The organism is Enterobacter cloacae complex sp. IR5401 (assembly GCF_049238425.1).
Lineage (GTDB): Bacteria > Pseudomonadota > Gammaproteobacteria > Enterobacterales > Enterobacteriaceae > Enterobacter > Enterobacter hormaechei_C.
Genome location: NZ_JBMKHN010000002.1, coordinates 1 through 230686 on the forward strand (window position 1 = coordinate 1; position 230686 = coordinate 230686).

Below are 230686 nucleotides of genomic sequence, written 5' to 3' on the forward strand. Positions count from 1 at the left end.
TGATGATCTGTTCGTCGGAAAAACGCTTCTTCATGGGGATGTCCTCATGTGGCTTATGAAGACATTACTAACATCGGGGTGTACTAATCAACGGGGAGCAGGTCAACAGCAATAGCAATCGAAGCCAATGAGCGACTAGCTGAACAGCGCACCAGGCAGGTTTTGGCTATCAGTGACAAAATCGCCTCCAGCAAAGGAAAGGCGATAACAACAAATACGTGGTTAGATCGTTATTGGATAATTCAGGATGAAAGACTGGAGAACGGTGATATCAAGCTGAACACTCATAAGCAAAAGGCTAAACCAGTAGCCCTACTTCGTGAGAGCGTGGGAATGAAATTGATTTCGTCCGTCGATGTTCGGGATGTTGCCCAGATACTGGAGTCCTATGTTGCAGAGGGCCAGCCACGAATGGCTCAGGTCATACGCTCAGTGTTAATTGATGTGTTCAAAGAAGCACAGCATTATGGCGAGGTACCGCCGGGTTATAACCCGGCTCTTGCTACAAAACAACCGCGCCGGCGGGTTACCCGACAACGTCTTAACCTCGACGAATGGCAAAAGATTTTCGAGATAGCTGATGCCCGCCATCAATACATGGGCAATGCAATGCTATTGGCTCTCGTTACTGGCCAACGCCTTGGGGATATTTCCAACATGAAGTTTAGCGATATTTGGGATGACCATCTTCATGTTGTTCAGGAAAAGACTGGAAGCAAGCTAGCGATCCCACTATCTCTTAGACTTAACGCGATTGACTGGAGTTTGAGGGATGTAGTTGCGCGTTGCCGTGACTATGCAGTGAGTCCATACCTTATCCATTTCTTCCGGGCGACCTCAATGGCCGAACGAGGTGCGCAGGTGAAGTCGAACACAATAACAATGAATTTCAGTAAGGCCCGTGATAAAGCAGAAATAAATTGGGGGGATGGAACACCAGCAACGTTCCACGAACAACGATCTTTAGCGGAACGTCTTTATGAAGCTCAGGGCATCGATACGCAAAAACTTCTGGGGCATAAATCGCCTAATCAGACAGCTCGCTATCATGATGACCGAGGTAAGGCATGGACTTTTGTAGGATTATGACTAAGGGCATTTTGAAATGCCCACTATCTAGATAATATTTTTTAACTTGCATTTAGTGAACAATGCCAGCGCATCAACATTATCCCCCCAAGCCTTAATGTCGTAAAATAATACATGGACATCACTTACAAGTCGGTCCACAGGTAAATTATCAAAAAGAGAGTATTCCTCAATGTAAATTTTGAACTTGGAACCGTGCTTAGAAATGCCATTGTAATATAATATCATAAGTTCATAATTTGATATTTGCGCGCGCAAAATATTTGCATATTTTTTCTTGTCGGAATCTTTAATCGATGATTCATGAATGAATTTATAAAGATTATATATATACCTATAATAATGCGAGAAATTACTAGAGCGGTGTTTAAAGTATTCCCAGAATTTTTCAGAATAAAAAAACAGCTCATTTTCTAACACAAACATTGAATGGTTTAAATCAGATATTGTATTTATATTATAGGTTAATTCACAATGAGATTTAAATCTTCTATAATGATAAGTGAATACTGCTCTCCCCTCACGCTCTTTTGTTTGCTTCCCAGCAGGGACTTTCATATCATTTATAATCGTTTGCAAGATAGATAACATATTAAAAAATGAGTTTTCAAAATCTCTGAGCTTCTCAGATTCCGCCCTTAATTTTGAGTCGTTTTCAATTTTATTAGTAGCATCTAACTGCAATTTGATTGTCCATATCACCCCACAAAATCCTAATGCCGAAAAGATGGAAGTAAATGTTCCCCATGAGTCGCCAAAAGAACCTCGTTGTTCCAAATTCATACCAGTAAACGGCCAAATATCATTCATTAAAAGATAACTATAACCATAACTAATTAGCAGTCCCACACTAATAAGCGTCAAAGCACGTAACATATCAATCCCTAACCTTGTTATTTTGATAACTTATTTTGATAAAATTTTGATAACCGTTAGAAAGCTAATAATAAAAACGGGAACCAAGTGGCTCCCGTTCATGTTTAATCCACCAAGTGGATTACATGTTCGCGATAATCGCGTCGCCAAACTCTGAGCATTTCAGCAGCTTAGCGCCTTCCATCAGACGTTCGAAGTCATAGGTGACGGTTTTCGCGTTGATCGCGCCTTCCATACCTTTAACGATCAGGTCTGCGGCTTCGAACCATTCCATATGACGCAGCATCATCTCTGCGGACAGAATGATAGAGCCTGGGTTGACTTTATCCTGGCCTGCATATTTCGGTGCAGTACCGTGAGTGGCTTCGAACAGGGCGCACTCGTCACCGATGTTCGCGCCCGGGGCGATACCGATACCACCCACCTGTGCTGCCAGCGCATCGGAGATGTAGTCACCATTCAGGTTCATACAGGCGATCACGTCATACTCAGCAGGACGCAGCAGGATCTGTTGCAGGAACGCATCGGCAATCACATCTTTAATGATGATCTCTTTACCGGTGTTCGGGTTCTTAATTTTCTGCCATGGGCCGCCGTCGATCAGTTCACCGCCGAACTCTTCGGTCGCCAGCTGGTAGCCCCAGTCTTTGAACGCGCCTTCGGTGAACTTCATGATATTGCCTTTGTGCACCAGGGTCACAGAGTCACGATCGTTGGTGATAGCGTATTCGATGGCGGCACGCACCAGACGCTTGGTCCCTTCTTCGGAGCACGGCTTGATGCCGATGCCGCAATGCTCAGGGAAGCGAATTTTCTTCACGCCCATCTCTTCGCGCAGGAATTTAATCACTTTTTCTGCGTCAGCAGAGTCCGCTTTCCATTCGATACCCGCGTAGATGTCTTCAGAGTTTTCACGGAAGATAACCATGTCGGTCAGTTCCGGGTGCTTAACCGGGCTTGGAGTGCCCTGGTAGTAACGCACCGGACGCAGACACACATACAGATCCAGTTCCTGACGCAGCGCCACGTTCAGGGAGCGAATGCCGCCGCCAACTGGCGTGGTCAGAGGGCCTTTGATAGCAACGCGATAGTCGCGGATCAGGTCCAGCGTTTCGGCTGGCAGCCAGACGTCCTGGCCATAAACTTGAGTGGATTTTTCACCGGTGTAAATTTCCATCCAGGAAATTTTACGCTCGCCTTTGTAGGCTTTCTCAACAGCGGCATCAACCACTTTCAGCATCGCCGGGGTAACGTCTACACCGATACCGTCGCCTTCAATGAACGGGATAATCGGGTTGTGAGGAACGTTAATCTTGCCGTTTTGCAGGGTGATCTTTTTACCTTCCGCCGGAACAACTACTTTGCTTTCCATTAACCTCTCCTTCGAGCGCTTCTGGTTGTTACTGATCTTATGTTAATAAATTGTAATGAGCCTTCCGATAGTACCTGATTGTCCGACGCCATGAAAGGTCTTCGTTATTAGGCTATAATGCGGCAATTGATAACGCCTGAAAATACCATGACGAAAACTTCTTTTAGAAAACACCGGGTTGAGCGATTCAGCTCACGACAAGCCACCAGAAGAACGCCAGAACCCCAGCCAACGCGGGTCATACTGTTCAATAAACCCTACGATGTATTGCCGCAGTTTACCGACGAGGCCGGGCGCAGCACGCTGAAGGACTTTATCCCCGTACAGGGAGTCTACGCAGCGGGACGCCTGGATCGCGACAGCGAGGGGCTGCTGGTCCTTACCAATGACGGCGTGCTCCAGGCCAGGCTTACTCAGCCGGGCAAACGTACCGGAAAAATTTACTATGTGCAGGTTGAAGGCGAGCCGGACGACGCGTCGCTGGCAAAGCTGCGCAACGGCGTAACGCTGAACGACGGTCCCACCCTGCCGGCTGGTATTGAACGTGTGAATGAACCCGAGTGGCTGTGGCCGCGCAACCCGCCGATTCGTGAGCGTAAATCCATTCCTACCAGCTGGCTTAAAATCACCCTTTATGAAGGCCGCAACCGACAGGTCAGGCGCATGACTGCGCATGTGGGCTTCCCTACCCTGCGACTCATTCGCTACGCCATGGGCAGCTATACGCTGGACTCGCTGGCAAACGGGGAATGGCGGGATGTTACCCCTAAGGAGAACTGATGTTTAAACCTCATGTTACGGTCGCCTGCGTGGTCCACGCGCAGGGGAAATTCCTGGTGGTGGAAGAGACCATTAACGGCAAAGCGCTGTGGAACCAGCCAGCCGGGCATCTTGAAGCCAATGAAACCTTATTGCAGGCAGCGAAACGCGAGCTCTGGGAAGAGACGGGTATCCGCGCCGAACCGCAGCACTTTATCCGTATGCATCAGTGGATAGCGCCTGACCAGACACCTTTCCTGCGCTTTTTATTCGCCGTTGAGCTTAACGAAACGTGCGCCACTGAACCGCACGACGACGATATCGATCGCTGCCTGTGGGTGACCGCAGAGGAGATCCTGAACGCGCCAAACCTGCGCTCGCCACTGGTTGCGGAAAGCATCCGCTGCTGGCAGTCTACGGCGCGCCTGCCGCTGGATGTCATTGCAGAATTTAACTGGCCGTTTACAGAGGGTGTCAATGGTGGGGGGGCGTGATAGAATACGCCGCCTTGAAGTTCAATGTCGTGAGTATTCCATGTCAGATAACAGCCAGAAAAAAGTAATCGTCGGCATGTCCGGCGGTGTCGATTCCTCCGTTTCCGCCTACCTGTTGCAGCAACAGGGCTATAAGGTGGAGGGCCTGTTCATGAAGAACTGGGAGGAAGACGATGGCGAGGAATACTGCACTGCCGCTGCGGATCTCGCCGATGCGCAGGCCGTGTGCGATAAGCTCGGCATCGAACTGCACACCGTTAACTTTGCCGCAGAATACTGGGACAATGTTTTTGAACTCTTCCTCGAAGAGTACAAAGCGGGCCGCACGCCAAACCCGGATATCCTGTGCAACAAAGAGATCAAATTCAAAGCCTTCCTGGAATTCGCTGCGGAAGACCTGGGCGCAGACTACATTGCGACCGGCCACTACGTGCGTCGCGCGGATGTGAATGGCAAAAGCCAGCTGCTGCGCGGCCTGGACGGCAATAAAGATCAGAGCTACTTCCTCTATACGCTGAGCCACGAACAGATTGCCCAAAGTCTGTTCCCGGTCGGCGAGCTGGAAAAGCCGGAAGTGCGTAAGATTGCTGAAGATCTGGATCTGATCACCGCGAAGAAAAAAGACTCCACCGGTATTTGTTTTATCGGCGAGCGTAAATTCCGCGAGTTCCTGGGGCGCTACCTGCCTGCACAGCCGGGCAAAATCGTCACCGTTGACGGTGATGAGATTGGTCAGCACCAGGGACTGATGTACCACACTCTTGGCCAGCGTAAAGGTCTGGGCATCGGCGGCACCAAAGAGGGCAGCGAAGATCCGTGGTACGTGGTCGACAAAGACGTCGAAAACAATATTCTGGTTGTGGCTCAGGGTCACGACCACCCGCGCCTGATGTCCGTTGGACTGATCGCGCAACAGCTGCACTGGGTCGATCGCGAGCCGCTGAAAGGCACGCTGCGCTGCACAGTGAAAACGCGCTACCGCCAGACGGACATCCCTTGCACCGTAACCGCACTGGATGACGATCGCATTGACGTGCGTTTCGACGAGCCGGTTTCCGCCGTTACCCCTGGCCAGTCTGCTGTTTTCTACAGCGGCGAAATTTGCCTCGGCGGTGGGATCATTGAACAGCGCCTGCCGCTGCCTGCTGTTTAAACCGTTTGCACACATAAAGGAGACCGTGTGGCGAAGAACTATTACGACATCACCCTGGCGCTGGCGGGAATTTGCCAGTCAGCCCGTCTGGTGCAACAGCTGGCGCATCAGGGTCATTGCGACGCTGACGCCCTGCACGTTTCACTTAACAGCGTTATCGACCTCAACCCAGGCTCCACGCTGGGCGTCTTTGGCGGCAGTGAAACCAATCTTCGTCTCGGTCTTGAAACTCTGCTCGGCGTGCTCAACGCCAGCAACCGTCAGGGGTTGAATGCGGAACTGACCCGCTACACCTTAAGCCTGATGGTGCTGGAACGTAAGCTGAACGCGGCAAAAGGCGCAATGAATACCCTGGGCGATCGCATCGCCGGGCTACAGCGCCAGCTCGACCACTTTGACCTCCAGTCTGAGACCCTGCTGAGCGCGATGGCCGGTATCTACGTTGACGTGATTAGCCCGCTCGGCCCGCGTATTCAGGTCACCGGTTCGCCTGCCGTATTGCAAAGCCCACAGGTACAGGCGAAGGTACGCGCTTCGCTGCTGGCAGGCATCCGTGCCGCCGTGCTGTGGCAACAGGTCGGCGGTGGCCGCCTACAGTTAATGTTTTCTCGTCATCGCCTGACGACTCAGGCAAAACAAATTCTTGCTCATTGTTAACCTCCCGGAGTTGCGAATTATGGAATTATCCTCACTGACCGCCGTATCCCCTGTCGATGGACGCTACGGCGATAAAGTCAGCGCGCTGCGCGGGATCTTCAGCGAATATGGCCTGCTGAAGTTCCGTGTTCAGGTCGAAGTATGCTGGCTGCAAAAGCTGGCCGCCCAGACAGCAATCAAGGAAGTTCCTGCTTTTGACGCAAAGGCAAACGATTACCTTGATAAAATCGTTGCTGAGTTCAGCGAAGAAGATGCCGCGCGCATTAAAACCATCGAACGCACCACCAACCACGACGTGAAAGCAGTTGAATACTTCCTGAAAGAGAAAGTGGCATGCGTCCCTGCCCTGCACGCGGTATCTGAATTTATTCACTTCGCCTGTACGTCTGAGGATATTAACAACCTGTCTCACGCGCTGATGCTCTCTACCGCGCGGAAAGAGGTGGTACTCCCTTACTGGCGTAAAATCATTGATGCGGTGAAAGCGCTGTCCGTGGAATACCGCGACATTCCGCTGCTGTCCCGTACTCACGGCCAGCCAGCAACCCCATCCACCATGGGTAAAGAGATGGCGAACGTGGCGTACCGCATGGAACGCCAGTATCGTCAGCTGGAGCAGGTTGAGATCCTCGGCAAAATCAACGGCGCGGTGGGTAACTACAACGCCCACATCGCCGCGTACCCGGAAGTGGACTGGCACCAGTTCAGCGAAGAATTTGTGACCTCTCTGGGGATCCAGTGGAACCCGTACACCACCCAGATTGAGCCGCACGACTACATCGCCGAGCTGTTTGACTGCATTGCGCGCTTCAACACCATCCTGATCGACTTCGATCGTGACGTATGGGGTTACATCGCCCTGAACCACTTCAAGCAGAAAACCATCGCCGGGGAAATCGGTTCGTCCACCATGCCGCACAAAGTGAACCCAATCGACTTCGAAAACTCCGAAGGTAACCTGGGTCTGGCGAATGCCGTGTTGCAGCATATGGCGAGCAAGCTGCCGGTATCCCGCTGGCAGCGCGACCTGACTGACTCCACGGTGCTGCGTAACCTGGGCGTAGGTATTGGCTACGCGCTGATCGCCTACCAGTCCACCCTGAAAGGTGTGAGCAAACTGGAAGTTAACCGCGACCGTCTGCTGGACGAGCTGGATCACAACTGGGAAGTGCTGGCGGAGCCGATTCAGACCGTGATGCGTCGTTACGGCATTGAAAAACCGTACGAGAAACTCAAAGAGCTGACCCGCGGTAAACGCGTTGATGCTGAAGGTATGAAACAGTTTATCGACGGTCTGGCGCTGCCAGAAGAAGAAAAAGCGCGCCTGAAAGAGATGACCCCGGCAAACTATATTGGCCGCGCCATTACTATGGTTGACGAGCTAGAGTAATCGCCCTTCCCCCTTTCCATCCGGAAAGGGGGCTGTTTTACATCATCGAGTTGATGTTTTCACGTCACATTACCTGTTTTGCCGGGATTAAAGCCTGCCGTCAGGATGGTTGTTAATTTTCGTCGTGGAATAACTTTCCGGAATATACCGTTTTAAGCCGAACGGGCACAGTTTGAACTGGCACGGGGTTTCAGCCGTGCACGGACGATCCATCTCTTGCCGGTTGCCTGGACACGCGTTTTTCTGTTTGAACCCCATCCAGCCTATGGATGTAAAGGGCATTGCCTGCGCTATCCATACTCTACGGCGTCGATCGTTAATCAGGATCCCCTGGTTTGAGGTGGTGATGATTTCACCTGTACGAACGTAATAATCTCCCTTTAACCACAGGATATAATTCAGGCCATACTGTGTTTCAACTTTGCAAAAGATAGTTCCGCTTTCCGGGCTCGCAATAGTCTCAACAACCTTCCATTCCATAAAACCCTCTTTACTCGCTATATTGCTGTTTTGTCGTGTAAAAATGCTGCTTTTCTGGCACATCTTATGCAAATCTAATTTCGCACCATAAAATAAGCGTAGACAAAGGCAGACATAGTGAGAACATCCTTACAAAAAAAAGGGCAATCTTTACAAAACTGGCGTGACCCTTCTGTCAAAAAAGCGACTCGCCTTCAACATTTCATAAACGGATGGCTGTTTTATCCGGATTGCAGAAGCTTGCGAAAACAAGTCCGTTTATATTACCCGCGCCTGGCGTCATGCCCCCTGTGTTCTGGAGCATGCAAAAAAATCATTTAATTTCATCGCGCTGGTGTCAACCTGAATAATCAGCGTTAAACTATTCATACCATTTATAAAGGGAGAAATGATGATGCGCGTACTGGTTGTTGAGGATAACGCATTGCTACGTCATCACCTGAAAGTTCAACTTCAGGAGATGGGTCATCAGGTGGACGATGCTGAAGACGCAAAAGAGGCCGATTATTATCTCAATGAACACCTGCCGGACATCGCCATTGTCGATTTAGGGCTACCGGATGAAGACGGATTGTCCCTTATCCGCCGCTGGCGTAGCCATGACGTTTCCCTGCCGGTGCTGGTGCTAACTGCCCGTGAAGGCTGGCAGGACAAGGTTGAAGTCCTGAGCGCTGGCGCGGATGACTACGTGACCAAACCCTTCCATATTGAAGAAGTCGCCGCGCGTATGCAGGCGCTTCTGCGCCGCAACAGCGGGCTGGCGTCGCAGGTGATCTCTCTGCCGCCATTCCAGGTGGATCTCTCCCGCCGCGAATTTTCTATTAATGATGAAGTGATCAAGCTGACCGCATTCGAATACACCATCATGGAAACGCTGATCCGTAACAACGGTAAAGTGGTGAGCAAAGATTCCCTGATGCTTCAGCTCTATCCGGATGCCGAACTGCGCGAAAGCCACACCATTGACGTGCTGATGGGCCGCCTGCGTAAAAAAATTCAGGCGCAGTACCCGCATGACGTGATCACCACCGTGCGTGGTCAGGGCTACCTGTTTGAATTACGCTAAATGAAAGGGATTTTGCGTCACATTTTACCCCTTTCGCTGCGGGTTCGCTTTTTGCTGGCAACCGCCGCCGTCGTGCTGGTGCTGTCGCTCTCTTACGGGATGGTGGCGCTGGTCGGGTATAGCGTGAGCTTCGATAAAACCACCTTCCGCCTGCTTCGCGGCGAAAGTAACCTGTTTTATACCCTGGCGAAGTGGGAGAACAACCGAATCACCGTCGAGATGCCGGAAAACCTGAATCAGCAGAGCCCGACGCTGGCGCTGATCTACGATGAAAAAGGGAAATTGCTGTGGGCCCAGCGCGATGTCCCGTGGCTGAAAAAGCGCATCCGTCCGGAATGGCTGAAAACCAACGGTTTTCATGAAATAGAAGCCGATCTCAACTCCACCAGCAGCCTGCTGCGTGACGATCGCGCCTTACAGATCAAGCTTAATGAGATCCGTGCCGAAGATGACGACACGGAGATGACCCACTCTGTGGCCATCAACCTTTATCCCGCCACCCTGAACATGCCGCAGTTAACCATTGTGGTGATCGATACCATCCCGGTTGAGCTGAAACGCTCATATATGGTATGGAACTGGTTTGTGTATGTTCTGGCTGCCAACCTGCTGCTGGTGATCCCTCTCCTGTGGGTTGCTGCATGGTGGAGCCTCCGCCCGATTGAATCCCTTGCCAAAGAGGTGCGCGAGCTGGAAGAACATCACCGCGAGAAGCTGAACCCGGAAACTACGCGCGAACTGACCAGCCTGGTGCGCAACCTCAACCGCCTGCTGAAAAGCGAACGTGAACGCTACGACAAGTATCGCACGACGCTCACCGACCTTACGCACAGCCTGAAAACCCCGCTGGCGGTGATGCAGAGTACCCTGCGTTCCATGCGCAGTTCGAAAATGAGCGTGGATGATGCAGAGCCGGTGATGCTGGAACAAATCAGCCGTATTTCACAGCAGATCGGCTATTACCTGCACCGCGCGAGCATGCGCTCCGGAAGCGCTCTGTTGAGCCGTGAACTGCACCCGGTAGCCCCGCTGCTGGATAACCTCACCTCGGCGCTGAACAAGGTGTACCAGCGTAAAGGGGTCAACATCAGTCTGGATATCTCACCGGAAATTAGCTTTGTTGGCGAGAAGAATGACTTTATGGAAGTGATGGGAAACCTGCTCGATAACGCCTGCAAATATTGTCTGGAGTTTGTCGAGGTCTCCGCGCGGGTAACGGATAACGAACTGCATATTATCGTTGAGGATGATGGTCCTGGCATTCCCCGTAATAAACGCGAAGTGGTGTTCGATCGCGGCCAGCGCGCCGATACGCTGCGGCCAGGCCAGGGCGTCGGATTATCCGTCGCCAGGGAAATTGTCGATCAGTACGAGGGCAAGATTGAAACCGGTGAAAGTTTGCTGGGCGGAGCCCGGATGGAAGTCATTTTTGGCCGCCAGCATCCCGTATCGAACGATAGTTGACCCGGAATGTGAAAAATACGCGGATCTCGCAGCCAGGGAGCGGGGCTTCCGTTATAATCCGACTCAGTAAGAGCCTGCGGAATACATAAATATGGATTATCAATTAACGCTTAACTGGCCCGACTTTATTGAACGTTACTGGCAAAAACGCCCGGTCGTTCTTAAACGCGGGATCAGCAATTTTATCGACCCTATTTCTCCTGACGAACTCGCTGGTCTGGCGATGGAAAACGAGGTAGACAGCCGTCTGGTAAGCCACCAGGACGGGAAATGGCAGGTCAGCCACGGTCCCTTTGAAAGCTACGATCACCTGGGCGAAAACAACTGGTCTTTACTGGTGCAGGCGGTCAACAACTGGCACGAACCTACCGCAGCCTTAATGCGTCCCTTCCGCGCCCTGCCAGACTGGCGAATGGACGATCTGATGATCTCCTTCTCCGTTCCCGGTGGCGGCGTGGGTCCGCATCTGGATCAGTACGACGTGTTTATCATTCAGGGTACCGGTCGCCGTCGCTGGCGCGTGGGCGAAAAAGTGCCAATGAAACAGCACTGCCCGCACCCGGATCTGCTCCAGGTTGATCCGTTTGAAGGGATCATTGATGAAGAGCTGGAGCCAGGTGACATTCTTTATATCCCACCGGGCTTCCCGCATGAAGGTTATTCCCTGGAAAACTCGCTGAACTATTCGGTTGGTTTCCGCGCGCCAAGCGGGCGCGAGATGATCAGCGGATTTGCTGACTATGTTTTACAGCGTGAGCTGGGCAGTTACCGTTACAGCGATCCGAACGTTCCGGCGCGTGAGCATCCGGCGGATATTCTGCCAGAGGAGCTGGATAAGCTGCGCGGGATGATGCTGGATCTGATCAACGAACCGGAGCACTTCAGACAGTGGTTTGGCGAGTTTATCAGCCAGTCGCGTCACGAACTGGACGTCGCACCGCCAGAGCCGCCTTATCAGGCAGATGAAATTTATGATGCGCTCCAGCAGGGCGATAAGCTGGTTCGTCTGGGCGGATTACGTGTACTGCGCATTGGCGAAGAGGTATTCGTCAACGGCGAGCGCCTGGACTCTCCGCATCGCCCGGCGCTGGAAGCAATTGCCAGCCATATGGTGCTGACTGCGGATACCTTTGGCGACGCGCTGGACGATCCCTCCTTCCTCGCCATGCTGGCCGCGCTGGTTAACAGCGGGTACTGGTTTTTTGAGGACTGAACCATGATGTTTGCCGGGTGGCAGCTACGCCTTACCCGGCCTACAAAAGCCGTTCCTGTAGGCCCGGTAAGCGAAGCGCCACCGGGCTTTTTTTACCGCTTCGCGGTTAACTCCGCTATCCGCACAATCACCTGCACCGCTTTCTCCATCCCTTCCAGCGTCACGAACTCATGCTTGCCGTGGTAGTTATATCCACCGGTAAACAGGTTCGGGCACGGCAGGCCCATAAACGACAGCTGTGAACCATCGGTTCCACCACGGATCGGTTTCATCACCGGCTCGATGTCACAATCGCGCATCGCCTGCTGGGCGATATCAAGAATGTGCGGATGTTCCATCACCTTCTCGCGCATATTGTAATAGCTGTCTTCGATGATGAGCTCAATATAGCAATCCGGATGTAGCCCCTTGCCGACTTTTTTCGCGATCTCCATCATCTTACGCTTGCGCGCTTCAAAGGCTTTGCGGTCGAAATCGCGGACAATATAGTGCATCTGCGCGCTGTCCACGGTCCCCTTGATGCTGGTCAGATGATAAAAACCCTCATACCCTTCCGTCATCTCCGGGCTTTCTTCGGCGGGCACTTCCGCATGAATACGCGCAGCCAGCGACAGTGCATTCACCATCACTCCTTTCGCAGAGCCCGGGTGCACGTTATTCCCGACGATTTTGATCGTTACCGATGCCGCGTTGAAGTTTTCATACTCAAGTTCACCCACGCCGCCACCGTCAACGGTGTAGGCCCATTGCGCGTTAAACGCCTCAACGTCAAAGTGTTTCGCGCCTTTTCCAACCTCTTCATCCGGCGTGAAGGCCACGCGGATATCGCCATGCGGGATATTTTTGCCCTTCAGCACCGCCAGCGCCGTCATGATCTCGGCGATGCCCGCTTTGTCATCGGCCCCCAGCAAGGTTTTGCCGTCGGTGGTGATTAACGTCTGCCCCAGCAGCTGATGCAGTACCGGGAACATCACTGGCGACAGCACTTCGTCGCCAATGCCCAGTGCTATATCACCGCCGCGGTAGTTTTCAACAATCTGCGGATTAACGTGTTTACCGCTAAAATCAGGTGAGGTATCGACATGAGAAATAAAGCCAATTGCCGGGATATCGCCGTCAATATTCGCCGGCAGCGTTCCCATCACGGTCCCTTTTTCGCTGAGCGTGACGTCAACCAACCCCATAGCCTCCATCTGCTCTTTCAGCAGATTTAGCAGCTTCCACTGGCCTTCGGTGCTTGGCACCTGTCGGACCCCCGGCTTAGATTGGGTATCCAGCGAAACGTAATGTAAGAAACGCTCAAGTAGTTTATCCATGCAGTCACCCTCACTTTTTGTGACAACATTATCATTAAGCAGCAAAACGCAAATATTGCGTCAGGTCACTTTTATCCCGCAAACGAGAACTTTTTACGTTTATATCGTTCTGCGTTAATAAATGTAGCTTATGAATAAGTGAGAAGGATTGGCGATTCAATGGGTTTGCCGTAGAATGTCCGCCCTCATTACGAGTCACCAAGGTGGTTACACACAAACCCCGCTTCAGTCTGCTGCCTGAGGCGTCTATATGGGACAGCGCGAAAATTGAATACACAACACCGTTCCCTTTCACCGCTGGTGCAACTGGAACGAATTCGTAAAAGTTTCGATGGCAAAGATGTCATTTCCGACCTTAATCTGACCATCAATGACGGTGAGTTTCTCACGCTGCTCGGCCCCTCCGGCTGCGGCAAAACCACCGTCCTGCGCCTTATCGCCGGGCTGGAAAGCGTCGATAACGGCCATATCCATCTTGAGAACCAGGACATTACCCAGGTTCCTGCCGAAGATCGCCACGTCAATACCGTCTTTCAGAGCTATGCCCTGTTCCCGCACATGACCGTGTTTGAGAACGTGGCGTTTGGCCTGCGGATGCAAAAAACACCGGCCAGCGAGATCCCGCCTCGGGTTACCGAAGCCCTGCGCATGGTGCAGCTGGAGGCATTCGCCCAGCGCAAGCCTCATCAACTTTCCGGTGGTCAGCAGCAGCGTGTGGCCATTGCCCGCGCCGTGGTCAACAAACCTCGCCTGCTCCTGCTGGATGAATCCCTTTCCGCGCTGGACTACAAGCTGCGCAAGCAGATGCAGAACGAGCTGAAAGCACTTCAGCGTAAGCTCGGGATTACGTTCGTGTTTGTCACGCACGATCAGGAAGAAGCCCTGACCATGTCAGACCGTATCGTGGTGATGCGCGACGGCAAGATTGAGCAGGATGGCACCCCGCGTGAAATTTATGAAGAGCCGAAAAACCTGTTCGTCGCCAGCTTCATTGGTGAAATCAATATTTTCAACGCCACGGTGATTGAGCGTCTGGACGAGCAGCGCGTGCGCGCGAACGTGGAAGGCCGCGAATGCAACATCACGGTGAACTTTGCCGTGGAAAAGGGGCAAAGGCTCAACGTCCTGCTGCGCCCGGAAGATCTCCGCGTTGATGAAATCCACGACACGGCTGACGTCGAAGGTCTGATCGGTTACGTTCGCGAACGTAACTACAAAGGGATGACCCTCGAATCCGTGGTCGAACTGGAAAACGGCAAAATGGTGATGGTCAGCGAATTCTTTAACGAGGACGATCCGGACTTCGACCACTCGCTGGATCAGAAAATGGTCATCAACTGGGTAGAAAGCTGGGAGGTTGTACTGGCTGATGAAGAACACAAGTAAGTTCCAGAATGTGGTGATTGCCACGATCGTCGGTTGGCTTGTGTTGTTTGTCTTTCTTCCCAACCTGATGATCATCGTGACCAGCTTCCTGACCCGCGACGATGCGAACTTCGTGGCGATGGTCTTTACGCTGGACAACTACGCGCGCCTGCTCGATCCGCTCTATTTTGACGTGCTGCTGCACTCGCTCAATATGGCGCTGATTGCCACCCTCGCCTGCCTGGTACTGGGGTATCCGTTCGCCTGGTTCCTGGCCCGCCTGCCGCAAAAAGTGCGGCCGCTGCTGCTGTTTTTACTGATTGTGCCGTTCTGGACCAACTCGTTAATCCGCATCTACGGGCTGAAAATCTTCCTCAGCACCAAAGGTTATCTGAACGAGTTTCTGCTGTGGCTGGGGGTGATCGAGACGCCGATCCGCATCATGTTCACCCCGGGCGCGGTGATTGTCGGCCTGGTCTATATCCTGCTGCCGTTTATGGTGATGCCGCTCTACTCCAGCATTGAAAAGCTCGATAAACCGCTGCTGGAAGCAGCGAAAGACCTGGGCGCCAGTAAGTTACAAACCTTTGTCCGCATCATTATTCCGCTGACCATGCCGGGTATTATCGCCGGCTGTCTGCTGGTCATGCTGCCTGCGATGGGGCTGTTCTACGTCTCGGACCTGATGGGCGGGGCGAAAAACCTGCTGATCGGTAACGTGATTAAGAGCCAGTTCCTTAACATTCGCGACTGGCCGTTCGGCTCGGCCACCAGCATAACGCTGACGGTGGTGATGGGGCTGATGCTGCTGGTTTACTGGCGTGCCTCACGCCTGCTGAATAAGAAGGTGGAGCTGGAATGATCGGTCGACTGCTTCGCGGTGGTTTTATGACCGCCATTTATGCGTATCTTTATATTCCGATAATCATTTTGATCGTGAACTCCTTTAACAGCTCGCGCTTCGGGATCAACTGGCAAGGGTTTACCACCAAATGGTATGGCCTGCTGATGAACAATGACAGCCTGCTACAGGCCGCTCAGCACTCGCTGACGATGGCGGTATTCTCTGCCACCTTCGCGACGCTGATTGGCTCGTTGACCGCCGTGGCGCTGTACCGCTACCGTTTTCGCGGTAAGCCGTTCGTCAGCGGTATGCTGTTTGTGGTGATGATGTCCCCGGACATCGTGATGGCCATTTCACTGCTGGTGCTGTTTATGCTGCTGGGCGTCCAGCTCGGTTTCTGGTCGCTGCTGTTCTCGCATATCACCTTCTGTCTGCCGTTTGTGGTGGTAACCGTCTACGCGCGTCTGAAAGGGTTCGACGTTCGCATGCTGGAAGCGGCGAAAGATCTGGGTGCCAGCGAGATGACCATTCTGCGCAAAATCATTCTGCCGCTGGCGATGCCCGCCGTGGCAGCAGGATGGCTGCTCAGCTTTACCCTGTCGATGGACGACGTGGTCGTGTCCTCCTTCGTCACCGGGCCGAGCTATGAAATTCTGCCGTTGAAGATCTACTCAATGGTTAAAGTCGGTGTTTCACCCGAAGTGAACGCGCTGGCGACTATTCTGTTGGTGTTATCGCTGGTTCTGGTGATTGCCAGCCAGGTTATTGCTCGTGATAAAACAAAATCTCAGGGGACACAGAAATGAAAAAAATGCTTGCCGCTGCGGCACTGGTGCTCGGAATGGGCGCTGCGCATGCTGATGACAGCAAAACGCTCTATTTCTACAACTGGACCGAGTATGTGCCGCCGGGCCTGCTGGAGCAGTTCACCAAAGAGACAGGCATCAAGGTGATCTATTCGACCTACGAGTCGAATGAAACCATGTACGCCAAGCTCAAAACCTATAAAGATGGCGCGTATGACCTGGTGGTGCCGTCGACCTATTTCGTCGACAAGATGCGCAAAGAAGGCATGATCCAGAAGATCGACAAAACGAAGCTAACCAATTTTTCTAACCTCGATCCTGAGATGCTAAACAAGCCGTTCGACCCGAACAACGACTACTCCATTCCGTACATCTGGGGCGCGACGGCAATTGGCATCAACAGCGATGCCATTGATCCCAAAACGGTTTCATCCTGGGCTGACCTGTGGAAGCCGGAATACAAAAGCAGCCTGCTGTTAACCGACGATGCGCGCGAAGTGTTCCAGGTGGCGCTGCGTAAACTCGGCTATTCCGGCAACACCACCGATCCGAAAGAAATCGAAGCAGCGTATAACGAACTGAAAAAGCTGATGCCAAACGTGGCGGCGTTCAACTCGGATAACCCGGCTAACCCGTATATGGAAGGTGAAGTGAATCTGGGGATGGTCTGGAACGGCTCTGCGTTTGTGGCGCGTCAGGCCGGGACGCCGCTTGAGGTGGTCTGGCCGAAAGAGGGCGGCATCTTCTGGATGGACAGCCTCGCGATCCCGGCGAATGCGAAAAACGTCGAGGGTGCCCTGAAGCTGATCAACTTCCTGCTGCGCCCGGATGTGGCAAAAGAGGTGGCGGAAACTATCGGCTACCCGACGCCAAACCTGGCCGCACGGAAGCTTTTAAGCCCTGAAGTGGCAAATGATAAATCGCTTTATCCGGACGCTGAAACCATCAGCAAAGGGGAATGGCAGAACGACGTCGGTGACGCGAGCCGCCTGTATGAAGAATATTATCAGAAGCTAAAAGCAGGCCGTTAATGCATAACGGGCGACGCAATGTCGCCCGTTACTCTTATAGCCCCTTCAGGAATTTATCCACAAAGGCTGGCACCACCTCGCTCGCCAGACCGTAATGTTTCTCTTCAAACTCACTCCCGACCTGGCTTGGCTCCAGATTAAGCTCCACCGTATGGGCACCTTGAAGTCGCGCTTCGTGAACAAATCCCGCCGCCGGATAGACATGTCCTGAAGTACCAATGGCGATAAAGACGTCCGCCATGGCCAGGGCGCTGTAGATCTCATCCATTCCCAGCGGCATTTCGCCAAACCAGACCACATGCGGACGCAGACGCGAAGGGAACTGACAGCAGTGGCAGCGGTCTTCGTCCAGCACGTCCTCTTTCCACTCCAGCACCTGACCACTCCATGCGCACCGCACCTTGAGCAGTTCGCCGTGCATGTGAATGATGTTGTGGTTTCCTGCCCTTTCGTGAAGATTGTCGATGTTCTGCGTGACCAGCAGAAAACGATCCCCCAGCGCTTCCTCAAGCTTTGCCAGCGCCAGGTGCGCCGCATTCGGCGCAATCTCCGGCTGCTGAAGCTGGCGACGGCGGGCGTTGTAGAACGCCTGCACCAGCGCCGGGTCGCGGGCGAAACCTTCCGGCGTCGCCACATCTTCAACTCGGTGTTCTTCCCACAGTCCATCCGCTGCGCGGAAAGTCTGAATACCGGATTCGGCGGAGATCCCCGCCCCGGTCAACACCACCACTCTGGGTTTATCCATCGCTTCTGGCATCATCCTGTCTCTGAAAAAGATCCGCTGACGCAGGCGTTCACGTAAGCGGCGTTTATTTTTGCGAAAACGGCTGAGTCGACCCTGGCGACGCGACAGCATAATAACCTCGTAAACTAATCGGTGAGATGAAGGAATGCGGCTCCGCGCATGCCTCCTGCGTCCCCGTGTCGCGCACGCTCAATGCGCGGCACGCGGGCGACCGGCAATAAATGTCGGGTCAGACGCCCGGACAACTGTTCCGTAATCGCAGTGAAATTTGACAGCCCTCCCCCGATCACCAGCAGATCCGGATCGACGATAGTCAGGATATTCCCCAGACACACCGCCAGCAGATCCAGATAGCGCTCGACGTGCTCACGCGCCTGCGCATCCCCCTGCTCCCACAGGGTAATGATTTGAGGGGCCTCAAGTTTCTGATGATAGAAGTGTTCGTAAAGCCATGCAAACCCGCGGCCTGATAGGTAGTTCTCAATACAGCCGTGCTGCCCACAGCCGCAGCGGGTCAGCGGGAAATCACGTCCGACGACCTCCAGAGCATCCACCGGCAGGCGGATATGGCCAAATTCGCCGGTGATGTAGCTGCGGCCGGTGATGGGCTTACCGTTGATGACAATCCCGCCACCGACGCCCGTTCCGAGGATCAGCCCCATCACCAGCGGATAGCGACGAAACTCGTCGTCCCATGCTTCTGAGAGAGCAAAACAGTTGGCATCGTTATCTAAGCGCACGTCGCGTTCTAGGAGCGCGGAGAGATCGGCGCGAAGGGGTTTGCCGCTGGCGGCAGGCACGTTGGCCGCGTACAGCGTGCCGTCGTCGATTTCGGGCATACCCGGAATACCAATGCCAACGCTGCCTTTGACGCCAAAGCGTTCATCCGCTTGCGCCACCAGCGCGGCAATGGCGGTTAAAAATTCATCGTAGCTTTCGCGCGGCGTGGGGACGCGGGTTTCCCATTGTAGCTTAAGATCTTTATCGAACACGCCGAGCGCAATCTTGGTGCCGCCAATATCAAATCCGTAATACATGATGCATTCCTCTGTTTGATTCAGCGGCCAAAAGACCGCTAAACCATGACGAAATTACTGGCCACTTAATACCCTCGCCGGATCAATTCGGCTAGCGCGACGCGCCGGATACCAGCTTGCCAGCAGACTCAGTAAAAGTGCTGTAACCAGCACATAAATAACGTCCAGCCAGTGCAGTTCAGACGGCAGGAAGTCAATAAAATAGATATCGCCTGACAGGAACTGATGGCCAATAAGCGCTTCAATCCCGTTGATAATCGGCGTCAGCTGAAGGGAAACCACCACGCCGATCGCCACGCCGCAGAGGCTGCCAAACAGCCCCGCCAGTAAACCGTACCAGACGAAGATGGCGCGAATAAGACCGTCTTTCGCCCCTAAGGTACGCAGCACGGCGATGTCGCCGCTCTTATCCTTAACGGCCATCACCAGCGTCGAGACGATATTAAAACACGCCACCCCAATCACCAGCACCATCGCCAGATACATAATCGCGCGGATCATCTGGATATCACGGTACATATACCCGTAAGTGCCGATCCAGCTTTTGATGTAGACATAGTTATTGGTCACGCTGCCAGCGTCACGCACCAGTTTATTGGCGTTGAAGACGTCGTTAACCTTAATGGCAATGCCCGTCACGCTGTCGCTCATATCCAGATACTGGCGTGCATCTTCCAGCGGCACCATCGCGAAGCTGTGATCGAGCTGGCCGCTCAGCTGCAAAATACCGGTGACGTGCAGACGTACGCGCTTAGGCTGCTGCAATTTGTGATCAGCGCTGGCGTTCGGGATCATGATCGAGACCCAGTCGCCCTGCTTCACCTTCAGCGCATCGGCAACGCCTTTGCCCATGATAATCTGCTGCTCGCCGGCCTTAAAGTTTGCCCATGCGCCATTTTGCACATAGCGCGGCAGCGCGCTCAGACGCTCTTCCTGACGAGGATTTACCCCTTTCACCTGAATGGCGCGCAGGTTTACCCCGCTCTCTACCAGCCCGGTAAAGTTAATGTAAGGTGCAGCCGCCGCAATACCGGGCACCTTTTCCACTTTGTTCAGGGCATCCTGCCAGTTGGACCACGGCTGGTTAACCGGCTCGATTTCACCGTGAGGGACAACGGCCAGAATGCGGTTATTCAGTTCACGCTCAAAGCCGTTCATGGCGCTTAAGCCCACAATCAGCACCGCCACGCCCAGGGCGATACCGATGGTGGAGATCACGGAGATAAGGGAAACCATCCCGCTCCGGCGACGACCGCGGCTAAAGCGTAACCCGATGAGTAACGATAACGGTGAAGCCATTACTCCGCTCCCATCAGCGTCAGTTCAGCATTCAGACGACCGTCGCGCATTTCCAGCTGACGCCCCATCCGCTTAGCCAGTTGTAAATCGTGGGTGACCACCAGAAACGCGGTTCCCTGCGCGGCGTTCAGTTCGCCGAGAAGCTGGAAAATGCTGTCTGCGTTACGCGCATCGAGGTTACCTGTCGGTTCATCCGCCAGCACCAGGCGCGGGTTGTTGACCAGCGCACGGGCGATGGCCACACGCTGACGCTCACCGCCGGAAAGCTCAGACGGACGGTGATTCCCGCGATGACCCAGCCCTACCGCTTTTAGCATGTCGCTGGCGCGGGCATTAATTTCCGCGGGTTTCTTTTTACCAATCAGCAGCGGCATTGCGACGTTTTCCAGCGCCGTAAAGTCCGGCAGCAGATGGTGGAACTGGTAGATAAAACCTAGCTCACGGTTACGCAGCTCGGCTTTCGCCGTAGACGACATTTTACTCAGCGGCTGCCCGGAGAAGATCACATCGCCTTCGGTTGGCGTGTCCAGCCCGCCAAGCAGGTGCAACAGCGTACTTTTACCGGAGCCGGAGCTGCCGACAATCGCCATCATCTCGCCTTCGCCCACGCTAAAACTCACATTGTGCAACACGTCGGTCTGCACAGTGCCTTCCTGATAGCGTTTGGACAGGTTGTCGCACTGCAACAGGATCTTATTCATAACGTAAAGCCTCAGCGGGTTGAGTGGCGGCAGCCCGCCAGGAAGGATAAAGCGTAGAAAGCAGCGCAATGGCCATCGCGGCCAACGCAATACCGACCACCTGGAGCGGCTCGATAGCCACCGGCAGCGCCGCGCCATCAAGCAGCGCGCCGATAATCGGCATGAGATTGTTGAGCTGGCTGGCGAGCAGCGCCCCCAGCGCCGCACCGAGCAGCGCGCCGATGATGCCGGCGCTGGCGCCCTGGACCATAAATACCGCCATGATCTGGCGCGGAGTCAGCCCCTGGGTTTGCAGAATGGCGACTTCGCCTTGCTTCTCCATCACCATCAGCCCGAGCGAGGTGATGATATTAAACGCGGCAACGGCCACGATCAGGCTCAGCAGCAGCCCCATCATGTTTTTCTCCATGCGCACGGCCTGGAACAGTTCGCCTTTCCGGTCGCGCCAGTCCTGCCATTTCGTCCCTTCCGGTAGCGTCTGCTGGCTGAGGGTATCCACCTTCAGCGGCGCATCAAGCCACAGACGCCAGCCGGTAATATTTCCCGCGGGGTAGCGCATCAGACGCGAGGCGTCCTGAATGTTCACCAGCATCTGGTAACCATCAACTTCGCTGTTCGCCGCAAACGTGCCAATCACGTTGAACAGGCGCTGGCTTGGCAGACGCCCCATCGGCGTAAACTGACTGGCTGACGGCACCATCACGCGCAGCTGATCGCCACGGTTGACCCCGAGCTGCCCGGCAAGCTGCTCGCCGAGGATGACGTTGTATTTACCCGCTTCCAGGTCGGTTTGTTTCACATTGACCAGGAACGGCGTCAGCGGATCTTTTTGCGCGGGATCGATACCCAGCATCACCCCGACCGCCACGCTACGGGCGCTTTGCAGCACCACATCGCCCGTCGTGAGCGGCGCAACGCGCGTGACACCCTGTAACTTCACCGCGCTTTCCGGCAGCTGTTGCGGATTAACGGAACCCTGAGTGGAAGAGAGAACGGCCTGCGGCATCAGCCCCAGGATATTGTTTTGCAGCTCGCGCTCGAAGCCGTTCATGACGGAAAGCACCGTCACCAGTGCCATCACGCCAAGCGTAATGCCAATAGTCGAAAGCCAGGAGACAAAGCGACCGAAGCGGTCCGCGGCGCGCCCACGCATGTAACGTAAGCCTATAAAGAGTGCGACAGGTTGATACATGAAATCCGTCTGTTTGCTGATAGCAGACCCACGAGTATATAAGCGAATCCGTTAAGCGTAAATGACTGAAACCGTAAGATTCGGTAATCATTTTTCCGAAAAATTCAGATAAATCATCATGCTACTGACTGAACTTCCGCCAGACAGTCTCCACCTTTTCCGAAAATCGTCCTGATACAGACTGTTACCCATTACATCAGGGCTTCATTTTACAACAATCGGCGTTTCGTTTATGGCAACAAGGTCGTCACGCACCATGAAACAAAAAGCATTATGGATTAACCAGATAAAAGGCCTGTGCATCTGCCTGGTGGTAATTTACCACTCGGTGATCACCTTTTATCCTCACCTTGACGGGCTACAGCATCCGTTATCGGGCCTGCTCGCCAAATGCTGGGTCTACTTTAATCTTTACCTTGCCCCGTTCCGTATGCCGGTGTTTTTCTTTATCTCCGGCTATTTGATCCGTCGTTATATCGACGAGGTGAACTGGCGCACCAGTCTCGACAAGCGGATCTGGAGCATCGTCTGGGTTTTGGCCCTGTGGGGCGTCCTGCAATGGCAGGCGCTGACCCATCTGAATGCCTGGCTCGCCCCAGAGCGAGAACTGGCGACAGCATCCAATGCGGCCTACGCCGATTCCGTTTCAGGGTTTGTACTGGGAATGCTCACGGCCAGCACCAGCCTGTGGTATTTATACGCGTTAGTGGTCTACTTTACGCTCTGTAAGCTGCTGAGCCGCTGGAAACTGCCGATGCTGGGGATTCTGGCGCTGGCAAGCATCGCAATCAACTTCCTGCCGTTACCGTGGTGGGGAATGAACAGCGTGGTGCGCAACATGATCTACTACAGCCTCGGCGCATGGTACGGCGCGCAGTTGATGGCGTGGATGAAAGGGATGAATTTGCGCCGCAGCTGGCTGGTACTTCTCGCCTCTGGCGCGGTGTCGGTAGTGCTGTGGTTCGCTAATGTTCCTCTGCCGCTCTCACTGCTGTCGATCGTGGTCATCATGAAGCTCTTTTACAGCTTCGAGCAGCGTTATGCCGTTCATCCCAATAATCTGCTGAACGTCATCGGTTCAAACACCATCGCGATTTATACCACCCACCGCATTTTAATTGAGGCGTTTAGCCTGCTCCTGATTCGCGAAATGAATGCGGCGTACTGGCCGATCTGGGCGGAGTTAACGCTGATTCTGGTCTATCCGTTTATCAGCCTGCTCGTCTGCACGCTGGTTGGGCTGGGGGCACGTAAGCTCTCAACCGCCCTCTTTGGCGATCTTTTCTTCTCCCCTCCCGCGCGGCTTTCTCCACAGACTGCTACCCGTTAATCTCCTCGGCCCCCATCCGGGGGCACTTTCCCTCTTGTGCGGTTACGATTTGCTTATGCATAACGATCGAGGATAATAAAGACATTGCGTATCAGTGATATGCCCCAATACTGTTGGTATATCCCCAAGAGACTCTGACATAGCCATGCCTGAACACTATCGTTTTTCCTTGCCTGTAAAAGCAGGTGACCAACGCCAGCTGGGCGAACTGACAGGCGCGGCCTGCGCCACGCTGGTGGCGGAAATTGCCGAGCGGCATCCAGGGCCGGTGGTGCTGGTTGCCCCGGACATGCAAAACGCCCTGCGCCTGCACGACGAAATTCGTCAGTTCACCGACAGTCTGGTATTCAGCCTGGCCGACTGGGAAACGCTTCCCTACGACAGTTTCTCTCCGCACCAGGAGATCATCTCCTCGCGCCTGTCGACGCTGTATCAGCTCCCCACCATGCAGCGCGGCGTGCTGATTGTGCCGGTGAATACCCTGATGCAGCGTGTCTGCCCGCACAGCTATTTGCACGGCCATGCGCTGGTGATGAAAAAAGGCCAGCGCCTGTCGCGCGATGCCCTGCGCGTGCAGCTGGATGGAGCCGGCTATCGACATGTCGATCAGGTGATGGAGCACGGCGAATACGCGACGCGCGGTGCGCTGCTTGATCTTTATCCGATGGGCAGCGATCAGCCGTACCGTCTGGATTTCTTCGATGATGAGATCGACAGCCTGCGCGTGTTCGACGCCGACACCCAGCGCACGCTGGAGGAAGTGGACTCTATTAATCTGCTGCCCGCCCATGAGTTCCCGACGGATAAAACCGCCATCGAACTGTTCCGCAGCCAGTGGCGCGACAGGTTCGACGTGAAGCGTGATGCCGAACATATCTACCAGCAGGTCAGCAAAGGCACCCTTCCGGCCGGGATCGAGTACTGGCAGCCCCTGTTCTTTAACGAACCGCTGCCGGCGCTGTTCAGCTACTTCCCGGCAAATACGCTGATTGTTAACACCGGGGATATCGACGCCAGCGCCAGCCGCTTTGAAAGCGAAACGCGCGCCCGCTTTGAAAACCGGGGCGTTGACCCGATGCGTCCGCTGCTGCCGCCGGAAATGCTGTGGCTGCGTACCGACGAGCTCAACGCCGAGCTGAAACGCTGGCCGCGTATGCAGCTCAAAACCGATTCGCTTGCCGATAAGGCCGCCAACACTAACCTCGCCTTCCGGATGCTGCCTGACCTGGCCGTTCAGGCGCAGCAGAAATCCCCGCTCGATAATCTGCGCAAGTTTCTTGAGTCCTTCACCGGGCCGGTGGTCTTCTCCGTTGAAAGTGAAGGTCGCCGTGAAGCGCTGGGCGAACTGCTGGGAAGGATCAAAGTCGCGCCAAAGCGTATTCTTCGCCTGAGCGAAGCGACCGGAAATGGCCGTTACCTGATGATCGGCGCCGCCGAGCACGGATTCATTGATACGCTCAATAACCTGGCGTTGATATGTGAAAGCGACCTGCTGGGCGAGCGCGTCGCGCGCCGTCGTCAGGACAGCCGTCGCACCATCAACCCGGACACCCTGATCCGCAACCTGGCCGAACTGCACCCCGGTCAGCCGATTGTTCACCTGGAACACGGTGTGGGTCGCTATCAGGGGATGACCACCCTCGAAGCAGGTGGCATCAAAGGTGAATACCTGATGCTGACCTACGCTAACGACGCCAAGCTGTATGTTCCGGTGTCGTCCCTGCATCTGATCAGCCGCTACGCCGGGGGCGCGGAAGAGAATGCGCCGCTGCACAAGCTGGGCGGCGATGCCTGGGCGCGTGCACGCCAGAAAGCGGCGGAAAAAGTGCGCGACGTGGCCGCCGAGCTGCTGGATATTTACGCTCAGCGTGCGGCCAAAGAAGGGTATGCGTTTAAGCATGATAAAGAGCAGTACCAGCTGTTCTGCGACAGCTTCCCGTTTGAAACTACGCCGGATCAGGCCCAGGCCATCAACGCCGTGCTGAGCGACATGTGCCAGCCGCTGGCGATGGATCGCTTAGTCTGCGGCGACGTGGGCTTCGGTAAAACCGAGGTGGCGATGCGCGCCGCTTTCCTGGCGGTTGAGAACAACAAGCAGGTGGCGGTGCTGGTGCCGACCACCCTTCTTGCCCAGCAGCACTTCGACAACTTCCGCGACCGCTTCGCCAACTGGCCGGTACGTATCGAAATGTTGTCCCGCTTCCGCAGTGCCAAAGAGCAGACGCAGATCCTGGAACAGGCAAGTGAAGGCAAAATTGATATTCTGATCGGCACTCACAAGCTGCTGCAAAGTGACGTGAAGTGGAAAGATCTGGGGTTGCTGATCGTTGACGAAGAGCACCGCTTCGGGGTGCGCCACAAAGAGCGCATCAAAGCGATGCGCGCCAACGTCGACATTCTGACCCTGACCGCAACGCCGATCCCGCGCACCCTGAACATGGCGATGAGCGGCATGCGCGATCTGTCGATAATCGCTACCCCACCGGCGCGCCGTCTGGCGGTGAAAACCTTTGTTCGCGAGTACGACAATCTGGTGGTGCGCGAGGCGATCCTGCGCGAAGTGCTGCGCGGTGGCCAGGTCTATTACCTGTACAACGACGTTGAAAATATTCAGAAAGCCGCCGACAGGCTGGCAGAGCTGGTGCCGGAAGCGCGCATCGCCATTGGTCACGGCCAGATGCGCGAGCGCGAGCTGGAGCGGGTAATGAACGATTTCCACCACCAGCGCTTTAACGTGCTGGTGTGTACCACCATCATTGAGACCGGAATCGACATTCCGACGGCGAACACCATCATCATCGAACGGGCGGATCACTTCGGCCTGGCTCAGCTGCACCAGCTGCGCGGGCGGGTCGGGCGTTCGCACCATCAGGCCTACGCCTGGCTGCTGACGCCGCATCCGAAGGCAATGACCACCGACGCGCAAAAGCGTCTGGAAGCGATCGCCTCGCTGGAAGATCTGGGCGCTGGCTTTGCGCTGGCGACCCACGACCTGGAGATCCGCGGCGCCGGTGAGCTGCTGGGTGAAGACCAGAGCGGCTCCATGGAAACCATCGGTTTCTCGCTGTATATGGAGCTGCTGGAAAATGCCGTCGACGCGCTTAAAGCCGGACGTGAACCGTCTCTGGAAGATCTCACCAGCCAGCAGACCGAAGTGGAACTGCGCATGCCTTCCCTGCTGCCGGATGATTTTATTCCTGACGTGAATACCCGTCTGTCGTTCTACAAACGCATTGCCAGCGCGAAAAGCGAAGGCGAGCTGGAAGAGATCAAAGTCGAACTGATTGACCGTTTTGGGATATTGCCCGATGCGGCGCGCAACCTGCTGGATATTGCCCGCCTGCGTCAGCAGGCGCAGAAGCTGGGCATTCGCAAACTTGAAGGCAATGAGAAAGGCGGCGTAATTGAGTTTGCCGAAAAGAACCACGTCGATCCGATGTGGCTGATTGGCCTCCTGCAAAAACAGCCGCAGCATTTCCGTCTTGATGGCCCTACGCGTCTGAAATTTACTCAGGATCTGACGGAACGTAAAACCCGCATGGACTGGGTGCGTAACTTTATGCGTCAGTTGGAAGAGAACGCCATCGCATAACGGTTTCCCCCGCCAGCGCCCGGCTGGTGGGGGACAATTTACAAACTCTTTGCACTTCGCCCGATCTTCCCGACTATACATTCGCCATAATTATCATTAACGCCTTATAAAACAATAACCTTATCATTTGTATGGATTATCATAATGATGATTTCTTCGCGTTTTACCCGCTGGTTAACTCTGGTTGCGCTGGCCGCGACGGTTGCCGTCGCGCTCCCTGCTCGCGCCAATACCTGGCCTCTTCCGCCCGCCGGCAGCAACGTCGTAGGTGAAAACCGCTTTCACGTGGTTGAAAACGATGGCGGCTCGCTGGAAGCGATTGCCAAAAAATATAACGTCGGGTTCCTGGCGCTGTTGCAGGCCAACCCGGGCGTAGATCCGTACGTGCCCCGGGCGGGCAGCGTACTGACGATTCCGCTGCAAACCATCCTGCCGGACGCGCCGCGTCAGGGCATTGTGATTAACCTCGCCGAGCTACGTCTGTATTACTACCCGCCGGGCAAGAACGAAGTGACCGTCTACCCTATCGGTATTGGTCAACTGGGGGGCGATACGCTCACACCTACCATGGTCACCACCGTCTCTGATAAGCGCGCTAATCCTACCTGGACCCCGACGGCAAACATTCGCGCCCGTTATAAAGCTCAAGGTATCGACCTGCCCGCCGTGGTACCTGCTGGCCCGGATAATCCGATGGGACATCATGCAATTCGCCTGGCGGCATATGGTGGGGTTTATCTTCTGCACGGAACGAATGCGGATTTCGGGATCGGGATGCGCGTCAGCTCCGGCTGCATTCGCCTGCGCGATGACGATATCAAAACGCTCTACCGCGTGATCGCCCCTGGCACGAAAGTGAATATCATTAATACGCCGATTAAAGTGTCTGAAGAGCCAGGTGGCGTCCGTCTGGTTGAGATCCACCAGCCGCTATCGAAAAACATCAATGACGATCCGCAGACGCTGCCGATTAATCTGAATGCCTCAATGGTGAGCTTTAAAACGAATGCCAACACCGATGGCGCAGTGATGGAGCGGGCGATGGAAGCACGTTCGGGGATGCCAACCGATGTTACGCGGCATCATGAGGTTGCTCAGCAGTCAATGTAAAGCAGCAATAACGACAAACGCCCTGCATCAGCAGGGCGTTTTTTATTGCAGTGGCATAACGGAGGGTTGCGTTACGCTTATTTGTAGATAACTGCGGTACCGTGCAGGGTGTTAGGACCGGTCACAGAGGTGATGCGGAATGATTTCGCACCCATTTCGTCAGCTTTTTGCGCCAGCTGATCTTCCAGAGAGCCCAGGTTAGTCCCGGCAGTGGCAGAGATGGTACCGACTTTCTGCTGGTCTGCTGGAGTGGATTGTACTTCAACAGCAGCGAAGCTTGCGAAAGAGAGTGAACTCAGAACGGCGGCAGCGATGAGGGTTTTAACGTTTTTCATGATTTTATACCTTTAGGCAGATGATGTAGTGGTCGTTAGTTATTTAGTTAACGATCGATAGGTAAATGATAGATGTGATCCAGGTCACACGTCAACTCATTTTTATAATGATCGTTAAATTAATTTCATTTGCCTTATATTTCAAAAAGATAAAATTAAATTATTTTTCAGAAATCACCGCTGGTCGTTGCAGACGTTTATTTTTATAATGACTATTCAACAAAACAACAGAGGACCAACGGCACATGACAACCGATGTCACGCGTTGCGCAAAGAAAAGCCGTGGCCGACCAAAAGTGTTCGACAGGGATGCGGCGCTCGATAAGGCCATGACGCTCTTCTGGCAGCATGGGTATGAAGCCACGTCGCTTTCCGATCTCGTGGAAGCTACGGGTGCTAAAGCCCCTACCCTGTACGCAGAGTTCACCAACAAAGAAGGCTTATTCCGGGCCGTTCTGGACAGATACATCTCGCGCTTCGCGGCAAAACATGAAGCCCAGCTATTCTGTGAAGAAAAAACGGTTGAGCAGGTATTACAGGATTATTTCACGGCAATCGCGACCTGCTATACCAGCAAGGACACGCCTGCGGGGTGTTTTATGATCAACACCTCCGCGACCCTCGCGGCATCGTCTAAAGAGATTGCCAACACGGTCAAATCGCGACATGCGATGCAGGAGGAGACGCTCAGCACGTTTCTGGCTCAGCGTCAGCTGCGCGGCGAAATCCCGGCGCATTGCCGTCCGCAGGAGCTGGCCCAGTATCTGAGCTGTATTTTACAGGGGATGTCCATCAGCGCCCGTGAAGGCGCGACGCTGGAAAAATTGCAGGGGATTACGCACACAACGCTGCGCCTGTGGCCTGAACTTCTTAAACTCTGACGCAAAAAAAAGCTCCTCAGCCTGAGCGCATGAGGAGCTAAGTTCAGAGAACATCTTTTTTACACTTTGTTATTCAGTATCAGCTGACCATTGCTGTCGAGAGGGATCTGCGTACCAGGATCTTTATCCATGCGGATTTTGCCCTGCTGATCGCCAATTTTGTAGGTTACGTCGTAGCCCAACATTTTTTCAGACTTGTCATACACGGTTTTACAGCGCTGCTGCGTTGTGGTGTAGGTATCATTTTCCTGCATCGCGCCCTGCACCTGGTTACCGGCATAACCGCCACCCAACGCACCAACCACCGTCGCGACATCCTTACCACGGCCGCCACCAAACTGATGACCAATCACCCCACCAGCAACCGCGCCCAGCACGGAGCCAGCGATACGGTTTTCATCCTGAACCGGACGACGATGGGTGACAGAAACATTACGGCACTCCTGACGAGGCGTCTTGACCGTCTCTTTGATCGGTGTAGCGGAAACCACCTGCGCATACTGCGGGCCACGATCAAGTACGTTCAGACTGGCAACGGCAGCCACACCTAACGCAGCTGCGACGCCAATCCCTATACCCGCCAACATTGATTTATTCACGGGACTTCCTCCTTTGTTGCAATTGGTAGCAATTTTGCAGCGCAATAAACGCTTCGCCAATAAGATAAAGGATCAAAATCAGGGTTGTTGGCCGGGACAACGTGGGTTTAAGAGAACTCTTAAGCGTCAGGAGGGAAATGCACAGCATGATGTGCTAAGAATTCCCTCCGGAGGGTCCGGAGGGAGAGAGAAATTAGTGCAGCTTCAGGCGTGGACGGATCACGCGGTTGATGCGGCCAACCAGCATCATCAGGCCGGTTTTGAAGTAGCCGTGCAGCGCAATCTGGTGCATACGGTACAGAGAAATGTACACGAAGCGGGCGATGCGCCCTTCCACCATCATGGAGCCGCGCATCAGGTTACCCATCAGGCTGCCCACGGTGGAGAAGTTTGAGAGCGACACCAGAGAGCCGTGGTCTTTGTAGACATAGGCTTTCATCGGTTTGCCTTTTATCTGCGCCAGGATGTTATGCAGCACGAGGCTTGCCATCTGGTGCGCAGCCTGAGCGCGAGGCGGTACAAATCCGCCTTCCGGACGTGCGCAGGAGGCACAGTCGCCGATGGCGAAGATGTCCGGATCGCGCGTGGTTTGCAGCGTCGGCTCTGTCACCAGCTGGTTAATGCGGTTTGTCTCCAGCCCACCGATATCTTTCATGAAATCAGGCGCTTTGATCCCCGCAGCCCAGACCATCAGGTCGGCCTGGATGTACTCGCCGTCTTTGGTATGCAGGCCGCCCTCATCCGCGCTGGTCACCATGGTCTGGGTCAGCACGCGCACGCCCAGTTTAGTCAGCTCGTTGTGCGCCGCGCCGGAAATACGCGGCGGAAGCGCAGGCAGAATGCGTTCACCTGCTTCCACCAGCGTCACATTCAGCGCTTCGTTAGTCAGCCCTTTGTAGCCGTAGCTGTGCAGCTGTTTGACCGCATTGTGCAACTCCGCCGATAATTCAACGCCCGTTGCGCCGCCGCCCACGATAGCAATGTTGACCTTGCCGTTAGCACCCATGTTGTTGGTGTACTTCAGGAACAGGTTAAGCATCTCCTGATGGAAACGACGCGCCTGATGCGGGTTATCCAGGAAGATGCAGTGCTCTTTTACGCCTGGGGTGTTGAAATCATTGGAGGTACTGCCCAGGGCCATCACCAGCGTGTCATAGGCCAGCTTGCGCTCAGGAACCAGCAACTCGCCTTTATCATCACGCAGCTCAGCCAGCGTGATGGTTTTGTTTTCACGATTGATATCCACCACCGAACCCAGCTGGAACTGGAAGTGGTGGTTACGCGCATGCGCCAGATAGCTGAGCGCATCCACGCCCTCATCCAGCGACCCGGTCGCCACTTCGTGCAGTAACGGCTTCCACAGATGGCTGTGGTTACGATCCACCAGCGTGATTTTGGCTTTCTTACCGCGACCCAGTTTCTTACCCAGCTGCGTCGCCAGCTCCAGTCCGCCAGCACCACCGCCGACAATCACTATCTTTTTCAATGGCGTAGTCAACGTGCCCCCCTCAAATTATTAACCAATTGTTAATTAAAAGTTATATAAATAACCCTTAATTAACAACAGGTTACTGCGCTGAAACCGTTCAGATTCATTGAGAATAGCACGTCAGGCGCATTGGTCATACCAAAATTGATATGTATCAAGTTTTGATGGTTTAAAAGTAGACAACTCTGACAAAAAAGAGGCCCGGTACGCTTTCACGTACCGGGCCTTTATCAGGTTCAGGGAGATCAGCCCAGCGTTTTAAAGGCTTTAATACGCTGCAAGTGCGGGGAAATGTTTTTGAACTTGTGGGTCTGCTCTTCGTCCCAGACAATTTCGTAGTAATGGTGCAGAAGCTCGGCGGCGCGGGAGCTGTTCAGCGCTTCATCGTTGCGGGAGAGGATCACCAGACACCGATCGCGGTTCTTTTCACGGAAATTGCTCACGCATTTGGTGGCGATGTCGGCGTACTCCTCCGGGCGATCGATTTTGCCTTCCATGTTTTCGTTCGGAAACAGGTTAGGATTAAAAATGACCTGACGGATATCGCACAAAAAACCGATGCGCTCTGCCCAGTATCCTCCTAACCCCACGCCGCAGATCAGCGGGCGATCGTCGATATTGAGCTGCAACATTTTATCCACTTCTTTAAGCAGATGCTGCATGTCATGCTTCGGATGACGAGTGCTGTAACTGATCAGCCGGACATCCGGATCGATAAACTGCAATTGCAGCACTTTCTCATGATTACCAGGACTGTTTGAGTCAAAACCGTGTAAATAGATGATCATCGTCTCACCACGCTACGCCTTCCGGGATGAATTAAAGGGCTGCTTTATGTGCCTGCCAGCGCTCGTTCAGGGCTTCAAGCCGGGCGTTTACCGTTTTCCAGCGCGCCGAGTCCATCAGCTCCTGACGACTAAATGAACCTTTATGATACAATTGTGTAACACGTTCAGCATTGATCGGCGACAGGTTATCCAGCACGCTCACCGCCCCTTTACGATTATTGCAGACGAGGATCATATCGCAACCCGCATCCAGCGAAGCCTGCCCACGTTCGGCATAGCTACCCATAATCGCCGCCCCTTCCATGGATAAATCGTCAGAGAAAATTACGCCATTGAAGCCTAACTCCTGACGCAGCACGGTTTTCAGCCAGTGTGGAGAGCCGCTGGCTGGACGCGGATCGACCTCACTGTATATGACGTGCGCAGGCATGATGGCATCCAGCTTGTTATCAGCGATCAACGAGCGGAAAACCGACATATCTTTAGCGCGAATGTCTGCTTCCGGGCGCGGATCGCGCGGGGTTTCTTTATGGGAATCTGCCGTCACCGCCCCGTGGCCCGGAAAATGTTTGCCGGTGGTTTTCATGCCCGCAGCATGCATACCGTCAATAAAGCGCGTCGCCATTGCCAGCGCAATACGCGGATCGTCATGATACGAACGCTCACCAATTGCCGCGCTAATGTGTCCTACGTCCAGCACCGGGGCGAAGCTGATGTCGATATCCATGGCGATCATCTCGCTGGCCATCAGCCAGCCGGCATCCTGCGCCAGTTGACCGCCCTCTTCGATCCCCAGCAGCACAGCAAAAGATTGCGCGGCGGGTAAACGGGTAAACCCTTCGCGGAAACGCTGCACACGCCCACCTTCCTGGTCTACGGCCACCACCAGGTGATTGCGCGACGCCGCACGGATCTGGCGAACCAGCTCACGCAACTGCTCCGGATCATGATAATTGCGGGTGAAAAGAATCAGCCCCCCTACCAGCGGATGTGCCAGAATTTCGCGCTCTTCCGCATCCAGCTCAAACCCTTCGACATCCAACATTACTGGACCCACACCAACCTCTCTTATCCTTTCGTTTGTAACTGACGCCAGGCATCATTTGCCAGCGCAATAAATTGTTTGTCACCTGTCTGCTGAAGGCGCATTTCAAACCATCCCGCCATCAGCATCAACACCCACGGACGCCAGCGCGCGACCTGCCGCGCAAGGGTGAGCGCATTGATGTTGGCGTTTCGGGCATAGGCGGTTATCAGCTGCTCGCGCGACGCCTCATCAGGCATCCAGACCGCAGCAAGTTCGAGCGCCACGTCACCGTCTCCGGCATATTCCCAGTCGATAAGTTTCTCGCCTGCCGTGGTATGAACGATATTCCCCGCGTGGACATCCATATGCAGCGGCGCCAGACGTAACGCCTGCGGCTCTCCCGCTTTACGCAACCGCTTAAGCTGCGCCAGCCAGTAGGGCGTGCGTCGTCCAGGCGCGGCCTGCTGCCAGTAGTGATCCAGCAAAGGAAGTAACGTTACCCGCCAGCCCAGACGCGGCTGGCGATGCAGATGATACAGCATGGCTGTCAGCGCAGGCGTATCGGGAAGCTCGCTTTTGATCTCACCCGCAATAAACGCCACCGCCATCCAGTCTCTGATAAAGAGATGAGGTTGTGGCGCAAGGTCGGCGGGCAGGCGCTTCAGGGCGCGGAACTGGCGACGAAAATGGGAGGCAGGCGCGGCGGCATCGTGATGCTGACGTAAAACCAGCCGATGGTCGCCATGCTCAATAATGCAACTCGCGCCGCCAAGCCCGGCGGGGGCTTGCGGCGCGATAACATGGTATTGAGGGAAATAACGCGTCAGGACATCATGACGCGTGCGCTTATTGTTGCGTAACGGCACCTTTACCTGACCAGATAATTTCGCCGGTCTGAACCAGCATTAACTGCATCTGCAACGACGGCGTGTTCACGTTGCCTGTCGCGTTAGAATAAAGGACATACTGCGCGCCAACGTTGCGGGCAATACCAATCGCTTTACTGCGCGAACCCAGGCTGTCCTGAGGCGACAGACCAAGCTGCTGCTTGGCGACCGCGAGCTGCTGAGCAGAGACCAGCGTAAATTTACCGTTGTTTGCCAGCGCGTTGCGCAGGGTTTCCGTCGCTTCTCCCGCATTCAGGGAACCGTTTGTACGGTTGTTCACGCTGTCCACCAGCAGCACGCTGCCGGGCGTAACACCCTGTGCCTGCAACATTTTGCCCACCATCGGCTGCATTGCGCCATTCCAGTCATAGTGGCGTACTCGCGGCGCAGGCTGTGCGGTGTCGTCCGGATGTTCGATCGGGCCAGGCTGCGCCGGAATGGTCGGTACAGACGGCACGGTTGGAACAGGCTGCGCTGGCGTTGTTGGCTGTTCCGTTCCCGGCTTCGCCTGATCCACCGGTGCAGGTTCTTCCGTTCGCGTCACACAACCCGCCAGAAAGAGTGCAAAGGCACTCAGGAGCGCATAACGGCTCATTGTTTTAATCAAGGTTCACTCCTTACAAATAAAGATAAAGTCTCACCTTATGTGCACCCAGATAGCTGGCGCTGCCGTAGAGCGTGACCGACGATCTTGCCGGGATGGTCACGCTGCGCGGCGCCTCAAGCGGGTGCATCTCAAGACCTCTCACGTCATACCAGTAGAAGCGATAATGCACCGTCACTGGCTCTTGCCTTTCGTTATAGAGCGTAGAAGAGGCTGAAGACTGGATTTCACTTATGGTCAGCGAAGGCTTCTCCGCCGTGATGCCCGCAGCAAGCACTGAGGACTCCATCACCAGCGTCTGTTCTTCACTGACCGGGATGGCGGGACGCGCGCTGCACCCAACCATTACCAGCGTCACGATCAGCGCTGCAATACGCCCAGTTAACATATTAAAGACCTTTATGTGCCAGCATCGGTCCCAGTGGACGTCCACCCAGCAGATGCATATGAATATGATAGACTTCCTGGCCGCCATGGCGATTACAGTTCATGATCAAACGGTATCCGTCTTCAGCAATCCCTTCCTGCTCAGCGATTTTCGCGGCCACCGTCAGCATACGGCCCAGCGCCACTTCATGCTCGGTTTTAACGTCATTAACGGTCGGGATCAGAATATTGGGAATAATAAGGATGTGCGTCGGCGCCTGGGGAGAAATGTCGCGGAAAGCCGTGACCAGTTCATCCTGATAGACAATATCCGACGGAATTTCGCGGCGGATAATTTTACTGAAAATCGTTTCTTCAGCCATGACCTTTTCCTTTTAAGTTTAATCTGGCGTCGTGCGTCCGTTGTTAACACACATTGTCTGATTTACTGCGTGACACAAGACAAGAGTATGAGCGAGTTTCTCCTGTCCTTTCAACCTTCTCCCGTGATTTCTTTCCTGATTGTCCCCCATCTGGCTGAAGAGGCATCGCTTTAGGACATTTCTTTTCTGAAACCTTATTTCAGTTCATCCCGAAACATCTGTTTACAGCGTTAATCACAATGCGTATATTTCGCATTTGCATTTTCATGCGCATTTTTAACATAGAAAACGACGTCAGCCCGTGCTAGCGGGACTGTCGCGAAATACCTTCACCATTCACTAAGGGTTTGATGATGTCTTTCATTAATCACACCAGGGATGGGCAACGTCAGCCTGCCGCAACACCTTCGTTGCTGGCCGCCTGCATTGCTATGGCATTGACGCCAACCGCCGCTTTCGCTGCTTCAACCACCGAAGATACCGTTGTCGTTGACGGGGGTTTTGACAACACACAGGATCTTTCTGCCAGCCAGGATCAGGATTACAGCGTAAAAACCACCACCACCGGCACCAAACTGTTGTTGGTTCCCCGCGACATCCCTCAGTCCGTCAGCGTTATCAGCCAGCAACGTATGGCTGACCAGAATCTGCAATCCATCGGACAGGTGCTGACGAACACCACGGGCATTACGGCCCAGGTGCAGGACAGCGACCGTACCGTGTTTTACTCACGCGGCTTTTTCGTCAGCAACTACGCCTATGACGACCTGCCAACCTCCATCAGTGAAGTGTGGAACTTTGGTGATACCGCCGCCGATACCGCGATTTATGACCGCATTGAAGTGGTTCGCGGCGCCACCGGCCTGATGTCCGGCACGGGGAACCCGGCGGCGTACGTTAATATGGTGCGTAAGCACGCGGACAGCCCGGAATTTAAAGGTAACGTCTCCGCCAGCTACGGCAGTTGGGACAAGCAGCGTTACGTGCTGGATCTCCAGGCGCCGCTGGTAGAGTCAGGTAAGGTACGGGGTCGTCTGATCACCGGTTATCAGGACAACGACAGCTTCGTGGATAACTACCACTACCGGAAGAAATTCCTCTACGGCGTGATGGACGCGGATGTCACCGACAGCACGACTCTCTCGGTAGGGTATGAGTATCAGGAAAGCCATACCGCCGACCCAACCTGGGGCGGACTGCCGACCTGGTACAGCGACGGAAGTACGACCCACTACAATCGCAGCCAGACCGTTGCGCCTGACTGGGCTTATTCAGATAAAGACAGCACCCGCATCTTCGCTAACCTGACTCAGCGTTTCGATAATGGCTGGGAAGCGCACATCAACGGTATGCACGCTGAAACCAACTTTGACTCTAAGCTGATGTATATGCCCGGCTATCCGGATAAAGAGACCGGCGCGGGCCTGGTGGGTTACGGCGGCTGGAACCGCGGGGAACGTAAACAGGATGCGGTTGACGCCTTCCTGCGCGGCGGCTTCGATCTCTTTGGCCGTCAGCACGAAATGATGTTCGGCGGCAGCTTCAGCCGTCAGCGTAACCATTACGACAACTCCATGCCGGATGCGGTATACGGCATGGTGGATGTCGGCAACTTTAAGAACTGGAACGGGAACATCGCCGATCCGCAGTGGACGCCGTGGAAACTCTACAGCAAGGATGATATTCGCCAGTCTTCAGCCTATTCTTCGGCTCGTTTCTCGCTGGCCGATCCGCTGCACCTGATCCTGGGCGCGCGCTACACCCAATACAATATTCGTTATAACCCGGCAGGATCGCCGAATACCCGTCTGGAAAGCACCAAAGATGATGTCACGCCGTACGCTGGCCTGGTGTATGACATCAATGAGGACTGGTCGACCTACGTCAGCTATACCTCTATCTTCCAGCCGCAGGATAAGCGCGATGCCAACGGACGTTATCTCGACCCTACCACGGGCAAAAGCTACGAAGCCGGGGTGAAGGCAGACTGGTTTAATACCCGCCTCACCACCTCACTGGCGATTTTCCGCATTGAGCAGGATAACGTCGCCAGCAATACCTACACCTACATGCCGAGCGGTGAGTCGATCTATGAATCGCTGGACGGGGTGGTCAGCAAAGGGGTCGAGTTCGAGCTTAACGGTGCCCTGACCGATAACTGGCAGCTGACCTTCGGCGCGACGCGTTACATCGCAGAAGATAAGAATGGCAACGCCGTCAGCTCCGATCAGCCGCGCACAACCATGAAGCTCTTCACCCGCTATCAGTTGCCAATGCTGCCGGAACTGACCGTGGGCGGTGGCGTAAACTGGCAGAACAAAGTGTGGACGGACGTGGAAGGCGGCCCGGCAGGACGTTCCCGCGCGGAGCAAGGCAGCTATGGGCTGGTGAACCTGTTCAGCCGTTATCAGGTCACCAAAGATTTTGCGGTACAGGCTAACGTCAACAACCTGTTCGACAAAGAGTATTACGACTACGTCGGATCGTATGCGGTGTATGGCGCGCCGCTGAACGTCTCGGTGAGCGCGAGCTACGATTTCTGAGTGACAGAAGCCCGGTGGCGCTGCGCTTACCGGGCCTACCCATCACGTAGGCCAGGTAAGGCGCAGCCGCCACCCGGCACCACAAGCCGCAATAATAAAAAAGGCAGCCATTCGGCTGCCTTAGTCTCCCCAGGTCACAGCTTAGTTGTTGCGGATGTACTCATCCATTTCAGTTTTCAGGTTATCGGATTTCGTACCGAAGATTGCCTGAACACCAGAACCTGCAACAACGACGCCCGCTGCGCCCAGTTTTTTCAGACCCGGCTGGTCTACTTTCGCAACGTCGGCAACGCTCACACGCAGACGAGTGATACACGCGTCCAGGTTAGTGATGTTCTCTTTACCGCCGAAAGCAGCTACCAGAGCAGGCGCCATTTCGCTGGTCGCACCGGCTTTGCTGTCTTCCGTTGCATCTTCACGACCCGGCGTTTTCAGGTCCAGTGCTTTGATCAGCACGCGGAAGACGGTGTAGTACACCACTGCGTAGCCTGCACCCACGATTGGGAACAGCCACAGCTTGCTGCTGTTACCGGACAGAACGATGAAGTCGATCAGACCGTGAGAGAAGGACGTACCGTCACGCATACCCAGCAGGATACAGATTGGGAATGCCAGACCTGCCAGTACCGCGTGGATGATGTACAGGATCGGCGCAACGAACATGAAGGAGAACTCGATCGGCTCGGTGATACCGGTCAGGAACGAGGTCAGCGCTGCGGAGATCATAATACCGCCCACTTTTGCACGGTTCTCTGGTTTAGCAGAGTGCCAAATCGCAATTGCGGCAGCTGGCAGACCGTACATTTTGAACAGGAAGCCACCAGACAGTTTACCTGCCGTTGGGTCACCCGCCATGTAGCGTGGGATGTCGCCGTGGAACACCTGGCCTGCTGCGTTGGTGTATTCACCAATCTGCATCTGGAATGGAACGTTCCAGATGTGGTGCAGACCAAATGGTACCAGGCAGCGCTCAATGAAGCCGTAGATACCGAACGCCACAACCGGGTTCTGGTAAGCCGCCCACTGAGAGAAGGTCTGGATTGCCGTACCGATTGGTGGCCAGATGAAAGACAGAACCACACCGGTGAAAATCGCGGCCAGACCAGAAATGATCGGCACAAAACGTTTACCCGCGAAGAAGCCCAGATACTCAGGCAGCTTGATGCGATAGAAGCGGTTAAACATATACGCTGCAATCGCACCGGAGATGATACCACCGAGAACACCGGTGTCCGCCAGATGCTTAGCGGCAATCTCTTCAGCAGGTAAATGCAGTACCAGCGGCGCAACCACAGCCATGGTTTTCACCATGATGCCGTAAGCAACAACGGACGCCAGAGCAGATACACCGTCGTTATTGGTGAAGCCCAGAGCAACACCGATAGCGAAGATCAGCGGCATGTTAGCAAAAACAGAACCGCCTGCTTCGGCCATCACGTGGGAAACTACGGCTGGCAGCCAGCTGAAGTTTGCAGAACCGACACCCAGCAGGATACCTGCGATAGGTAGTACGGATACTGGCAGCATCAGCGATTTACCGACCTTTTGCAGGTTAGCAAATGCATTCTTAAACATAATTGAGAGTGCTCCTGAGTATTTGTGCTTTTTTTACGTTTTCACGCATTGGCCCGGGGGGAGTACCGCGCCGTGGACAGGACATCTAAGCGCCCTTTATTTATTACACAGAGTAAAATAATTCCCTCTGAGTTTGTTTGACGGCTATCACGTTTCAGTTCAAGACGGCCAAAAAACTTGCAGATATTTACATAAAGCATGTCTGGATGTGTCTAAAAACGCCATCACCGCCCCAAATGAGGCGGTGAACTTTACTCGTTTTACTTATTAATTACGAGCCTAAAAATAACAGGTGTATCAGACAGATTGCAGGCGGGCGGGGTCGATATGGAACAGGCTGGCGAAGTTTTCCGTTGTCACGCGAGCCAGCTCTTCAATACTGACACCTTTCAGAACGGCCATATACTCAGCGACATCCCGGGTCATCGCTGGCTGATTCTCTTTGCCGCGATGAGGCACCGGCGCCAGGTACGGGGAATCGGTTTCCACCAGAATACGATCCAGCGGAACATAGCGCGCCGCATCACGCAGTTGCTCAGCATTGCGGAACGTGACAATCCCCGAGAATGAAATATAAAAGCCTAAATCAAGCAGCTTACCCGCCGTTTCTCTGTCTTCTGTGAAACAGTGTAGTACGCCACCGCAATCCGTCACCTTTTCTTCCCGCAGGATCGCCAGCGTGTCGGCGCGCGCATCGCGGGTATGAACGATAACCGGCTTATTCAGCTCACGGCCAATACGGATGTGGTTGCGGAAGGATTCCTGCTGGCGAGGTTTTGTTTCGGGGGTGTAGAAATAGTCCAGACCGGTCTCGCCCATCGCCACTACGCCCTCTTCTGCGGCAAGACGGCGTAAATCCTCAACGTCGTAAGCTTCATCCTGATTCAGCGGATGCACACCGCAGGAGAAGACGACATTATCGCGCTCGCCTACCAGTTCACGCATGGAGCGGTAACCCGGCAACGTGGTCGCCACGGCCAGGCAAAATTTCACATCGCGCGCGGCGGCTTTCGCCAGCACGTCGTCCACATTTTTATGCAGGGATTGATAATCCAGGCCATCGAGATGGCAGTGTGAGTCGACTAAAAACATAATGTCTCTCTCAGAGGTGGGAAACCGGCGGTATGACACCCGGTTGCAGGTAGTGTTCGATACGCAGTAACTGGTCGGTCAGTAAAAGCTCGCGATTGAGACCGGTTACCGTCAAAAGTTGTTCACGACTCTGGCAGATATCATGAAGGATAGCGTGCAGCGACTGCCCTGACAGGCGATTCGCAAGTGTGGTGACCAACGCCCACACGTCAGGGTTAGTCAGAAGCGTAGCCCCCTGCTGGATTTTGAGCGCATCCAGCAGCAGTGCGGCCAGCCAGTGCAGCCGTTCCGGAGCCTGATCGCTGTTCAGCGCTGGCAGCATGCTCAGCCAGTCATGGCTGTCGAGGGCTGATTCAACCGCACGACACAGCGTTTCACGCTGGGACCACACCTCCGGCTGCAATAAGGCCAGCGCAGCCGCAGGCGCACCGCTGCACAGGCGCAACGCCGAGCGCGCCGCGTCTTGTGACACCGTCACTTCTCGCTCAAGCCAGGCGAGCGACCAGGATTCCTGAGGGACAGCGAGGTGGTGAAGACGGCAGCGACTGCGCAGCGTCGCCAGCAAGCGTTCCGGCTCGCGGCAGGAGAGGAAAAACCAGGTGTTCTCTGGCGGCTCTTCCAGGGTTTTTAACAGGGCGTTGGCTGCGGCTTCCGTGAGCAGCGCGGCGTCTTTCAGCCACACCACTTTCGCCCCGCCCAGACGCGCATATTCGTACAGTTTCTCACTGACCTCACGCACCGCGTCGATACCGAGCGTATTTTTGCCTTTCTCGGGTTCGAGGGTGTAATAGTCAGGATGCGTGCCCGCCTGCATGAGCTGGCAACCCCGGCACTTACCGCAGCTTTTATGTCCTTCCGGCTGTTGGCACATCAGAAAGCGGGTGATGGCGTAAATCAACGCATCATCACCCATTCCCGGAAGCGCCTGGATCAGTAACGCATGATGCCCCCGACCAACCTGATAGCTGCCGATCAGCTGTTCAAAGTGTGGGCGCAACCATGGATACCATTTCATGCCTGCTGCTCCTGTAGCCACTGCGTAACTGTCTGCTGAATATCACGCGTAACGACTTCAAGGGATTGCGTCGCATCGATGGTACGAATGGTCTTGTCCTGCCCGGCCAGCTCCAGATAACGCGCACGGGTGCGGTTAAAGAAATCAAAAGATTCCTGTTCAATGCGGTCCAGTTCGCCGCGGGCACGGGCGCGCTTCAGGCCCACCTCAGGGGTCACGTCCAGATACAGCGTCAGGTCAGGACGGAAATCGCCCAGAACCGCGTCGCGAAGCGTAGCCAGCATGGTCTGGTCGATACCCCGGCCACCGCCCTGATATGCCTGGGTTGAGAGATCGTGGCGATCGCCAATCACCCATTTCCCTTCTGCCAGAGCGGGTTTGATCACCGTCTCCACCAGCTGAACGCGCGCCGCATAGAACATCAGCACTTCCGCTTTGTCGGTAATAACTTCATCGCCAACGGATTTGATATCCAGAACCAGGCTGCGCAGTTTTTCCGCCAGCTGCGTACCGCCCGGCTCGCGGGTGAAGACCATATCGGCAACGCCAAGCGACGTAAGCGTATCCACCACCACGTTACGGGCAGTTGTTTTGCCCGCCCCTTCGAGTCCCTCAATGACAATGTATTTACTGCGCATTTTTTTCCTTAAGTGCCTTCAGATAGTCCTGAACGGAGCGATTGTGGCTGGCCAGGTTGGTATTGAACGTGTGCCCCCCTTTTCCGTCAGCCACAAAATAGAGATACGGCGTTTTGGCCGGGTGCGCGGCGGCCTTCAACGATGCTTCACTCGGCGTCGCAATCGGTCCAGGCGGCAGGCCGCTAATCACGTAGGTATTATACGCCGTTGGCGTCTCCAGATCTTTTCTGGAAATCCTGCCGTTGTAGTTTTCGCCCATGCCGTAGATGACGGTAGGATCGGTTTGCAAACGCATGCCGATGCGCAGACGGTTAATAAACACCGAGGCAACCTGGTCACGTTCGGCAGCAACGGCCGTCTCTTTCTCGATGATTGAGGCCATCGTCATGAACTGGTTTTGATCTTTATAAGGCAGGCCTTCTGCTCGCCCTTTCCAGGCAGCGTCTACCGCCGCGACCATTTTGTTGTGCGCGCGCTTCAGAATGGCCACATCCGTCGTGCCTGCCGTATACATCCACGTATCGGGCCAGAACCAGCCTTCCACCCACTCGGGATGTTCGAATTTTAAGGCGTCTGCCACGGTCTGGTAGCGGTCATCTTTCAGCGTATGCTTGATGTACGGCGCGTCACGCAGCTGCCTGAGGTAATCGCTCAGACGCATACCTTCCACGAAACGCAGCGGGAATTGGGCTTCTTTACCACTTTCCAGCAGTTGCAGCATTTCGCGCACGGTCATGTCAGGGGTAAAGCGATAGGTACCGGCCTTGAAATGGGACAGGTCCGGTTCAATACGCAGCAGCCACTGGAATACGCGTGGGCGATTGATAATTTTGTCGTCATACAGCTGCTGACCAAGCGCCTGCCGACCGGTCCCCGCTTTCAGGGTAAAAATCGTCTCGTCTTTTATCAGGATCTGACTCTCCGCCAGCTGACGGACTTTCCACACTCCCGCTCCGCCAGCGATACCTAACGCAACGATCAGAAGGAGGACAAAGCGTAACATTTTCTTCATGACTACCTGGTTTGCTCACATAACGGGGCCAGTAACTGGAACAGCTCGCGGGATGACCAGCATTTGCGGCCATAAGCGCGAACGGGGACAACGGGCATCAGCGCATTGCAGATAACGACTTCATCGGCAGCCAACAGCGCCTCTTCCTTAGCGTTGACTTCGACAACGCGAAAGCCTGCGCGTGCCAGCTGGTGCATACAAAACTGCCGCATAATGCCGTTGACGCCGGCCTGCTCCAGCGAAGGCGTGAACACGTCACTGCCCTTCCGCCAGAGTAAATTAGCCGCACAGCATTCCGTAATGTACCCTTCGCTGTCAAGAACCAGCGCCTCCCCGGCCTCCGTCTGCTCAAGATGAGTACGAATTAGCACCTGTTCAAGGCGGTTGAGGTGTTTTATGCCAGCGAGCATCGGGTTTCTTCCCAGACGTACCGGACTTAGCGCCAGGGCTACGCCCTCTTCACGCCAGTGCGCATAATGGGAAGGATAATCTGAAACGGAAAGGATCCGCGTAGGATGCAGACAGGCAGAACCGCTATAGCCCCGGCCACCGCTCCCGCGGCTGATAATGACTTTCAGGACGCCGCTTGCTTTTTCTGACGCCAGCCGACGCATCTCACTTTCAAGAATGTCCCACTGCGAGAAGGGGATCAGTAATGTTTCGCAGGCTTTTTGTAAACGAAGGATATGGGCCCCGAGCAGGCACACGTCACCGTCGAGAATACGCGCAGTCGTGAAACAGCCATCGCCAAACTGGGTCGCCCTGTCGCTTGCCGGCAGCGTGTCTTGCTCAAGGCCATTAATCAAAAACATAGTGGCTCCTTATGCGTGGAGGCTCAGTCTGGCAGGATGTGAACAGCCGGACAAGGGGATTTCGCCTAATAAAAAAGGCCCGGCAAGCGGACCTTTTTTATCGTCAGCGACCAACCAGACTCAGACCTTTTTGAAGATCAGAGAACCGTTAGTCCCACCGAAGCCGAAGGAGTTACACAGGGTATACTCCATACCGCTAACCTGGCGCGCTTCGTGAGGAACGAAGTCCAGATCGCAACCTTCATCCGGGTTATCCAGGTTGATGGTTGGTGGTACAGCCTGATCGCGCAGCGCGAGAATAGAGTAGATTGACTCTACTGCCCCCGCAGCGCCCAGCAGGTGACCGGTCATGGATTTCGTGGAGCTCACCAGCACACGGCTGGCAGATTCGCCGAAGATAGACTTAACAGCCTGCGCTTCTGCTTTATCGCCCGCAGGAGTAGACGTCCCATGCGCGTTAACGTAGCCAATCTGTGCCGGCGTAATGCCCGCATCACGGATGGCGTTTTCCATCGCCAGCGCAGCACCTGCGCCATTCTCTGGAGGAGACGTCATGTGATAAGCATCGCTGCTCATGCCAAAGCCAACAACTTCAGCATAAATTTTCGCGCCACGTTTTTTCGCGTGTTCGTACTCTTCCAGTACGATCATGCCTGCACCGTCACCCAGCACGAAACCATCACGGTCTTTATCCCACGGACGGCTCGCCGCCTGAGGATTATCGTTTCGGGTAGAGAGCGCACGCGCTGCACCGAAACCACCGACGCCCAGTGGGGTACTGGCTTTTTCAGCGCCGCCCGCAACCATAGCATCTGCATCGCCGTACGCAATGATACGCGCGGCCTGGCCGATGTTATGCACGCCAGACGTACAGGCTGTCGCGATTGAGATGCTTGGGCCACGCAGGCCGAACATAATGGTCAGGTGACCTGCCACCATGTTGACAATCGTAGACGGAACGAAGAACGGGCTGATTTTACGCGGGCCGCCATTCATCAGAGATGTATGGTTTTCTTCAATCAGACCAAGACCGCCAATCCCGGAGCCGATAGCGGCGCCGATACGGGTCGCGTTCTCTTCCGTAATCTCAAGGCCAGAATCCTGCATGGCCTGAACGCCAGCGACAATTCCATATTGAATGAAGGCATCCATCTTGCGCTGTTCTTTGCGCGAGATGATCTCTTCACAGTTAAAATCCTTTACTAAGCCAGCAAATTTCGTTGCATAGGCGCTAGTATCGAAATGGTCGATTAGGCTGATGCCGCTCTGACCGGCAAGGAGAGCTTTCCAGGTGGACTCTACGGTATTGCCGACAGGAGACAACATGCCAAGTCCGGTCACAACTACACGACGCTTAGACACGCTTGTCCTCCAGGGAGGGATAAAAAAAGAGATTCGTGGGACAACAAAAGATAAAACTCAGGCGGTCGAATGACCGCCTGGAGATGTTCACTTACGCCTGGTGACCGTTGATGTAATCAATGGCAGCCTGAACGGTGGTGATTTTCTCAGCTTCTTCGTCCGGAATCTCAGTATCAAACTCTTCTTCCAGAGCCATTACCAGCTCAACGGTGTCAAGAGAATCTGCGCCCAGGTCTTCAACAAAGGAAGCGGAGTTCACAACTTCTTCCTGCTTAACGCCCAGCTGTTCGCCGATAATTTTCTTAACGCGTTCTTCGATAGTGCTCATACTCTTAAATTTCCTATCAAAACTCGCTTTCGCGATGGTTTTCGTAGTGTATAAAATGTTGAAAAATTTGCAACTAAATCCCGGCAGGTCTTACCACGATTTTACGTTATTTTGAGGCCATTTGCCCAAATAACGCAAATATTTTCGATCGTGATTAAACCATGTACATCCCGCCGTTGACGTGGAGGGTTTCACCAGTGATGTAACCCGCTTCGTCAGAGGCTAAAAATGCAACCGCGCTGGCGATTTCTTTAGGGTCGCCAAGACGACCCGCAGGAACTGCCGCCAGCGTACCCGCACGCTGCTCATCAGTTAGCGCACGCGTCATGTCCGTTTCAATAAAGCCCGGAGCAACAACGTTTACAGTAATTCCGCGGGACGCGACTTCACGCGCCAGCGACTTACTGAAACCGATCAGACCTGCTTTCGCCGCAGCGTAGTTAGCCTGACCAGCATTTCCCATGGTACCAACCACAGAACCTACAGTGATAATACGACCATGACGCTTTTTCATCATAGCGCGCATTACCGCTTTTGACAGACGGAATACAGATGACAGGTTGGTTTCGATAATATCGTTCCACTCGTCGTCTTTCATTCGCATCAGCAGGTTGTCGCGAGTGATCCCGGCATTATTGACCAGAATATCCACTTCGCCAAACTCTGCGCGAATATTTTCCAGAACAGATTCGATAGATGCTGGTTCAGTCACATTCAGTACCAGACCTTTACCGTTCGCACCCAGATAGTCGCTGATGGCCTGTGCGCCATTCTCGCTGGTCGCAGTCCCGATCACCGTTGCGCCGCGCGCAACCAGTGTTTCAGCAATAGCGCGCCCAATACCGCGGCTTGCGCCGGTCACCAGGGCAATTTTTCCTTCAAAACTCATGGTATTCCTCTTTTATTGCGAGAGTGCCGCTTTCATGGCTTCCGGCTCGTTAATCGCCGAGGCAGTCAGGGTATCTACAATACGTTTTGTCAGACCGGTAAGTACTTTACCTGGACCGACTTCATACAGATGTTCCACGCCCTGAGACGCCATAAATTCAACAGTTTTAGTCCACTGAACCGGGCTGTAGAGCTGGCGAACCAGCGCGTTACGGATAGCCTCCGGCGCGGTTTCGCACTTCACATCGACGTTATTCACAACGGAAATCGTCGGTGCGTTAAAGGTCATTTTTTCCAGCTCAACCGCGAGCTTATCGGCTGCGGGCTTCATCAGCGCGCAGTGAGACGGCACGCTCACCGGCAGGGGCAGTGCACGTTTTGCGCCCGCAGCTTTACAGGCAGCGCCTGCACGCTCAACCGCTTCTTTATGACCCGCGATTACCACCTGGCCTGGCGAGTTAAAGTTTACCGGAGAAACGACCTGACCTTCAGCAGATTCTTCACAGGCTTTAGCGATAGAAGCATCATCCAGACCGATGATGGCAGACATGCCGCCCGTGCCTTCTGGCACCGCTTCCTGCATGAATTTACCACGCAATTCAACCAGGCGTACCGCGTCAGCGAAGGCAATCACGCCAGCGCAGACCAGCGCAGAGTATTCACCGAGGCTATGACCCGCCATCAGCGTCGGCGCTTTGCCGCCCTGCTGCTGCCATACGCGCCACAATGCGACGGATGCCGCCAGCAGTGCCGGTTGAGTCTGCCAGGTTTTGTTCAGTTCTTCAGCGGGGCCCTGTTGGGTCAGCGCCCACAGATCATAACCCAGCGCGTCAGAAGCTTCACGGAAAGTCTCTTCAATAACCGGATAGTTTGCTGCCATTTCAGACAACATCCCAACAGTTTGCGAGCCCTGTCCCGGGAACACAAAAGCAAATTGCGTCATTTTTTAATCCTTATCCTAGAAACGAACCAGCGCGGAACCCCAGGTGAACCCGCCACCAAAGGCTTCAAGCAAGACCAGTTGGCCCCGTTTAATTCGTCCATCGCGTACCGCTTCGTCAAATGCGCACGGTACCGATGCCGCAGAGGTGTTGCCGTGGCGATCGAGCGTCACCACAACGTTATCCATAGACATGCCCAGCTTCTTCGCCGTCGCGCTGATAATACGCAGGTTAGCCTGATGCGGTACCAGCCAGTCGAGTGCGGCACGGTCCAGATTGTTCGCTTCCAGCGTCTCATCAACGATGTGAGCCAGTTCAGTCACGGCCACTTTAAACACTTCGTTACCTGCCATTGTCAGGTAAATTGAACTGTCCGGATTAACGCGATCGGCGTTAGGCAGCGTTAACAGCTCGCCGTAGCGGCCATCGGCATGCAGGTGCGTGGAGATGATGCCCGGCTCTTCGGACTGCCCCAGCAGCACCGCGCCCGCGCCATCGCCAAAAATAATGATCGTTCCGCGATCGGTTGGATCGCAGGTACGCGCCAGCACGTCAGCGCCGATCACCAGCGCATATTTTACGGCGCCCGATTTTACATACTGATCGGCGATGCTCAGTGCATAGGTGAAACCCGCGCATGCTGCTGCAACATCAAATGCCGGGCAGCCTTTGATGCCGAGCATGTTCTGCACCTGGCACGCTGCGCTTGGGAAGGCATGCGTGGCAGAGGTGGTCGCCACCACAATAAGCCCGATCTGTTCTTTATCAATGCCAGCCATCTCAAGCGCTCGCTGAGCGGCTTCGTAGCCCATGGTGGACACAGTTTCGTCTGGCGCGGCGATACGACGTTCACGGATACCTGTGCGCGTGACAATCCACTCGTCAGACGTATCTACCATTTTTTCAAGATCGGCGTTGGTACGCACTTGTTTTGGCAGGTAGCTGCCGGTACCTAAAATCTTCGTATACATGTACGCTCAGTCACTTTTAGCTAATACAGATCCCAGGCGAGCGGCAATCCTCTGAGGGACTTGACGCTGCACCGCCTGCACTGCCTGTTCAATCGCGACGGTAAATGCTCGCTGATTGGCGGCGCCATGACTCTTAATCACGATGCCGCGCAATCCTAACAGACAGGCGCCATTATACTGGTCGGGGTTGAGGTGACTGAATCGCCGCGTCAGGCTTTTTTGTAACCAACGCTTTAATATAATCAGCCACCAGGACCTTTTTTTACCGTCTCCCTGCGATTTCAGCAGAGAAAGGAACATTCGTACGACCCCTTCCATGGTCTTCAACGTCACGTTTCCGGTGAAGCCATCACACACTAATACATCCGTTTTGCCCGTCAGCAACTCATTGGCTTCGAGATAACCAATATAGTTGATGGAGGGGACCTGTTTGAGTATTTCCGCAGCGTCGCGGATACTGTCCAGACCTTTGGTCTCTTCTTCACCAATATTCAATAACGCAACGCGGGGATTGTTAATCCCGAGCACGTCTTCTGCCAGCACCGACCCCATAACGGCAAACTGAGCCAGCATTGTACTATCACAATCCACGTTAGCGCCCAGATCCAGCACCACCGTTTTGCCCTTCTGCTGATGCGGTAACACCGTCACCAGCGCCGGACGCTCAATGCCCTCAATCGGCTTGAGCAATAATTTCGACAGCCCCATCAGCGCGCCAGTATTTCCCGCGCTGACGCAAGCCTGTGCTCGCCCTTCTTTCACCAGCTCCAGCGCCATTCGCATAGAGCTGCCGCGGCTATTACGAATAGCCTGCGATGGCCGGGCATCACTGGCAATAACTGACTGCGCAGGAATAATCTGCAGACGCGAACGTTGTTCAAAGTCAGCTTTTGCAAGTAATGGCGTGATTGTGTCGGGATTACCGACTAAAAGAAGTGTGAGTTGCGAATTAGAATTCAGTGCCTGCAATGCTGCAGGCACTGTCACGGTAGGGCCAAAATCTCCCCCCATGACATCTAACGCCAGGGTTAGACGTGTCAAGGTATCGTCGCAGCCTGGTTCGGTAAACTCCCCGTTTGCACGGGGAAGTTCCTCACTAAGCCTAATCACGCTGACGCGTGATTACTTAGTGATAACCTTGCGGCCGCGGTAGAAACCGTCAGCGGTGATGTGGTGACGCAGGTGTTTCTCACCAGAAGTCTTGTCTACAGACAGGCTGGTAACTGCGGTCAGCGCGTCATGGGAACGACGCATGCCACGTTTGGAACGGGTTGGTTTATTCTGTTGTACGGCCATGGACCTTACTCCTCAATTACTTACGCTTTAAGCTGGCTAATACGGCAAATGGGTTTGGTTTTTGCGCTTCATCAGGCAGTTCCCCAAAGACCATGTCCGCCTCGGACACTTCACAGTGTTCAGAATCATGCACCGGAACGACTGGCAGGGAGAGGATGACTTCATCTTCAACCAGCGCCAGAAGATCGATTTCACCGAATTCGTTAACCTCAATCGGCTCGTACGCTTCCGGGAGTGCTTCAGCCTGTTCGTCAGAACGAACCGGACTAAAACAATACGTTGTGTGAACATGCTGTACAAACGGTTTCCCGCAACGCTGACATTCGAGCGTTACCGTCACCTTTGCATCACCGGTTAACACGGCGAGACGCTGGTTGTCGATAGCGAACGACATGGAGCATTCTACATCACTGTCCACACTGACTACAGATTCGGCAATACGCTCAGCCTGATCGGAAGAATAGATTCCTTCGTAATCGAGGCGTTTTTGAGCCGTACGAACCGGATCAAGAGTCAGGGGTAATTTTACCTTTTGCATAGGGCGCGCATATTAACTTTGTAACGTCATAGAGTCAAAGAAAAAGGCAACCAGAGCTGCCTTTTGCCAATTATTCGCACACATTGCGGCCTGTAGTTTAAAATGGCTGGCATCGATACGCTATATCTGGTGATAAAAATATGCCAAATCTCGTCCTTGCTTCCACTTCACCTTATCGCCGAATGCTGCTGGAAAAGCTCGGGATCCCGTTTGAATGCGCTGCGCCGGAGGTGGATGAAACGCCACAGCCGGGCGAGTCACCGCGTCATCTGGTGACCCGTCTCGCGAAAGAGAAAGCACAGTCGCTGGCCGTACGTTACCCCGCTCATCTGATTATAGGCTCCGATCAGGTTTGTGTGCTGGACGGCGAAATCACCGGCAAACCGTATACGGAAGAAATCGCCTGCCAGCAGCTTTTGCGTGCGCGAGGCAGTATCGTGACCTTTTATACCGGCCTGGCGCTTTATAATTCGGCTTCCGGTCATCTGCAAACCGAGTGCGAGCCGTTTGATGTGCACTTCCGTCATCTTAGCGAACAGGAGATTATGGATTATGTGCGTCGGGAACGTCCGCTGAACTGTGCAGGGAGCTTTAAAAGTGAAGGACTAGGGATTGCGTTGTTCGACAAGCTCGATGGCCGCGATTCCAATACGCTGGTGGGGTTGCCGCTGATTGCGCTGTGCCAGATGTTAAGGCGAGAAGAGTGTAATCCGCTGACGATGTGACCGTTGCGGCCTGATGCCCCCACCCCGGCCCTCTCCCTGTGGGAGAGGGAGAAAAACATGTAGGCCGGGTAAGCGCAGCGCTACCCGGCACAAAATCAGCCGCGCAGAACTTTCAGACAGCGTTTGAGCTGCTCATCCAGCGGCGCTTCAATACGGATAACTTCACCGGTATTAGGATGGGTGAACTTAAGCGCTGCCGCATGCAGGAACAGACGCGATAGCCCCGTCCCCGCCAGCTGCTTATCAAATTCGCGATCGCCATAGCGGTCATCAAACGCAATCGGATGGCCCGCAAACTGGGTATGGACGCGAATCTGGTGAGTACGCCCCGTCACCGGACTACAGCGCACCAGCGTGGCGAATTCGTAGCGCTCTTCAACTTTAAAGCGCGTCTCAGACGGTTTCCCTTCCTGATTAACACGAACAATGCGCTCGCCGCTTTGCAGAATATTTTTCAGCAGCGGCGCCTGCACCACTTTCACGTGGGACTGCCACTGGCCGCGCACCAGCGCCAGATAATCTTTCTGCATCCCTTTTTCGCGCAGCTGTTCATGCAGTGAACGCAGCGCAGAACGTTTTTTCGCCACTAGCAGCACGCCAGAGGTATCACGGTCAAGACGGTGAACCAGTTCGAGGAAACGCGCTTCCGGGCGCAGCGCGCGTAACCCTTCAATCACGCCAAAGCTTAGGCCGCTCCCCCCGTGTACCGCCGTTCCGGACGGTTTATTCAGCACCAGAATGTGGTCGTCCTCATAAAGGATAACGTCTCTCAGGGCCGCGACTTTTTGCAGCTTCGGAGAAACGACCTCTTCTTCACGCTCTGCAACACGTACCGGTGGAATGCGGACTTCATCGCCCGCCTCGAGCTTATACTCTGGCTTCACGCGTTTTTTGTTCACCCGCACCTCGCCCTTACGCAAGATGCGATAAATCATGCTTTTTGGCACACCCTTCAACTGGGTGCGCAAAAAATTATCGATACGTTGCCCCGCCTCGTCGTCGGCGATGGCAACCATTTTTACGGCTGGAGTCTCTGTTTTCATGGTTGGCGATTCTAAATAGCGTCAGGCATTAGCGCCACTCATTTTTCTATGCTTATATTTACTTTTATCCGGACCGCTCCCCTTTCGCGCAATCGATTTGGTGGTTATTAAACCAATCACCCCGTTGAAGTGAAGAAACTGTGAGTAACCGGGTGATAATTGGTAAAAGTCATCTTGCTATAACCCGGCGAGCAGTGGAATAATGAATCCGTTTTCCGCGTTAAATCCGGGTTTTGTAAGGATGTCGACGGAATGACCAATTTTGTCTGACCGATCATCCACGCAGCAATGGCGTAAGACGTATTGATCTTTCAGGCAGTTAGCGGGCTGCGGGTTGCAGTACTTCCCGGTATAAGGATTGTTCTCTGGAGAGTTTTCCCAGGCAATTCCCCTGATAATTGCGCTGTGTTTCCGTATGAAACACAGGCAACCGACACTCTGCGCCTCTTAAGCGAGCGACAACCGTGAGGTTGGCGACGTGAATAGACACGAGGCCATCGGTTCATACCCCGGAAAGCGTCACCTTGCCCGCAGCTTTGTCGTCAATGTAAGAATAACGAGTAAGTTACGATGAAAAGAATGTTAATCAACGCAACTCAGCAAGAAGAGTTGCGTGTCGCCCTTGTGGATGGGCAGCGCCTGTACGATCTGGATATCGAAAGTCCTGGACACGAACAGAAAAAAGCGAACATTTACAAAGGCAAAATCACCCGCATTGAACCAAGCCTTGAAGCTGCATTTGTCGATTACGGTGCTGAGCGTCACGGTTTCCTTCCTCTCAAAGAAATCGCCCGCGAATATTTTCCTGCAAACTACAACTCCCATGGCCGTCCGAACATTAAAGATGTTCTGCGTGAAGGTCAGGAAGTTATCGTCCAGATCGATAAAGAAGAGCGTGGCAACAAAGGTGCCGCACTGACCACCTTTATCAGTCTGGCAGGAAGCTATCTGGTGTTGATGCCAAACAACCCGCGTGCGGGTGGCATCTCTCGCCGTATCGAAGGCGATGACCGTACCGAGCTGAAAGAAGCGCTGGCAAGTCTTGAGCTGCCAGACGGCATGGGCCTTATCGTGCGCACCGCAGGCGTCGGCAAATCTGCCGAAGCATTGCAGTGGGACCTGAGCTTCCGTCTGAAGCACTGGGAAGCCATCAAGAAAGCGGCTGAAAGCCGTCCTGCTCCGTTCCTGATCCACCAGGAAAGCAACGTCATTGTGCGTGCCTTCCGTGATTATCTGCGTCAGGACATCGGTGAAATTCTGATTGATAACCCGAAAGTGCTTGAGCTGGCTCGCCAGCACATCGCCGCGCTGGGTCGCCCGGATTTCACCAGCAAAATTAAACTGTACACCGGTGAAATCCCGCTGTTCAGCCACTATCAGATTGAATCCCAGATCGAGTCTGCCTTCCAGCGTGAAGTGCGTCTGCCGTCCGGCGGTTCTATCGTTATCGATACCACCGAAGCGCTGACCGCTATCGACATCAACTCCGCGCGTGCAACCCGCGGCGGCGACATCGAAGAGACCGCCTTCAACACCAACCTAGAAGCCGCTGATGAAATCGCCCGCCAGCTCCGCCTGCGCGACCTGGGTGGTCTGATTGTTATCGACTTCATCGACATGACCCCGGTTCGCCACCAGCGTGCGGTTGAAAACCGTCTGCGTGAAGCGGTGCGCCAGGATCGCGCGCGTATCCAGATTAGCCATATCTCGCGCTTCGGCCTGCTGGAAATGTCCCGTCAGCGTCTGAGCCCGTCACTCGGCGAGTCCAGCCATCACGTCTGCCCGCGCTGTTCCGGGACAGGTACCGTGCGTGACAATGAATCGCTCTCCCTCTCTATTCTGCGTCTGATTGAAGAAGAAGCGCTGAAAGAGAACACCAAAGAGGTTCACGCCATTGTTCCGGTGCCGATTGCCTCCTACCTGCTGAACGAAAAACGTGCAGCGGTGAGCGCAATCGAAGCGCGTCAGGGCGGCGTTCGCTGCATCATCGTGCCAAACGACGAGATGCAAACCCCGCACTATCACGTGCTGCGCGTGCGTAAAGGTGAAGAGACAAGCACCCTCAGCTACCTGCTGCCGAAGCTTCATGAAGAAGAAATGGCGCTGCCATCGGATGAAGAGCCTGCCGAGCGTAAACTGCCTGAGCAGCCTGCATTAGCAACCTTCATCATGCCGGAAGCCCCGCCGGAAGCGACGCTGGAAAAACCAGCGGCAAAACCTGCCGTGCAAAAGGCGGCCCCTGCCGCGGCAAAAGCGCAGCCTGAGCAGCCGGGTCTCCTGAGCCGCATCTTCGGCGCGCTGAAAAAAATGTTTGCTGGCGAAGAAGTTCAGCCTGAGCAGCCGAAAGAAGCGCCAAAAGAAGCGAAACCAGAGCGTCAGCAGGACCGTCGTAAGCGTCAGAACAATCGTCGCGATCGTAATGACCGTAGCGATCGTAACGAGCGCCGTGATAATCGTTCCGAGAACAACGAAGGTCGTGAACAACGCGAGGACAACCGTCGCAACCGTCGCGAGAAGCAACAGCAGAACGTTGAAGATCGTGAGATTCGCCAGCAGGCGGGCGATGAGTCCGAGAAGAGCAAACAGCGTGACGAGCAGCAACCTCGCCGCGAGCGTAACCGTCGTCGTAACGACGAGAAACGCCAGGCCCAGCAGGAAGTCAAAAACCTGAACCGCGAAGCGCCTGTTGAACAGCAGGACACGGAGCAGGAAGAGCGTACTCAGGTTATGCCGCGTCGTAAGCAGCGTCAGTTGACCCAGAAAGTGCGTGTGGGTGCTGTTCAGGCGGAAGAAAACAACGTTATCGCGGTTGAAGCAGCAGAAAGCACAACGGGTACACAGGTTGCGAAAGTTGACCTGCCAGCCGTAGTAGAAAATCAGGTTGAGCAGGACGAAAGCAGCGAAAACCGTGACAACGCAGGTATGCCGCGTCGCTCCCGTCGTTCTCCGCGTCATCTGCGCGTGAGCGGTCAGCGTCGTCGTCGTTACCGTGACGAGCGTTACCCAACTCAGTCGCCAATGCCATTGACCGTGGCGTGCGCGTCACCTGAGATGGCATCCGGTAAAGTCTGGATCCGTTATCCGGTTGCTCGCCCGGAGCAGGCTATTGAAGAACAGGCTGTGACCCAAGAGGTGATTGCACCGGTAGCAGCGGTGGAAGACGTCGTGACTGAAGCGGCAACCGTGGTTGAACCGCAGGTTATTGACACAGCGGCACCGCAGGCTGTGGAAGTGGAAACGACCCATCCTGAAGTCATTGCTGCGCCGGTTGATGCCGCTCCGCAGATCATTGCCGAAGAAGATACCGTGGTGGCTGAAGAAGTCACAGAAGACGCTGAGCCAGTCTCCGCAGCAGAAGAGCCCGCTGACGTTACCGTCGAAACGGTGACTGAAGAGGTTGTTCAGGACGTCGAGATTCAGGTTGAACCTGTTGTCGAAGAGGTCAAAGCGCCTGAAGTGAAATCAGAGCCGATTGAGGTCGTTGCAGCTGTAGCGCCTGCTCACGTTGCTACCGCGCCGATGACTCGCGCCCCGGCACCTGAGTATGTGCCTGAAGCGCCACGCCATAGCGACTGGGTTCGTCCGGCATTCAACTTCGAAGGCAAAGGTGCTGCCGGTGGTCACAGTGCAACGCACATGGCTACTGCGCCAGCTACTCGTCCTCAGCCTGTTGAATAACGCACGCTAATACTGAAAGCCGACCTTCGGGTCGGCTTTTTTATGGCTGTTGCAGGGGCTTTCTCATTCCGGTGACCTCCGGCATTATCTGCCGCATCAGCTCCAGAAAACGCCGCAAGCGCGCCGGATAATAACGAGACCAGGGGTAAACCAGATGTACCGGTAGCGCTGCCGGCTGCCACTCTGGCAGTAGATGCACCAGTCGTCCTTCCTGAATATCATCCTGTACTGTCCAGCTGGATACCACCGCAACGCCTAGCCCGGTGAGTGCCGTATTGCGCGCCACATACAGGCTGTCGGTACTCAGGCGTGGCGTAATGGTAACCCGCGTCGGGGCAGATGATGCATCGTGGAAAAGCTCCACATGGCGTTGATAAAAAGAGCTGATGGCAATCCAGGGAAGCTGTTGCAAATCTTCCGGCGTTTTAACCGCGGGATAACGGGCCAGTAATTCCGGTGAAGCCACCACCGAGCGCGGCACTTCAGCCAGCAGCACGGACACGGTTGCCGGATCGACTTCCACACCCACCCGAATAGCACAGTCAAGGTTGTCGCCGAGGAAATCAACCGAGCGATCGTTGAGCATCCACTCAACAGAAAGCTGGGGATAGCGCTGCAAAAATTCGGTTAACGGTTTAAGAAGCTGATCCTGGCCAAACGCGTGCGGGGCGCGCACCCTCAGCACCCCAACCGGTTCATCTTCCGTCTGCCCTACCTCGTCTTCCAGCGCCAGCCAGCTGTCAATCACCCGTCGGGCATGCTGATAGCAGCGTTCGCCGTCATCGGTCAGCCGGGTCGTATGGGTTGTGCGCAGCATCAGGCGTACTCCCAGTATGGTCTCAAGCGACTGCAACCGTCGGCTCACCGTTGCCTGGGTTGTTGCCAACTGACGTGCTGCCGCAGAAAGAGACCCCGCCTCCACAATGCGAACAAACGTTCGCATCAGTTCTACCCGATCTATACGCTCAGGCCTTTTCATACTATTTCCATCCATACGCTACACGTATAAGCGTTTTACCACCGCGCCCGCTACCGTCGCAAGGCGTACTGATAAAAAATAGCCGCACACGACGAATGAGGAACATCTTATGAACACAACTACCACCCGGGCCGTAAGCCGCTGGGTAATCTTAATGCTGGCGCTCGGTGCGGGCTTTAGCGTGGCATCCATCTATTATGCCCAGCCTCTGCTGCCGCTGATGGGCTCAGACCTGAACCTGAGTATCGAAGGCATGGGCATGGTCCCGACGCTTACCCAGGCGGGTTATGCCTTAGGTATCCTGTTTCTGCTCCCGCTCGGCGATCGTCATGATCGCAGAACGCTGATCCTGATAAAAAGTGCGGCTCTGGCGCTGTTCCTGCTGGGTTGTAGCCTGACCGGACAACTGCACTCCTTGCTGCTCACCAGCCTGCTGATTGGCATGGCCGCCACCATGGCGCAGGATATTGTCCCGGCCGCAGCGATCCTCGCGCCGGAAGGCAAACAGGGAAAAACGGTCGGCACGGTGATGACCGGCCTGCTGCTGGGGATTTTGCTCTCCAGAACCGTGAGCGGCGTGGTGGGTGAAGCCTTTGGCTGGCGGGTGATGTATCAGCTGGCCGCCGCAAGTATTGCCTTTGTCGGCGTGGTCATGTGGGCCGTGCTTCCCCGCTTCGCCGTTCACTCCACGCTGAGCTACCCGGCCCTGATGCGCTCCATGGAACACCTCTGGCGCCGCTACCCGGCGCTGCGTCGGGCCGCGCTGGCCCAGGGTTTTCTGTCGATTGCCTTTAGCGCATTCTGGTCAACGCTGGCGGTCATGCTGCTGGAACGGTATCACCTTGGCAGCGCCGTGGCGGGTGGATTTGGTATTGCCGGAGCCGCTGGCGCGCTGGCCGCACCGCTGGCAGGTGGTCTGGCAGATAAGCTGGGCGCCGGTAAAGTCACCCAACTGGGTGCCGCGCTGGTGACCCTCTCGTTTGCCCTGATGTTCCTGATGCCGGCACTGGGTATACACGGTCAGTTGATCCTGATTGCCCTCTCCGCGGTCGGTTTCGATCTCGGCTTGCAGTCCAGCCTCGTGGCCCACCAGAATCTGGTCTACAGCCTTGAGCCGCAGGCCCGCGGACGCCTGAACGCCCTGCTGTTTACCGTCATTTTCATCGGAATGGCGCTGGGTTCGGCATTAGGCAGCAATATCTACACGCTGGCAGGCTGGTCTGGCGTGGTGGCTCTGGCAACCCTGTATGGTGCCATTGCGCTGGCTATCAGAGTGATTGAAAGCGCCCGGGTGCTGTCCGCACAGGCAGAAAGTGTGTAAAAAAAATGCCCAACCCGGACGGGTTGGGCAGTCAAAACATGCCCAGTTTCAAGACATGTTAAACAGGTCAGAGTCTTATCTGTTCATCTGGAACAAAGACATACCCTGCATATCGCTAAAGGCTTTATACGAGGCCTGCAACGCCGCCTGCTGCATGGTGTAGGACGAAATCACCGAGTTCCAGTCCACGTCAACCAGGTTACTCATCTGCTGGGTCTGACCCAGCGCGCGGTCTTCACCCAGAGCGTCCAGCTTGCCCAGCTCATCCAGCTTGATGCCGAGGTCGGCGCGCACGGTCAGCACGTTGTTGAGGGAGTTGCTCAGGCCACGGTTGGCTTTATCAATAGCCGCCGTAAACGCCTCGGCTTTCGTTTCATCCTCCCCAATCGGCGTATTCAGCGCTTCAATTGCGGAGTCGAGGATCTTGAACAAATTCGTTTCCGGTTTACTACCATCTGGCTCTGGCTTCGCATTGCTGGTGAAGCTATCGAAAACTTCAGTGCCCGTATGGCTGATTTGCATCGTGCGCGCGGAGTCAACCTGCTGGCTGATTGGCGTTCCGCCGCCCTTATAATCACCCGTAGTCTGGTCGAAAGCCGCCGCTTCGGTCTTGTAACCGGAAAAAATATAGCGACCGTTACCGTCCGTGCTATTAGCCAGGTTCATGAGCTGATCGCGAATACCTTGCAGGTTCGTGGCCAGCGAAGCGCGGTCATCGTCACTTAACGTACCGTTGCCCGCATTGACAATCTTTTCCTGAGCAGCCTGGATAGCGGTTGTCACTTGCGATAACACGTTCTCTTCCAGCGAGACTTTCGTCGTAGCGAAGGAGCGCGCCAGCGCATACTGGCTGTTTTGCGTTTGTGCCTGAGAGAGCACAACGGCCTGCGAAGCGGCAATCGGATCGTCAGATGGACGATTGATGCGCTTCCCCGTAGACATCTGCTCGCCGTAGCTGAGCCAGAGACTTTGGGAGTTCGTCACGCCGCGCATGCTTTGCTCATACATCATTTGAGTACTAATACGCATTTTTTATGCCTCAGCCTTAGCGGATATTGATCAATGCATCAAACAGCGTGCTCGCCGTTTGCAGCACCTGCGCATTCGCCAGATAGTACTGCTGATAGCGTTGCAGGTTGCCATACTCTTCATCCAGGTTAACCCCGGAGATTGACTGCTGTTGTTTGGTCAGCTGCGTCACCACGTTAACTTTGGTTTCGCTGCTGGTTTTCAGCGACGCCGTGGTGCTGCCCACCGTACTGACCAGCGCGGCATAAGCATCGTTAAAGGTTTTGTTCCCCCCCACCAGCTTAGCGCTCTGTAAATCCAGCAGCTTCTGGCCATTGGTATTGTCGCTTTCGCCGCTTTCTTGCGCGGAGGCCATCGCCAGTTTGGATTCGTCGCTGATCGCAACGTCCATATTCACAATGACGTCATTCACCGGTTTGACGATGAAACTGTCTTTATTATTGGCTGAGCCGCTAATCTTAACGTTAAGACCATCAAACGACAGATTACCGCTGGCGTCAGGCTTGGCCGTGAAGCTGGTGTTGTCCGACAGACGCGTGATTGTCCAGTCAGTACCGTTATACTCAACTTTGTAGTTTGTCGCCTGGACCTTGGTACTGTCCGTCATCGTGGCCGTAACGGACGCGCTTCCGGTGTTTTTGCCGTTACTCAGCACTGCCGGGGAGCCAAAATCAAACAGCTTGCCGCCTTTATCCCCGTTGGCATCAAAGCCCGCCTGGTGCTGGGTATTCATGGCATCCGCAAACGCCAGCGCCATCTGGTTGAGGGTGTTTCGCGCCTGATCCAGATCCTGAGAACGGAACGTTAACAGCCCTCCAAGCGACCCCGTGGTGATCTGTTTTTCTGAGATCTCCACGTTGCCTGCTGCGGCATCCACATACGCAATCGTTGTACGCGCTGGGTCCGCACTGGATTTCACCGCCGCCAGCTGACTTGCGTTGCTGCCCTGTACCAGGGTGTAACCGTTGGCGATAGAGATGTTATACGTGCCGCTGTCCTGTACGGTAACGTCCACACCGACAATCTTGTTCAGTTCACTCACCAGCTGATCGCGCTGATCGAGCAGTTCGTTCGGGGATGCGCCCGCCCCTACGCCAGTCAGCCGGGAGATCTGATCGTTAAGGTTAGCAATCTGCTTCGCATAGTTATTGATCTGATCGACGCTGGTAGAAATCGCCGTATTGACCTGCGCATCCTGATCGCGGAGATATTGATCGTTGGTTTTAAACTGGTTTACCAGACCATCCGCCTTACCGAGCACCGTCTGGCGTGCAGCCGGATCTTCTGCGTTACTCACCAGCGTTTGCAGGCTTTTAAAGAAATCCTGGAGGTTGGCAGAAAGCGAGTTCGTGGTATCCGACAGCACGTCGTCAATTTTTGACATCTGCTGGTAGCGCGTGGTCAGCCCACTGCTCTGGTTCTGCGCCGCGCGCAGCTGGTTGGTGATAAACGCATCATATTCACGCTGAACGCCGGAGACATAGACCCCGTTACCCACCCAGCCACCACCGGTCAGGGTGCTGTTTGATGCCCCCAGAATGGTGGTCTGGCGGGTATAACCTGCCACGTTGTAGCTTGAAATATTATTACTGACGGTATTGAGTGCCGACTGCGCAGCACTGAGGCCACTCATGGCGCTGTTAATCAAACTGGACATGGGGGTTCCTTTTATACGTTCAGACACGAGTCCTGATGAAGGTTATCGGCAACCTCCTCCGGGACTTGAGAACTTTCAGAACAGATTTTCGAGATCTGTGCTATACGCTTTACTGACCTTCTCAGACATGGATTTCAGCTGCTGGATCATGCTGGTCAGCTTGCGTGCATAGTTTGGATCGGTCGCGTAGCCGGCATTCTGCAATGCCTGAGCGCCCTGCTCTGGCGTGGCGGCCTGGGTCACCGCAGTGTAGCGCGGGTTCCGGCTCAGCAGCCCGACATAATCTGACAACGCTTCCAGATACGAGCTGTAGACGCGGAATTTGGCTTTCACCTTCACTGCCGCACCGTTTTCATATTCGGTGGTGGTGATTTCCGTGGTCGGCCCTTTCCAGCTGGAGGTGGCCTTCACGCCAAAGATGTTGAAGCTCGGCTCGCCGTTCTCCCTGCGGATCTGACGTTGCCCCCAGCCCGACTCCAGCGCCGCCTGCGCCAGAATCAAATGGTGCGGCACGCCGCTCACTTCACTGGCAAGACGCGCCGGCAGGGAGAGCTGCGCCAGGAAGTCTTTGCTGTCGCCGGAGAGCGGCTCGTCACGCGTTTCTGCCGGCTTCGGCATCGCCTTACGCACCATCTGCGTTAGCGCCTGATTTTGATAACTGGTCACCTTTTCCAGATCAAACTTCAGCGGCACCTGCGGCGGGGCCTCTTCAGGCGGGAGTCCCTGAGCGGCTGCGGTCTGCTTCACGATCATGTCCGCCAGGCCGAGTCCCTTTCCGGCGGTCATTTGCTGGGCAATCTGCTGATCGTACATGCTGGTGTAAAGCCGCGTGGAATCACTGCTGAACATGCCGTCTTTCGGCAGAGTTTCACGCATGCTTTTCAACATCATCTGCACGAACATGCCTTCCACCTGACGGGCAACCGGGCGGATATTCGCCGCCGGATCCTTGCCCGCTTTGGTTTTCAGCTCGTTGAGCGACTGGGCATCCCAGGCGGCACTGGTCAACAGTTTGCTATCGGTCAGCATTTAGATGATTTCCAGTTTAGCGCGCAGGCAGCCTGCACTTTGCATGGATTGCAGAATGGACATCAGATCCATTGGCGTTGCACCCAGCGCATTCAAGGCACGCACCACGCTGTTCAGGTTGGCGCTGGAGCGCACGCTCTGCAACGAACCGCCGCTCTGTCGTAAATCAATCTGCGTTTGCGGGGTCACTACCGTCTGACCGCCACCAAACGGGGTATCCGGCTGGCTGACGTTGGCCGAGCGGTTAACCGTGACGGAGAGATTGCCCTGCGCCACGGCGCAGCTGTCCAGCGTCACTTCGCGGTTCATCACCACCGAGCCGGTACGGGAGTTGATAATGACTTTCGCATCCTGAACCGGCACGTTCACTTCCATATTCTGGATATCGGCCAGCATTCGCACCTGGTTGCTGCTGCCGGTTGACGTGCGGATCTGCACTGTGCGGGCATCCAGCGCGGTGGCGCTGCCGTAGCCCCGGCTGCGGTTGATGGTGTCAGCAATCTGCTGCGCCATCGTAAAGTCTTCGTTATTCAGTTGCAGGTTAATGGTGTTGCCGGTGCCGAACTGGGTCGGCAGCTCACGTTCGATGATCGCGCCGTTGGTAATACGTCCCCCGTTCAGCTGGTTCACCTGCACGCTGCTGCCGCCCGCCGACGCACCTGCTCCGCCAACCAGAATGTTGCCCTGCGCCAGAGCATACACCTGGCTGTCGACGCCTTTCAGCGGCGTCATCAGCAACGTACCGCCACGCAGGCTTTTGGCATTACCCATCGACGAGACAACCACGTCGATGGTCTGCCCCTGACGCGCAAAGGCCGGATAAGACGCGGTCACCATCACGGCCGCCACGTTTTTCAGCTGCATGTTGGTCCCGGCCGGTACGGTAATACCGAGCTGCGAGAGCATGTTGTTCAGGCTCTGGGTGGTGAACGGCGTCTGGGTCGTCTGGTCACCCGTCCCATCCAGCCCCACCACCAGGCCATAGCCAATCAGGGAGTTTTCGCGCACGCCCTGCACGCTGGTGAGATCGCGTATGCGATCGGCCTGCGCAACGGTAGCGACCAACGACAGCGCCACGGCGAAGAGAAATTTATACATAGGTCACCTCGCTTACATCGGCGATAGGTTAAGGAAGAAGCGTTGCAGCCAGCCCATATTTTGCGCTTCGTTGATGTAGCCGTTGCCGACGTACTCAATGCGCGCATCCGCCACCTGGGTGGACGGTACGGTGTTGGTGCCGCTGATAGTGCGAGGGTTAACCACACCGGAGAAACGAATGAATTCCGTACCCTGGTTAATGGCGATCTGTTTTTCGCCCACCACGTGCAGGTTGCCGTTCACCAGAACCTGGTCAACCGTTACCGTCAGCGTTCCGCTGAAGGTATTGCTGGCGTTCGCGCCACCTTTACCGTTAAAGGTGTTGCCGCCGGAGGCTTCCACATCCGCACGGGCGTTGCCGAACAGCCCTTGCAGATAGCGCGGTACGGTGTCGAAGCCAAAATTGGTTTTGCCGTCGCGGCTGGCGTTCGCCGACGAGCTCTTGCTCGCGCTGACGTTTTCCTGCAACACAATGGTCAGCGTATCGCCGACGTTACGCGGACGACGGTCTTCAAACAGCGGCTGATAACCGTAGTTAATCGGCTGCGCGGTCTGGAAAATAGAACCGTTCACCACCGGCGCGGGGCCGGGAACGGGTTGGGCGGTAGTCGCACCCTGTACCAATGGTTTAGACGGGATCCAGGCACACCCGCTGAGGGTGACGGCCAGAACAGTCAGGATCGGATAACGAAACGCCGCGTTTTTTTGCATTGCCTTCATCTTCGAAAACAGGGAGCCGGTGCGACGTTTACCGCACCGGGCTACACCTTAGAGTTGCGTCAGTTTTTGCAGCATCTGGTCGGTCGTCGACACTGCTTTACTGTTAATTTCATAGGCGCGCTGGACCTGGATCATATTCACCAGCTCTTCCGCCACGTTAACGTTCGAGGTTTCCACATACCCCTGATACAGCAGCCCCGCCCCGTTCAGGCCCGGGGTACTTTCATTTGGCGTGCCGGAAGACTGCGTTTCGGTGTAGAGGTTCTCACCGATGCTTTCCAGTCCGGTATCGTTCATGAAGGTCGTCAGATTGAGCTGTCCAACCTGGACCGGCGCGGCCTGACCTTGCTGAGTGACGCTGACGATACCGTCACGACCAATGGTGATACTCAGCGCGTTCGCCGGGATGGTGATCGCAGGCTGAACCTGGAAGCCGCCCGCAGTCACCAGCTGACCATTCTGATCCACCTGGAACGAACCATCGCGGGTATAGGCGGAGGTCCCGTCAGGCAGCTGCACCTGGAAGAAACCCTGACCTTTGATGGCAACGTCTTTACTGTTGTTGGTCTGGGACAGGTTGCCCTGGCTGTGCAGACGCTCGGTGGCAACCGGGCGCACGCCGGTACCAATTTGCAGACCGGACGGCAGCGTGGTTTGCTCAGAAGACTGCGCCCCTGGCTGACGAATCGTTTGATAAAGCAAATCTTCGAAAACCGCACGCTGGCGCTTGAAACCATTGGTGCTGACGTTTGCCAGGTTGTTGGCAATCACATCCATATTGGTTTGCTGTGCGTCCAGACCGGTTTTCGCGATCCATAAAGAACTGATCATAGGGAGTCCTGTTAACTCATAGCCAGAAGTTGGTTAGCCTTGCCTGCGTTTTCATCGACGCTGCTGATAATTTTCATCTGCATTTCGAAGCGGCGGGCGCTGGCGATCATGTCGGTCATGGCTTCTACCGGTTTGACGTTACTGCCTTCCAGCACGCCGGACATCACGCGGATGGTCGGGTCGGCCTGTAACGTGGCGCCACGCGTGGCCTGCGCCGCCTGGGTCAGACGGAACATCCCGTCATCGCCACGCTGCACTTCGTTGCCTTCCGCTTTCACCAGCTTCAGACGACCGACAGGCGCAACGGTGTTAGCCGGGTCGCCCGGGTTTAACGCCGAAATCGTCCCGTCTGCCGCAATGGTCAGCTCTGACCCTTCCGGCACCGTCAACGGACCGGCTTCGCCCATCACCGGATGCCCCTGAATCGTCAGCTGCCCGGTGGCGCTCACCTGGATATTACCGTTGCGGGTATACCCTTCCCCACCGTCAGCCGTTTGCACCGCCAGCCAGCCGTCCTGCTGAAGGGCAACGTCCAGCGGACGCGCGGTGTAATCCATCTGGCCTGGCGTCATGTCGGCGCCCGGCGTGGAAGCGGTGACCAGCGTACGCGTGGGCAATGACAGCCCTTCTACCGGCACCGCACGCAGCGCGTTGAGCTGCGCACGAAAACCTGGCGTGGAGGCGTTCGCCAGGTTGCTGGCGGTAACAGCCTGCTGGTTGAGCGTCTGGCTTGCTGCGCCCATCGCTGTATATATTGCGTGATCCATTGCGCTTTCCCGTCAGCTGCTTAACGCAGGTTAACCAGCGTGTTAAGGATCTGATCCTGGGTTTTGATGGTCTGCGCGTTGGACTGGTAGTTACGTTGCGCGACGATCATGTTCACCAACTCTTTACTCAGATCGACGTTAGAGGCTTCCAGCGCGCCGTTGGTCAGCGTGCCGAAGTTACCGGAACCCGCAGTACCCAGCAGGGCAACACCGGAAGACTGCGTGGCAGACCAGACGTTGTCCCCTTCGGATTTCAGGCCTTCGTTGTTGGCGAAGTTTGCCAGCACGATCTGGCCCAGCACCTGGGTCTGTTCGTTCGAATAGTTACCGACAACGGTACCGTCATCGTTGATCTGGTAGCTCACCAGATCGCCCGGCTTATAACCGTTCTGGCTCGTCGCCACGATGTTGTTCGCACCGGTATTCTGTTGCATGGAGTTGGCGAAACTCATGTCAAACGTGGCTGGCGTCGCGCCCGGAACGGTGCCCGTAGTGATCTTGATATCATCGCCACCCGTCAGCACGCCGCTCGCGTTAAAGGTCAGCGTGGTTGCCAGTTTCGCGGCATCTCCTGCTACGCTGCCGTCCTGGGAATACACCTTCCAGGAGTTAGCTGGCGTCGCGTTTTTGACATAGAACAGGTTCATGTTGTGCGCATTACCCTGGCTGTCAAACACCGTCACGGTGCCTTTCTTGTTGTAAGAGTCAGGGTTGGCCGGGTCGAAGGCGACGGTTGGCGCGGTATCGGTGGAGTTCAGGTTGATCTGCTGAGAGGCCGTGGTGGTGGACTTCGCCGCCATCAGCGTCGTTGGGATGGAGATCGCCTGCGGATTCGCACCGGTTTGCACCGTAGGCGGCGTGCCGGCAACCGGATAACCGGTTAACTGAAGCCCCTGCATGTTCACCAGGTTACGGTTTTCATCCAGCTTGAACTGGCCGTTGCGGCTGTAGAACACGGAACCGTTGGCATCCACCATACGGAAGAAACCGTTCTGGCTGATGGCGACGTCCAGACCGCGACCGGTGTTGGTGGTCGTCCCGTCGGTGAAGTCCTGGGTGATACCCGCCACCTTCACGCCCAGGCCCACTTTAGAGCCTGCAAACATATCTGCAAAAGACGCAGAACCGGATTTAAAACCATAGGTCGCGGAGTTGGCGATGTTGTTGCCAATGACGTCCAGGTTGGTGGCCGCAGCATTCAGGCCGCTGACCGCTTGAGAAAAGGCCATGACTTACTCCTGATAAGTATGAAGGCTTAGATAATCTGCCGAACTTCGTCGAGTGTGGTGGTACCGGAGGTACCCAAATCCAGTTTGTTACCATCGCTACCTTTGATGACGCCCTGAACCAGGGCAAACTGTAGCGGCTGAGCCACCAGCTGAGTGGTGCCGTTGCTGGCGCTAATCGCAACCTGATACGAGCCGTTAGGCGCTTTAGTGCCGTCGGTCAGGCTGCCATCCCAGGTAAAGGTATGAACGCCCGCTTTAAGCTCGCCAATCTCAATCGTGCGCACCACGTTGCCGCTGGCGTCTTTGATGGTGGCGGTGACTTTGTCGGCCGGCTGCTGCAACTCAACGCCAAACGGCGTCGTGGTGGTGGTGGACGTGCCATCGGTAGTGCTGGTGCCCGCCAGAATCGTGGTCCCCGGGATCATCACCCCGTGACCGATCAGGTTGGCGGCCTGCAAGGACTGGCTGTTATCGATTTGACCGGAGACCGAGCCGAGCGTGGTGTTCAGTTTCTCAATGCCGCTGACGGTACTGATCTGCGCAAGCTGCGTGGTCAGTTCGTTGTTCTGCATCGGATTGGTCGGGTCCTGATTTTTCAGCTGCGCCACCAGCAGGGTCAGGAAGCTGCTCTGTAAATCGGAGGCATTGCTCCCGGTGAGAGAGCTGGAACCGGTCGTACTGCTGGTGCTATTGACGCCGGTATTTGTCGGGTCATTCACGTTTACGGCGATGGACATGCGTGTCTCCTTTACTGGCCGAGAGTGAGTGTTTTGAGCATCATGCTCTTCACGGTATTAAGCACTTCGACGTTTGCCTGGTAGCTGCGCGACGCGGACATGGAGTTCACCATCTCCCCGACCACATCCACGTTCGGCATTTTCACGTAGCCGCTGGCATCCGCGAGCGGGTTGCCTGGCTCGTAAACCAGCTTGTCGGGTGCCTGGCTCTCAACCACGTCCGCCACTTTTACGCCGCCCGTTGCCGCACCCGGTGCAGCATCAACCTGGAAGACAACCTGTTTAGCGCGATACGGTTGCCCGTCAGGGCCGGTCACGCTGTCGGCGTTGGCCAGGTTACTGGCGGCCACGTTCAGTCGTTTGGACTGCGCCGTTAATGCCGAACCGGCGATATCAAAAATATTCAGCAAGGCCATTTACTAATTGCCCCCCTGTAGGACGGTCATCATGCCTTTAATTTGCCCGCCGAGTAGCGTCAGGCCTGTCTGGTATTGCAGGCTGTTATCGGCAAACTGTGTGCGCTCCCGGTCCATGTCGACGGTGTTACCATCAAGCGAGGGCTGATCGGGAATACGGTAAAGCAGGTCGGTCGTTGGCGCGGTCATCGCCTGAGCGGGAATATGACGTGAGGATGTCAGGGCCAGTGAGACACCCGTTCCTTCGGCACGTCCACGCTCCATCACTTTTTTGAGTTCACTGGAAAAATCAATATCGCGCGCCTGATACCCGGGGGTATCCGCGTTGGCGATATTGGCGGCTAAAATCTCCTGCCGCTGGGCGCGTAAATTGAGCGCTTCCTGCTGAAAACGTAACGCGGCGTCGAGTTTATCGAGCATGTCTCCTCCGCTGATGAGAAAATTTCAGTTCACAGCTTAAATCTCAAGGCGTCTCCCTTATCGACGGAATAAGCGCAAAATGCGTCGCTATTTGTTGCGTTGATGGAAAACCACTGCGGGTAGAATTTGCTTAATTCTGGACATGGTGGAACGTGCGATGCGGACTTTTAAACGTGGCCTGGCGGCGACCCTACTGCTTTTGAGCCCTCTGGTGCAGGCTGAGGGGTTAGAGGACCAGCTCAATGCATTCTTTGCGCAGAAGCTGGCCGGTTTCAGCGATGACGTACGCGTGACCGTGCGCACCCCGCCTAACCTTTACCCTTCCTGCGAAGCCCCGTCATTTAGCGTGACCGGCAGCACAAAGTTATGGGGTAACGTGAACGTGCTGGCGCGTTGCGCCAATGAAAAACGGTATTTACAGGTTGCGGTACAGGCGACGGGCAATTATGTTGTCGCCGCCGTTCCGATTCCGCGAGGCAGCCTGCTGCAACCTGACAGCGTAACGCTGAAGCGAGGCCGTCTGGATCAGCTTCCACCGCGGACGATGCTGGACATTAACCAGGCTCAGGAGGCGGTCAGCCTGCGCGATGTCGCCCCTGGACAGGCGATACAGCTATCCATGCTGCGCCAGGCATGGCGGGTGAAAGCGGGACAACAGGTGATGGTGGTCGCCAATGGCGAAGGCTTTAGTATCAACAGCGAAGGAAAAGCGCTGAATAATGCCGCAGTGGCGCAAATTGCCCGGGTCAGAATGTCCTCAGGCCAGGTGGTCAGCGGCACGGTCGGTCCTGATGGGAATATTCTGATTAACCTGTAATCTTTTTAAAGATTTCGCGGCGACTGCCGATAAATATTCAACAAATGATGATGTCAGGCGCAAACGCCGCGAACCCTCGATGAGGACAACACTATGAGCATTGATCGTACATCAGCCCTGAAGCCGGTTAGCACTGTACAACCTCGCGAAACGAATGAGGCTGCCCCGCAAAAAACGCGTCTGGAAAAAACGTCGACCGCTAACAGCACCAGCGTCACGCTGAGCGATGCGCAGTCGAAGCTGATGCAGCCAGGCAGCAGCGATATCAACATGGAACGTGTTGAAGCGCTGAAAACGGCTATCCGTAACGGCGAACTGAAAATGGATACCAGCAAAATCGCTGATGCGCTGATTCAGGACGCACAGAGTTTCCTCCAGAGTAACTAACCGTATGAGTCGACTGTCAGAAATACTGGATCAGATGACGGTGGTCCTGAACGACCTGAAAACGGTGATGGATGCCGAACAGCACCACCTCTCTTCTGGTCAAATCAACGGCAGCGCGTTGCAACGCATAACTGAAGATAAAAGCTCGCTGCTGGCGACCCTGGATTATCTGGAAAAACAGCGACGCGCTGAGCAAGACGCGAAACGCAGCGCCAATGATGAGATCAACGAACGCTGGCAGACCATTACAGAAAAAACCCAGCATCTTCGCGATCTCAACCAGCATAACGGCTGGCTGCTGGAAGGTCAGATTATCCGTAATCAGCAGGCGCTTGAGGTGTTAAAGCCCTATAAAGAGCCGGGGCTGTACGGTGCGGATGGTCAGACGGCCACGGCACGTATCACGGGCGGGAAAAAGATTTCGATTTGACGCAGTAGCGGCACGTCATGAAGCGGGGAGCACCTTCTGGTGAACTCCCCTTTTGACGTTTATACCGTGCGGCGGGTGAATTCTTTCACCTTGAAGCCAAGCACCGCCAGCGTGGCAAAGTACGCCACCACCCCGACCGCCACCACGGCCATCAGACGCATCAGGCGGTAAGGCATGGTGCCCTGCGCCCATTCAGGCATGACATACAACATGCCAACCAGCGCAGCCGCCATCACCACTACCGCGATCGCCAGACGCAGCAGGAAGCTTGCCCAGCCCGGCTGCGGTGTGAAGATATCCTGCTTGCGCAGCTGCCAGTACAGCAGCCCGGCGTTCAGACAGGCCGCCAGACCAATCGACAATGACAGCCCCGCGTGTTTCAGCGGTCCAATAAACGCGAGGTTCATCAGCTGCGTCATAATCAGCGTCACAATGGCAATCTTAACCGGCGTTTTGATGTCCTGACGTGAATAGAAACCGGGCGCAAGCACCTTCACGACGATCAGCCCCATCAGCCCCACCGAGTAGGCTACCAGTGCACGCTGGGTCATGGCGGCATCAAAGGCGGTGAATTTTCCATACTGGAACAACGACACCGTCAGCGGTTTTGCCAGGATCCCCAGCGCCACCGCGCTTGGCAATGCCAGCAGAAAACAGAGACGCAGTCCCCAGTCCATCAGGCGGCAGTATTCATCGTGGTTGCCGCTGGCGAAACTTTTCGACAGCGACGGCAGCAGAATAGTCCCCAGCGCCACGCCCAGCACCCCTGATGGAAACTCCATCAGACGATCGGCGTAGTACATCCAGGACACCGAGCCCGACACCAGGAAAGAGGCGAAGATGGTATTGATGATCAGCGAGATCTGGCTGACGGACACGCCGAGTATCGCCGGTCCCATCTGTTTAATAACGCGCATTGCGCCCGCATCTTTGAAACTAATGCGCGGCAGAACCAGCATGCCGATCTTTTTCAGGTGCGGAAGCTGGTAAGCAAGCTGTAACACCCCGCCGACGGTCACGGCCCAGGCCAGCGCCAGCACCGGTGGGTTAAAATGCGGCGCGGCGAACAGCGCAAAGCCAATCATGCTGACATTAAGGAACGTGGGGGCAAAGGCCGGCACGGAGAAGCGGTTCCAGGTATTCAGGATGGCACCCACCAGCGACGCCAGCGAAATCAGCAGAATATAGGGGAAGGTTATCCGCAGCAGTTGCGTCGTCAGGGCAAATTTATCCGCCGTGTCGGCAAAGCCCGGTGCCGTTACCATGATTACCCAGGGCGCTGCCAGCATGCCCAGGACGGTCACGATCGCCAGCGCCAGCGTCAGTAAACCGGAAACGTAAGCCACAAAGACGCGGGTGGCATCTTCGCCCTGCTTGCTTTTATATTCCGCAAGGATCGGGACAAATGCCTGTGAGAAAGCCCCTTCGGCAAAAATACGACGCAGCAGGTTCGGCAGCTTGAACGCAACGAAAAAGGCGTCAGTCGCCATCCCTGCGCCAAAAACCCTTGCCACAATGGCATCGCGCGCAAAGCCAAGCACGCGGGAAAACATGGTCATCGAGCTGACGGCCGCCAGCGATTTTAATAAGTTCATTAACGTGAAGTTCCACAACCCTACGGATTTCCAGGACGGATAAGCGAAAGCGCCACCCGGCAAAGCCAACAAGCGGCGCTTAGTCTAACCGGATTTCAACGAATTACTATCGGCAGATGTTACAGCGAGTTATTCCGACATGGCTTCGCGCCAGAGTCGTTCCACGATGCGCTGCGCCAGAATGGCCTGCTCCCCGGACGTTTCAGGAACCGTCTGATTCTGCACGCAGGTGATGAAGTGACGCGCGCAGCCCACAAAGCCACGCTGTTCCAGGGTGCTCTGCCAGCCGGGAACGGGTAACGCAACCACGCCATTGCCCTTCTCTTCCCGCCACTCTCGCATATCGGTGACGTCATACAGCGCGCCATCCGTAACGGCCTGCACGGACTCGCGCTGGCTGCCCGCCCGACGATGCATGCTGGTCGTCACCTGCAAATGCTCAACGGCAAAATGATGTTCGGCGTAAACCATCTCACCCTGCTCGCTGGTCAACAGCGTGCCGCTTTGCAGCTGGGCTTTTCCGTTACTCAGCCACAGGGCCGTATCCACGACGTGGAGATAATCATCCAGCAGCGTGAAGCGCAGATCGTTCGGCCCCACGCTGTCGGTACGGTGCTTATCCATACGCAGAGAGGCGAACGAGCCGGACTGCGCTTTAAGCTGCTGATAGAGCGGCGCAAAACGGCGGTTGAAGCCGACCATCAGCGTCAGCTTTTTACGCGCGGCCAGCTCAATCAGTCGCTCAGCATCCTGTACATTTTCCGCCAGGGGTTTATCCACGCAGACGTGAACGCCTGCATTCAGCAACTCGCTCACCACCTGGTAGTGCGTCGCGGTTGAGGTATGCACAAATACCGCATCACATTCACGGGCTAAATCCTGTAGCGAACCGGCATAAGGGATGCGCCAGGTTTTGCAGATGCGCTCTGCTTTCTCGCGGGTGGGCGACCACGCCCCTTGCAGCGTCCAGTCTGACGCGGCGCCTAAAACGGGCAGCCAGGCTTTTTGCGCAATCCCTCCCAGCCCCACAACACCAATGCGTAATGTTGTCACGATTAATCTCCCAGATGTGCGAGTAACGCATCCAGACGCTGCTTCAGCCCGGCAACCTCGTCTTCCAGGGCTGCCACGCGCGCGGTCAGGCTTTCGTTTGATGCTGGCGTGTCGGATACGACGGCCAGCGCAGAGGGCTCCACGTCGCCGCTAAACAGGTGCATGTAGCGGCTTTCACGCTTGCCCGGTTCGCGGGGCAGACGCACCACGTAGGGACCGTCCTCGCGTGAGGCTAATCCCTCCAGCGTCTGTTCAACGTCCTGCATATCCTGAAACTCATGCATGCGGGAAGCGCGTGTGCGCAGTTCCCCCGGCGTCTGCGCCCCGCGCAGCAGCAACGTGGTGATAACGGCCACTTCCGCAGCGCTGAGTTTTAAATCGCCAAATTCAGAATTACAAAAGCGCTGTTCATATTTAGTGACGCGGTTACCGAAGCCGCTGACGGTGCGCAGGTAGTGGCGCTTCACCAGCTCATCAAGGATATCCTGCACCTCGTGCTCGCCAAGGTTCATCACCGGCTCACGGTTCGTCTTCTGGTTGCAGGCCATCGTGACGGCATTCACGGACAGAGGATACTGTTCCGGCGTGGTGACCTGCTTTTCCAGAAGGCAGCCGATCACGCGCGCTTCGGCGCCATTTAACTGATATTTCATCTTTTCTCCTTAACGACCCGCGGTCCACTCCTGTGTGGTGAGCGCGGTGAGCACATGGTCCCGCCACTCGCCGTCAATCAGCAGATAATCTTTGGCATAGCCTTCTTTCTCAAACCCCAGGCGGGCCAGCAGATCGCCGCTGCGCTTATTGTGCGGCATGTAGTTAGCCATAATGCGATGGATATGTTGCGTGCGCTGCATGTAGCGAATCGCCGCCGTCAGCGCCTCAAACATGAGCCCCTGTCCCTGCCATTTCTGGCCGATGGAATACCCGAGATAGCAGGCGTGAAACGACCCGCGTACCACGTTTGAAAAATTGGCAATGCCAACGATCTCTTTCTCTTCCGGATCGAGAAGCGCGAAATAAAACGCACTTCCCTGTTTATGAAATTCCGCAATCATACTGAGGCGCGCCTGCCAGCCAGAGGGGTAGCAGTGGCTCTCGTCCCGAACGGGTTCCCAGGGTTTTAAAAACTGGCGATTCTCGGCGTAATAATCCGCCAGACGCCAGGCATCACGCTCATGCACCAGACGAACGACCAGCCTGTCCGTCGTCAGACGCACTTTTGGCACATTACTGCGATAGCCAAACATCGTTACCACTCCTTCCCGTCGCTTCTGCTCTGCCTGTTAGCTTTACTATACCTGTGCCTGCGCCTTCTGTGAAAACAGTGACATACCATTTTGATCGCTTTTCACATTTTTCGATGAGAACTCTCTATCAAAGCACCTTTTTGATAAAAAAATATTGTCGCCAGCGGGTATGGGAAAAAGCGCGGCGACACCGCAGAATGTTAGCGTGCTCACCTTTTATTTTCCCTGGAGGGAAAATGTCCCGCGTATCACAGGCCAGGAGCCTGGGTAAATATTTCCTGCTCGTCGATAACATGCTGGTCGTGCTCGGCTTTTTTGTCGTTTTTCCGCTTATATCAATTCGTTTTGTCGATCAAATGGGCTGGGCGGCATTGATGGTCGGGATCGCGCTGGGTCTACGCCAGTTTGTACAACAGGGTCTGGGCGTGTTTGGCGGCGCAATAGCTGACCGCTTCGGCGCGAAACCGATGATCGTCACCGGCATGCTGTTACGTGCGGCGGGATTCGCCACCATGGCAATCGCTCATGAACCCTGGCTGCTGTGGTTCTCCTGTTTCCTTTCCGGGATTGGCGGCACCCTTTTCGACCCACCGCGTACCGCGCTGGTGGTTAAGCTTATCCGTCCGCAACATCGGGGGCGCTTCTTCTCGATTTTGATGATGCAGGACAGCGCAGGCGCGGTGGTGGGCGCCCTGCTGGGAAGCTGGCTGCTGCAATACGATTTCCGCCTGGTTTGCGCCACCGGCGCGGTGTTGTTTATTCTCTGCGCGCTGTTTAACGGTCTGTTTCTGCCCGCATGGAAGCTGTCGACGGTGAAAGCGCCTGTGCGGGAAGGGCTTGACCGTGTGTTGAGCGATAAACGCTTCGTCACCTATGTGTTAACCCTGACCGGCTACTACATGCTCGCCGTGCAGGTCATGCTGATGCTGCCCATTATGGTTAATGATATTGCCGGCACGCCAGCGGCGGTGAAATGGATGTATGCCATAGAGGCCTGCCTCTCACTGACTCTGCTCTATCCAATTGCCCGCTGGAGCGAGCACCGTTTCCGGCTTGAGCACCGTCTGATGGCCGGGCTGTTGCTGATGACGCTGAGCATGATGCCCATCGGTCTGGTAAGTTCGCTTCAGCAGCTGTTTATGCTGATCTGCACCTTCTATATTGGCTCAATCATTGCCGAGCCAGCCCGTGAAACGCTGAGCGCGTCACTTGCCGACGCCCGGGCCCGGGGCAGCTACATGGGCTTCAGCCGTCTCGGGCTGGCGCTTGGCGGCGCGCTGGGTTACACCGGTGGCGGCTGGCTGTTTGATGCCGGAAAAGCGCTCCATCAGCCGGAGCTGCCGTGGGTCATGCTCGGCATGGTCGGCTTTATGACGCTGATTGCCCTCTGGTGGCAGTTCAGTGATAAACGCAGCACCCGCAGGATGCTGGAGCCTGGCGCCTGACCTCTTGCATTATCAGTTTTTTCTGCTGGTTTCTGTAGGATCACCCTGACATACTGGCGTATCAGGACAGATGCGCCGATTTTATGTTGAGGAACGCCATGAAAAAGATCGTTATTGCCGCTGCGTTAATTGTCAGTGGTCTGCTGGTGGGATGTAACCAGCTTACGCAGTACACCGTCAGTGAGCAGGAAATTAATCAGGCGCTGGAAAAACATAATAACTTTTCAAAAGATATCGGCGTGCCCGGCCTTGCGGATGCGCATATCGTCCTGACGAATCTCGCCAGCCAGATTGGTCGCGAGGAGCCTAACAAAGTCACCCTTTCCGGCGATGCCAGCCTCGATATGACCTCGCTCTTCGGCAATCAGAAAGCGGATATCAAGCTGAAGCTCAAGGCGCTGCCGGTCTTTAATAAAGAGAAAGGGGCAATTTTCCTGCAAGAGATGGAAATCGTCGATGCGGTTGTGACGCCGGATAAAATGAAACCGGTGCTGCAAACGCTGATGCCGTATCTCAACCAGTCGTTGCAGAACTACTTTAACCAACAGCCTGCCTATGTTCTGAGCGAAGACAAAAGCAAAGGTGAATCTCTGGCGAAAAAATATGCCAAAGGGATAGAGGTGAAACCGGGTGAAATCATCATCCCTTTCACCGACTAAATACTCCGGGCGCTCAGGCGCCCGTTTTTTTTAACGGAATAGTGTGCAAACGAAAACGTTTCCGCTTATGATTTGTGTCCGGCAAAAACAGCCATCTTATGACTGATCTCTTACAAGCCGGAGCTTCCATGACTGTACAATCCCAGGTTCTCAAAATCCGCCGCCCAGACGACTGGCATATCCATCTTCGTGATGGCGACATGCTGAAAACCGTCGTGCCGTATACCAGCGAAATTTATGGCCGTGCGATTGTTATGCCTAACCTGGTTCCGCCAGTCACTACCGTCGAGGCCGCGATTGCCTATCGCCAGCGTATCCTTGACGCCGTTCCGGCCGGGCACGATTTTACCCCGTTGATGACCTGCTACCTGACGGACTCGCTGGATCCCAATGAGGTTGAGCGCGGGTTTAACGAAGGTGTGTTCACCGCCGCGAAGCTCTACCCGGCGAATGCCACCACCAACTCCAGCCATGGGGTGACCAGTATCGACGCCATCATGCCCGTTCTGGAGCGTATGCAAAAACTGGGCATGCCGCTGCTGGTGCACGGGGAAGTGACCCACGCTGACATTGATATTTTCGATCGCGAAGCACGTTTTATCGAAACGGTCATGGAGCCGCTGCGCCAGCGTCTTCCGGGGCTGAAAGTGGTGTTTGAACACATTACGACTAAAGATGCCGCAGAGTATGTCCGGGATGGAAACGAGCTGATTGCCGCCACCATCACCCCGCAGCACCTGATGTTTAACCGTAACCACATGCTGGTGGGCGGCGTTCGCCCACATCTGTATTGTCTGCCGATCCTCAAGCGCAACATCCACCAGCAGGCGCTACGTGAGCTGGTCGCCAGCGGCTTCCCGCGCGCGTTCCTCGGCACGGATTCCGCCCCGCATGCCCGTCACCGTAAAGAGGCGAGTTGCGGCTGTGCAGGCTGCTTTAACGCCCCGACCGCCCTGGCAAGTTACGCAACCGTGTTTGAAGAGATGAATGCGTTAGACCATTTCGAAGCCTTCTGCTCCCTTAACGGCCCGCGTTTCTACGGTCTGCCGATCAATGACACGTTCATTGAGCTGGAGCGCAAAGAAAGCCAGGTTGAAGCGTCGATTGCGCTCACCGACGATACGCTGATCCCCTTCCTGGCCGGTGAAACCGTAAACTGGACGGTAAAACGCTAAAAAACTGTCGCCCCCTGTTGTCAAACCGACAATATAACTGTATAAATAAACAGTATATTACACAGGGGGCATTTATGCGTATTGAAGTCACCATTGCCAAATCCACCGTCCTGCCTGCTGGCGCACTCGACGCTCTGGCGGGTGAACTATCCCGACGTATTAACAGCACTTTTCCTGAAAACGATGGCGCCGTAACGGTACGTTATGCGACAGCAAACCATCTTTCCGTCATCGGCGGTGCGAAAGAAGACAAAGAACGCATCAGCGAAATTTTGCAGGAAACATGGGAAAGCGCCGACGACTGGTTCATCACTGATTAAAATTTGCTCCCTCATTGTGTTTTTTGCCGGGTCGCCCCGGCTTTTTTTCGTTTCGTCTCCTGAAAGTTCAAAATATTTCAGCATCTTCTTAGAAAATCGTGAACAAGATGGCGTTTTATTGTTCGAACAATCCTAAAAAGCAGAAAAATGTGTTGCTACCCGTTTATTTTTTCCTGCTGAACCCTTATTAATTGATATACTGAAATTGCTTTCAGAAAAACATGCATTGAACCTCAAAGTCGTTGTCTTCTAACACGCATTAAGGGGGTTATAATGGAAAAGAATAGTGAAGTGATCCAGACCCATCCGCTTGTTGGCTGGGATATCAGCACCGTAGACAGCTACGATGCGCTGATGCTGCGTTTGCACTACCAGACCCCAAATCAGCTAAACCGTGATGAAGCGGAAGTTGGACAGACGCTGTGGCTTACAACAGACGTCGCCCGTCAGTTTATCTCTATTTTGGAAGCAGGCATCGCAAAAATAGAATCTGGCGACTACCAGGAAAATGAGTATAAACGGCATTAATCTAACGCCTCTTCACTCAACAGGCACCCTCGCGGTGCCTTATTTATTTCGTTCTTGTATAAGCCTACATAGTTAATTACTCTGCTAACAAAGCGTTAGTAAAGAGAAGCCTATGAAATACGATTTGATCATTATCGGAAGCGGCTCCGTAGGATCTGCCGCCGGTTATTACGCCACGCAGGCGGGTCTGAATGTGCTGATGATTGACGCCCATCGTCCTCCCCACTCTGAAGGAAGCCATCACGGCGATACCCGTCTGATCCGTCACGCTTATGGCGAAGGTGAGCGCTATGTACCGCTGGTGCTTCGGGCTCAGACGCTGTGGGATGAGCTGGCCGCCCTCACCGAAGAACGCATTTTTGAGCGCACCGGGGTCGTTAACCTGGGGCCAGCAAGCTCCACGTTTCTGGCGACCGTCGAGGAGAGCGCGAAAGCCTACCGCCTGGACGTCGAGCGTCTGGATGCGAACGGCATCATGGCGCGCTGGCCGGAAATTTCTGTCCCTGAAGACTACATTGGGTTGTTTGAAGCCAACTCTGGCGTACTGCACAGCGAAACGGCCATTAAGACCTGGATTGATCTCGCCGCCAAAGCGGGCTGCGCGCAGTTGTTCAACTGTCCGGTCACGGGCATCACCCACCATGCAGAGGGTTCAACCGTCACCACCTCTGAAGGTGAATATACCGCCACGCGTCTGCTGGTGAGTACGGGAACGTGGGTGACGAAACTGCTGCCGGACCTGCCCATCCAGCCGGTGCGAAAAGTCTTCTCCTGGTTCCAGTCTGACGGGCGTTACAGCAGCCAGAACAAATTCCCGGCGTTTACAGGCGAGTTACCCAATGGCGACCAGTTCTACGGTTTCCCCTCGGAAAAAGACGCGCTCAAGATTGGCAAACATAACGGCGGGCAGGTAATTTCCTCTGCGGAAGAACGCAAACCGTACGGAGCTTATCCGCAGGATGGTTCCGAAGCCTTCACGTTCCTGCGTAATATCCTGCCGGGTGTAGGCGGGTTGCTTTACGGCGCAGCGTGCACCTACGACAACACCCCGGATGAAGACTTTATCATCGACACCCTGCCGGGGCACGACAACACCCTGCTCGTAACCGGGCTCAGCGGTCACGGGTTTAAATTTGCCTCTGTGTTAGGTGAAATCGCCGCCCAGTTTGCTCAGGGGATAGCGCCTTCGTTTGATCTCAAGCCCTTCGCGCTCTCGCGCTTTGATCGATAATACCTCTTCAGGCTCCGAGTAACCGGGGCCTGTTTAGCGAGAGGGGCATGATGCGCAGACTGGTGAATTACCTTATCAATAACATCCGCGAGCATTTCATGCTCTACATTGTTCTTTGGTCGCTACTGGCGATCATTGTCGTTATCTATATTGTATTCTTCTGAACATTCTCGCTGACGTTTATTGACACTCCTTTAAATTTATTTAACTAATATTTTTTAAAAAACGTCGCCTCAAATTTATTGAACGAAGCGATTGAAATACATTGCGGAAACACATTCAAATTCGCTGAAATAAATTAAATAAAATACATTATTCATTTTTTTCAGTTGCATTATTTATTTAACCCGTCCATTTTTATTGCTCAGTCATTTGAGAACGGAAATTCATATGCAATGGCGTAACTCCTCCCGTCGCTACGGAATAATATCCATGTGTTTACACTGGCTATTTGCAATTGCCGTCTATGCCATGTTTGGTCTCGGCCTCTGGATGGTGACATTAAGCTATTATGACGGTTGGTATCATCAAGCCCCCGAATTGCATAAAAGCATTGGGGTTCTGCTGATGATGGGTCTGGTTTTTCGCGTGATCTGGCGACATATCTCTCCGCCCCCTCCTGCGCCCAAAAGCCATGGCCGACTTACCCGCATAAGCGCTGTTGGCGCGCATATCGCACTCTATGCCCTGCTGTTCGCCATTCTGATCAGCGGCTATCTCATTTCTACCGCAGACGGCAAACCGATCAGCGTATTTGGGCTTTTTGATGTCCCAGCCACGCTGGCTGACGCCGGTTCACAGGCTGACACCGCAGGTGTGGTTCATTTGTGGCTGGCATGGAGCGTAGTGATCCTGTCTGTCCTGCATGGCCTTGCGGCCCTGAAACACCACTTTATTGATAAAGACGATACGCTGAAGCGCATGCTTGGCCGTTCGTCAGTTGACTCTGGAGCATAAAATGAAAAAACGCCTGTTGGGTATCGCATTAGGTTCGCTGTTATTTACTACCGGTTCGGCCCTGGCCGCCGACTATAAAATTGATAAAGAGGGCCAGCATGCCTTCGTCAATTTCCGTATTCAGCATCTGGGTTACAGCTGGTTATATGGCACGTTCAATGATTTCGATGGCACATTTACTTTCGACGAGAAAAACCCTGCTGCCGATAAAGTGAACGTCACCATTAATACCAACAGCGTCGACACTAATCACGCCGAGCGTGATAAACATCTGCGCAGCGCTGAATTCCTGAACGTGGGCAAATTCCCGCAAGCTACTTTCGCGTCGACAGAGGTGAAGAAAGACAGTGATAAACTCGCTATTACCGGTAATCTCACGCTGAACGGCGTAACAAAACCTGTCACACTGGATGCCAAATTAATTGGACAGGGTGACGATCCATGGGGCGGAAAACGTGCTGGCTTTGAAGCCGCAGGCAAAATTCATCTGAAAGATTTTAATATCACCACGGATTTAGGCCCGGCATCGCAGGATGTAGAGCTGATTATTTCGGTGGAAGGCGTTCAGCAGAAGTCATAAAACAGGCCCGGCAGGCTTGTGAGCCGCCGGGCAGTGTTTTACTCCGGGTCCGGAATACCCAGTTTGGTATTCAGTCGGCCCCGGGATTTATTAAAGATCTTATTCCCGTTCTCGCGTCCGGCACGGCGACGACGTTGCTCTTCTTCAGGCAACATACTCTCTTCGCTGCACAGCTCGCTACAGCAGCCATTAAACTTCTCGGCGCATGCAGGGCACTGAATAAACAGCAGATGACACCCGTCGTTTTTGCAGTTGGTATGCGTATCGCACGGTGTTCCGCACTGGTGGCAGTGCGCGATCACGTCCTCTGAAATTCGCTCGCCCATACGCTCATCAAACACAAAGTTCTTACCGATAAAACGCACCGGTAAACCCTGCTCACGGGCGCGGCGGGCATACTCGATAATCCCACCCTCAATGTGCCAGACTTTATTAAACCCGTTGTGCTTCATCCAGGCGCTGGCTTTTTCACAGCGGATCCCCCCGGTACAGTACATCACGATCTTTTTGTCTTTATGCTCCTGCATCATCTCAACCGCTTTCGGCAGTTGCTCGCGGAAGGTGTCGGCAGGAATTTCCATCGCATTTTCGAAGTGCCCCACTTCATATTCGTAGTGGTTACGCATATCGATGAACACCGCATCCGGATCGTCGAGCATCGCGTTCACTTCAGCGGCCTTCAGGTATTCCCCCACATTAGCAGCATTGAAGCTCGGATCGTCAATGCCATCCGCCACAATACGCTCGCGCACCTTCATGCGCAGCACCCAGAATGATTTACCGTCATCATCCAACGCAATATTCAGGCGTAAGCCGTTAAGCGCCGGATCAAACCCGTAAAGGAGATCGCGGAAGGCGCTGACCTTGCTTTCCGGCACGCTGATCTGCGCGTTAATCCCCTCACGCGCCAGATAGACGCGACCAAACACGTTCAGGGCGGTGAAAGCCTGGTAAAGCGCATCGCGGGTCGCCTGTGGATCGTCGATGGTGAAATACTTATAGAAAGAGATCGTTGTGCGCGGTTCGGTTTCGGCCAACATACGCGCTTTCAACATCTCATTCGAAACGCGGTTGTGTAACACTGGCATGGTGTACAAGTCCTGCAATCGTTGAGAAATAAAAATCGGTCGGCATGATATAGCAAACAAAGACAATTTACATCCACACAATTTACGCTACATTTCAGTCAATCTGATTAATCAGACTTAACATTTGCATATTCTTTCATGTTTCGATGACAGACATTTTGGCTATGCCTTAAAAAATGAGACAATAGCCTTTCAGGACGTTAGAACACAGGACAGACATGACCCAGTTACCGAAATTTACTGCCGCGCTTTTGCATCCCCGCTATTGGTTAACATGGTCAGGCATTGGCTTGTTGTGGCTAATTGTACAGCTGCCTTATCCCGTCATTTTCCGCATGGGTAAAGGGCTGGGTCGCATTGCTCAGCAGTTTATGAAGCGTCGCGCCAGGATCGCGTATCGCAACCTTGAGCTTTGCTTTCCTCAGATGAGTGAATCTGAGCGCCACGACATGGTGGTTAAAAACTTCGAATCTGTCGGCATGGGGCTGATGGAGACCGGTATGGCCTGGTTCTGGTCGGATAAGCGCATGGCGCGCTGGACGGAAGTGGCTGGGACCGGCATGGAGCCAGTGCATACTCTTCAGGCCAACCAGACTGGCGTCCTGCTGATTGGCGTTCATTTTCTGACGCTCGAAATTGGCGCACGCATGTTCGGCATGCAGGCGCCCGGTATTGGCGTTTATCGTCCTAACGATAATCCGGTGATCGATTTGATCCAGACCAACGGACGCATGCGCTCCAATAAAAGCATGATCGACCGAAAAGACCTGAAAGGGATGATCCGCGCCCTGAAATCAGGTGAGGTGGTCTGGTACGCCCCGGATCATGACTATGGCCCGCAATCCAGCGTGTTTGTTCCGTTCTTTGCGGTGGAAGATGCAGCGACGACCACCGGGACCTGGATGCTGGCGCGAATGTCCAAAGCGGCTATCGTGCCGTTTGTACCGCGCCGTAAACCAGACGGTTCAGGCTATCAGCTCATCATGCTGGAGCCGGAGCTCGCGCCACCGCTGATTGATGCGGAAACCACCGCCCGCTGGATGAACGGCGTTGTAGAGAAATGCATTATGCTCGCCCCGGAGCAGTACATGTGGCTGCATCGCCGCTTTAAAACCCGGCCTCAGGGCGTCCCTTCCCGGTATTAATCTGCATGCGGCCTTCCGGGCCGCATGTTGTTTTAGCTTTAAAAGCTCCCCGTCATTGCGGCAATCATACCCCGGGCGCATAATTAGCAGGCTTATTACCTCACTGGTCACGGTGCCCTGCACCTCATTATGCGGATAGTTATGTCCCCCACAGATGCTCCCATAAACTGGAAACGTAACCTGACGGTTGCGTGGCTGGGTTGTTTTCTTACTGGCGCCGCCTTTAGCCTGGTGATGCCTTTCCTGCCCCTCTACGTTGAGCAGCTCGGCGTCACCGGACATAGCGCCCTGAATATGTGGTCCGGCCTGGTGTTCAGCATTACGTTCCTGTTCTCCGCCATTGCGTCGCCTTTCTGGGGTGGGCTGGCGGATCGCAAAGGCCGCAAAATTATGCTGCTGCGCTCCGCGCTCGGCATGGCGATCATTATGCTGCTGATGGGGATGGCGCAGAACGTCTGGCAGTTCCTGATATTACGCGCACTCCTGGGTCTGCTCGGGGGATTTATCCCTAACGCCAACGCCCTGATCGCCACCCAAATCCCGCGCCAGAAAAGCGGCTGGGCGTTGGGCACGCTCTCCACTGGCGGCGTAAGTGGCGCACTGCTGGGCCCGCTGGCGGGCGGGCTGCTGGCCGACCACTACGGACTGCGGCCGGTATTCTTCATTACCGCCAGCGTGCTGTTCCTCTGCTTCCTGGTGACGCTTATCTGTATCCGGGAGAATTTCACGCCGGTAGCCATAAAAGAGATGCTGCACGCCCGGGATGTGCTGGCCTCGCTGAAAAACCCAAAGCTGGTGCTGAGTCTGTTTGTGACTACCATGATTATCCAGGTGGCCACCGGTTCAATCGCGCCTATTCTGACGCTCTATGTCCGCGATCTGGCGGGAAACGTCAGCAATATCGCCTTTATCAGCGGCCTGATCGCCTCTGTTCCCGGCGTGGCGGCGCTACTGAGCGCGCCGCGGCTCGGCAAGCTGGGAGACCGTATCGGCCCGGAAAAGATCCTGATCTGCGCCCTGATCGTCTCCGTCCTGCTGCTGATCCCCATGGCGATGGTGCAGTCTCCCTGGCAGCTCGGCGTCCTGCGCTTCCTGCTGGGGGCTGCCGATGGCGCACTGCTCCCGGCCGTGCAGACGCTGCTGGTCTATAATTCCACCAACCAGATAGCCGGTCGTATTTTCAGCTATAACCAGTCGTTTCGCGATCTGGGTAACGTCACCGGGCCGCTGGTCGGTGCGGGGATTTCAGCCAGTTTCGGTTTCCGGGCGGTCTTTATCGTGACGGCAGGCGTCGTGCTGTTCAACGCCGTTTATTCGTGGCTCAGCTTATCCCGGGCGCTACGCCCGGGGCGAATAAGACAACATCGTGACGGCTAATTTTCGCATTCATACTTGCAAAATCACATAATCAGCTATTCTTTCCCTGAATACCTTCACGAAAAACAGGGAGACACCAATGACCATGTACGCCACGCTGGAAGAAGCAATTGATGCCGCTCGCGAAGAGTTCCTCGCCGATAATCCCGGCATTGAGGAAGAAGATGCTGACGTGCAACAACTCAATATCCAAAAATACGTCCTACAGGACGGCGATATTATGTGGCAGGCCGAATTCTTTGCTGATGAAGGTGAAGATGGTGAATGTCTGCCGATACTGAGTGGTGAAGGTGCACAGGCGGTATTCGACGGCGACTATGACGAAATTGAGTTACGTCAGGAGTGGCTGGAAGAAAATACGCTGCACGAATGGGACGAAGGCGAGTTTCAGCTCGAACCGCCGCTGGATACCGAAGAGGGTCAGGCCGCAGCGGACGAATGGGACGAGCGATGAGCTCCCGTTACTCGTAAGGGCCGTGACTGGCATCAATGGGCAGCAGCAGCGTGTCGAAAATCAGCGAAAACGGCAGATCGAGTACGGTGAGATAGCGCCATGCAGAATCGCGAACGTCCCACTGTACGCCGGGGTAGTATTGATTCCCGTGGCCCTGCCCGGGGATGGTGCGGCTGATAATGCTGCCGCAGCCGCTGAGCAGGCATGCCATCATGACGACAATGATTACTTTCATGTCTGACCTCTAAAAAAATACCGGCGATTAAGCCGGTATTTCATTTGGCAGGTAGCGCTTCGCTTACCCGCCCTACTTAACAACTTACTTCGCCTTCAGTGCCAACGGATTCAGCTTAACGTCCTTATAGTAGTTCACCCACGAAGAGTATCTCTCCGGAGAAGACCACACGCGGTAGTGAAGCCGTGCCATCGTCACCGGATCGCTCAACAGCACCAGACGACGGTCGCGGTTAAGCTTTTCTGGCGTCTCGTTCAGCGCCTGCTCAACGTGGCGATCGCGGGCGATCTCCAGCACCTGGCTGGCGCGGTGACGCGCCGTCGCCATCGCGGTTGCCAGCGCGTTGAATGACGGGTTAAACACGGCGTGCATAAAGCCATCATCCAGCGTGCGTTTGCGGTTCTGCTCCAGATAGGTATCGGTATCCACCAGCACCTGCGGCGGAGAATACTCTTCCGGGATCAGGAACAGCTTCCAGCGTTTGGTACGCAGGCCAACCGTGGAACGGCTGGAGATCACCGACACAAACGGCGACAGGATCAGCGAGAAGACGATTGGCGCCAGCCAGAACAGGAAACGCAGATCCAGCCAGGCCATACCAACGGCCCACACCAGGCCCAGCAGCAGCTGAGAGCCGTGGCGCATAAAGGCCTCACTCCACGGCGTAGAGTCATCGTCACGCTGCGGTGAATTCCACACCACTTCCCATCCCAGGAACGCGCTCACCACAAACACCGTATGGAACAGCATACGCACCGGCGCCAGCAGGACCGAGAACAGCACTTCCAGCAGCAGTGAAAGGGTCACGCGGCAGAAACCACCGTACTCCTTCGAACCTTTGCACCAGATCAGAATGATACTGAGCAGCTTAGGCAGGAACAGCAGCACCATGGTCGACGCGAACAGCGCAATCGCCAGCTCCGGACGCCACTGCGGCCACACCGGGAACAGCTGGCGCGGTTGCAGGAAGTATTGCGGCTCCGTCAGAGCATGCACAACCTGCAACGCGGTCGAGAGTGCCAGGAACATAAACCACAGCGGCGCAGACAGATAGGACATAACGCCCGTCAGGAACACCGCACGGTGAACAGGGTGCATCCCTTTCACCAGGAACAGGCGGAAGTTCATCAGGTTACCGTGACACCAGCGGCGGTCGCGTTTGAGCTCATCCAGCAGGTTCGGCGGCAGCTCTTCATACGAGCCAGGCAGATCGTAGGCAATCCAGACGCCCCACCCTGCACGACGCATCAGAGCAGCTTCCACAAAGTCATGCGACAGAATGGACCCGGCAAACGACCCTTCACCCGGCAGCGGCGCCAGGGCACAGTGCTCGATGAATGGCTTCACGCGGATAATGGCGTTGTGGCCCCAGTAGTGAGATTCACCCAGCTGCCAGAAGTGCAGACCGGCAGTAAACAGCGGCCCGTAGACGCGGGTCGCAAACTGCTGGCAGCGCGCATACAGCGTGTCCATACCTGACGCTTTTGGCGAGGACTGAATAATACCCGCGTTCGGGTTGGCTTCCATCAGACGGACCAGCCCGCTCAGGCAGTCGCCGCTCATCACGGAGTCCGCATCCAGTACCACCATGTAGCTGTACTGGTTACCCCAGCGACGACAGAAGTCATCAATGTTCCCGCTCTTACGCTTAACACGACGACGACGACGGCGGTAGAAGATCTGCCCTTCCCCCTGCACCTCGGCAATCAGCTCCATCCAGGCTTTTTGCTCTGCCACGCAAATATCCGGGTTGTAGCTGTCGCTCAGGATATAGACGTCGAAATGCGCCGCGTTACCGGTCGCCTTCACGGACTCCCAGGTGGCACGCAGCCCGGCGAATACGCGGTCAACGTCTTCGTTACAGATAGGCATGATCAGCGCGGTACGGTGCTCAGGATTGAGGGGTTCATCCCCGACCGTCGACGCGGAAATGCTGTATTTGTCACGCCCCATCAGCAGTTGCAGGAAGCCCATCAGCGCCGTCCAGAACCCGGCGGAGACCCAACAGAACAGCACGGCGAACAGCAGAAGAATGCCGCTCTGTAAAATATACGGCAGCAGCTGCATGAAGGAGACCCAGATATCCTGGCCAATCATGTCAGCAGGGTTAATCAACGCCCAGCCCTGGTACGGCAGAATGGTTTTCATGTACCAGGTGGCGACAACCGTCTGCGCCAGCGTCAGCAGTAGCAGAATGTAACGACGAATCGTTCCTACGGTACGCCATTTCTGCTCGGAGGCCTGCTGTTCTTTGGTCAGACGTGACAGATAGCGCGGTGTCACGTCACGCCCACGCAGACGATCCCAGAAGCGGCCCACCGGGTTGGTGCGCCACGGATCGGGGAACATGGAGGAACGCGTGGCCTTCGGCATCGCCTGTAGCTGGTCACGCCCTTCGTCATCCTTGATTAACTGCCCTTCTGCCAGCGAGTCCGGCCATGCCTGCTCCAGACGTGCCTTCACTGACCCCAGCGGCGTATCATCATCACGGGAAAAATGACGATGTTCACCATCCAGCGCGGTGTGAACCGCGCGGATGTCGCTCGCAGGGAGCGCCGCTTTTTCAATGTCCGTCAGCGGCATGGCATCAATATATTCAGATGTATTATTCATTGGCAGGTAGCTGATAGCTCCAGGTTTCACTCAGCGGCTTATCGTTACTGACCAGCGCGGCGCGCATTTCAGTGGTCTGTTTCGGATCCTTCACCTTCACGCGCAGGGTCAAACGCCACCCTTTGGTGACCGGGTTGTACCGCACGGCGTTTTCAACGATTTCACCGTTATCGCCAATGCTGGCCTGTGCCGTCACGGCAGTATCCGGCGCCAGTTTTTTCATATCCTGCCCGGTGAAGTCCACGATAAATGCCAGCGTGCCATCCGGCTGACGAATCAGGTTGGACTGCTTCACGTCACCCGTTGAACGACGCGTCTGCATCACATACGCGTTATCCGGTGCGTGCAGCTTGTCTTCGTCACGGCTGAAGGTAATCGCATACTTGAAGTTCATCTCTTTACCGGCTTCAGGCAGCTGATCCGGTGTCCAGTACGCCACGATGTTATCGTTGGTTTCATCGTTGGTTGGAATTTCAACCAGCTCAACCTTACCTTTACCCCAGTCGCCTTTCGGCGTAACCCAGGCGCTTGGGCGCAGATCGTAGCGGTCATCCAGATCTTCAAAGCGGGAGAACTGACGGCCACGTTGCAGCAGACCAAAGCCCTGCGGGTTTTCCATCGCAAAGCTGCTGACCGCGAGGTGTTTCGGGTTGTTCAGCGGACGCCAGATCCACTCGCCGTTACCGGCATGGATGGAGAGGCCATTGGAATCATGCAGTTCAGGACGGAAATTGGTCGCCGGAGATGGCTGGTTCGGCCCAAACAGGAACATACTGGTCAGCGGTGCGACGCCCAGTTTGCCCACTTTATCGCGCAGGTAAACTTTAGACTGCACGTCAACCACCGTGTCACGCCCTGGCATGATCACGAAGCGATAAGCGCCGGTCGCACGAGGGGAGTCCAGCAGCGCATAAATTGTCAGACGTTTGTCGGTTGGTTTTGGACGTTCGATCCAGAACTCGCGAAAACGTGGAAATTCTTCACCTGATGGCAGCGCGGTATCAATTGCCAGACCGCGCGCAGAAAGCCCGTACACCTGCCCCGCGCCAATCACGCGGAAGTAGCTGGCGCCAAGCATGCTGACGATTTCATCGTTTTTATCTTTGCTGTTAATCGGATAAAGCACCTTGAAGCCTGCGAAGCCGAGGTCTTTCACCGTGTCTTTATCGTGTTGCACATCGCCAAAATTGAAGTAATCCGGGCTGTACTTGATTTTGCGTACCGCGGTCGCCGTTACTTCATTGATGGCAACTGGCGTGTCGAAGTACATACCCTGGTGGTAAAATTCAAGCTTGAACGGGGTTTTAATATTGTTCCAGTACGCTTTATCGTGATTGAACTGGATCTGCTGATAGTCCGCGTATTTCATGTCGCGGAAAACGGAGGGCAGGTTACTTTTTGGCGCTTCGTAGCTCTTGCCCGCCATCGATTTTGCCTGTTTTGCGACATCATCGATGTTAAAGGCCAGTGCAGATGAGGTATACAGTGACAACAGCACTGCTACACCCAACCAACGCATTTTCATCATTTGTGGTTTATGTTTCATAATAAGTAAGCACTTCCCCCTTTGTGTGCTTATATCGATCCGATCCATTTTAATGGAAACTCAGGCAATCCGACAACATTATCACTGCTTTGTTCAGCTCGCTGGCTCATGGATTAAGCAAATGAAAGAACCCGCTTTTCACTTTGCGTGCTTATCCTGGAGACAGGGTGTCGGTCTTGGTGTAGGGTTGGCTCCGAATGTAACCATTATGAGCCTTAGGGATAAGGCGAAAAGTCTGAGAATGCGCAAAGTTATATGAGCACAACCCCTGTACAACGTGAATATTTCCTCGACTCGATCCGCGCATGGCTCATGCTATTGGGGATCCCTTTTCATATTTCACTGATCTATTCCAGCCACACCTGGCACGTGAACAGCCAGATGCCCTCCTGGTGGCTGACGCTGTTTAATGATTTTATCCATGCCTTCCGCATGCAGGTGTTTTTTGTTATTTCCGGTTATTTCTCTTACATGCTCTTCTTGCGCTATCCCCTCAAGCGATGGTGGAAAGTGCGCGTGGAGCGCGTGGGCATACCGATGTTGACGGCCATTCCGCTGCTGACGCTGCCGCAGTTCATCATGTTGCAGCATGTTAAAGGCAAGGCGGAAAACTGGCCGAATCTCTCCTTCTATGAGAAATACAACACCCTGGTCTGGGAGCTTATTTCCCACCTCTGGTTCCTGCTGGTACTGGTGGTGCTAACCACGGTGAGTTTGCTGATCTTCAGCCAGCTGCGTCAGCGCGCGAGCACCACATCCTCGACCTTCTTCGCCAACATCACCCTGGGCAAGCTGTCGCTGCTGTTTCTTGCGCTGGGGGTCGCGTATGCCGCCATCAGGCGTACCCTGCTCATTGTCTACCCTCCCATTCTGAGCGATGGGCTGTTTAATTTCGTGGTGATGCAGACCCTGTTCTACATTCCCTTCTTCCTGATTGGGGCGCTGGCATTTATTCATCCCCGGCTTAAAGCGCTGTTTACCACCCCCTCCCCCTGGTGTGCGGTGGGTGCTGCGCTGGCCTTTGCCGCCTATCTTCTCAATCAGCGCTATGGCAGCGGGGACGCGTGGATGTATGAAACAGAGAGCGTTATAACGATGCTGATGGGCCTGTGGATGGTGAACGTGGTGTTCGCCCTTGGCCATCGTCTGCTGAATTTTAAATCCAGTCGCGTCACCTATTTCGTTAATGCTTCGCTGTTTATCTACCTGGTTCACCATCCGCTGACGCTGTTTTTCGGGGCGTACATTACGCCGCATATCGCCTCGAATGCGCTGGGCTTCTTCACCGGCCTGGTCTTTGTGGTTGGCATTGCCATCGTGTTGTATGAAATCCACATGCGGATCCCGCTTTTGCGTTTCCTGTTCTCAGGCAAACCTCAGGTTAAAGCGGGATAACAAAACGGCGCCTCCAGGGCGCCGTTTTTGCACTTCAGACATCAAAATGCCTGGCTGCGCGCGGTCAAAATCCGCTGATACAGGTCGGCGGTGTGCTCATCGAAACAGACAAAAATGACTTTTTCCGGCATGGGTTTGAGGGAAAGGTAGTGATAAACGGTATTCACGGCGATCGTAGCTGCCGCTTCCTTTGGATAGCCGAACACCCCGGTGCTAATGGCGGGGAACGCCATGATCTTATACCCGTTATCCGCCGCAAGCCGCAGGCAGTTACGATACGCCTGCTCCAGAATCTCAGCCTCATGGCGGTCGCCACCGTGCCAGACGGGTCCAACGGTATGGATCACCGCTTTGGCCGGGAGATCGCCCGCAAGCGTAATAACAGCATGCCCCGGCGGGCACTCTCCCTGCTGCTGACGCACGGTTTTGCATGCTTCAAGGAGTTGAGGGCCTGCGGCCCGGTGAATGGCACCGTCCACCCCGCCACCACCCATCAGGGAGGAATTGGCTGCGTTGACGATCACGTCAACGCGCACCGTCGTGATATCGCCATGAATAACGTCGATTTGCGGTCTCATAAACACCCTCTGCAACCCGCCTTTTTCACCAGTGTATCGCAGAGGGAGAAGGAGAAAAACTGCCGCGAAAAAAACGTCGGTTAGCGGTAATCCACCTGAACGACCGCAAGCGTTTTCTGTTCATTCAGGTATTTCATGCTGACAGCGGCCAGAGCTGAATGAGGATGATGGCCCCGGAGCGCCTCGTCATAACTGATGGTATGCGTTTTCATACGGTTATTTTCCGGACAGGAGATCGCAAACTGCTGATGCCGGGGCGTGACTTCGCACGGGTCAGCGACCACCGCGCCACGAAAATGAATCACCCCACCATTTTCTATAGTTGCTGAATAAGCCGGAGAAAAAAAAGAGGACAGGATCAGTCCCAGACCAGAAATAATACACGCTGCGGATTTGAACATTATTTGTACTCCTCAATGAAATTCGTCCTTGAGGGGTAAAAACGCTCCGTTATGACGTATCAATTTAAGCAACCCGATGACTGGGTTCTTGATATCAGCATAGCTTACCTGTGCAGCGCCGCCACTTTATTAAATCATTGATTTCATGAATTATTAAAGCGCACTTACCGGTGCGTTCCACTGCTGTGATAAATGAAGCGATTTTCCATCGGAAACGGTGACGATTATTTTTACCGCATCCCCTGAGCGAATATTTAAACTGATTCGCGTTAAATCAATCGGCTGATTAGCGGGTATAAAAAGAGTATTTTTCTGCCGCGATGTACTTTGTCCCCCCTGCCCCTGTCGGACAGATAACACCTCAACCTGACATTCGCAAGCGTCTGCCAGCGTGACCTGAGGAATAATGGTTGTCATATTTGCCTGCTGTGAGGTGCTGAACGTTATCTGGCTGGCAAGCGCGGCAAGGAGAATGAAGGTGCTCATGAGATCCTCCCGAAAAAAAACAGGGCGCATGCCCTGTTTTTTGGTACAGAAATGAATCAGTACTGGTGTGCGGTCGCGTTGTTGCCAAAGCCAACCTGGTGCACAGTCACCGTTGAGCCGGACGCTGTCTGGTCTACCGCCGCGCCGTTGCCGCCGCCGAACTGTTTCACGTTGATAACAGAGTCTTTGCTATTCCACTGGTCGATGGTGGCGCTGTTACCAAAGCCTTTTTGCAGCAGATCGATAGAACTGTCATCAGAGCCCTGGCCAACATCTGCGCCGTTACCACCACCATGCTGGGTAATGGTCAATTCAGAATCTCGGGCGTCCGTCTGCAAAGCAAGCGCGGAGTTACCGCCGCCGTACTGGTAAATGCTCAGGGTTGAGTCAGGGCCGTTATTGCCGCCACCCCAGCCACCACCGTGGCCGCCGCCAAATTGTGGTACCGCACCTGCGAAAGCACTGCCAGAAACTACGATTGCTGCAATAACTGCCACTTTGAAAAGTTTCATGGTAAACCCCCATCGGATTGATTAAGGCGTCACACATCGCTAGCGTTGAATAACGCGAATAGCCATTTGCGACTGTCTCTGTACTACAACTGCTGTTTTCTGCGTACCATACTGCGTTATATTCGCCCTGTTACCCGAGCCTTTCTGGATAATCATGGCGGTGTTGCCAAAAGCGCCCTGCTTAATACTCGCATCGTTGCCGTTGCCGGTCTGATCGATATAAGCAAGGTTATACGTCCCTGACTGATCAACATTCGCGCGGTTATTCCCGCCCTCCTGAGAAATAACGGACAGCAATTTAGAACCGCCCTGGCGTACATCAGAATTATTTCCTGAACCCTGTTGACCAATAATGGCTGCCTGATTGTATGAAGCTTTACTTAATTCATTTATCGCAAAATTATATTCAGAACTGGCTAAATCTGAATCACCTGCGATTACAAACCCAGGCGCACCCAGTAATGTAAACATCATAAACAACGTTTTGTTTTTCATGCTGTCACCCTGGACCTGGCTATAAAAAAGTATTTCTTGCTCCGTTAACGCGATTCGTTTTGTTAACGCCGCGTTACGGAAAAGAGTATGTCTGCCGAAACATGTTTAATATCTCACCCGTGCGCCTTATTTTTATATTCTCCTTCACCTCAAAGTCGTAAATCTCGCCTGAAACGACGGGATACACGCCTAAAGCAGAAACCAAAAATGTCTTCCTGCGCTTGTACAACAGCGAGACAGACTGTCCAACCTGCACCGGCTTCTTCAGACAAAAAAGACAATGCCCTTTGCCACGCGCGTGACACGAAGCAAGTTTTCTTAAGAAAAAATTCTGGCTTAGGGAAGTCTTATGTTTTTAGCAGAGATCATACTTTTTACCGGCTGGCTTAGAATAATACAAAGCCAAATAATTCAACCCGTTATAATATACTTTATGGTTTTTAAAATCTGTGCACGTTTATACACATGTACAACTTTCCCCTTATCTTAAAATCTATTAGCCCTGAAATATACACAAATTAATATCGAATTTTACATTCCGTTACACGATTAACACTTGCTTTAAAGTTTGCAATAGCTAGATTGAAAACAGCAGTACGTTATTTGTTTTTAATTTTACCGCCTCCTTTGGAGGAAGGTTTTTTAACTACACACAGCAGTGCCACACCTGTCAGTACCTCTGGTGCCCTTTTCAATAATACGAGGGCAACTGCCGGGTGTCATAAATAACGTGGGGTTTCATCATGTTTAATGAAGTCCATAGCTTACCCGGTCATACATTATTGTTGATCACAAAACCTTCCTTACAAGCGACAGCGTTATTGCAGCATTTAAAGCAATGCCTGTCTCTTAACGGGAAACTGCATAATATTCAACGTTCTTTTGATGATATCGCTTCTGGCAGCATCATTCTTCTCGATATGATGGAAGCGGATAAAAAACTCATTCATTACTGGCAAGATAATTTAAGCAGGAAAAACAATAATATCCGCGTATTGTTATTAAATACGCCTGATGAGTATCCTTTCCGCGAAATTGAGAGCTGGCCGCATATTAACGGCGTGTTTTACGTCACTGAAGAAGAAAACCGTGTCGTGGAGGGTTTGCAGGGCATATTGCGGGGGGAGTGTTATTTCTCGCAGAAACTGGCCAGCTACCTCATTACCCACTCCGGAAATTATCGCTATAACAGTTCGGAATCAGCCCTTCTGACGCACCGTGAGAAAGAGATCCTGAACAAACTGCGTATTGGTGCTTCAAATATTGAAATCGCCCGTTCGTTATTTATCAGCGAAAATACGGTTAAGACGCATCTTTATAATCTTTTCAAAAAGATAGCTGTTAAAAATCGCACGCAGGCGGTGTCGTGGGCAAACGATAACCTCAGGCGTTAATAGCATGAAACGCACCTTAAGTTGGATTGCCGCCGCAGGCATTATGCTTGCTGCCGGAAACCTTCAGGCTGTTGAGGTAGAAGTTCCCGGACTGTTAACCGACCACACCGTCACCTCTGTCGGACACGATTTTTATCGTGCCTTCAGCGATAAGTGGGAAAGCGATTATCCGGGTAACTTAACCATCAACGAACGGCCCAGTGCGCGGTGGGGAAGCTGGATCACAATAACCGCTAATCAGGACGTTATTTACCAGACTTTTTTATTCCCAACGAAAAGAGACTTCGATCAGAACGTCGCTTTCGCGCTGGCACAAACAGAAGAAGCTATTAACCGCCTACAGTTAGACAAAGCCCTTTTGAGCACAGGCGATTTAGCAAAAGATGAGTTCTAACAACGATACCAATTTCGGAGGCTGTAATGCGTCTCGCACACACAGTGATTTCGTTAATGCTCATTGCGCCGTTGAGCTGGGCCGGAAATATGACATTCCAGTTCCGCAACCCTAATTTTGGCGGCAACCCGAATAACGGAGCCTTTATGCTTAACCAGGCTCAGGCTCAAAACTCCTATAAAGACCCCAGCTATGACGATGATTTCGGTATCGAGACCCCGTCAGCCCTGGATAATTTTACTCAGGCCATCCAGTCGCAAATATTAGGTGGCTTATTAACTAACATTAATACCGGAAAACCCGGCCGGATGGTCACCAACGACTTTATCGTCGATATTGCCAATAAAGACGGGCAGCTTCAGTTAAATGTGACAGACCGAAAAACCGGTAAAACGTCGACAATCCAGGTTTCCGGTTTGCAGACCAGTTCAACTGATTTCTAAACAACCCCGAAATAAGGACAATTATTATGCAGCGCTTTTTTATTTTAGTTGCAGTGTGCTTATTAAGCGGTTGTTTAACTGCCCCGCCAAAAGAAGCCGCTAAACCCACCCTGATGCCTCGTGCCCAGAGCTATCGGGATCTGACGCATCTGCCGGTCCCAACCGGAAAGATATTCGTCTCGGTGTATAACATTCAGGATGAGACGGGTCAGTTCAAACCGTATCCGGCCAGTAACTTCTCGACAGCCGTACCGCAGAGCGCCACCGCGATGCTGGTTACCGCCCTGAAAGATTCTCGCTGGTTTATCCCGCTGGAACGTCAGGGGCTGCAAAACCTGCTTAACGAACGAAAAATCATTCGTGCCGCGCAGGAGAATGGTACCGTTGGCGTCAATAACCGCATGCCGCTACAGTCTCTCACCGCAGCCAATATCATGGTGGAAGGCTCGATTATCGGCTACGAAAGTAACGTGAAATCGGGTGGCGCGGGTGCGCGTTACTTTGGCATCGGGGCCGACACGCAGTATCAGCTGGACCAGATTGCCGTCAACCTGCGCGTGGTTAACGTGAGCACGGGTGAGATATTATCCTCGGTGACCACCAGCAAAACGATTCTCTCTTATGAAGTGCAGGCCGGGGTATTCCGCTTTATCGATTACCAGCGTCTGCTGGAGGGTGAAATTGGCTATACCTCTAACGAGCCAGTCATGCTGTGTCTGATGTCGGCCATCGAAACCGGCGTGATTTTCCTCATTAATGACGGTATCGATCGCGGCTTGTGGGATCTTCAGAATAAAAGTGACGTGAGTAATGCGGTGCTGGTGAAATATCGTGAGATGTCGGTGCCGCCAGAGTCATAATCGGCGGCGCTTAAAAAAGGCGAGATTTCCGTCTCGCCTTTTTTTATTTACTTACCGCAGGAACGCTCTGGCTCTTCTCGCGTCGGGCCGCAAGCCAGAGGCCGCTGTTCTTCATTGCGTAGCCAAACAGTAACCCCAGCATGAGCGAAGGGACCACCAGCTTCCAGTCCCCCTGCCCTGCAAAGGTCGCGCAGGCACCCATGAATGTGCCGGGCACAAAGGACAACAGCAGATGTTTTGCCTGAACGCACATCAGGAAGGCCACAATGCCGGTCATGGCGTACCCCAGGATTTCCACATGCGGCGCCAGCGCGCTGCCTTTCATAATGACCAGCGCCCAGACCACGCCACTCAGTAACGTGCAGCCTGAAATAAAGAGCCCCTTGAGACCACCCTGCGGGCAGGCGAAATAGGCCGTGCAGCCAAGAAAACCAGCCCAGCTCAACAAGCCGAGAGAGACAGCCACCCAACCCCAGAGGCCGGAGAGGATGCCAGTCGTGATTGCAATACAAAGTAATATGTTCATGGTGCGCATCTTAGCAGATGCGCACCATATAAATGAGATCAGAAGCACATTACGTGCAAGTTGAAATGTATCGTTGCAGGATTTTTGTGATTCAAGTCACTCTTCATTCTCTTCTTCCAGCTCGTCCCACATAGCAGCGATAGCGTCACGCGTCAGCGGAGCCAGCGTTCTCCAGAACGGCGAGGTGGCGTGGGCTTCCACTTTACCCAGGAAGGTGCCAACCCACGGTAGCAGATACGTTTCGAACAGGGTTTCAATCGCCTCGTTCTCATCATCACCTGCATTATCTTCAATCCAGGAGGCCGCCAGCAGCAGGGTACCGATATGATCGGCAGGCATATCCGTCAGCGGCATGCCGCGTTCTGAAAGAAACGCCCGAACTTCCGCTTCGGTCGCACCTTCCTGCCAGGCAGAACGATACGGCGACACGCGACACTCTTCCCCCACAAACAGCGCGTTGTAATCCGTTGAAATCTGCTGCATATCGCAGCTTTTTTGCAAGCGTTCCAGCAATTCATCCTGTTCCAGCGGCCAGCTCTGCGCCAGTTTACCTTCACGAATCAGGGTAAACAGCGGAACCAGCAGCGGATCCTGCGGCTGGCGGTAATATAAGGTGCCCAGCACGCGGCAAAGGATGGAAAACTCATTCATGTTTTTATTCCGTTATTAATTAAAGATCGGCAAATTCATCAATCGGCGCCATGCCGCGCGACTCAAGGAAGTCGAGCATACGACGCGGCGTGACGTTCAGGATCTGTTCTTCCGGGAAATTCACGTCCCGCAATATTTTCAGGCACTCGCTGAAATCCCCCAGCGTGAAGGCCGTGTGTGAATCAGAGCCCAGCGCCACCATGCCGCCCGCGTCACGCACGGCCGCCGCCACTTCGCGGCAGTTGGCTTCACTGCCCTTACGCGAGTGAACAAAGGAGGAGTTGTTAATCTCCAGCGCCACGCGGTGCTTCGCTGCCGCCTGCGCCACGGCCTGAATATCAATCGGGTATTTCGGATTTCCCGGGTGGCTGATAATGTGCACGTTGCCGCTGGCAATAGTGGCAATCATCGCTGCGGTGTTGGTCTCTTTATCCTGGGGCGCAAAGACCGGCTCATGGAAGCCAGCGAGGATCAGATCTAAAGAGGTCAGCATCGGGCCGGTGCAGTCAATTTCACCGTCGGTATTTTTGATGTTCGCTTCGATGCCGCGCAGTATCCCAATACCGTCCACCAGGCGTGGCCAGATACGCATATTCACAAAATGCCAGTAGTGCGGCGCATCCGCCATATCCGGACCGTGATCGGTTATCGCAAACAGTTTGATGCCTTTCAGCTTCGCCTGAGCGATATAATCATGGAGGTTACTGTAAGCGTGGGTACTGGCGACGGTGTGCATATGCAGGTCAACGGGATACATCTTTCTCTCCTCTGCGGTTTTTCCAAAGGATAGCAGTTATCAGCGGCGAATATTAGCAAAAACCCGGCGAACGCCGGGTTTCTCTCAGTAGCCTCGCTGTCTGTCGACCTGTCCGGACACCGCGTTGCCCTTCTCTATTTCGCTGATGGTATGCGAGATGTACGCCACGGCCTCCGCCGGTCGCGTCACGGCCGCAATATGGGGCGTCATCGCCACGCGCGGATGTGCCCAGAGCGGGCTGTCTTTTGGCAGCGGTTCGCGGCTATACACATCCAGCATTGCGCCTTTCAGTTTACCGCTATCCAGCGCTTTCAGCAGATCGTCTTCCACAACGTGTACCCCGCGCGCCAGGTTCATTAAGTAGCTGTCTTCTGCCAACTGGTTGAGGAGCGTGCCATTGATAATGCCGACCGTTTCCGCCGTATTCGGCAGCAGGTTAATGAGGACGCGAGTCCCTTTCAGGAACGCCGGGAGTTCGTCCGTTCCGGCAAAGCTCTCGACGCCCGGATACTCCTTACGGCTCCGGCTCCAGCAGCGCAGTGGGAAGCCCCACGGTGCGAGCGCTTCGGCGACTTTCGAACCCAGTACACCCGCGCCGAGGATGCCGATGGTGAAATCTTCACGCTGATAATCCGGAAGCGGTTCCCAGTGGGATTGCTGTTTAAACGCCTGATAATCGTCGAAACGGCGGAACCAGTGCAGCACCTGGCTCACGGCATATTCCTGCATCTGCTGCCCCATACCGGTATCTTCCAGACGAAACAGGGGAATATCTTCCGGCAGCATTTCAGGGTGTGCCTTCAGCTTACTGAGAATGGAATCCACCCCCGCACCAAGAGCAAATACCGCCTTCAAACGGCGTCCCTGAAGCATTTCGACCGGGGGATGCCAGACCAGCGCGTAGTCGGCATGTTCATTATCGCCCTGTTTCCATTCGCGAACGCGTGAGCCAGGCAGTGCCGCCGTAAGCGCATTAATCCAGTAAGCCGTATCAAAAGTGGGGTGATAGAAGATAATATCCATAGTCATTGCCTTTTATTGCACTGTTTTATTTTCATTTTCAACTGGCTTGCCAGCATAACAAATTTATCGCTAAACCGCGTTGCTGATAAAAGAGGCGCATTTCGCACATTTCGGAATCAGGTTGCCTGAAGTTTGTCTAAACACGCTAAATTACTGAAAAAGTGGGTTGACGGCAGTACGGCTTTTACTTACATTAGCGCCCGTCCCGACAACAACGGGATGACAATATGGTGAGGTGTCCGAGTGGCTGAAGGAGCACGCCTGGAAAGTGTGTATACGGCAACGTATCGGGGGTTCGAATCCCCCCCTCACCGCCATATTCATGATGAGAGCTCGTACGAAAGTACGGGCTTTTTTCTTTTATATTCTCGTAAGGGGGGATGAGACCCCCCGACCGGGGTTCGGCAACTGGCGACAGCCAGTTGGACAGACTGAGAGCGTAGCGAACAGGCTGCCCGAAGGGCGAGCGAAGCGAGTCAATCCCCCCCTCACTGCCATATTTGAAAAAGAGCTCGCATGAAAATGCGGGCTTTTTTTTCACATGTTGCACGCCTGTGGGGGATTCGAACTTTGCAGCCCCTGCGGTAATTGTGTCGGGTGGCGCTACGCTTACCCGACCTACAAAAAGCTAGTCTTCAACCATCTTTGCATACTCTTCGGTGAGAAAATCCACCAGCGTCCTGACCGATGGCAGCAGGCCGCGCCGGGAAGGATACACCGCATGGATCACTTCCCGTCTGGGTTCCCAGGCATTCAGCACCCGAACAAGTTCACCTGAAGCCAGCTGATCCTTCACCATCAAAATGGGCAGCTGTACCACGCCCACGCCCGCCATCGCCGCCTCCCGCAGCGCCAACATGTCGGTAGTCACCAGGCGCGGCGTGAAGTGAATTTCTGCCTTTGCGCCCTCCGGCCCGTTCAATTCCCACTTATGCAGGTGCTTGCCCGCCCCCATACTTAACCCCGGCCACTCGCTGAGTTCAGAGGGCATCGCCGGGTTGCCCATCCGTTCAATCAGTGCCGGCCCGGCAACCAGACAGTGTCCCCTGTCCGCCAGCACCCTTAATACCAGATCGCTGTCATCAAACGGGCGCGGACGAACGCGGATCGCCACATCCACCCCCTCCGCCACCAGATCGACCCGGCGGTTGGTGGCTTCGAGCTGAAGGTTGATCCCCGGATAGCGCGCCATAAACCGCGCCAGCATGGGCCCCACGTGAACGTGCAGCAAGGTGACAGGACAGGTGATCCGGACCATACCACGCGGCTCAGCCTGTAAAGCAGCCACCGCCTCCTCCGCAGCTTCAGCCTCCACCAGCATAGCTTTACAGTGCTGATAGAATGTCTGCCCCACCTCCGTCACCGCAAACTGCCGCGTGGTACGTTGTATCAACCGAACACCCAGGCGTTCCTCCAGCTGCGCAATCCGACGGCTCAGTTTCGACTTAGGCTGATCGAGCGCCCGACCCGCCGCTGCAAAGCCGCCATGCTCCACCACCTTCACAAACCATACGAAATCATTGAGGTCCTGCATACGCCCCCATTGTTCCATTTAAGGAACAGTGAATGTCATTTTTGCTATCTACCGGGATATTAACCCTGAATATAAGCTAATTCCATCAACAGGACATCAGGAGTTAATCATGAAAAACGTAACAGGCGTGTATACCGCACCTCGTCCGCACTGGGTCGGTGACGGTTTTCCGGTTCGTTCGATGTTTTCTTACCAGACGCATGGCGAGCCCCTGAGCCCGTTCCTGCTGCTGGACTACGCCGGACCGCATACCTTCCCGGCGGATGGCGCGAAACGCGGCGTGGGCGAGCATCCTCATCGCGGTTTTGAAACGGTGACCATCGTCTACTCAGGCGAAGTGGAGCACCGTAATTCAACCGGCAGAGGCGGCGTTATTGGTCCAGGTGACGTGCAGTGGATGACGGCGGGCGCAGGCATTTTGCACGAGGAGTGCCACTCCAGCGCGTTTTCGCAGAAAGGCGGTGAACTGAAAATGATGCAGCTGTGGGTCAACCTGCCCGCCAAAGACAAAATGGCGACGCCTGGCTACCAGAGCATCACTCAGGCGGATATCCCGGTGGTCACCCTGCCGGATAACAGCGGAACATTGCGCGTGATTGCTGGCCGCTTTGGAGAGGTAACCGGCCCGGCGCATGCCTTCTCACCGCTGAACGTGTGGGATCTCGCGCTGCATCAGGGTAGCCACCTGACGCTTAATCAGCCCGAAGGCTGGAGCACGGCGCTGGTTGTCGTTGAAGGCAGCGTGACGGTGAACGGCACCACGCCTGCCGGTGAGGCGCAACTGGTCGTGCTGAGCCAGAGCGGTGACAAACTGCATCTCGAAGCCAGCAGCGATGCCAAAGTGCTGCTGATGGCCGGGGAGCCGCTGAATGAACCCATCGTGGGCTATGGCCCGTTTGTGATGAACAGTAAAACCGAAATCGCCGAGGCTATTCGCGATTTCAACTCCGGCCGCTTTGGCCAAATCTAAACGTAATAAGGAGCGCATTATGTCTACCCCTGCAAACTTCAACGGTGCACGTCCCGTTATTGACGTAAACGATGCCGTTATGCTGCTTATCGATCACCAGAGCGGGCTTTTCCAGACCGTTGGAGACATGCCAATGCCTGAGCTGCGCGCCCGTGCAGCGGCGCTGGCAAAAATCGCCTCGCTGGCGAAGATCCCGGTGATCACCACGGCGTCGGTTCCACAGGGACCAAACGGCCCGCTTATCCCGGAGATCCACGCCAACGCGCCGCACGCACAATATGTCGCACGCAAGGGTGAGATCAACGCCTGGGATAACCCGGAGTTCGTGGCGGCGGTGAAAGCCACCGGGCGCAAAACGCTGATTATCGCGGGGACGATCACAAGCGTCTGCATGGCCTTCCCGTCCATCAGTGCGGTGGCGGACGGATATAAAGTATTTGCGGTGATTGATGCCTCTGGCACCTACAGCAAAATGGCGCAGGAGATCACCCTGGCGCGCGTGGTGCAGGCAGGCGTGGTGCCGATGGACACGGCAGCCGTTGCTTCCGAAATTCAGCGCACGTGGAACCGTGAAGATGCGGGTGAATGGGCTGAGGTGTACACACACATCTTCCCGGCCTATCAGCTGCTGATCGAAAGCTACAGCAAAGCGCAGGACGTGGTGAAAAATAGCGAAGTGCTCGATTCGCAGCGTTAACCCTGCGCGCTGCGACATAAGCTGATTAAGGCTTAACCGAACAAGCACGAATGCTGAAAATCTGCTTGACCGTTTTAGCGCAACTCCCTATAGTAGCGCCCCGTTGCCCCCCAAGCGGTCAGGCAGCAAAACAATATGGTGAGGTGTCCGAGTGGCTGAAGGAGCACGCCTGGAAAGTGTGTATACGGCAACGTATCGGGGGTTCGAATCCCCCCCTCACCGCCATATTTGAAGAAGAGCTCGCATGAAAATACGGGCTTTTTTTTCGCATGTTGTACGCCTTTGGGGGGAATGAGAGCCCCCGACCGGGGTTCGACAACTGGCGCAGCCAGTTGGACAGACTGAGAGCGTAGCGAACAGGCTGCCCGCAGGGCGAGCGCAGCGAGTCAATCCCCCCGGTGCTATATGCAGCTCGGTGCGGCCTGAGCCCCTCACCCTAACCCTCTCCCCTGGGAAGAGGGGATAAAATGCACAAAAAACAAAGCCCGGTTTCCCGGGCCTTGAACACAACAGCATATTCAATAATACGCTTGTAGCGTGCGCTGGCAGAGCGCCGAGCGGACGCAATCCTCTTTTGTGAAGCGTACCACCCCTATCATCTCATCTTCCTCAAAACGTGACATGGCATCGCTCAGGCCAGACTTAACGCCCGACGGCAGGTCACACTGGGTAATATCGCCATTGACGATCACCGTCACGTTCTCCCCGAGGCGCGTTAAAAACATCTTCATTTGCGCAGCGGTCACGTTCTGAGCCTCGTCAAGAATAACGACCGCATTTTCAAATGTACGTCCGCGCATATAGGCGAACGGCGCGATTTCCACCTTGCCAATCTCTGGTCGCAGGCAGTACTGCATAAAGGAAGCGCCCAACCGCTTCACCAGCACGTCATAGACGGGCCTGAAGTACGGGGCAAACTTCTCGGAAATATCGCCGGGCAGGAAGCCCAGATCTTCATCCGCTTGCAGTACCGGACGGGTAACGATGATCCTTTCCACGTCCTTATGAATCAGCGCCTCCGCCGCTTTGGCGGCGCTGATCCAGGTTTTCCCGCATCCGGCTTCCCCGGTTGCAAAGATGAGCTGTTTACTCTCGATAGCATTCAGGTAGTGCGCCTGAGCTTCATTTCGCGCCACAATTGGCGATGCATCGCGGCTGTCCCGCGCCATGCCAATGGATTCTACGCCGCTCATCTGCACAAGCGAGGTGACCGATTCTTCTTCACGCTGTTTATGACTACGTGAATCCCGTCTCAGCACACGTTTTGCTTCGCGACGAGCTTTGATCACTGCTTTCTGTCTTCCCATGGATAGCACCTTGAGTTGTTGGTATTCATCACACGCGCCAGCATCGGCACGATTATGCGCACGAACATCAGAGGGTTGGCTTCCTTGTAAGCCATTGCTTGCATTACCGGATGACGATATACAACGGCTACGCGCACCGTTATGCACGTCGGTAGAAAAAGGTTGTTGAGGTGAAGGAGAGAATTTGGTGGTGAAGAAATCGCTGCCGGAGTCTGAGCCTCCGCGCCGGGTACTGCGGTTGATGTGTTTACCTTGTCCAGTACAGGACGCAACCATTCGCGATCTCCATAGTGAGTTAACATCACTGCCGGGAACTACCGCTGTCTTCTCTTAAGTACATCAGGAATTATCATAAATGCAACATTTATTTTACCTGAATGCAACTTTTCGGACTGCCCCTACATGGAAAATCAGTCTTATATAGAAATATTACAGAAATATAACAATAAGATAGTCTGGGAAAAAAATAATGTCCCCGCGAACTGTCGCGGGGACGATTATCAGGCTTCTATGAGACCCTGAGCGAGCCAGGCGTTCGCGTCACGCGTGCCGGGCAGGGCAAAGAAATAGCCGCCGCCGATGGGCTTAATGTACTCTTCCAGCGCTTCGCCGTTGAGCCGCTTCTGCACGGTGAGGAATCCCTTCTCCAGATCGTGCTGATAGCAGACAAACAGCAGTCCCATATCAAGCTGCCCGGAGTTGGTCACCCCCAGCGAGTAGCTGTAACCCCTGCGCATCATCAGGCTGGATTGCGTCTCTTTGGTGCGAGGATTGGCGAGGCGAATATGGCTGTCCAGCGCGATGACATCCCCGTTCGGATCGCGGGCGTAGTCGGGTTCATCGTGCTCGAGCTTCATGCCGAGCGGTGCGCCGGTTTGCTTATCGCGGCCGAAGATAGTCTGCTGCTCTTTCAGCGGCGTGCGGTCCCAGAACTCCACGTGAAACTGAATGATACGCACCGCCTGATAGCTGCCGCCCACCGCCCAGGCCGGTTCGCCCTGATCCGCCGTAACCCAGACCACCTTGTTCATCAACGCGGTATTGCTGCTGTCCGGGTTGGCGGTACCGTCTTTGAAGCCCAGCAGGTTGACCGGCGTCTCTTTCCCTTTACTGCGCGCGGCGTGGTCAGAGATAAAACCTTCCCGCTTCCAGCGCACGCTCAGCAGATCCGGGGTGTGCTTGATAATATCGCGCAGGGCGTGGATCACCGTATCCTGGGTATTAGCGCAGATCTGCAACAGCAGATCGCCGTGGCACAGCGCCGCGTCGAGAGAATCATTCGGGAATCGCGTCATTTTTTGCAGCGCTTTCGGCTTCTGCTTCGCCAGACTGTAGCGATCATCAAATAGTGATTCCCCCACCGACACGGTGATGGTCAGATTATCGGGAGCGATAAACGCCCCGAGGATCCCGGAATCCATCGGCGGCAGGCGCGGATTCGGTGTTTCCGGTGCCGGACCTCCGGCGGTGAGGAAGGCAATGCGCGTGGTTAATAGCCTGAACAGACGCTCAAGGTCGGCCTTATCACTCGCCAACGAATCGAAAGCCACCAGCATCATCGAGGCCTGCTGCGGCGTCAGGATCCCCGCCTGGTGCTCACCATAAAACGGCTGCGTTTCCATACGCGCGTCCGGGGAGAGCGTGCCGGGGGCGCTTTGCGGTTTTGCCGCATGCGCCACCGGACAGCCGCCCGCCAGGGCAAACGCGCCGCCCAGCGCCCCTACCCCTTTTAACAACCGACGTCGGGAAGGTTCCGCCACGTCGTACTCGTCATGCTCGTTCATCGCTTAATCCAGACCCAGTACGCCACGCAGCAGGGAGAGATCTTCCGCCAGCGTCGTAATCGGGCCTTTCAGCGCGTTACGATCAGCATCGGTCAGCTTGTCGTAGGTTTCGAACCCGTCTTTGGTGCGGTATTTCGCCAGGATAGCGTCAACTTTCTTAAAATTGGCATCCACTTTCGCCAGCAGTTCGCCGTTCTCTTTTTGCAACTGTGGCCGCAGCAGATCGACAATTTTCTGTGCGCCGTCGACGTTTGCCTGGAAGTCCCACAGGTCGGTGTGGCTGTAACGATCTTCTTCACCGCTGATTTTGCTGGCGGCTACTTCTTCAATCAGACCCGCTGCGCCACCCACCACTTTCGACGGTGGGAATGCCAGCTCGCTGATGCGTTTTTGCAGCTCCAGCACGTCGCTGTTGAGCTGCTCGGCGTATTTCTCCATCCCCCTGGTGGAGTTATCGCCAAACAGGGCTTTTTCCAGACGGTGGAAGCCGGTGAATTTCGGATCGGCGGCCTTCTGCTCGTAGTCGTCTTCACGGGCGTCAATGCTGCCATCGAGGTCAGAGAACAGCTCGGCAATCGGCTCGATGCGCTCGTAGTGCTGACGTGTAGGCGCATACAGGGATTTCGCTTTTTCGATATCGCCCGCTTTCACCGCGTCGGTAAAGGCTTTGGTGCCTGCCACCAGGTCCGCCGTCTCTTTGGTGACGTAGGCTTTATAGGCGGTAATAGCGTCGCCGAGACTCAGCAGCGCCGTGCCTTTGGCCGCGTCCGCCGTCGCTGCGCCTTTGACGATCAGCTTACCTTTCGGGTTAGTCAGCAGGCCGCAGGTCATGTCATATTCCCCGGGCTGAAGATTTGCGGTCATCTTCTGGCTGAAGCCCGGCGCGATATTCTCGCGCTCTTCCACCACCATCACGCCTTTCAGGATCTCCCACTCCAGCGCCTTCTGGCTGTGGTTCTGAATAATAAACTGGGTTTTACCGCTGTTAACCGTGATGGTCATCGGCTCACACTGTTTATCGTTGACGGTGACTTTGACCTGCGGAATATCTGCTGCCTGAGCGGCGAAGGCAGACACGAGCAGCGCGGCGATGCCTGCGCATAACGCACTACGACGGAACTGAATGGCCATGACTCTTCCCTTTAAAAGTATGTTGTAACTAAAACAGCACTTACGGCGCAACGCGCGACGTCTGCGAGCCGGTACGTGGCGGCATAGCGAACAGGATCAGCGCCGGAACCAGATAGATAAAGTACATCGCCACTTCGCTGACGCTCGGCGTTTCCTGGTAGCCGAAGATCCCTTCGAGCAGGGTACCGGTCAGTGAATGGGTCGACAGGACGTTGCTGAGATCGAACGCCACGTCCTGGAAGTGGTTCCACAGGCCCGCTTCGTGGAAGGCGCGGATCGCCCCTGCCGCCAGTCCCGCGGCCACCAGCAGAATAAACAGGCTGGTCCACTTGAAGAACGCGCCCAGGTTAAGACGAATGCCGCCCCAGTAGAGCAGGAAGCCAAGCACAACCGCCGTGGCCAGCCCGAGCATCGCGCCCAGCGGCGGCCAGATGCCCACGTCCTGCTGAAAAGCCGCGAGCAGGAAGAACACGGACTCCAGGCCTTCACGCGCCACGGCGAAAAAGACCATCATGATCAGCGCCCAGCCGTGGTGGTTGCCTTTTTGCAGAGCGTTATCCACCGCCTGCTCAAGCTGTACCTTCACGTTACGGGAAACTTTGCGCATCCAGAACACCATCCAGGTGAGGATCACCACCGCTATTACGGCAACAATGCCTTCAAACAGCTCCTGCTCTTTCTGCGGAAATTCACCGGTGGTTTCGTTGATAAGAATACCCAGCCCCAGGCAGAGCGCCGCGGCAAGGAAAACGCCAACCCACATCACGCCAATCCAGCGTCCGCGCTGGGTACGCTTCAGATAACTGGCGATAAGGCTAACAATCAGGGCCGCTTCAAGGCCTTCACGTAACATAATGAGAAAAGGAACAAACATGCCGACACCTTAAATGTTTATCGCGGTCAACTGATGCAAAGAAAGGTAAATTCTTGTGATAGTGATTATCATTACAGCAACAAGAAAAACAAGCGAAATGTGTTGCGTTTTGATGACCAGATGTAAACGCATTGCGGAGTAATAATTGCCTGAGTAACCGTTGCGTTTATAAGGTATAACGAAAATGCCCATTTACGGTTAACCGGGGCTGTGGCTAAATGTCCACCTCGAAAACCAACTGAAAATAAACCATGTTTAAAATTGTCCATTTCCTGCTGGCGCTGGTGATTATTCTTGCGCTTGCCTGGCTGGTGAGTTTCGACCGCCGAAAAGTTCGTATTCGTTTCGTTTTACAGCTGATCGTGATTGAAATTGCGCTGGCGTTCTTTTTCCTGCATGCAGAAAGCGGTCTGTTTATTATTAAATACGTCTCCGGTTTCTTTGAGTCGCTGCTTAAATTCGCTGCCGAAGGGACGAATTTTGTCTTTGGCGGGATGGGTGAAAAAGGGCTGGCGTTTATTTTCCTTGGCGTGCTCTGCCCCATTATTTTTATCTCAGCGTTGATCGGTATTCTTCAGCACTGGCGCATTCTGCCGATCTTTATTCGGGTGATCGGGACGCTGCTGTCAAAACTGAACGGCATGGGCAAGCTGGAATCCTTCAACGCGGTGAGCTCGCTGATCCTCGGTCAGTCGGAAAACTTTATTGCCTACAAGGGCGTACTCGGGGATCTCTCCTCACGTCGTCTGTTTACGATGGCTGCCACGGCTATGTCGACGGTGTCGCTGTCGATTGTCGGGGCCTATATGACCATGCTCGACGCCAAATTTGTCGTCGCGGCGCTGATCCTGAACATGTTCAGCACCTTTATTATTCTTTCGGTCATTAACCCGACCCGCCCGGAAGCGGAGCCGGATATCAAGCTGGAAAAACTGCACGAATCCCAGAGCTTCTTTGAAATGCTGGGCGAGTATATTCTGGCCGGTTTTAAGGTGGCAATGATTATTCTGGCGATGCTGATTGGTTTTATCGCCCTTATTAGCGCCGTTAACGCCCTCTTCTCCAGCATATTTGGCATGAGCTTCCAGCAGATTCTGGGTTATGTGTTTTATCCGCTGGCGTGGCTTATTGGTATTCCGTTGAGCGATGCCTTAAACGCGGGGAGCATTATGGCAACTAAACTGGTGGCGAATGAATTTGTGGCGATGATCGAGCTGCAAAAAATTGCCCATCAAATGTCACCTCGCGGGCTGGGTATTTTGTCCGTGTTCCTGGTGTCGTTCGCTAACTTTGCTTCCATTGGCATTGTGGCGGGGGCAATAAAAGGTCTGAACGAGCAGCAGGGCAACGTGGTGTCGCGGTTTGGTTTGCGTCTGGTGTACGGCGCGACGCTGGTGAGCCTGCTTTCGGCGAGCTTTGCGGGGTTGGTGTTGTAAGTTTTGTGCGGTTAATGCCCGGCGGCGCTTCGCTTGCACGGGCCTACGATACTACAACGGCGGGATTTCCCGCCGTTTTTCATTAAAACTGCACGCACACCGGCTGGTCAACCCGCATCACCGACTCCTGCGCGAAGCGTGACTTATAGATCCCGCGCAACGCTTCAATATTCTTCTCACTCTGCGCATCTTTCCCGTGGATCAGCATCAGCGCCTTGCTCGGCTCGCGCGCCACCTTGCCGTCGTTACCCAGCCACTGACCACGGGCATCAAACACCGTTAAGCCATCGCGAAAACGCGGCGTCACGTCCTGGTCAACAAACTGCTGCCACTCGCTGCCGGTAATCTGCGCCCCTGCCGGGCGATTCAAGCCAAAATAGAGCGTGGTCTGCTGCATCTGGTTATCCGCTTTGCAGGTTTCCACCGGCACGTGCTGCGCGGGTGCGTTACAGCCCGCCAGCATCACGAATGCTGCCACCATTAACCCTGTTTTAATTCTCATTGATGAAGACTCACATAGGTGAAAGGACTATCCCCTCTCCCCACCGGGGAGAGGGTTAGGGTGAGGGGAGATTACTCAGCCTGAAGCTTAGTCGGCGGCGCAGTGTGGTAGTGCGCGTCGGCTTCCGCAAAGCGTTTCTGCATGGAGGCAGACGGTGCTTTACCCAGCAGGCTGAAGACCACGATACCGATGCTGCCGAAGATGAAGCCAGGAATGATTTCGTACAGGCCCAGCCAGGCGAACTGTTTCCAGACGATAACGGTCACCGCACCAATAATCATCCCCGCCAGCGCGCCGTTGCGGGTCATGCGTGACCACATGACGGAGAACAGGACTACCGGCCCAAACGCGGCACCGAAGCCCGCCCACGCGTAGCTCACCAGCCCCAGCACGCGGTTTTCCGGGTTTGCTGCCAGCGCAATCGCCACCAGCGCAACCAGCAGCACCATAAAACGCCCTACCCACACCAGCTCTTTCTGGCTCGCGCCCTTACGCAGGAACGCTTTGTAGAGGTCTTCGGTGATGGCGCTGGAGCACACCAGCAGCTGACAGCTCAGGGTGGACATCACCGCAGCCAGGATCGCGGAGAGCAGAATACCGGCAATCCAAGGGTTAAACAGAATCTGCGCCAGTTCGATGAACACGCGCTCGGCGTTCTGGTTCACCGCGCCCGCCTGCGCCGGGTTGTTGTTAAAGTACGCAATGCCGAAGAAGCCAACCGCGCACGCGCCCGCCAGACACAGGATCATCCACGTCATGCTGATGCGACGCGCGTGAACGATGGTATGGTGAGAATCCGCCGCCATAAAGCGCGCCAGAATGTGCGGCTGACCGAAGTAGCCCAGGCCCCAGCCCATCAGGGAGACGATGGCGACAAAGTTCAGCCCTTTCAGCATATCGACGTTTTCAATGCTCTTCTGCTTGATCACTTCCAGCGATTCGCCAAAGCCGCCGACGGTGAAAATGACAATCACCGGGGTCAGGATCAGGGCGAAAATCATCAGGCTCGCCTGCACGGTGTCGGTCCAGCTTACCGCCAGGAATCCGCCCACGAAGGTATAGAGGATGGTCGCGGCCGCACCGGCCCACAGGGCGGTTTCATAGCTCATGCCGAAGGTACTTTCGAACAGACGCGCGCCCGCCACGATGCCGGAAGCACAGTAGATGGTGAAGAACAGCAGGATCACCACCGCAGAGATAATGCGCAGGATACGGCTGTTATCTTCAAAGCGTCCGGTGAAGTAATCCGGCAGCGTCAGGGCGTTGTTGTTGGCTTCGGTATGCACACGCAGACGGCCTGCTACCAGCTTCCAGTTGATCCATGCGCCAACGGTCAGGCCGATGGCGATCCAGCTTTCGGAGATACCGGAGATGAAAATCGCGCCCGGCAGCCCCATCAGCAGCCAGCCGCTCATGTCGGAAGCGCCCGCAGAGAGTGCGGTGACCATCGGGCCTAAGCTGCGCCCGCCGAGGATGTAGTCGTCAAAGTTTTTAGTGGAACGCCATGCCAAAAACCCTATCAGGATCATGCCAAAAATATAAACGAGAAATGTCACCAGCATCGGTGTGCTAATAGCCATTCAAATTCTCCAAAATGTCGAGCGACAACCGTCCGGGTTGCCTTGTTATGTCATCACCGGAACGTAGTGATGTGTGTATGTGTTTCCGTTGGGCGCGCTATCCTGCCGTATACGCATCCCACTGACAAACGATTTAACACTGCATTTACATGAATTTCATCACTGGTTTTATACGTCTTTCCTATAGGTTGCACTCGCTCACGCTTTTACGGGTTGCACCTTTAAAAAGTGTTAAGCACCGCATAAAAACTGGGCTCAGAAACGGCCGCACGTTCTTTTTCACAGCTAACTAATCGTTAACAATCCATTCATTTTCCAGCTTGCAGACCAGGTCACATTTAACACGGTTGCACAAAGTTGCAACATGGTGGATATTTCACGCTATCAACAGAACGCTATTACAGAACAACAGGAGTTTTGGCATGGGGATGACCACCATGGGGGTTAAGCTGGATGACGCTACCCGCGAACGGATTAAAACCGCTGCGACCCGCATCGACCGCACACCGCACTGGTTAATCAAGCAGGCGATTTTTAACTATCTGGAAAGACTGGAGAGTGAAGAAGGTCTGCCGGAGCTGCCTGCCCTGCTGGCGGGCGCAGCGAACGAAAGCGAAGAAGCCGCGACGGCCGTTGAGGAGAACCACCAGCCGTTCCTCGAATTTGCCGAGCAGATCCTGCCGCAGTCCGTCAGCCGCGCCGCCATTACCGGCGCCTACCGCCGTGCCGAAACCGACGCCGTGCCGATGCTGCTGGAGCAGGCGCGCCTGCCGGAAGCCGTTGCCGCTCAGGCGCACAGCCTGGCGTATCAGCTCGCCGACAAGCTGCGTAACCAGAAAACCGCCAGCGGACGCGCCGGTATGGTTCAGGGTCTGCTGCAGGAGTTTTCCCTCTCCTCACAGGAAGGCGTGGCGCTGATGTGTCTGGCGGAAGCGCTGCTGCGTATTCCGGATAAAGCCACCCGCGATGCCCTGATCCGCGACAAAATCAGCAACGGCAACTGGCACTCCCACATTGGCCGCAGTCCGTCGCTGTTCGTTAACGCCGCCACCTGGGGCCTGCTGTTTACCGGCAAGCTGGTCTCCACCCATAACGAAGCCAACCTGTCGCGCTCCCTGAACCGCATCATCGGCAAGAGCGGCGAGCCGCTGATCCGCAAGGGCGTGGACATGGCGATGCGCCTGATGGGCGAGCAGTTCGTCACCGGGGAAACCATTGCCGAAGCGCTGGCGAACGCCCGCAAGCTGGAAGACAAAGGCTTCCGCTACTCCTACGACATGCTGGGTGAAGCGGCGCTGACCGCCGCCGACGCGCAGGCCTACATGGTCTCTTACCAGCAGGCGATCCACGCCATCGGTAAAGCGTCCAACGGTCGCGGTATTTATGAAGGTCCGGGCATCTCTATCAAGCTTTCCGCCCTGCACCCGCGCTACAGCCGCGCGCAGTACGACCGGGTGATGGAAGAACTCTACCCGCGCCTGAAGTCCCTGACCCTGCTGGCGCGCCAGTATGATATCGGCATTAACATCGACGCCGAAGAGGCGGACCGTCTGGAGATCTCCCTCGATCTGCTGGAAAAACTGTGCTTCGAGCCGGAGCTGGCGGGCTGGAACGGAATTGGTTTCGTTATCCAGGCCTACCAGAAACGCTGCCCGTTCGTCATTGACTACCTGATTGACCTGGCCAGCCGCAGCCGTCGCCGCCTGATGATCCGTCTGGTGAAGGGCGCCTACTGGGACAGCGAAATCAAACGCGCCCAGATGGAAGGTCTGGAAGGCTATCCGGTCTATACCCGCAAGGTCTACACCGACGTCTCCTACCTCGCCTGCGCGAAAAAACTGCTCGGCGTGCCGAACCTGATTTATCCGCAGTTCGCCACCCACAACGCCCACACCCTGGCGGCGATCTACAGCCTGGCGGGTCAGAACTACTATCCGGGCCAGTACGAGTTCCAGTGCCTGCACGGCATGGGTGAACCGCTGTACGAGCAGGTGACCGGTAAAGTGGCCGACGGCAAGCTGAACCGTCCGTGCCGAATCTATGCCCCGGTAGGTACCCACGAAACCCTGCTGGCCTACCTGGTGCGCCGTCTGCTGGAGAACGGGGCGAACACCTCCTTCGTTAACCGCATCGCCGACACCACCCTGCCGCTGGACGAGCTGGTGGCCGACCCGGTACAGGCCGTTGAGAAGATGGCGGCGCAGGAAGGCCAGATTGGCCTGCCGCATCCGAAGATTGCCCTGCCGCGCGAGCTGTATGGTGCAGGCCGCGTCAACTCGGCGGGTCTGGATCTCGCCAACGAACACCGTCTGGCGTCGCTCTCTTCCGCCCTGCTTAACAGCGCATTGCAGAAGTGGCAGGCCAGGCCGATCCTTGAGCAATCCGTTGAGGACGGTGAAATGCAGCCGGTGATTAACCCGGCAGAGCCGAAGGATATCGTCGGCTACGTGCGCGAAGCCACGGAAGCGGAAGTGGAGCAGGCCCTGGAGAGCGCGGTGAACAACGCGCCAATCTGGTTTGCCACCCCGCCGCAGGAGCGTGCCGCCATTCTGGAACGCGCGGCGGTGCTGATGGAAGATCAGATGCAGCAGCTGATCGGCATTCTGGTGCGTGAAGCGGGTAAAACCTTCAGCAACGCCATCGCCGAAGTGCGCGAGGCGGTAGACTTCCTGCACTACTACGCCGGTCAGGTGCGCGATGATTTCGACAACGAAACCCACCGTCCGCTCGGCCCGGTGGTGTGTATCAGCCCGTGGAACTTCCCGCTGGCGATCTTCACCGGCCAGATTGCCGCGGCGCTGGCCGCAGGCAACAGCGTGCTGGCGAAACCGGCAGAGCAGACCCCGCTGATTGCCGCCCAGGGCATTAACATTCTGCTGGAAGCGGGCGTACCGGCGGGCGTGGTGCAGCTGCTGCCAGGGCGCGGTGAAACGGTCGGGGCCAAACTGACCTCCGATAACCGCGTACGCGGCGTGATGTTTACCGGTTCTACCGAAGTGGCCTCCCTGCTACAACGCAACATCGCCACCCGTCTGGATGCGCAGGGCCGTCCTACCCCGCTGATCGCTGAAACCGGCGGCATGAACGCCATGATCGTGGACTCCTCCGCACTCACCGAGCAGGTCGTCGTTGACGTGCTGGCTTCTGCCTTCGACAGCGCGGGCCAACGCTGTTCCGCCCTGCGCGTACTGTGCTTACAGGATGACGTGGCTGACCACACGCTGAAGATGCTGCGCGGTGCGATGGCGGAATGCCGCATGGGCAACCCGGGCCGTCTCACTACCGACATCGGGCCGGTGATCGACGCGGAAGCCAAAGCCAACATTGAAAACCACATTCAGACCATGCGTGCAAAAGGCCGTCCGGTGTTCCAGGCGGTGCGCGAGAACAGCGAAGATGCCCGCGAGTGGCAGACCGGCACCTTCGTGCCGCCAACGCTGATTGAGCTGGCAAGCTTCGACGAGCTGAAAAAAGAGGTCTTCGGCCCGGTACTGCACGTGGTGCGCTACAACCGTAACAACCTCAACGAGCTGATCGATCAGATCAACGCCTCGGGTTACGGCCTGACGCTTGGCGTGCATACCCGTATCGACGAAACCATTGCCCAGGTGACCGGCAATGCTAAAGTTGGCAACCTGTACGTCAACCGCAACATGGTTGGCGCGGTCGTGGGCGTGCAGCCATTCGGCGGTGAAGGTCTCTCCGGCACCGGCCCGAAAGCGGGCGGTCCGCTCTATCTGTACCGTCTGCTGGCAAACCGTCCGGAAAATGCGCTGGGCGTGACGCTGGCGCGTCAGGACGCGGAATATCCGGTGGATGCGCAGGTGAAAGCCGTGCTGACCCAGCCGCTGGACGCGCTGATTAAGTGGGCTGAAAATCGTCCCGAGCTGCATGCGATTGCACAGCAGTACGGCGAGCTGGCGCAGGCGGGAACACAGCGTCTGCTGCCGGGTCCAACCGGCGAGCGCAACACCTGGACGCTGATGCCGCGCGAGCGTGTGCTGTGCGTGGCGGATAACGAGCAGGATGCGCTGGTGCAGCTGGCAGCCGCAACGGCAACGGGCTGTGAGGTGCTGTGGCCGGAAGATGCCCTGCATCGCGACCTCGCCAAACAGTTGCCAAAAGCGGTTTCGGCCCGCATTCGCTTTGCGAAGGCCGATGCCCTGCTGACCCAGCCGTTTGACGCGGTGATCTACCACGGTGATTCCGACCAGCTGCGCGAACTGTGCGAGCAGGTTGCGGCCCGCAGCGGTGCCATCGTTTCCGTGCAGGGCTTTGCGCGCGGGGAAACCAACCTGCTGCTGGAGCGTCTGTACGTTGAGCGCTCGCTCAGCGTCAACACCGCGGCGGCGGGGGGTAACGCCAGCCTGATGACAATCGGCTAACGCTGTGCTAATAAGGCTCCGGAGACGGAGCCTTAATTTATTGGGGAGTGTATGAAACGATATCTTATCGCAGGCGCAGCACTGCTGCTCAGCGCCAGCGCGCTGGCCGACGAGTGCGACAAAGCGACCACCCAGACAGAACTCAGTGCCTGTGCGGCAGAGCAGTACCAGGCTGCGGATAAAAAGCTCAACCAGACGTACCAGGCCGCCATCAAACGCGCGGCAGCCCCTCAGCGCGACCTGCTGAAAAAGGCGCAGCAGGCGTGGATCGCCCTGCGTGACGCAGACTGTAAATTGATGGGTTCAGGAACCGAAGGTGGCACTATTCAGCCGATGATTATCAACCAGTGCCTGACGGAGAAAACCGCGGAGCGCGAAGCGTTTCTGGCCACGCTGATGCAGTGTGAAGAGGGCGACTTAAGCTGCCCTCTTCCACCGGGAAACTAGCGCACGCGGATCCCTTCGATAATCATCCGCTGTACGTTTTCCAGGGTGCTCTGGAAAAACGCCTCGTCCTGGAGCGTTTTACCGGTCACCGCCTCGACCTGGGCCGCGAAGTCAGCGTAATGCTGGGTAGCGGCCCAGATCATAAAGATCAGATGCTGCGGGTCGACGGGCGCCAGTTTTCCGCTGGCGACCCATCCGGCAATAATGGCCGATTTATCGTCCACCAGCTGCTTTAGATCTCCCGTCAGCTCCGCCTGCAACAGCGGCGCGCCCTGCAACATCTCCAGGCAGAACAGCCTTGATGCCTGCGGGTAATCACGCGATACCTCCAGCTTCAGGCGTATGTACTCCTCTATCGCCACCAGCGGGGCCAGCTCTTCGCGAAATGCTTTAAGTGGTGCGAGCCAGATATCGAGGATTTGCTGCATCACCGCCACATACAGCGCCTCTTTCGACGGGTAGTAGTAGAGCAGATTGGTCTTGGACACCCCGGCCTGCTCCGCTACCTGCTCAAGGCGCGTACCGTGAATACCAAACTGCGAAAATGTCTCCAGCGCAGCGCTGAGGATCGCCTGTTTCTTGGCGCTCACCGCCTGCGAACGTTTACCGGGTGTTTTCACTGCGCCTTGTGTCATTTTCGCTCTCCATTTTCTGTCCTGCGCTCAGCATAGCAAAACCCCCGTCTCGCCACGACCTTCTGCACCCTCAGCGCGCATGAGTGCCTGTTTTCTGTGCAATGATTTTGACCATCCAGTCCACATTTTCGCTGTTAATTTTAACAACCATAATTTAACACATTAATAACAAAGTGATTTTCAAAACTGGCACTGCCTTTGCAAAAACATCGTGACACCTACGACGTAATGAAGAGAGGTTTGTGATGAAAATTGGCGTATTTGTACCGATCGGCAACAACGGCTGGCTTATCTCGACCACTGCCCCGCAATACATGCCGACCTTTGAGCTGAATAAAGCCATCGTGCAGAAAGCGGAGCATTACCATTTCGACTTTGCGCTCTCGATGATCAAGCTGCGCGGTTTCGGCGGTAAGACCGAATTCTGGGACCACAACCTGGAGTCCTTTACCCTGATGGCGGGCCTGGCGGCGGTCACCTCGCGGATCCAGATCTACGCCACCGCCGCCACCCTTACCCTGCCCCCGGCGATCGTGGCGCGGATGGCCTCCACCATCGACTCCATCTCCGGCGGGCGCTTTGGCGTTAACCTGATCACCGGCTGGCAAAAGCCGGAGTACGAGCAGATGGGGATCTGGCCGGGGGACGATTACTTCTCCCGTCGCTACGACTACCTGACTGAATATGTGCAGGTGCTGCGCGATCTGTGGGGCACCGGCAAAAGCGATTTCAAAGGCGATTTCTTCACCATGAACGACTGCCGCGTCAGCCCGCAGCCGTCGGTGCCGATGAAGGTTATCTGCGCCGGGCAGAGCGACGCGGGAATGGAATTTTCCGCGAAATACGCCGACTTCAACTTCTGCTTCGGCAAAGGCGTTAACACCCCGGCCGCCTTCGCGCCCACTGCGGCACGCATGAAAGCGGCCGCCGATAAAACCGGGCGCGACGTGGGCTCCTACGTGCTGTTTATGGTGATTGCCGACGAAACCGATGACGCCGCGCGCGCCAAATGGGAACGATACAAGGACGGCGCGGATGACGAAGCACTGAGCTGGCTGACCGAGCAGAGCCAGAAGGATACCCGCTCCGGCGCGGACACCAACGTTCGCCAGATGGCCGACCCGACGTCTGCCGTCAATATCAACATGGGCACCCTGGTTGGCTCGTATGCCAGCGTCGCCAGAATGCTCGACGAAGTGGCTGCCGTGCCCGGCGCCGAAGGCGTGCTGCTGACCTTCGATGATTTTCTCACCGGCGTGGAAACCTTCGGCGAGCGCATTCAGCCGCTGATGCAGTGCCGCGCCCACATCCCTGCCGTGACGAAGGAGGTGGCGTAATGACGACCCTCAACGCTCGCCCGGAAGCCATTACCTTTGACGCGCAGCGCAGCGCGCTGATCGTGGTGGATATGCAAAACGCCTATGCCAGTAAAGGCGGGTATCTGGATCTGGCCGGGTTTGACGTCTCCACCACGCAGCCGGTGATCGAGAACATTAAAACCGCCGTGCACGCTGCGCGCGCTGCGGGCATGCTCATCGTCTGGTTCCAGAACGGCTGGGACGACCAGTACGTCGAGGCTGGCGGTCCCGGCTCACCCAACTTTCACAAATCCAACGCCCTGAAAACCATGCGCCAACGGCCCGAACTCCAGGGCACGCTGCTGGCGAAAGGCGGCTGGGATTATCAGCTGGTGGATGAGCTGGTACCGGAAGCCAGCGATATCGTACTGCCGAAACCGCGCTACAGCGGCTTTTTCAATACCCCGCTCGACAGCCTGCTGCGCAGCCGGGGCATTCGTCATCTGGTCTTTACGGGCATTGCCACCAACGTCTGCGTGGAGTCGACCCTGCGCGACGGCTTTTTCCTCGAGTATTTTGGCGTGGTGCTGGAAGACGCTACCCATCAGGCCGGGCCGGATTTTGCCCAGAAAGCCGCCCTGTTCAATATCGAAACCTTTTTTGGCTGGGTCAGTAACGTCAATGATTTCTGCGACGCGCTGGATCCCCCGCTCGCCCGTATCGCCTGAGGAGAACCGCTATGCCGAAATCCGTGATTATTCCGCCGGGCACCAGCACTCCGATTGCCCCCTTCGTTCCCGGCACCCTCGCCGACGGCGTGGTGTATGTCTCGGGCACGCTGCCATTTGATAAAGACAACAACGTGGTGTTTATCAACGACCCAAAGGGGCAAACCCGCCACGTGCTGGAGACGATCAAAACCGTGATCGAAACGGCGGGTGGCACGATGGAGGACGTGACCTTCAACAGCATCTTTATCACCGACTGGAAAAACTACGCCGCGATTAACGAGATTTACGCGGAGTTTTTCCCCGGCGATAAACCGGCGCGGTTTTGCATCCAGTGCGGGCTGGTAAAGCCCGAAGCGCTGGTTGAAATTGCCACCGTTGCGCACATCGCGAAGTGAGGCCGCCATGAAACTGTCCATTTCCCCGCCCCCCTTTGCGGGCGCGCCCGTGGTGGTACTGATTGCCGGGCTCGGCGGCAGCGGGAGCTACTGGCTGCCTCAGCTCGCCGTGCTGGGGCAGGAGTATCAGGTGGTGTGCTACGACCAGCGGGGCACGGGGAATAACCCGGATACCCTGCCGGAAGACTACACCCTCGCACACATGGCCGACGAGCTCGCACTGGCGTTAGCCGGGGCAGGGATCGCCCGTTACTGCGTGGTCGGCCACGCGCTGGGGGCGCTGGTGGGCCTGCGGCTGGCCATCGATAAGCCCGACGCCCTTACCGCGCTGGTCTGCGTCAACGGCTGGCTGACGCTCAATGCCCATACCCGACGCTGTTTTGACGTTCGCGAACGTCTGCTGCATGCGGGCGGCGCGCAGGCGTGGGTAGAGGCACAGCCGTTGTTCCTCTACCCGGCAGACTGGATGGCCGCCCGCGCCCCGCGGCTGGAGGCCGAGCACGCGCTGGCGCTGGCCCATTTTCAGGGCAAAGCCAATCTGCTGCGCAGGCTGCATGCCCTGAAACAGGCCGATTTCAGCCGCCACGCTGCACGCGTTCGCTGCCCCGTGCAGATTATCTGTTCCACCGACGATCTGCTGGTGCCGTCCGTCTGTTCTGATGAACTGCACGCCGCACTCCCGCACGCCCGCAAAACGGTCATGCGCCAGGGCGGGCATGCCTGCAACGTGACCGCGCCGGACATCTTTAACACTCTGCTGCTGAACGGGCTTGCCAGCCTGCTGCACAGCCCAGAATCCGCTTTGTAAGGAGTTTGAATGAGCGAAGCCATCACGCCCGCCGCGCTGGAAACGCTGTTTACCGGCGCACGTACCCATAACGGCTGGCTGGATATACCGGTCAGTGACGAGACGCTGCACGAGATTTATGACCTGATGAAATGGGGGCCGACGTCCGCCAACTGCTCCCCGGCGCGCATTGTGTTTGTGCGAAGCCCGGAAGGAAAAGAAAAGCTGCGCCCGGCGCTCTCCAGCGGCAACCTTGAGAAAACGCTCACTGCCCCGGTCACGGCGATTGTCGCCTGGGACAGCGAGTTTTATGGGCGCCTGCCTGAACTGTTCCCGCACGGCGATGCCAGAAGCTGGTTTACCGCAAGCCCCGCGCTGGCGGAAGAAACCGCCTTTCGCAACAGCTCAATGCAGGCCGCGTTCCTGATTTTCGCCTGCCGCGCGCTCGGGCTCGACACCGGGCCGATGTCCGGTTTTGACCGGGAAAAAGTGGACGCGGCCTTTTTCACGGGCACGCTGCTTAAAAGCAATCTGCTGATCAACATCGGCTACGGCGATACGACCAAACTGTACGGACGCCTGCCGCGTCTGGCCTTTGACGATGCCTGCGGGCTGGCGTAAGGAGCCATCATGACGACACCCGATCAACAAACGTTCCGTGATGCCATGGCCTGCGTCGGTGCGGCGGTCAATATCATCACCACCGACGGCCCGGCGGGAATGGCGGGCTTTACCGCAAGCGCGGTATGCAGCGTAACCGATACCCCGCCCACTCTGCTGGTGTGCCTCAACCGCGGCGCGTCGGTCTGGCCGATTTTCAGCGAGAACCGCACCCTGTGCGTTAACACGCTGAGTGCCGGACAGGAGCCTTTATCCAACCTGTTTGGCGGGAAAACGCCGATGGCGGACCGCTTTGCCGCTGCCCGCTGGCAGACAGGCGACACGGGCTGCCCGCGTCTGGAAAATGCGCTGGCCTCGTTCGACTGCCGCATCAGCCAGGTGGTGAGCGTTGGCACTCACGACATTCTGTTTTGCGACATCGTATCCATCGTACGCCACCCGGCGCAGCAAGGGCTGGTGTGGTTCGACCGCGGCTATCACGCACTTATGCGACCCGCCTGTTAATCCGCATTCAGGAGACAGATCATGTTCGGACTTCCCCACTGGCAGTTGAAATCGACCTCCACAGAAGCAGGCGTGGTCGCGCCGGATGAAAGGCTCCCGCTCGGGCAGACAATGGTGATGGGCGTGCAGCATGCGGTCGCGATGTTTGGTGCGACGGTGCTGATGCCCATGCTGATGGGGCTGGATCCTAACCTCGCCATTTTGATGTCGGGTATGGGTACCCTGCTGTTCTTTTTTGTCACCGGCGGGCGTGTGCCCAGCTATCTGGGCTCCAGCGCCGCCTTCGTTGGAGTGGTCATTGCAGCGACCGGGTTTAACGGTCAGGGTATTAATCCCAACCTGAGCGTGGCCCTCGGAGGCATTATCGCCTGTGGGCTGGTCTACACCCTGACCGGTCTGGTGGTGATGAAAGTCGGCACGCGCTGGATCGAGCGAATGATGCCCCCCGTCGTCACCGGGGCGGTGGTGATGGCGATAGGCCTGAACCTCGCGCCGATTGCGGTGAAGAGCGTATCCGGCTCGCCGTTTGAAAGCTGGATGGCGGTGATAACGGTGCTGTGCATCGGCGTGGTGGCGGTCTTTACGCGCGGCATGATCCAGCGGCTGCTGAGCCTGGTCGGGCTGATTGCGGCCTGTCTGGTCTACGCGCTGCTGGCGAACGTGTTCGGCCTCGGCAAACCGGTTGATTTCACACTGATTCATCAGGCCGCCTGGTTCGGCATGCCGCACATAACCTCGCCCACCTTTAACGCTCAGGCGATGATGCTCATCGCGCCTGTCGCGGTAATTCTGGTGGCTGAAAACCTGGGCCATTTGAAAGCCGTAGCGGGAATGACCGGCCGCAATATGGACCCGTATATGGGACGGGCGTTTGTGGGAGACGGTCTGGCGACCATGCTCTCCGGCTCGGTCGGCGGCAGCGGCGTGACGACCTACGCGGAAAACATCGGCGTGATGGCAGTGACCAAAGTCTACTCGACGCTGGTCTTCGTGGCGGCGGCGGTGATGGCGATGCTGCTCGGCTTTTCCCCAAAATTCGGCGCATTGATCCACACCATCCCGGCACCTGTGATTGGCGGCGCCTCGATTGTGGTATTTGGTCTTATTGCCGTCGCGGGGGCACGTATCTGGGTGCAGAATCATGTTGATCTGAGCCAGAATGGTAACCTGATCATGGTGGCGGTGACACTGGTGCTGGGGGCGGGTGATTTCGCCCTGACGCTGGGCGGGTTTACGGTAGGCGGGATTGGCACGGCGACCTTCGGCGCGATCCTGCTCAACGCCCTGCTGAGCCGCCGGAAAAGGGATGTACCGCAAGGAAAAGCCATCACCCCTTCCACCTGAAATACGTGCCGCATTCTTGCCGGGTGACGCTACGCTTACCCGGCCTACAATTGGCAAGTAGGCCCGAGCAAGCGAAGCGCCGCCGGGCTAAACGGACAGGGTGCGCGTTGTTAGCTATCTGCCCTTTGTTCAGCGCTCAATCCGGCAGTCGCCTTACGTCGTTTTTTTAACTTCAACTCGCTCACCAGCACCCCGGCGATAATAAATGCCGCGCCCACCAGCGCCAGCAGCGGCAGACGCTCCCCGGCGAGTCGCCCGAAAATACCCGCCCACACCGGTTCACCGGTGTAAATGACCGTCGCCCGTGTCGGGGATACGCTGCGCTGCGCCCAGTTCATGGTAACCTGGATAATGGCGCTGAAAATACCCAGCCCCAGCGCCACGACGATAAGCCCGGTAGACATCGGCGGGACGGACTCCCCTGCCGGCACCATCGTCGCGAACGCCACCAGCGACGCGGTGGCAAGCTGCACCACCGTCACCCGCTTGAGGTCCACTTTTCCTGCCCAGGCGCTAATCAGAATAATTTCTGCCGCAATGGCGACGGCCCCCACCAGAGTGATGATCTCCCCCGGCCCCAGCGCCAGCAGATTATTTTCCGGCCCGGCTAATAAAATAAGGCCGATGAACGCCAGCACGATGCCAATGCACGACATCAGGCCCGGCATTCTGCCGAGGCACAGCCACTGCAACAGCGGCACCAGCGGTACGTACATGGCGGTGATGAAGGCGGATTTACTGCTGGAGATAGACTGGAGCCCCCACGTTTGCAGGCTGTAACCCATGGCAATCGCCACGCCAATGGCGACACCCGCTTTAAGCTCTCTCAGGGTCAATCCGCGCAGGGTTTTCAGTGAAATAAGCGCCACGGCAACCGCAGCGGTTGCAAAACGCAGCCCTACAAAGAAAAACGGATCGCTCATCGTGACCGCGTACTGAACGGCAAGAAAGGTTCCGCCCCAGAACATGGTGATCAAAATCAGGATGGCTTCCTGAGGCTTAATGGAGAAGGTAAAACGGGAAACGGACATGGGACACCAGCACGAAGAATCAATCCTGTAGTGTGCGATGCCTTTGATGACAGTTCAATGTAGCAGACATAAAAAAACCGCCGGGAAACCCGGCGGCAGAGAGTTAACCCGGCGTACTACTTGTTGCTGCCGTGGCTATTTTTACCCCCTTTTTTACCAGCCTCTGATGCGCGCTGAGGGTCGTTTTTAAAGTTGCCCCCGCTAGACTGGCCACCTTTACGACCTGCTTCTGATGCTCTTTCACGGTCTTCAGCGAAATTACCTGAACCACCACGATGGTTTGCCATCTCTAACCTCCAGAGTGTGAAACATTAGACATCATATTGCATTCAGTAAAAGAGGATTCTTTCACCTCGCGGCTCAAGGACAGTGCCTTTATCTGTGCCGCGTGAAACTAAGCTTAGTGTAATGCGGCTATCCGGCAAGCGAGAGGTAATATTCTGCAACATGATCTCAGCCTTTCGTATGAAATATTGAGGAAGTCATTCATAAGCCATTCTTATATTTTGAAAAATCCGCGCCGCGAAAGTTGTTTCATTTTGCTACAAAGCACGTAACGAAAAGATATTGTTATATATCAAAGAAATGCCGTTCATTTTTGCAGTCTGGCTGTGATGTCATATCTTTAAAGGAACGCAGCGATCCGCTGTAAGAAAAACCAACGAGGAGTGATGCAAAATGGCAAAAGTTCTGGTGCTCTATTATTCCATGTATGGACACATTGAAACCATGGCTCACGCAGTAGCAGAAGGCGCAAACAGAGTAGACGGCGTTGAGGTCGTGGTTAAACGCGTACCGGAAACCATGCAGGCGGAAGCCTTCGCCAAAGCCGGGGGGAAAACACAAAACGCCCCGGTCGCCACCCCGCAGGAGCTCGCGGACTATGATGCCATTATCTTCGGCACCCCGACCCGCTTCGGCAATATGTCCGGCCAGATGCGCACCTTCCTCGACCAGACGGGCGGGCTCTGGGCCTCCGGCGCGTTATACGGCAAGCTGGCCAGCGTGTTCAGCTCTACCGGCACGGGCGGCGGCCAGGAGCAGACGATCACTTCCACCTGGACAACGCTTGCGCATCATGGGATGGTCATTGTGCCGATTGGCTACGGCGCGCAGGAACTGTTTGATGTCTCCCAGGTCCGTGGTGGTACGCCCTATGGCGCAACAACGATTGCCGGTGGGGATGGTTCACGTCAGCCAAGCAATGAAGAACTTTCAATCGCCCGCTATCAGGGTGAATACGTCGCGGGTCTTGCCAAAAAACTGAACGGCTAACCCAACAGGAGGACAAGTATGCCAACTCAAGAATCCAAAGCTCACCACGTGGGCGAATGGGCAAGTTTACGCAATACCTCTCCGGAGATTGCCGAAGCCATCTTTGAAGTCGCCAATTATGACGAAAAGCTGGCTGAGCAGATTTGGGAAGAAGGCAACGATGAAGTGCTGGTTCGCGCCTTCGAAAAAACCGACAAAGACTCGCTGTTCTGGGGCGAGCAAACCATCGAACGTAAAAACGTCTGAACGTTCCCCCCGCCCACGCGGGGGGTTATTTTCTATTTCGCCGCGTTATCCATCACCGCATTGAATTTATCGACAGGACAGAAGCCGTTGCCATCCACCGGACAGCCCTTCAGCTCCAGCGTCACGCGCTGCGCAGGGGATTGCAGCGACAGTACGCTGGCGTTACGCAGCTGATCTGAACTCTGGTAAACATACTCAATTTTCATCAGCTCCTGGTTAGTGTTTTTATCATGCCAGCGCTGGAAGACAATTTTACCGCCAATCGGGGTTCTTTCCTGCTGGTCGTGCAGCTGATAAGGCCTGAAGTCCAGCGCGGTCAGCAGCGAGGCGATGTTAGAGTCGTGCCCTACCAGCAGGGTGATTTTTGGCGCTTTTGCCTGGTCGGTCACCAGCGCTTTATCAATGTACTTCACCAGCGGTTTAGCCACGTTCTGCGCCACCTCCGTCGACGTAAACAGCGAGTCCTGATAGCCGTTTTTCAGCTTCGACAGCACGCGCCACTGCTGATCGGTTTTGATTTCCCCCCAGGCCACCTGGTCTGTCGGGAAGCCTTCGTAATACTGTAGCGTGAACGCATCCACCAGCGAGTTACCCACCTTCAGCGGCCCGGAGACGCCCGGCTCTTTTTCATAATCGGCGCTGAAGGTATCTTTCGCCTCCGTCAGGGAGCAGACTTTTTTCTCCTTGCAGGACGGCGAGTCGCTGTAGTTTGTCAGCTGTTCCAGCAGTTTGTAGCTTTCATCCAGATGCATTTTCTGCCGTTCCGTCTCCATCGCTTTCAGCGCTTTCTCGCGAAACTCAGGGGAGTTATCGGTAATGACCGGATTGAAGGTGGGGTCCATGGTGCCCATTTTTTCCTGATGATGCACAGGAACATCGCACCCGGGGAACGCGCCGGTGATAAAGAACTGCGCGGTCGCCACGGTGCGCTGGAGGCTGTTGGCGTAGGCATAGACGGTATCCGCTGGCGGGCATTCACCCGTCTTCACCATTCCCTGCTCTGCCAGCCACTCGCGCATATAGTGACCCATATACACTTCCAGTACGCCGCCTTTGGTGGTGAGCTGTCCACCCGGGACGTCCCACTCCGGCCACTGCTTGGGCGTGGACTGCTCCAGCACGCTGCCGTTATTGGCAAGCGGCGCGCGCAGGTTGTGGCGGCTCATGATGAGCACCTGTTCCAGCTGATAGCCATCCGGCGTGTCCTGTGCCTGCGCCCCAAACGTCACTGAAAACGTTCCTGCCACGGCGACAGCGAGTAGTGCTTTTCTCATCCCTTTTTCCTCATGCGTTTTTATCGTTACGCTGAGTGTGACAGACTGGTGACCGTTTTTTCGGGAAGCATTTCTCAAACTGATGAATACGTTCAGATGCTGATGCCGGTGACGATGCCGACATACAGCGCCGCCCATGCGCAGGCTGACAGCAGGCTAACGACGTAAACCTTCATCGCGCTCATCCTGAGCATGCCGGCCGCCAGCGGCACGATATAACGCAGCACCGCCAGGAAACGCGACGTGAACAGCGCGACTACGCCGTGCTTTTGCAGCTGATGCTGTACCCGCAGAAACTTATCGGCATGTTTTGCGGTGAGGCGTGACACCAGCCGGGTATGCCCCATCAGCTGGCCGATATGGTAATTCAGCACCGAACCTGCCGTAGCGCCCATCACCACCGCCAGCCACGTCATTCCGGGATGCAGACTCGACTGGCTGACGGCGATCCCCGCCATCAGCATGACCGATGCGGGCGGCAGCACCGAGGAGACCAGCACCGTCGATTTACTCAACGCCATAACAACGAGCAGCGCGAACAGATGCGTCGGATAATGCGCAAAATGATCCAGCAGCGTGTCCAGCCATGCCATTTTACTCTCTCCGGTAACAAATGAATTCTCCATTTAAAAAGAAAGCAGTTAAATAAAACCTCAACATGCGTTTAATACTATTCATTTAAACCGTTCTTCAACATTATTAAAATTCCTCAGCAGCAGTTTTAAATAAGCGTATTATCCCTCTCGTTTTACAACGATCTCGTTATGGCGAGGCTCCTGTACAAATACACGTTATCGCTCTGGTGGGTTCGAGAGAACCGGCACAGGGTAAAACAGGCACTGTCGAATCAAGGCTTTGTCAGTATAACTTCCCTTGCGGGATACGGTGTACAGTGCTGAACCCAGGACGTGGGGATCTCCTTTCCGACATGCCCTGTCTTGCTCGCCCCTGAGAGATTTTATTATTCAAAGGGAATTTACTATGTCTTACGCTATTCATAACCAAAACCTGGCTTTTAACGACAGCGCCATCGCGCAATATATGAATACCGATTTTATCGTTATTGATATTTCATTATGCGTGGCTCTGGCACGCGAGCAGTTCTTTGAAAAATTAAAAGATGATGATATTCCGTCGCATATTTTTATCGAAGATAACGGTCGCCTCGCGGGTTTGATCGCCGTACGCAAATTGTTGCAGGCCACCGACACCGTGCAGCCCGTTAAGGGGTTGATGATATCGGATTTTATTCAGCTCAAACCGGAAGATGAGCGGGCGGATGTCGCCGGGCTGCTGGCGCATGCGGGTGCGGATGTAGTGCCGGTGGTGACCCACGGCAAGCTGGTGGGCTGCCTTACCGAGCGTGAAATCGCCCATCTGCTGGAAGATGACGTTACTGAAGATGCCCAGCTTCAGGGGGCGACGCTGCCGCTGGAGAAGCCCTATCTGGAAACCAGCGCCTTCAGCCTGTGGAAGAAACGCTCCGTCTGGCTGCTGCTGCTGTTTGTTGCGGAAGCGTATACCAGTTCGGTGATCCAGCATTTTGAAGAGGCGCTGGAATCTGCCATCGCGCTGGCGTTCTTTATTCCGCTGCTGATTGGCACCGGCGGAAACAGCGGGACGCAGATCACCTCGACGCTGGTGCGCGCCATGGCGCTGGGTGAAGTCCACCTTCGCGATGTGGGTCGCGTGCTGCGCAAAGAGATCAGCACCTCGTTAATGATTGCCGCCACGCTGGGTCTGGCGGGCTGCGTTCGCGCCTGGATGATGGGTATTGGGATGGAAATCACGCTCATCGTCAGCCTGACGCTGGTCTGCATTACGCTGTGGAGCGCCATCGTCTCGTCGGTGATCCCGATGGTACTGAAACGCTGCAAAATCGATCCGGCGGTGGTCTCCGCACCGTTTATCGCCACGCTAATCGACGGGACCGGGCTGATTATCTACTTCAAAATCGCGCAGTATACGCTGGGGCTGGAATAACGAAAAAACCCTGCGATATTGCTATCGCAGGGTTTTCGAATTTGGCGGAAGCGTAGAGATTCGAACTCTAGAACCCTTTCGGGTCGCCGGTTTTCAAGACCGGTGCCTTCAACCGCTCGGCCACGCTTCCAAAGTGAGGCGCACTATAAACATCTCTGAGCATGATGTAAAGCACGAAATTGCATAACATTACACGTCTTCCGTCCTCCCCTTCCGTCCCGCTGATTTCTTCGCCATCGACTGGCTAAAATGTAAACATTTATTTTTACATTCATAACGTTTATTAGATTCGCGGGTGGTCATTTAGACTCTTTTTCGCACAACACCCATTAACCGTGGATCACTGCGATAAGAGATTAGCCATGACTTTATTTAACGACGATTATGAATTTTTTATTTATCAGTGATAACTATTACCTTTGCCATGGTGTATCAAGCTCCCTGACATCAACCCATTTGATTCGCGATGACGCGGATATTCACGATCTTGATGGGGTCGATCAGGCGATGGATTTTATCATTGCGATTGAACAGGATAAGTTACGCAATAAAACCATTCGGCAGGTCAAAAAAGTTAAGCGTGATTACATTGTCCTGATGCATGAGATAGAAGCCAACCGCGCAGTGAGAATCGATAATATTATCTATTCGTCGATGCATTTTACTGCTCACCCTTTTCAGCAGCTGATGCGCTTTTACCGGGCGCTCAGGACACACTCCTTTACGCGACGCGAATATGACGTGCTGAAGCTGTTTCATTTGGAAAACCATGAGATCGCGAAAAAGCTGCAACTGTCACAAAAAACGACCAGCGCCTACCGCGTGAGGATCCTCGAGAAATTAAATATGCGCTCAAAAAACATTCTGGCGATGACCCGTGTAAAATCGGCGATCGTCGATTAAAAGCTGTAACATTTTGCCTTGCCACAAAAAAACCGGGCCGTCACGTTTCGCCCTGAGGGGGTTTGGCTGGCGCGGTATACCAGTTCTCTTTGGCAACCATTACGCTGCCCTCTGGCTGCATAACAAAATTCGGGGACATGATCTGCACGTTAAATTCGTTAAACACATCCTGTATCTGGCTATGCAGTTCATTGCGGGCAACCGCGAGGGACTGTTCGGGCAGCAGACGGACCTGCAATTCGTAAGCGATATACCAGTCCATTAACCCTAACTGGCGTACCAGCGGCGGCTCGGAAAGGTCAATCCCTTTTGCCCGTTTCGCGGCCAGCTCCAGCATGGCATGCACCTGACGCCATGGGGTGTCATAACCGATCGTGACGCTGACCGTCAGATTGAGGCTGCCATCGGGCTGTAGCGCGCTCAGATTGGTGATCTTACCGCTCACCACCACCGCGTTGGGCACGGTAACGACATAATTTTCCCGGGTAATAATTTTGGTCGCCAGCATGCCAATTTCACTGACCTTGCCTTCGTTATCCGCCACCCGAATGACATCGCCTTTGCGCAGCGCGCGGGAGTAAATCAGGACCAGACCGCTCATGGCATGGTTCATCACCCCTGCCGAGCCCAGCGTTAACATCAGGCCAAAGAAGACGCTAATACCTTTAAACGCCAGCGAGTTTGCACCGGGAAGAAACGGCCAGGCGGCGGAGAGAGCAAATAGCCAGACGGCAACGGAAATGAGCTTACGGGTAGCCCCCACGGTTTCCGGATGTACGCCGGGAAGTTGCAGACGACCAGCCTCCACCTGATTGAGCACCATCCTGAGAAGCTTCAGAATAAATGCGGTAATGAGGAAAATGATCAGCACAATCGTCAGCCCCGGCAAAGCCGAGACAATCGCCAGGGCAATTTGCTGCACCACGCGAAGCGACCAGTCTCCCAGCGACGTGCCCCACACCCGCGTCCACGGAAACAGACTGAATGCCCAGCTCAGCCAGACGTAAAAGCCGATCATCCCCAGCAGGAACATCAGCAAGGCGTAAAGCCGAATCTCAATGGCGCCAATGTACCGCCGCCAGCTTTGCGGCACCCGGCTGCGATTCTCCACAATACGCCGACGGTAGACGCGCCGGAACCAGCGCCAGGATCGCCAGGCGCCATAGCAGAGCAGCAAAAGCGCCAGCAGGCCAGCGGCAGCTTTTACCGTCGACAGCGCCAGCCAGCCGGTATCGTATTGATCGCGCAGCGCCATTCTCTGAGCTTCCATGCGCGCCAGCACGCGCTGCGCGGCCTGATCGAGGGTAAGATCGTCCCCTTCGTCCAAATCCCCTTCCGTCAGCAGTATCACGGGCTTACCGCTCATCACGATCAGCCGCCCCTGCTGGTTATAGCGGGTCACGGGGACGATGCTGAGCGGCTCACGCACATCCGCCTCGGTAAAATTGCGCAGGGTGTTGCGGATGCGTAAAACGCGCTCTTCCGGCGTGGTCAGGCCAAATTTGGCCTGTAGCATGACGATGGGCTGATGGAAGATATAGACCGTTCGGGCGCGCTCCTGCTCCGTAGGCGCCTGGCGGGGCTCTGCGGCATACGATGAGAAGGCGCTCAGGGCGGCAAAACAGAACGCAAACGCGAGCAGGATCTTTTTCATCCTCACTCCCCCAGGTCAGAAATCTTGTTATTTTTCAGGCAACCCGCGAATGCCAGGTGGGTATGTTGAGAATAGTCCAGCCTTTCGTTTCTGCAACAAGCGACGGTGAGCGTGTTGCTCTCAATCGCAATACATGTATTATGTTATAACATAACAATTTCGGATTGCATTCTATGTTACTTAAAAAAGGGTTATTTCTGGCTTCACTGCTCTCCATGGCACCTGCCGCTTTCGCCGCAACCACCTGGCCTCTCACGATTGAAAATTGCGGCGTAAAGCAGACCTTTACGCAGGCTCCTCAGCGCGTCGTGACCGTGGGTCAGCATGAAACAGAATTACTGCTCGCACTGGGGCTGGAGAAAACGATCGCCGCGACGTCAGTCTGGTTCGGCACGCTGCCACCCACGCTGGAGGATGCCGGGAAAAACCTCCCCCGGCTTGCGGATAATTCCCCCTCCTTTGAGGCCGTGGTAGGGCAGAAACCTGAACTCGTTCTCGCGCAGTATCACTGGCACATTGGTCCGCAGGGAGAAGTGGGAACCCGTGAACAGTTTGCGTCGCTGGGGATTAATACGTGGATCTCCCCTGCCGACTGCACGGATAAAACGGTAACGGAAACCTCAAACGCAGACGGAGCACGTAGCGCGCCGTTTTCACTGGCGGAAATTACGCGGGAAGTGACAGATCTGGCGACGATTTTTGATGTTTCCGCGCGAGGTGAGCAGCTCAATCGTGCGCTGGCGGAGCGTATTAAAAAGGCCCAGGCGCGCGCCTCCGCGAAACAACTTAGCGTCGTATTCTGGTTCTCCAGCAGCCGTCTGAATGGCGATCCCTGGGTGGCGGGGAATTACGGCGCGCCTGGCTGGATTAGCCGCACGCTGGGGTTGAAGAACATTATTGACTCTCACGACGAATGGCCCGCTGTAACGTGGGAACATATTGCCCGATCGCAGCCGGACGTGATTGTTATCGCCGGGATGTCGCGCAGGCTCTATCCTGCCGATGAGGTTGAGGTAAAAAAAGCGTTCTTGCGCAGTGACCCGGTGACAAAGAACATGCCTGCGGTCAGGAACAACCACATCATCGTGGTGCCAGCGATGTCGTTAAACCCTTCATTGCGTAACGTCGATGCGGTTGAGCTTATCAGCGATCGGCTGGCTTCTTTCCAGGATGAACAATGAGTCATTTCGCTTTTGACCGCCGCCAGCAGGGTTTACTGGCAGCAGGTGCCATGGCGCTGCCGCTGATGCTGGTCTTTGCCGCCAGTATCGGGGATATGCCGGTGTCGTATGCCAGTACCGGGAAAGCGATCCTCAACGGACTGGGTTTGACCTCTTATGCGTTGCCGCAAACGGAGGAAGGTATCGTCTGGCAATATCGCATGAGCCGGGCAGTAATGGCCGCGTGCAACGGCGGCGGCCTGGCGTTGTGCGGGCTGGTGTTACAGTCGATCCTGCGTAACCCTCTGGCTGAGCCTTATCTGCTGGGGATTTCCGCGGGCGCCTCGCTGGGGGCCGTCTGCGTGATGCTTCTCGGCATGGGGGGAAGCGTGATTGGCGTGAGCAGCGGTGCGTTTGTCGGCTCGTGCGCCGCCTTTGCGCTCATCATGGTGATAACAAACGGGATGAGTGAAAGCCCGTCGCGCATTTTGCTGGCTGGCATTGCGGGCACCCAGCTCTTCAACGCCATGACCGCGTACGTCGTCAGCACGTCCGCCAATGCCGAGCAGTCCCGTAGCGTCATGTTCTGGCTGCTGGGAAGTCTGAGCGGCGTGCGCTGGCCTGACGCGCTGCTGGCGCTGGCCGTTACGCTGGCGGGTTTACTGGTGGTATTGCTCTTTTCACGGGCGCTGGACACCTTCACCTTCGGGGATGAGGTCTCCACCACGCTGGGGATCCCGGTTACCGCCGTGCGTATTGTCTTATTGCTGACCTGTGCCATTGTTACCGCAACGCTGGTGAGCGCCACCGGCGCAGTGGGGTTTGTCGGGCTGGTCATTCCCCATGTGACGCGCATGCTATGCGGGCCGGGCCATCGTCGCTCGATCCCGCTGACGTTTCTTATCGGCGCCCACTTTATGATCCTCGCCGATATCGTCTCACGCACGCTGATTGTGCACCAGGTTCTGCCCATCGGGGTGGTGACTGCGCTGGTGGGCGCCCCCGCCTTTGTGGCGTTGCTTTATCAAAACCGAAAGGAGCATCCATGAATATTACTGTGGCCGGGTTAACCGTAACCCGACAAGCGCAGACGGTGCTTAAGGGTATCGATCTCGACCTGCCATCCGGGCAGATTATCGGCCTGTTAGGGCCAAACGGCTCGGGCAAGTCGACGCTGCTGCGCTGTCTCGCCGGGCTGTTTCCACGACTCGGCGAACGCGTGGCGCTTAATGGCACAACGCTCGGCATGATGCCGCTGAAAAAACGCGCGCAGCACATGGCGTTTGTCCCGCAACATGCTGAGGTCGACGGAGAACTGACCGTTGAGGACATTGTCAGACTGGGGCGTACGCCCTACCGGAAAACATTCCAGAAAACCTCGCGCGACGATGAGGCTGCGGTTGAGCAGGCGATTGGCCTGATGCAGTTATGCCGCTTACGCCAGCGGCGATGGCACTCTTTGTCTGGCGGAGAGCGCCAGCGAAGCCAGATAGCCCGCGCGCTGGCCCAACAGCCGCAGGTGCTGTTGCTCGATGAACCGACAAACCACCTGGACATTCAGCACCAGCTGGAGCTGATGCGGCTCGTTTCACAGCTGCCGCTTACGGTGGTGGTTGCACTGCACGATCTCAATCTTGCGGCCAATTATTGCCAGCGTTTGATCCTCCTGAAGGCCGGGCAGATCGCCGCCACGGGCGCGCCCGAAGCGGTTCTGACGCCGGCAAACATCGAGGACACCTGGTGCGTAAAAGCTCAGGTCTGCAAGGCCGACGCCGGGATCACGATAAGCTACAACATGGTGGCATGACGGAAGACTGGCGCAAAAGCAAAAACCCCTGCGATATTGCTATCGCAGGGGTTTCGAATTTGGCGGAAGCGTAGAGATTCGAACTCTAGAACCCTTTCGGGTCGCCGGTTTTCAAGACCGGTGCCTTCAACCGCTCGGCCACGCTTCCTAAGTGAGGCGAACTATAAACACCTCACCGCGCGCTGTAAAGAGTGCGCGCATTCGTTCGCTTTAAAAATAGCCAAAATGCGTTTAATCGGTTGAATAGACGACAGATTGGCCGTTTTGACAGCATAATATCCACCGCGGATCGTTAGTGCTTTTTGATGTACATATCTTTGGTGTAGTAGTACCCGAGCTTGTCTGGCGTGAAGCCCCCTACCCACGGTTTCACCAGGTGCGTGCGCACGTAATGATAAACAGGGATCGCCGGGACATCGCGTCCCAGCAGATCTTCTGCCTGCTGGTAGAATTTACCGCGCTCCTCCGCCGTTTGCGATTTCGCCGCGTTCACCAGTGCCCGATCGTAGTCCGGATTGCTGTACTGAGTGGTGTTTTGGCTGTCCCCGGTACGGAAGTTGTTCAGGAAGGTTGCCGCATCGTCGTAATCGGCAATCCAGGCGTAGCGTACCGCGTCAAAGTTATGGGTGTGCATGGTATCAAGCATGGTTTTCCACTCCTGATTTTGCAGCTTCGCCTCCACGCCGAGGTTCTTCTTCCACATTGAGCTGGCGGCAATGGCAATACGCTGGTGCGATTCCGAGGTGTTATAGAGGAGATTAAAGCTGAGCGGATGGCTGTCGTTAAATCCGGCTTCGGCCAGCAGCTTTTTCGCCTCGGCAATGCGTTTATCTATCGGCCAGCTGGCGTAATCCGGGTTCTGGAGCTTGACGCCGCCAATATCCGGCTGGCTGATGAGCCATGCCGGGCGCTGACCCTGCCCTAATACTTTATCGGCGATAATGTCTTTATCCAGCGCCAGGTTCAGCGCCTTGCGCACGCGGGCGTCGTTGAACGGCGGCCGGGTGGTGTTGAATTCGTAATAATAGGTGGCAAGCTGCGGCGATACATCCAGCTCGCTCCCCAGCGTTTTCTTCAGCTGAGCAAACTGGTTGATCGGCACCGTGTAGACAATGTCGATTTCGCCCGCTTTGTAGCGGTTAACGTCAGCAGCTTCAGAGGAAATGGGCAGATAGGTCACCTTGTTAATGACGGTATGTTCGTTATCCCAATATTTCGGGTTACGCACCGCCACAATGCGTTCGTTAACCACCCACTGTGACAGTTTATAGGCCCCGCTGCTGACGAAGTGCTCCGGTTTGGTCCACTTATCACCGAAACGGCCTACCAGGACTTTATCAATTGGCACCAGAGACGGGTGAGCCAGCATCGCCAGGAAAGCGGCGTTAGGTTGCGTGAGCGTCACTTCCAGCGTGGTGTCATTGATGGCTTTCACCCCCAGCGACTCGGGCGCTTTTTTGCCTTCTGCGATATCAGTGCCGTTGACGATACGCATACTACCGGGATAGCTGGCATACGGAGAGGCGGTTTTCGGGTCGACCAGCCGCTGCCAGCTCCAGACAATATCTTCCGCGGTGATGGGGGTTCCATCGCTCCAGGTAATGCCCGGGCGCAGATGGAACGTCCAGACGGTGTTGTCTTTATTTTCCCATTTCTCCGCCAGGCGCGGCTGGATTTCACCTGCCGGAGAGACGCTGACCAGCCCGTCGAATAAATCGCTGATAATATTGAATTCGACATCGCTTTCGACTTTATGCGGGTCGAGCGAGGCGGGTTCACTGCCGTTGTTCCTGACCAGTTCCTGCTTATCTGCCAGCTGGGTTCCTGCCGGCACGTTAGCCGCCCAGGTTGCCGTGCTGGCGCACAGGATCCCTGCGGTTAACAAAGAGAGTGTAAAGTGCGTGCGTGTTTGTGGTTTCATTTCCTTCGCCTTATTGTCTGTTTTTATGACGATCCGGAAATAACTCTTAGCGGCCTTAGGGAAATAACGCAATATTTTTCAGTGACCTATAAGAGGTTGATCTGAATACGCCCTACAAACCGCACTTCATTCTGAGTACAAAGGCTTTGCCAGAATAAAAAACCAGCATAATCCCTAAGGGGCTGAGTAAAGATGGGTAAAACCACTTTGCGTCTGCCGCGCCGTTTCCTATTCTTTGCGCTAATTACATCTGTCATAAGAGAGTGACTCATGGATCGTATAATTACTTCTTCACGCGACCGCACATCGCTACTCAGCACCCATAAGGTGCTGCGCAATACCTATTTCATGCTCAGCCTGACGCTGGCGTTTTCGGCGATCACCGCAACGGCCAGCACCGTACTGATGCTGCCTTCTCCAGGCCTGATCCTGACGCTGGTGGGTATGTACGGTCTGATGTTCCTGACCTACAAAACCGCGGATAAACCGGTGGGGATTCTCTCCGCGTTCGCCTTTACCGGCTTCCTGGGCTACATTCTGGGGCCAATCCTGAATGCCTATCTGTCTGCCGGAATGGGCGACGTGATTGGTATGGCGCTGGGCGGTACCGCGCTGGTGTTCTTCTGCTGCTCGGCCTACGTGCTGACCACCCGTAAGGACATGTCCTTCCTTGGCGGTATGCTGATGGCGGGTATCGTGATTGTACTGGTCGGTATGCTGGCGAACATCTTCCTGCAATTGCCTGCGCTGCATCTGGCAATCAGCGCGGTGTTTATCCTGATTTCATCCGGCGCAATCCTGTATGAAACCAGCAACATCATTCACGGCGGTGAGACGAACTATATCCGCGCCACCGTGAGCCTGTATGTGTCGCTGTACAACATTTTTGTCAGCCTGCTGAGCATCCTGGGCTTCGCCAGCCGCGATTAACTCACCGTGCTGTGAACAGGGCCCCGCTTATGCGGGGCTTTGTTTTTTTGGTAGACTGAGGCGGTTTTTGACTAACGCGTGAATGAATATGTTGAGTTTTGAAGGCAAAGAGATCGAAACCGATAACGACGGTTATCTGAAAGAGAGCAGCCAGTGGAGCGAAGCGCTGGCGGAGAAAATTGCGGAAAACGAAGGAATTACCCTCTCCCCGGAACACTGGGAAGTGGTGCGCTTCGTGCGAGAATTTTACCTTGAATTCAACACGTCGCCAGCTATCCGCATGCTGGTCAAAGCCATGGCGAATAAATTTGGCGAAGAGAAAGGCAACAGCCGTTATCTGTATCGCCTGTTTCCGAAAGGCCCGGCTAAACAGGCGACAAAAATCGCTGGCCTGCCAAAGCCGGTAAAATGCATTTAATAGCGAATACTGAAGTCAGCGTATTCCCGGCCGGGTTGATGCGGTTCCGTTAGCACCTTATCAACCCGCGCAGTGCGCGGTCCGCCCGCTTTCAGCCACGCCACCAGCTTCTCTACCCGATCCGCCTCACCGCAGGCCACAACCTCCACGCTGCCATCATCCATGTTACGCGCATACCCCGTCAGCCCGAGCTGAAGGGCTTCGCGCTGGGTGCTGTAGCGGAATCCGACGCCCTGTACAAGGCCATGGACCCAGGCAATGGTGCAAACATTTGACATCATCCTTCTCCTTATCCGACTGGCGCGTTGCATTTCCTCACTGAAGTCGGGAAAATGGCGGCCATTTCATTGGAATCGACAGAATAGCAAATTATGAGTGTACGTTTAGTGTTAGCCAAAGGGCGCGAGAAGTCATTACTGCGCCGTCATCCCTGGGTCTTTTCCGGCGCGGTTGCCCGCATGGAAGGTAAAGCCAGCCTCGGTGAAACCATCGATATTGTTGACCATCAGGGGAAATGGTTAGCACGCGGCGCATACTCGCCTGCATCTCAGATCCGCGCGCGCGTCTGGACGTTCGATAAAGAAGAAGCCATCGATATCGACTTCTTTGTCCGTCGTCTGCAACAGGCGCAGCAGTGGCGTGAGTGGCTGGCAAAGCGTGACGGGCTGGACAGCTATCGTCTGATTGCCGGAGAGTCCGACGGGCTGCCGGGCGTGACCATTGACCGCTTCGGCAATTTCCTGGTGTTGCAGCTGCTGAGCGCCGGGGCGGAATACCAGCGTGCCGCGCTGATTAGCGCCCTGCAAACCCTGTTCCCGGAATGTGCCATTTACGACCGCAGCGACGTGGCGGTACGTAAAAAAGAGGGCATGGAGCTGACGCAAGGCCCGGTCACCGGCGAACTGCCGCCTGCCCTGCTGCCTATTGAAGAGCATGGCATGAAGCTGCTGGTGGATATCCAGGGCGGCCATAAGACCGGTTATTACCTCGACCAGCGTGACAGCCGTCTGGCAACGCGCCAGTACGTTGCCGATAGGCGCGTGCTGAACTGCTTCTCTTATACCGGCGGCTTTGCGGTCTCTGCCCTGATGGGCGGCTGTGCCCAGGTTGTGAGCGTCGACACCTCACAGGAAGCGCTGGACGTGGCGAAACAGAACGTTGAGCTGAACAAGCTGGATCTGAGCAAAGCGGAGTTTGTGCGCGACGACGTGTTCAAACTACTGCGTAAATACCGCGACCAGGGCGAGAAATTTGACGTTATCGTGATGGACCCACCTAAGTTTGTAGAAAATAAAAGCCAGCTGATGGGCGCTTGCCGTGGCTATAAAGACATTAACATGCTGGCGATCCAGCTGCTGAACCCGGGCGGCGTACTGCTGACGTTCTCCTGCTCTGGCCTGATGACGACAGATTTATTCCAAAAAATCATCGCCGATGCCGCAATAGATGCGGGTCGTGATGTACAATTTATAGAGCAGTTCCGTCAGGCCGCCGATCACCCGGTGATCGCTACCTACCCGGAAGGGCTGTATCTGAAAGGGTTTGCCTGTCGCGTCATGTAACTTGAAAAGAGAAATATTGCCCGCACATAGTGTGTATGTAATGTTTCCCGGGAGGTGACTATGATTGCCAGCAAATTCGGTATCGGCCAGCAGGTCCGCCACACCTTGCTCGGATATTTGGGTGTGGTCGTGGATATCGACCCGGAGTATTCCCTTGATGAACCGTCAGCAGACGATCTGGCCGTTGACGCAGAGCTTCGCGCCTCGCCCTGGTATCATGTGGTTATGGAGGGCGACGATGGTCAGCCTGTCCATACCTATCTTGCCGAAGCGCAGCTGAGTGGTGAACTACAGGATGAGCATCCGGAACAACCCACTATGGACGAGCTTGCTCAGACCATCCGCAAACAGTTACAGGCACCAAGACTGCGTAACTAAAGGTGTAAAAAAGCCCGTCAAACGGGCTTTTTTTATTTTGCCAGCCCCAGACGGGGAATATCGATTGCCGGACAGCGATCCATCACCACTTTCAGCCCGGCATCGCGTGCCAGCACGGCCGCCTGCTCATTAATCACGCCCAGTTGCATCCACAGCGTTTTCGCGCCAATGGCGATCGCTTCCTGCGCCACGCCCCAGGCCGCTTCTGAATTACGAAAAACGTCCACCATATCCACCTTTTCCGGCACGTCCGCGAGCGTCGCATAACCCTGCTGACCCAGCAGCGTTTTCCCCGCCACCTTCGGCGAGACCGGGATCACGTGATATCCCTGGTCCAGAAGGTATTTCATGACCCGATAGCTTGGGCGATCCGGTTTATCGCTCGCGCCGACCAGCGCGATAGTGCGCGTGGTCGTCAGAATCTCGACAATGTCGTTCTCTTTCATGCTGTTCCTCCTGGTTTTTTTCAAAGTGTACGTCAAAGCGAACATCTCAACCACGCATCCCATACAGAAGTATGAGGGCAAAACGGCAGAATATGTCTATATGTTAGTAAACGTGTTTATCGAAAAATTTTGATACATTCTTACCGGGTAGTTTGTCTACAGGAGTCTGCTATGAAAACCGGCATTGCCTGGGCTGTGGTTGCGTTAATCATGCCGGTTTGTGTTTTCGCAACTACTCTCAGACTCACAACCGACATTGACCTGCTGGTGCTGGACGGGAAAAAAGTCTCCAGCTCCCTGCTGCGGGGCGCAGACAGCATCGAGCTGGATAACGGCCCGCACCAGGTGGTTTTTCGGGTGGAAAAGACCATTCGCCTCGCCGACAACGAACAGCAGGTGTACATTTCGCCTCCGCTGGTGGTCAGCTTTAATACCCAGCGTATCAGCCAGGTCAATTTTCGTCTCCCGCGCCTTGAGACAGAAAAGGAGTCACTGGCATTTGATGCCTCGCCGCGCATTGAACTGGTGGACGGGGATTCCATGCCCATCCCGGTAAAGCTGGATATTCTGGCGCTGACAAAAAGGCCAAAGGGAACTGACTATGAAGCGGACACCGAGACCTACAACAGGGCCAGCAGGCGCGCCTCGCTGCCCCAGTTCGCCACCATGATGGCGGATGACAGTACCCTGCTTTCGGGCGTATCGGAGCTGGATGTACTCCCCCCTCAGTCGCAGACCCTTACTGAGCAACGTCTCAAGTTCTGGTTCCAGAATGCCGATCCGGACACGCGCGCCCGTTTTCTGCAATGGGCGAAACAGCAACCTTCGTCGTAAGCCACATTTTTTTGTCCTTTCTCTTGCAGCATCAGTCAGTTCCCGTCATCGTGTAGCGAGGTAACCTCACGGATAAGATTATGGAACTGACAACACGCACACTTCCGGCGCGCAAGCACATTGCTCTGGTTGCGCACGATCACTGTAAACAAATGCTGCTTAACTGGGTTCGTCGCCATCAGCCTCTTTTACAGCATCATGCCCTTTCTGCTACGGGAACAACCGGCAACCTGATCCACCGCGAAACTGGTCTGGAAGTGAATGCCATGCTGAGCGGCCCGATGGGGGGTGACCAGCAGGTAGGCGCTCAGATTTCAGAAGGTAAAATTGACGTTCTGATTTTCTTCTGGGATCCGCTGAACGCGGTTCCGCATGATCCGGACGTTAAAGCGCTGCTGCGTCTGGCTACGGTGTGGAACATTCCGGTAGCCACCAATCTTTCAACGGCAGATTTCATCATTGAATCGCCGCAGTTTAACGATCCGGTGGAGATTTTGATCCCGGATTATCAGCGTTATCTTGCGGAGAGACTGAAGTAGTTTTTTGCCCGGTGGCGCTGCGCTTACCGGGCCTACAGAATTTGCCCGGCGCGTTACGGCTTTCTCGTCACCGGCACGTCAATACTCTTCAAAATATCGACAAACACCGACGGCTCCTCTTTGTTGAACAAGAGCCACACGCGATGGCGCGCGCGGGTTATCGCCACGTACAGTAAGCGCCGCTCCTCTGCATCCGGAAAATCTTCCGGAACAGGTAATAACGCCTCTTCCATCACGGATTCCCGCGCCGGCGCCGGGAAACCGTCGCTCCCCTCTTTTAGCCCCACCACAATCACGTAGTCGGCCTGCTGCCCTTTACTGGCATGAATGGTCATGAAATCGAGCTGTAGTTTTGGCCAGCGCGTCGCCGCTTTTTCCAGCGCCGTCGGCTTGAGGTGGTGGTAACGCGCCAGCACCAGAATTCGTTCATCCGGTTTCGCATAGCCGCTCAGTTTATCCAGCAGCGGTTCCAGCTGACCGTCCGCCAGCAGCGTGACGGCCTTTTTATCCCCAGACCTCAGGCTGTTAAGCGGTTTCGACAGCTGATGCGGGTTCTGCTGAATAAAACGGTTGGCTATTTCGCCAATCCGCGAGTTGAAGCGGTAGGTGGTGTCCAGATCGCTGCGATCGCCTTCCCCAAAATAGTGGTGGAAGGCCGTCGTGAGAGAAAGTTGCGCCCCGCTGAAACGGTAGATAGCCTGCCAGTCATCGCCCACGGCAAACAGCGACGTGTGTTTATTCTGCGCCCGCAGCGCCGAAAGCAGCGCAGCGCGCTGCGGCGAGATATCCTGAAACTCATCCACCAGAATGTGTTTCCACGGGCTGACGAAGCGCCCTTTCTCCAGAATGATAATGGCCTGATGGATCAGCCCCGAAAAATCGACCGCGTTTTCGTCTTTCAGCGCGGTTTTCCACGCTTTCAGCATCGGCGCCATCAGCTTAACCCGCTTAGAAAACACGGCGCGGATCGACTCCGGTGCGCTTTCTATCATCTCCGCCTGAGAGCCGCCGTGCATGCGCATCAGGCTTACCCACCGGTCTAGACGAGAGCCCAGCCGGCGCGCCAGCTTTTCATCCTGCCAGAAGCTGCCCTCCGGCACCTCCCAGTTGAGTTCCTCTTCAAGCCACTGACGCCAGCCTTTCGCCTGCGCCTTTTTTTCACTGCACTGCTGACGCCATGCCTTGATAAACAGCGTCTGGCGAGCCTGAGCGTCGTTCTCCAGCTTGCTGACAACAGGGACTTTTTTGCTGCCCTGTTGAATGATGTGTAAAGCGAGGGAGTGGAACGTGCGCGCCGAGATATCCTGGGTATGCAAACGCGCCTGAATGCGCTCATCCATCTCCTGCGCCGCCTTGCGACCAAAGGCCAGCAGCAAAATCTGGTCGGCAACCGCCTCGCCCGTTGTCAGAAGCCAGCCCGCGCGTGCCACCAGCACCGACGTTTTGCCGCTCCCGGCGCCTGCCAGCACTAAAAGAGACTGCTCGCCATTCACCACGGCGCGCGCCTGGGCAGGATTGAGGGGTGATGATTCCACCGTACTGAAAAAATCGGCATATTGCGTAAGCATCGCCTCAGTCCAGGCCTGGTTATGCGCCAGACGGCTTTTCTCGATATCGTTCAGCCAGGCCTGACACTTCCGCCACGCGTCGCGGCAGTTATCAAATTCCTCAAGCCGCGCCACCGGTAAAGGCAATGCCGTCAGCGCCTGGGCAATTTTTTGCTGAAGCCCGGCGGTTTGCTGGCGCGTCAGCCACTTCTGCTGCGTATTGCTTAGCGCGATATCGTCCAGCACCTGTTGCAGCACCTGTGCGGCTATCACGCTCATCTCCTGGCTCCACTGTTGCCAGCGCGTATTCAGATGGTAGTGGAAGCGTTGGGTTTCCGCCCACTCGGTCCCGTGAAGCCGCACCACTTTGTCTGACGGCAAGACGAACTCCAGCTCCCCCCATACCAGCCCTCGTTTACAATGAATGGCCAGTAGCTGATTAAACGGAATAAGATATTCGTGGCGTTCCCCGGAGACTTTCACTCCCGCATTGAGAAGGACAACCTTGTCGTAAGGGTGCTGCGCCAGGCGTTTGCCCATTGAAGTTGCTTTCAGTTCCATATCCTGCCGGATCCACGAGGTCATAATTTGTCAGACAGTTTAACTGCCAGTTTTAAGGTGCTCCAGCCCAAAAAAACGTTACAATCACCGGGCGTTAATCATATCGAAGGAAATGAGGGTTTATGCGTACCGTTCTGAATGTGTTGAATTTTGTCCTTGGCGGTTTTGCCACCACCCTTTCCTGGCTTTTTGCCACCCTGGTGAGCATTGTGCTCATCTTCACCCTTCCGCTGACGCGCTCCTGCTGGGAAATCACCAAACTGTCCCTCGTTCCTTATGGAAATGAAGCCGTGCACGTGGATGAGCTGGAGCCGGAAAGAAAAAATGCCCTGATGAATACCGGCGGCACGCTGCTGAATATTTTATGGCTGATCTTCTTTGGCTGGTGGCTGTGTCTGATGCATATTTTCGCCGGCATCGCCCAGTGCATTACGATTATTGGCATTCCGGTTGGCATCGCTAATTTCAAAATTGCCACCATCGCCCTGTGGCCGGTAGGACGCCGAGTTGTCCCGGTCGAAGTCGCGCAAGCCGCGCGTGAAGCCAATGCCCGTCGTCGTTTTCAGTAATAAGGACTGGCCGCTCTCATGCTAAGCCCCCTGCTTCGTCGCTATACATGGAACAGTAACTGGCTGTATAACGTCAGGATTTTTATCGCCCTCTGCGGCACCGTCGCTCTGCCGTGGTGGCTGAATGATGTGAAGCTCACCATCCCCCTCACGCTTGGGGTGGTGGCCGGTGCGCTGGCGGATCTCGACGACCGCCTGGCCGGTCGTTTGCGTAATCTGGTCATCACGCTGGTCTGCTTCTTTATTGCTTCCGCCTCCGTTGAGCTGCTTTTCCCGTGGCCCTGGCTGTTTGCCTTAGGGCTGACGGTGTCCACCAGCGGCTTCATTTTGCTCGGCGGCCTCGGGCAACGCTACGCCACTATCGCGTTTGGCGCCCTGCTGATTGCCATTTACACCATGCTGGGCGTCTCTCTTTACGAGCAGTGGTATCAGCAACCGGTCCTGCTGCTGTTGGGTGCTATCTGGTATAACCTGCTGACCTTAACCGGGCATCTTATTTTTCCGGTTCGTGCCTTACAGGACAACATTGCCCGCAGTTACGAACAGCTGGCCCACTATCTGGAGCTGAAATCCCGGCTGTTTGATCCGGATATTGAAGAGGACAGTCAGGCGCCCCTGTACGATCTGGCGCTGGCAAATGGCCAGCTGGTCGCCACGCTGAATCAGACCAAAGCGTCTCTGCTCACCCGTCTGCGCGGCGATCGCGGTCAGCGCGGTACACGGCGCACACTGCACTACTATTTTGTCGCCCAGGATATTCACGAGCGCGCCAGCTCCTCGCATGTGCAGTACGCTGACCTGCGCGAGAAATTCCGCTATAGCGACGTGATGTTCCGTTTCCAGCGCCTGCTGTCGATGCAGTCTCAGGCCTGCCAGCAACTTGCGCGCTCAATACTGCTGCGCACGCCCTATCAGCACGATCCGCGCTTTGAACGCGCATTCAGCCACCTGGATGCGGCGCTCGATCGCGTTCAGGCCAGTGGGACATCACCGGAACAGTTCAAAGCCCTGGGATTCCTGCTCAACAACCTGAGAGCCATTGATGCTCAGCTCGCCACCATTGAGTCTGAACAGGCGATGGCGATGCCGGGCAATGACGCTGACAACCAGCTTGCCGACGACAGTCTCAACGGTTTCAGCGATGTGTGGCTGCGCCTGAGCCGTCATTTTACGCCGGAATCCGCCCTCTTTCGCCATGCGGTAAGGATGTCGCTGGTACTGTGCGTCGGCTACGCGTTTATCCAGATAACAGGATTGCACCACGGCTACTGGATCCTGTTGACCAGCCTGTTTGTCTGCCAGCCGAACTATAACGCTACCCGCCATCGGCTCGCGCTGCGTATTGTCGGGACATTAGTCGGGGTCGCCATCGGGCTGCCGGTGCTCTACTTTGTGCCATCCGTAGAAGGGCAACTGATCCTGATTGTGATTACCGGTGTACTGTTCTTCGCTTTCCGCAATGTGCAGTATGCCCACGCCACGATGTTCATCACGCTGCTGGTGCTGCTCTGCTTCAATCTGCTGGGTGAAGGCTTTGAGGTGGCCCTCCCCCGTGTGATTGACACGCTAATCGGCTGCGCCATCGCCTGGGCGGCGGTGAGTTTTATCTGGCCTGACTGGCGTTTCCGAAATTTACCGCGGGTGTCCGACAGAGCAATGAACGCCAACTGCCGCTACCTGGATGCTATTCTTGAGCAATACCATCAGGGTCGCGATAACCGTCTGGCCTATCGGATTGCCCGTCGCGATGCGCATAACACTGACGCAGAGCTGGCTTCCGTTGTCTCGAATATGTCAACTGAGCCGCGCGCTACGGCAGAAATCCGTGAGACAGCCTTCCGCCTGCTGTGTCTGAACCACACGTTCACCAGCTATATCTCTACCCTTGGCGCCCACCGAGAGAAACTGACGAATCCGGGCATCCTGGCGCTGCTGGACGACGCCGTTTGCTACGTTGATGATGCGCTTCATCATCAACCTGCGGATGAGCCACGGGTTCACCAGGCACTGGATGAACTGGTGCAACGTATCGCACACCTTGATCCAGGCACCGACAACAAAGCTCCACTGGTCCTTCAGCAAATTGGCCTGCTTATCGCTTTGCTGCCGGAAATTTGTCGGCTGCGACAGCAGATCGCTACCTGGCGGAATGATGGCCCTGCGACTCAGGCAGCGCATTAAACCACTCCGTAAGCTCCCGGCGAATATCCGCCGGGAGTGCCGCTTCATGTAACCCTTCAATCGCGCCTTCAAGCGCGAACAATACCCGGATACTCAGCGCTTTATTCTTCGAGCGCATTTTCAGCCAGCTCGTCTTCGCCCCCAACTGTCGTAGCGTCTCTTCATTGGTAATGCCCGCCTCCATAAGCAGGACCTCAATCTGAAAGGTCAGGTTCGGCAGATCTTTAAGCCGGTTACGCTGATGGCGCTGGTAGCGCTCTTTCCTGGCGGCATCGAGCGCAAACGAGGAGAGCTGAAGCAGTTTTTCCCTGTTTTGCCACAGACCTTCGTCCACACGGTAGTAATTAAGCAGCACTGGGCGTCCTCGTTTCATCAGGGTCAGAAAAGAGGAAGCGTTTTTTACACAGTATTTTGCACTTTGCTCACAGGCGCGAAGGTACAGCTCGCCGTCAGACACCATCGCGAACACCGCTTCATCCACGGCCAGGGTATAACCGCCAAACAGGGCGCGATGATGAATTTCGCCCAGCGGAGAGAGGTATTCTTGAGATTGATAAATCCGCTCATAAGATATCTTTTTCATGATAATTCCATTAAAAATCATACAGTAACCACGATATTTCTTACTAACGGATCCGTTAGCAGGAAAATAGGCAACTTATTGCCGTTGGGCAAGATGATTTTTTCATGTTCACCAGGAATGGATGAAATTTGCGAGTCGCTTTCCGAAAATGAGGTTGATCTTTATGCATACAGGGGTTACTGTATATCCATACAGTAACTACAGGGCTGGAATGATTATGTACACTTCAGGCTATGCAAATCACTTAACACCTTCTACTTCTGCCGCAGGCAATGCTGCGCAGAATTCTATCGGGCGTGAATCGACAGGGCTTATCAGTGAAGTGGTTTACCGTGAAGACCAGCCGCTGTTGACACAACTCTTACTCCTGCCGCTTTTGCAGCAGCTCGGGCAACAGTCTCGCTGGCAGCTCTGGCTGACGCCACAGCAAAAATTAAGTCGCGAATGGGTTCAGTCGGCTGGGCTGCCGTTAGCGAAGGTGATGCAGATTAATCAACTCTCCCCTTGCGATACGGTCGAGTCGATGGTCCGGGCATTACGTACCGGGAACTATAGCGTCGTGATTGGGTGGTTGCCTGAGGATCTGTCGCAAGAAGAACATTTGCGTCTGACTGAAGCGGCTGAAGAAGGTAACGCGATGGGTTTCATCATGCGGCCAGTTCGTGGAGATTCCTATCGCAGAGGACAACATCCCGGGCTAAAAATTCACTCAAATGTGTACCATTGAGTGATTTTAAGAGTTTTCCTGGAATTTTTTTCGACCGCAGTATGCAAAAAAAGTTCAACGCGCCAAAACTGCGGCAAGTCTTGTCTGACGCGGTTCTCGTTAATTTTACTGCACAAAATTCGTTCAAAAATTGTTAAATATTAGGTATACGGAACTTTTTTTTTCATATGCCTGACGGACTTCACACTTGTAAGTTTTCAGCTACGTTGTAGACTTTACATCGCCAGGGGTGCTCGGCCTAAGCCGAAGATATCGGTAGGTTTATATTTGACCACGCCCCCCGGTGAAGGATTTAACCGTGATTCCTCCGATGGAGATATTCATGGCAAATTTTGGATGATAACGAGGCGCAAAAAATGAAAAAGACAGCTATCGCGATTGCAGTGGCACTGGCTGGCTTCGCTACCGTAGCGCAGGCCGCTCCGAAAGATAATACCTGGTATGCAGGTGGTAAACTGGGTTGGTCTCAGTTCCATGACACCGGTTGGTACGACAGCGCAAACAACAATGATGGCCCAACTCATGAGAGCCAGCTTGGTGCAGGTGCGTTCGGTGGCTATCAGGTTAACCCGTATGTTGGCTTCGAAATGGGTTACGACTGGTTAGGTCGTATGCCTTACAAAGGCAACGAAACCAATGGCGCTTTCAAAGCTCAAGGCGTACAGCTGACCGCTAAACTGGGTTACCCAGTAACTGACGATCTGGACGTGTACACCCGTCTGGGCGGCATGGTATGGCGTGCAGACTCCAGCAACAGCCGTGCTGGTGACGACCACGACACGGGTGTTTCCCCAGTATTCGCTGGTGGCGTTGAGTGGGCAATGACCCGTGACATCGCTACCCGTCTGGAATACCAGTGGGTTAACAACATCGGTGACGGTGCTACCGTTGGCGTTCGTCCAGACAACGGCATGCTGAGCGTTGGTGTTTCTTACCGTTTCGGTCAGCAGGAAGATGCGCCAGTCGTAGCTCCAGCTCCGGCTCCAGCGCCAGAAGTACAGACCAAGCACTTCACTCTGAAGTCTGACGTTCTGTTCAACTTCAACAAAGCTACCCTGAAACCAGAAGGTCAGCAGGCACTGGATCAGCTGTACACCCAGCTGAGCAACCTGGATCCTAAAGACGGTTCTGTAGTGGTTCTGGGCTTCACCGACCGTATCGGTTCTGACGCTTACAACCAGGGTCTGTCTGAGAAACGTGCTCAGTCTGTAGTTGATTACCTGGTATCTAAAGGTATCCCAGCTAACAAGATCTCCCCACGTGGTATGGGCGAATCTAACCCAGTTACCGGTTCTACCTGTGACAACGTGAAACCACGCGCTGCACTGATCGACTGCCTGGCACCAGATCGTCGCGTAGAGATCGAAGTTAAAGGTATCAAAGACGTTGTAACTCAGCCTGCGGCATAAGTTATCGTCTTATAAAAAAACCCCGCCATGCGGGGTTTTTTATTATCTGAAGAAAAGCAAAACGCTTATTTTTTACCTAACAGTGCCTGTAGATCGTTCTTCAGCGTCGACATCTGGCTGGCATACTTCTCTTTGTGCTCGGCATCTTCAATCAGCTGCACCACCGTTTCCGACAGGGTTTTCCCGCGCCGTTGCGCAAGCCCGGCCAGACGCTGCCAGACCATAAACTCCAGGTCGATGGATTTCTTACGGGTGTGCTGATGCTCGGCATTGAAATGCCGTTTACGACGAGCACGGATAGTTTGCTTCATCCGGTTTAACAGGGCCGGATTAATGTGTTTCTCAATCCAGCCGTTGACCAGTACCGGTTCGTTTTCGAGGGTCAGCAACATATCCACAGCTTCTTGCGCCGCGCTGGCTTCGATGTAGCAGGTGATCAGCTCCCCTTCACGGTGCTTTTTGACCAGGTACTTCCATTTCCAGCCGCTTTCGAGGTTTTCCAGTTGTTGATATTTCATTGCGATCTCAGTGTTACCGTGTAACTCTGTTCAGAATATCAGTTTTTTGGCAATCTGCTGAAAAGAAATCATATCCTGTGAAACGCCGCAGGCGATCCGCATGACGAAAACCCGAATCCTGATTGGGCAGAGTGCGCCGCTTACGGTATACTCCACGGTTTTACTTCTGACTAAAAAACATCAACTTTGACCATTACGAAACTTGCATGGCGTGACCTGGTTCCGGATACCGAGAGCTATCAGGAGCTGTTTGCACAGCCAGACCTCACAAAAGAACACGAATTCATACTTAGCGATACACAACCGCGTTTGCATTACGCGCTGGAGCAGATGTCATCCCCATGGGCTACATCTCCTTTCATGCTGCTCAAAGCCCCGGAAGAAGCCGAGTATCTGATGCTTCTCGGTGATGCCATGCGCCAGTTGCAGCCAAAAACGAATGCCGTTTTTGGTGGCCAGTATCATATTGCCGGACGTGACGTGACGTACGAACCTGCCACGCAGGCAGACGGACAGTTCGCTGCAAAAGGCGAGGTGATCACCGCCAACTGGGTGGAAGCAGAACAGCTGTTCGGCTGCCTTCGTCAGTTCAATGGCGATGTGTCACTGCAACCGGGGCTGGTACACCGCGCGAATGGCGGCGTGTTGCTCATCTCCCTTCGCACCCTGCTTGCGCAGCCTCTGCTGTGGATGCGCCTGAAAACGGTGGTGACACAGCAACGTTTTGACTGGGTAGGCTACGACGATTCGCGTCCGCTGCCTGTATCCATTCCGTCTATGCCGCTGTCGCTGACCGTCGTGCTGACGGGCGACCGTGAATCTCTGGCTGATTTCCAGGAAATGGAGCCAGAACTCGCGGAGCAGGCTGTCTATAGCGAATTTGAAGATAATATTCAGATCGCCGATGCCGATGACATGGCGCAGTGGTGTCAGTGGGTTATGGCCGTGGCGGAACGTTTCGCACTGCCCTCGCCTGCCGAGGATGCGTGGCCGGGCTTAATCCGCGAGGCCGTACGCTACACTGGCGATCAGGAAACCCTGCCGCTCTGCCCGCTCTGGATCGGTAAACAGCTGCGTGAAGTGGGGGTTATCAGCGGTAACGGTCCGTTTACCGGTGAGCAGCTTAGCCAGATGCTGGCCCAGCGTGAATGGCGTGAAGGTTATCTTGCTGACCGTATGCAGGATGAAATTCTGCTGGAACAGATTCTGGTGGAGACCGAAGGCGAACGTATCGGGCAAATCAACGCCTTGTCCGTCATCGAGTTCCCCGGACACCCGCGCGCCTTTGGTGAGCCTTCCCGTATCAGCTGTGTCGTACACATTGGTGACGGCGAATTTACCGATATCGAACGCAAGGCCGAACTGGGCGGAAACATTCATGCCAAAGGCATGATGATCATGCAGGCGTTCCTGATGTCTGAACTTCAGCTCGAGCAGCAGATCCCCTTCTCTGCCTCGTTGACCTTTGAGCAGTCCTACAGTGAAGTCGACGGCGACAGCGCCTCAATGGCGGAGCTGTGTGCCGTGATCAGCGCGCTTGCAGACGTGCCGATTAACCAGAATATTGCGATTACCGGGTCCGTGGATCAGTTTGGCCGTGCCCAACCGGTGGGCGGACTGAATGAGAAAATCGAAGGCTTCTTCGCAATCTGCCAGCAGCGCGGTTTAAACGGCAAACAGGGCGTGATTATTCCGGCACCTAACGCTCGCCATTTGAGCCTGAGCCAGGCGATTCTGGATGCGGTAGAGCAGGAACAATTCACCGTCTGGGCCATCGAAGGGGTTGAGGATGCACTACCCTTACTGACAAACCTGGTCTGGGACGGCGAAGGCCAGACAACCCTGATGCAGACCATTCAGGAACGTATAGCTCAGGCGACACAGCAGGATGCTCGTCATCGTTATCCGTGGCCGTTACGCTGGTTAAGTTGGTTTAGTGCGAACTGATCGGACTTGTTCAGCGTACACGTGTTAGCTATCCTGCGTCCTTCACTAAAATAAGGCTTACTGAGAACATGGTAGATAAACGCGAATCCTATACTAAAGAAGACCTTCTTGCCTCTGGTCGCGGTGAACTGTTTGGCGCGAAAGGCCCGCAGTTACCAGCCCCAAATATGCTGATGATGGACCGTGTCGTGAAAATGACCGAAACCGGCGGCAACTTTGATAAGGGTTACGTAGAAGCAGAACTCGATATCAACCCGGACCTGTGGTTCTTCGGTTGCCACTTTATTGGCGATCCGGTAATGCCTGGCTGCCTGGGCCTCGATGCCATGTGGCAGCTGGTTGGCTTCTATCTGGGCTGGCTTGGCGGTGAAGGCAAAGGCCGTGCGCTGGGCGTAGGCGAAGTGAAATTCACCGGTCAGGTTCTGCCTACCGCGAAGAAAGTCACCTACCGTATCCATTTCAAACGCATCGTTAACCGCCGCCTGATTATGGGCCTGGCGGACGGTGAAGTGCTGGTAGATGGTCGCCTGATCTATACCGCGAACGACCTGAAAGTGGGTCTGTTCCAGGATACCTCCGCTTTCTGATAACGGCTTTTAGCCCCATCCAGAAAGGCGAAACCTCCGCATTGCGGAGGTTTCTTTTTAAAGAGACGGTATCAAGCAAGTACTGCCCTGTCTCCGATGGCTTCTCGCCAGCCCCCTAGCCATTGGGACCTTTGATTCAGGGCCTGATAGGGACACATTTCTTTTGAACGTCCGGCGATGCCAGCCTGATAACCACGTTGATGAGCCCTTTCCAGGCGATCTCGTTTCTGTCTCTTCATGCCTCGTTTCCCTCATTCTTTTGTCTGGTGGAAAGAAAACAGTGGTTGCAATATGTGCAAGCACAGTTAACGAATACCCCGAATCGACGTCAGCGTCAACGTTCAAAATTCATACGGGTGTCATATTTGTGAGCTACATGGAAGATCGTTTGTACAAAAAATGTGACGCGGGACAAGTAACAACCTGAACGCAAAACGAAAAAAAAGCCGCAATCAGCAAGAAGCTGAGTGCGGCTTTCGTCGATGAATTTTACTTATGGCAGGCGGGAAATCTCTCTTGCGATAGCAGCCGACTCCTGTGCCCATCCCTGCGCAAGTACTTTCACCATTTCGTCATAGCCATCTTTCTGCTGCTTGAGTTCAAGATGGAAAGGACGCTTAATCAGCTGACCCCGGTGATTCAGCAGCCACTCCCCGCTGATAACAACGGCACCATCATAGCGGCCATGGAATCCCGTCACGTTAACATTCAGAGTGTCCTGATCGCTTCCCAGAGGCTGCGAGGCAACGACCCAACCGGGGAGCTGGCTGCTCAGATTCGCCACCAGCGTATTGCGTAGCTGCTGATCCAGCGGGCTGGCCCACAGGTTATTGTTGGCGATTACGTACTGCACATCGCTGGTCTGGTAGACCACCCCGTTGCCCGCCAGGTAATCTGGCACGGCAACCTGTTCAACCCACAGCAGACGGCTGCCCTGCGAGGTGCTGCTCTGCGCACCGGACTGGGCGCTTAACGGCAGCTGGTAGTAGCTTTTGTTATCGCTTCCAGAGCTACAGGCCGTTAATACCAGTGCGCCTGCGATGATTGGCCATTTTTTCATTGTTTCGCCCTCTTAGGCTCAGGATCCTTTTTGTCTTTCGCTTCAAACACCAGTGCGTTGCTCTTTTCATTGAGCGTTTTCAGAACGGGCTGTAGCTCGCGTAAAACCTGATCAAGACGTTGCATATCCGCCACCATCTTGTTGTAGGCCGCTGAGCCCGGCTGGAAGCCCTGCATACTACGATTCAGTTCGCGCAACGTTTTCTGCATATCCTGCGGCAGCTGCTGCATGGACTGGTTGGCCGTGATCTTGTTGATATTATCCAGGGTGGTTTGCAGACGTTGCATCGTCGCCTGGCTCTGATGCAGTGATCCCGTCGCAGCTTCAAGCATTGGATTCAGCGGCAGATTGTTGATCTTATCCAGCGTTTCCATCAGGCGCTGTTGGATCTGCGCCAGGCCACTGCTGACCGTAGGAATGATTTTGTAGCCACCAAATTCACGGATACCCGTCATTGGTGGCGCTTTTGGATAGAAGTCCATATCGACATACAACGCCCCTGTGACCAGGTTGCCGGTTTTCAGCGAGCCGCGCAGCCCGCGATTCAGCAGGTCGCTGATATGCTCCCCAATATCCTGGTCCTCGCCTATCTGATTAATCAAACGCTCAGGCTCAATGCGGATCAGCACCGGAATACGATAATCATCATCAAGCATCTGCTTCAGTCCCGGAACAAAGTAAGGCACTTGTCCCACTGTCCCCAGACGAATACCGCGGAACTCAACTGGCGCTCCTGGCTGCAAGCCGCGTACAGAGTCTTTAAAGAACATCAGATAGTCGATGTGATCGGTATAGAGCGCATCCTGAATGCTTTTTTGATCGTCAAACAGTCTGAAGGCGGTTTTCTCCGCCACCGGTTGTCCCAGATCTATACCTTCCGGCACGTCAAAACTGACGCCCCCACCAAACAGCGTGGTGAGTGAACCCATCTCAACGCGCATCCCCGCAGAGGTGAGATCTACCGCGATCCCGCTGTCTTTCCAGAAGCGAACGTTGCTGGTCACCAGGCGGTCATTAGGCGCGTTGATAAATAGCTGATAGCTGATGGTCCGTTTTTGCGGATCGAAGGTGCTTGTTTCAACCGAACCGACGCGATACCCACGGAACAGCACCGGATCGCCCGGCGAGAGCTGGCCCGCTTTTTTACTGTCCAGAATAACGCGGATCCCTTTTGCATCCGGTGGCGCAAGCGGCGGTGAATCCAGCAGCTGATAGTTTGCTGGCTGGGCGCCTTTGTTGCCGGGCTGGAGTTCAATATAAGCCCCGGACAATAGCGTCCCTAAGCCGCTGATCCCTTCTCTCCCAACCTGCGGTTTCACTACCCAAAAAACAGAATCTTCATGGAGCAGTTTTTCCATGCCAGCATTCAGGCGGGCCTTGATTTCAACATGGGTTAAATCATCCGTCAGGGTCGCGCTTTCCACGACACCCACATCCACGCTGCGGCTCTTGATGGTGGTTTTTCCGCCCTCAATCCCCTCTGCATTGGTGGTAATTAGCGTGACTTCCGGTCCCTGATGGCTGTAATGATAAAACAGGATCCATGCACCGATCAGCGCGGTCACGATGGGGAAAATCCACACCGGCGACCAGTTTCTGACCTTCTGCACTTTAGCCTCTCCACTCTTATTTTCCATGCTCTTACTCTTCCTCATGGCTTGAATCGGGCTCACGATCCCACGATAAACGAGGGTCGAAGGTCATGGCCGCAAACATGGTCATAATGACGACCAACGCAAACATCAGCGCTCCCATAGCGGGATAAATACTCATCAGCCCACCCATACGCACCAGCGCTGAGAGAACCGCAATCACAAACACGTCAATCATCGACCAGCGGCCAACAAATTCCACGACCTCATAAATCAGATGCATGCGCTCGCTGTCTCGCTTACCGTGCCCTTTTGCATCCCAGCAAAGCCAGGCAATGGCAATCATCTTTAAGGTCGGAACCATAATACTGGCGAGGAATATGACGCCTGCTACAGGGTAAGATCCCTCGCTCCACAGCAAAATCACCCCGGCCAGTATGGTCGAGGGCATTCTGTCGCCGAGCAAATCGGTGATCATGATCGGCAAGATATTGGCGGGCAGATAGAGCATGACAGAGGTCACCAGCAGCGCCATGGTCCATTGCAGGCTATTTTTGCGCCGGACGTGACCTTTTGTTTCACAGCGCGGACACACCTCGACATCCGCGGGCAGCACGGCGGTGCAGCACGAGCAGGAGCGAAGCCCCTGACGGATACCCGGTACGCCCACCTTTACCGTCTGCGAGAGCGTCGGCGCCGGGGCAATATCGTCCCAGGCCCAGCGTCGGTCCACGCACTGGAACGCGCGCAGTTGCAGCACGCAGTACAGACACCACGGAATAAAGCTGCTGCCAATCCCCACATCGCCGTAGGCCATCAGCTTCACGAAGCTGACCAGAATACCCGCGAGAAAAATTTCCGCCATCCCCCAGCTTTTCAGCTGGAAAAGGATCCGCGCGAGTTTGATTTTAAGGGCGGTGGGCATCCTGACGCGATTGACCAATAGCAGAATGACGACCAGGCAAAAAGCCGGGACGATCTGCACGAACAGAAGAAAGAAGGTGCCAAGGCTGGCGTAATCTTCCGAGAACATCACGCCAGGAATTTCCAGTAACTCCACCTGGCTTACCATCCCGCCCACTTTCATATAGATGAAAGGGAAGAGATTGGAGAGCAGTAACATGAATAAGGCTGCCAGCGCATAAGCCGTAGGACGCTGCCTTGGCGCGTCCCACTCGGTCGTCAGCGTAGCGCCGCAGCGCGGGCAGGCAGCCTTATGTCCGTGACCAAGCTCTGGCAACGCCACGAGCATATCGCATTGCGAGCATAATATATGCCGATCGGCATGGTGCTGGTCACACATAGATTATCCCTGTTTATGCGCCGTTTTTCAGAGACTCAAGGTACTCCCAGCGCTCAAATGCCTCTTCCAGCGCCTGTTCAGCCTGTGAGAGTTCAGCCAATACTTTCTGAGTATAGTCGTGAGGCTGCGTAAAGAATGACGCATCAGCGACCTGGATTTGCAGTGCTTCCAGTGCCGCTTCCAGCTCTTCCAGACGCTGCGGCAGCCCCTCCAGCTCGCGCTGCAAGTTATAACTCATTTTAGCAGGAGACTTTTTGACAGTTTCTGCTTTCGCAACAACAGGTTCAGCGACATTTTTGGTCTTCGCCTGTTTTTGCGCCAGCGACTGCGATTGCTGTCCACGCGCGTCATGATAGCCGCCTACATATTGCCCGATGCGTCCTTCGCCTTCGAAGATCCAGCACTCGGTCACGGTGTTATCGACAAACTGACGATCGTGGCTGACCAGCATCACGGTTCCCTGATAACCATCAATCAACTCTTCCAGCAGTTCCAGCGTTTCGACATCCAGATCGTTAGTCGGTTCATCGAGAATCAATAAGTTACTGGGTTTCAGGAACAAACGCGCCAGCAAAAGACGGTTACGCTCACCGCCGGACAGCGCGCGCACCGGCGTCATGGCGCGTTTCGGGTGGAACAGGAAGTCCTGAAGGTAGCCCAGCACGTGACGCGGCTTGCCGTTAACCATGACCTCCTGTTTGCCCTCAGCGAGGTTATCCATCACCGTACGGTCTGGATCCAGCTCTGCGCGATGCTGGTCGAAGTACGCCACTTCCAGTTTGGTACCGCAGTGGATACGACCGCTGTCGGCCTGGAGCTGACCGAGCATCAGTTTCAGCAGCGTGGTTTTACCGCACCCGTTCGGGCCGATCAGCGCAATTTTGTCGCCGCGCTGAACCTGAGCGGAGAAATCGTTCACCAGCACTTTGCCGTCAACCGAATAATTCACGTTCTCCATTTCGAAGACAATCTTGCCCGAGCGGGACGCCTCTTCAACCTGCATTTTGGCGCTCCCCATGACTTCACGGCGTTCGCTACGTTCGCGGCGCATCGCCTTCAGGGCGCGAACGCGGCCTTCGTTACGGGTACGACGGGCTTTGATGCCCTGACGGATCCAGACCTCTTCCTGTGCCAGCTTGCGGTCGAACTCGGCGTTTTGCAGCTCTTCGACGCGCAGGTTCTCTTCTTTCTCCAGTAGATAGGTATCGTAATCGCCCGGGTAAGTCACCAGCTTGCCGCGGTCGAGGTCGACAATGCGCGTGGCCATATTGCGGATGAACGAACGGTCGTGGGAGATGAAGATAATGGTGCCGTTAAAGGTTTTCAGGAACCCTTCCAGCCAGTCAATCGCTTCGATATCCAGGTGGTTCGTCGGTTCGTCCAGCAGCAGCACCTTAGGCCCGCTCACCAGGGCACGGCCCAGCGCCGCTTTACGCAGCCAGCCGCCGGAGAGCGCCGACAGCTCCATATCCGCTTCCAGGCCAAGCTGGGCCAGCACTTCATTAATGCGGTTTTCCAGCTGCCACAGACCGTGGTGATCGAGCATCTCCTGCACTTTTGCCAGCTCGTTGAGATTCTTGTCGCTCGGGTCCGTCATCACCAGATGCGAAATCTCGTGGTAACGCTTGAGGTATTCCGCCTGCTCTGAAATCCCTTCGGCCACAAAATCGTAAACGCTGCCGGTGACGTTACGCGGCGGATCCTGTTGCAGACGAGAGACGATCAGATCCTGCTCGTAAACAATACGGCCGTCATCCAGCCCCTGCTCACGGTTGAGGATTTTCATCAGCGTCGATTTACCTGCGCCGTTACGGCCCACCAGACAGACGCGCTCGTTATCTTCGATATGCAGCTCTGCATTATCGAGAAGCGGTGAGTCGCTGAAAGAGAGCCACGCGCCGTGCATACTAATTAAAGACATTTATTTTTCCTTTCAGACCGCGGAAATCAGCCAGCAGTTGTGGATTTGACGGTTACGGGCAAAGTCCTGAGACAGCGTTTTTTGGCTGATTTCTTGTGCTTTCAGTCCCAGTTCGGCCAGGCCGTCGTGATCCATGCGGAATCCGCGCTTGTTGTTCGAGAACATAATGGTGCCGCCTTTACGCAGCAGGCGCTTCAGGTCGGTCATCAGGCGCAGGTGATCGCGTTGAACGTCAAAGCTATCCTCCATACGCTTGGAGTTAGAGAAGGTCGGCGGATCGATAAAGATCAGGTCAAACTGCTCGTCGGTATCGCGCAGCCAGCCCAGCACGTCGGCCTGTAACAGGCGATGCTGACGACCGGTTAAGCCGTTAAGACGCAGGTTGCGCTCTGCCCACTCCAGATAAGTTCGTGACATATCTACCGTGGTGGTGCTACGCGCGCCGCCAAGCCCCGCATGAACGCTGGCGCTACCGGTATAGGAGAACAGGTTCAGGAAGTCTTTGCCCTTGCTCATCTGGCCCAGCATGCGGCGGGCGATACGGTGGTCGAGGAACAGACCGGTATCAAGGTAGTCGGTCAGGTTAACCCACAGGCGCGCGTTATATTCGCCCACTTCGATGAAGTCACCCTTCTCGCCCATCTTCTGATACTGGTTTTTGCCTTTCTGACGCTCACGGGTTTTCAGCACCAGCTTGTTTGGCGAAATGCCGAGTACGGCGATGGTGGCCGCAATCACATCCAGCATACGCTGACGCGCTTTTTGCGCATCGATAGTTTTCGGCGGGGCGTATTCCTGAACCACTACCCAGTCCGCATAGCGGTCAACCGCCACGTTGTATTCCGGCAGGTCAGCGTCGTACAGGCGATAACATTCGATGCCTTCCTGCTTTGCCCACTTCTCAAATTTCTTCAGGTTTTTGCGCAGGCGGTTGGCGTAATCTTCCGCCACGCCTGACGGTTTGCTATCCGCCGCTATCTCTGCCAGATGGTAGTTTTTCTGCACGCAGTCCAGCGGGCCGTTTTTCGCCTTGAACTGGCGATCGGCACGCAATTGCAGGCAGCTCAGCAGCTCCGGCGAGGCGCTAAACAGGGAGAGGTTCCAGCCGCCGAAATGCGCTTTCATGTTGCGGCCCAGCAGGCTGTGCAGTGCAATCAGCGCCGGCTCGCTGTCCAGACGCTCACCATACGGCGGGTTGCTGATCACCGTACCGTACGGGCCTTTTGGCAACGGGTTGGTCAGGTTCGCCACGTCTTTCACCTCGAAGGTGACCAGCTCGCCGATACCGGCACGACGGGCGTTGCTGCGCGCACGTTCAATCACCCGTGCATCGCTGTCCGAACCGTAAAAGTGAGAGGTGTATTCCGCCAGCCCTTTACGGGCGCGGGTCTGCGCATCGTCTTTGACCTCTTTCCAGATGGCCTCATCGTGCTGCGCCCAGCCTTTGAAGCCCCAGTGGCCGCGGTGCAGCCCTGGCGCACGGTCGGTGGCCAGCATCGCGGCTTCAATCAGCAGCGTACCGGAACCGCACATCGGATCGAGCAGCGGCGTACCTGGCTGCCATCCGGAGCGCATCACGATAGCGGCAGCCAGCGTTTCTTTGATCGGCGCCATCCCGGTGCGATCGCGATAACCGCGCAGATGCAGGCCTGCGCCGCTCAGATCAAGGGAAATACTGGCCGTATCGCCGTTCAGCCAGACGTTGATACGCAGATCCGGGTTTTCACGGTCAACGTTCGGACGTTCTTTATTACGACGCGTGAAGCAGTCCACAATGGCATCCTTAACGCGCAGGGCACCGTACTGGCTGTTGCGGATCTCATCGTTGACGCCGTTGAAATGCACCGCAAAGGTGGCGTCCGGGGTGAAGATCTCTGTCCAGTCGATCATCTGTACGCCGGTGTAGAGATCAAGATCGCTGTAGACCTTGCACTCTTTCATCGGCAGCATGATGCGCGACGCCAGACGGCTCCACATCAGGCTCTGGTAAATAAGCCGCGTGTCGCCCTCAAAATGGACACCACCCTGAACCACCCGGCACTCTTTCGCGCCCAGGGCTTCCAGTTCAGTTTTTAACAGCTCTTCCAGCCCACGGGCCGTACTGGCAAACAGAGAATTCATATCGTCACTTTTACTCATAGAAAATTGTCGCGCATTATAGCTAATATGGCGTGTATGTCATAAAGTTGAAGGCTTATTTTCTTTAGCGGGAGTGTGTAGTGGCGACGTTATCCAGGCTTTTTATTCATCCGGTGAAATCGATGCGCGGTATCGGCGTGACTCACGCGCTGGCCGATATGAGCGGATTCGCCTTCGATCGTATTTTTATGGTCACCGAGCCTGACGGTACGTTTATCACCGCACGTCAGTTCCCGCAGATGGTTCGCTTTACGCCTTCCCCGCTTCATGACGGGCTGCATTTGACCGCGCCAGACGGTTCAAGCGTCGTGATCCGCTTTGCTGATTTTGCGCCGCTTGATGCGCCAACGGAAGTGTGGGGCAATCATTTTACCGCGCGTATCGCGCCGGATAACATTAACCAGTGGCTCAGCGGCTTTTTCTCCCGTGACGTTCAGCTGCGCTGGGTTGGGCCTGCGCTGACCCGTCGCGTGAAGCGCCACGATGCGGTTCCCCTCTCCTTCGCGGATGGTTTTCCCTTTCTGCTGACCAGCGAGGCCTCGCTGCGAGATTTACAAAAACGTTGCAAAGCCAGCGTGCAGATGGAGCAGTTTCGCCCGAATCTGGTGGTGACCGGAGCGGAGGCCTGGGATGAAGATACCTGGAAAGTCATCCGCATCGGCAGCGTTATTTTTGACGTGGTGAAACCGTGCAGCCGCTGTATTCTCACCACCATTAGCCCGGAGAAAGGCCAGAAGCATCCTTCCGGTGAACCGCTAAAAACATTGCAGTCATTTCGCACCGCGCAGGATAAAGGTGATGTCGACTTCGGCCAGAACCTGATCCCCCGCTCCAGCGGTGTGATCCGCGTGGGCGACGAGATCGAGATCCTTACCCGCGGGCCTGCCAGGGTGTACGGCGCAGGTCAGGAAGAAGAGATGGTTGACGTGGTAACCAACGTCGCTTCCGCGGTGGATATTCACTGGGAAGGCAAAGTTATCCGTGGTAACAATCAGCAGGTGCTACTGGAACAACTGGAACAGGCGGGTATCCGCGTACCGTATTCCTGTCGCGCGGGGATTTGCGGATGCTGTCGCATTAAACTGGTCGATGGTGAAGTGAGTGCCCTGAAGAAATCTGCGATTGGCGGTGACGGCACGATCCTGTGCTGTAGCTGTGTCCCGAAAACATCCGTACAGCTGGAAGCTTAAACCGCCTGTTCGAGGCTGAAGGAATCAACGCGCAGCTGTGGCTTCAGCCTGTCGTTCATCACTTTGATGGCATCACCTAACTGCATAACTCGCCCGGCAATGGTCACGCCGGGTTGGGCCAGCAAACAGAGCGCAGCGTTTTCACCGGGTTCAACCACCAGCAAATTCACCTCCTCTTCGGTATCGCTCAGATTGACGCTCGCCGCATCGCCGATAGCCGGGGTCCAGCTCATGCCGTGCGCAAGGAAATGCCAGCTTTTCGGCATTTGCGGTTTCAGGAAGCGGATTGCCACCAGCGCGTTTAATACCAGTTCAGCGCGCTGTTCTTTGGAGAGATCGAACTCGCGGCATTTTTCTTCGAAAGAGAAATAGAGTGCAGCATCGTCAACGCAAAAGCCTGAGGGAGCAAACGCGTCTGGGGTTAACATTCGGCGCGCAAAACGAGAGCGAAACAACATGCCATTGGCTAAGTCGAGCATCATACGGTCATGCTCTTCACAAAAATACCAGCGCCAGTTATCGTCAGGTTTAATTCGCATGTTTCTCTCCCGTCCCCTAAACGTCCTGTACTAAAAATGTCCTGTTTGCCGCTTCGCTTATAACACTAGTAATAAAAGACTATAATGTCTAAATAAGCAACAATGACGGAATATAAAACAACCAGGGCTGGAAATAAAGCCCTGGTTGTCTGATTAAGAGAAAAGATTAGATATGCGTGACGATTTCTTTAATCAGCGGCGGCCCTTTAAAAATAAAGCCGGAATAAATTTGCACCAGCGATGCGCCTGCCGCCATCTTCTCACGTGCAGCGATGACGGAGTCAATGCCACCCACGCCAATAATCGGCAGCTGGCCTTTTAATTCCGCGGAGAGTGCGCGAATAATTTCGGTGCTTTTTAATTGTACCGGACGGCCACTTAATCCACCCGCTTCGTCACAGTTTTTCATTCCCTGAACGAGAGAGCGATCGAGTGTCGTATTGGTCGCAATCACACCATCAATATTATGGCGAACTAAACTGTCGGCAACCTGGATCAATTCTTCTGCCGAAAGATCCGGGGCGATCTTAACCGCGACCGGAACATATTTATGGTGGATCGTCTGTAGCGCCGTTTGTTTATTTTTAATGGCGCTAAGAAGATCGTCGAGCGCTTCGCCATATTGTAATGAACGCAGCCCTGGGGTGTTAGGCGAGGAAATATTCACCGCAATATAACCGGCATAGGCATAGACTTTTTCCATACAAATCAGATAGTCATCTTTACCCTGCTCGACCGGCGTGTCTTTATTTTTGCCAATATTTATACCCAGCACGCCATCAAAATGGGCTTTCTTAACGTTCTCAACCAGATGATCGACGCCAAGGTTATTAAAGCCCATGCGGTTGATCAGCCCTTCGGCTTCAACCAGGCGAAACAGACGTGGCTTGTCATTTCCCGGCTGCGGACGCGGCGTTACCGTCCCGATTTCGATCGAGCCAAAGCCCATCGCACCGAGTGCATCAATGCATTCGCCATTTTTGTCCAGACCGGCCGCCAGGCCCAGTGGATTTTTGAAAGTCAGGCCCATGCACTGAACTGGTTTTTCCGGCACGTTTTGACGCACCAGCGCGGCCAGAGGCGTTCCTGTAATACGGCGTAACTGCTGAAATGTAAATTCATGAGCGCGCTCAGGATCGAGCTGGAAAAGGGCTTTACGAACGAAGGGGTAGTACATGAACTCTCCTGGATTCCCGGTGTGCAAACCGGGAGGGGATTATGTGCGATCCCGCCCGGAAAGGGAATTGACCTGTGGCAAAAAAAGCCACGTAAAACGCAATCGTTTACTTATCGGTTCGCTTCTTATGCATTTTTCTGCATTCATCCTGAGGATAAATCATTTAGTGGAATAACCACGCAATGTCACACTCCTGAAAATTGTTATGAATGTTAGATAAAAGCAAACAATTAGTTATAAGGAGCAACCATGCGCGTCATTACCCTGGCCGGAAGCCCCCGCTTCCCCTCTCGCTCCAGCGCACTGCTGGAATACGCTCGCGAAAAGCTTAATGCTCTGGATGTCGAAGTGTGTCACTGGAATTTGCACAATTTCGCGCCTGAAGATCTGCTCTACGCCCGTTTCGACAGCCCGGCGCTGAAAACCCTGATCGAACAGCTTAAGAGTGCTGACGGGCTGGTCGTCGCGACACCGATTTATAAAGCTTCTTTTTCCGGCGCACTGAAAACGCTCCTCGATCTGCTGCCCGAACGTGCGCTGGACGGTAAGGTCGTCCTGCCGCTGGCCACAGGCGGTACGGTAGCCCATTTACTGGCGGTGGATTATGCCCTCAAGCCGGTTCTGAACGCGCTGAAAGCACAGGAGATCCTGCATGGCGTCTTCGCTGACGACTCACAGGTAATCGACTACCAGCATAAACCGCATTTCACGCCGAATCTGCAAACCCGCCTCGACAGCGCGCTTGAAACCTTCTGGCACGCCCTGAACCGTCGGGATCGCCACGCGGCGGCATTTCATCAATCACAAGGAGTGGCGCATGTTTAAAACAGTTACCCGTATCGGGCTGGCAGGTCTGCTGGCAGTGGCGTCGCTGGCTCAGGCGACGGTGAAAGCGCCGGAGAGCCTGCGTATCGGTTATCAGAAAGGCAGCGTCAGCATGGTGCTGGCGAAAAGCCATGCGTTGCTGGAGAAGCGTTTCCCGGAGACCAAATTCTCATGGGTCGAGTTCCCTGCCGGGCCACAGATGCTGGAGGCGCTGAACGTCGGGAGTATTGATTTAGGCAGCACAGGCGATATCCCGCCGATCTTTGCGCAGGCTGCCGGGGCGGATCTGGTTTACGTTGGCGTTGAGCCCGCCAAGCCGAAGGCAGAGGTTATTTTGGTGCCCGAAAACAGCGAGATCAAAAGCGTCGCCGATCTTAAAGGCCATAAGGTTGCTTTCCAGAAAGGTTCAAGCTCGCACAACCTGCTGCTGCGCGCGTTGCAGGAGGCCGGCCTAAAATTCACCGATATCCAGCCCGTTTACCTGACGCCTGCCGATGCGCGCGCGGCGTTTCAGCAAAAAAATGTTGATGCCTGGGCTATCTGGGATCCGTACTACTCCGCCGCACTGTTGCAGGGCGGTGTGCGGGTGCTGAAAGACGGCACCACCCTGAAGCAGACCGGTTCGTTCTACCTGGCGGCACGTCCTTACGCTGAGAAAAATGGCGCCTTTATTCAGCAGGTGCTGGATACCTTCTCTCAGGCCGATGCGCTGACCCAAAGCCAGCGTCAGCAGAGCATCACGCTGCTGGCAAAAACCATGGGCCTGCCTGAACCGGTGATCGCCACCTATCTTGACCACCGTCCTCCCACCACCATAGCGCCGGTTGACGCCCACGTTGCCGCTCTCCAGCAGCAAACGGCAGACCTCTTTTATCAAAACCGCCTGGTTCCAAAGCAGGTGAATATTCGCGAACGCATCTGGCAACCCGCTGGCATTGAAGGAAAAAAATCATGAGTCTGAATCTTTTCTGGTTTTTACCCACCCACGGTGATGGACACTATCTTGGCACAGAAGAAGGCGCCCGCCCGGTCGATCACGGCTACCTACAGCAGATCGCCCAGGCGGCAGACCGCATCGGTTTTACCGGGGTGCTGATCCCGACGGGCCGTTCATGTGAGGATGCGTGGCTGGTTGCCGCGTCAATGATCCCCGTCACCCAGCGCCTGAAATTCCTGGTAGCCTTGCGCCCGAGCGTGGTGTCGCCCACCGTCGCGGCGCGTCAGGCGGCAACGCTGGACAGGCTTTCCAACGGCCGTGCGCTGTTCAACCTTGTGACGGGCAGCGATCCGCAGGAGCTGGCGGGGGATGGCGTTTTCCTCGATCATACCGAACGCTATGAAGCCTCCGCAGAGTTCACCCGCGTCTGGCGACGTCTGCTGGAAGGGGAAACCGTCACCTTCGAAGGGAAACATATCCACGTTCGCGATGCGCAGCTCTACTTCCCGCCGGTACAGCAGCCGCGCCCTCCCCTCTATTTTGGCGGATCGTCGGACGTGGCGCAGGAGCTGGCGGCCGAGCAGGTCGATCTCTATCTGACCTGGGGCGAACCACCGGAGCTGGTGAAAGAGAAAATTGCTCAGGTACGCGCTAAAGCCGCAGAACATGGCCGTACGGTACGCTTTGGTATTCGCCTGCACGTGATCGTCCGCGAAACCAACGACGAGGCCTGGCAAGCCGCCGACCGTCTGATCGCTCATCTGGACGACGATACTATCGCTAAAGCACAGGCGGCGTTTGCCAAAACCGACTCCGTGGGCCAGCACCGGATGGCCTCCCTGCACAACGGCAAGCGTGAAAATCTTGAGATCAGCCCGAACCTGTGGGCCGGGGTGGGTCTGGTGCGCGGCGGCGCCGGCACGGCGCTGGTCGGCGACGGCCCAACCGTAGCGGCACGCATTAATGAATACGCGGCGCTGGGGATCGACAGCTTTATCCTGTCTGGCTACCCGCATCTGGAGGAGGCGTACAAGGTGGGTGAACTGCTGTTCCCGCACCTGGATGTCGCTATCCCGGAAATTCCGCAGCCACGCCAGCTTCAGTTACAGGGCGAAGCCGTGGCGAACGCGTTTATCCCGAGAAAAGTCGCGCAAAGCTAAGGAGCCACCATGTCTGCAACCGCACAAAAATGGCTACTGCGCGCCGCGCCGTGGTTTCTGCCCGTCGGCATTGTCCTCGTCTGGCAACTGGCGTCTTCAACTGGCTGGCTGTCGAGCCGCATTTTGCCCTCTCCGGAGGGCGTTGTGGAAGCGTTCTGGTCGCTCAGCGCCAGCGGTGAGCTGTGGCAACATCTTGCCATCAGCTCCTGGCGCGCGGTAATCGGCTTTTCGATTGGCGGAAGCATCGGCCTGACGCTGGGGCTGATCAGCGGCCTGTCCCGCTGGGGTGAGCGGCTGCTAGATACCTCCGTTCAGATGCTGCGAAACGTGCCGCATCTGGCGCTTATCCCGCTGGTTATTTTGTGGTTTGGCATTGATGAGAGCGCCAAAATTTTCCTCGTGGCGCTGGGAACGTTATTCCCGATTTATATCAATACCTGGCATGGGATCCGCAATATCGATCGCGGTCTGGTTGAGATGGCCCGCAGCTATGGCCTGTCAGGTTTTGCCCTGTTTACCCATGTGATCCTGCCGGGCGCCCTGCCCTCCATTATGGTTGGGGTGCGTTTTGCGCTCGGCCTGATGTGGCTAACCCTGATCGTGGCGGAAACCATTTCGGCTAACTCCGGCATTGGTTATCTGGCGATGAACGCCCGCGAGTTCCTGCAAACGGACGTGGTGGTGGTTGCCATTATCCTTTATGCCCTGCTCGGCAAACTTGCGGACGTCAGCGCCCAGTGGCTGGAACGTAGCTGGCTGCGCTGGAACCCGGCCTACACCGCTCAGGAGGCGAAAGCATGAATACTGCACGACTGAACCAGGGAACACCGTTACTGCTGAACGGCGTGACCAAACGCTACGGCGACAACACCATTCTGAATGCACTGGATCTGCATATTCCTGCCGGACAGTTTGTTGCCGTTGTCGGCCGCAGCGGTGGCGGCAAGAGTACCCTGCTGCGTCTTTTAACCGGGCTGGAAGCGCCAAACAGCGGTGACATTCTGGCAGGCACTACGCCGCTGGCCACGATTCAGGATGATACGCGCATGATGTTTCAGGATGCGCGTCTGCTGCCGTGGAAAACGGTGATGGATAACGTCGGGCTGGGCCTGAAGGGCATCTGGCGGGAGGACGCCCGGCAGGCACTCGCTGCGGTAGGGCTGGAGAATCGCGCGGGAGAGTGGCCTGCGGCCCTGTCGGGTGGACAAAAGCAGCGCGTAGCGCTGGCACGCGCGCTGATTCATCGTCCCGGCCTGCTGCTGCTTGATGAACCGCTCGGCGCGCTTGATGCCCTGACGCGGATCGAAATGCAGGATCTGATTGAAACCCTATGGCAGACGCACGGCTTTACGGTGCTGCTGGTGACGCATGATGTCAGTGAAGCCGTGGCAATGGCAGACAGGGTGCTGTTAATAGAAGAAGGTAAAATTGGTCTGGATCTGACGGTAGATATTCCGCGTCCTCGCCGCGTGGGATCGGCCCGACTGGGGGAGCTGGAAGCCGAAGTGCTGGATCGGGTGATGAAGCGTGGGGTAAGTGAACGGGTGTTGATTAAAGCTAATGCCTGATGCCCGCACCCCGGCCCTCTCCCACAGGGAGAGGGAGAAAAAACTAAAAAACGGCAACCGAGGTTGCCGTTTTGCTTTTACCTGCCCACCGGGCAATTTTTTATTACGCTAAGGCCTTAGCAATCTTCTCGTACAGATCGCCAGACAGATTTTCCAGCCCTTTCAGCTGCTCAAGCGCGGCGCGCATTTTCGCCTGACGCTGCGCATCGTAACGTTTCAGGCGGATCAGCGGCTCAATCAGACGAGACGCCACCTGCGGGTTACGGCTGTTCAGCTCGGTCAGCATTTCAACCATGAACTGATAACCGCTGCCGTCTTCGGCATGGAACGCGGCTGGGTTGCTGCTGGCGAAGGCACCAATCAGAGAGCGGACGCGGTTCGGGTTGCTCATGGTGAACGAACGGTGCTTCAGCAGGCTACGTACTTTGCTGAGTACATCGGCTGCCGGACTGGTGGCCTGAAGGATGAACCACTTGTCCATCACCAGACCATCCTGATACCACTTGTCGTCGTACTCCTGCATCAGCGCATCGCGGCACGGCAGCTCGGCGGCAACGCTTGCAGCCAGCGCGGCCAGCGCATCCGTCATGTTATCGGCTTCGTGGTACTGCTTGCTGACCAGCGTGTTCGCCAGCTCTGCCTCACCAAACGCCAGATAGCGCAGGCAGGTATTGCGCAGGGAACGTTTACCGATATCCGCGTGTTCCACCCGATACGCGTCCAGCTTGTTGGCGTTGTAAATGGCGAGGAACTCATCTGCCAGTTCGGTCGCCAGCGTGCGGGTCAGCGCTTCACGCACGGCGACGATGGCAATCGGATCAATGATGTCAAACAGCTCGGCGATTTCAGTCGCAGACGGCAGCGTTAAAATTTCAGCCGCCAGCGCCGGGTCAATGTTCTCATCCAGCAGGATGGCACGGAACGCGTCTGCCACATGAACCGGCAGCGTCAACGGCTGGCCCTGCTGGTAACGGTTGACGTTCAGCTTGATGTAGGTCGCTAGCAGGCTTTGTGCCGCATCCCAGCGCGAGAAATCGTTGCGCGCGTGACGCATCAGGAACGTCAGCTGCTGATCGCTCCACTTATATTCGAGTTTCACCGGCGCAGAGAATTCGCACAGCAGGGCAGGAACGGGCTGGAAATAGACGTTATCGAAGATAAAGGTCTGCTCTGCCTGGGTCACGTTCAGCACGTTATGCACCGGGTGACCGCCCTTCTGTAACGGGATCACATTGCCTTCGTTGTCGTACAGCTCAACGCTGAACGGAATGTGCAGCGGATGTTTCTCTTCCTGCTCCGCCGTTGGCGGTGTGCGCTGGCTGATGGTCAGCGTGTACTGCTCGGTTTCCGGGTTGTAGTCGTCTTTGACCGTCACAATCGGCGTACCGGCCTGGCTGTACCAGCGGCGGAAATGAGACAGATCCACGTTAGAGGCGTCTTCCATCGCCTGAACAAAATCGTCGCAGGTGGCCGCACTGCCGTCGTGACGCTCGAAGTAAAGCTGCATCCCTTTCTGGAAATTCTCTTCGCCCAGCAGGGTGTGGATCATGCGGATAATTTCAGCGCCTTTTTCATACACCGTCAGGGTGTAGAAGTTATTCATCTCAATGACTTTATCCGGGCGGATCGGGTGGGCCATTGGGCTGGCATCTTCTGCAAATTGCAGCCCACGCATAGTGCGCACGTTGTTGATGCGGTTCACCGCCCGCGATCCCAGATCGGAGCTGAACTCCTGATCGCGGAAGACGGTTAAGCCCTCTTTCAGGCTCAGCTGGAACCAGTCGCGACAGGTGACGCGGTTCCCGGTCCAGTTGTGAAAATATTCGTGGCCGATAACGCGTTCGATATCGAGGTAATCTTTATCCGTGGCGGTATCGGTACGCGCCAGCACGTATTTGGAGTTAAAGATGTTAAGACCTTTATTCTCCATCGCGCCCATGTTGAAGAAATCGACAGCAACAATCATATAGATGTCGAGGTCATATTCGAGACCAAAGCGCGTTTCATCCCACTTCATGGAGTTGATGAGAGAGGTCATTGCCCACGGTGCGCGGTCAAGGTTGCCACGATCCACGAACAGCTCCAGCGCGACTTCACGGCCAGAGCGCGTTTTAAAGGTGTCGCGGAGAACATCGAAATCTCCCGCCACCAGCGCAAACAGATAGCAGGGTTTCGGGAACGGATCCTGCCACTGTACCCAGTGACGGCCATTCTCCATTTCCCCCTCGCCAATCCGGTTGCCGTTGGAGAGCAGGTACGGGTACAGCGTTTTGTCGGCAATAATTTTGGTGGTAAAGCGCGCCAGGACGTCCGGGCGATCAAGATACCAGGTAATGTGGCGGAAACCTTCGGCTTCACACTGGGTACACAGGGCTACGCCTGACTGGTAAAGCCCTTCCAGCGCGGTATTGGCGGCAGGGCTAATTTCATTCACGATGCGCAGGGTAAAGCGTTCCGGCAGGTTGTCGATGACCAGCTGGTTGCCTTCTTCTTTATAGTCTGACCAGGCTTCATCGTTAATATGCAGGGAAACCAGCGTCAGGTCTTCACCATCCAGACGCAGCGGCACGGCTGTCGCGCTCTGGCGCGTCACCTGGCTTACCGCCGTCACGACGGTTTTTGTGGCATCCAGGTCGAAAGTCAGATCGATATCGCTTATCAGGTATTCCGGCGCACGGTAGTCGTGGCGGTATTTAGCTTGTGGCTGTTGTGTCATAGAAAACCTTATGCATCGTTTGTCGAGTAACGATTCAATATATTCCTGTTGTGTAAAACGCGCTATGCAGAATGTTCATCTTTTCAGGCACAACGCCCTTTTTAGCTACATTTTTATAACACGGGGCACGAAATGCTCTCGACCATAAAGTGTGCTTATGTTGTGATCGGGGTTCAATAAATCACTAAACAGGGTATACTCCGGAGTTGTTTATTGTACTAAACGCTCCCGTGAGAGGATGCTACAGCGCACCTATGACTCAATTCGCTTCTCCGGTTCTGCATACGTTGCTGGATACCGACGCGTACAAGCTGCATATGCAGCAAGCCGTGTTTCACCACTATCATGATGTCCATGTTGCGGCGGAATTTCGCTGCCGGGGTGACGACTTGCTGGGTATCTACGCAGATTCCATTCGTGAACAGGTCGAGGCCATGCAGCATCTGGCGCTCACCGATGACGAATATCAGTGGCTTTCAGGCCTGCCTTTCTTCAAAGCGGACTATCTTAACTGGCTGCGTGAGTTCCGCTATAAGCCGGAACAGGTCACCGTCACCAATGATAACGGCAAGCTGGACATTCGTCTGACCGGCCCGTGGCGCGAGGTGATCATGTGGGAAGTGCCGCTTCTGGCCGTGATCAGCGAGCTGGCCCACCGCTATCGCTCCCCTGAAACCGGTGTGACGCAGGCGGTCGCCGCTCTGGAGAATAAACTCGTTGAGTTTTCCAGACTGACCGAAGGGCTGGATATGTCCCGCTTCCGTCTGATGGACTTTGGCACGCGCCGCCGCTTCTCTCGCGAGGTTCAGGAAGCCATTGTCAGACGTCTGCAACAGGAGCCGTGGTTCGTTGGCACCAGTAACTACGATCTGGCACGTCGCCTTGATTTAACGCCGATGGGCACCCAGGCGCACGAATGGTTCCAGGCGCACCAGCAGATCAGCCCTGACCTTGCCAACAGCCAGCGCGCCGCCCTCGCCGCGTGGCTAGAGGAATACCCGGATCGGCTGGGTATTGCCCTTACCGACTGCATTACCATGGACGCATTCCTGCGCGACTTTGGCCCTGAGTTTGCCGAACGCTACCAGGGGTTACGCCATGATTCCGGGGACCCGGTTGAATGGGGTGAGAAAGCCATCGCCCATTACGAAAAGCTGGGTATCGACCCAATGAGTAAGGTGCTGGTCTTCTCCGATAACCTTGACCTGGCAAAAGCCGTCGACCTTTATCGCCATTTCTCATCGCGGGTGAACCTGAGTTTCGGGATTGGTACGCGGTTAACCTGTGATATCCCTCAGGTGAAACCGCTGAACATCGTCATAAAACTGGTGGAATGTAACGGTAAGCCGGTCGCGAAGCTCTCCGACAGCCCTGGCAAAACCATCTGCCATGACAAAGCGTTTGTCCGCGCATTACGTAAAGCCTTCGATCTGCCTCAGGTTAAAAAAGCCAGTTAACGGCTTCGGGGGAGCCTTCATGGCTCCCCTTCTCTTATTTATTTCTTATTTCTTCTCTCAAGACGGTGAAATTTACTTGTCTGATAGCGGATGGCAGGTAACATAGATATCCCCCCTATAAGGGCGGACAAGTGTTTATTTTTTCCGACTATTAACAGAGAGAATATTATGAGCGTTGTGCCTGTAGCCGACGTACTCCAGGGCCGTGTCGCCGTTGACCAGGAGGTCACCGTGCGCGGATGGGTGCGTACTCGCCGAGATTCTAAAGCTGGCATCTCCTTCCTCGCCGTCTATGACGGTTCCTGCTTTGATCCTGTACAGGCCGTCATTAATAATTCTCTGCCCAATTACAATGATGACGTTCTGCACCTGACAACCGGCTGTTCCGTGATCGTCACCGGTGTTGTGGTGGCCTCTCCGGGCCAGGGTCAGAGCTACGAAATTCAGGCGACCTCGGTGGAAGTGACCGGCTGGGTTGAAGATCCGGACACCTACCCGATGGCTGCAAAGCGTCACAGCATCGAATATCTGCGTGAAGTTGCGCACCTGCGTCCGCGCACCAACCTGATTGGTGCGGTTGCCCGCGTGCGTCATACGCTGGCGCAGGCGCTGCATCGCTTCTTTGACGAGCAGGGTTACTTCTGGGTTTCTACTCCGCTGATCACGGCATCCGATACCGAAGGCGCAGGTGAAATGTTCCGCGTTTCAACGCTGGATATGGAAAACCTGCCGCGTACGCCGGAAGGTAAAGTGGATTACGACAAAGACTTCTTTGGTAAAGAAGCCTTCCTGACGGTTTCTGGCCAGCTGAACGGCGAAACCTACGCCTGTGCACTGTCTAAGATCTATACCTTCGGCCCAACCTTCCGTGCGGAAAACTCCAACACCAGCCGTCACCTGGCGGAATTCTGGATGCTGGAGCCGGAAGTGGCCTTTGCCGATCTGAATGACGTGGCTGGCCTGGCAGAAGCGATGCTGAAATACGTGTTCAAAGCGGTTCTCGAAGAGCGCGCAGACGACATGAAATTCTTCGCTGAGCGTGTCGATAACGACGCCATCGCCCGTCTTGAGCGCTTCGTCTCCGCAGACTTCGCGCAGGTGGATTACACCGACGCGGTCGCTATCCTGGAAAAATGCGGTGAGAAATTCGAAAACCCGGTTTACTGGGGTGTGGATCTCTCCTCCGAGCACGAACGTTATCTGGCAGAGAAGCACTTCAAAGCACCGGTTGTGGTGAAAAATTATCCGAAAGACATTAAGGCGTTCTATATGCGCCTTAACGAAGACGGTAAAACCGTTGCCGCGATGGACGTGCTGGCGCCGGGCATCGGTGAGATTATCGGTGGCTCCCAGCGTGAAGAGCGACTGGATGTGCTGGACGCGCGTATGCAGGAGATGGGTCTGAACCCGGCGGACTACAGCTGGTATCGCGATCTCCGTCGCTACGGCACCGTCCCGCACTCCGGCTTTGGCCTGGGCTTTGAACGTCTGATTGCTTACGTAACAGGTGTTCAGAACGTACGTGATGTGATTCCGTTCCCACGCACACCGCGTAACGCAAGTTTCTAACCGACCAAATCCTTAATGGCCAGCAAATGCTGGCCATTATTTTATCCTGCAATGTCAGTTTTCGTCAGTCAAAAGTAAGCGTCTTTAAACCACAACCCCGCGATTACCTCTACCTGTTACGTTTTGTTTCCACGAAATATCCTGAGATAAAAAATAACCCCATTTTTATGGCGATTAATACAATCCTTACGCAATAGCACAAAAAACAACCACCCTCACAGCCATCTGGATGGCTTTTGTCGATTATAAGAAAAAATGAGCCGTTTAACTTCTGTTTATACGAAAGGCCTTTAGCTAAATTAAACATAAGGAAATCATATATATAAGAATAAAGCGGAGGGTTAATTCACCAGAAAGCGCTGAAGTTTGAGGTGCTTCACAAAGTTCCCAAAAATACACATTTAGTTACATATATTTTCTTTTGGTAACTGAATCTTGAAGATTGTAGCACTTTCAGTGTAGCGAAACGGTTCTATGAATGGAAAGATGCCTGTCAGACACATAAAGACACCTAACTCTCATCAATAGTTCCGGAAATATTTATTGACAGAATTTATTGACGGCAGTGGCGAGTGTCATAAAAAAACCAATGAGGGTAATAAATAATGATGAAGCGCAATATCCTGGCAGTGGTAGTCCCTGCCCTGCTGGTAGCCGGTGCAGCAAACGCTGCTGAAATCTATAACAAAGACGGCAACAAATTAGATCTTTACGGGAAAGCAGTCGGCCTGCATTACTTCTCCGATAACGACAGCAATGATGGCGACAACACTTACGCACGTCTGGGCTTCAAAGGCGAAACTCAGATCAACGATCAGCTGACTGGCTACGGTCAGTGGGAATACAACTTCCAGGGTAACAACTCTGAAGGTGGCGATGCACAGAACGGCAACAAAACCCGTCTGGCATTCGCAGGTCTGAAATTCGGTGACGCAGGCTCCTTCGACTACGGTCGTAACTACGGTCTGGTCTATGATGCAATCGGCATCACCGATATGCTCCCTGAGTTCGGTGGCGACACCGGCGCGAGCGATAACTTCTTCTCTGGCCGTACCGGTGGCCTGGCGACGTACCGTAACAGCAACTTCTTCGGCCTGGTTGACGGTCTGAACTTTGGTGTTCAGTACCTGGGCAAAAACGAGCGTACTGATGCAGTACGTTCCAACGGCGACGGCTGGGCAACCTCACTGAGCTATGATTTCGAAGGCTTCGGCATTGTAGGTGCTTATGGTGCCGCTGACCGTACCAACAACCAGCAGACGCTGGAATGGGGTAAAGGCGACAAAGCTGAACAGTGGGCAACCGGCCTGAAATATGACGCGAACAACATCTACCTGGCAGCTATTTATGGCGAAATGCGTAACGCAGCGCGTCTGGGCAGCCGTGGTTTCGCTAACAAGTCTCAGGACTTCTCTGTCGTCGCTCAGTACCAGTTCGATTTCGGTCTGCGTCCATCCATCGCTTATTACAAATCTAAAGCGAAAGACGTAGAAGGTATCGGTGACGAAGACTACATCAACTACATCGACGTTGGTGCGACATACTACTTCAACAAAAACATGTCTACCTATGTTGACTATCAGATCAACCAGCTGAAAGACGACAACAAGCTGGGCATCAACAACGACGACATCGTGGCTCTGGGTCTGGTTTATCAGTTCTAATCAGCACACCTCGTTGTTATATGCTTAATGAACAGGGCTTCGGCCCTGTTTTTTTATTCCTGAGAGAAAATAATAGCGACTTTTGAAAAGCCGCACGCTTTTCGTCGCAAACGGTTGGCATTTTGTAAATCTACCGTTAACCTGATAGCGGATTTCACTTCTGTAATCACAATGGAACTTCGTCATGTTTGAGAACATTACTGCCGCTCCTGCCGACCCAATTCTGGGCCTGGCCGATCTGTTTCGCGCCGACGACCGCCCTGGCAAAATCAACCTGGGTATTGGTGTATATAAAGATGAAACCGGCAAAACTCCGGTACTGACCAGCGTCAAAAAAGCTGAGCAGTATCTGCTGGAAAACGAAACCACCAAAAACTACCTCGGTATTGATGGTATCCCTGAATTTGGTCGCTGCACCCAGGAGCTGCTGTTCGGCAAAGGCAGCACCATTGTGAGCGAAAAACGCGCCCGCACGGCGCAGACCCCAGGCGGTACCGGCGCACTGCGCGTGGCGGCAGATTTCCTGGCGAAAAACACTTCTGTGAAGCGTGTGTGGGTAAGCAATCCAAGCTGGCCGAACCATAAGAGCGTGTTTAATTCTGCGGGTCTGGAAGTGCGTGAATACGCCTACTACGACGCAGCCAGCCACGCGCTGGATTTCGACGGCCTGCTGGCCAGCCTGAGCGAAGCCCAGGCGGGCGATGTGGTGCTGTTCCACGGCTGCTGCCATAACCCAACCGGTATCGATCCTACGCTTGAGCAGTGGGAACAGCTGGCTAAGCTGTCCGTTGAAAAAGGCTGGCTGCCGCTGTTTGACTTCGCTTACCAGGGCTTTGCCCGTGGTCTGGAAGAAGATGCAGAAGGTCTGCGCGCATTCGCCGCCGTGCATCAAGAGTTGATAGTCGCAAGCTCCTATTCCAAGAACTTTGGTCTGTATAACGAGCGTGTCGGCGCCTGTACGCTGGTGGCTGCTGACGAAGCAACCGTCGATCGCGCATTCAGCCAGATGAAGTCCGTGATCCGCGCTAACTACTCCAACCCACCGGCACACGGTGCGTCTGTGGTCGCGACGATCCTGAGCAACGATGCGCTGCGCGCCATCTGGGAGCAAGAGCTGAACGATATGCGTCAGCGCATTCAGCGCATGCGTCTGCTGTTTGTGAACACGCTGGCTGAGAAAGGCGCTGACCGTGACTTCAGCTTCATCATCAAGCAGAACGGCATGTTCTCCTTCAGCGGCCTGACCAAAGAGCAGGTGCTGCGCCTGCGTGAAGAGTTTGGCGTGTATGCCGTTGCATCTGGCCGCGTGAACGTTGCAGGTATGACGCCTGACAACATGGCGCCGCTGTGCGAAGCCATTGTCGCGGTGCTGTAACCTGCATCCCTAAAAAAAAGCCTGCATCGCGCAGGCTTTTTTATTTTACCGGGTTTACCAGACAGGCATTTCATCCTGAAGGAACGGGTTATGCAACCGCTCATCCCCCAGCGTTGACATTGGTCCGTGTCCAGGGATAAACGTCACATCATCACCTAACGGTAATAACTTCTGCTTAATCGACTGAATCAGCTGACCGTGATCGCCGCGTGGGAAATCACTGCGTCCTACGCCCCCTTTGAAAATCACGTCACCGGAAATCAGCAGACGCGACACGTCATCAAAGAAGACAATATGGCCGGGCGTATGTCCGGGGCAATGCAACACCTGTAAAGTTACATTCCCTACGTTAACGCGATCGCCTTCGTTCAGCCAGCGGTCCGGTGTCAGTGGCTGACAGTCTTCCAGGCCAAACATACGGCTTTGAGCAGGTAATCCCTGTAGCCAGAACTCATCTTCTTTTTCCGGGCCGATAATCGGCACACCGTAGTATTCAGCCAGTTCAGCCGCTGCACCCACATGGTCGAGATGGCCATGGGTGAGTAAAATCTGCATCAGCGTTACACCGCTGGCAGCGACTTCCTGCTTGATTGTCTCAGCGTCGCCACCGGGATCAACAAGCGCGGCCAGTTTAGTTTGTTCACACCAGATCAATGAACAGTTCTGTGAGAACGCGGTAACCGGAATAATACGATAGTTCATACTGCTCCTGTGTTTCGTTATTACCAGTGCCGAACCGGCCCGGTATCAATATGCACAAAGTTGCTACGTGGGTAGTATCCTACACCACCTGCGCGCATAGATAACGCCGCTTTGCGAATATTGGCTAACGAAACGCCCTCAATATGGAAATCCATCGCCTGCCCTTTGGTGTGATAGCTTTTTTTCGCTACCCCACGGCTGTGGGCACGCAGTTCATTGTTGGTATCCAGAGAGCGATAGCCAGAGATGAGCTGCACCGGCCTTTTGGTCCCCAGCAGTCCCTGCAAGCGGTAAAGCTGATCGAATAATCCAGGGTCGATGGCTTTGATTTTATTCGCGCGGAAATCACGGAAAAAATGGTTGAGTCTTGCTAATTCATCCTGAATATAGCCTCTGCCATCGAAAAATTCCGCTTTAAGCGTCTCACCAGTATGCAGATTGTTGAGCGTTAAAATACGCGGACGAGGTGTCGAGAGGGTGGCAAATGCTGGCGTCGGAAGGATGGCTGCTGCGCCCAGCGCAACGCCACCTAACGCCAGCAATTTGCGGCGATTAGCGTCAAATTTGTCCATGATAATCAGGTCTACAGGTAAAAGAAATTGTCAATATGCTTAGCGCACGAAGGGCACCATAACTGGCAAAACCTGTTACGTCAAGGCGCCCAACCCCAGTAAATACGCGGCTTGCAGCCAGATCGCCTCATATTCACCATAACTTACGACAATCATTTTTACCGAACTACTTCATTTACCTGATTAATTGTTCCGCTTTTGGCAAAATTTGTGCGCCGGATCGCGCTGTCAGATCATAATTGTAAATATCTGTACGATACTGGGTACGTCCGTCTGCCCCTACAAACGCCGTCAGATAGTAAAGATTGACCGGAATATTGTGGCGGATATTGACGTAACGCGTATCTCCCTGCTTCAGCGCATCTGATATCCGCGTATCGTTCCAGCCTGCATCCTGCAACAGCATATTCGCCAGCTCAGAGGCCTTGTTCACGCGGACACAGCCCGAGCTGAGCGCGCGTGCGTCTTTCTGGAACAAATTATGGTTCGGGGTATCATGCAGATAGATTGCGTCCGAACTTGGCATATTGAATTTGTAACGTCCCAGCGAGTTATGTGCGCCCGGTGCCTGCTGGAAACGGAACGGCAGGTTCGAAGGCGTAATCGTTGACCAGTCCACCATCCAGGGGTCAATCGCTTCTTTGCTGTTCCAGCCACGCATCACCGTATAGTTATGTCGCTCCAGATAACCCGGGTCATTCCAGACCTTAGGCAGAATATCTTTGCGCGCCAGCGTCGGCGGCACGTTCCACGGCGGGTTAACCACCACGTTATTCAGCGCGCTGCTCATCATTGGCGTTTTACGGTCAGGTCGGCCGACAATCACGCGGGACGCCAGCACTTCACTACCGTCCTGATAGTAGACCAGGGAGTACGCCGGAATGTTGACCATAATGCCGGTGGATAACGTGCCCGGCAGCAAGCGCAAGCGCTGGATATTCAACGCCAGCACTCCAGCCCGCTGGGCCGGAGAGACGTTCAGCCAGTCGCGAGTAGATGGACCAATCACGCCGTCAGCGCCCAGCCCCTGCGCGGCCTGGAACTGCTTCACTGCGGCGACCAGCTCGCGATCGTAAGCGGCGGGCTTATTGCTCAACGCAACGGCGGTTTTCTCTTTTACCGGCGCCGACGGGCTGACGACCGCATTTTGCGTCTCGTCACCGGGCAGTGCAATTTTAGGGCCGCTGTCGAGAATGCCGGAGCGTTTCATAATTTCGCGGATCGCAGGCACATCGCTGCTCCACTGCCCCGGACGCAGCGTTGTGGTGCCGCGCAGCTGAGGCCACGGGCGGGAATCCGCAACCAGCTCAAGAAGCGACTGATGCATCGTGGCATACTGCGGATGGGCAGGCGCAAGGCTTGCGATAAAGCGCGGCAGTTCGCCGTTATCCAGCGACAGCTGCCACTGGTTAATGACGGACAGCGCAGGCGTCGCCAGCTTGTACGGCTTACTGCTGTATAACCAGCGGTTGCCGTTCACCGAAATCCCCGCAACAAATTGTAAGTAGCCCATCATGGCATCAGACAGCACCACGTCACGCGATTGTCCGGTCACGGCAGGATCGGTCAGGAGTTCAACCCAGGTCGTGAACTGCGGCTGAAAACCTGCAATCGCCACTTCAGCCAGCTGCTGCTGGAAGGCACGTACCGCCTCGCGATTTTCCCACATCGGTTTCATATCGCGCGCAGCGTAAAGCAGCGTGAGCTGGTTAATATAAGCGGGAGTATAGCCCGAGGGCAGCCCGGTCATAAGCTGCTGACGTAATGATCCAGTATCGATGCCTTCCGGCAGCGGTTTAATGCCGGCCATGATGGCCGTCGCCGGAGACTGATCCAGCGGTTGTGACAGTGACGTCGGCTGCGCGCCCATCGTCGCGGAGCTGTCAGTCGGTACAATTTCAGGCTCATCGGCCTGAGCGGTAAACAGTGGAGCAAACATCACTGTCAGGCACAAACTCAGCGCAGACAGCTGACGACCACGATTCTTCTTAAGCAACATCCCTTGCCCCCTGTTTTTCACGACATGCCCAGTATTCTGGAGCTTTCCTTCAGTATAGAAAGGCATACACGCTGCTGCCTTGCCTTATGTAAAGAAGTTTAAAGATAACGCAGCCCTGAACACAAGTTAAGTGAATAAAAAAAGCGGCGCATGAGCGCCGCTATTTGTCGCACCCCAGGTTAAGAGGCGTCAGCCGTGCCCGGTAATGACTCCGGTGGCTGCGGGGCGAAACCACGCAGGCCCACGACGTGCACGTGTTCACTGTTCTGGAACACCTTACGCACCAGCTTATAGGTTGTCCCTTTTTCCGGACTGATGTTTTCCGGCGCCGCGATGATGAGCTGCATATCGAGTCGCTCGCAAAGCTCAAACAGCGTGGCGATGGAGCGGGCGTCGAGACGCGCGGCTTCATCGAGGAACAGCAGACGACATGGAGAGATGTCTTTGCCGCGCAGACGACGCGCTTCATCTTCCCAGCTCTGCACCACCATCACCAGAATCGACATACCGGTACCGATGGCTTCACCGGTAGAGAGCGCACCGGATTCCGCGCGCAGCCAGCCGTCTGAGCCACGGTTAACCTCAACTTCCATTTCCAGATAGTTGCGGTAGTCCAGCAGCTCCTCGCCGATGGTTTGCGGCGTACGCTGGCCCATGTCAATCTGCGGATTCAGACGCTGATACAGCTTCGCCAGCGCTTCGGAGAAGGTCAGGCGGTTACTGTTGAACAGATCCTGGTGCTGCTCATGCTGTTCAGACAACACGTCCAGCAGCGTGGAGTGCGCCTCGCGCACGTTCACGTTCAGCCTCACGCTGTTGACCTGGCCAAACGACACGCTTTGCAGGCCCTGGTTCAGCTGACGGATACGATTCTGCTCGCGCTGAATGGTTTTACGAATAATATTCGCCACGCTGCGGGAGCTGATTGCCAGCTTTTGCTCGCGGGAGGTCAGCTCTTCCGTCAGACGGCCCAGCTCGATCTCCATCTGTTCGATCGCTTCAACCGGATCGTCGGTACGGATGATGTCCTGACGGATACGCTCGCGCAAGTGCTGATACACCGCCACGAAGAACTGGATTTTGCGCTCAGGACGCTTCGGATCTTCGGACATGCGCAGCACGTCGCGCAGGTGTTCGTTATCCGCCACCGCCAGACGCAGCGCGCCCAGCGCCTTATCCGACATAGAACGCAGTTCATCGGCCGACAGATACGCCAGCTCGCGGCGGTGCAGACGACGCTCCACGTTGTTGTCTTTCACCATGCGCATCACCGCGCACCAGCCCGCCTTCGCGGTCACAACCTGCTCGCGCATCTCGTGATAGTCACGTTCCAGCTTGCGCAGGCGACGCGTCAGGTTGTCCATCTCCGCTTCACAGAAGGTCAGCGCTTTTTCCAGCTGATTACGACGCGCACGGTTGTTGCTGAGCTGAGCATGCAGCTCATCGCGGCGAATACGTGCCCGCTCTTCTGCACCGCTGTCGGCGCGCACGCCAATGTCCTGCAACTCTTTATGCAGGTCGTTTAACAGCTCTTTCTTGGTGTCGAAGGAGCTTTTCAACGACGCCATCACCTGACTGTACTGGCTCAGCTGTGCGGCGTGAGTACGCATCGCTTCGCGCGCGCGCGTACGTTCCGCTTCCGCCTGCTCAAGGCGCTGGCGCAGCTTTTCATTAAGATCGCTGTTCCCGCTCAGCATTTCTGCTGAATCGGAGTAGCCGAAGTGCGCGCGACGTTGCACCACTTCCGTCAGGGCAAACGCCTGCTGACGCGCTTCGCGCTGCACCTGCTGTGACCAGGCGTAATCCTCTTTTAACTGTTCAAACTGTTCCGGGTCGCTCTGGAGAACGGAAACCATCGGCTCCAGCTTCGCCAGCTGATTGCCGTGCTGCTGCACAAAGCGCGCGGCTTCCTGCGCCTCGTCCAGTCGTTCCTGAATTTCATCCACGCGGTCGGCGAGCGTATCGTCCGCCAGCAGGTTCAGGCGTGGCAGAATGCGGTTAAGCGCCGCAACGCCCTCTTTCGCCTGCTCGAACTGGACGCGGCTCTGCTGGTTGTCATTTTCATGGCTAGCCAGCGCACGCTCCAGCTCACCGCGGCGGGTGTTGAGCTTGCGAATTTCGGCTTCCGGATCGGGCTCAAAGGCCACGCCCAGATGGCTGCCGATAAAGCGGCTGAACGCCTGATGCAGACGCTGCGTTTTTTGTACATCAAACGACAGGGTCGCAAAACGTTCAGAAAGCGTTTCGCGCTCGGCATGCAGGCTTTCAATGCGGCTTTCACGCGCGGCGCGGCCAAACAGCGGCAGTTCCGGGAAGCGCGAATAGCGCCACTGGCGATCGGCGATTTTCACCACCACCGCTTTTTCCAGCTCGTCAACGCTGAATACGCTGTCATCAAACGACTGCGGATCTCCTTCGATGAGGTAGAGATCTTCCGGGCAGTCTTCCAGCCCTGCAAGCTGGTCAGAAATCAGCGACAGATCCGGCACCACAATCGCGTTACGGGATGGACCGTACAGCGCGGAGAAGTACGGCGCATCGTCCAGACCAACATCGTCGTAAATTTCAGACAACAGCACGCCGCCGAAACGCTCGGCTAAGGCATTCAGACGCGGATCTTCTGAGCCGCCTGGCTGGCTTAAACGCTCGATCTCCTCATCGACGTCACGCTTGCGCGCGCCCACTTCGTCACGCTCAACAATCGCTTCACGCTCACGCTCCAGCAGCTGTTGCATGTATTCGGTGACGTCCTGGCTGGAGGCAAACTCCTGGCCACACTGTTCGCTGAGCTGGTTCAGGCTGCTTTGTGCAGCCAGCCAGATCGGCGCACGCTGTAAGAGCGTCGTCGAACGGGACTGAAGCTGTTCCAGCTCCTGACGCAGCGTCATGCGCTGTTCGCTGGCATTCGATACGGTATCGGACAGGGCCGCAATACGCGCTTCCAGTTCCTGATGCAGGGCCTCAAGCTCGTCGAAATCGTAATTTTTACCCTGACGCTTGCAGAATTCCGCCAGCAGACGCTCGGCTTCCTGCTGTTCACGCAGACGCTGTTCCAGCTCGTTCAGGCGCATGCGCAGCGGCTGCACCTGTTCGGCCAGATGGCGTTGATTGACGCCGTCGCGCAGCAGCTCACGGGCAACGTCCCACGCTTCGTTACGCGCCAGCGGACCGTTAATCGCCACCACCAGCTGGTACGCCTGCTCAAACTGGCTATGCGCCGTTTGCGCCACGCTCATTTTCTGATCGAGAGAAAGCAGTTTCTCAGTGGCTTCCTGCTCTTTGGCCTGGAAGGTATCCAGCCATTCGTCAGCGCTTTCCGGGGTCAGGTCCGGCAGATGGCACAGCTCTTTGGCACGCTGCAACGCCTGCAACGCCTGGTTGTACTGAATCGCACGCGTCTGCTGCACGTCCAGCGCCTGCTGGTAGTCAGCGAGCTGGCTTTTCAGCTCATCCACTTCCAGCTCGGCGGCTTCCGCGTGGGCTTCGTTCTCTTCCTGCAATTCGGCAGCTTCGGCCACCACTTCATTTTGCTCTTCAAGACGAATTTGCAGCTCATCAAGATCGGCTTCGTAGCGCTCGATTTTTTCCTGCTGACGCAGCGCGGTCTGCACCAGATTCAGATGATCGCTGGCCGCCTGGTAATCGGCTTCCAGATCCCCTTCCGCACCATTGTGCTCGCCCAGTTCGCGCGCCATTTCGACATGCTTATACTGCTCGGCCACCAGCTGTTTGCGGGAGGTAAACAGCTCGCGGCGATACTCCAGCGCCTGATCGAGATGAATACGGCGCTCGTTGGCGTGGCGCATATAGTCCGCCGCCACGTAGTTGGTGGCTTCGCTGATCAGGTGCTTAAACAGGTCCCGGTCAGACTGCGTAACGCGAATCGCTTCCAGCGTCATGCGGTTTTCACGCAGCGCGGCTTCCATATCCTGGAAGGCCTTACGCACGCCGCTGTTTTCCGGCAACAGGTAGTCGCGCAGGGAGCGGGTAATGGCGCTGGAGATACCGCCGTACAGGGAGGCTTCAATCAGACGGTAGTATTTACTACGATCTGACGCGCTGCGCAGACGACGGGCTACCACGCCGAGATCGAACATCAGAGAGTGGTAGTCGGTAATGGAATTAAACTGCTTAAACTGCACGCCTTCGATAGCTTCCAGCTTGTCTTTCAGCTCCTGGAGCGTCAGGACGCGTGCCTGACGTTCATTCAGGGTTTCCGTCAGCAGCGCGGTTGGCTGTACGGAGGTAGGCAGCCCCTGGATCGCAAACGGTTTGATATCTACTTTACGATCGCGGCCGGCAACCTGTTGCAGACGCACGCCTACAACCACGCGCTGATGGCGGGAGTTGATCACGTCCAGCACTGAATAACAAACGCCCGCTTTCAGCTTACCGTGCAGACCTTTATCACGAGAGCCGCTCGTGGCGCCCGCTTCAGTGGTGTTACGGAAGTGCAGCAGGGTCAGGTCAGGTATCAGCGCCGTCACGAAGGCCGCCATGGTGGTGGATTTACCCGCCCCGTTACCGCCGGAGAGCGTTGTCACCAGCTCATCCAGATCGAAGGTTCGGGCAAAGAAGCCGTTCCAGTTAATCAGCGTCAGTGAGCGAAATTTACCGCGTTCAATCATTACTCTTCCTCCCCGCTATCCGGCTGATTCTCTTCGTGCTCGTCATTGAGCTGCAAATGGTTTTCCACCGGCATCGCTTCACCGTCACGTATCATGCGCAGCTGCGCTTCACGCGCATCATCACCCGCACGCACGTCGGCGCCAAAACGGAAGACCGATTCGGTGATGCGGAACTTGCTGCTGTCGTGACCCATGAACCAGACCATTCCCAGACGGCGTAGACGGTTAAGGGATGAGCGAACTTTTTCCTGTAATTTCTGACGGTCCAGATCGGACCCCGTTGAGCGGTTATTCACCAGCTTGAGCAGCTTGCTTTCATCCGCCAGCGACAGCAGCTCATCGTAAAGCTCCTGCTGGGTGAAGATCCCTTCATTCGCCAGACGTTCCGGGCTGAGATAGAGGTAGCAGAGAATTTTGCCGACCATCATATCCAGTTCGGAAAGCACCGAGCGCGGAATAAGCGTGGTAGAGCGCGGACGCAGGTAGAAAAACCCTTCCGGCGCGCGGATCAGCTCAACGTTATAGCGAGCGTAAAACTCTTCCAGGTACTCCTGAAAGTCCATCAAAAAGGCGTGATTATCCAGCTCGTCAAGGCCAATGTGACGACCGGCACGCAGCTGGCTGTCCAGCGCCGGAAACAACGGATTCGCCAGCGCCTGTGCCAGCTTAACTGGCATCACTTGTTCAATATTTGTCAATGACATGCGCCTGTACCTTGGCTCCGTAATCGTTAATCGGCTGCCACTTCGGCGGCAGTCCGGTGAAATCGGCTTGTGCGATGCCCAGGCGCACCGCCTGGTCTACAACAATGCGGGCAACATCGAAGTGGCGCGCGCGCGGATACTGCGCCAGATAGTCGCGTACCACGAGGCCAAGATCCAGCGGTGCTTGTCTGGTTTTGTAGACAGCGAGCTGTTCTTCGATCATCGCCGCAAGCTGCTCGCGAATTTCGTTAAATTCTTCGTATTCCAGATCCGGCGGCAGTTCACCGGTGACCTCTTCATCGCGCAGCGCCATCTCTTCGTCGCGCATATCCAGCAGACGATCGGCGTTGGCGTAGGTCAGCGCCCACGGCGCATCGAAATAGGTCTGTACCGACTGGCGCAGACGTTGAGCAAAGACGCGATTCTTATCCATATCGATGGCGGTACGGATAAATTTATGCACGTGGCGGTCGTAACCGATCCACAGGTCGATTGACTGCTGGCCCCAGCTGATAATACGGTCAAGCTTGCTCTGCAAATCAAACACCAGACGGTCGATAAAATGCAGATCGTCGTGCGCCATTGTCGCGTCCTGGATGCGCAGCAGATTGGCCTGTAGCTTATCCCCCGCCGCCTCCAGCGTATCCTGCAACTCACGCAGCGTACCGGACGTTTCTGACAGCAAGAGTTCACAGCTGGAGATAGCCGCACGCCAGTCTTTATTAAGCAGTTGAGCGATATCGTCTTTCACCTGCTGCTGCTGTTCGTCCATCAGACGTTGAGTCAGATCGATACTGTCGAAAATCTCGGCGACCGAGTATTTCAGCGGCGCGTAAACGTTGCGATGCCAGTGGAATTCGTCACCGTTTTCATCAGCCGCGTCGGCGGCACGCTTCAGCTCACCTGCAACAATAGAGAGCTGCATGGAGAGACGCAGCGTGGAAAATTCGCGCTGGCGGATGTAATAGTCGGTAATGCCAATGCCCAATGGCGTAAGACGATAGATGGCGTTTCCTTCCGCCTGCTCGCTGGTAAAGCGGTTCAGCAGACGTTGACGCACCATATCATTGATTGCGTTGTTGGCACGCACGCTAATGGTTTCGCTGGTTTGCTCAAACGCATCACTGACGTGGCGGAACGCATCCACCAGTTCGCCTTCACTCATTTCGCCATCCAGGCGTTCGCCGTTTAGCGTCGCAACCGCCAGCAGGAATGAGAGTCTGTCTACCGGCAGCGAGATGGAGAAATCGTTTTTCCTGGCCCAGGCAACCAGTTCGGGGACTGTCTGGGAAAATTCACTCATAGATTATCCTTGCATCTGCGGCTTGCGCGCGGTGACGTGTATATAGCGGCCAAGGCTCAGATAAGGCTCCTGGCGGCAGTACCGCGTCTCTATTTCTGTTAAGGCGTCTAAACAGTCATCCTGTTTTTGTTTATCACGCAGATAATCATGAAACACCCTCACGCCGGTTTTGCCGGTAATTTCCCAACCGATCTCCTCCAGCCAGCCATAGACCTGCTGCGGTTCACGGGGGAAATCCGGTGAAAGCGTGCGTCGTTTCTTTTTATACATGCCCTGCTGTACGTAGCCAAAATTGCCGACCAGCACGTTTCGCATTAGCAGGCCGTTGGCATTGTAAAACATCAGCGATAACGCACCGCCCGGGCGCAACATCGACCACAGCGTTTTTAACATCGCCTGGGGTTCGGCGATCCATTCGAGCACAGCATGAAACAATATCAGATCAACCTGCGTTTCCAAATGCTGCGGAATGTCCTGAGCGGCGCAATGTATAAAATGCATGTTGTCGCTCACACCTTTCTCTTCTGCCGCTCGCCCGGCGCGCGCAACCATCTCGGCAGAAAGATCGCAAAGCGTGACGTGATGTCCCCGCTGCGCCATCAGAATTGCAGTCTGACCTTCCCCACCGCCGGCATCCAGCACGCGCAACGGTCGGTCACCGAATTCAGCCAGCAGCTTGTCCAGATCCTGCCAGAGGATCGTCTGACGAAGCTGACCTTTGGTGGTGCCATAAATGTTGCGCGAAAACTTTTCCGCGATGTCATCAAAATTGCGATCCCGCATTGGGAGGGTTCCACTCACTGCAAAACCGCTATTTTGTCACACCCGCGCGGAGAATGAACCACTCTGGTGTAATATCACCGACAATCGCCTGCTGTATGGTTAAAAAAGGAACCAAAAAGGATGCTTTTTACCCTAAAAAAATATATCGGAGGCATGATGCTTCCCCTTCCCCTGCTGTTGCTTCTCATCGCGCTGGGGCTGGCAATGATATGGTTTAGCCGCTTTCAGAAAAGCGGTAAATCCCTTGTTACCGTGGGCTGGCTGGCGCTGCTGTTACTCAGCCTGCAACCGGTCGCTGACGGTTTATTACGTCCGATTGAAAACACCTACCCGACGTGGCAGGGAAATCAGAAGGTGGGCTATATCGTGGTGCTGGGCGGCGGGTATACCTGGGATCCGAACTGGGCGCCCAGCTCGAACCTGATCAACAACAGCCTGCCGCGCCTGAACGAGGGGATCCGCCTGTGGCTGGCCAATCCTGGATCGAAGATGATCTTCACGGGCGCTGCGGCAAAAACCAACCCGGTCAGTACCGCTGAAGCAGGAGCAAGAGTGGCTGAATCACTTGGCGTACCGCGTTCCGCCATCATCACGCTGGATAGCCCAAAAGATACCGAAGAAGAGGCGGCGGCGGTGAAACAGGCCATCGGTGATGTACCGTTCCTGCTGGTGACCTCTGCTTCACACCTGCCGCGCGCAATGATTTTCTTTGAGAAGCAGGGCCTGCATCCGCTTCCTGCTCCGGCAAACCAGATGGCTATTGACGCCCCGCTCAATCCGTGGGAACGGATAATCCCGTCCCCGGTATGGCTGATGCACAGCGACCGCGTCGGCTACGAGACGCTTGGCCGCTTGTGGCAGTGGCTTAAGGGTTCGTCAGGCAAGCCAGGGCAGGAGTGATTTTGCGGCCAGATCGAAACTGGCGCGATTAAAGCGCCCGGTGTTGACCAGTTGCGCCACCTCATCCCAGAGAAGATAGAGCCAGCGTCGCCAGAGAAAGGCCTCCGCAACGGGGGCGCGCTGAAGATAGTGCCAGAGCAAATCTTCCGCCGCCCCGCCCTCGCTCAGCCTGAACAGTTCGTACTCGCGCGGCGCCCAGAGCATGATCCCCGGCCCGACCATCGCCAGCAGTTGGTCGCTGCGCGAGTCTTTAAGCATACTGCGTAGCGTGAAGTTGCCGTGAACCAGCACGCAGTTGTCGTTAAAACCCTCAAACAGCGTCGGCAGACATTCCCGGGTGCGGAACAGAATACGTTTGTCCTGCATCGTTAAGCCGGTGTTGTTGAACTGGTTCAGCGTGCCCCACAGCACTTCGACACGCTGGCGATACCACAGCGGCCACAGGTTTTCCTGGGTGCTGTCTACCGCGCCAACAAGACCCCGGCTGTCCTGCCGATGCCAGGCAAGCAGAGCCTCGACAATCTGATCTTTCAGCTGTTCCCAGCGCTCCGGTGTACGCGTCGGGGCTTCAACAGAAACCCCGCGTAAACGCTCGATAAGCAGAACATCCGGGCCGGGATGCTCCTCATGGGTCATCACGCCGTAGACCGTCGGAATACGGACAGTCCCTTCCCGCGCAAGCATCGACATTTTCCAGGCCAGCTGTCTGGCGACGCCCGGCGAGGTAAAACTTCTGGCCATCAGCGGCATGGGGTTTCCCTGACTGTCATACAACGACCAGAGTGCGGTATCGGCCTTTTCATTCACGCATTCCACCCGGCTTAGCTTTTCGCCAAGGAGATGGCTGAGTTCAGCACGCAGCTGTTCCATATGAGATTACCCCCATTAAGACTACTGCTTTTATAATGAGCGCGCGAAACCCGGATGTCACCCGGTAGAGATCAATAATGAAAAAGAAAAGGAAAATCGCCTGGCGGGAGAGCATCCCCCCAGACGAGGGGATGCCAGCGAATTAACGCATTTCGACGCGTACGCGCTCGAGATCTTCAGGGGTATCCACGCCGGTGCCTGGGATTTCCTGGGCAACCGCAACGTGAATTTTCTCGCCGTACCACAGCACGCGAAGCTGTTCGAGCATTTCAATATGCTCCAGCGGGCTTGGTGCCCAGGCGACGTAGCGACGAATAAAGCCGGCGCGGTAGCCGTAAATACCGATGTGGCGCAGGAAGGTTTCGCCGATTGTCTCTTTCGATTGCGCGAAACGATCGCGATCCCACGGAATGGTAGCGCGGGAGAAATAGAGCGCGTAGCCCTCTGCGTCCATGACCACTTTCACCGCATTCGGATTGAACGCCTCTTCAGCGTGGTGAATCGGCACCGCGAGGGTTGCCATCCCGACCTGACGCCGAGCCAGGTTGTCGGCCACCTGACGGATAATCGCCGCCGGGATCATCGGCTCATCGCCCTGCACGTTCACAATCACCGTCTCGTCGCTGAAACCGCATTTTTGGACGACTTCCGCCAGGCGCTCGGTGCCTGACTGATGATCGGCACGGGTCATGCACACTTCCCCACCCGCGGCCTCAACCGCTCGCGCGACATCCGGGTGATCGGTGGCGACGATGACACGTCCGGCGCCCGATTCGCGTGCCCGTTCAAGGACATGCACAATCATCGGTTTGCCATTGATATCCACCAGCGGTTTACCTGGCAGGCGCGTTGAAGCATAACGCGCAGGGATAATGACAACAAAACTCATGGTTTGATCTCTTCTGCCACCAGTGAACGGGCTTCATTTTCCAGCAGGACCGGAATACCGTCACGCAGCGGGAACGCCAGGCTGTCCAGTTTGCAAATCAGCTCTTGTTTATCCTGGCTGTAATACAGTTTGCCGTTGCACACCGGGCAGGCAATAATTTCTAGTAAACGGTGATCCATAGTTCCTCCGTATGGGTAATCGCTAAAGCTTATCACATTCCCTTTTCAGGGAGTGTCTGTTTCCCAGCCATCTCGACAGGTCGCAAACAGCTCCACAGGCACGCGACCGAGTACAATTTCATGCGCCCCCTGCCAGCGCGCAAATTCACTGAGCGCAGTCGTTAACCCTTTTTCCAGGCCAGCCGTCACCTTTATGCCCTCTTCCAGCCAGAGCGCGATAATTTCAAGCATGCCGGTTTTACGGTGCATTTTAGCGTCCATGCGCCCGACAAGCTGTCCTTTGTGCAGCAGCGGCAAAACAAAATAACCATACTGACGCCTGGGCGCCGGGGTGTAGCATTCCAGACGGTAGCTGAAATCAAACAGCTGTTCGGCCCGCTTTCTGTCCCAGACAACGGGGTCGAACGGCGACAGCACGGCACTGTGGGTCGCCTGGAGTTTGCCCTCCTGCGCCTGCGCCAGCAGAGGGAACAAATCCGCATGCAGCCACATTTCACCTAACGACTCTACCGAGACCGGCATAACGCGCTGTTCGCGCTGCCACGTTTCGAGCAGTGGTTTTAGCTGCGGCTGACGCAGACGATAATAATCCGCCAGCCACTGCGGGCGGAAGATGCCAAGGCTGCGGGCGCTGTTCCCGAGCATGATGGCTTCGGCTACCTCCTGAGACAGCAGGTCACGCGTATCGTCCCAGTGAGGCATAACGCGGTGCGTGAGGTCATAGACGCGCTGAAAGTTGCGGCGCTCGACCACCATCACTTTGCCCGACGTAAACAGCCCTTCAAGATGGCGTTTGTGCGGTTTCCACTCCCACCATCCGCTGGCGCCTTTTCGCGGGTGTTCAAAATCCGCGGAGCGTACCGGACCGTTTTTCTGAATATGGGCAATCAGTTGTTCTATTTCATCCGCGTGTTCCACCATCCACTCCTGGCGGTATTTCCAGCCCATTTTGTCCGGGGCGAGCATGCGGTGACGCACCAGTGCAAAATCGCTGCGCGGGAGAAAACAGGCTTCATGCGCCCAGTATTCCATCAGTTCGCCCTGACTCAGCGCATTATCCAGCCACTGCGGAGGATAGTTTCCCAGGCGGCTAAACAGGACCAGATACGGGCTACGCGCCACGATGTTAATGGTGTCGATTTGCAGCAACGACATGCGTTGCACGGTAGAGAGGATATCAGCTGGCTGCGCGCGGCGGCGGGGCTTTTTTAGAAGCCCCTGGGCGGCAAGATGCAGGTTTCGTGCGGCTGCAAGTGAGAGTTGCGGTAGAGACATGCGTTTTCCTGTCAGTCAAAGCGCCACCGGAACCGCGTAGAAGTTACTGCACTAACGCGAGCAGTTCCTTGAGCAAATGTTCCGGCTGTTCGCCGCTGAGTTCAGCGTCAACCGGCAGATACCACCAGTTTTCTTTCGCAAAGGCCCGGCATTTTACCGCGTCTTTTTCCGTCATGATCAGCGTCTGGCCCGGCGCTGCCAGCCTTTCAACCTCTTCGGCAACTAATGCCTGGTGATCGGCCAGCGGCACCCGTTTATCAAGCTTTGCGCCGCACTTCTCCAGCGTTGCGAAGAAACGCGGCGGATGACCTATACCGGCCATCGCAACCAGATGTTCCAGTTGCGCGACGTCTTTACGCTCGCCGGTCAGCATATTTACGGCCTGTCCGGGACGAAGAAGCATCGGGATTTCGCTCGCTCTGGCTTCACCACCGTTCACAATCACGGCATCAACGGTTTTCAGGCGCGACGCACGCTCGCGCATTGGACCGGCTGGAAGCCACCAGCCGTTGCCAAAACGCCGCACACCGTCAATGACCACGATCTCTTTGTCACGCGCCAGCGCGTAATGCTGCAAACCATCATCGGTAATGATGATTTGTACATCATGCTCCGCAAGCAGTGCCTTCACGGCATCACTGCGCACCGGCGATACCGCAACCGGCGCGCCGGTACGCTGGTAAATCAGTACCGGCTCATCACCGGCTTCAGCGGTTGTCGTAGCTGGGCTCAGCACCAGTGGATACTGCGCCGCTTTACCACCGTAACCGCGTGAGACAACTCCCGGGCGGATACCGCGCCTCTGGAGCTGCTCTGCCAGCCAGATCACCACCGGGGTTTTGCCGTTTCCACCCGCCGTCAGGTTGCCGACCACCACCACCGGTACCGGTGCGCGCCAGGCGCGCTTGATCCCGAGGCGGTAAAGCAGACGAATAGCACCGCTCACCAGGCCATACAGCCAGGAGAGCGGGAGAAGCAGCACCCACAGAGGGGATTCACCCGACCAGATGCGTGCAATCATTGACCGAACTGCATTTTATGAAGCTGCGCGTAAACACCACGCTGTTCCAGCAGGTCCGCATGGCTGCCGCGTTCAACGATCACGCCATCTTCCACCACCACGATTTCGTCAGCCTGTTCGATGGTCGACAGACGGTGCGCGATAACCAGCGAGGTACGGTTTTTCTGTAATTCATCCAGAGCAGACTGGATAGCGCGTTCAGATTCCGTATCCAGTGCGGACGTTGCTTCATCGAGGATCAGAATCGGGCTGTTGCGCAGCAGCGCACGGGCAATCGCGATACGCTGACGCTGACCACCAGAGAGCAGCACCCCGTTTTCGCCAATGATCGTATCCAGACCGTTATCCATTTTGTTAATGAAGTCCATCGCATAGGCCATACGCGCCGCATTCTCAATCTCTTCACGGCTGTACTCTTCGGTACGGGCATACGCAATGTTGTTCGCCACCGTATCGTTGAACAGATGCACGTTCTGCGAGACCAGCGCAACCTGGTTACGCAGCGAATGGAGGGTATATTCCCGCAGGTCGTGACCATCAAGCAGGATCTCGCCCTGGTCGATATCGTAGAAACGGGTAATCAGGCTGGCTATGGTCGACTTGCCCGAACCGGAACGACCAACCAGCGCGACGGTTTTACCCGCCGGGATGGACAGGCTGATATCACGCAGCGCCGGCACTTCACGGCCTGGATAGGTAAAGGTCACGTTACGGAATTCCAGGTCGCCTTTAGCGCGCTCGATCACGCGTGTACCTTCATCTTTTTCCTGTTCGGAATCGAGGATGCTGAACAGCGTCTGACAGGCTGCCATCCCGCGCTGGAACTGGGCGTTGACGTTAGTCAGCGATTTCAGCGGACGCATCAGCGCGATCATGGATGAGAACACCACGGTAATGGTACCCGCAGTCAGGGTTTCCATGACGCTCGGGAAGCTTGCGGCATACAGGACGAAGGCCAGGGCCAGAGAGGCAATCAGCTGAATGATCGGATCGGAAATCGACGAGGCCGATACCATTTTCATCCCTTGCAGACGCATTCTGTTGCTGACCTTGTCAAAGCGTTTGGTTTCGACTTCCTGACCGCCGAAGATCAACACTTCCTTATGGCCTTTCAGCATCTGCTCGGCGCTGGTAGTCACCTGCCCCATCGTATTCTGCATATTTTTACTGATGTTGCGAAAACGCTTTGATACCACGCGGATCGCGATGGAGACAATCGGCGCCAGCACAATAAGGATCAACGACAGTTGCCAGCTGTAATAGAACATCATCGCGAACAGGCCGATGATGGATGCGCCTTCACGCACAACGGTAATCAGTGCGCTGGAAGAGGACGACGCAACCTGCTCTGAATCGTAGGTAATACGCGACAGCAGGGTACCGGTTGACTGCTTGTCAAAGAATGAGACCGGCATCCCCATCATATGGCTGAATAACCGACGGCGCATGGTCATCACCACTTTACCGGATACCCAGGAGATGCAGTAGCTGGATACATAGCTGGAGATTCCGCGTAAGATCATCAGCCCAATAACCACCAGCGGCATCCATAGCAGCACTGAACGATCCGTTTTACCGAAACCGTCATCCAGTAACGGTTTGAGAAGCGATAACATAAACGTATCGCTGGCTGCGTTGAGGATTAACGCTACGCCCGCCACGATCAAGCCTGCTTTGAAAGGAGCAATCATCGGCCAGAGCCGGCGGAACGTTTGCCACGTGGAGAGATCTTTGTCGTTATGCATTCAAAAAACCAGCATTTGTTGAAATAGCCGCATATTCTACCCGTTATCTACGGGCGCGCCAAACCACTGATGATACCAACGCGGTAAATAGTGTTCACGTAAGCGGCGAATTTGCCGACTTTGGTGCGAAAACGTCACAGATATCTGTCCGGACTGCGGAGTATCAAGCCAGAGATATCCCTCAGTTCGATAGCGCCTGACTACTTTGATGGAAGGGAAACGCCACGCGTTATAGCGGGCCATCGAGGCCAGCGAAACCTGTCCCTCCACGCGCTGTAGCAGCGGTGTTGAAGATGACGTGTTACTTCCATGATGCGGCACCTGAATCAGTGTAGACGCTAGTTGACGCCAGCGGTGGCTCAGCATTGCCAGTTCTGCCTGCCCTTCAATATCTCCGGTCAGTAAAACGCTTTGTTCGCCGTCATCGATTTTTACCACGCAGGAGCGGTTGTTACCTTTTGCCGAGGTATTTTCGGGTGGCCAGTGCACGGAGAACGTTAAACCCTGCCACTGCCATCGCTCTCCACGAAAGCAAGGAAGATGCCCGGCCCAGGATAAGGGACTTCTGATCCACATTGCGGGCCAGGCAGCTTTTAGCGATGCCAGTCCCCCCGCGTGGTCGAGATGTTCATGGCTCAGGATCACCCCTTCCGGCCTCAGATGATGCCAGCGTAGCCAGGGGATAATCAGCTGCTGCCCGCTGTCCCCACCGGGCCATGCCAACCCAGTGTCATACAGAATGGCCTTCCCGTGACGCTCAATGACCATCGCCAGCCCCTGCCCTACATCCAGCATATGCAGGGACCAGCTGTCTGTTTTGGCCCTGTGCCAGAGGGGAAATGCCAGCACCACGCTGCCTGCCAGACAGACTGCGGGTACTGCGCTGAAGGCCCTGAATCGCCAGCCAATGATCAGCAGCCATGGCAGTAACGTCAGGTATTGCCAGCGTTCATCAACGTCCTGCCAGCCATTCGGTAAACGCATCAATAGCCAGAAAAGCCCTGCCAGAGATTTATCGGCAGCCAGCCAGACGATACTTTCCAGCGTCGCCACCGGAAACAGATGCAGAAACATGCCGAGCAGGATCAGCGGAACTGAGATAAACGTGACCAGAGGAACGGCAAACAGATTCGCCGCCAGCGAGGAGAGACTGAAACCATGGAAAATCAGCACCTGAAGCGGCAACAGAAGCAGCAGCATACCGACCTGCAAATACAACAGCGTAACCAGCGGCCGCAGGCACCGGCCACGTTGCCAGAGCGGGAGAGGCAACCACTGATACCAAAAAATAAGCGCGGCGACCGCAAACGCTGATAGCGCCAGGCTTTGTGACAGGACCGCCAGTGGATCGAAAACCAAGATCGCCGCCACGCAGGTAAGCCATACCTGCCAGGGCGACCACTGGCGACCACTCATTTTTAATGCCGCCAGTACCACAAGCGCGATAGCCGTGCGCAGCGCAGGCGGCTGTAAGCCTGTTAGCCATGCGTAAAACGCGGCAAAAATCAGCCCTGCCAGCAAGGGGATTTGCCAGATAATCCAGCGGCCCGGCAGGAAGAACTGGATGCCTCGCGCCAGAAACCAGATGACAGAAGCGGCCAGCGCAATATGCAATCCCGAGATTGCCATCAGATGCATCGTTCCGGTCTCACGCATCAGGTTTTTTATCTCCCGCGAGACCGACAGCCGCTCCCCCATTCCCAGCCCCAGTATCACGGGTCCCCACTGATATGCTGAAAGCGTACTCTGTAGTGATGTCAGGTACTGCGCACGCAGGCTACAGCCTTCGTCAACGAGCGCCGCATGGGTAAACCGTCCACTCAGCGTCTGATGTCGGGCAAAGGCATTTTTCTGTGAATCATAGCCGCCATCGTTGAGTTCTCCGTGTACCGCCCTGAGCCGCAGGGTCATTGCCCAGCGTTGACCCACGCAGACGTTTTGCGGCAGATAGTTGCCATACAGCGCCACGCCCATGGCAGCCCACACACGTTCTCCATTGAGGCTGATAATCCTTCCCTGATGCATCGTTGCGCCGTCCGTTGCGGTAATGACCACCTCGGCCTGCTGCGGAACTTTCGTTAAATGGTTCATCGGCCACACGCTTTCCTGAGCGGCCAGGATCCCCCAGCACATAAAAAGCAATGCGAGGCCTGAAAACCTGAGCCATTTTCTCTGCTGTACTGATAACGCAATTCCTGCGGCAATCAGCAACCAGACAATATGCAAATCTGGCAAAACGGGTAACCAATATAGCGGGATTATGGCCAGAATGGCGCACATACTGATAACGTGGATCCTCATCTTCACCTCCATGTTTCAGGCGATTATGCGGCGGGACTATGCGTCGTCAGATAGAAAAGGCGTGATTTACAGCGGACGCTGCAACGTTTTTTAGCGTTTACAGTAAAGAGAAAATTTAAATGCGGCGCGTATTCAGAAATGCAGGGGCGGGATACAAAAAAAGCACCCTAAGGTGCTTTCTTTAAACTCAGTTTAACCCTGATGATTAAACTCAGTTACCGTAAATGTTGGCGCGATCGCGCAGTTCTTTACCCGGCTTAAAGTGCGGAACATACTTTCCTTCCAGCTCCACTTTATCGCCAGTCTTCGGGTTACGCCCGGTACGTGGTGCACGATAGTGCAGGGAAAAACTACCGAAACCGCGGATTTCAATGCGCTCGCCCTGGGCAAGAGTGGTAGCCATATGCTCCAGCATCTCTTTAACGGCATCTTCCACAGCCTTGGCAGGGATATGCGGTTGCTGACTGGCAAGTCTTTCAATCAATTCTGACTTGGTCATGATTCCTCCGGTTCCTTTCAAACCCATTAGCTGAACAGCTTATTAAACAAGGGCGGCCGTAGCCGCCCTTTGTTATTGATTACAGGACGAATCCTGCAATCTGTCAAGTCTGCTCTCCATCCTTCGCGCTGTAAATGCGTTACAGCTCAAATGATGGTGCGAACCTGAACTTACTCGCCTTTAGCTGCTTTGAAAGCTTCAGCCATTGCGTTGTTAGAGAAGTTTGCATCTTCCTGTTTGTTCACAGTTGCGATTGCATCTTTCTCATCAGCTTCGTCTTTAGCACGAACAGACAGGCTGATTGCACGGTTCTTACGGTCAACACCGGTGAACTTAGCTTCAACGTCGTCACCAACGCTCAGAACCAGAGTTGCATCTTCAACGCGGTCACGTGAAGCTTCGGAAGCGCGCAGGTAACCTTCAACGCCGTCAGCCAGTTCTACGGTTGCGCCTTTAGCGTCAACAGCAGTCACTTTACCGTTTACGATTGCGCCTTTCTTGTTCAGTGCAACCCAGTTGTTGAACGGATCTTCTGCAAGCTGTTTAACGCCCAGGGAGATACGCTCACGCTCTGCGTCAACTTGCAGAACAACTGCTGCGATTTCGTCGCCTTTTTTGTATTCACGAACTGCTTCTTCGCCTGCAACGTTCCAGGAGATGTCAGACAGGTGAACCAGGCCATCGATGCCGCCGTCCAGGCCGATGAAGATACCGAAGTCAGTGATAGACTTGATTTTACCTTCAACACGGTCACCCTTGTTGTGGGTTTCCGCGAACTGCTGCCATGGGTTGTTTTTGCACTGCTTCAGGCCCAGGGAGATACGACGACGTTCTTCGTCGATATCCAGAACCATCACTTCCACTACATCACCAACGTTAACAACTTTGGATGGGTGGATGTTTTTGTTGGTCCAGTCCATTTCGGAAACGTGCACCAGACCTTCAACGCCTTCTTCGATTTCAACGAAGCAGCCGTAGTCAGTCAGGTTGGTTACGCGACCAGTCAGTTTAGTACCTTCTGGGTAACGCTTAGCGATAGCTACCCATGGATCTTCGCCCAGCTGTTTCAGGCCGAGGGATACACGAGTACGCTCGCGGTCGAACTTCAGCACTTTAACAGTAATTTCGTCGCCCACGTTCACGATTTCGCTTGGGTGCTTAACGCGTTTCCACGCCATGTCGGTGATGTGCAGCAGGCCATCAACGCCGCCCAGGTCAACGAATGCGCCGTAGTCAGTGAGGTTCTTAACGATACCTTTGACTTCCATGCCTTCCTGCAGGTTTTCCAGCAGCTGATCGCGTTCTGCGCTGTTTTCGGATTCGATAACGGCACGACGGGAAACAACAACGTTGTTACGCTTCTGGTCCAGCTTGATTACTTTGAACTCAAGCTCTTTGCCTTCGAGGTGCAGGGTGTCACGGACTGGACGAACGTCTACCAGAGAACCTGGCAGGAACGCACGAATACCATTCAGCTCAACAGTGAAGCCACCTTTAACTTTGCCGTTGATAACACCGACCACAGTTTCAGCTTCTTCGTAAGCTTTTTCCAGCGTGATCCATGCTTCGTGACGTTTAGCTTTCTCACGAGACAGCAGGGTTTCGCCGAAGCCGTCTTCTACTGCGTCCAGAGCAACGTCAACTTCGTCACCTACCTGGATTTCCAGCTCGCCCTGGGCGTTTTTGAACTGCTCAGCCGGGATGGCAGACTCAGATTTCAGACCGGCGTCAACCAGTACAACGTCTTTGTCGATAGCAACAACAACGCCACGAACGATGGAACCCGGACGGGTTTCGATTTCTTTTAAGGATTCTTCAAACAGTTGAGCAAAAGATTCAGTCATGTTTAATCTTCAGGTTAATATTAACGTCCACCTGGCTCCGTGCCGGATGGGGTTGTTTCACATACCCGCCGTCAATCCATTGCAGCGGGGGTACTGCTAAATCGGTCGCGATTACGCGAGTGCCAGTTTTTGGCGCGCATATTGTAGCGCTTTTTCAATCACTTGCTCAATAGTTAAACTGGTTGAATCCAGCACTAATGCGTCTTGCGCGGGAACAAGTGGTGCGACGGCGCGGTTACGATCGCGGTCATCGCGCTCTTTTATCTCGGATAAAAGGCGATCAAAGTTAACACTAAACCCCTTTTCCTGCAACTGAAGCATGCGGCGATGGGCACGTTCTTCTGAAGAGGCGTCAAGGAAAATTTTCACTGGCGCATCAGGGAATACCACGGTTCCCATGTCGCGGCCGTCGGCGATCAGCCCCGGCGCTTCACGGAAACCGCGCTGGCGACGTAACAGCGCTTCACGAACGCGTGGGAAAGCCGCCACCTGAGAGGCCGCATTGGCCACTTCCTGGGTACGGATTTCACCGCTGACATCTTCCCCTTCCAGGATCACTTCAAGGTTGCCATCGGTGGAGACAAAGCGCACATCCAGATGCGCAGCCAGCGGTACCAGCGCTTCTTCAGACGCAACATCCACATGATGATGCAGCGCAGCCAGCGCCAGCACGCGATAGATTGCTCCCGAATCTAAAAGATGCCATTGCAATGCTTCCGCCATCGCTTTGCACAGAGTACCTTTCCCTGCGCCACTTGGCCCATCAATGGTGATTACCGGGGCAATTGCCGTCATCTTTTTCTCCTTAATTAAGGCATACCGTTTACATGAACGCCGCGCATTATACGCGCCAACGTGCGCAACTGTTACCTTTGCGTGCAAATTACGGAATGATTGAAGCAGAGTGTAGAAGAAATGAAAGAGGATGAGTGTCAGAAAGCGTAAGGAAATGCCGCATCAGGTGATGCGGCATACGATCATCAGGCCAGGGTGCTAATGCGCGTCAGCTGTTCGAAGTAGTCCGGGAACGTTTTTGCCGTACACTTCGGATCAAGGATAGTGACTGGCGTATCTGACAACGCCACCAGCGAGAAACACATCGCCATGCGGTGATCGTTGTAGGTGCCAATTTCTGCAAATTGCAGTTTTGCCGGCGGCGTGACGCGAATGTAGTCTTCGCCCTCTTCTACCTCGGCCCCCACTTTACGCAGCTCGGTTGCCATCGCGAACAGGCGGTCCGTCTCTTTCACACGCCAGTTGTAAATGTTTCGCAGCGTGGTGGTGCCTTTCGCAAACAGCGCAGCGGTAGCAATGGTCATCGCCGCATCCGGAATATGGTTCATATCCATATCAATGGCGTTCAGCTCACCGTGGGTACAGGAGATGAAGTCATCGCCCCAGGTCACCACCGCGCCCATTTTTTCCAGTACGTCAGCAAAACGGATATCGCCCTGCACGCTGTTGCGGCCAATGCCCGTCACTTTTACCGTACCGCCTTTAATCGCACCTGCGGCAAGGAAATAGGAGGCGGAGGAAGCATCGCCTTCAACCAGGTAGTGGCCCGGGGACTGATACTGCTGCGCTCCGCGCACCACGAAGCGCTGATAAGACTGGTTTTCCACCTCAACACCAAAGGTGTTCATCAGGTGCAGGGTGATATCAATGTACGGCTTAGAAACCAGGTCGCCTTTAATGCTGATAACGGTGTCCTGTGGTGCCAGCGGTGCGGTCATCAGCAGCGCAGTCAGGAACTGACTGGAAACGCTACCGTCAACCTCAACATTGCCGCCAGTGAATCCCCCGCGCAGACGCAGGGGCGGGTAATTTTCCTGCTCAAGATAATCAATCTGCGCGCCGCCCTGGCGCAGGGCATCCACCAGATGGCCGATCGGACGCTCTTTCATTCGCGGCTCACCGGTCAGCACAATATCGTTACTCCCCAGACACAGCGCAGCGGCCAGAGGACGCATCGCGGTACCGGCGTTACCCAGGAAAAGCTCCAGCGCTTCAGCAGAATGTAACGCGCCGCCGTTACCAGTGACTTCACAACGGGTACGATCGTCAGACAGCGCGTACTGAACGCCCAACGCTTTCAGTGCATTGAGCATATGGCGCACGTCATCGCTGTCCAGCAGATTAGTGAGGACGGTGGTGCCGTTTGCCAGAGCTGCCAGCAGCAGAGCGCGGTTCGAGACACTTTTTGAACCAGGCAGATTAATGGTGCCATCTACCCGCGCGATAGGTTGTAACGTCAGGGATTCCATGAAACTCAACTCTCAACTCAACATAATAAAAACCCCGCAGGAACGCTGCGGGGGTGAAAAACAGCCAATTAACCGTGACGACGTTCGAAGTCGATCATGAAATCAGTCAGGGCTTTAACGCCTTCCAGCGGCATGGCGTTATAGATAGAGGCGCGCATCCCGCCTACCACACGATGGCCTTTCAGCGCATGCAGACCCGCCGCGAAGGACTCTTCCAGGAACACGTTATCCAGGTTGCTGTCCGCCAGCTGGAACGGCACGTTCATGCGCGAACGGTTAGTTTTGGCGACATCGTTACGGTAGAAATCGCTCTTGTCGATCACGCCGTACAGCAGTTCAGCCTTTTGCTGATTGATCTTATCCATCTGCGCCACACCGCCTTTTTGCTTCAGCCATTTGAAGACCAGGCCGGAGAGATACCAGGCAAACGTTGGTGGGGTGTTGAACATGGAATCGTTGTCGTTCAGGACAGTGTAATCCAGAATTGACGGGCAAGACTTATGGGCTTTCCCCAGCAGGTCTTCACGCACGATAACGATTGTCAGGCCCGCAGGACCGATGTTTTTCTGGGCACCCGCGTAGATGACGCCGTAGCGGCTGACATCCAGCGGGGTGGACAGAATGGTTGAAGAGAGGTCCGCCGTCACAATGACATTTTCGCCAAAGTCTGGCTCTTCGTGAATGGCAATACCGTCGATGGTTTCGTTCGGGCAGTAGTGAAGATACGCGGCGTTGTCAGAAAGCTGCCACTCACTCATCGGCTTCACGGCGCGCAGACCGTCAACGGTCACTTTGGCATCGATGACATTCGGCGTGCAATATTTATGCGCTTCTTTTACCGCACTGGCCGCCCAGTAGCCCGCATCAACGTAATCAGCGGTGGTTTTGTCGCCCAGCAGATTGAGCGGGATACCCGCAAACTGGCCGCGTCCACCGCCGTGACAGAACAATACTTTGTAGTTCGAGGGAATATTCAGCAGATCGCGAAAATCCTTTTCTGCCTCTTCCGCCACCTGAATAAACGCTTTACCCCGGTGGCTGACTTCCATCACCGACGTACCCAGACCGTTCCAGTCACACAGCTCCTGTTGAGCCTGTTTGAGCACATCTGTCGGTAACATTGCCGGACCTGAACTGAAATTAAAGACTTGAGCCATTTCCCCTCACCACGCTAAAAGCCATAAGTTATAACTGTGGATATCGGTTTTATCATTCAGTGACACGCGCCGCAATGTCTAAAACTGATGGCCGAAGAAATGTGTCACTCGTCACACAATACAATCTGCCGTACCGTTGTCACAAAACCGACAAAATCGCTGTCAGGTGATGCGTTTAGCCCGGCTAACCTTCGTCCATTCTGGATTCGTACAGCGGGGGCATAATTGATGATCGCCCGCCTGCATGACCACCACATGACTACATTTTATGCAGGCATACTCCCCCGCTTCAGGTACAGTTTTGTATCGCTCGATGAGCATATCCGGCAGGATGCACAGACCGGGCTTCACCTCATCGTCGGGATAGTAATAAACGCTGATTTGACCATTCGTTTCCATAATCGCCAGACGCACCTGCCCCAGTTGCTCAACACTGCTCAGACGGAGTTCCATAAAGAACTCAAACTCCGTCATATTGGCGCTTTGCACATTCTCCCAGGCCAGTTGACCATCTTCGACAATCACCACCGGCTTCCCTTCGAGCAGATCTTCAAGTTTCTCACTTTTCGACATCAGCCACATGACCAGCCGGTACAGCAGTGCAAGCGTCACAAAGACGATAAAGACCGGCACCATAGGCACATCGTCATAAAAGGCAACATCCCCCGCCGCCGACCCCAGCGTCAGGATAATCAGTACTTCAAACAGCGACATCTGCCGCACGCCGCGACGTCCGGTGATTTTCAGAAACAGGAAGACGAGTACAAAGGTGTAAAGGCTACGCAACGCCACTTCGCCTAAAAACTCAGGCGGGACTTTATCAAACGCCATCCGCTGGAGATCAAATGCTTTCATTTTTCTATGCCTTAACAGTAGGTTACTGCTTATAAGCATAGCCCAGCCATTTATTTTCGCCGGAGATAGCACCCGTCACGCAAAACCCGTATCATTGCGCGCTTTACGTACGATAAAAGTGAACGCCATGACTCAAACGTTTATCCCCGGCAAAGACGCCGCTCTGGAAGATTCCATCGCTCGCTTCCAGCAGAAACTGACCGACCTGGGCTTTAATATCGAAGAAGCCTCCTGGCTGAATCCGGTGCCTCACGTCTGGTCCGTGCATATTCGCGACAAAGACTGTGCGCTGTGCTTTACCAACGGTAAAGGCGCGACCAAAAAAGCGGCGCTGGCCTCTGCGCTGGGTGAGTATTTTGAGCGTCTGTCCACCAACTACTTCTTCGCCGACTTCTGGCTGGGCGAAACTATCGCCAACGGTCCGTTCGTTCACTACCCGAACGAAAAATGGTTCCCGCTGACCGAAAACGATGAACTGCCGGAAGGCATTCTCGATGCCCGCCTGCGCGCGTTCTACGATCCGGAAAACGAGCTGACCGGCAGCATGCTGATCGACCTGCAATCCGGCAATGAGGATCGTGGGATCTGCACCCTGCCGTTCACCCGTCAGTCTGACGAGCAGACCGTTTATATCCCGATGAACATCGTCGGCAACCTGTATGTGTCCAACGGCATGTCTGCCGGTAATACCCGCAACGAAGCGCGCGTGCAGGGGTTGTCTGAAGTTTTCGAGCGTCACATCAAAAACCGCATTATTGCTGAATCCATCAGCCTGCCGGAGATCCCGGCTGACGTGCTGGCGCGCTACCCGGGCGTGGTGGAATCCATCGCCAAACTGGAAGCAGAAGGTTTCCCAATCTTTGCTTATGACGGCTCTCTGGGCGGCAAATATCCGGTTATCTGCGTAGTGCTGTTCAACCCGGCCAACGGCACCTGCTTCGCCTCCTTCGGCGCGCACCCTGACTTCGGCGTGGCGCTGGAGCGTACCGTGACCGAACTGCTGCAAGGTCGTAGCCTGAAAGATCTCGACGTGTTTACGCCGCCGACCTTTGATGACGAAGAGGTCGCCGAGCACACCAACCTCGAAACGCACTTCATCGACTCCAGCGGTTTGATCTCCTGGGATATGTTCAAACAGGACGCGGACTATCCGTTCGTGGACTGGAGCTTTGCCGGTACGACGGAAGAAGAGTTCGCCACCCTGATGGCGATCTTCCACGCGGAAGATCAGGAAGTCTACATTGCCGACTATGAACATCTCGGCGTTTACGCGTGCCGTATTATTGTGCCAGGTATGTCGGACATTTATCCGGCAGAAGATCTGTGGCTGGCAAACAACAGCATGGGCGCGCATCTGCGTGAAACCCTGCTGGCCCTGCCAGGCAGCGAGTGGGATAAAGAAGATTATCTGAACCTGATCGCCCAGCTGGACGAAGAAGGTCACGATGATTTCACCCGCGTACGCGAACTGCTGGGTCTGGCGACCGGAAAAGATAACGGCTGGTACACCCTGCGCATCGGCGAGCTGAAAGCGATGCTGGCGCTGGCGGGCGGCGATCTGGATCAGGCTTTGGCCTGGACCGAGTGGACGATGGAGTTTAACCAGTCCGTCTTCTCCGCCGAGCGCACTAATTATTACCGTTGCCTGCAAACGCTGCTCCTGCTTTCTCAGGAAGACGACCGCGAGCCATTGCAGTATCTGAACGCCTTTGTGCGCATGTACGGTGCGGATGCCGTTGAAGCTGCCAGCGCGGCGCTGAGCGGTGAAGAACCATTCTACGGCCTGCAAGCGGTTGACAGCGATCTGAAAGCCTTCCCGGCGCATCAGTCACTGCTGAATGCGTATGAAAAATTGCAGAAGGCAAAAGCCGCTTACTGGTCAAAATAAGCGCATATAACATTAATGGCTGTAGGCGTATTCAATCGCCTGAGCTATATTACGGGGCAATTTCATTGCCCCTTTTTTTTATTTTTCCGCAATGACGTTTAATTGTAATAATTAAGTTAACCACGGGTAAATATAAAAACGCTTACCTGAGCTTTACTGTTACTAATTATAATAAATACTCCATTTTAATTAACTGTTCCATGGGAGGCTGAAGGAAAAAATTCAACTCTTTTCATAACTTTTAAAATTTATTTTTATACGGATAATCAAATACTTACTCCGCTTTTGCTGTAAAACGATACACACTGCGGGCCTATAAGCCAGGCGAGATATGATCTATATCAATTTCTCTTCTATAATGCTTTGTTAGTATCTCGTCGCCGACTTAATAAAGAGAGAGTTAGTGTGAAAGCTGACAACCCTTTTGATCTATTACTCCCCGCTGCGATGGCGAAAGTTGCCGAAGAAGCGGGTGTCTACAAAGCCACGAAACATCCGATGACGACGTTCTTTCTGGCCATTACGGCTGGGGTGTTCATCTCCATCGCTTTCGTCTTCTATATCACAGCCACCACCGGCACTGCCGGTATGCCTTTCGGCATAGCGAAACTGATTGGTGGTATTTGCTTCTCACTGGGCCTGATTCTCTGCGTCATCTGCGGCGCCGACCTCTTCACCTCAACGGTGCTGATTGTTGTGGCAAAAGCCAGCGGAAGAATTACCTGGGGTCAACTGGGGCGCAACTGGCTCAACGTTTACGTTGGCAACCTGATTGGCTGTCTGCTCTTTGTTCTGTTGATGTGGCTCTCTGGCGAGTATATGACCGCCAACGGCGGCTGGGGGCTTAACGTCCTGCAAACCGCCGACCACAAAATGCACCATACATTTATCGAAGCCGTTGCTCTCGGCATCCTCGCAAACCTGATGGTCTGCCTGGCGGTCTGGATGAGCTACTCTGGTCGTAGCCTGATGGATAAAGCCATGATTATGGTTCTGCCGGTTGCGATGTTTGTTGCCAGCGGCTTTGAGCACAGTATTGCGAATATGTTCATGATCCCGATGGGGATTGTTATCCGCAACTTTGCAAGCCCGGAGTTCTGGACTGCTGTAGGTTCAACCCCGGAAAGTTTTTCACACCTGACGATTATGAACTTCATTACTGATAACCTGATCCCCGTCACTATCGGGAACATTATCGGTGGGGGTCTGTTAGTTGGGTTGACATACTGGGTCATTTACCTGCGTGGCGGCGATCATCATTAATGGTTGTCTCAGGCAGTAAATAAAAAATCCACTTAAGAAGGTAGGTGTTACATGTCCGAGCTTAATGAAAAGTTAGCCACAGCCTGGGAAGGTTTTACGAAAGGTGACTGGCAGAATGAAGTCAACGTCCGTGACTTTATTCAGAAAAACTATACCCCGTATGAAGGTGACGAATCCTTCCTGGCTGGTGCGACTGACGCAACCACCAAGCTGTGGGACAGCGTAATGGAAGGCGTTAAACTGGAAAACCGCACTCACGCGCCAGTTGATTTTGACACCTCCGTTGCTTCTACCATCACTTCTCACGATGCTGGCTACATCAATAAAGCCCTTGAGAAAATTGTTGGTCTGCAAACTGAAGCACCACTGAAACGCGCAATCATCCCGTTCGGTGGTATCAAAATGGTTGAAGGTTCCTGCAAAGCGTATAATCGCGAGCTGGACCCAATGCTGAAAAAAATCTTCACCGAATACCGCAAAACCCATAACCAGGGCGTATTCGATGTTTACACCAAAGACATTCTGAACTGCCGTAAATCTGGCGTTCTGACCGGTCTGCCAGATGCCTATGGCCGTGGCCGTATCATCGGTGACTACCGTCGCGTTGCGCTGTACGGTATCGACTTCCTGATGAAAGACAAATACGCGCAGTTCGTCTCTCTCCAGTCTGACCTGGAAAACGGCGTAAACCTGGAAGCGACTATCCGTCTGCGTGAAGAGATCGCTGAACAGCACCGTGCGCTGGGTCAGATCAAAGAGATGGCGGCTAAATACGGCTGCGATATCTCTGGTCCTGCTACCAACGCTCAGGAAGCTATCCAGTGGACCTACTTCGGCTACCTGGCCGCAGTTAAGTCTCAGAACGGTGCAGCAATGTCCTTCGGCCGCGTATCCACCTTCCTGGATGCGTACATCGAACGTGACCTGAAAGCAGGCAAAATCACCGAACAAGACGCTCAGGAAATGATTGACCACCTGGTCATGAAACTGCGTATGGTTCGCTTCCTGCGTACCCCAGAATATGATGAGCTGTTCTCTGGTGACCCAATCTGGGCAACCGAATCTATCGGCGGTATGGGCGTAGATGGCCGTACTCTGGTAACCAAAAACAGCTTCCGTTTCCTGAACACCCTGTACACCATGGGTCCTTCTCCGGAGCCGAACATCACCGTTCTGTGGTCTGAAAAACTGCCTCTGAACTTCAAGAAATTCGCCGCTAAAGTGTCCATCGACACCTCCTCTCTGCAATATGAGAACGATGACCTGATGCGTCCTGACTTCAACAACGATGACTACGCTATCGCTTGCTGCGTAAGTCCAATGGTTGTTGGTAAGCAAATGCAGTTCTTCGGTGCGCGTGCAAACCTGGCGAAAACCATGCTGTACGCAATCAACGGCGGCGTTGATGAAAAACTGAAAATGCAGGTTGGTCCTAAGTCTGAACCGATCAAAGGCGACGTGCTGAACTATGACGAAGTCATGGATCGCATGGATCACTTCATGGACTGGCTGGCTAAACAGTACGTGACCGCGCTGAATGTTATCCACTACATGCACGACAAGTACAGCTACGAAGCCTCTCTGATGGCGCTGCATGACCGTGACGTCATTCGCACCATGGCATGTGGTATCGCAGGTCTGTCCGTTGCGGCTGACTCCCTGTCTGCAATCAAATATGCGAAAGTTAAACCAATTCGTGACGAAGATGGTCTGGCTATCGACTTCGAAATCGAAGGCGAATATCCGCAGTTTGGTAACAATGACGCTCGCGTTGATGACATGGCGGTTGACCTGGTAGAACGTTTCATGAAGAAAATTCAGAAACTCACTACCTATCGTAACGCTATCCCGACTCAGTCTGTTCTGACCATCACCTCTAACGTTGTGTATGGTAAGAAAACCGGTAACACCCCAGACGGTCGTCGTGCTGGCGCGCCATTCGGCCCAGGTGCTAACCCAATGCACGGTCGTGACCAGAAAGGTGCGGTTGCCTCTCTGACCTCCGTTGCTAAACTGCCGTTTGCTTACGCGAAAGATGGTATCTCTTACACCTTCTCTATCGTGCCAAACGCGCTGGGTAAAGACGACGAAGTGCGTAAAACTAACCTCGCGGGTCTGATGGATGGTTACTTCCACCACGAAGCGTCCATCGAAGGTGGTCAGCACCTGAACGTGAACGTGATGAACCGTGAAATGCTGCTCGATGCGATGGAACACCCTGAGAAATATCCTCAGCTGACCATCCGCGTATCTGGCTACGCAGTACGTTTTAACTCCCTGACGAAAGAACAGCAGCAGGACGTTATTACCCGTACTTTCACTCAGTCCATGTAAGTGGAATTGACTGAAATCACGCGTTAAAAAGCGTACAATAAAGGCTCCACGCAAGTGGGGCCTTTTTAACACCCTCGCTTCATCAGTCTCTTTTGTCCGCTATCTATACTTAATGGATAACAGCCAAAACAGACTCGACATAGCCTTTGAGCTGTGCATCTACATAGGCCCCCGGATGGGCCAAATTCGGAGATATCACCGCAATGTCAATTATTGGTCGTATTCACTCCTTTGAATCCTGTGGCACCGTCGATGGCCCGGGGATCCGCTTTATCACTTTCTTCCAGGGCTGCCTGATGCGCTGCCTGTACTGCCATAACCGTGACACCTGGGACAGCCATGGAGGTAAAGAAGTCACCGTAGAAGATCTGATGAAAGAGGTGGTGACCTATCGCCACTTTATGAACGCGTCCGGCGGTGGCGTGACGGCATCCGGCGGTGAAGCCATTCTTCAGGCTGAATTTGTGCGCGACTGGTTCCGCGCCTGCCACAAAGAAGGCATTCATACCTGCCTCGACACCAACGGCTTTGTGCGCCGTTACGATCCAGTTATTGATGAACTGCTTGAAGTGACCGATCTGGTCATGCTCGATCTCAAGCAGATGAACGATGAGATCCACCAGAATCTGGTTGGCGTCTCGAACCACCGTACCCTGGAATTTGCCAAATACATTGCCAACAAAGGCGTCAAGACCTGGATCCGCTACGTGGTGGTGCCGGGCTGGTCAGATGATGATGACTCTGCACATCGTCTGGGTGAATTTACCCGGGATATGGGTAACGTGGAGAAAATCGAACTCCTGCCCTATCACGAGCTGGGTAAACATAAATGGGTGGCGATGGGTGAAGAGTACAAGCTCGATGGCGTGAAGCCGCCGAAAAAAGAGACGATGGAGCGCGTCAAAGGTATTCTTGAGCAGTATGGCCACAAGGTCATGTATTAACGAAAAGGCCCGGTGAAAACCGGGCCTTTTTATATTCTATTTAAAGACGCCGTTAATAACGGAAGTCACAATCGCTGTACTCAGCGCAATTAAGACCAGGTCGTCACCTACCACGCGCCATTCATAGCCCGGATAGGAAGGAAGCTGACCCAGCATATCGGCTGGCACGGTTTTCTTCGCAATGCCCGGAGGCAGTGGCTTACCGCGCGCCAGGTTTTTCGCAATACCCGGAGGCAGAGAGTCGTAGCCCGTTAAGCCGTAATTCAGGGCCAGATGGCGGGCATGATCGAAGCTTACGCGAGCATCCACATCATTACCGACATCTTTGCTGTTTTTAAAGCTCTTATCCGATTTCCCAGGGTTATCCTGACCGTTATTGTGCTTATTACCATGGTTACCAGAGTTCCCGTTACCATGATTGCCGCTATTACCTTGTCCGCCACCGTTTCCGTGACCACCGCCATTCCCGTTACCAGGATTAGCCATGGCCGGAGCCGTTGCAAACGTTAAAGCCAACACTACGGCAAGTGCGGTAGTGGAAAAACGACGAGTAGACATGATGGCTGCCTTTTAGTGGGAGAACTCATTGGAATTATCGCCAGGCAGTAAAAACTCACAATCAGTAAAAGTCTTATATGTGACAGGGACAAAAAAGCCTGTCATCGACAGGCTTTTAATAAATCAGGCATGGGCCACTGGCGTTGGATGTTCGCCCACTTTGCGCAGCAGCATTAGCAGATAAATAAACGACACGCTGGCGATCATAATAAACAGCAGATTATCAGAATAATTTTGCATGAGCATAGCGGTAAAAGTCGGCCCCAGTAAACTGCCGATAGTGTAACTCAGCAATAAAGCCTGGTTCATCGCCACCAGCTGGTGATGCTCAACTTTCTCACAGGCCCACGCCATCGCGACCGGATAGAGCGTAAAGCCCGCAGCCCCCAGAATGAACAGCGCGGGCGCCATCGCGGCGTTGCTGAGCATGGCGAGACAGCCCATGATGACCACGAAGACCTGAACGCGCAGCACCAGCAGACGACCAAAGCGGTCCGCCAGGCGGCCAATCGGCCACTGGCCGACAATCCCCGCGCTGACCATCACCGCCATCCAGAAACCGATCCCGGAATCACTGACGCCCTGATGGTTAAGATAGAGCGGCATCAGGCCATAGAGCGAGCCCAGCACAATCCCGGAAATAATGCAGCCGTTAACCCCCAGACGCGCCTGGCGCAGTCTCAGCATCGGCCAGACGTGGGTGGCTTCCTGATGTTCGCTGTTTTGATTCACAATACGGGTAAAGAGCAGCGGCAGGATCGCCGCCAGCACCATGCCCGTCACCCACGGCAGCACGCTCATCAGGTCGGTTGGCAGTTTGCTGACCATCAGCTGTCCCAGAACGGTACCGACGTAGTAAACCATCATATAGGCCGCCAGCAGACGCCCGCGATTACGGGACGTGCCGCTGCACATCAGCGCACTTTCAACCACCACCCAGATCATGGCGCAGCCGACGCCCGCAATAAAGCGCCAGACCATCCAGCTCCAGAAGCCGACCATAAGGCCTAAACCGGCGCAGCCGACGGCAAAGATCAGCGACGCCAGATAATAACTGCGGTTAAAACCAAAGCGCTTAATAAGGCTGCCCGTTAATAAGGTGCCCAGCAGATTGCCCGTAAAAAAGGACGAGCTAACCATACCCACCTGCCAGGTCGGTAAGTTTTCATGGGCGAGCCATAGCGGGACGAGTGTGTTTAACACCGCGATCGCCAGGGTCAGCAAAAGCAGGCCACAGAGCAACAAAAGCACCGGGCGGGTATAGGTGGTCATGGATTAAAAACCGTGAGGAAGTTCAGATTTCGTGCGCATCATGCCACTGGCAAAAACAAAGTCAATCCACCGATTCAGGCGTCACGCACGTTATGCGCCTTGTCGATTTAAAAAACTCATCCTGCTAATGCAAAGCCCGCTACTGATATTAATTATCTATTTGTTTTTATTTATTTCCGGGAATTTTTACAACGAAACATCAGTCGAAAAATTTCATGAATGAAAAAAGAAAAGCCGGGCGCTATGTCCCGGCTTTTTATAACAAAATCTAAAATTAGCTGGCGATAGCCAGACCGACCGTCATATGCAGACCATAAAATACGCCGCGACCAATTAACTCCCCTGCCAGCACCAGTACAAAGGCCAGGGACAGTAACGGCAGCGCAGGCGAGTAACCTTTAAGCTGAGGGGCAATCCAGCACACCAGCGCAGCCGTCAGCAGCACCACACGCCAGGCCATCAGCGAACCGTAATCCGGCACCAGCGCCGAAGCCTGCTGGATAGAGCTGTGAATGGTCGCCAGCTCCGCTCCCTGCATGAGCGCGACAACGGTACTGATTACCAGCGCCAGCAGCGAGACCGCGGGCAGCAGGCGCATCGCCCAACCATTAATGCCAGCCACGCGCAGCAGCAGATAACCCAGCAGGGGCCCGCCAATAAACATGGTCAGGAAGAAGCTCATCGGCGTCCAGACGCTGTACCAGGTTGGAACCGTATCAATTGTGTTGTACACCCTGACCATCATCCAGACGAAGACAACGCCCAGTACCATAGTGACGATGAGCCACAACGCGCGTAACCCTGACGGCAGCTTTTTCACCGCTGCCAGTAACCACCCCAGCCCGCCAACGGCAAAGAAGATTGCGCCGCTGGCAATCTCGTTACTCAGCGAAGAGGCACCTACGCGGTTCAGGGAGTTAAACGCGCGCATCGGTGAGCCCAGGTGCAGCGTAGAGGCGATAAACCCAATGCCCATCAACACCCACAGGCCAAACATGCTTAACACTAAACGCTGCTGCTGTTCAGTATTGAGGTTCCCTTTTAACAGCGCCAGCGCAAGAACGATAAACCCGCCCGCCACGCACTGCCCAAAGACCGTGAAGATCATCAGCGGCCATTCATGCCATCCACTTCCCATCTCACACCTCCTTCGGGTTTGCCAGGTAGCCGGTGGTGTCCCCCGTCGGACGGCTGTTGGCGTTAGGTTTAATCACAATACTCGGCTTTGTGAAGTGCGCAGACGGCAGCGGCGCGACGGCAGCAAGCTGGCCGTGTTTTTTGCGCAGCTCCTCAATCGGGCCAAAGTCCAGCGCGCGCAGCGGGCAGGATTCGACGCAGATGGGCTTTTTGCCGTCCGCCACCCGGCTGTGGCAGCCGTCGCACTTGGTCATGTGGCCTTTGGCGGCATTGTACTGCGGCGCGCCGTACGGGCAGGCCATGTGGCAGTAGCGACAGCCGATGCAGACATCCTCGTCCACCACCACAAAACCGTCGTCGCGCTTGTGCATTGCCCCGCTCGGGCAGACCTTGGTGCAGGCCGGATCTTCGCAGTGGTTGCAGGCAATCGACAGGTAATAGGCGAAGACATTCTGATGCCAGACGCCGTTATCCTCCTGCCAGTCGCCGCCCGCGTATTCATAAATACGACGGAAGCTAACGTCCGGGGTCAGATCTTTGTAATCCTTGCAGGCCAGCTCGCAGGTTTTGCACCCGGTGCAGCGGCTGGAATCAATAAAAAATCCATACTGGGTTGTCATCGGTTACTCCTTACGCCTTTTCAACCTGAACGAGGTTTGTGTGGGATGGGTTGCCCTTCGCCAGCGGCGATGGACGCTGCGTAGTGAGAACGTTGATGCAGCCCGCCTGATCGATACGGTTCGCATCCGGGTTATACCAGGCCCCTTCCCCCAGCGCGACAACGCCAGGCATCATACGCGGAGTCACTTTAGCTTCGATATGCACTTCACCACGTCCGTTGAAGATACGTACGCGATCGCCATTACTAATGCCGCGCGCTTTCGCATCCATCGGGTTGATCCACATCTCCTGTCGGCAGGCCGCTTTCAGTACGTCAACGTTGCCGTAGGTGGAGTGAACACGCGCTTTGTAGTGGAAACCAGTCAACTGAAGCGGGAATTTCTCCGTCAGCGGATCGTTGTAGTTTTCGAAGCCTGGCGTATAAATCGGCAGCGGATCGATAACGTCCCCTTCCGGCAATTCCCACGTTGCGGCAATTTTTGCCAGCTCTTCGGAGTAGATCTCGATTTTGCCCGACGGCGTGGTCAGCGGATTGGCCTGCGGATCGTCGCGGAAGGCTTTATACGCCACGTGATGCCCTTCCGGATCGCGCTGCTTGTACATGCCCTGCTTGCGGAAGGTATCGAAGTCCGGCAGGTCAGGAATGGCTTTGCGGGAAAGCTCGTGCAGATGGCGCATCCACCCTTCCTGAGTACGTCCTTCAGTGAACTGCTGCTCAACGCCAAGACGTTTCGCCAGCTCGGAAGTCATCTCATAGATGGTTTTGCACTCGAAGCGCGGTTTGATGGCCTGGTCAGTGAAGATCACATAGGACATGTTGCCGCAGGAGGCATCCAGCGCGAAATCCATCTGCTCAGACGCGGTGCAGTCTGGGAGCAGAATATCGGCATACTTTGCCGATGAGGTCATGTGGCAGTCGATCACCACAATCATTTCGCACTTCTTGTCGTCCTGCAAAATTTCATGGGTGCGGTTGATCTCAGAGTGCTGGTTGATCAGGCAGTTACCGGCATAGTTCCAGATCATTTTGATCGGCACGTCCAGCTTATCTTTGCCCCGAACACCGTCGCGCAGCGCAGTCATTTCCGGGCCGCGCTCGATCGCGTCTGTCCACATAAACATGGAGATGCTGGTCTGAACCGGGTTATCCAGCGTTGGCATACGTTCAAACGGTACTTCATACGAGCCTTCACGCGCCCCGCTATTACCGCCGTGAATACCGACGTTGCCAGTCAGAATCGAGAGCATAGAAATAGCGCGGGTGGCAATTTCGCCATTCGCGTGGCGCTGAGGTCCCCAGCCCTGGCTGATATAAGCCGGTTTGGTTGAACCAATTTCACGTGCCAGCTGAACAATACGTTCGACAGGAATGCCGGTGATAGTGGATGCCCACTCTGGGGTTTTCGCCACGCCGTCGCTGCCCTGGCCAAGAATATAGGCTTTATAGTGCCCGTTAGCCGGTGCGCTGGCTGGCAGCGTCTTCTCGTCGTAACCGACGCAGTATTTATCCAGGAACGGCTGGTCGACGAGGTTTTCAGTAATCATTACATACGCCAGCGCATTGACCAGCGCCGCGTCGGTACCAGGGCGGATGGGGATCCACTCGTCTTCACGCCCTGCGCCGGTATCGGTGTAGCGCGGATCGACGATGATCATTCGTGCGTTGGATTTGGCGCGCGCCTGCTCAAGGTAATAGGTTACCCCACCGCCGCTCATGCGCGTTTCGCCCGGGTTGTTGCCGAACAACACCACCAGTTTACTGTTCTCGATATCCGACGGGCTGTTGCCGTCTGCCCAGCCGCCGTAGGTGTAGTTCAGGCCCGCGGCAATCTGTGCGGAAGAGTAGTCGCCGTAATGGTTGAGATAGCCGCCGCAGCAGTTCATCAGGCGCGCTACCAGCGTTTTACCCGGCGGCCAGGAACGGGTCATGGTGCCGCCAAGCGTCCCGGTGCCGTAGTTGAGGTAGATAGATTCGTTGCCGTACTCTTTGATCAGGCGCTGCATGTTGGTCGCGATAATATCGTAGGCTTCGTCCCAGCTAATGCGCTCGAACTTCCCTTCCCCACGCTTACCGACGCGCTTCATTGGGTATTTCAGACGATCCGGGTTATATACGCGACGGCGCATTGAGCGACCACGCAGACAGGCACGAACCTGATGTAACCCTTCGTAGTTATCATCGCCGGTATTGTCGGTTTCGACATATTTGATTTCACCGTCCACCACGTGCATACGCAGTGGGCAGCGGCTACCGCAGTTAACGGTACAGGCACTCCACACCACTTTTTCCGGGGCTGAAGCGGGAGACAGAGCCTCCGCCGCCGACGCCAGTCGGGTAAAGGGGAGCGTAAAGGCGCTGCTGGCAACCGCCAGACCACCTATTGCCGTGGTTTTCATCAACCCACGGCGAGTGACCTCGGCAGCCATTAACGCTTCAGGCGCTTTGATTTTCATAAAGACTCACTTTGGTTGCTCACAAAGAAAAGAGAGGCGGCGCAAACCGCTATGTAGTTTTATTTATAACGAATTACAACGTTATTGGTGTTTTATGCTGACTTTCGTTCGGAGGAGTATTACTACTTTAGAGGGAGGGGTTATTGCTTCGTATCAAATCAGAGGCATAAAAAAAGCGCCCTGAGGCGCTTTTTTGTCTTAGAGCAAATAATTATCCGATGAACTGCTGGCCTTTCATGTAAGGGCGCAGCACTTCAGGGATCTCAATGCGCCCGTCAGCCTGCTGGTAGTTTTCCATCACAGCAACCAGCGTACGGCCTACTGCCAGACCAGAACCGTTCAGGGTATGAACCAGACGGGTTTTCTTGTCAGATTTGCTGCGGCAACGCGCCTGCATACGACGCGCCTGGAAATCCCAGACGTTGGAGCAGGAGGAGATTTCACGGTAGGTGTTCTGCGCAGGCACCCAGACTTCAAGGTCGAAGGTTTTGCAGGCACCGAAGCCCATGTCGCCGGTGCACAGCGCCATACGACGGTATGGTAGACCCAGCAGCTCCAGCACTTTTTCCGCGTGGCCGGTCATCTCTTCCAGCGCGTCCATAGACTCTTCCGGACGAACGATCTGCACCATCTCAACTTTATCGAACTGGTGCATACGGATCAGACCGCGCGTATCGCGACCGTAAGAACCGGCTTCAGAACGGAAACATGGAGAGTGCGCAGTCAGTTTGATTGGCAGATCGTCTTCGTCGATGATCTCATCACGCACGAGGTTGGTCAGCGGCACTTCCGCAGTTGGGATCAGCGCGTAGTTGCTGCTGTCAGCTTCCTCGTCCAGCGGACGGGTATGGAACAGATCGCCGGCAAATTTCGGCAGCTGGCCTGTACCGTACAGCGTATCGTGGTTAACCAGATACGGAACGTAGGTTTCGCTGTAGCCGTGCTGCTCGGTGTGCAGATCCAGCATGAACTGCGCCAGCGCGCGGTGCAGGTGAGCAATTTGCCCTTTCATTACCACGAAGCGAGAACCGGTCAGCTTAACCGCTGCCGCAAAGTCCAGGCCCGCGTGCATTTCGCCCAGCGTCACGTGATCGCGCACTTCGAAGTCAAACTCGCGAGGCGTACCCCAGCGTTTCACTTCAACGTTGTCGTTTTCGTCTTTGCCGACAGGCACGCTGTCGTCAGGAATGTTCGGGATCGCCAGAGCAATATCGCGAATTTCAGCCTGAAGAACGTCCAGTTCAGCTTTCGCCTGATCCAGCTCTTCACCCAGTTTGTTCACTTCCAGGCGTAATGGCTCAATATCTTCCCCGCGCGCTTTCGCCTGGCCAATGGATTTCGATCGAGAATTACGCTCTGCTTGCAGATTTTCAGTTTGTACCTGCAAAACTTTACGACGCTCTTCAAGAGCGCGCAGCTTATCTACATCCAGCTTAAAGCCCCGGCGTGCCAGTTTTTCAGCGACTGCGTCTGGCTCATTACGCAGCAGATTGGGATCGAGCATGCTTATCCTGTGCTTATCGAATTAAAAAAGGAAAAAGTGACCACAGCCTGCGGCCACAGAGATATATTGCCAACATTACCGCAACGATTGAACTAACGGTAGCGTTTTATAGGGCTATTTTGATCCTGTCCGGCAAGCCAGGCGAGCTTTTCGCCAATCTTACCCTCAAGACCTCTGTTTGTAGGGTGATAATAGCGGGTTTGTGCCATCTCCTGCGGGAAATACTCCTCCCCGGCGGCGTAGGCATTGGGTTCATCATGGGCGTAGCGATACTCCTGCCCGTAACCCATTTCTTTCATCAGCTTTGTAGGGGCATTGCGAAGGTGTACCGGAACGTCGTAATCCGGACGTTCACGTGCATCCGACATCGCCGCTTTAAAGGCGGTATACACTGCATTGCTTTTCGGCGCGCAGGCCAGATAGACAATTGCCTGCGCAATGGCACGCTCACCTTCCGCGGGTCCGACGCGGGTAAAGCAGTCCCAGGCGGAAATAGCGACCTGCATGGCGCGTGGATCGGCATTACCGACATCTTCTGACGCAATGGCCAGGCAGCGACGCGCGACATATAACGGATCGCCACCGGCGGTAATGATACGCGCATACCAGTAGAGTGCCGCATCCGGCGCGCTGCCGCGCACGGATTTATGTAACGCAGAGATAAGGTCGTAGAAACGGTCGCCTTTATTATCGAAGCGCGCACTGCGTTCACCGGCAATTTCGGTGAGCAGTTCAGACTTCAATACGCGCTTGCCCGCATCGTCCACTTCGGCCATATCGGCCATCATTTCCAGCGTATTCAGTGCCCGACGCGCATCGCCGTTGACCAGTTCAGCGATCGCACGACGCGTCTCGTCCGGCAGAACGATATCCTGTCCGCCGTAACCCCGCGCTTTGTCCTCCATCGCCTGGGTCAGAACCTTTTCGATATCCTCTGTGGTCAGGGATTTAAGCAGGTAAACGCGGGCGCGGGAAAGCAGCGCGGAGTTGAGTTCAAACGACGGGTTTTCCGTGGTTGCGCCGATGAAGAAAATCGTGCCGTCTTCAATGTGCGGCAGAAACGCATCCTGCTGGCTCTTGTTGAAACGGTGGACTTCATCAACAAACAGAATGGTGCGGCGCCCGGCATTACGGTTTTGCCGTGCGCGCTCGATCGCCTCGCGGATCTCCTTCACGCCGGAGGTAACCGCCGAGATGCGCTCAACGTCCGCGTTAGCATAGCGGGCGATCACTTCAGCGAGGGTGGTTTTGCCGGTGCCGGGTGGCCCCCAGAGGATCATGGAGTGCAGATGCCCCGCCTCAATAGCGCGCGGCAAGGGTTTCCCCGCAGCCAGCAGGTGTTGCTGGCCGATGTACTGCGCTAAATTTTCTGGCCGCATACGGGCGGCCAGAGGTTGAAACGCATTATCTGAAAAATCGAGCGACAGGTTGCTCACTCATGCCTCTTACTTATTACGTTGGTCGTCCACCGTTACGCCCTGCGGCGGGGTAAAGGTGAATTTCGAAGCATCTACAGCGCCGTTTTGCTGAGACTTAAGCTGATAGCTACTGCGCTGATCGTCCTGCTCAACCGCGCCGAACTGATTGATGGTACCGTTGCTGCTCACGTTAATCGTGAACTGCTTCAGATTACCGTTGCTGCCTTTTGGCGTCAGGACGAACTCATCACCGTTTTGTTTGATGTTGTACTGCTGCCAGTCGCTGGACTGGTTACGGGCAATGAGCATAAACGGCGTATTGCTGGTCGCGTCTTTCAGCCAGGTGGCGGTTGCCTGCTCAACAAACGGGTTGTAGAACCACAAGGTTTTCCCATCGGACACCAGCACGCTTTCATCAGGCTGGGTCATGTGCCAGTTAAAGAGATTCGGGCGTTTCACCCACAAATCCCCCTGACCTTCCTGCACCGCGTTGCCGCTGCCGTCAGTCACTTTTTGCGTGAAGCTGGCGTGGAAGCTGCTCACTTTATCCAGTCGGCTTTTAAGGTCGCTGGCTGCATCAGCCCAGACGCTGCTGGCAACAAAACTGGAGAGTAATGCACAGGCGATGGCGATTTTTTTCATTGTTATTCCTTAAAATACGTCTTCCCGATATGGGGGTTCCGCTTCTATTCTGGACCTGCCCGAAGGCAGGCGACAGAAGAATATGCTTAATTTTTGCTGATTTACCCTTCTTTGCAATCGCTGAAGGTTAATCAAAAGGCGGTGGTGCCAGCACCTCTCGGTTACCGTTATGCCCCTGTTCGCTCACAATACCCTGGGCTTCCATCTGCTCGATAATACGCGCCGCGCGGTTGTAGCCGATACGGAACTGGCGCTGGACGCCGGAGATGGACGCCTTACGTTTTTCGGTGACGAAATTAACCGCCTGGTCAAATAACGGATCCAGTTCTTCGCCGCCGTCAAAACCACCGCCGCCACCTTCGCTTTCACTGTCGGAGGTGATGCCGTCAACGTATTGCGGCCGCCCGCGCGCTTTCCAGTCCTGTACCACCGCATGCACTTCCTGGTCGCGAACAAACGCACCGTGGACACGCACCGGCGAGGTGGAGTTCGGGCCGGAATAGAGCATATCACCCATTCCCAGCAGCGACTCTGCACCGCCCTGGTCAAGGATAGTACGCGAGTCAATTTTACTCGACACGGTAAATGCGATACGGGTCGGGATGTTTGCCTTAATAAGACCGGTGATAACGTCTACGGACGGACGCTGCGTTGCCAGTACCAGGTGGATGCCCGCCGCACGCGCTTTCTGTGCCAGACGCGCAATCAGCTCTTCCACTTTCTTACCAACGGTCATCATCAGGTCGGCAAATTCATCCACCAGCACCACGATGTAAGGCAGTTTTTCCAGCACCGGATGCTGGGCATCCATGCTGTCACCCGGCTTCCAGTATGGGTCCGGAATCGGACGGCCCATACGCGCCGCCTCGGCGATTTTCTCGTTATAACCGGCCAGGTTACGCACGCCCAGCGCCGACATCAGCTTGTAGCGACGCTCCATTTCATTGACGCTCCAGCGCAATGCGTTGGCGGCGTCCTTCATGTCGGTCACCACTTCCGTTAACAAGTGCGGAATGCCTTCGTAGACGGACAGTTCAAGCATTTTCGGGTCGATCATGATGAAACGCACATCTTCAGGCTGCGCTTTGTAGAGCATACTGAGGATCATGGCGTTCACCCCGACTGATTTACCGGAGCCGGTGGTACCCGCAACCAGCAGATGCGGCATCTTCGCGAGATCGGCAACCACCGGATCGCCGGCGATATCTTTACCCAGCACCACGGTCAGCGGGGACGGGTTGTCGCGGAATTTGGTGTTATCCAGAACTTCACGCAGATAAACGGTCTGGCGTTTCTTGTTTGGCAGCTCAAGGCCAACGTAAGGCTTACCTGGGATCACCTCCACCACGCGTACCGCCACGGTCGACAGAGAACGCGCCAGGTCACGGGACAGGTTAGAAATACGTGCCGCTTTTACGCCTGGCGCCAGATTCAGTTCGAAACGGGTGATCACCGGGCCAGGTGAGTAGTTCACCACGTCCGCTTTAATACGGAAGTCAGCCAGACGCGCTTCCACCAGACGGGCCATCTGTTCAAGGGCAAAGGTATCCACCGGCTCGACTTCCGCTGGCGGCGGCGTTAACAGATCCAGCGACGGCAGCGGCGTACTTGGTCGTTGCAGCGGACGGCTGTCTCCGTTACGCATCAGCAGCGGGTGAATCAGGCTTTCCTGCGGCTGTGGTGCTGGCTGCTGGAACTGCGGCTGCGGATGCGGCGGTTGGGCCGGCGGTGTATGCGGCTGCGCATAAGCCTGCGGCGCTGGCTGTGGTGGCTGCGTATTAACCTGCGGCGCTGGCGCCTGACGCACCGGTTCCGCTTCCGGCATCACGCTCGGCGTGAACAGCGGTTCGCTCGGACCGTCATCCACCAGATCTTTCATCGGTGAAAATTCAAAATCCGAGAGCGAGAACGGGTTTGCCCCCGAAGGCTGCTCACCGGAATAACGTTGCTGCTGCGTGGCGGCAAACTGACGCGCTAATTCCGCTTCGGCAGCATCATCTTCATCCTGCTGAGAATGAACATCGTGTTGGTACTCATTCCCGTAGCGTTGAGTCTGTTGGGCAGCAAACTGACGCGCCAGCTCATCCTGATGCAGTTCGTCGGCATCATCTTCGTAGTCAGAACCACGCGCTTTCTCTTCCGCCATACGCTGAGAAGGCAGTTTAATGCCATAAGAGGCCAGCTCCCGGCGCGTAGGTACGCGCACGCGATTAGGGCGCGGCAATTGTGGACCAATGCCCTCTTTCACCTGAGGACGCGGCGCACCGTCGGTTGCCGGGCTGAATAGCGGAGCGGACGCGGCAGCGGCTGCCGTTGCCTGCTTCACGGTTTCTGCTCCTGACGCAACGGCTGGCGCTGGGTCTACAGGTGCAACGCTCGCAGAAGGCGCTTTTACAACAGGCTCCTGCACCGGCTCAGGCACGGGCTGATACCAGGCGGCAAGCTGCTCGCGCTCACGGGCACGGCGCTCTTCCACTTCTTCAAAATAGTACAATGGCGGACGGGATGGCTTCGCTTCCTCCACCACTTCGGGTTCAGACACCGGCGCAACATATGGCTGTTCAGGCACAGCGGGTTCGGGCGTATAAGCCTGATACGGCTGTTGCGGCTCGCTGGCAGGCTCAGAGGGATGATACGATTGCTGACACTGTTCCTGCTGCACAGGAATATAGCTTTCAGGCTCCGGCGCAATGGTCGGTTCAGGCGTATGGACGCCTGGCGCAGTCTGCCAGTCCACCTGCGGTTGCTGGATCGCGGACTCCGGTGCCGGAACAGGCGAGGACGGCATCACGGCTTCAACAGGCGCAACATGGGCCTGCGCAGCCGTCGTTGCGGCAGCAGCAGCGGCTACCGGTTCAGTCACGGAATGACCATGCAACAGCGGATCGTATTCGTCATACTCACCCGGCGTAGCTCGATGACCAGAGAACAACACATCATCAGGATCGACGGCCGCACCGCGATACTCAATCTGCTCGTCTTCATCCATACGTTTGCCGGAGAAAAGCGCGGCATCCGTTTTACGGCCTAACGGGTTAGCGAATTTTTCAGCAACGCGCTGGCGGCGTGCCAGAGCACCGCGCAGAATACGGGCACGGCGGGATTCACGGCGCTGTACAGGTGCCTCGTCTTCCTCTTCGTATTCATCTTCATATTCGTCTTCATCGACCCACGTATCATCACGACGGGTACGATTGCTGGCAAACGTCAGCAGAGTCAGAATAAAGCTGCCGATTTTTTCGGCAATGCTCACCCAGGACCAGCCGGTAAACAGCGTCAGGCCCGCCGCCCAGATGCAGAGCAGCGCCAGCGTGCCGCCGCTGCTGTGAAGCATCGGTTGCAGCGCGGAGCTCAACAGGCTGCCAATCACACCGCCGGAGGCGAAATACCAGATGTCATCGGCATTGATCGCCGCCAGTCCGCAGGAGGTGAGGATCAGCGCCAGGGCGCCAATCAGGCGCAGCGAAACGGCAAAATAATCGATGTAGTCGTCGTTCTGTCGATGACGCCAGGCAAACCAGCATCCGCCAATAATGATGACAGGAAGGGTATAGGCCATCACACCGAAAATGAAGAAGAGCGTGTCCGCAAGCCAGGCGCCGGGAACGCCACCCAAATTATGGATAGGCTCATGCCATGCGGTTTGCGACCAGCTGGGATCTGAGGGGTTGAAACTGAGTAAGGCAGCCATCAGCCAGACGGCAAAAAGGGCAATAACAATCAGTAACGCCTCAAGGAGACGACGTCCGCTGCTTAGCTTAGATAATGTGACTTCTTTGTCTTCAGTGTATTCCTGGCTCAAGAAAGGCTCTCCAGGTATCAGGCATGTCCTGCCTGTGTGCTAAAACGGACAACAGCGCCGGGACTCCCCCGGCACTGTTGCTGTATGGATTAACAGGAGTGTAATCAAACTACACTGATTTTGCACCTGTTCCGTGTTAGCGCGTCTTAATAACCAGACGATTGCTCTGTTTGACCTCTTCCATCACCACATAAGTACGGGTGTCGTTCACGCCTGGCAGACGCAGCAGGGTTTCCCCCAGCAGCTTACGGTAGGCGGACATATCAGGCACACGGGTTTTTAACAGGTAGTCAAAATCACCGGAAACCAGATGACACTCTTGAATTTCTTCAAGTTTTTGTACAGCGGCGTTAAATTGCTCAAACACATCTGGTGCACCACGATTCAGAGTAATCTCAACAAATACCAGAAGTGAGGCATCCAGATAATGCGGGTTCAGCAGAGCCGTATAGCCCTGAATAAAACCCTGTCTTTCCAGTCGACGCACACGCTCAAGGCACGGCGTCGGGGAAAGTCCCACACGTTTTGAAAGCTCGACGTTGGAAATACGCCCATCCTTTTGCAATTCATTAAGAATGTTACGATCGATACGGTCGAGATCTTTGCCAGGGCGCTTCTTGCTATCTACCATTATTATTGTCTCTCTGTATTCCTTCCCTACTCCTGCCTGGACCCTATGCACATCACTGTTCAGAGCCTGTACCCGTTATTCATCACATCGCCTGGTTATGTATTAGACGCGATGTGGATTCGGGTTCTGCGGTAAGAAGACCGTTGCCCGAAAGCAGTCACAGACATCACGTATGGCGTCTGTCCACACCATGCGTAGATTTCACTGACCCGGTAAAAATGGCATTTCCGTGCATGTCTATGCGGCATGCAGTTCGTGCGTCTTTTTTTCTTCCTTGAATGTTTTCGCAAAAGCGCAGGGGATTGTCAAAGCAAAACATCGATTTTTAGTACAAGATGCCGGATATTCATTACGGAGGGGTATTAATCCTCATTTTATTGCCTTATAAACGCGCTGTTTTCAGTAGCAGACGTGATGTGACCGCCTCTGACCCATAGGGCGCGTCTATTGCATATATCGGAAGCAAAACTGCCGTGCTCTTTTTTTACGGCAACAAATTCCCTACAATCCAGCCCATTGCCTGCCAACAACAATGGGGATCTCATGGGCACGACCAAACACAGTAAGCTGCTAATCCTTGGATCTGGACCTGCGGGTTATACCGCAGCGGTCTATGCTGCACGCGCTAACCTGCAACCGGTACTGATCACCGGGATGGAAAAAGGCGGTCAGTTGACCACCACCACGGAAGTGGAAAACTGGCCGGGCGACCCGAACGACCTGACCGGGCCGCTGCTGATGGAGCGCATGCACGAGCATGCCGCCAAATTCGAAACCGAAATCCTGTTCGACCACATCAATAAAGTGGATTTGCAGAACCGTCCGTTCCGCCTGACGGGTGACAGCGGCGAATACACCTGCGATGCGCTGATCATCGCCACCGGCGCCTCTGCCCGCTATCTCGGTCTGCCGTCTGAAGAAGCGTTCAAAGGCCGCGGCGTGTCAGCCTGCGCGACCTGCGACGGTTTCTTCTATCGCAACCAGAAAGTTGCGGTGATCGGCGGCGGCAACACCGCTGTGGAAGAAGCGCTGTATCTGGCAAATATTGCCTCAGAAGTACACCTGATCCACCGTCGCGACACCTTCCGCGCGGAGAAGATCCTGATCAAACGCCTGATGGACAAAGTGGCGAGAGGTAACATTGTGCTGCATACCAACCGTACGCTGGAAGAAGTAACTGGCGATCAGATGGGCGTCGCGGGGCTGCGTATCCGTGATACCCAGAACACCGATAACGTCGAAACGCTGGAAGTGGCAGGCCTGTTTGTGGCAATCGGTCACAGCCCGAACACGGCTATCTTTGAAGGTCAGCTGGAGCTGGAGAACGGCTACATTAAAGTGCAGTCTGGCATTCACGGCAACGCCACCCAGACCAGCGTTCCGGGTGTCTTCGCAGCTGGTGACGTGATGGACCATATTTATCGTCAGGCGATCACCTCTGCGGGCACCGGTTGTATGGCCGCGCTGGACGCAGAACGCTACCTGGACGGGCTGGCTGAACAAGGTAAATAATCTTTACAAGTCAGTAACAAACGTAAATAAAGGCGGCCACTGGTCGCCTTTATTTTTGCTCACGTGTAACATGCAGATGTCTAATTTCTTATAACGTCACCTGCAAAGTACGCAATGGAAAAAACCCGTCAACAAGAGTTAACCCGCTGGCTGAAACAGCAAAGCGTTCTGTCCCGCCGCTGGCTTATGATTTCCCGCGTTCTGGGATTTATCAGCGGTCTGTTGATTGTTGCCCAGGCATGGCTGCTGGCCCGCATTCTCAACCATATGATCATGGAGAACATCCCGCGCGAAGCGCTGCTGTTGCCGTTTATCGTTCTGGTGCTGGTTTTCGTTCTGCGTGCGTGGGTGGTCTGGCTGCGCGAGCGGGTTGGGTTCCATGCCGGGCAGCACATCCGCTATGAGATCCGCCGCAAGGTGCTCGATCGGCTTTCAGAAGCCGGGCCTGCGTGGATCCAGGGCAAGCCGGCCGGTAGCTGGGCGACGCTGATCCTTGAGCAAATCGACGATATGCACGATTACTACGCGCGTTATCTTCCGCAGATGGCGCTGGCGGTGTTTGTGCCTCTGATGATTGTTATCGCCATCTTCCCTGTTAACTGGGTGGCGGCGTTGATCCTGCTGGGCACCGCCCCGCTCATCCCGCTGTTTATGGCGATGGTCGGCATGGGCGCGGCTGATGCTAACCGCCGCAACTTCCTGGCGCTGGGTCGGTTGAGCGGTCATTTCCTGGACCGTCTGCGCGGTATGGAAACCCTGCGGATCTTTGGTCGTGGTGAAGCGGAAACCGAAAACATTCGCCTGGCGTCGCAGGATTTTCGTCAGCGCACCATGGAAGTGTTGCGCATGGCCTTTCTCTCTTCTGGCGTACTTGAATTTTTCACCTCCCTGTCGATTGCGCTGGTGGCGGTTTACTTTGGTTTCTCCTACCTCGGCGCGCTGGACTTTGGTCACTACGGTACGGCGGTTACGCTTTCCGCCGGGTTCCTGGCGCTGATCCTGGCCCCGGAATTTTTCCAGCCGCTTCGCGATCTCGGCACCTTTTACCATGCCAAAGCGCAGGCGGTGGGTGCTGCCGACAGCCTGAAAACCTTCATGGAAACGCCGCTGGCGCATCCGGAGCGTGGTGAGGTAACGCTGAATACGAACGATCCGGTGACCATTGAAGCACAGGATTTTTCTGTTCTGTCGCCTGAAGGCAAAGTACTGGCCGGTCCGCTGAACTTTACCCTGTCTGCCGGGCAACGTGTGGTGCTGGTGGGTACCAGCGGCTCAGGTAAAAGCTCATTGTTGAATGCGCTTTCAGGTTTTATGGCGTACACCGGATCGCTGCGTATCAACAAAACGGAGCTGCGCGAGCTCGATCCTGATGCCTGGCGTAAACAGCTAAGCTGGGTGGGGCAAAACCCGCAGCTGCCAGCTCCGACGCTTCGCGAGAATGTGCTGCTGGCACGCCCGGATGCGCGTGACGATGAGCTGCAATCGGTCCTCGACCGCGCCTGGGTCAGCGAGTTTCTGCCGCTGCTTGCGCAGGGTATCGATACCGTCATTGGCGATCAATCTGCCGGGCTGTCAGTAGGCCAGGCACAGCGCGTCGCGGTTGCCCGTGCGCTGCTGAACCCCTCTTCGCTAATGCTGCTGGACGAACCCGCCGCCAGCCTGGACGCTCACAGCGAGCAGCGCGTGATGGATGCGCTTAACGCAGCCTCACGCCAGCAAACCACCCTGATGGTGACTCACCAGCTGGAAGGTATTGCCGACTGGGATCAGATCTGGGTGATGGAAAACGGACACATTGTTGAGCAAGGCGACTACGCCGCGCTTGTTGCCGCGCAGGGGCCGTTTGCGACCCTGCTGGCGAACCGTCAGGAGGATATCTGATGCGCGCCCTGCTTCCGTATCTTGCACTGTATAAACGCCACAAATGGATGCTGACGCTCGGGATCGTGCTGGCGATCGTCACGCTGCTCGCCAGCATCGGTCTGCTTACGCTTTCCGGCTGGTTCCTCTCCGCGTCTGCGGCCGCAGGCTTTGCCGGGCTATACAGCTTTAACTACATGCTGCCTGCCGCCGGGGTGCGCGGTACGGCGATTACGCGAACTGCCGGGCGCTACTTCGAGCGTCTGGTCAGCCACGACGCGACCTTCCGCGTGCTGCAACACCTGCGTATTTATACGTTCAGCAAACTGCTGCCCCTCTCCCCTGCCGGGCTGGCACGTTTTCGACAGGGCGAATTACTCAACCGCGTGGTCGCGGATGTGGATACGCTGGATCACCTCTATTTGCGCGTCATTTCACCCATGGTGGGCGCGTTTGTGGTGATTGTCGTGGTCACGCTGGGGTTGAGTTTCCTGGATGTTCCCATCGCACTGACGCTCGGCGGCATCATGCTGATGACGCTGATTATTCTGCCACCCCTGTTTTATCGTGCAGGTAAAACCACCGGGGAAAACCTGACGCGCCTGCGCGGGGAATACCGCCAGCAGCTCACCGCCTGGTTGCAGGGACAGGCCGAGCTCACCCTTTTTGGCGCCAGCAAGCGCTACCGCGCCCGCATGGAAAATACGGAGCTGAACTGGCATGAAGCCCAGCGTCGCCAGTCTGAACTGACCGCTTTCTCCCAGGCGCTGATGATGTTAATTGGTGGGATTGCCGTAATCGCCATGCTCTGGATGGCCTCCGGTGGCGTGGGCGATAACGCGCAGCCTGGCCCGCTAATTGCGCTGTTTGTTTTCTGTGCCCTGGCAGCCTTTGAAGCCTTAGCCCCGGTTACGGGCGCCTTTCAGCATCTCGGCCAGGTGATTGCCTCTGCGCTGCGCATTACGGATATTGCCGAGCAGGAGCCGGAAGTGAAGTTCAGCGCGGGTCAAACCGCTGTGCCGGAGCAGGTCGCGCTGACGCTCAGCAATGTCACTTTCGCCTACGACAAGCCGGCGCAAAACGCGCTGGAAGACATCACCCTTTCTGTTGATGCCGGGCAGCGCATTGCGATCCTTGGCCGTACGGGATGTGGAAAATCGACACTTCTGCAACTTCTCACGCGCGCGTGGGACCCACAGCAGGGCGAGATTCGGTTTAACGACGTTCCGCTGTCTGGTTTTAGCGAAGCGGCCTTGCGTAAAACGGTCAGCGTCGTGCCCCAGCGGGTGCATCTGTTCAGCGCTACGCTGCGCGATAATCTTCTTCTGGCGGCACCAGACGCCTCCGACGATACGCTGCGGGCAATGCTGGAGCAGGTTGGGCTGCACAAGCTGCTTGAGGACGACGGGTTAAACAGCTGGCTGGGTGAAGGGGGTCGACAGCTTTCCGGCGGCGAACTGCGTCGTCTGGCCATTGCGCGTGCGCTGCTGCACGATGCGCCGCTGATGTTGCTGGATGAACCGACAGAAGGACTGGATGCCACGACTGAGAGTCAAATCCTTGATTTACTGGCGAATGTGATGAAAGGTAAAACCGTACTGATGGTCACGCACCGTCTGCGCGGGCTGGTGAATTTCGATCAGATAATTGTGATGGACAACGGACACATAATTGAGCAAGGTAGTCACGCAGAGCTGCTGGCAAAACAGGGTCGCTACTACCAGTTTAAACAGCGCCTGTAGACTATATTTGTAGCGTCCTCTCTCGCGTACTGGAGTTCTGTTGTCATGCGCCTGGTGCAGCTTTCTCGCCATAATATTGCGTTCCCTTCACCGGAGGGGGCGCTGCGTGAACCTAACGGCTTGCTGGCTCTGGGCGGCGATCTCAGCCCGGCACGGCTCTTAATGGCTTACCAGCGCGGCATCTTCCCGTGGTTTTCGCCTGGCGACCCGATCTTATGGTGGTCTCCCGATCCGCGAGCCGTGCTGTGGCCTGGGCAGTTTCACCTGAGCCGCAGCATGAAGCGGTTTCATGCAAAATCACCCTTTCGCGTCACGCTCAATCACGCCTTCGGCCAGGTTATCGAAGGCTGCGCTGAAGATCGTCATGAAGGCACCTGGATAACCCGCGATATCATTATCGCCTACCACCAGCTTCATGAGCTGGGCTACGCGCACTCTATTGAAGTATGGAAAGAGGATAACCTCATCGGCGGAATGTACGGCGTGGCGCAGGGCACGCTGTTCTGCGGTGAGTCGATGTTCTCCCGTGCCACGAATGCGTCAAAAACCGCGCTGCTGGTGTTTAGCGAGGAATTTGCCCGACGTGGCGGACGGCTGATGGATTGTCAGGTGCTGAATGAGCACACCGCCTCGCTCGGCGCCGTTGAAATCTCCCGCCGACACTATATCGAACACCTTCAACAATGCCGAAAAGAGACCCTTCCACGCGATTTTTGGGTTCCCAGAGCGCTCTTTATGCCCAATGCCTAAATGTTTTCCGCATATTTTTTATGAGGGTGTTATAATTATGCCGCAGAGTAGCTTCTGCCTGTTGCCCCGCCGCCGTTTGGGACCCTCGCTTCAGATAACGTCCTGACGTTTATCCTGTCGTCTCCCCTTTACGAATGCGCTTTCCGTTCGGTTGTACCGTGACGCTTGGGCAATACGCTGAGACTGTTTTGCTGCGTTTTAAACGCGCAATTCTTTACTTAATTGAGGAATTTCGGCATTATCTTGCCGGTTCAAAACTTGGTAGTGATACCCCAGAGGATTAGATGGCCAAAGAAGACAATATTGAAATGCAGGGTACCGTACTTGATACGTTGCCTAATACCATGTTTCGCGTAGAACTGGAAAACGGTCACGTGGTAACTGCGCACATCTCCGGTAAAATGCGCAAAAACTATATCCGCATTTTGACGGGCGACAAAGTGACTGTTGAACTGACCCCGTACGACCTGAGCAAAGGCCGCATTGTCTTCCGTAGTCGCTAATTGTTTTCGCCTGTAATGGCTGATGAATATTTAAAAGGTCGGGATATTCCCGGCCTTTTTTATTTATGGTCTTAGTGTGGCTGTGTCAGCAGATGTATAGTCATGCACGGGTTCATAGGTACGATTAAATCTTCAGCTATCGCGTGGGTAATGTCATGCAGCAGTCCCGTCAGGTGCGGCAGCATATCGCGGTCAAAATGCGACACCAGCAGCACATGATTCAACGCCCGGCAGTAATCACACTTTGTTTCTGTATCTTCCAGCAGCCACTCCTTTTGTCGCGGTTGTTCCGCTTCTTCCTCAAATTCCACCACCTGAAAATCACGCATTGACTCTGTGAGGCCGGATTTCACCTCTTCCAGGTAGGCTCCGAGGCAACGGCAAACGGGCTGCGTTTGCGGAAGTGATTTGCAGTCGAGGAGGATTTCGGTGAGCAGTTTGCAGCGCTCGGCAAGGGTTGGGAGATCGGGGTTGAGTGAGAGTTCAGTGTAGAAATGGGCGAAATTGTTTTCTGTATTCATTGGGTAATTCCTTCACACACTTTGAATTTACCACCGCAGGAAACGCCAATTTGCTGGCGGCGGACGAAAAGGAATTGGCGTACCAGTGTGTGTGCTACTGGCGCTTCAAAAGAAGCTTCCGATTCGCCCGCCAGATGCAGAATTATACCCCTTTCCTTAGGGCGAACGAAGCCTGCAGCATACTGCTGCTCACACACTTTCAGGACGCCAATCCCGGCACCTGATTTTGCAGGTGCGCCGCCATTTTATTACTGTGGATTTATCCAGCAACCAACGTAGTACGAAACTGGAAAGCGCTTCGCAAAATTCCTCTGCGGTCTGTTGCCCTCACCCCAACCCTCTCCCACAGGGAGAGGGGGAAAAGCAGGCATAAAAAAACCGGGCATTCGCCCGGTTTTTAACATTAACGTTCAATTCACTCAGTGAGCCGCTTCCGGCTTGTGCTTCGCCGCACTCTGGAAATTGTATGTCAGTTCGTTCTTCGCCTGATCCAGCCCTACCGTTACCTGGCCGCCGTCCACCAGCGAGCCAAACAGCAGCTCGTTCGCCAGCGGTTTTTTCAGGTTGTCCTGAATCACGCGCGCCATCGGACGGGCACCCATCGCACGGTCGTAGCCTTTCTCAGCCAGCCAGTTGCGGGCCTCCTGGCTCACTTCCAGCGACACGCCTTTCTGATCCAGCTGAACCTGCAACTCGACGATGAACTTGTCCACCACCTGATGGATCACCTCGGTAGACAGGTGATCGAACCAGATAATGTTGTCCAGACGGTTACGGAACTCCGGCGTGAAGATCTTCTTGATCTCTTCCATCGCATCGGTGCTGTTATCCTGGTGGATCAGGCCGATGGATTTACGCTCGGTTTCCCGCACGCCCGCGTTGGTGGTCATCACCAACACCACGTTGCGGAAATCGGCCTTGCGCCCGTTGTTATCGGTCAGCGTCCCGTTGTCCATCACCTGCAACAGGATGTTGAACACGTCCGGGTGCGCTTTCTCGATTTCATCGAGCAGCAGGACCGCGTGCGGATGCTTGATCACCGCGTCAGTGAGCAGGCCGCCCTGGTCAAAGCCCACGTATCCCGGAGGCGCACCAATCAAACGGCTGACGGTATGACGCTCCATATACTCGGACATATCAAAGCGCAGCAGCTCAATGCCCAGCGCTTTGGAGAGCTGAACCGTTACCTCGGTTTTACCCACACCGGTCGGACCGGCGAACAGGAAGGAACCAACCGGCTTGTGGTCATGCCCCAGGCCAGCACGGGCCATCTTGATCGCTTCGGTTAAGGCCTCAATAGCTTTATCCTGACCAAAGACCAGCATTTTCAGGCGATTGCCGAGGGTGCGCAGCGTATCACGGTCGCTCTGAGAAACGCTCTTCTCAGGAATACGCGCGATGCGGGCCACCACGGACTCGATATCCGCCACGTTCACGGTTTTCTTACGCTTGCTGGCTGGCATCAGGCG

213 protein-coding genes, 4 tRNA genes, 1 other RNA gene, 1 pseudogene and 1 riboswitch (1 of these 220 cut by a window edge) are annotated in these 230686 nt (G+C 55.1%); of the genes and pseudogenes, 95 read left to right on the forward strand and 124 right to left on the reverse strand.

The window, feature by feature from the left end; all coding sequences use genetic code 11:
* Nucleotides 1-96: 96 nt before the first annotated feature.
* Nucleotides 97-1089 (forward strand): annotated as a pseudogene (locus ACOTX1_RS03010) (tyrosine-type recombinase/integrase); the annotation flags it as partial.
* A 27-nt stretch (nt 1090-1116) separates the two neighbouring features.
* Here ACOTX1_RS03010 and ACOTX1_RS03015 read toward each other — a convergent pair.
* The gene (locus ACOTX1_RS03015) at nt 1117-1965 is read right to left on the reverse strand and encodes a putative phage abortive infection protein (protein ID WP_023315826.1); all 849 of its coding nucleotides are present in this window, start codon (nt 1963-1965) and stop codon (nt 1117-1119) included.
* A gap of 121 nt (nt 1966-2086) precedes the next feature.
* Nucleotides 2087-3337 carry an NADP-dependent isocitrate dehydrogenase gene (gene icd / locus ACOTX1_RS03020; RefSeq protein ID WP_003857898.1) on the reverse strand — a complete coding sequence of 417 codons (1251 nt, stop codon included), beginning with the start codon at nt 3335-3337 and terminating at the stop codon, nt 2087-2089.
* A gap of 117 nt (nt 3338-3454) precedes the next feature.
* Here icd and rluE point away from each other — a divergent pair, with 117 nt between their 5' ends.
* The 5 genes from rluE to purB are packed head-to-tail and all read left to right on the forward strand — an operon-like array spanning nt 3455 to nt 7790.
* Nucleotides 3455-4117, forward strand: a complete 663-nt coding sequence (gene rluE, locus ACOTX1_RS03025; RefSeq protein ID WP_022650805.1) for a 23S rRNA pseudouridine(2457) synthase RluE — start codon at nt 3455-3457, stop codon at nt 4115-4117.
* Nucleotides 4117-4590 (forward strand): NUDIX hydrolase, encoded by a 474-nt coding sequence (locus ACOTX1_RS03030; protein ID WP_022650804.1) that lies wholly within the window; start codon nt 4117-4119, stop codon nt 4588-4590. Before rluE ends, ACOTX1_RS03030 begins: the two co-directional genes overlap by 1 nt.
* Nucleotides 4591-4630: 40 nt before the next feature.
* Nucleotides 4631-5743 (forward strand): tRNA 2-thiouridine(34) synthase MnmA, encoded by a 1113-nt coding sequence (gene mnmA, locus ACOTX1_RS03035; protein WP_032103856.1) that lies wholly within the window; start codon nt 4631-4633, stop codon nt 5741-5743.
* Between the two features lie 27 nt (nt 5744-5770).
* On the forward strand, nt 5771-6400 hold the full coding sequence (gene hflD / locus ACOTX1_RS03040) for a high frequency lysogenization protein HflD (protein WP_006809213.1): 630 nt from the start codon (nt 5771-5773) through the stop codon (nt 6398-6400).
* 19 nt (nt 6401-6419) lie between these two features.
* Complete coding sequence (purB, locus tag ACOTX1_RS03045) at nt 6420-7790, forward strand: adenylosuccinate lyase (RefSeq protein WP_023315825.1); 1371 nt, start codon at nt 6420-6422, stop codon at nt 7788-7790.
* Between the two features lie 87 nt (nt 7791-7877).
* Here purB and ACOTX1_RS03050 read toward each other — a convergent pair whose 3' ends face one another.
* Nucleotides 7878-8270: a hypothetical protein gene (locus ACOTX1_RS03050; protein ID WP_022650801.1), complete on the reverse strand. Its 393-nt coding sequence runs from the start codon at nt 8268-8270 to the stop codon at nt 7878-7880.
* Nucleotides 8271-8664: 394 nt separating this feature from the next.
* Here ACOTX1_RS03050 and phoP point away from each other — a divergent pair, with 394 nt between their 5' ends.
* The 3 genes from phoP to ACOTX1_RS03065 all read left to right on the forward strand — a co-directional run bounded on the left by phoP (nt 8665) and on the right by ACOTX1_RS03065 (nt 12013).
* Nucleotides 8665-9336, forward strand: a complete 672-nt coding sequence (gene phoP, locus ACOTX1_RS03055; RefSeq protein ID WP_026094318.1) for a two-component system response regulator PhoP — start codon at nt 8665-8667, stop codon at nt 9334-9336.
* A complete protein-coding gene (phoQ, locus tag ACOTX1_RS03060) occupies nt 9337-10800 on the forward strand; it encodes a two-component system sensor histidine kinase PhoQ (protein WP_015570801.1) in 1464 nt (487 codons plus the stop codon). It begins immediately after the preceding gene.
* A gap of 91 nt (nt 10801-10891) precedes the next feature.
* Complete coding sequence (locus ACOTX1_RS03065; RefSeq protein ID WP_023315824.1) at nt 10892-12013, forward strand: cupin domain-containing protein; 1122 nt, start codon at nt 10892-10894, stop codon at nt 12011-12013.
* 92 nt (nt 12014-12105) lie between these two features.
* Here the strand turns inward: ACOTX1_RS03065 and pepT are convergent, their stop codons facing one another.
* A complete protein-coding gene (gene pepT / locus ACOTX1_RS03070; RefSeq protein WP_023315823.1) occupies nt 12106-13329 on the reverse strand; it encodes a peptidase T in 1224 nt (407 codons plus the stop codon).
* A gap of 237 nt (nt 13330-13566) precedes the next feature.
* Here pepT and potA point away from each other — a divergent pair, with 237 nt between their 5' ends.
* The 4 genes from potA to potD are packed head-to-tail and all read left to right on the forward strand — an operon-like array spanning nt 13567 to nt 17375.
* On the forward strand, nt 13567-14715 hold the full coding sequence (potA, locus tag ACOTX1_RS03075) for a spermidine/putrescine ABC transporter ATP-binding protein PotA (RefSeq protein WP_166726884.1): 1149 nt from the start codon (nt 13567-13569) through the stop codon (nt 14713-14715).
* Complete coding sequence (gene potB / locus ACOTX1_RS03080) at nt 14699-15556, forward strand: spermidine/putrescine ABC transporter permease PotB (protein ID WP_017693625.1); 858 nt, start codon at nt 14699-14701, stop codon at nt 15554-15556. The genes potA and potB overlap by 17 nt, the downstream gene beginning before the upstream one ends.
* Complete coding sequence (gene potC, locus ACOTX1_RS03085; RefSeq protein ID WP_015570805.1) at nt 15553-16344, forward strand: spermidine/putrescine ABC transporter permease PotC; 792 nt, start codon at nt 15553-15555, stop codon at nt 16342-16344. The genes potB and potC overlap by 4 nt, the downstream gene beginning before the upstream one ends.
* On the forward strand, nt 16341-17375 hold the full coding sequence (gene potD, locus ACOTX1_RS03090) for a spermidine/putrescine ABC transporter substrate-binding protein PotD (protein ID WP_022650796.1): 1035 nt from the start codon (nt 16341-16343) through the stop codon (nt 17373-17375). Before potC ends, potD begins: the two co-directional genes overlap by 4 nt.
* A 34-nt stretch (nt 17376-17409) precedes the next feature.
* Here the strand turns inward: potD and cobB are convergent, their stop codons facing one another.
* From cobB to lolC, 5 genes are read right to left on the reverse strand one after another with little or no spacing between them, the layout of a single operon-like run.
* On the reverse strand, nt 17410-18231 hold the full coding sequence (cobB, locus tag ACOTX1_RS03095; RefSeq protein ID WP_003857915.1) for a Sir2 family NAD+-dependent deacetylase: 822 nt from the start codon (nt 18229-18231) through the stop codon (nt 17410-17412).
* A gap of 14 nt (nt 18232-18245) precedes the next feature.
* Nucleotides 18246-19157, reverse strand: coding sequence for an N-acetylglucosamine kinase (nagK, locus tag ACOTX1_RS03100; RefSeq protein WP_023315821.1), 912 nt, complete (start codon nt 19155-19157; stop codon nt 18246-18248).
* A 54-nt stretch (nt 19158-19211) separates the two neighbouring features.
* Nucleotides 19212-20456 carry a lipoprotein-releasing ABC transporter permease subunit LolE gene (gene lolE / locus ACOTX1_RS03105; protein ID WP_003857918.1) on the reverse strand — a complete coding sequence of 415 codons (1245 nt, stop codon included), beginning with the start codon at nt 20454-20456 and terminating at the stop codon, nt 19212-19214.
* Entirely contained in the window at nt 20456-21157 is a 702-nt protein-coding gene (gene lolD / locus ACOTX1_RS03110; RefSeq protein ID WP_015570809.1) for a lipoprotein-releasing ABC transporter ATP-binding protein LolD, read from the reverse strand. Before lolD ends, lolE begins: the two co-directional genes overlap by 1 nt.
* Nucleotides 21150-22349 carry a lipoprotein-releasing ABC transporter permease subunit LolC gene (gene lolC, locus ACOTX1_RS03115; protein ID WP_017384712.1) on the reverse strand — a complete coding sequence of 400 codons (1200 nt, stop codon included), beginning with the start codon at nt 22347-22349 and terminating at the stop codon, nt 21150-21152. The genes lolD and lolC overlap by 8 nt, the downstream gene beginning before the upstream one ends.
* Before the next feature lie 256 nt (nt 22350-22605).
* Between lolC and ACOTX1_RS03120 the strand changes: the two genes are divergently transcribed.
* From ACOTX1_RS03120 to ldtC, 3 genes are all read left to right on the forward strand, one after another.
* Nucleotides 22606-23679: an acyltransferase family protein gene (locus tag ACOTX1_RS03120; RefSeq protein WP_023315820.1), complete on the forward strand. Its 1074-nt coding sequence runs from the start codon at nt 22606-22608 to the stop codon at nt 23677-23679.
* Between the two features lie 145 nt (nt 23680-23824).
* On the forward strand, nt 23825-27271 hold the full coding sequence (gene mfd, locus ACOTX1_RS03125) for a transcription-repair coupling factor (RefSeq protein ID WP_023315819.1): 3447 nt from the start codon (nt 23825-23827) through the stop codon (nt 27269-27271).
* 144 nt (nt 27272-27415) lie between these two features.
* On the forward strand, nt 27416-28381 hold the full coding sequence (gene ldtC, locus ACOTX1_RS03130; RefSeq protein WP_022650791.1) for a L,D-transpeptidase LdtC: 966 nt from the start codon (nt 27416-27418) through the stop codon (nt 28379-28381).
* 77 nt (nt 28382-28458) lie between these two features.
* Here the strand turns inward: ldtC and bhsA are convergent, their stop codons facing one another.
* Nucleotides 28459-28716 (reverse strand): multiple stress resistance protein BhsA, encoded by a 258-nt coding sequence (gene bhsA, locus ACOTX1_RS03135; RefSeq protein WP_006809234.1) that lies wholly within the window; start codon nt 28714-28716, stop codon nt 28459-28461.
* 245 nt (nt 28717-28961) lie between these two features.
* Here bhsA and ACOTX1_RS03140 point away from each other — a divergent pair, with 245 nt between their 5' ends.
* Complete coding sequence (locus ACOTX1_RS03140) at nt 28962-29597, forward strand: TetR/AcrR family transcriptional regulator (protein WP_263521500.1); 636 nt, start codon at nt 28962-28964, stop codon at nt 29595-29597.
* Between the two features lie 59 nt (nt 29598-29656).
* Here ACOTX1_RS03140 and ACOTX1_RS03145 read toward each other — a convergent pair whose 3' ends face one another.
* The 8 genes from ACOTX1_RS03145 to hinT form a co-directional block, all read right to left on the reverse strand.
* The gene (locus ACOTX1_RS03145) at nt 29657-30196 is read right to left on the reverse strand and encodes a glycine zipper 2TM domain-containing protein (RefSeq protein ID WP_017384715.1); all 540 of its coding nucleotides are present in this window, start codon (nt 30194-30196) and stop codon (nt 29657-29659) included.
* Between the two features lie 193 nt (nt 30197-30389).
* On the reverse strand, nt 30390-31694 hold the full coding sequence (locus ACOTX1_RS03150; RefSeq protein WP_022650789.1) for an NAD(P)/FAD-dependent oxidoreductase: 1305 nt from the start codon (nt 31692-31694) through the stop codon (nt 30390-30392).
* 236 nt (nt 31695-31930) lie between these two features.
* The gene (gene ycfP / locus ACOTX1_RS03155) at nt 31931-32473 is read right to left on the reverse strand and encodes an alpha/beta hydrolase YcfP (protein ID WP_006809239.1); all 543 of its coding nucleotides are present in this window, start codon (nt 32471-32473) and stop codon (nt 31931-31933) included.
* A 31-nt stretch (nt 32474-32504) separates the two neighbouring features.
* Nucleotides 32505-33530, reverse strand: a complete 1026-nt coding sequence (gene nagZ / locus ACOTX1_RS03160; RefSeq protein ID WP_023315818.1) for a beta-N-acetylhexosaminidase — start codon at nt 33528-33530, stop codon at nt 32505-32507.
* Between the two features lie 11 nt (nt 33531-33541).
* Nucleotides 33542-34366, reverse strand: a complete 825-nt coding sequence (thiK, locus tag ACOTX1_RS03165; RefSeq protein WP_023315817.1) for a thiamine kinase — start codon at nt 34364-34366, stop codon at nt 33542-33544.
* Nucleotides 34347-34991, reverse strand: a complete 645-nt coding sequence (gene lpoB / locus ACOTX1_RS03170; protein WP_085929697.1) for a penicillin-binding protein activator LpoB — start codon at nt 34989-34991, stop codon at nt 34347-34349. The genes thiK and lpoB overlap by 20 nt, the downstream gene beginning before the upstream one ends.
* Before the next feature lie 13 nt (nt 34992-35004).
* Nucleotides 35005-35379: a YcfL family protein gene (locus tag ACOTX1_RS03175; protein ID WP_003857939.1), complete on the reverse strand. Its 375-nt coding sequence runs from the start codon at nt 35377-35379 to the stop codon at nt 35005-35007.
* A gap of 1 nt (nt 35380) precedes the next feature.
* On the reverse strand, nt 35381-35740 hold the full coding sequence (hinT, locus tag ACOTX1_RS03180; RefSeq protein WP_006809243.1) for a purine nucleoside phosphoramidase: 360 nt from the start codon (nt 35738-35740) through the stop codon (nt 35381-35383).
* 353 nt (nt 35741-36093) lie between these two features.
* Here hinT and fhuE point away from each other — a divergent pair, with 353 nt between their 5' ends.
* Complete coding sequence (fhuE, locus tag ACOTX1_RS03185) at nt 36094-38283, forward strand: ferric-rhodotorulic acid/ferric-coprogen receptor FhuE (protein WP_263521501.1); 2190 nt, start codon at nt 36094-36096, stop codon at nt 38281-38283.
* Between the two features lie 141 nt (nt 38284-38424).
* Here fhuE and ptsG read toward each other — a convergent pair whose 3' ends face one another.
* The 14 genes from ptsG to yceD all read right to left on the reverse strand — a co-directional run bounded on the left by ptsG (nt 38425) and on the right by yceD (nt 50751).
* Nucleotides 38425-39858: a PTS glucose transporter subunit IIBC gene (gene ptsG / locus ACOTX1_RS03190; protein ID WP_003857942.1), complete on the reverse strand. Its 1434-nt coding sequence runs from the start codon at nt 39856-39858 to the stop codon at nt 38425-38427.
* Nucleotides 39859-40155: 297 nt separating this feature from the next.
* The gene (locus ACOTX1_RS03195; RefSeq protein WP_015570819.1) at nt 40156-40950 is read right to left on the reverse strand and encodes a metal-dependent hydrolase; all 795 of its coding nucleotides are present in this window, start codon (nt 40948-40950) and stop codon (nt 40156-40158) included.
* Between the two features lie 10 nt (nt 40951-40960).
* Nucleotides 40961-41965, reverse strand: a complete 1005-nt coding sequence (gene holB, locus ACOTX1_RS03200) for a DNA polymerase III subunit delta' (RefSeq protein WP_003857944.1) — start codon at nt 41963-41965, stop codon at nt 40961-40963.
* Nucleotides 41962-42603, reverse strand: coding sequence for a dTMP kinase (gene tmk, locus ACOTX1_RS03205; RefSeq protein ID WP_023315815.1), 642 nt, complete (start codon nt 42601-42603; stop codon nt 41962-41964). Before tmk ends, holB begins: the two co-directional genes overlap by 4 nt.
* A complete protein-coding gene (yceG, locus tag ACOTX1_RS03210) occupies nt 42593-43615 on the reverse strand; it encodes a cell division protein YceG (RefSeq protein ID WP_023315814.1) in 1023 nt (340 codons plus the stop codon). The genes tmk and yceG overlap by 11 nt, the downstream gene beginning before the upstream one ends.
* A gap of 2 nt (nt 43616-43617) precedes the next feature.
* Nucleotides 43618-44427 (reverse strand): aminodeoxychorismate lyase, encoded by an 810-nt coding sequence (gene pabC / locus ACOTX1_RS03215; protein WP_023315813.1) that lies wholly within the window; start codon nt 44425-44427, stop codon nt 43618-43620.
* A 120-nt stretch (nt 44428-44547) separates the two neighbouring features.
* Nucleotides 44548-45789: a beta-ketoacyl-ACP synthase II gene (fabF, locus tag ACOTX1_RS03220; RefSeq protein WP_003857950.1), complete on the reverse strand. Its 1242-nt coding sequence runs from the start codon at nt 45787-45789 to the stop codon at nt 44548-44550.
* 91 nt (nt 45790-45880) lie between these two features.
* Nucleotides 45881-46117: an acyl carrier protein gene (gene acpP, locus ACOTX1_RS03225; protein WP_003857954.1), complete on the reverse strand. Its 237-nt coding sequence runs from the start codon at nt 46115-46117 to the stop codon at nt 45881-45883.
* 154 nt (nt 46118-46271) lie between these two features.
* On the reverse strand, nt 46272-47006 hold the full coding sequence (fabG, locus tag ACOTX1_RS03230) for a 3-oxoacyl-ACP reductase FabG (RefSeq protein WP_003857956.1): 735 nt from the start codon (nt 47004-47006) through the stop codon (nt 46272-46274).
* Nucleotides 47007-47018: 12 nt separating this feature from the next.
* The gene (gene fabD, locus ACOTX1_RS03235) at nt 47019-47948 is read right to left on the reverse strand and encodes an ACP S-malonyltransferase (RefSeq protein WP_003857958.1); all 930 of its coding nucleotides are present in this window, start codon (nt 47946-47948) and stop codon (nt 47019-47021) included.
* Between the two features lie 15 nt (nt 47949-47963).
* Nucleotides 47964-48917, reverse strand: a complete 954-nt coding sequence (locus ACOTX1_RS03240) for a beta-ketoacyl-ACP synthase III (protein ID WP_003857960.1) — start codon at nt 48915-48917, stop codon at nt 47964-47966.
* Between the two features lie 6 nt (nt 48918-48923).
* Complete coding sequence (plsX, locus tag ACOTX1_RS03245) at nt 48924-49958, reverse strand: phosphate acyltransferase PlsX (protein ID WP_003857962.1); 1035 nt, start codon at nt 49956-49958, stop codon at nt 48924-48926.
* An 81-nt stretch (nt 49959-50039) separates the two neighbouring features.
* Complete coding sequence (gene rpmF, locus ACOTX1_RS03250; RefSeq protein ID WP_003857964.1) at nt 50040-50213, reverse strand: 50S ribosomal protein L32; 174 nt, start codon at nt 50211-50213, stop codon at nt 50040-50042.
* A 16-nt stretch (nt 50214-50229) separates the two neighbouring features.
* The gene (gene yceD, locus ACOTX1_RS03255) at nt 50230-50751 is read right to left on the reverse strand and encodes a 23S rRNA accumulation protein YceD (RefSeq protein WP_003857966.1); all 522 of its coding nucleotides are present in this window, start codon (nt 50749-50751) and stop codon (nt 50230-50232) included.
* A 140-nt stretch (nt 50752-50891) separates the two neighbouring features.
* Between yceD and ACOTX1_RS03260 the strand changes: the two genes are divergently transcribed.
* Nucleotides 50892-51476 (forward strand): Maf family protein, encoded by a 585-nt coding sequence (locus ACOTX1_RS03260; protein ID WP_003857968.1) that lies wholly within the window; start codon nt 50892-50894, stop codon nt 51474-51476.
* Nucleotides 51477-51571: 95 nt separating this feature from the next.
* On the opposite strand, the gene rluC is transcribed toward ACOTX1_RS03260, so the two are convergent.
* Complete coding sequence (gene rluC / locus ACOTX1_RS03265; protein ID WP_032634484.1) at nt 51572-52519, reverse strand: 23S rRNA pseudouridine(955/2504/2580) synthase RluC; 948 nt, start codon at nt 52517-52519, stop codon at nt 51572-51574.
* 570 nt (nt 52520-53089) lie between these two features.
* On the opposite strand from rluC, the gene rne reads away from it, so the two are divergent.
* On the forward strand, nt 53090-56197 hold the full coding sequence (gene rne, locus ACOTX1_RS03270; protein ID WP_022650781.1) for a ribonuclease E: 3108 nt from the start codon (nt 53090-53092) through the stop codon (nt 56195-56197).
* A gap of 40 nt (nt 56198-56237) precedes the next feature.
* Here rne and ACOTX1_RS03275 read toward each other — a convergent pair whose 3' ends face one another.
* Nucleotides 56238-57176, reverse strand: a complete 939-nt coding sequence (locus tag ACOTX1_RS03275; protein WP_003857974.1) for a LysR family transcriptional regulator — start codon at nt 57174-57176, stop codon at nt 56238-56240.
* Between the two features lie 109 nt (nt 57177-57285).
* Here ACOTX1_RS03275 and ACOTX1_RS03280 point away from each other — a divergent pair, with 109 nt between their 5' ends.
* Nucleotides 57286-58497 (forward strand): MFS transporter, encoded by a 1212-nt coding sequence (locus ACOTX1_RS03280; RefSeq protein ID WP_023315811.1) that lies wholly within the window; start codon nt 57286-57288, stop codon nt 58495-58497.
* Between the two features lie 75 nt (nt 58498-58572).
* On the opposite strand, the gene flgL is transcribed toward ACOTX1_RS03280, so the two are convergent.
* The 11 genes from flgL to flgB all read right to left on the reverse strand — a co-directional run bounded on the left by flgL (nt 58573) and on the right by flgB (nt 68430).
* The gene (gene flgL / locus ACOTX1_RS03285; protein WP_003857977.1) at nt 58573-59526 is read right to left on the reverse strand and encodes a flagellar hook-associated protein FlgL; all 954 of its coding nucleotides are present in this window, start codon (nt 59524-59526) and stop codon (nt 58573-58575) included.
* 16 nt (nt 59527-59542) lie between these two features.
* Entirely contained in the window at nt 59543-61183 is a 1641-nt protein-coding gene (gene flgK, locus ACOTX1_RS03290; protein WP_023315810.1) for a flagellar hook-associated protein FlgK, read from the reverse strand.
* A gap of 75 nt (nt 61184-61258) precedes the next feature.
* Entirely contained in the window at nt 61259-62212 is a 954-nt protein-coding gene (gene flgJ / locus ACOTX1_RS03295) for a flagellar assembly peptidoglycan hydrolase FlgJ (RefSeq protein WP_023315809.1), read from the reverse strand.
* Nucleotides 62213-63310, reverse strand: coding sequence for a flagellar basal body P-ring protein FlgI (locus tag ACOTX1_RS03300; RefSeq protein WP_003857984.1), 1098 nt, complete (start codon nt 63308-63310; stop codon nt 62213-62215).
* A gap of 12 nt (nt 63311-63322) precedes the next feature.
* Nucleotides 63323-64021, reverse strand: a complete 699-nt coding sequence (gene flgH / locus ACOTX1_RS03305) for a flagellar basal body L-ring protein FlgH (RefSeq protein ID WP_003857987.1) — start codon at nt 64019-64021, stop codon at nt 63323-63325.
* 57 nt (nt 64022-64078) lie between these two features.
* Nucleotides 64079-64861 (reverse strand): flagellar basal-body rod protein FlgG, encoded by a 783-nt coding sequence (flgG, locus tag ACOTX1_RS03310; RefSeq protein WP_000625853.1) that lies wholly within the window; start codon nt 64859-64861, stop codon nt 64079-64081.
* An 11-nt stretch (nt 64862-64872) separates the two neighbouring features.
* The gene (locus ACOTX1_RS03315; protein ID WP_003857990.1) at nt 64873-65628 is read right to left on the reverse strand and encodes a flagellar basal body rod protein FlgF; all 756 of its coding nucleotides are present in this window, start codon (nt 65626-65628) and stop codon (nt 64873-64875) included.
* 20 nt (nt 65629-65648) lie between these two features.
* Nucleotides 65649-66857: a flagellar hook protein FlgE gene (flgE, locus tag ACOTX1_RS03320; RefSeq protein ID WP_003857992.1), complete on the reverse strand. Its 1209-nt coding sequence runs from the start codon at nt 66855-66857 to the stop codon at nt 65649-65651.
* A gap of 26 nt (nt 66858-66883) precedes the next feature.
* Nucleotides 66884-67594 (reverse strand): flagellar hook assembly protein FlgD, encoded by a 711-nt coding sequence (gene flgD / locus ACOTX1_RS03325; RefSeq protein ID WP_023315808.1) that lies wholly within the window; start codon nt 67592-67594, stop codon nt 66884-66886.
* Nucleotides 67595-67605: 11 nt separating this feature from the next.
* The gene (gene flgC / locus ACOTX1_RS03330) at nt 67606-68010 is read right to left on the reverse strand and encodes a flagellar basal body rod protein FlgC (protein WP_003857997.1); all 405 of its coding nucleotides are present in this window, start codon (nt 68008-68010) and stop codon (nt 67606-67608) included.
* Nucleotides 68011-68013: 3 nt separating this feature from the next.
* A complete protein-coding gene (gene flgB, locus ACOTX1_RS03335) occupies nt 68014-68430 on the reverse strand; it encodes a flagellar basal body rod protein FlgB (RefSeq protein WP_003857999.1) in 417 nt (138 codons plus the stop codon).
* 157 nt (nt 68431-68587) lie between these two features.
* Here flgB and flgA point away from each other — a divergent pair, with 157 nt between their 5' ends.
* From flgA to flgN, 3 genes are all read left to right on the forward strand, one after another.
* On the forward strand, nt 68588-69247 hold the full coding sequence (gene flgA, locus ACOTX1_RS03340; RefSeq protein WP_023315807.1) for a flagellar basal body P-ring formation chaperone FlgA: 660 nt from the start codon (nt 68588-68590) through the stop codon (nt 69245-69247).
* 93 nt (nt 69248-69340) lie between these two features.
* The gene (gene flgM, locus ACOTX1_RS03345) at nt 69341-69634 is read left to right on the forward strand and encodes a flagellar biosynthesis anti-sigma factor FlgM (protein ID WP_003858002.1); all 294 of its coding nucleotides are present in this window, start codon (nt 69341-69343) and stop codon (nt 69632-69634) included.
* A gap of 4 nt (nt 69635-69638) precedes the next feature.
* Nucleotides 69639-70064 carry a flagella biosynthesis chaperone FlgN gene (gene flgN / locus ACOTX1_RS03350; RefSeq protein ID WP_003858003.1) on the forward strand — a complete coding sequence of 142 codons (426 nt, stop codon included), beginning with the start codon at nt 69639-69641 and terminating at the stop codon, nt 70062-70064.
* A 59-nt stretch (nt 70065-70123) separates the two neighbouring features.
* Here the strand turns inward: flgN and murJ are convergent, their stop codons facing one another.
* The 4 genes from murJ to rimJ all read right to left on the reverse strand — a co-directional run bounded on the left by murJ (nt 70124) and on the right by rimJ (nt 73959).
* The gene (gene murJ / locus ACOTX1_RS03355) at nt 70124-71659 is read right to left on the reverse strand and encodes a murein biosynthesis integral membrane protein MurJ (RefSeq protein WP_003858004.1); all 1536 of its coding nucleotides are present in this window, start codon (nt 71657-71659) and stop codon (nt 70124-70126) included.
* A gap of 129 nt (nt 71660-71788) precedes the next feature.
* Nucleotides 71789-72712: a Gfo/Idh/MocA family protein gene (locus ACOTX1_RS03360; RefSeq protein WP_023315806.1), complete on the reverse strand. Its 924-nt coding sequence runs from the start codon at nt 72710-72712 to the stop codon at nt 71789-71791.
* Nucleotides 72713-72714: 2 nt separating this feature from the next.
* Nucleotides 72715-73365 carry a YceH family protein gene (locus tag ACOTX1_RS03365; RefSeq protein ID WP_003858006.1) on the reverse strand — a complete coding sequence of 217 codons (651 nt, stop codon included), beginning with the start codon at nt 73363-73365 and terminating at the stop codon, nt 72715-72717.
* Between the two features lie 9 nt (nt 73366-73374).
* Nucleotides 73375-73959: a ribosomal protein S5-alanine N-acetyltransferase gene (gene rimJ / locus ACOTX1_RS03370; protein ID WP_003858007.1), complete on the reverse strand. Its 585-nt coding sequence runs from the start codon at nt 73957-73959 to the stop codon at nt 73375-73377.
* Between the two features lie 236 nt (nt 73960-74195).
* Between rimJ and mdtH the strand changes: the two genes are divergently transcribed.
* The 9 genes from mdtH to ACOTX1_RS03415 all read left to right on the forward strand — a co-directional run bounded on the left by mdtH (nt 74196) and on the right by ACOTX1_RS03415 (nt 80854).
* On the forward strand, nt 74196-75404 hold the full coding sequence (mdtH, locus tag ACOTX1_RS03375; protein ID WP_023315805.1) for a multidrug efflux MFS transporter MdtH: 1209 nt from the start codon (nt 74196-74198) through the stop codon (nt 75402-75404).
* Nucleotides 75405-75502: 98 nt separating this feature from the next.
* Complete coding sequence (locus ACOTX1_RS03380; protein WP_023305855.1) at nt 75503-76063, forward strand: lipoprotein; 561 nt, start codon at nt 75503-75505, stop codon at nt 76061-76063.
* A gap of 128 nt (nt 76064-76191) precedes the next feature.
* Nucleotides 76192-77238, forward strand: coding sequence for a dihydroorotase (gene pyrC, locus ACOTX1_RS03385; protein ID WP_023315804.1), 1047 nt, complete (start codon nt 76192-76194; stop codon nt 77236-77238).
* Between the two features lie 74 nt (nt 77239-77312).
* Nucleotides 77313-77558: a DNA damage-inducible protein I gene (gene dinI / locus ACOTX1_RS03390; protein WP_003858011.1), complete on the forward strand. Its 246-nt coding sequence runs from the start codon at nt 77313-77315 to the stop codon at nt 77556-77558.
* A 273-nt stretch (nt 77559-77831) separates the two neighbouring features.
* On the forward strand, nt 77832-78086 hold the full coding sequence (bssS, locus tag ACOTX1_RS03395; protein WP_003858012.1) for a biofilm formation regulator BssS: 255 nt from the start codon (nt 77832-77834) through the stop codon (nt 78084-78086).
* Nucleotides 78087-78198: 112 nt separating this feature from the next.
* Nucleotides 78199-79317 carry an N-methyl-L-tryptophan oxidase gene (gene solA / locus ACOTX1_RS03400; RefSeq protein ID WP_023315803.1) on the forward strand — a complete coding sequence of 373 codons (1119 nt, stop codon included), beginning with the start codon at nt 78199-78201 and terminating at the stop codon, nt 79315-79317.
* Nucleotides 79318-79367: 50 nt separating this feature from the next.
* A complete protein-coding gene (locus ACOTX1_RS03405; protein WP_023315802.1) occupies nt 79368-79481 on the forward strand; it encodes a YceO family protein in 114 nt (37 codons plus the stop codon).
* Nucleotides 79482-79707: 226 nt separating this feature from the next.
* Complete coding sequence (locus ACOTX1_RS03410; protein WP_003858015.1) at nt 79708-80274, forward strand: cytochrome b; 567 nt, start codon at nt 79708-79710, stop codon at nt 80272-80274.
* Between the two features lies 1 nt (nt 80275).
* Nucleotides 80276-80854, forward strand: a complete 579-nt coding sequence (locus tag ACOTX1_RS03415) for a YceI family protein (RefSeq protein ID WP_023315801.1) — start codon at nt 80276-80278, stop codon at nt 80852-80854.
* Between the two features lie 38 nt (nt 80855-80892).
* Here the strand turns inward: ACOTX1_RS03415 and ACOTX1_RS03420 are convergent, their stop codons facing one another.
* Nucleotides 80893-81942: a rhodanese-related sulfurtransferase gene (locus ACOTX1_RS03420; protein WP_003858018.1), complete on the reverse strand. Its 1050-nt coding sequence runs from the start codon at nt 81940-81942 to the stop codon at nt 80893-80895.
* Between the two features lie 218 nt (nt 81943-82160).
* Here ACOTX1_RS03420 and ACOTX1_RS03425 point away from each other — a divergent pair, with 218 nt between their 5' ends.
* The 3 genes from ACOTX1_RS03425 (at nt 82161) to ACOTX1_RS03435 (ending at nt 84918) form a co-directional block, all read left to right on the forward strand.
* On the forward strand, nt 82161-83087 hold the full coding sequence (locus ACOTX1_RS03425) for a Kdo(2)-lipid IV(A) acyltransferase (protein ID WP_003858019.1): 927 nt from the start codon (nt 82161-82163) through the stop codon (nt 83085-83087).
* 141 nt (nt 83088-83228) lie between these two features.
* Nucleotides 83229-84464 (forward strand): multidrug efflux MFS transporter MdtG, encoded by a 1236-nt coding sequence (gene mdtG / locus ACOTX1_RS03430; RefSeq protein ID WP_023315800.1) that lies wholly within the window; start codon nt 83229-83231, stop codon nt 84462-84464.
* Nucleotides 84465-84543: 79 nt separating this feature from the next.
* Nucleotides 84544-84918: a MysB family protein gene (locus tag ACOTX1_RS03435; RefSeq protein WP_003858026.1), complete on the forward strand. Its 375-nt coding sequence runs from the start codon at nt 84544-84546 to the stop codon at nt 84916-84918.
* Nucleotides 84919-84925: 7 nt separating this feature from the next.
* Here ACOTX1_RS03435 and ACOTX1_RS03440 read toward each other — a convergent pair whose 3' ends face one another.
* The 3 genes from ACOTX1_RS03440 to mdoG form a co-directional block, all read right to left on the reverse strand.
* Entirely contained in the window at nt 84926-85153 is a 228-nt protein-coding gene (locus ACOTX1_RS03440; RefSeq protein ID WP_003858030.1) for a YceK/YidQ family lipoprotein, read from the reverse strand.
* An 84-nt stretch (nt 85154-85237) separates the two neighbouring features.
* On the reverse strand, nt 85238-87766 hold the full coding sequence (gene mdoH / locus ACOTX1_RS03445; protein WP_003858032.1) for a glucans biosynthesis glucosyltransferase MdoH: 2529 nt from the start codon (nt 87764-87766) through the stop codon (nt 85238-85240).
* Entirely contained in the window at nt 87759-89312 is a 1554-nt protein-coding gene (mdoG, locus tag ACOTX1_RS03450) for a glucans biosynthesis protein MdoG (protein ID WP_015570847.1), read from the reverse strand. Before mdoG ends, mdoH begins: the two co-directional genes overlap by 8 nt.
* Nucleotides 89313-89567: 255 nt before the next feature.
* On the opposite strand from mdoG, the gene mdoC reads away from it, so the two are divergent.
* Complete coding sequence (gene mdoC / locus ACOTX1_RS03455; protein WP_421766818.1) at nt 89568-90707, forward strand: glucans biosynthesis protein MdoC; 1140 nt, start codon at nt 89568-89570, stop codon at nt 90705-90707.
* Nucleotides 90708-90748: 41 nt separating this feature from the next.
* On the opposite strand, the gene ymdB is transcribed toward mdoC, so the two are convergent.
* From ymdB to csgB, 5 genes are all read right to left on the reverse strand, one after another.
* Nucleotides 90749-91285, reverse strand: a complete 537-nt coding sequence (gene ymdB / locus ACOTX1_RS03460) for an O-acetyl-ADP-ribose deacetylase (RefSeq protein WP_023315798.1) — start codon at nt 91283-91285, stop codon at nt 90749-90751.
* An 80-nt stretch (nt 91286-91365) separates the two neighbouring features.
* Entirely contained in the window at nt 91366-91686 is a 321-nt protein-coding gene (locus tag ACOTX1_RS03465; RefSeq protein WP_003858038.1) for a type 1 fimbrial protein, read from the reverse strand.
* A gap of 153 nt (nt 91687-91839) precedes the next feature.
* Entirely contained in the window at nt 91840-92172 is a 333-nt protein-coding gene (gene csgC, locus ACOTX1_RS03470) for a curli assembly chaperone CsgC (RefSeq protein WP_003858040.1), read from the reverse strand.
* Nucleotides 92173-92228: 56 nt separating this feature from the next.
* Nucleotides 92229-92684 (reverse strand): curli major subunit CsgA, encoded by a 456-nt coding sequence (gene csgA, locus ACOTX1_RS03475; RefSeq protein ID WP_003858043.1) that lies wholly within the window; start codon nt 92682-92684, stop codon nt 92229-92231.
* A gap of 39 nt (nt 92685-92723) precedes the next feature.
* Nucleotides 92724-93179, reverse strand: coding sequence for a curli minor subunit CsgB (csgB, locus tag ACOTX1_RS03480; protein WP_023315797.1), 456 nt, complete (start codon nt 93177-93179; stop codon nt 92724-92726).
* A gap of 743 nt (nt 93180-93922) precedes the next feature.
* Here csgB and csgD point away from each other — a divergent pair.
* Genes csgD through csgG form a run of 4 tightly spaced genes read left to right on the forward strand, consistent with a single transcriptional unit; the run spans nt 93923 to nt 96270 of the window.
* Nucleotides 93923-94573, forward strand: a complete 651-nt coding sequence (csgD, locus tag ACOTX1_RS03485; RefSeq protein WP_003858049.1) for a biofilm master transcriptional regulator CsgD — start codon at nt 93923-93925, stop codon at nt 94571-94573.
* Between the two features lie 4 nt (nt 94574-94577).
* Nucleotides 94578-94967 (forward strand): curli production assembly/transport protein CsgE, encoded by a 390-nt coding sequence (csgE, locus tag ACOTX1_RS03490; protein WP_003858052.1) that lies wholly within the window; start codon nt 94578-94580, stop codon nt 94965-94967.
* A gap of 26 nt (nt 94968-94993) precedes the next feature.
* Entirely contained in the window at nt 94994-95410 is a 417-nt protein-coding gene (gene csgF, locus ACOTX1_RS03495; protein ID WP_003858054.1) for a curli production assembly/transport protein CsgF, read from the forward strand.
* Nucleotides 95411-95436: 26 nt separating this feature from the next.
* Nucleotides 95437-96270 carry a curli production assembly/transport protein CsgG gene (gene csgG, locus ACOTX1_RS03500; protein ID WP_003858055.1) on the forward strand — a complete coding sequence of 278 codons (834 nt, stop codon included), beginning with the start codon at nt 95437-95439 and terminating at the stop codon, nt 96268-96270.
* 43 nt (nt 96271-96313) lie between these two features.
* Here the strand turns inward: csgG and ACOTX1_RS03505 are convergent, their stop codons facing one another.
* The 4 genes from ACOTX1_RS03505 to ghrA all read right to left on the reverse strand — a co-directional run bounded on the left by ACOTX1_RS03505 (nt 96314) and on the right by ghrA (nt 99227).
* Complete coding sequence (locus tag ACOTX1_RS03505) at nt 96314-96796, reverse strand: DUF1097 domain-containing protein (protein ID WP_072201885.1); 483 nt, start codon at nt 96794-96796, stop codon at nt 96314-96316.
* Between the two features lie 96 nt (nt 96797-96892).
* Entirely contained in the window at nt 96893-97447 is a 555-nt protein-coding gene (locus tag ACOTX1_RS03510; RefSeq protein ID WP_003858059.1) for a TorD/DmsD family molecular chaperone, read from the reverse strand.
* A gap of 19 nt (nt 97448-97466) precedes the next feature.
* Nucleotides 97467-98204 carry a phosphatase gene (locus tag ACOTX1_RS03515; RefSeq protein ID WP_003858061.1) on the reverse strand — a complete coding sequence of 246 codons (738 nt, stop codon included), beginning with the start codon at nt 98202-98204 and terminating at the stop codon, nt 97467-97469.
* An 84-nt stretch (nt 98205-98288) separates the two neighbouring features.
* Nucleotides 98289-99227 carry a glyoxylate/hydroxypyruvate reductase GhrA gene (ghrA, locus tag ACOTX1_RS03520; protein WP_023315795.1) on the reverse strand — a complete coding sequence of 313 codons (939 nt, stop codon included), beginning with the start codon at nt 99225-99227 and terminating at the stop codon, nt 98289-98291.
* A gap of 229 nt (nt 99228-99456) precedes the next feature.
* Between ghrA and ACOTX1_RS03525 the strand changes: the two genes are divergently transcribed.
* Nucleotides 99457-99544, forward strand: a tRNA-Ser gene (locus ACOTX1_RS03525).
* Between the two features lie 42 nt (nt 99545-99586).
* Nucleotides 99587-99724: non-coding RNA, RtT sRNA (locus ACOTX1_RS03530), on the forward strand.
* Between the two features lie 131 nt (nt 99725-99855).
* Here the strand turns inward: ACOTX1_RS03530 and ACOTX1_RS03535 are convergent.
* Nucleotides 99856-100761, reverse strand: a complete 906-nt coding sequence (locus tag ACOTX1_RS03535; protein ID WP_023324439.1) for a LysR family transcriptional regulator — start codon at nt 100759-100761, stop codon at nt 99856-99858.
* A gap of 109 nt (nt 100762-100870) precedes the next feature.
* On the opposite strand from ACOTX1_RS03535, the gene ACOTX1_RS03540 reads away from it, so the two are divergent.
* From ACOTX1_RS03540 to ACOTX1_RS03550, 3 genes are all read left to right on the forward strand, one after another.
* Nucleotides 100871-101731 (forward strand): pirin family protein, encoded by an 861-nt coding sequence (locus ACOTX1_RS03540; protein ID WP_263521499.1) that lies wholly within the window; start codon nt 100871-100873, stop codon nt 101729-101731.
* 19 nt (nt 101732-101750) lie between these two features.
* A complete protein-coding gene (locus ACOTX1_RS03545; RefSeq protein WP_003858068.1) occupies nt 101751-102428 on the forward strand; it encodes an isochorismatase family protein in 678 nt (225 codons plus the stop codon).
* A gap of 137 nt (nt 102429-102565) precedes the next feature.
* Nucleotides 102566-102653: transfer RNA gene (locus ACOTX1_RS03550), tRNA-Ser, on the forward strand.
* A 293-nt stretch (nt 102654-102946) separates the two neighbouring features.
* On the opposite strand, the gene phoH is transcribed toward ACOTX1_RS03550, so the two are convergent.
* The 4 genes from phoH to efeU all read right to left on the reverse strand — a co-directional run bounded on the left by phoH (nt 102947) and on the right by efeU (nt 107524).
* Nucleotides 102947-103735 carry a phosphate starvation-inducible protein PhoH gene (phoH, locus tag ACOTX1_RS03555; protein WP_003858070.1) on the reverse strand — a complete coding sequence of 263 codons (789 nt, stop codon included), beginning with the start codon at nt 103733-103735 and terminating at the stop codon, nt 102947-102949.
* 500 nt (nt 103736-104235) lie between these two features.
* Nucleotides 104236-105519, reverse strand: coding sequence for an iron uptake transporter deferrochelatase/peroxidase subunit (gene efeB, locus ACOTX1_RS03560; RefSeq protein ID WP_023315791.1), 1284 nt, complete (start codon nt 105517-105519; stop codon nt 104236-104238).
* Nucleotides 105520-105522: 3 nt separating this feature from the next.
* A complete protein-coding gene (efeO, locus tag ACOTX1_RS03565) occupies nt 105523-106650 on the reverse strand; it encodes an iron uptake system protein EfeO (RefSeq protein WP_003858078.1) in 1128 nt (375 codons plus the stop codon).
* Between the two features lie 40 nt (nt 106651-106690).
* Complete coding sequence (efeU, locus tag ACOTX1_RS03570) at nt 106691-107524, reverse strand: iron uptake transporter permease EfeU (RefSeq protein ID WP_003858080.1); 834 nt, start codon at nt 107522-107524, stop codon at nt 106691-106693.
* Nucleotides 107525-107775: 251 nt separating this feature from the next.
* On the opposite strand from efeU, the gene ACOTX1_RS03575 reads away from it, so the two are divergent.
* Nucleotides 107776-108960: a NupC/NupG family nucleoside CNT transporter gene (locus ACOTX1_RS03575; protein WP_023315790.1), complete on the forward strand. Its 1185-nt coding sequence runs from the start codon at nt 107776-107778 to the stop codon at nt 108958-108960.
* An 82-nt stretch (nt 108961-109042) separates the two neighbouring features.
* On the opposite strand, the gene ACOTX1_RS03580 is transcribed toward ACOTX1_RS03575, so the two are convergent.
* Together ACOTX1_RS03580 and putP are read right to left on the reverse strand one after the other, a co-directional pair.
* Nucleotides 109043-109462, reverse strand: a complete 420-nt coding sequence (locus tag ACOTX1_RS03580) for a DUF3574 domain-containing protein (protein WP_023315789.1) — start codon at nt 109460-109462, stop codon at nt 109043-109045.
* Between the two features lie 71 nt (nt 109463-109533).
* Nucleotides 109534-111042 carry a sodium/proline symporter PutP gene (gene putP / locus ACOTX1_RS03585; RefSeq protein WP_003858085.1) on the reverse strand — a complete coding sequence of 503 codons (1509 nt, stop codon included), beginning with the start codon at nt 111040-111042 and terminating at the stop codon, nt 109534-109536.
* 422 nt (nt 111043-111464) lie between these two features.
* Between putP and putA the strand changes: the two genes are divergently transcribed.
* The gene (gene putA, locus ACOTX1_RS03590) at nt 111465-115427 is read left to right on the forward strand and encodes a trifunctional transcriptional regulator/proline dehydrogenase/L-glutamate gamma-semialdehyde dehydrogenase (RefSeq protein WP_023315788.1); all 3963 of its coding nucleotides are present in this window, start codon (nt 111465-111467) and stop codon (nt 115425-115427) included.
* A gap of 51 nt (nt 115428-115478) precedes the next feature.
* Complete coding sequence (locus tag ACOTX1_RS03595) at nt 115479-115874, forward strand: lysozyme inhibitor LprI family protein (protein ID WP_023315787.1); 396 nt, start codon at nt 115479-115481, stop codon at nt 115872-115874.
* Here the strand turns inward: ACOTX1_RS03595 and rutR are convergent.
* Nucleotides 115871-116509 carry an HTH-type transcriptional regulator RutR gene (rutR, locus tag ACOTX1_RS03600; RefSeq protein ID WP_023315786.1) on the reverse strand — a complete coding sequence of 213 codons (639 nt, stop codon included), beginning with the start codon at nt 116507-116509 and terminating at the stop codon, nt 115871-115873. The two genes, ACOTX1_RS03595 and rutR, sit on opposite strands and share 4 nt — an antisense overlap.
* Before the next feature lie 245 nt (nt 116510-116754).
* Here rutR and rutA point away from each other — a divergent pair, with 245 nt between their 5' ends.
* Genes rutA through rutG form a run of 7 tightly spaced genes read left to right on the forward strand, consistent with a single transcriptional unit; the run spans nt 116755 to nt 122189 of the window.
* Nucleotides 116755-117846, forward strand: a complete 1092-nt coding sequence (rutA, locus tag ACOTX1_RS03605) for a pyrimidine utilization protein A (protein WP_023315785.1) — start codon at nt 116755-116757, stop codon at nt 117844-117846.
* A complete protein-coding gene (rutB, locus tag ACOTX1_RS03610) occupies nt 117846-118535 on the forward strand; it encodes a pyrimidine utilization protein B (RefSeq protein ID WP_003858095.1) in 690 nt (229 codons plus the stop codon). Before rutA ends, rutB begins: the two co-directional genes overlap by 1 nt.
* An 11-nt stretch (nt 118536-118546) precedes the next feature.
* Nucleotides 118547-118933, forward strand: a complete 387-nt coding sequence (gene rutC / locus ACOTX1_RS03615; protein ID WP_003858097.1) for a pyrimidine utilization protein C — start codon at nt 118547-118549, stop codon at nt 118931-118933.
* Nucleotides 118934-118940: 7 nt separating this feature from the next.
* Nucleotides 118941-119741 (forward strand): pyrimidine utilization protein D, encoded by an 801-nt coding sequence (gene rutD, locus ACOTX1_RS03620; protein WP_023315784.1) that lies wholly within the window; start codon nt 118941-118943, stop codon nt 119739-119741.
* 9 nt (nt 119742-119750) lie between these two features.
* Nucleotides 119751-120341 carry a malonic semialdehyde reductase gene (locus ACOTX1_RS03625; RefSeq protein ID WP_023315783.1) on the forward strand — a complete coding sequence of 197 codons (591 nt, stop codon included), beginning with the start codon at nt 119751-119753 and terminating at the stop codon, nt 120339-120341.
* Nucleotides 120342-120350: 9 nt separating this feature from the next.
* Nucleotides 120351-120845, forward strand: coding sequence for an NADH-dependent FMN reductase RutF (gene rutF, locus ACOTX1_RS03630; RefSeq protein ID WP_023315782.1), 495 nt, complete (start codon nt 120351-120353; stop codon nt 120843-120845).
* A 21-nt stretch (nt 120846-120866) separates the two neighbouring features.
* Nucleotides 120867-122189, forward strand: coding sequence for a pyrimidine utilization transport protein G (gene rutG, locus ACOTX1_RS03635; protein WP_023315781.1), 1323 nt, complete (start codon nt 120867-120869; stop codon nt 122187-122189).
* Between the two features lie 110 nt (nt 122190-122299).
* On the opposite strand, the gene ACOTX1_RS03640 is transcribed toward rutG, so the two are convergent.
* Nucleotides 122300-123220, reverse strand: coding sequence for a DMT family transporter (locus ACOTX1_RS03640; RefSeq protein WP_263521498.1), 921 nt, complete (start codon nt 123218-123220; stop codon nt 122300-122302).
* A gap of 116 nt (nt 123221-123336) precedes the next feature.
* Entirely contained in the window at nt 123337-123507 is a 171-nt protein-coding gene (locus ACOTX1_RS03645) for a general stress protein (protein ID WP_001273664.1), read from the reverse strand.
* A gap of 391 nt (nt 123508-123898) precedes the next feature.
* Here ACOTX1_RS03645 and wrbA point away from each other — a divergent pair, with 391 nt between their 5' ends.
* Both wrbA and ACOTX1_RS03655 read left to right on the forward strand, forming a co-directional pair.
* Nucleotides 123899-124495 (forward strand): NAD(P)H:quinone oxidoreductase, encoded by a 597-nt coding sequence (wrbA, locus tag ACOTX1_RS03650; protein WP_006809323.1) that lies wholly within the window; start codon nt 123899-123901, stop codon nt 124493-124495.
* An 18-nt stretch (nt 124496-124513) separates the two neighbouring features.
* The gene (locus ACOTX1_RS03655; protein ID WP_006809324.1) at nt 124514-124741 is read left to right on the forward strand and encodes a YccJ family protein; all 228 of its coding nucleotides are present in this window, start codon (nt 124514-124516) and stop codon (nt 124739-124741) included.
* Between the two features lie 32 nt (nt 124742-124773).
* On the opposite strand, the gene agp is transcribed toward ACOTX1_RS03655, so the two are convergent.
* Nucleotides 124774-126015, reverse strand: a complete 1242-nt coding sequence (gene agp / locus ACOTX1_RS03660; RefSeq protein WP_023315779.1) for a bifunctional glucose-1-phosphatase/inositol phosphatase — start codon at nt 126013-126015, stop codon at nt 124774-124776.
* A 92-nt stretch (nt 126016-126107) separates the two neighbouring features.
* Nucleotides 126108-126608 (reverse strand): DedA family protein, encoded by a 501-nt coding sequence (locus tag ACOTX1_RS03665; RefSeq protein WP_023315778.1) that lies wholly within the window; start codon nt 126606-126608, stop codon nt 126108-126110.
* A gap of 158 nt (nt 126609-126766) precedes the next feature.
* Nucleotides 126767-126936, forward strand: a riboswitch (M-box (ykoK) riboswitch).
* 60 nt (nt 126937-126996) lie between these two features.
* On the opposite strand from ACOTX1_RS03665, the gene ACOTX1_RS03670 reads away from it, so the two are divergent.
* Nucleotides 126997-127998 (forward strand): magnesium transporter, encoded by a 1002-nt coding sequence (locus tag ACOTX1_RS03670; RefSeq protein WP_015570882.1) that lies wholly within the window; start codon nt 126997-126999, stop codon nt 127996-127998.
* 42 nt (nt 127999-128040) lie between these two features.
* Here ACOTX1_RS03670 and ACOTX1_RS03675 read toward each other — a convergent pair.
* Nucleotides 128041-128128 (reverse strand) — tRNA-Ser (locus ACOTX1_RS03675).
* A 254-nt stretch (nt 128129-128382) separates the two neighbouring features.
* Between ACOTX1_RS03675 and ACOTX1_RS03680 the strand changes: the two genes are divergently transcribed.
* Nucleotides 128383-128901 (forward strand): LuxR C-terminal-related transcriptional regulator, encoded by a 519-nt coding sequence (locus ACOTX1_RS03680; protein ID WP_023315777.1) that lies wholly within the window; start codon nt 128383-128385, stop codon nt 128899-128901.
* Nucleotides 128902-128941: 40 nt separating this feature from the next.
* On the opposite strand, the gene ACOTX1_RS03685 is transcribed toward ACOTX1_RS03680, so the two are convergent.
* Nucleotides 128942-130555: a mechanosensitive ion channel family protein gene (locus tag ACOTX1_RS03685; RefSeq protein WP_023315776.1), complete on the reverse strand. Its 1614-nt coding sequence runs from the start codon at nt 130553-130555 to the stop codon at nt 128942-128944.
* A 173-nt stretch (nt 130556-130728) separates the two neighbouring features.
* On the opposite strand from ACOTX1_RS03685, the gene ACOTX1_RS03690 reads away from it, so the two are divergent.
* The 3 genes from ACOTX1_RS03690 to ACOTX1_RS03700 are packed head-to-tail and all read left to right on the forward strand — an operon-like array spanning nt 130729 to nt 133522.
* Entirely contained in the window at nt 130729-131736 is a 1008-nt protein-coding gene (locus ACOTX1_RS03690; RefSeq protein WP_022650752.1) for an ABC transporter substrate-binding protein, read from the forward strand.
* Nucleotides 131733-132764, forward strand: a complete 1032-nt coding sequence (locus ACOTX1_RS03695) for a FecCD family ABC transporter permease (protein ID WP_023315775.1) — start codon at nt 131733-131735, stop codon at nt 132762-132764. The genes ACOTX1_RS03690 and ACOTX1_RS03695 overlap by 4 nt, the downstream gene beginning before the upstream one ends.
* The gene (locus tag ACOTX1_RS03700) at nt 132761-133522 is read left to right on the forward strand and encodes an ABC transporter ATP-binding protein (RefSeq protein ID WP_023315774.1); all 762 of its coding nucleotides are present in this window, start codon (nt 132761-132763) and stop codon (nt 133520-133522) included. Before ACOTX1_RS03695 ends, ACOTX1_RS03700 begins: the two co-directional genes overlap by 4 nt.
* Before the next feature lie 60 nt (nt 133523-133582).
* Here ACOTX1_RS03700 and ACOTX1_RS03705 read toward each other — a convergent pair.
* Nucleotides 133583-133670 (reverse strand) — tRNA-Ser (locus tag ACOTX1_RS03705).
* Between the two features lie 144 nt (nt 133671-133814).
* Complete coding sequence (locus tag ACOTX1_RS03710) at nt 133815-135443, reverse strand: ABC transporter substrate-binding protein (RefSeq protein ID WP_022650749.1); 1629 nt, start codon at nt 135441-135443, stop codon at nt 133815-133817.
* Nucleotides 135444-135713: 270 nt separating this feature from the next.
* On the opposite strand from ACOTX1_RS03710, the gene yccA reads away from it, so the two are divergent.
* Nucleotides 135714-136373: an FtsH protease modulator YccA gene (gene yccA / locus ACOTX1_RS03715; RefSeq protein ID WP_003858127.1), complete on the forward strand. Its 660-nt coding sequence runs from the start codon at nt 135714-135716 to the stop codon at nt 136371-136373.
* Nucleotides 136374-136461: 88 nt separating this feature from the next.
* Nucleotides 136462-136791 (forward strand): sulfurtransferase TusE, encoded by a 330-nt coding sequence (gene tusE, locus ACOTX1_RS03720; RefSeq protein ID WP_003858129.1) that lies wholly within the window; start codon nt 136462-136464, stop codon nt 136789-136791.
* Here tusE and yccX read toward each other — a convergent pair.
* A complete protein-coding gene (yccX, locus tag ACOTX1_RS03725) occupies nt 136788-137069 on the reverse strand; it encodes an acylphosphatase (protein WP_023315773.1) in 282 nt (93 codons plus the stop codon). The two genes, tusE and yccX, sit on opposite strands and share 4 nt — an antisense overlap.
* Nucleotides 137070-137162: 93 nt before the next feature.
* Between yccX and rlmI the strand changes: the two genes are divergently transcribed.
* Nucleotides 137163-138353, forward strand: coding sequence for a 23S rRNA (cytosine(1962)-C(5))-methyltransferase RlmI (gene rlmI / locus ACOTX1_RS03730; protein ID WP_023315772.1), 1191 nt, complete (start codon nt 137163-137165; stop codon nt 138351-138353).
* Nucleotides 138354-138413: 60 nt separating this feature from the next.
* Complete coding sequence (hspQ, locus tag ACOTX1_RS03735; RefSeq protein WP_023315771.1) at nt 138414-138731, forward strand: heat shock protein HspQ; 318 nt, start codon at nt 138414-138416, stop codon at nt 138729-138731.
* A 32-nt stretch (nt 138732-138763) separates the two neighbouring features.
* Here the strand turns inward: hspQ and ACOTX1_RS03740 are convergent, their stop codons facing one another.
* On the reverse strand, nt 138764-139177 hold the full coding sequence (locus ACOTX1_RS03740; RefSeq protein ID WP_003858138.1) for a CoA-binding protein: 414 nt from the start codon (nt 139175-139177) through the stop codon (nt 138764-138766).
* A 171-nt stretch (nt 139178-139348) separates the two neighbouring features.
* Between ACOTX1_RS03740 and csgI the strand changes: the two genes are divergently transcribed.
* Together csgI and mgsA are read left to right on the forward strand one after the other, a co-directional pair.
* Nucleotides 139349-140011 carry a curli synthesis inhibitor gene (gene csgI / locus ACOTX1_RS03745; protein WP_023315770.1) on the forward strand — a complete coding sequence of 221 codons (663 nt, stop codon included), beginning with the start codon at nt 139349-139351 and terminating at the stop codon, nt 140009-140011.
* Nucleotides 140012-140091: 80 nt separating this feature from the next.
* Nucleotides 140092-140550 (forward strand): methylglyoxal synthase, encoded by a 459-nt coding sequence (gene mgsA / locus ACOTX1_RS03750; RefSeq protein WP_003858146.1) that lies wholly within the window; start codon nt 140092-140094, stop codon nt 140548-140550.
* 53 nt (nt 140551-140603) lie between these two features.
* Here mgsA and helD read toward each other — a convergent pair whose 3' ends face one another.
* Complete coding sequence (helD, locus tag ACOTX1_RS03755; RefSeq protein ID WP_263521497.1) at nt 140604-142658, reverse strand: DNA helicase IV; 2055 nt, start codon at nt 142656-142658, stop codon at nt 140604-140606.
* 122 nt (nt 142659-142780) lie between these two features.
* Here helD and ACOTX1_RS03760 point away from each other — a divergent pair, with 122 nt between their 5' ends.
* Together ACOTX1_RS03760 and yccS are read left to right on the forward strand one after the other, a co-directional pair.
* On the forward strand, nt 142781-143227 hold the full coding sequence (locus ACOTX1_RS03760) for a YccF domain-containing protein (RefSeq protein WP_003858149.1): 447 nt from the start codon (nt 142781-142783) through the stop codon (nt 143225-143227).
* Nucleotides 143228-143245: 18 nt separating this feature from the next.
* Nucleotides 143246-145408, forward strand: coding sequence for a YccS family putative transporter (gene yccS, locus ACOTX1_RS03765; protein WP_023315768.1), 2163 nt, complete (start codon nt 143246-143248; stop codon nt 145406-145408).
* Here yccS and ACOTX1_RS03770 read toward each other — a convergent pair.
* Nucleotides 145365-145991: a TfoX/Sxy family DNA transformation protein gene (locus tag ACOTX1_RS03770; RefSeq protein WP_023315767.1), complete on the reverse strand. Its 627-nt coding sequence runs from the start codon at nt 145989-145991 to the stop codon at nt 145365-145367. The genes yccS and ACOTX1_RS03770 overlap by 44 nt on opposite strands.
* A 217-nt stretch (nt 145992-146208) precedes the next feature.
* On the opposite strand from ACOTX1_RS03770, the gene sulA reads away from it, so the two are divergent.
* Nucleotides 146209-146718 carry an SOS-induced cell division inhibitor SulA gene (gene sulA / locus ACOTX1_RS03775; RefSeq protein ID WP_032610196.1) on the forward strand — a complete coding sequence of 170 codons (510 nt, stop codon included), beginning with the start codon at nt 146209-146211 and terminating at the stop codon, nt 146716-146718.
* A gap of 356 nt (nt 146719-147074) precedes the next feature.
* Nucleotides 147075-148127 carry a porin OmpA gene (gene ompA, locus ACOTX1_RS03780; protein WP_003858156.1) on the forward strand — a complete coding sequence of 351 codons (1053 nt, stop codon included), beginning with the start codon at nt 147075-147077 and terminating at the stop codon, nt 148125-148127.
* 65 nt (nt 148128-148192) lie between these two features.
* Here the strand turns inward: ompA and matP are convergent, their stop codons facing one another.
* On the reverse strand, nt 148193-148645 hold the full coding sequence (gene matP / locus ACOTX1_RS03785; RefSeq protein WP_003858158.1) for a macrodomain Ter protein MatP: 453 nt from the start codon (nt 148643-148645) through the stop codon (nt 148193-148195).
* A 186-nt stretch (nt 148646-148831) separates the two neighbouring features.
* Here matP and ACOTX1_RS03790 point away from each other — a divergent pair, with 186 nt between their 5' ends.
* Together ACOTX1_RS03790 and fabA are read left to right on the forward strand one after the other, a co-directional pair.
* Nucleotides 148832-150592: an AAA family ATPase gene (locus tag ACOTX1_RS03790; protein WP_023315766.1), complete on the forward strand. Its 1761-nt coding sequence runs from the start codon at nt 148832-148834 to the stop codon at nt 150590-150592.
* Nucleotides 150593-150660: 68 nt separating this feature from the next.
* A complete protein-coding gene (gene fabA, locus ACOTX1_RS03795; protein ID WP_000227926.1) occupies nt 150661-151179 on the forward strand; it encodes a bifunctional 3-hydroxydecanoyl-ACP dehydratase/trans-2-decenoyl-ACP isomerase in 519 nt (172 codons plus the stop codon).
* A 71-nt stretch (nt 151180-151250) separates the two neighbouring features.
* Here the strand turns inward: fabA and rmf are convergent, their stop codons facing one another.
* The 6 genes from rmf to rlmKL form a co-directional block, all read right to left on the reverse strand.
* Nucleotides 151251-151418, reverse strand: a complete 168-nt coding sequence (gene rmf, locus ACOTX1_RS03800) for a ribosome modulation factor (protein ID WP_003858162.1) — start codon at nt 151416-151418, stop codon at nt 151251-151253.
* 254 nt (nt 151419-151672) lie between these two features.
* Complete coding sequence (pqiC, locus tag ACOTX1_RS03805) at nt 151673-152239, reverse strand: membrane integrity-associated transporter subunit PqiC (RefSeq protein WP_023315765.1); 567 nt, start codon at nt 152237-152239, stop codon at nt 151673-151675.
* Nucleotides 152236-153876: an intermembrane transport protein PqiB gene (gene pqiB, locus ACOTX1_RS03810; RefSeq protein ID WP_003858166.1), complete on the reverse strand. Its 1641-nt coding sequence runs from the start codon at nt 153874-153876 to the stop codon at nt 152236-152238. Before pqiB ends, pqiC begins: the two co-directional genes overlap by 4 nt.
* Nucleotides 153877-153880: 4 nt before the next feature.
* A complete protein-coding gene (pqiA, locus tag ACOTX1_RS03815) occupies nt 153881-155134 on the reverse strand; it encodes a membrane integrity-associated transporter subunit PqiA (protein WP_023315764.1) in 1254 nt (417 codons plus the stop codon).
* 13 nt (nt 155135-155147) lie between these two features.
* Entirely contained in the window at nt 155148-157055 is a 1908-nt protein-coding gene (locus tag ACOTX1_RS03820; protein WP_006809352.1) for an ABC transporter ATP-binding protein, read from the reverse strand.
* 12 nt (nt 157056-157067) lie between these two features.
* On the reverse strand, nt 157068-159176 hold the full coding sequence (rlmKL, locus tag ACOTX1_RS03825) for a bifunctional 23S rRNA (guanine(2069)-N(7))-methyltransferase RlmK/23S rRNA (guanine(2445)-N(2))-methyltransferase RlmL (RefSeq protein ID WP_003858171.1): 2109 nt from the start codon (nt 159174-159176) through the stop codon (nt 157068-157070).
* Nucleotides 159177-159274: 98 nt separating this feature from the next.
* Between rlmKL and ACOTX1_RS03830 the strand changes: the two genes are divergently transcribed.
* On the forward strand, nt 159275-160384 hold the full coding sequence (locus ACOTX1_RS03830; RefSeq protein WP_003858174.1) for a YcbX family protein: 1110 nt from the start codon (nt 159275-159277) through the stop codon (nt 160382-160384).
* Here the strand turns inward: ACOTX1_RS03830 and zapC are convergent.
* Complete coding sequence (gene zapC, locus ACOTX1_RS03835) at nt 160381-160923, reverse strand: cell division protein ZapC (RefSeq protein WP_022650736.1); 543 nt, start codon at nt 160921-160923, stop codon at nt 160381-160383. The genes ACOTX1_RS03830 and zapC overlap by 4 nt on opposite strands.
* Nucleotides 160924-161089: 166 nt before the next feature.
* A complete protein-coding gene (gene pyrD, locus ACOTX1_RS03840) occupies nt 161090-162100 on the reverse strand; it encodes a quinone-dependent dihydroorotate dehydrogenase (RefSeq protein ID WP_023315762.1) in 1011 nt (336 codons plus the stop codon).
* A 249-nt stretch (nt 162101-162349) separates the two neighbouring features.
* On the opposite strand from pyrD, the gene ssuE reads away from it, so the two are divergent.
* From ssuE to ssuB, 5 genes are read left to right on the forward strand one after another with little or no spacing between them, the layout of a single operon-like run.
* Nucleotides 162350-162925: an NADPH-dependent FMN reductase gene (gene ssuE, locus ACOTX1_RS03845; RefSeq protein ID WP_003858180.1), complete on the forward strand. Its 576-nt coding sequence runs from the start codon at nt 162350-162352 to the stop codon at nt 162923-162925.
* Nucleotides 162918-163880 (forward strand): sulfonate ABC transporter substrate-binding protein, encoded by a 963-nt coding sequence (locus tag ACOTX1_RS03850; RefSeq protein ID WP_023315761.1) that lies wholly within the window; start codon nt 162918-162920, stop codon nt 163878-163880. Before ssuE ends, ACOTX1_RS03850 begins: the two co-directional genes overlap by 8 nt.
* A complete protein-coding gene (ssuD, locus tag ACOTX1_RS03855; protein ID WP_017384817.1) occupies nt 163877-165022 on the forward strand; it encodes an FMNH2-dependent alkanesulfonate monooxygenase in 1146 nt (381 codons plus the stop codon). The genes ACOTX1_RS03850 and ssuD overlap by 4 nt, the downstream gene beginning before the upstream one ends.
* 9 nt (nt 165023-165031) lie before the next feature.
* Entirely contained in the window at nt 165032-165823 is a 792-nt protein-coding gene (gene ssuC, locus ACOTX1_RS03860) for an aliphatic sulfonate ABC transporter permease SsuC (protein WP_003858185.1), read from the forward strand.
* Complete coding sequence (ssuB, locus tag ACOTX1_RS03865; RefSeq protein ID WP_263521496.1) at nt 165820-166590, forward strand: aliphatic sulfonates ABC transporter ATP-binding protein; 771 nt, start codon at nt 165820-165822, stop codon at nt 166588-166590. The genes ssuC and ssuB overlap by 4 nt, the downstream gene beginning before the upstream one ends.
* Nucleotides 166591-166693: 103 nt before the next feature.
* Here ssuB and pepN read toward each other — a convergent pair whose 3' ends face one another.
* On the reverse strand, nt 166694-169306 hold the full coding sequence (pepN, locus tag ACOTX1_RS03870) for an aminopeptidase N (protein WP_022650731.1): 2613 nt from the start codon (nt 169304-169306) through the stop codon (nt 166694-166696).
* A gap of 254 nt (nt 169307-169560) precedes the next feature.
* Between pepN and pncB the strand changes: the two genes are divergently transcribed.
* The 4 genes from pncB (at nt 169561) to ACOTX1_RS03890 (ending at nt 175371) form a co-directional block, all read left to right on the forward strand.
* On the forward strand, nt 169561-170763 hold the full coding sequence (gene pncB / locus ACOTX1_RS03875) for a nicotinate phosphoribosyltransferase (RefSeq protein ID WP_003858188.1): 1203 nt from the start codon (nt 169561-169563) through the stop codon (nt 170761-170763).
* Nucleotides 170764-170931: 168 nt separating this feature from the next.
* Nucleotides 170932-172332 (forward strand): asparagine--tRNA ligase, encoded by a 1401-nt coding sequence (asnS, locus tag ACOTX1_RS03880; RefSeq protein ID WP_003858191.1) that lies wholly within the window; start codon nt 170932-170934, stop codon nt 172330-172332.
* Between the two features lie 605 nt (nt 172333-172937).
* Entirely contained in the window at nt 172938-173996 is a 1059-nt protein-coding gene (ompF, locus tag ACOTX1_RS03885; protein ID WP_022650730.1) for a porin OmpF, read from the forward strand.
* A gap of 184 nt (nt 173997-174180) precedes the next feature.
* Entirely contained in the window at nt 174181-175371 is a 1191-nt protein-coding gene (locus ACOTX1_RS03890) for an amino acid aminotransferase (RefSeq protein WP_003858198.1), read from the forward strand.
* Nucleotides 175372-175425: 54 nt separating this feature from the next.
* Here ACOTX1_RS03890 and ACOTX1_RS03895 read toward each other — a convergent pair whose 3' ends face one another.
* From ACOTX1_RS03895 to cmoM, 7 genes are all read right to left on the reverse strand, one after another.
* A complete protein-coding gene (locus tag ACOTX1_RS03895; protein ID WP_023315760.1) occupies nt 175426-176073 on the reverse strand; it encodes an MBL fold metallo-hydrolase in 648 nt (215 codons plus the stop codon).
* Nucleotides 176074-176093: 20 nt separating this feature from the next.
* Nucleotides 176094-176645: a YcbK family protein gene (locus ACOTX1_RS03900; RefSeq protein WP_003858202.1), complete on the reverse strand. Its 552-nt coding sequence runs from the start codon at nt 176643-176645 to the stop codon at nt 176094-176096.
* Between the two features lie 175 nt (nt 176646-176820).
* Nucleotides 176821-178644: a L,D-transpeptidase gene (gene ldtD, locus ACOTX1_RS03905; protein ID WP_032634475.1), complete on the reverse strand. Its 1824-nt coding sequence runs from the start codon at nt 178642-178644 to the stop codon at nt 176821-176823.
* 179 nt (nt 178645-178823) lie between these two features.
* Entirely contained in the window at nt 178824-183272 is a 4449-nt protein-coding gene (mukB, locus tag ACOTX1_RS03910; protein ID WP_023315758.1) for a chromosome partition protein MukB, read from the reverse strand.
* Nucleotides 183272-183976: a chromosome partition protein MukE gene (mukE, locus tag ACOTX1_RS03915; RefSeq protein WP_003858208.1), complete on the reverse strand. Its 705-nt coding sequence runs from the start codon at nt 183974-183976 to the stop codon at nt 183272-183274. The genes mukB and mukE overlap by 1 nt, the downstream gene beginning before the upstream one ends.
* Entirely contained in the window at nt 183957-185279 is a 1323-nt protein-coding gene (gene mukF / locus ACOTX1_RS03920; RefSeq protein ID WP_015570962.1) for a chromosome partition protein MukF, read from the reverse strand. The genes mukE and mukF overlap by 20 nt, the downstream gene beginning before the upstream one ends.
* Before the next feature lie 3 nt (nt 185280-185282).
* A complete protein-coding gene (cmoM, locus tag ACOTX1_RS03925) occupies nt 185283-186062 on the reverse strand; it encodes a tRNA uridine 5-oxyacetic acid(34) methyltransferase CmoM (RefSeq protein WP_003858212.1) in 780 nt (259 codons plus the stop codon).
* A 120-nt stretch (nt 186063-186182) separates the two neighbouring features.
* Between cmoM and elyC the strand changes: the two genes are divergently transcribed.
* Nucleotides 186183-186962, forward strand: a complete 780-nt coding sequence (elyC, locus tag ACOTX1_RS03930) for an envelope biogenesis factor ElyC (protein ID WP_003858214.1) — start codon at nt 186183-186185, stop codon at nt 186960-186962.
* Here the strand turns inward: elyC and ACOTX1_RS03935 are convergent.
* The 13 genes from ACOTX1_RS03935 to ACOTX1_RS03995 form a co-directional block, all read right to left on the reverse strand.
* A complete protein-coding gene (locus tag ACOTX1_RS03935; RefSeq protein WP_023315757.1) occupies nt 186939-187832 on the reverse strand; it encodes a YcbJ family phosphotransferase in 894 nt (297 codons plus the stop codon). The genes elyC and ACOTX1_RS03935 overlap by 24 nt on opposite strands.
* Before the next feature lie 142 nt (nt 187833-187974).
* Nucleotides 187975-188721, reverse strand: coding sequence for a 3-deoxy-manno-octulosonate cytidylyltransferase (gene kdsB, locus ACOTX1_RS03940; protein ID WP_023315756.1), 747 nt, complete (start codon nt 188719-188721; stop codon nt 187975-187977).
* A complete protein-coding gene (gene ycaR / locus ACOTX1_RS03945) occupies nt 188718-188900 on the reverse strand; it encodes a protein YcaR (RefSeq protein WP_003858220.1) in 183 nt (60 codons plus the stop codon). The genes kdsB and ycaR overlap by 4 nt, the downstream gene beginning before the upstream one ends.
* Nucleotides 188901-188945: 45 nt before the next feature.
* Nucleotides 188946-190175, reverse strand: a complete 1230-nt coding sequence (locus tag ACOTX1_RS03950) for a winged helix-turn-helix domain-containing protein (RefSeq protein ID WP_022650726.1) — start codon at nt 190173-190175, stop codon at nt 188946-188948.
* Between the two features lie 43 nt (nt 190176-190218).
* On the reverse strand, nt 190219-191196 hold the full coding sequence (gene lpxK / locus ACOTX1_RS03955; RefSeq protein ID WP_023315755.1) for a tetraacyldisaccharide 4'-kinase: 978 nt from the start codon (nt 191194-191196) through the stop codon (nt 190219-190221).
* On the reverse strand, nt 191193-192941 hold the full coding sequence (gene msbA, locus ACOTX1_RS03960) for a lipid A ABC transporter ATP-binding protein/permease MsbA (protein WP_023315754.1): 1749 nt from the start codon (nt 192939-192941) through the stop codon (nt 191193-191195). Before msbA ends, lpxK begins: the two co-directional genes overlap by 4 nt.
* Before the next feature lie 36 nt (nt 192942-192977).
* Nucleotides 192978-195242 (reverse strand): ComEC family protein, encoded by a 2265-nt coding sequence (locus ACOTX1_RS03965; RefSeq protein WP_023315753.1) that lies wholly within the window; start codon nt 195240-195242, stop codon nt 192978-192980.
* 211 nt (nt 195243-195453) lie between these two features.
* The gene (gene ihfB / locus ACOTX1_RS03970; protein ID WP_003858233.1) at nt 195454-195741 is read right to left on the reverse strand and encodes an integration host factor subunit beta; all 288 of its coding nucleotides are present in this window, start codon (nt 195739-195741) and stop codon (nt 195454-195456) included.
* A gap of 170 nt (nt 195742-195911) precedes the next feature.
* Nucleotides 195912-197585, reverse strand: coding sequence for a 30S ribosomal protein S1 (gene rpsA, locus ACOTX1_RS03975; protein WP_003858235.1), 1674 nt, complete (start codon nt 197583-197585; stop codon nt 195912-195914).
* A 111-nt stretch (nt 197586-197696) separates the two neighbouring features.
* Complete coding sequence (cmk, locus tag ACOTX1_RS03980; RefSeq protein ID WP_003858236.1) at nt 197697-198380, reverse strand: (d)CMP kinase; 684 nt, start codon at nt 198378-198380, stop codon at nt 197697-197699.
* A gap of 185 nt (nt 198381-198565) precedes the next feature.
* Entirely contained in the window at nt 198566-199849 is a 1284-nt protein-coding gene (aroA, locus tag ACOTX1_RS03985) for a 3-phosphoshikimate 1-carboxyvinyltransferase (RefSeq protein ID WP_003858238.1), read from the reverse strand.
* Nucleotides 199850-199917: 68 nt separating this feature from the next.
* Complete coding sequence (gene serC, locus ACOTX1_RS03990; RefSeq protein ID WP_023315752.1) at nt 199918-201006, reverse strand: 3-phosphoserine/phosphohydroxythreonine transaminase; 1089 nt, start codon at nt 201004-201006, stop codon at nt 199918-199920.
* Nucleotides 201007-201168: 162 nt separating this feature from the next.
* A complete protein-coding gene (locus ACOTX1_RS03995; protein WP_003858241.1) occupies nt 201169-201861 on the reverse strand; it encodes a DUF421 domain-containing protein in 693 nt (230 codons plus the stop codon).
* Between the two features lie 127 nt (nt 201862-201988).
* Between ACOTX1_RS03995 and ycaO the strand changes: the two genes are divergently transcribed.
* The 4 genes from ycaO to pflA all read left to right on the forward strand — a co-directional run bounded on the left by ycaO (nt 201989) and on the right by pflA (nt 208290).
* The gene (gene ycaO, locus ACOTX1_RS04000; RefSeq protein ID WP_023315751.1) at nt 201989-203749 is read left to right on the forward strand and encodes a 30S ribosomal protein S12 methylthiotransferase accessory factor YcaO; all 1761 of its coding nucleotides are present in this window, start codon (nt 201989-201991) and stop codon (nt 203747-203749) included.
* Nucleotides 203750-204154: 405 nt separating this feature from the next.
* Entirely contained in the window at nt 204155-205012 is an 858-nt protein-coding gene (gene focA / locus ACOTX1_RS04005) for a formate transporter FocA (protein ID WP_017384832.1), read from the forward strand.
* 51 nt (nt 205013-205063) lie between these two features.
* Nucleotides 205064-207346: a formate C-acetyltransferase gene (gene pflB / locus ACOTX1_RS04010; RefSeq protein ID WP_023315750.1), complete on the forward strand. Its 2283-nt coding sequence runs from the start codon at nt 205064-205066 to the stop codon at nt 207344-207346.
* A 203-nt stretch (nt 207347-207549) separates the two neighbouring features.
* Nucleotides 207550-208290: a pyruvate formate lyase 1-activating protein gene (gene pflA, locus ACOTX1_RS04015; RefSeq protein ID WP_023315749.1), complete on the forward strand. Its 741-nt coding sequence runs from the start codon at nt 207550-207552 to the stop codon at nt 208288-208290.
* A gap of 36 nt (nt 208291-208326) precedes the next feature.
* On the opposite strand, the gene ACOTX1_RS04020 is transcribed toward pflA, so the two are convergent.
* The 10 genes from ACOTX1_RS04020 to lrp form a co-directional block, all read right to left on the reverse strand.
* A complete protein-coding gene (locus ACOTX1_RS04020) occupies nt 208327-208848 on the reverse strand; it encodes an anti-virulence regulator CigR family protein (protein ID WP_022650721.1) in 522 nt (173 codons plus the stop codon).
* Between the two features lie 123 nt (nt 208849-208971).
* Nucleotides 208972-210120, reverse strand: coding sequence for an MFS transporter (locus ACOTX1_RS04025; RefSeq protein ID WP_003858254.1), 1149 nt, complete (start codon nt 210118-210120; stop codon nt 208972-208974).
* A gap of 274 nt (nt 210121-210394) precedes the next feature.
* Entirely contained in the window at nt 210395-211258 is an 864-nt protein-coding gene (locus ACOTX1_RS04030) for a dimethyl sulfoxide reductase anchor subunit family protein (protein WP_003858256.1), read from the reverse strand.
* 1 nt (nt 211259) lies between these two features.
* Complete coding sequence (locus ACOTX1_RS04035; protein WP_017384545.1) at nt 211260-211877, reverse strand: DMSO/selenate family reductase complex B subunit; 618 nt, start codon at nt 211875-211877, stop codon at nt 211260-211262.
* A 10-nt stretch (nt 211878-211887) separates the two neighbouring features.
* Nucleotides 211888-214332 carry a dimethylsulfoxide reductase subunit A gene (gene dmsA / locus ACOTX1_RS04040; protein WP_022650720.1) on the reverse strand — a complete coding sequence of 815 codons (2445 nt, stop codon included), beginning with the start codon at nt 214330-214332 and terminating at the stop codon, nt 211888-211890.
* Between the two features lie 211 nt (nt 214333-214543).
* The gene (serS, locus tag ACOTX1_RS04045) at nt 214544-215836 is read right to left on the reverse strand and encodes a serine--tRNA ligase (RefSeq protein ID WP_112012303.1); all 1293 of its coding nucleotides are present in this window, start codon (nt 215834-215836) and stop codon (nt 214544-214546) included.
* Between the two features lie 92 nt (nt 215837-215928).
* Nucleotides 215929-217272 carry a replication-associated recombination protein RarA gene (gene rarA / locus ACOTX1_RS04050; RefSeq protein ID WP_023315747.1) on the reverse strand — a complete coding sequence of 448 codons (1344 nt, stop codon included), beginning with the start codon at nt 217270-217272 and terminating at the stop codon, nt 215929-215931.
* A 9-nt stretch (nt 217273-217281) separates the two neighbouring features.
* The gene (gene lolA, locus ACOTX1_RS04055) at nt 217282-217896 is read right to left on the reverse strand and encodes an outer membrane lipoprotein chaperone LolA (protein WP_003858270.1); all 615 of its coding nucleotides are present in this window, start codon (nt 217894-217896) and stop codon (nt 217282-217284) included.
* 127 nt (nt 217897-218023) lie between these two features.
* Complete coding sequence (locus ACOTX1_RS04060) at nt 218024-221698, reverse strand: DNA translocase FtsK 4TM domain-containing protein (RefSeq protein ID WP_023315746.1); 3675 nt, start codon at nt 221696-221698, stop codon at nt 218024-218026.
* Between the two features lie 136 nt (nt 221699-221834).
* A complete protein-coding gene (gene lrp / locus ACOTX1_RS04065; protein ID WP_000228469.1) occupies nt 221835-222329 on the reverse strand; it encodes a leucine-responsive transcriptional regulator Lrp in 495 nt (164 codons plus the stop codon).
* Nucleotides 222330-222872: 543 nt separating this feature from the next.
* Between lrp and trxB the strand changes: the two genes are divergently transcribed.
* The 5 genes from trxB to infA all read left to right on the forward strand — a co-directional run bounded on the left by trxB (nt 222873) and on the right by infA (nt 228696).
* Nucleotides 222873-223841 carry a thioredoxin-disulfide reductase gene (gene trxB / locus ACOTX1_RS04070; RefSeq protein ID WP_023315745.1) on the forward strand — a complete coding sequence of 323 codons (969 nt, stop codon included), beginning with the start codon at nt 222873-222875 and terminating at the stop codon, nt 223839-223841.
* Nucleotides 223842-223955: 114 nt separating this feature from the next.
* Entirely contained in the window at nt 223956-225722 is a 1767-nt protein-coding gene (cydD, locus tag ACOTX1_RS04075) for a heme ABC transporter permease/ATP-binding protein CydD (RefSeq protein WP_023315744.1), read from the forward strand.
* On the forward strand, nt 225722-227443 hold the full coding sequence (gene cydC, locus ACOTX1_RS04080) for a heme ABC transporter ATP-binding protein/permease CydC (protein WP_023315743.1): 1722 nt from the start codon (nt 225722-225724) through the stop codon (nt 227441-227443). The genes cydD and cydC overlap by 1 nt, the downstream gene beginning before the upstream one ends.
* A gap of 45 nt (nt 227444-227488) precedes the next feature.
* Complete coding sequence (gene aat, locus ACOTX1_RS04085; protein ID WP_023315742.1) at nt 227489-228193, forward strand: leucyl/phenylalanyl-tRNA--protein transferase; 705 nt, start codon at nt 227489-227491, stop codon at nt 228191-228193.
* A 284-nt stretch (nt 228194-228477) separates the two neighbouring features.
* The gene (infA, locus tag ACOTX1_RS04090; protein ID WP_002211347.1) at nt 228478-228696 is read left to right on the forward strand and encodes a translation initiation factor IF-1; all 219 of its coding nucleotides are present in this window, start codon (nt 228478-228480) and stop codon (nt 228694-228696) included.
* 71 nt (nt 228697-228767) lie between these two features.
* Here infA and ACOTX1_RS04095 read toward each other — a convergent pair whose 3' ends face one another.
* Together ACOTX1_RS04095 and clpA are read right to left on the reverse strand one after the other, a co-directional pair.
* Nucleotides 228768-229217 (reverse strand): hypothetical protein, encoded by a 450-nt coding sequence (locus tag ACOTX1_RS04095; RefSeq protein ID WP_023315741.1) that lies wholly within the window; start codon nt 229215-229217, stop codon nt 228768-228770.
* A gap of 419 nt (nt 229218-229636) precedes the next feature.
* Nucleotides 229637-230686, reverse strand: the 3' end of a protein-coding gene (gene clpA / locus ACOTX1_RS04100; RefSeq protein ID WP_023315740.1) for an ATP-dependent Clp protease ATP-binding subunit ClpA. 1230 nt of this gene lie beyond the right edge of the window; the window shows 1050 of its 2280 coding nt (coding positions 1231-2280); the start codon falls outside the window, past its right edge; the stop codon is at nt 229637-229639.

Coding starts and splice junctions, on each gene's coding strand:
- cmoM (WP_003858212.1), bottom strand. CDS start 186,062: ATGCGGGATCGCAATTTTGATGACATCGCGGAAAAGTTTTCGCGCAAC.
- rne (WP_022650781.1), top strand. CDS start 53,090: ATGAAAAGAATGTTAATCAACGCAACTCAGCAAGAAGAGTTGCGTGTC.
- bssS (WP_003858012.1), top strand. CDS start 77,832: ATGGAAAAGAATAGTGAAGTGATCCAGACCCATCCGCTTGTTGGCTGG.
- csgB (WP_023315797.1), bottom strand. CDS start 93,179: ATGAAAAACAAAACGTTGTTTATGATGTTTACATTACTGGGTGCGCCT.
- ACOTX1_RS03645 (WP_001273664.1), bottom strand. CDS start 123,507: ATGGCAAACCATCGTGGTGGTTCAGGTAATTTCGCTGAAGACCGTGAA.
- ACOTX1_RS03300 (WP_003857984.1), bottom strand. CDS start 63,310: ATGTATAAATTTCTCTTCGCCGTGGCGCTGTCGTTGGTCGCTACCGTT.
- ycfP (WP_006809239.1), bottom strand. CDS start 32,473: ATGATCATCTATTTACACGGTTTTGACTCAAACAGTCCTGGTAATCAT.
- rutC (WP_003858097.1), top strand. CDS start 118,547: ATGCCGAAATCCGTGATTATTCCGCCGGGCACCAGCACTCCGATTGCC.
- flgH (WP_003857987.1), bottom strand. CDS start 64,021: ATGCAAAAAAACGCGGCGTTTCGTTATCCGATCCTGACTGTTCTGGCC.
- ghrA (WP_023315795.1), bottom strand. CDS start 99,227: ATGGATATTATCTTCTATCACCCCACTTTTGATACGGCTTACTGGATT.
- pabC (WP_023315813.1), bottom strand. CDS start 44,427: ATGTTTTTGATTAATGGCCTTGAGCAAGACACGCTGCCGGCAAGCGAC.
- acpP (WP_003857954.1), bottom strand. CDS start 46,117: ATGAGCACTATCGAAGAACGCGTTAAGAAAATTATCGGCGAACAGCTG.
- ssuC (WP_003858185.1), top strand. CDS start 165,032: ATGTCTGCAACCGCACAAAAATGGCTACTGCGCGCCGCGCCGTGGTTT.
- ompA (WP_003858156.1), top strand. CDS start 147,075: ATGAAAAAGACAGCTATCGCGATTGCAGTGGCACTGGCTGGCTTCGCT.
- serC (WP_023315752.1), bottom strand. CDS start 201,006: ATGGCTCAAGTCTTTAATTTCAGTTCAGGTCCGGCAATGTTACCGACA.
- ACOTX1_RS04030 (WP_003858256.1), bottom strand. CDS start 211,258: ATGGGAAGTGGATGGCATGAATGGCCGCTGATGATCTTCACGGTCTTT.
- ompF (WP_022650730.1), top strand. CDS start 172,938: ATGATGAAGCGCAATATCCTGGCAGTGGTAGTCCCTGCCCTGCTGGTA.
- pyrC (WP_023315804.1), top strand. CDS start 76,192: ATGACTGTACAATCCCAGGTTCTCAAAATCCGCCGCCCAGACGACTGG.
- efeO (WP_003858078.1), bottom strand. CDS start 106,650: ATGGCCATTCAGTTCCGTCGTAGTGCGTTATGCGCAGGCATCGCCGCG.
- csgF (WP_003858054.1), top strand. CDS start 94,994: ATGCGTCTCGCACACACAGTGATTTCGTTAATGCTCATTGCGCCGTTG.
- rluE (WP_022650805.1), top strand. CDS start 3,455: ATGCGGCAATTGATAACGCCTGAAAATACCATGACGAAAACTTCTTTT.
- ACOTX1_RS03760 (WP_003858149.1), top strand. CDS start 142,781: ATGCGTACCGTTCTGAATGTGTTGAATTTTGTCCTTGGCGGTTTTGCC.
- pyrD (WP_023315762.1), bottom strand. CDS start 162,100: ATGTACTACCCCTTCGTTCGTAAAGCCCTTTTCCAGCTCGATCCTGAG.
- ACOTX1_RS03515 (WP_003858061.1), bottom strand. CDS start 98,204: ATGTATCCCGTTGACCTGCATATGCACACCGTCGCCAGTACCCACGCT.
- pflB (WP_023315750.1), top strand. CDS start 205,064: ATGTCCGAGCTTAATGAAAAGTTAGCCACAGCCTGGGAAGGTTTTACG.
- ihfB (WP_003858233.1), bottom strand. CDS start 195,741: ATGACCAAGTCAGAATTGATTGAAAGACTTGCCAGTCAGCAACCGCAT.
- csgI (WP_023315770.1), top strand. CDS start 139,349: ATGAAAACCGGCATTGCCTGGGCTGTGGTTGCGTTAATCATGCCGGTT.
- flgN (WP_003858003.1), top strand. CDS start 69,639: ATGAGTCGACTGTCAGAAATACTGGATCAGATGACGGTGGTCCTGAAC.
- mgsA (WP_003858146.1), top strand. CDS start 140,092: ATGGAACTGACAACACGCACACTTCCGGCGCGCAAGCACATTGCTCTG.
- elyC (WP_003858214.1), top strand. CDS start 186,183: ATGCTTTTTACCCTAAAAAAATATATCGGAGGCATGATGCTTCCCCTT.
- ACOTX1_RS03435 (WP_003858026.1), top strand. CDS start 84,544: ATGACCATGTACGCCACGCTGGAAGAAGCAATTGATGCCGCTCGCGAA.
- infA (WP_002211347.1), top strand. CDS start 228,478: ATGGCCAAAGAAGACAATATTGAAATGCAGGGTACCGTACTTGATACG.
- purB (WP_023315825.1), top strand. CDS start 6,420: ATGGAATTATCCTCACTGACCGCCGTATCCCCTGTCGATGGACGCTAC.
- fabD (WP_003857958.1), bottom strand. CDS start 47,948: ATGACGCAATTTGCTTTTGTGTTCCCGGGACAGGGCTCGCAAACTGTT.
- fabG (WP_003857956.1), bottom strand. CDS start 47,006: ATGAGTTTTGAAGGAAAAATTGCCCTGGTGACCGGCGCAAGCCGCGGT.
- ACOTX1_RS03965 (WP_023315753.1), bottom strand. CDS start 195,242: ATGAGGATCCACGTTATCAGTATGTGCGCCATTCTGGCCATAATCCCG.
- lolE (WP_003857918.1), bottom strand. CDS start 20,456: ATGGCTTCACCGTTATCGTTACTCATCGGGTTACGCTTTAGCCGCGGT.
- rutA (WP_023315785.1), top strand. CDS start 116,755: ATGAAAATTGGCGTATTTGTACCGATCGGCAACAACGGCTGGCTTATC.
- hspQ (WP_023315771.1), top strand. CDS start 138,414: ATGATTGCCAGCAAATTCGGTATCGGCCAGCAGGTCCGCCACACCTTG.
- putA (WP_023315788.1), top strand. CDS start 111,465: ATGGGGATGACCACCATGGGGGTTAAGCTGGATGACGCTACCCGCGAA.
- msbA (WP_023315754.1), bottom strand. CDS start 192,941: ATGCATAACGACAAAGATCTCTCCACGTGGCAAACGTTCCGCCGGCTC.
- ACOTX1_RS03655 (WP_006809324.1), top strand. CDS start 124,514: ATGCCAACTCAAGAATCCAAAGCTCACCACGTGGGCGAATGGGCAAGT.
- rutD (WP_023315784.1), top strand. CDS start 118,941: ATGAAACTGTCCATTTCCCCGCCCCCCTTTGCGGGCGCGCCCGTGGTG.
- rutF (WP_023315782.1), top strand. CDS start 120,351: ATGACGACACCCGATCAACAAACGTTCCGTGATGCCATGGCCTGCGTC.
- pflA (WP_023315749.1), top strand. CDS start 207,550: ATGTCAATTATTGGTCGTATTCACTCCTTTGAATCCTGTGGCACCGTC.
- matP (WP_003858158.1), bottom strand. CDS start 148,645: ATGAAATATCAACAACTGGAAAACCTCGAAAGCGGCTGGAAATGGAAG.
- ldtD (WP_032634475.1), bottom strand. CDS start 178,644: ATGTTGCTTAAGAAGAATCGTGGTCGTCAGCTGTCTGCGCTGAGTTTG.
- aat (WP_023315742.1), top strand. CDS start 227,489: ATGCGCCTGGTGCAGCTTTCTCGCCATAATATTGCGTTCCCTTCACCG.
- pncB (WP_003858188.1), top strand. CDS start 169,561: ATGACTCAATTCGCTTCTCCGGTTCTGCATACGTTGCTGGATACCGAC.
- ycaR (WP_003858220.1), bottom strand. CDS start 188,900: ATGGATCACCGTTTACTAGAAATTATTGCCTGCCCGGTGTGCAACGGC.
- yccS (WP_023315768.1), top strand. CDS start 143,246: ATGCTAAGCCCCCTGCTTCGTCGCTATACATGGAACAGTAACTGGCTG.
- aroA (WP_003858238.1), bottom strand. CDS start 199,849: ATGGAATCCCTGACGTTACAACCTATCGCGCGGGTAGATGGCACCATT.
- flgE (WP_003857992.1), bottom strand. CDS start 66,857: ATGGCCTTTTCTCAAGCGGTCAGCGGCCTGAATGCTGCGGCCACCAAC.
- mdoH (WP_003858032.1), bottom strand. CDS start 87,766: ATGAATAATACATCTGAATATATTGATGCCATGCCGCTGACGGACATT.
- ACOTX1_RS03680 (WP_023315777.1), top strand. CDS start 128,383: ATGAATTTTTTATTTATCAGTGATAACTATTACCTTTGCCATGGTGTA.
- ACOTX1_RS03420 (WP_003858018.1), bottom strand. CDS start 81,942: ATGCCAGTGTTACACAACCGCGTTTCGAATGAGATGTTGAAAGCGCGT.
- sulA (WP_032610196.1), top strand. CDS start 146,209: ATGTACACTTCAGGCTATGCAAATCACTTAACACCTTCTACTTCTGCC.
- csgA (WP_003858043.1), bottom strand. CDS start 92,684: ATGAAACTTTTCAAAGTGGCAGTTATTGCAGCAATCGTAGTTTCTGGC.
- ACOTX1_RS03820 (WP_006809352.1), bottom strand. CDS start 157,055: ATGTCTTTAATTAGTATGCACGGCGCGTGGCTCTCTTTCAGCGACTCA.
- rutB (WP_003858095.1), top strand. CDS start 117,846: ATGACGACCCTCAACGCTCGCCCGGAAGCCATTACCTTTGACGCGCAG.
- lpxK (WP_023315755.1), bottom strand. CDS start 191,196: ATGATTGCACGCATCTGGTCGGGTGAATCCCCTCTGTGGGTGCTGCTT.
- ACOTX1_RS03665 (WP_023315778.1), bottom strand. CDS start 126,608: ATGGCATGGCTGGACACGCTGCTGGATCATTTTGCGCATTATCCGACG.
- csgG (WP_003858055.1), top strand. CDS start 95,437: ATGCAGCGCTTTTTTATTTTAGTTGCAGTGTGCTTATTAAGCGGTTGT.
- solA (WP_023315803.1), top strand. CDS start 78,199: ATGAAATACGATTTGATCATTATCGGAAGCGGCTCCGTAGGATCTGCC.
- phoP (WP_026094318.1), top strand. CDS start 8,665: ATGCGCGTACTGGTTGTTGAGGATAACGCATTGCTACGTCATCACCTG.
- mdoG (WP_015570847.1), bottom strand. CDS start 89,312: ATGAAACATAAACCACAAATGATGAAAATGCGTTGGTTGGGTGTAGCA.
- pepN (WP_022650731.1), bottom strand. CDS start 169,306: ATGACACAACAGCCACAAGCTAAATACCGCCACGACTACCGTGCGCCG.
- ycaO (WP_023315751.1), top strand. CDS start 201,989: ATGACTCAAACGTTTATCCCCGGCAAAGACGCCGCTCTGGAAGATTCC.
- ACOTX1_RS03625 (WP_023315783.1), top strand. CDS start 119,751: ATGAGCGAAGCCATCACGCCCGCCGCGCTGGAAACGCTGTTTACCGGC.
- ACOTX1_RS03380 (WP_023305855.1), top strand. CDS start 75,503: ATGAAAAAGATCGTTATTGCCGCTGCGTTAATTGTCAGTGGTCTGCTG.
- tusE (WP_003858129.1), top strand. CDS start 136,462: ATGTTGAGTTTTGAAGGCAAAGAGATCGAAACCGATAACGACGGTTAT.
- cydD (WP_023315744.1), top strand. CDS start 223,956: ATGGAAAAAACCCGTCAACAAGAGTTAACCCGCTGGCTGAAACAGCAA.
- dinI (WP_003858011.1), top strand. CDS start 77,313: ATGCGTATTGAAGTCACCATTGCCAAATCCACCGTCCTGCCTGCTGGC.
- yceG (WP_023315814.1), bottom strand. CDS start 43,615: ATGAAGAAAATGTTACGCTTTGTCCTCCTTCTGATCGTTGCGTTAGGT.
- yccX (WP_023315773.1), bottom strand. CDS start 137,069: ATGTCAAATGTTTGCACCATTGCCTGGGTCCATGGCCTTGTACAGGGC.
- cydC (WP_023315743.1), top strand. CDS start 225,722: ATGCGCGCCCTGCTTCCGTATCTTGCACTGTATAAACGCCACAAATGG.
- ACOTX1_RS03995 (WP_003858241.1), bottom strand. CDS start 201,861: ATGAAAGCATTTGATCTCCAGCGGATGGCGTTTGATAAAGTCCCGCCT.
- yccA (WP_003858127.1), top strand. CDS start 135,714: ATGGATCGTATAATTACTTCTTCACGCGACCGCACATCGCTACTCAGC.
- pqiA (WP_023315764.1), bottom strand. CDS start 155,134: ATGTGTGACCAGCACCATGCCGATCGGCATATATTATGCTCGCAATGC.
- flgC (WP_003857997.1), bottom strand. CDS start 68,010: ATGGCCTTGCTGAATATTTTTGATATCGCCGGTTCGGCATTAACGGCG.
- efeB (WP_023315791.1), bottom strand. CDS start 105,519: ATGAACGAGCATGACGAGTACGACGTGGCGGAACCTTCCCGACGTCGG.
- serS (WP_112012303.1), bottom strand. CDS start 215,836: ATGCTCGATCCCAATCTGCTGCGTAATGAGCCAGACGCAGTCGCTGAA.
- ACOTX1_RS03640 (WP_263521498.1), bottom strand. CDS start 123,220: ATGTCCGTTTCCCGTTTTACCTTCTCCATTAAGCCTCAGGAAGCCATC.
- ACOTX1_RS04020 (WP_022650721.1), bottom strand. CDS start 208,848: ATGTCTACTCGTCGTTTTTCCACTACCGCACTTGCCGTAGTGTTGGCT.
- kdsB (WP_023315756.1), bottom strand. CDS start 188,721: ATGAGTTTTGTTGTCATTATCCCTGCGCGTTATGCTTCAACGCGCCTG.
- trxB (WP_023315745.1), top strand. CDS start 222,873: ATGGGCACGACCAAACACAGTAAGCTGCTAATCCTTGGATCTGGACCT.
- phoQ (WP_015570801.1), top strand. CDS start 9,337: ATGAAAGGGATTTTGCGTCACATTTTACCCCTTTCGCTGCGGGTTCGC.
- tmk (WP_023315815.1), bottom strand. CDS start 42,603: ATGCGCAGTAAATACATTGTCATTGAGGGACTCGAAGGGGCGGGCAAA.
- mdtG (WP_023315800.1), top strand. CDS start 83,229: ATGTCCCCCACAGATGCTCCCATAAACTGGAAACGTAACCTGACGGTT.
- mdtH (WP_023315805.1), top strand. CDS start 74,196: ATGTCCCGCGTATCACAGGCCAGGAGCCTGGGTAAATATTTCCTGCTC.
- fhuE (WP_263521501.1), top strand. CDS start 36,094: ATGTCTTTCATTAATCACACCAGGGATGGGCAACGTCAGCCTGCCGCA.
- zapC (WP_022650736.1), bottom strand. CDS start 160,923: ATGCGAATTAAACCTGACGATAACTGGCGCTGGTATTTTTGTGAAGAG.
- holB (WP_003857944.1), bottom strand. CDS start 41,965: ATGAAATGGTATCCATGGTTGCGCCCACACTTTGAACAGCTGATCGGC.
- ACOTX1_RS03935 (WP_023315757.1), bottom strand. CDS start 187,832: ATGGAACAGCTGCGTGCTGAACTCAGCCATCTCCTTGGCGAAAAGCTA.
- ACOTX1_RS03050 (WP_022650801.1), bottom strand. CDS start 8,270: ATGGAATGGAAGGTTGTTGAGACTATTGCGAGCCCGGAAAGCGGAACT.
- flgD (WP_023315808.1), bottom strand. CDS start 67,594: ATGTCCATCGCCGTAAACGTGAATGACCCGACAAATACCGGCGTCAAT.
- lolC (WP_017384712.1), bottom strand. CDS start 22,349: ATGTATCAACCTGTCGCACTCTTTATAGGCTTACGTTACATGCGTGGG.
- ACOTX1_RS03740 (WP_003858138.1), bottom strand. CDS start 139,177: ATGAAAGAGAACGACATTGTCGAGATTCTGACGACCACGCGCACTATC.
- lolD (WP_015570809.1), bottom strand. CDS start 21,157: ATGAATAAGATCCTGTTGCAGTGCGACAACCTGTCCAAACGCTATCAG.
- ACOTX1_RS03315 (WP_003857990.1), bottom strand. CDS start 65,628: ATGGATCACGCAATATATACAGCGATGGGCGCAGCAAGCCAGACGCTC.
- cobB (WP_003857915.1), bottom strand. CDS start 18,231: ATGCTGTCGCGTCGCCAGGGTCGACTCAGCCGTTTTCGCAAAAATAAA.
- ACOTX1_RS03575 (WP_023315790.1), top strand. CDS start 107,776: ATGTTTAAAATTGTCCATTTCCTGCTGGCGCTGGTGATTATTCTTGCG.
- ACOTX1_RS03415 (WP_023315801.1), top strand. CDS start 80,276: ATGAAAAAACGCCTGTTGGGTATCGCATTAGGTTCGCTGTTATTTACT.
- rutR (WP_023315786.1), bottom strand. CDS start 116,509: ATGACACAAGGCGCAGTGAAAACACCCGGTAAACGTTCGCAGGCGGTG.
- ACOTX1_RS03535 (WP_023324439.1), bottom strand. CDS start 100,761: ATGCAGGACCTCAATGATTTCGTATGGTTTGTGAAGGTGGTGGAGCAT.
- ACOTX1_RS03410 (WP_003858015.1), top strand. CDS start 79,708: ATGCAATGGCGTAACTCCTCCCGTCGCTACGGAATAATATCCATGTGT.
- ACOTX1_RS03365 (WP_003858006.1), bottom strand. CDS start 73,365: ATGAAATATCAGTTAAATGGCGCCGAAGCGCGCGTGATCGGCTGCCTT.
- ACOTX1_RS03950 (WP_022650726.1), bottom strand. CDS start 190,175: ATGTCTCTACCGCAACTCTCACTTGCAGCCGCACGAAACCTGCATCTT.
- ACOTX1_RS03195 (WP_015570819.1), bottom strand. CDS start 40,950: ATGTTTTTAGTCGACTCACACTGCCATCTCGATGGCCTGGATTATCAA.
- icd (WP_003857898.1), bottom strand. CDS start 3,337: ATGGAAAGCAAAGTAGTTGTTCCGGCGGAAGGTAAAAAGATCACCCTG.
- ACOTX1_RS03850 (WP_023315761.1), top strand. CDS start 162,918: ATGTTTAAAACAGTTACCCGTATCGGGCTGGCAGGTCTGCTGGCAGTG.
- efeU (WP_003858080.1), bottom strand. CDS start 107,524: ATGTTTGTTCCTTTTCTCATTATGTTACGTGAAGGCCTTGAAGCGGCC.
- csgE (WP_003858052.1), top strand. CDS start 94,578: ATGAAACGCACCTTAAGTTGGATTGCCGCCGCAGGCATTATGCTTGCT.
- ssuE (WP_003858180.1), top strand. CDS start 162,350: ATGCGCGTCATTACCCTGGCCGGAAGCCCCCGCTTCCCCTCTCGCTCC.
- rluC (WP_032634484.1), bottom strand. CDS start 52,519: ATGAAAACAGAGACTCCAGCCGTAAAAATGGTTGCCATCGCCGACGAC.
- dmsA (WP_022650720.1), bottom strand. CDS start 214,332: ATGAAAATCAAAGCGCCTGAAGCGTTAATGGCTGCCGAGGTCACTCGC.
- ACOTX1_RS03695 (WP_023315775.1), top strand. CDS start 131,733: ATGAGTCATTTCGCTTTTGACCGCCGCCAGCAGGGTTTACTGGCAGCA.
- mukE (WP_003858208.1), bottom strand. CDS start 183,976: ATGTCATTGACAAATATTGAACAAGTGATGCCAGTTAAGCTGGCACAG.
- lrp (WP_000228469.1), bottom strand. CDS start 222,329: ATGGTAGATAGCAAGAAGCGCCCTGGCAAAGATCTCGACCGTATCGAT.
- ACOTX1_RS03425 (WP_003858019.1), top strand. CDS start 82,161: ATGACCCAGTTACCGAAATTTACTGCCGCGCTTTTGCATCCCCGCTAT.
- pqiC (WP_023315765.1), bottom strand. CDS start 152,239: ATGAAAAAATGGCCAATCATCGCAGGCGCACTGGTATTAACGGCCTGT.
- fabA (WP_000227926.1), top strand. CDS start 150,661: ATGGTAGATAAACGCGAATCCTATACTAAAGAAGACCTTCTTGCCTCT.
- csgD (WP_003858049.1), top strand. CDS start 93,923: ATGTTTAATGAAGTCCATAGCTTACCCGGTCATACATTATTGTTGATC.
- mfd (WP_023315819.1), top strand. CDS start 23,825: ATGCCTGAACACTATCGTTTTTCCTTGCCTGTAAAAGCAGGTGACCAA.
- bhsA (WP_006809234.1), bottom strand. CDS start 28,716: ATGAAAAACGTTAAAACCCTCATCGCTGCCGCCGTTCTGAGTTCACTC.
- ACOTX1_RS03280 (WP_023315811.1), top strand. CDS start 57,286: ATGAACACAACTACCACCCGGGCCGTAAGCCGCTGGGTAATCTTAATG.
- rpmF (WP_003857964.1), bottom strand. CDS start 50,213: ATGGCCGTACAACAGAATAAACCAACCCGTTCCAAACGTGGCATGCGT.
- rlmKL (WP_003858171.1), bottom strand. CDS start 159,176: ATGAATTCTCTGTTTGCCAGTACGGCCCGTGGGCTGGAAGAGCTGTTA.
- ACOTX1_RS03900 (WP_003858202.1), bottom strand. CDS start 176,645: ATGGACAAATTTGACGCTAATCGCCGCAAATTGCTGGCGTTAGGTGGC.
- ACOTX1_RS03065 (WP_023315824.1), top strand. CDS start 10,892: ATGGATTATCAATTAACGCTTAACTGGCCCGACTTTATTGAACGTTAC.
- rmf (WP_003858162.1), bottom strand. CDS start 151,418: ATGAAGAGACAGAAACGAGATCGCCTGGAAAGGGCTCATCAACGTGGT.
- wrbA (WP_006809323.1), top strand. CDS start 123,899: ATGGCAAAAGTTCTGGTGCTCTATTATTCCATGTATGGACACATTGAA.
- flgJ (WP_023315809.1), bottom strand. CDS start 62,212: ATGCTGACCGATAGCAAACTGTTGACCAGTGCCGCCTGGGATGCCCAG.
- ssuD (WP_017384817.1), top strand. CDS start 163,877: ATGAGTCTGAATCTTTTCTGGTTTTTACCCACCCACGGTGATGGACAC.
- nagK (WP_023315821.1), bottom strand. CDS start 19,157: ATGTATTACGGATTTGATATTGGCGGCACCAAGATTGCGCTCGGCGTG.
- ptsG (WP_003857942.1), bottom strand. CDS start 39,858: ATGTTTAAGAATGCATTTGCTAACCTGCAAAAGGTCGGTAAATCGCTG.
- lolA (WP_003858270.1), bottom strand. CDS start 217,896: ATGAAAAAAATCGCCATCGCCTGTGCATTACTCTCCAGTTTTGTTGCC.
- csgC (WP_003858040.1), bottom strand. CDS start 92,172: ATGAGCACCTTCATTCTCCTTGCCGCGCTTGCCAGCCAGATAACGTTC.
- ACOTX1_RS03405 (WP_023315802.1), top strand. CDS start 79,368: ATGCGCAGACTGGTGAATTACCTTATCAATAACATCCGCGAGCATTTC.
- flgG (WP_000625853.1), bottom strand. CDS start 64,861: ATGATCAGTTCTTTATGGATCGCGAAAACCGGTCTGGACGCACAGCAA.
- flgM (WP_003858002.1), top strand. CDS start 69,341: ATGAGCATTGATCGTACATCAGCCCTGAAGCCGGTTAGCACTGTACAA.
- ACOTX1_RS03510 (WP_003858059.1), bottom strand. CDS start 97,447: ATGAATGAGTTTTCCATCCTTTGCCGCGTGCTGGGCACCTTATATTAC.
- ACOTX1_RS03030 (WP_022650804.1), top strand. CDS start 4,117: ATGTTTAAACCTCATGTTACGGTCGCCTGCGTGGTCCACGCGCAGGGG.
- ACOTX1_RS03140 (WP_263521500.1), top strand. CDS start 28,962: ATGACAACCGATGTCACGCGTTGCGCAAAGAAAAGCCGTGGCCGACCA.
- ACOTX1_RS03580 (WP_023315789.1), bottom strand. CDS start 109,462: ATGAGAATTAAAACAGGGTTAATGGTGGCAGCATTCGTGATGCTGGCG.
- rlmI (WP_023315772.1), top strand. CDS start 137,163: ATGAGTGTACGTTTAGTGTTAGCCAAAGGGCGCGAGAAGTCATTACTG.
- phoH (WP_003858070.1), bottom strand. CDS start 103,735: ATGGGAAGACAGAAAGCAGTGATCAAAGCTCGTCGCGAAGCAAAACGT.
- potD (WP_022650796.1), top strand. CDS start 16,341: ATGAAAAAAATGCTTGCCGCTGCGGCACTGGTGCTCGGAATGGGCGCT.
- ldtC (WP_022650791.1), top strand. CDS start 27,416: ATGATGATTTCTTCGCGTTTTACCCGCTGGTTAACTCTGGTTGCGCTG.
- ACOTX1_RS03670 (WP_015570882.1), top strand. CDS start 126,997: ATGTCTTACGCTATTCATAACCAAAACCTGGCTTTTAACGACAGCGCC.
- ACOTX1_RS03685 (WP_023315776.1), bottom strand. CDS start 130,555: ATGAAAAAGATCCTGCTCGCGTTTGCGTTCTGTTTTGCCGCCCTGAGC.
- ACOTX1_RS03700 (WP_023315774.1), top strand. CDS start 132,761: ATGAATATTACTGTGGCCGGGTTAACCGTAACCCGACAAGCGCAGACG.
- ssuB (WP_263521496.1), top strand. CDS start 165,820: ATGAATACTGCACGACTGAACCAGGGAACACCGTTACTGCTGAACGGC.
- ACOTX1_RS03710 (WP_022650749.1), bottom strand. CDS start 135,443: ATGAAACCACAAACACGCACGCACTTTACACTCTCTTTGTTAACCGCA.
- ACOTX1_RS03595 (WP_023315787.1), top strand. CDS start 115,479: ATGAAACGATATCTTATCGCAGGCGCAGCACTGCTGCTCAGCGCCAGC.
- putP (WP_003858085.1), bottom strand. CDS start 111,042: ATGGCTATTAGCACACCGATGCTGGTGACATTTCTCGTTTATATTTTT.
- mukB (WP_023315758.1), bottom strand. CDS start 183,272: ATGATTGAACGCGGTAAATTTCGCTCACTGACGCTGATTAACTGGAAC.
- ACOTX1_RS03015 (WP_023315826.1), bottom strand. CDS start 1,965: ATGTTACGTGCTTTGACGCTTATTAGTGTGGGACTGCTAATTAGTTAT.
- rutG (WP_023315781.1), top strand. CDS start 120,867: ATGTTCGGACTTCCCCACTGGCAGTTGAAATCGACCTCCACAGAAGCA.
- ACOTX1_RS03890 (WP_003858198.1), top strand. CDS start 174,181: ATGTTTGAGAACATTACTGCCGCTCCTGCCGACCCAATTCTGGGCCTG.
- ACOTX1_RS03260 (WP_003857968.1), top strand. CDS start 50,892: ATGCCAAATCTCGTCCTTGCTTCCACTTCACCTTATCGCCGAATGCTG.
- ACOTX1_RS03240 (WP_003857960.1), bottom strand. CDS start 48,917: ATGTATACGAAGATTTTAGGTACCGGCAGCTACCTGCCAAAACAAGTG.
- mukF (WP_015570962.1), bottom strand. CDS start 185,279: ATGAGTGAATTTTCCCAGACAGTCCCCGAACTGGTTGCCTGGGCCAGG.
- asnS (WP_003858191.1), top strand. CDS start 170,932: ATGAGCGTTGTGCCTGTAGCCGACGTACTCCAGGGCCGTGTCGCCGTT.
- yceD (WP_003857966.1), bottom strand. CDS start 50,751: ATGCAAAAGGTAAAATTACCCCTGACTCTTGATCCGGTTCGTACGGCT.
- potB (WP_017693625.1), top strand. CDS start 14,699: ATGAAGAACACAAGTAAGTTCCAGAATGTGGTGATTGCCACGATCGTC.
- pepT (WP_023315823.1), bottom strand. CDS start 13,329: ATGGATAAACTACTTGAGCGTTTCTTACATTACGTTTCGCTGGATACC.
- ACOTX1_RS03465 (WP_003858038.1), bottom strand. CDS start 91,686: ATGTTCAAATCCGCAGCGTGTATTATTTCTGGTCTGGGACTGATCCTG.
- ACOTX1_RS04095 (WP_023315741.1), bottom strand. CDS start 229,217: ATGAATACAGAAAACAATTTCGCCCATTTCTACACTGAACTCTCACTC.
- ACOTX1_RS03545 (WP_003858068.1), top strand. CDS start 101,751: ATGTCTACCCCTGCAAACTTCAACGGTGCACGTCCCGTTATTGACGTA.
- ACOTX1_RS03540 (WP_263521499.1), top strand. CDS start 100,871: ATGAAAAACGTAACAGGCGTGTATACCGCACCTCGTCCGCACTGGGTC.
- ACOTX1_RS03895 (WP_023315760.1), bottom strand. CDS start 176,073: ATGAACTATCGTATTATTCCGGTTACCGCGTTCTCACAGAACTGTTCA.
- flgL (WP_003857977.1), bottom strand. CDS start 59,526: ATGCGTATTAGTACTCAAATGATGTATGAGCAAAGCATGCGCGGCGTG.
- ACOTX1_RS03690 (WP_022650752.1), top strand. CDS start 130,729: ATGTTACTTAAAAAAGGGTTATTTCTGGCTTCACTGCTCTCCATGGCA.
- murJ (WP_003858004.1), bottom strand. CDS start 71,659: ATGAACTTATTAAAATCGCTGGCGGCCGTCAGCTCGATGACCATGTTT.
- rpsA (WP_003858235.1), bottom strand. CDS start 197,585: ATGACTGAATCTTTTGCTCAACTGTTTGAAGAATCCTTAAAAGAAATC.
- flgK (WP_023315810.1), bottom strand. CDS start 61,183: ATGTCCAGTTTGATTAACAGCGCCATGAGTGGCCTCAGTGCTGCGCAG.
- cmk (WP_003858236.1), bottom strand. CDS start 198,380: ATGACGGCAATTGCCCCGGTAATCACCATTGATGGGCCAAGTGGCGCA.
- ACOTX1_RS03120 (WP_023315820.1), top strand. CDS start 22,606: ATGAAACAAAAAGCATTATGGATTAACCAGATAAAAGGCCTGTGCATC.
- ACOTX1_RS03440 (WP_003858030.1), bottom strand. CDS start 85,153: ATGAAAGTAATCATTGTCGTCATGATGGCATGCCTGCTCAGCGGCTGC.
- ACOTX1_RS03275 (WP_003857974.1), bottom strand. CDS start 57,176: ATGAAAAGGCCTGAGCGTATAGATCGGGTAGAACTGATGCGAACGTTT.
- agp (WP_023315779.1), bottom strand. CDS start 126,015: ATGAGAAAAGCACTACTCGCTGTCGCCGTGGCAGGAACGTTTTCAGTG.
- ACOTX1_RS03175 (WP_003857939.1), bottom strand. CDS start 35,379: ATGTTAACTGGGCGTATTGCAGCGCTGATCGTGACGCTGGTAATGGTT.
- ACOTX1_RS04035 (WP_017384545.1), bottom strand. CDS start 211,877: ATGACAACCCAGTATGGATTTTTTATTGATTCCAGCCGCTGCACCGGG.
- pqiB (WP_003858166.1), bottom strand. CDS start 153,876: ATGGAAAATAAGAGTGGAGAGGCTAAAGTGCAGAAGGTCAGAAACTGG.
- ACOTX1_RS03505 (WP_072201885.1), bottom strand. CDS start 96,796: ATGAACATATTACTTTGTATTGCAATCACGACTGGCATCCTCTCCGGC.
- ymdB (WP_023315798.1), bottom strand. CDS start 91,285: ATGAGACCGCAAATCGACGTTATTCATGGCGATATCACGACGGTGCGC.
- ACOTX1_RS03770 (WP_023315767.1), bottom strand. CDS start 145,991: ATGAAAAAGATATCTTATGAGCGGATTTATCAATCTCAAGAATACCTC.
- flgA (WP_023315807.1), top strand. CDS start 68,588: ATGCGGACTTTTAAACGTGGCCTGGCGGCGACCCTACTGCTTTTGAGC.
- mnmA (WP_032103856.1), top strand. CDS start 4,631: ATGTCAGATAACAGCCAGAAAAAAGTAATCGTCGGCATGTCCGGCGGT.
- helD (WP_263521497.1), bottom strand. CDS start 142,658: ATGGAACTGAAAGCAACTTCAATGGGCAAACGCCTGGCGCAGCACCCT.
- potC (WP_015570805.1), top strand. CDS start 15,553: ATGATCGGTCGACTGCTTCGCGGTGGTTTTATGACCGCCATTTATGCG.
- hinT (WP_006809243.1), bottom strand. CDS start 35,740: ATGGCTGAAGAAACGATTTTCAGTAAAATTATCCGCCGCGAAATTCCG.
- mdoC (WP_421766818.1), top strand. CDS start 89,568: ATGAGCACAACCCCTGTACAACGTGAATATTTCCTCGACTCGATCCGC.
- rimJ (WP_003858007.1), bottom strand. CDS start 73,959: ATGTTTGGCTATCGCAGTAATGTGCCAAAAGTGCGTCTGACGACGGAC.
- flgB (WP_003857999.1), bottom strand. CDS start 68,430: ATGCTCGATAAACTCGACGCCGCGTTACGTTTTCAGCAGGAAGCGCTC.
- ACOTX1_RS04025 (WP_003858254.1), bottom strand. CDS start 210,120: ATGACCACCTATACCCGCCCGGTGCTTTTGTTGCTCTGTGGCCTGCTT.